At 71.6% G+C, this 230,686-nt stretch carries 152 protein-coding genes, 1 tRNA gene, 2 pseudogenes and 1 CRISPR repeat array (2 of these 156 running past the window's edge); of the genes and pseudogenes, 75 read left to right on the forward strand and 80 right to left on the reverse strand.

The window, feature by feature from the left end:
* From ABD269_RS35410 to ABD269_RS23205, 12 genes and pseudogenes are all read right to left on the reverse strand, one after another.
* On the reverse strand, positions 1 to 394 hold the 5' portion of the coding sequence (locus tag ABD269_RS35410) for a thioesterase domain-containing protein (protein ID WP_425572983.1). It extends 455 nt beyond the left edge of the window; only the first 394 of its 849 coding nucleotides appear in the window; it begins with the start codon at positions 392 to 394; its stop codon lies beyond the left edge, outside the window.
* A 99-nt stretch (positions 395 to 493) separates the two neighbouring features.
* Positions 494 to 6,640: pseudogene (locus ABD269_RS23155) on the reverse strand (SDR family NAD(P)-dependent oxidoreductase); the annotation flags it as partial.
* A complete protein-coding gene (locus ABD269_RS23160; RefSeq protein ID WP_344120614.1) occupies positions 6,637 to 11,997 on the reverse strand; it encodes an SDR family NAD(P)-dependent oxidoreductase in 5,361 nt (1,786 codons plus the stop codon). The pseudogene ABD269_RS23155 and the gene ABD269_RS23160, both read right to left, overlap by 4 nt.
* Before the next feature lie 20 nt (positions 11,998 to 12,017).
* Positions 12,018 to 40,505 (reverse strand): type I polyketide synthase, encoded by a 28,488-nt coding sequence (locus ABD269_RS23165; RefSeq protein WP_344122012.1) that lies wholly within the window; start codon positions 40,503 to 40,505, stop codon positions 12,018 to 12,020.
* A gap of 240 nt (positions 40,506 to 40,745) precedes the next feature.
* Positions 40,746 to 41,783, reverse strand: a complete 1,038-nt coding sequence (locus ABD269_RS23170) for a GDP-mannose 4,6-dehydratase (protein WP_301890893.1) — start codon at positions 41,781 to 41,783, stop codon at positions 40,746 to 40,748.
* 1,317 nt (positions 41,784 to 43,100) lie between these two features.
* Positions 43,101 to 43,556: direct repeats of the CRISPR family, unit length 29 nt; unit sequence GTGCGTCCCGCAAGCGCGGGGGTGACCCG.
* 202 nt (positions 43,557 to 43,758) lie between these two features.
* Positions 43,759 to 44,868: a methyltransferase domain-containing protein gene (locus tag ABD269_RS23175; protein WP_344120617.1), complete on the reverse strand. Its 1,110-nt coding sequence runs from the start codon at positions 44,866 to 44,868 to the stop codon at positions 43,759 to 43,761.
* The gene (locus ABD269_RS23180; protein WP_344120618.1) at positions 44,865 to 45,866 is read right to left on the reverse strand and encodes an MvdC/MvdD family ATP grasp protein; all 1,002 of its coding nucleotides are present in this window, start codon (positions 45,864 to 45,866) and stop codon (positions 44,865 to 44,867) included. The genes ABD269_RS23175 and ABD269_RS23180 overlap by 4 nt, the downstream gene beginning before the upstream one ends.
* A gap of 6 nt (positions 45,867 to 45,872) precedes the next feature.
* Positions 45,873 to 46,157: a hypothetical protein gene (locus tag ABD269_RS23185; protein WP_344120619.1), complete on the reverse strand. Its 285-nt coding sequence runs from the start codon at positions 46,155 to 46,157 to the stop codon at positions 45,873 to 45,875.
* 424 nt (positions 46,158 to 46,581) lie between these two features.
* Positions 46,582 to 46,755 carry a hypothetical protein gene (locus ABD269_RS23190; RefSeq protein ID WP_344120620.1) on the reverse strand — a complete coding sequence of 58 codons (174 nt, stop codon included), beginning with the start codon at positions 46,753 to 46,755 and terminating at the stop codon, positions 46,582 to 46,584.
* Between the two features lie 422 nt (positions 46,756 to 47,177).
* The gene (locus ABD269_RS23195; protein ID WP_344120621.1) at positions 47,178 to 47,645 is read right to left on the reverse strand and encodes a serine integrase family protein; all 468 of its coding nucleotides are present in this window, start codon (positions 47,643 to 47,645) and stop codon (positions 47,178 to 47,180) included.
* A gap of 93 nt (positions 47,646 to 47,738) precedes the next feature.
* Positions 47,739 to 48,950: a helix-turn-helix domain-containing protein gene (locus ABD269_RS23200; RefSeq protein ID WP_344120623.1), complete on the reverse strand. Its 1,212-nt coding sequence runs from the start codon at positions 48,948 to 48,950 to the stop codon at positions 47,739 to 47,741.
* Between the two features lie 435 nt (positions 48,951 to 49,385).
* The gene (locus ABD269_RS23205; protein WP_344120625.1) at positions 49,386 to 50,384 is read right to left on the reverse strand and encodes an ADP-ribosylglycohydrolase family protein; all 999 of its coding nucleotides are present in this window, start codon (positions 50,382 to 50,384) and stop codon (positions 49,386 to 49,388) included.
* A 78-nt stretch (positions 50,385 to 50,462) separates the two neighbouring features.
* Between ABD269_RS23205 and ABD269_RS23210 the strand changes: the two genes are divergently transcribed.
* From ABD269_RS23210 to ABD269_RS23275, 14 genes are all read left to right on the forward strand, one after another.
* Entirely contained in the window at positions 50,463 to 50,864 is a 402-nt protein-coding gene (locus tag ABD269_RS23210; RefSeq protein WP_344120627.1) for a transposase, read from the forward strand.
* Positions 50,865 to 51,551: 687 nt separating this feature from the next.
* Positions 51,552 to 53,093: a type I-E CRISPR-associated protein Cse1/CasA gene (gene casA / locus ABD269_RS23215; RefSeq protein WP_344120629.1), complete on the forward strand. Its 1,542-nt coding sequence runs from the start codon at positions 51,552 to 51,554 to the stop codon at positions 53,091 to 53,093.
* Positions 53,093 to 53,677 carry a type I-E CRISPR-associated protein Cse2/CasB gene (locus tag ABD269_RS23220; protein WP_344120631.1) on the forward strand — a complete coding sequence of 195 codons (585 nt, stop codon included), beginning with the start codon at positions 53,093 to 53,095 and terminating at the stop codon, positions 53,675 to 53,677. The genes casA and ABD269_RS23220 overlap by 1 nt, the downstream gene beginning before the upstream one ends.
* A gap of 2 nt (positions 53,678 to 53,679) precedes the next feature.
* Entirely contained in the window at positions 53,680 to 54,948 is a 1,269-nt protein-coding gene (cas7e, locus tag ABD269_RS23225) for a type I-E CRISPR-associated protein Cas7/Cse4/CasC (protein WP_344120633.1), read from the forward strand.
* A complete protein-coding gene (gene cas5e / locus ABD269_RS23230; RefSeq protein ID WP_344120635.1) occupies positions 54,948 to 55,724 on the forward strand; it encodes a type I-E CRISPR-associated protein Cas5/CasD in 777 nt (258 codons plus the stop codon). The genes cas7e and cas5e overlap by 1 nt, the downstream gene beginning before the upstream one ends.
* Positions 55,721 to 56,377 (forward strand): type I-E CRISPR-associated protein Cas6/Cse3/CasE, encoded by a 657-nt coding sequence (gene cas6e / locus ABD269_RS23235; protein WP_344120637.1) that lies wholly within the window; start codon positions 55,721 to 55,723, stop codon positions 56,375 to 56,377. Before cas5e ends, cas6e begins: the two co-directional genes overlap by 4 nt.
* Before the next feature lie 115 nt (positions 56,378 to 56,492).
* On the forward strand, positions 56,493 to 58,682 hold the full coding sequence (gene cas3 / locus ABD269_RS23240; protein WP_344120639.1) for a CRISPR-associated helicase Cas3': 2,190 nt from the start codon (positions 56,493 to 56,495) through the stop codon (positions 58,680 to 58,682).
* 1,824 nt (positions 58,683 to 60,506) lie between these two features.
* Complete coding sequence (gene gndA / locus ABD269_RS23245; protein WP_344120641.1) at positions 60,507 to 61,967, forward strand: NADP-dependent phosphogluconate dehydrogenase; 1,461 nt, start codon at positions 60,507 to 60,509, stop codon at positions 61,965 to 61,967.
* A gap of 189 nt (positions 61,968 to 62,156) precedes the next feature.
* Positions 62,157 to 62,639 carry a DUF6643 family protein gene (locus ABD269_RS23250; RefSeq protein ID WP_301890902.1) on the forward strand — a complete coding sequence of 161 codons (483 nt, stop codon included), beginning with the start codon at positions 62,157 to 62,159 and terminating at the stop codon, positions 62,637 to 62,639.
* Positions 62,640 to 62,715: 76 nt separating this feature from the next.
* Positions 62,716 to 63,546, forward strand: coding sequence for an MOSC domain-containing protein (locus tag ABD269_RS23255; RefSeq protein WP_344120644.1), 831 nt, complete (start codon positions 62,716 to 62,718; stop codon positions 63,544 to 63,546).
* 161 nt (positions 63,547 to 63,707) lie between these two features.
* On the forward strand, positions 63,708 to 64,313 hold the full coding sequence (locus tag ABD269_RS23260) for an Rv1733c family protein (RefSeq protein ID WP_344120646.1): 606 nt from the start codon (positions 63,708 to 63,710) through the stop codon (positions 64,311 to 64,313).
* Between the two features lie 98 nt (positions 64,314 to 64,411).
* Entirely contained in the window at positions 64,412 to 66,841 is a 2,430-nt protein-coding gene (locus ABD269_RS23265) for a right-handed parallel beta-helix repeat-containing protein (RefSeq protein WP_344120648.1), read from the forward strand.
* 101 nt (positions 66,842 to 66,942) lie between these two features.
* Positions 66,943 to 67,788, forward strand: coding sequence for a DeoR/GlpR family DNA-binding transcription regulator (locus ABD269_RS23270; RefSeq protein WP_116215085.1), 846 nt, complete (start codon positions 66,943 to 66,945; stop codon positions 67,786 to 67,788).
* An 86-nt stretch (positions 67,789 to 67,874) separates the two neighbouring features.
* Positions 67,875 to 68,369, forward strand: a complete 495-nt coding sequence (locus ABD269_RS23275; RefSeq protein WP_344120652.1) for an SRPBCC family protein — start codon at positions 67,875 to 67,877, stop codon at positions 68,367 to 68,369.
* 33 nt (positions 68,370 to 68,402) lie between these two features.
* Here the strand turns inward: ABD269_RS23275 and cds1 are convergent, their stop codons facing one another.
* Complete coding sequence (cds1, locus tag ABD269_RS23280) at positions 68,403 to 69,551, reverse strand: L-cysteine desulfhydrase Cds1 (RefSeq protein WP_344120654.1); 1,149 nt, start codon at positions 69,549 to 69,551, stop codon at positions 68,403 to 68,405.
* A 135-nt stretch (positions 69,552 to 69,686) separates the two neighbouring features.
* On the opposite strand from cds1, the gene ABD269_RS23285 reads away from it, so the two are divergent.
* Together ABD269_RS23285 and ABD269_RS23290 are read left to right on the forward strand one after the other, a co-directional pair.
* A complete protein-coding gene (locus ABD269_RS23285; RefSeq protein ID WP_301890911.1) occupies positions 69,687 to 70,013 on the forward strand; it encodes a hypothetical protein in 327 nt (108 codons plus the stop codon).
* Positions 70,014 to 70,210: 197 nt separating this feature from the next.
* Positions 70,211 to 70,789 (forward strand): ATP-binding protein, encoded by a 579-nt coding sequence (locus ABD269_RS23290; protein ID WP_301890913.1) that lies wholly within the window; start codon positions 70,211 to 70,213, stop codon positions 70,787 to 70,789.
* A 7-nt stretch (positions 70,790 to 70,796) separates the two neighbouring features.
* Here the strand turns inward: ABD269_RS23290 and ABD269_RS23295 are convergent, their stop codons facing one another.
* Both ABD269_RS23295 and ABD269_RS23300 read right to left on the reverse strand, forming a co-directional pair.
* Positions 70,797 to 71,072, reverse strand: coding sequence for an SHOCT domain-containing protein (locus tag ABD269_RS23295; protein ID WP_301890914.1), 276 nt, complete (start codon positions 71,070 to 71,072; stop codon positions 70,797 to 70,799).
* A gap of 190 nt (positions 71,073 to 71,262) precedes the next feature.
* A complete protein-coding gene (locus ABD269_RS23300) occupies positions 71,263 to 72,486 on the reverse strand; it encodes an ROK family protein (protein ID WP_344120658.1) in 1,224 nt (407 codons plus the stop codon).
* A gap of 17 nt (positions 72,487 to 72,503) precedes the next feature.
* Here ABD269_RS23300 and ABD269_RS23305 point away from each other — a divergent pair, with 17 nt between their 5' ends.
* Both ABD269_RS23305 and ABD269_RS23310 read left to right on the forward strand, forming a co-directional pair.
* A complete protein-coding gene (locus ABD269_RS23305) occupies positions 72,504 to 73,724 on the forward strand; it encodes an MFS transporter (RefSeq protein WP_344120660.1) in 1,221 nt (406 codons plus the stop codon).
* Between the two features lie 134 nt (positions 73,725 to 73,858).
* Positions 73,859 to 74,752: a DUF2797 domain-containing protein gene (locus ABD269_RS23310; protein ID WP_344120662.1), complete on the forward strand. Its 894-nt coding sequence runs from the start codon at positions 73,859 to 73,861 to the stop codon at positions 74,750 to 74,752.
* 24 nt (positions 74,753 to 74,776) lie between these two features.
* On the opposite strand, the gene ABD269_RS23315 is transcribed toward ABD269_RS23310, so the two are convergent.
* Genes ABD269_RS23315 through ABD269_RS23325 form a run of 3 tightly spaced genes read right to left on the reverse strand, consistent with a single transcriptional unit; the run spans position 74,777 to position 77,449 of the window.
* Positions 74,777 to 75,463, reverse strand: coding sequence for a response regulator (locus ABD269_RS23315; protein WP_301890920.1), 687 nt, complete (start codon positions 75,461 to 75,463; stop codon positions 74,777 to 74,779).
* Entirely contained in the window at positions 75,460 to 76,683 is a 1,224-nt protein-coding gene (locus ABD269_RS23320; protein ID WP_344120665.1) for a sensor histidine kinase, read from the reverse strand. Before ABD269_RS23320 ends, ABD269_RS23315 begins: the two co-directional genes overlap by 4 nt.
* A gap of 34 nt (positions 76,684 to 76,717) precedes the next feature.
* A complete protein-coding gene (locus ABD269_RS23325; RefSeq protein ID WP_301890923.1) occupies positions 76,718 to 77,449 on the reverse strand; it encodes a TetR/AcrR family transcriptional regulator in 732 nt (243 codons plus the stop codon).
* Positions 77,450 to 77,586: 137 nt separating this feature from the next.
* Here ABD269_RS23325 and ABD269_RS23330 point away from each other — a divergent pair, with 137 nt between their 5' ends.
* Entirely contained in the window at positions 77,587 to 78,051 is a 465-nt protein-coding gene (locus ABD269_RS23330; protein WP_344120667.1) for a nitroreductase family deazaflavin-dependent oxidoreductase, read from the forward strand.
* 112 nt (positions 78,052 to 78,163) lie between these two features.
* Here the strand turns inward: ABD269_RS23330 and ABD269_RS23335 are convergent, their stop codons facing one another.
* The gene (locus tag ABD269_RS23335; RefSeq protein ID WP_344120669.1) at positions 78,164 to 79,411 is read right to left on the reverse strand and encodes a geranylgeranyl reductase family protein; all 1,248 of its coding nucleotides are present in this window, start codon (positions 79,409 to 79,411) and stop codon (positions 78,164 to 78,166) included.
* A gap of 175 nt (positions 79,412 to 79,586) precedes the next feature.
* Between ABD269_RS23335 and ABD269_RS23340 the strand changes: the two genes are divergently transcribed.
* The gene (locus ABD269_RS23340; RefSeq protein WP_344120671.1) at positions 79,587 to 80,978 is read left to right on the forward strand and encodes a dipeptidase; all 1,392 of its coding nucleotides are present in this window, start codon (positions 79,587 to 79,589) and stop codon (positions 80,976 to 80,978) included.
* A 22-nt stretch (positions 80,979 to 81,000) separates the two neighbouring features.
* Here ABD269_RS23340 and ABD269_RS23345 read toward each other — a convergent pair whose 3' ends face one another.
* Positions 81,001 to 82,038, reverse strand: a complete 1,038-nt coding sequence (locus tag ABD269_RS23345; RefSeq protein ID WP_344120674.1) for an NUDIX hydrolase — start codon at positions 82,036 to 82,038, stop codon at positions 81,001 to 81,003.
* A gap of 284 nt (positions 82,039 to 82,322) precedes the next feature.
* Positions 82,323 to 83,288, reverse strand: coding sequence for an ROK family protein (locus ABD269_RS23350; protein WP_344120676.1), 966 nt, complete (start codon positions 83,286 to 83,288; stop codon positions 82,323 to 82,325).
* Between the two features lie 190 nt (positions 83,289 to 83,478).
* Between ABD269_RS23350 and ABD269_RS23355 the strand changes: the two genes are divergently transcribed.
* Complete coding sequence (locus ABD269_RS23355) at positions 83,479 to 84,468, forward strand: LacI family DNA-binding transcriptional regulator (RefSeq protein ID WP_344122013.1); 990 nt, start codon at positions 83,479 to 83,481, stop codon at positions 84,466 to 84,468.
* 3 nt (positions 84,469 to 84,471) lie between these two features.
* Here ABD269_RS23355 and ABD269_RS23360 read toward each other — a convergent pair whose 3' ends face one another.
* From ABD269_RS23360 to ABD269_RS23380, 6 genes are all read right to left on the reverse strand, one after another.
* Entirely contained in the window at positions 84,472 to 85,746 is a 1,275-nt protein-coding gene (locus tag ABD269_RS23360; RefSeq protein ID WP_344120678.1) for a DUF6986 family protein, read from the reverse strand.
* Positions 85,747 to 85,904: 158 nt separating this feature from the next.
* On the reverse strand, positions 85,905 to 86,867 hold the full coding sequence (locus ABD269_RS23365; RefSeq protein WP_344120681.1) for an electron transfer flavoprotein subunit alpha/FixB family protein: 963 nt from the start codon (positions 86,865 to 86,867) through the stop codon (positions 85,905 to 85,907).
* Positions 86,868 to 86,985: 118 nt separating this feature from the next.
* Positions 86,986 to 87,771 (reverse strand): electron transfer flavoprotein subunit beta/FixA family protein, encoded by a 786-nt coding sequence (locus ABD269_RS23370; protein WP_301890937.1) that lies wholly within the window; start codon positions 87,769 to 87,771, stop codon positions 86,986 to 86,988.
* Positions 87,772 to 87,960: 189 nt separating this feature from the next.
* Positions 87,961 to 88,467: a flavin reductase family protein gene (locus tag ABD269_RS23375; protein WP_344120685.1), complete on the reverse strand. Its 507-nt coding sequence runs from the start codon at positions 88,465 to 88,467 to the stop codon at positions 87,961 to 87,963.
* A 52-nt stretch (positions 88,468 to 88,519) separates the two neighbouring features.
* Positions 88,520 to 88,600, reverse strand: a complete 81-nt coding sequence (locus ABD269_RS35415) for a putative leader peptide (RefSeq protein WP_367621026.1) — start codon at positions 88,598 to 88,600, stop codon at positions 88,520 to 88,522.
* 72 nt (positions 88,601 to 88,672) lie between these two features.
* On the reverse strand, positions 88,673 to 88,978 hold the full coding sequence (locus ABD269_RS23380; protein ID WP_344122014.1) for a TlpA family protein disulfide reductase: 306 nt from the start codon (positions 88,976 to 88,978) through the stop codon (positions 88,673 to 88,675).
* Positions 88,979 to 89,351: 373 nt separating this feature from the next.
* Here ABD269_RS23380 and ABD269_RS23385 point away from each other — a divergent pair, with 373 nt between their 5' ends.
* Positions 89,352 to 90,080, forward strand: coding sequence for a lysophospholipid acyltransferase family protein (locus ABD269_RS23385; RefSeq protein WP_301890939.1), 729 nt, complete (start codon positions 89,352 to 89,354; stop codon positions 90,078 to 90,080).
* A 113-nt stretch (positions 90,081 to 90,193) separates the two neighbouring features.
* Here ABD269_RS23385 and ABD269_RS23390 read toward each other — a convergent pair whose 3' ends face one another.
* From ABD269_RS23390 to ABD269_RS23400, 3 genes are read right to left on the reverse strand one after another with little or no spacing between them, the layout of a single operon-like run.
* The gene (locus ABD269_RS23390) at positions 90,194 to 91,285 is read right to left on the reverse strand and encodes a threonine aldolase family protein (protein WP_301890940.1); all 1,092 of its coding nucleotides are present in this window, start codon (positions 91,283 to 91,285) and stop codon (positions 90,194 to 90,196) included.
* Complete coding sequence (locus ABD269_RS23395; RefSeq protein WP_301890941.1) at positions 91,264 to 92,025, reverse strand: SDR family oxidoreductase; 762 nt, start codon at positions 92,023 to 92,025, stop codon at positions 91,264 to 91,266. Before ABD269_RS23395 ends, ABD269_RS23390 begins: the two co-directional genes overlap by 22 nt.
* 26 nt (positions 92,026 to 92,051) lie before the next feature.
* Positions 92,052 to 93,449, reverse strand: coding sequence for a DUF6421 family protein (locus ABD269_RS23400; protein WP_344120689.1), 1,398 nt, complete (start codon positions 93,447 to 93,449; stop codon positions 92,052 to 92,054).
* A gap of 339 nt (positions 93,450 to 93,788) precedes the next feature.
* On the opposite strand from ABD269_RS23400, the gene ABD269_RS23405 reads away from it, so the two are divergent.
* From ABD269_RS23405 to ABD269_RS23415, 3 genes are read left to right on the forward strand one after another with little or no spacing between them, the layout of a single operon-like run.
* Positions 93,789 to 94,760 carry an ABC transporter substrate-binding protein gene (locus ABD269_RS23405; protein ID WP_344120691.1) on the forward strand — a complete coding sequence of 324 codons (972 nt, stop codon included), beginning with the start codon at positions 93,789 to 93,791 and terminating at the stop codon, positions 94,758 to 94,760.
* 38 nt (positions 94,761 to 94,798) lie between these two features.
* On the forward strand, positions 94,799 to 95,686 hold the full coding sequence (locus ABD269_RS23410) for an amino acid ABC transporter permease (protein WP_344122017.1): 888 nt from the start codon (positions 94,799 to 94,801) through the stop codon (positions 95,684 to 95,686).
* Positions 95,683 to 96,447, forward strand: coding sequence for an amino acid ABC transporter ATP-binding protein (locus tag ABD269_RS23415; protein ID WP_344120693.1), 765 nt, complete (start codon positions 95,683 to 95,685; stop codon positions 96,445 to 96,447). The genes ABD269_RS23410 and ABD269_RS23415 overlap by 4 nt, the downstream gene beginning before the upstream one ends.
* A gap of 76 nt (positions 96,448 to 96,523) precedes the next feature.
* Here ABD269_RS23415 and ABD269_RS23420 read toward each other — a convergent pair whose 3' ends face one another.
* A complete protein-coding gene (locus ABD269_RS23420; RefSeq protein WP_301890945.1) occupies positions 96,524 to 97,072 on the reverse strand; it encodes a GNAT family N-acetyltransferase in 549 nt (182 codons plus the stop codon).
* Between the two features lie 78 nt (positions 97,073 to 97,150).
* Here ABD269_RS23420 and ABD269_RS23425 point away from each other — a divergent pair, with 78 nt between their 5' ends.
* On the forward strand, positions 97,151 to 97,543 hold the full coding sequence (locus tag ABD269_RS23425) for a VOC family protein (RefSeq protein WP_344120696.1): 393 nt from the start codon (positions 97,151 to 97,153) through the stop codon (positions 97,541 to 97,543).
* A gap of 94 nt (positions 97,544 to 97,637) precedes the next feature.
* Here ABD269_RS23425 and ABD269_RS23430 read toward each other — a convergent pair whose 3' ends face one another.
* The 4 genes from ABD269_RS23430 to ABD269_RS23445 all read right to left on the reverse strand — a co-directional run bounded on the left by ABD269_RS23430 (position 97,638) and on the right by ABD269_RS23445 (position 99,619).
* Positions 97,638 to 97,793, reverse strand: a complete 156-nt coding sequence (locus tag ABD269_RS23430) for a DUF6131 family protein (protein ID WP_344120699.1) — start codon at positions 97,791 to 97,793, stop codon at positions 97,638 to 97,640.
* Between the two features lie 392 nt (positions 97,794 to 98,185).
* Positions 98,186 to 98,668: a hypothetical protein gene (locus tag ABD269_RS23435; RefSeq protein WP_344120701.1), complete on the reverse strand. Its 483-nt coding sequence runs from the start codon at positions 98,666 to 98,668 to the stop codon at positions 98,186 to 98,188.
* Complete coding sequence (locus ABD269_RS23440; protein ID WP_344120703.1) at positions 98,665 to 99,006, reverse strand: DUF6415 family natural product biosynthesis protein; 342 nt, start codon at positions 99,004 to 99,006, stop codon at positions 98,665 to 98,667. The genes ABD269_RS23435 and ABD269_RS23440 overlap by 4 nt, the downstream gene beginning before the upstream one ends.
* 160 nt (positions 99,007 to 99,166) lie before the next feature.
* A complete protein-coding gene (locus ABD269_RS23445) occupies positions 99,167 to 99,619 on the reverse strand; it encodes a hypothetical protein (RefSeq protein WP_344120706.1) in 453 nt (150 codons plus the stop codon).
* 421 nt (positions 99,620 to 100,040) lie between these two features.
* On the opposite strand from ABD269_RS23445, the gene ABD269_RS23450 reads away from it, so the two are divergent.
* Together ABD269_RS23450 and ABD269_RS23455 are read left to right on the forward strand one after the other, a co-directional pair.
* A complete protein-coding gene (locus ABD269_RS23450) occupies positions 100,041 to 101,276 on the forward strand; it encodes a helix-turn-helix domain-containing protein (RefSeq protein WP_344120708.1) in 1,236 nt (411 codons plus the stop codon).
* A 9-nt stretch (positions 101,277 to 101,285) separates the two neighbouring features.
* Complete coding sequence (locus tag ABD269_RS23455) at positions 101,286 to 101,828, forward strand: GNAT family N-acetyltransferase (RefSeq protein WP_425572963.1); 543 nt, start codon at positions 101,286 to 101,288, stop codon at positions 101,826 to 101,828.
* 629 nt (positions 101,829 to 102,457) lie between these two features.
* Here ABD269_RS23455 and ABD269_RS23460 read toward each other — a convergent pair.
* Both ABD269_RS23460 and ABD269_RS23465 read right to left on the reverse strand, forming a co-directional pair.
* Positions 102,458 to 104,044, reverse strand: a complete 1,587-nt coding sequence (locus ABD269_RS23460) for a S1 family peptidase (protein ID WP_344120710.1) — start codon at positions 104,042 to 104,044, stop codon at positions 102,458 to 102,460.
* Between the two features lie 65 nt (positions 104,045 to 104,109).
* Positions 104,110 to 104,616 carry a hypothetical protein gene (locus ABD269_RS23465; protein WP_344120712.1) on the reverse strand — a complete coding sequence of 169 codons (507 nt, stop codon included), beginning with the start codon at positions 104,614 to 104,616 and terminating at the stop codon, positions 104,110 to 104,112.
* A 427-nt stretch (positions 104,617 to 105,043) separates the two neighbouring features.
* Here ABD269_RS23465 and ABD269_RS23470 point away from each other — a divergent pair, with 427 nt between their 5' ends.
* Entirely contained in the window at positions 105,044 to 108,949 is a 3,906-nt protein-coding gene (locus tag ABD269_RS23470) for a polymorphic toxin-type HINT domain-containing protein (RefSeq protein ID WP_344120714.1), read from the forward strand.
* Positions 108,950 to 109,525: 576 nt separating this feature from the next.
* Here ABD269_RS23470 and ABD269_RS23475 read toward each other — a convergent pair.
* The 6 genes from ABD269_RS23475 to ABD269_RS23500 form a co-directional block, all read right to left on the reverse strand.
* The gene (locus tag ABD269_RS23475; RefSeq protein WP_344120716.1) at positions 109,526 to 109,792 is read right to left on the reverse strand and encodes a hypothetical protein; all 267 of its coding nucleotides are present in this window, start codon (positions 109,790 to 109,792) and stop codon (positions 109,526 to 109,528) included.
* A 34-nt stretch (positions 109,793 to 109,826) separates the two neighbouring features.
* Complete coding sequence (locus ABD269_RS23480; RefSeq protein WP_344120718.1) at positions 109,827 to 110,177, reverse strand: hypothetical protein; 351 nt, start codon at positions 110,175 to 110,177, stop codon at positions 109,827 to 109,829.
* A gap of 352 nt (positions 110,178 to 110,529) precedes the next feature.
* Entirely contained in the window at positions 110,530 to 110,838 is a 309-nt protein-coding gene (locus ABD269_RS23485) for a hypothetical protein (protein ID WP_344120720.1), read from the reverse strand.
* Positions 110,801 to 111,772, reverse strand: coding sequence for a hypothetical protein (locus ABD269_RS23490; protein ID WP_344120722.1), 972 nt, complete (start codon positions 111,770 to 111,772; stop codon positions 110,801 to 110,803). The genes ABD269_RS23485 and ABD269_RS23490 overlap by 38 nt, the downstream gene beginning before the upstream one ends.
* Positions 111,773 to 111,931: 159 nt before the next feature.
* A complete protein-coding gene (locus ABD269_RS23495) occupies positions 111,932 to 112,078 on the reverse strand; it encodes a hypothetical protein (RefSeq protein WP_344120724.1) in 147 nt (48 codons plus the stop codon).
* Complete coding sequence (locus ABD269_RS23500; protein WP_344120726.1) at positions 112,075 to 112,620, reverse strand: hypothetical protein; 546 nt, start codon at positions 112,618 to 112,620, stop codon at positions 112,075 to 112,077. The genes ABD269_RS23495 and ABD269_RS23500 overlap by 4 nt, the downstream gene beginning before the upstream one ends.
* A gap of 411 nt (positions 112,621 to 113,031) precedes the next feature.
* Here ABD269_RS23500 and ABD269_RS23505 point away from each other — a divergent pair, with 411 nt between their 5' ends.
* A complete protein-coding gene (locus tag ABD269_RS23505) occupies positions 113,032 to 113,310 on the forward strand; it encodes a cupredoxin domain-containing protein (protein WP_301890949.1) in 279 nt (92 codons plus the stop codon).
* Here ABD269_RS23505 and ABD269_RS23510 read toward each other — a convergent pair.
* Positions 113,282 to 113,692 (reverse strand): phage tail tape measure protein, encoded by a 411-nt coding sequence (locus ABD269_RS23510; protein ID WP_344120730.1) that lies wholly within the window; start codon positions 113,690 to 113,692, stop codon positions 113,282 to 113,284. The two genes, ABD269_RS23505 and ABD269_RS23510, sit on opposite strands and share 29 nt — an antisense overlap.
* 14 nt (positions 113,693 to 113,706) lie before the next feature.
* Here ABD269_RS23510 and ABD269_RS23515 point away from each other — a divergent pair, with 14 nt between their 5' ends.
* The 7 genes from ABD269_RS23515 to ABD269_RS23545 all read left to right on the forward strand — a co-directional run bounded on the left by ABD269_RS23515 (position 113,707) and on the right by ABD269_RS23545 (position 120,358).
* Positions 113,707 to 114,081 carry a hypothetical protein gene (locus tag ABD269_RS23515; protein WP_344120731.1) on the forward strand — a complete coding sequence of 125 codons (375 nt, stop codon included), beginning with the start codon at positions 113,707 to 113,709 and terminating at the stop codon, positions 114,079 to 114,081.
* 475 nt (positions 114,082 to 114,556) lie between these two features.
* On the forward strand, positions 114,557 to 115,759 hold the full coding sequence (locus ABD269_RS23520; protein WP_344122021.1) for an IS110 family RNA-guided transposase: 1,203 nt from the start codon (positions 114,557 to 114,559) through the stop codon (positions 115,757 to 115,759).
* Between the two features lie 64 nt (positions 115,760 to 115,823).
* Positions 115,824 to 116,150, forward strand: coding sequence for a hypothetical protein (locus ABD269_RS23525; RefSeq protein WP_344120732.1), 327 nt, complete (start codon positions 115,824 to 115,826; stop codon positions 116,148 to 116,150).
* 175 nt (positions 116,151 to 116,325) lie between these two features.
* On the forward strand, positions 116,326 to 117,213 hold the full coding sequence (locus tag ABD269_RS23530) for a PLL family lectin (RefSeq protein WP_344120734.1): 888 nt from the start codon (positions 116,326 to 116,328) through the stop codon (positions 117,211 to 117,213).
* A gap of 103 nt (positions 117,214 to 117,316) precedes the next feature.
* Complete coding sequence (locus ABD269_RS23535) at positions 117,317 to 118,135, forward strand: hypothetical protein (RefSeq protein WP_344120736.1); 819 nt, start codon at positions 117,317 to 117,319, stop codon at positions 118,133 to 118,135.
* A gap of 207 nt (positions 118,136 to 118,342) precedes the next feature.
* The gene (locus ABD269_RS23540) at positions 118,343 to 118,972 is read left to right on the forward strand and encodes a class I SAM-dependent methyltransferase (RefSeq protein WP_344120738.1); all 630 of its coding nucleotides are present in this window, start codon (positions 118,343 to 118,345) and stop codon (positions 118,970 to 118,972) included.
* A gap of 432 nt (positions 118,973 to 119,404) precedes the next feature.
* Complete coding sequence (locus tag ABD269_RS23545) at positions 119,405 to 120,358, forward strand: esterase/lipase family protein (RefSeq protein ID WP_344120740.1); 954 nt, start codon at positions 119,405 to 119,407, stop codon at positions 120,356 to 120,358.
* Between the two features lie 236 nt (positions 120,359 to 120,594).
* Here ABD269_RS23545 and ABD269_RS23550 read toward each other — a convergent pair.
* A tRNA-Trp gene (locus tag ABD269_RS23550) sits at positions 120,595 to 120,668 on the reverse strand.
* Between the two features lie 225 nt (positions 120,669 to 120,893).
* Here ABD269_RS23550 and ABD269_RS23555 point away from each other — a divergent pair.
* The 4 genes from ABD269_RS23555 to ABD269_RS23570 all read left to right on the forward strand — a co-directional run bounded on the left by ABD269_RS23555 (position 120,894) and on the right by ABD269_RS23570 (position 123,719).
* The gene (locus tag ABD269_RS23555; protein ID WP_301890955.1) at positions 120,894 to 121,481 is read left to right on the forward strand and encodes a DUF5134 domain-containing protein; all 588 of its coding nucleotides are present in this window, start codon (positions 120,894 to 120,896) and stop codon (positions 121,479 to 121,481) included.
* Positions 121,482 to 121,574: 93 nt separating this feature from the next.
* Positions 121,575 to 122,513 (forward strand): M56 family metallopeptidase, encoded by a 939-nt coding sequence (locus ABD269_RS23560; RefSeq protein WP_301890956.1) that lies wholly within the window; start codon positions 121,575 to 121,577, stop codon positions 122,511 to 122,513.
* A gap of 69 nt (positions 122,514 to 122,582) precedes the next feature.
* Complete coding sequence (locus ABD269_RS23565) at positions 122,583 to 123,302, forward strand: phosphatase PAP2 family protein (protein WP_344120743.1); 720 nt, start codon at positions 122,583 to 122,585, stop codon at positions 123,300 to 123,302.
* Positions 123,303 to 123,344: 42 nt separating this feature from the next.
* Complete coding sequence (locus ABD269_RS23570; protein ID WP_301890958.1) at positions 123,345 to 123,719, forward strand: tetratricopeptide repeat protein; 375 nt, start codon at positions 123,345 to 123,347, stop codon at positions 123,717 to 123,719.
* Here the strand turns inward: ABD269_RS23570 and ABD269_RS23575 are convergent.
* From ABD269_RS23575 to ABD269_RS23645, 15 genes and pseudogenes are all read right to left on the reverse strand, one after another.
* Positions 123,716 to 124,267, reverse strand: coding sequence for a secondary thiamine-phosphate synthase enzyme YjbQ (locus tag ABD269_RS23575; RefSeq protein ID WP_301890959.1), 552 nt, complete (start codon positions 124,265 to 124,267; stop codon positions 123,716 to 123,718). The genes ABD269_RS23570 and ABD269_RS23575 overlap by 4 nt on opposite strands.
* Before the next feature lie 159 nt (positions 124,268 to 124,426).
* Complete coding sequence (locus ABD269_RS23580; protein ID WP_344120747.1) at positions 124,427 to 125,392, reverse strand: pirin family protein; 966 nt, start codon at positions 125,390 to 125,392, stop codon at positions 124,427 to 124,429.
* Between the two features lie 78 nt (positions 125,393 to 125,470).
* Positions 125,471 to 126,568: a mechanosensitive ion channel family protein gene (locus tag ABD269_RS23585; protein WP_344120749.1), complete on the reverse strand. Its 1,098-nt coding sequence runs from the start codon at positions 126,566 to 126,568 to the stop codon at positions 125,471 to 125,473.
* Positions 126,569 to 126,865: 297 nt separating this feature from the next.
* Positions 126,866 to 127,693, reverse strand: coding sequence for an AfsR/SARP family transcriptional regulator (locus tag ABD269_RS23590; RefSeq protein WP_344122023.1), 828 nt, complete (start codon positions 127,691 to 127,693; stop codon positions 126,866 to 126,868).
* A gap of 302 nt (positions 127,694 to 127,995) precedes the next feature.
* Positions 127,996 to 129,102, reverse strand: coding sequence for a serine hydrolase domain-containing protein (locus ABD269_RS23595; RefSeq protein ID WP_344120751.1), 1,107 nt, complete (start codon positions 129,100 to 129,102; stop codon positions 127,996 to 127,998).
* A 72-nt stretch (positions 129,103 to 129,174) separates the two neighbouring features.
* Complete coding sequence (locus tag ABD269_RS23600; protein ID WP_344120753.1) at positions 129,175 to 130,386, reverse strand: cytochrome P450; 1,212 nt, start codon at positions 130,384 to 130,386, stop codon at positions 129,175 to 129,177.
* Positions 130,387 to 130,403: 17 nt separating this feature from the next.
* Positions 130,404 to 131,630: a cytochrome P450 gene (locus ABD269_RS23605; protein ID WP_344120755.1), complete on the reverse strand. Its 1,227-nt coding sequence runs from the start codon at positions 131,628 to 131,630 to the stop codon at positions 130,404 to 130,406.
* 38 nt (positions 131,631 to 131,668) lie between these two features.
* Positions 131,669 to 132,199: a nuclear transport factor 2 family protein gene (locus ABD269_RS23610; protein WP_344120757.1), complete on the reverse strand. Its 531-nt coding sequence runs from the start codon at positions 132,197 to 132,199 to the stop codon at positions 131,669 to 131,671.
* A gap of 80 nt (positions 132,200 to 132,279) precedes the next feature.
* Positions 132,280 to 133,524 carry a crotonyl-CoA carboxylase/reductase gene (ccrA, locus tag ABD269_RS23615; RefSeq protein ID WP_344120759.1) on the reverse strand — a complete coding sequence of 415 codons (1,245 nt, stop codon included), beginning with the start codon at positions 133,522 to 133,524 and terminating at the stop codon, positions 132,280 to 132,282.
* A gap of 123 nt (positions 133,525 to 133,647) precedes the next feature.
* Complete coding sequence (locus ABD269_RS23620) at positions 133,648 to 134,436, reverse strand: thioesterase II family protein (RefSeq protein ID WP_344120761.1); 789 nt, start codon at positions 134,434 to 134,436, stop codon at positions 133,648 to 133,650.
* A gap of 6 nt (positions 134,437 to 134,442) precedes the next feature.
* Positions 134,443 to 138,372 (reverse strand): annotated as a pseudogene (locus tag ABD269_RS23625) (type I polyketide synthase); the annotation flags it as partial.
* 40 nt (positions 138,373 to 138,412) lie between these two features.
* Positions 138,413 to 141,784 carry a type I polyketide synthase gene (locus tag ABD269_RS23630; RefSeq protein WP_344120765.1) on the reverse strand — a complete coding sequence of 1,124 codons (3,372 nt, stop codon included), beginning with the start codon at positions 141,782 to 141,784 and terminating at the stop codon, positions 138,413 to 138,415.
* 48 nt (positions 141,785 to 141,832) lie between these two features.
* Complete coding sequence (locus ABD269_RS23635; protein ID WP_344120767.1) at positions 141,833 to 145,207, reverse strand: type I polyketide synthase; 3,375 nt, start codon at positions 145,205 to 145,207, stop codon at positions 141,833 to 141,835.
* Positions 145,208 to 145,229: 22 nt separating this feature from the next.
* Positions 145,230 to 155,945, reverse strand: coding sequence for a type I polyketide synthase (locus tag ABD269_RS23640; RefSeq protein WP_344120769.1), 10,716 nt, complete (start codon positions 155,943 to 155,945; stop codon positions 145,230 to 145,232).
* Positions 155,946 to 155,992: 47 nt separating this feature from the next.
* Positions 155,993 to 169,837: a type I polyketide synthase gene (locus ABD269_RS23645; RefSeq protein WP_344120771.1), complete on the reverse strand. Its 13,845-nt coding sequence runs from the start codon at positions 169,835 to 169,837 to the stop codon at positions 155,993 to 155,995.
* A 619-nt stretch (positions 169,838 to 170,456) separates the two neighbouring features.
* Between ABD269_RS23645 and ABD269_RS23650 the strand changes: the two genes are divergently transcribed.
* From ABD269_RS23650 to ABD269_RS23670, 5 genes are all read left to right on the forward strand, one after another.
* A complete protein-coding gene (locus tag ABD269_RS23650) occupies positions 170,457 to 171,764 on the forward strand; it encodes an NtaA/DmoA family FMN-dependent monooxygenase (RefSeq protein WP_301890973.1) in 1,308 nt (435 codons plus the stop codon).
* Positions 171,761 to 172,789, forward strand: a complete 1,029-nt coding sequence (locus ABD269_RS23655) for an LLM class flavin-dependent oxidoreductase (protein ID WP_344120774.1) — start codon at positions 171,761 to 171,763, stop codon at positions 172,787 to 172,789. Before ABD269_RS23650 ends, ABD269_RS23655 begins: the two co-directional genes overlap by 4 nt.
* 377 nt (positions 172,790 to 173,166) lie before the next feature.
* Entirely contained in the window at positions 173,167 to 173,733 is a 567-nt protein-coding gene (locus tag ABD269_RS23660; protein WP_301890975.1) for a papain-like cysteine protease family protein, read from the forward strand.
* A 9-nt stretch (positions 173,734 to 173,742) separates the two neighbouring features.
* Entirely contained in the window at positions 173,743 to 174,600 is an 858-nt protein-coding gene (locus ABD269_RS23665; RefSeq protein ID WP_344120777.1) for a hypothetical protein, read from the forward strand.
* A 176-nt stretch (positions 174,601 to 174,776) separates the two neighbouring features.
* Complete coding sequence (locus ABD269_RS23670; RefSeq protein ID WP_240351639.1) at positions 174,777 to 174,998, forward strand: SGM_3592 family protein; 222 nt, start codon at positions 174,777 to 174,779, stop codon at positions 174,996 to 174,998.
* Positions 174,999 to 175,027: 29 nt separating this feature from the next.
* Here ABD269_RS23670 and ABD269_RS23675 read toward each other — a convergent pair whose 3' ends face one another.
* Positions 175,028 to 175,450 carry a MarR family winged helix-turn-helix transcriptional regulator gene (locus tag ABD269_RS23675; protein WP_301890977.1) on the reverse strand — a complete coding sequence of 141 codons (423 nt, stop codon included), beginning with the start codon at positions 175,448 to 175,450 and terminating at the stop codon, positions 175,028 to 175,030.
* A gap of 78 nt (positions 175,451 to 175,528) precedes the next feature.
* Here ABD269_RS23675 and ABD269_RS23680 point away from each other — a divergent pair, with 78 nt between their 5' ends.
* A complete protein-coding gene (locus ABD269_RS23680; protein WP_344120779.1) occupies positions 175,529 to 176,542 on the forward strand; it encodes an ABC-2 transporter permease in 1,014 nt (337 codons plus the stop codon).
* Between the two features lie 105 nt (positions 176,543 to 176,647).
* Positions 176,648 to 177,967, forward strand: coding sequence for an aldehyde dehydrogenase family protein (locus ABD269_RS23685; protein ID WP_344120781.1), 1,320 nt, complete (start codon positions 176,648 to 176,650; stop codon positions 177,965 to 177,967).
* A gap of 84 nt (positions 177,968 to 178,051) precedes the next feature.
* On the opposite strand, the gene ABD269_RS23690 is transcribed toward ABD269_RS23685, so the two are convergent.
* The 3 genes from ABD269_RS23690 to ABD269_RS23700 all read right to left on the reverse strand — a co-directional run bounded on the left by ABD269_RS23690 (position 178,052) and on the right by ABD269_RS23700 (position 180,369).
* Entirely contained in the window at positions 178,052 to 178,360 is a 309-nt protein-coding gene (locus ABD269_RS23690; RefSeq protein WP_301890979.1) for an SCO5918 family protein, read from the reverse strand.
* A gap of 56 nt (positions 178,361 to 178,416) precedes the next feature.
* Positions 178,417 to 179,922 carry a DEAD/DEAH box helicase gene (locus ABD269_RS23695; RefSeq protein WP_301890980.1) on the reverse strand — a complete coding sequence of 502 codons (1,506 nt, stop codon included), beginning with the start codon at positions 179,920 to 179,922 and terminating at the stop codon, positions 178,417 to 178,419.
* 243 nt (positions 179,923 to 180,165) lie between these two features.
* Positions 180,166 to 180,369: a cold-shock protein gene (locus ABD269_RS23700; protein ID WP_035796868.1), complete on the reverse strand. Its 204-nt coding sequence runs from the start codon at positions 180,367 to 180,369 to the stop codon at positions 180,166 to 180,168.
* Positions 180,370 to 180,768: 399 nt separating this feature from the next.
* Here ABD269_RS23700 and ABD269_RS23705 point away from each other — a divergent pair, with 399 nt between their 5' ends.
* Positions 180,769 to 181,752 (forward strand): GlxA family transcriptional regulator, encoded by a 984-nt coding sequence (locus tag ABD269_RS23705; RefSeq protein WP_344120787.1) that lies wholly within the window; start codon positions 180,769 to 180,771, stop codon positions 181,750 to 181,752.
* Between the two features lie 80 nt (positions 181,753 to 181,832).
* On the forward strand, positions 181,833 to 182,438 hold the full coding sequence (locus tag ABD269_RS23710) for an isochorismatase family protein (protein ID WP_344120789.1): 606 nt from the start codon (positions 181,833 to 181,835) through the stop codon (positions 182,436 to 182,438).
* A gap of 68 nt (positions 182,439 to 182,506) precedes the next feature.
* Here the strand turns inward: ABD269_RS23710 and ABD269_RS23715 are convergent, their stop codons facing one another.
* Both ABD269_RS23715 and ABD269_RS23720 read right to left on the reverse strand, forming a co-directional pair.
* The gene (locus ABD269_RS23715; protein WP_344120791.1) at positions 182,507 to 184,228 is read right to left on the reverse strand and encodes an acyl-CoA dehydrogenase family protein; all 1,722 of its coding nucleotides are present in this window, start codon (positions 184,226 to 184,228) and stop codon (positions 182,507 to 182,509) included.
* Between the two features lie 54 nt (positions 184,229 to 184,282).
* Complete coding sequence (locus ABD269_RS23720; RefSeq protein WP_344120793.1) at positions 184,283 to 184,840, reverse strand: PadR family transcriptional regulator; 558 nt, start codon at positions 184,838 to 184,840, stop codon at positions 184,283 to 184,285.
* A 197-nt stretch (positions 184,841 to 185,037) separates the two neighbouring features.
* Here ABD269_RS23720 and ABD269_RS23725 point away from each other — a divergent pair, with 197 nt between their 5' ends.
* Positions 185,038 to 186,387, forward strand: a complete 1,350-nt coding sequence (locus tag ABD269_RS23725) for an FAD-dependent oxidoreductase (RefSeq protein WP_344120795.1) — start codon at positions 185,038 to 185,040, stop codon at positions 186,385 to 186,387.
* 21 nt (positions 186,388 to 186,408) lie between these two features.
* Here ABD269_RS23725 and ABD269_RS23730 read toward each other — a convergent pair whose 3' ends face one another.
* The gene (locus tag ABD269_RS23730) at positions 186,409 to 186,771 is read right to left on the reverse strand and encodes an ArsR/SmtB family transcription factor (RefSeq protein WP_301890986.1); all 363 of its coding nucleotides are present in this window, start codon (positions 186,769 to 186,771) and stop codon (positions 186,409 to 186,411) included.
* A gap of 375 nt (positions 186,772 to 187,146) precedes the next feature.
* On the opposite strand from ABD269_RS23730, the gene ABD269_RS23735 reads away from it, so the two are divergent.
* On the forward strand, positions 187,147 to 188,280 hold the full coding sequence (locus ABD269_RS23735; RefSeq protein WP_301890987.1) for a L,D-transpeptidase family protein: 1,134 nt from the start codon (positions 187,147 to 187,149) through the stop codon (positions 188,278 to 188,280).
* A gap of 91 nt (positions 188,281 to 188,371) precedes the next feature.
* On the opposite strand, the gene ABD269_RS23740 is transcribed toward ABD269_RS23735, so the two are convergent.
* The gene (locus tag ABD269_RS23740) at positions 188,372 to 189,469 is read right to left on the reverse strand and encodes an NADH:flavin oxidoreductase/NADH oxidase (protein ID WP_344120798.1); all 1,098 of its coding nucleotides are present in this window, start codon (positions 189,467 to 189,469) and stop codon (positions 188,372 to 188,374) included.
* 234 nt (positions 189,470 to 189,703) lie between these two features.
* Here ABD269_RS23740 and ABD269_RS23745 point away from each other — a divergent pair, with 234 nt between their 5' ends.
* From ABD269_RS23745 to ABD269_RS23755, 3 genes are all read left to right on the forward strand, one after another.
* Positions 189,704 to 190,381, forward strand: a complete 678-nt coding sequence (locus tag ABD269_RS23745) for a uracil-DNA glycosylase (RefSeq protein ID WP_301890989.1) — start codon at positions 189,704 to 189,706, stop codon at positions 190,379 to 190,381.
* Between the two features lie 13 nt (positions 190,382 to 190,394).
* Positions 190,395 to 191,420, forward strand: a complete 1,026-nt coding sequence (locus ABD269_RS23750) for an N-acetylglucosamine kinase (RefSeq protein WP_344120801.1) — start codon at positions 190,395 to 190,397, stop codon at positions 191,418 to 191,420.
* Positions 191,421 to 191,526: 106 nt separating this feature from the next.
* Entirely contained in the window at positions 191,527 to 192,468 is a 942-nt protein-coding gene (locus ABD269_RS23755) for a sirohydrochlorin chelatase (RefSeq protein WP_301890991.1), read from the forward strand.
* Between the two features lie 159 nt (positions 192,469 to 192,627).
* Here the strand turns inward: ABD269_RS23755 and ABD269_RS23760 are convergent, their stop codons facing one another.
* Positions 192,628 to 193,707, reverse strand: a complete 1,080-nt coding sequence (locus ABD269_RS23760; protein ID WP_344120804.1) for a lactonase family protein — start codon at positions 193,705 to 193,707, stop codon at positions 192,628 to 192,630.
* 277 nt (positions 193,708 to 193,984) lie between these two features.
* On the opposite strand from ABD269_RS23760, the gene ABD269_RS23765 reads away from it, so the two are divergent.
* From ABD269_RS23765 to ABD269_RS23775, 3 genes are all read left to right on the forward strand, one after another.
* Positions 193,985 to 195,487 (forward strand): FUSC family protein, encoded by a 1,503-nt coding sequence (locus ABD269_RS23765; RefSeq protein WP_344122025.1) that lies wholly within the window; start codon positions 193,985 to 193,987, stop codon positions 195,485 to 195,487.
* Positions 195,488 to 195,606: 119 nt separating this feature from the next.
* Entirely contained in the window at positions 195,607 to 196,095 is a 489-nt protein-coding gene (locus ABD269_RS23770; RefSeq protein ID WP_301890993.1) for an Lrp/AsnC family transcriptional regulator, read from the forward strand.
* A gap of 100 nt (positions 196,096 to 196,195) precedes the next feature.
* Positions 196,196 to 197,122 (forward strand): D-alanyl-D-alanine carboxypeptidase family protein, encoded by a 927-nt coding sequence (locus tag ABD269_RS23775; RefSeq protein ID WP_344120806.1) that lies wholly within the window; start codon positions 196,196 to 196,198, stop codon positions 197,120 to 197,122.
* A gap of 155 nt (positions 197,123 to 197,277) precedes the next feature.
* Here ABD269_RS23775 and ABD269_RS23780 read toward each other — a convergent pair whose 3' ends face one another.
* On the reverse strand, positions 197,278 to 197,703 hold the full coding sequence (locus ABD269_RS23780) for a YjbQ family protein (RefSeq protein ID WP_116215012.1): 426 nt from the start codon (positions 197,701 to 197,703) through the stop codon (positions 197,278 to 197,280).
* A gap of 170 nt (positions 197,704 to 197,873) precedes the next feature.
* Here ABD269_RS23780 and ABD269_RS23785 point away from each other — a divergent pair, with 170 nt between their 5' ends.
* The 5 genes from ABD269_RS23785 (at position 197,874) to ABD269_RS23805 (ending at position 205,281) form a co-directional block, all read left to right on the forward strand.
* A complete protein-coding gene (locus ABD269_RS23785) occupies positions 197,874 to 198,626 on the forward strand; it encodes a (Fe-S)-binding protein (RefSeq protein ID WP_344120838.1) in 753 nt (250 codons plus the stop codon).
* Positions 198,627 to 198,730: 104 nt separating this feature from the next.
* The gene (locus ABD269_RS23790) at positions 198,731 to 200,179 is read left to right on the forward strand and encodes a lactate utilization protein B (protein ID WP_344122027.1); all 1,449 of its coding nucleotides are present in this window, start codon (positions 198,731 to 198,733) and stop codon (positions 200,177 to 200,179) included.
* Complete coding sequence (locus ABD269_RS23795) at positions 200,176 to 200,877, forward strand: LutC/YkgG family protein (RefSeq protein WP_344120839.1); 702 nt, start codon at positions 200,176 to 200,178, stop codon at positions 200,875 to 200,877. Before ABD269_RS23790 ends, ABD269_RS23795 begins: the two co-directional genes overlap by 4 nt.
* A 3-nt stretch (positions 200,878 to 200,880) precedes the next feature.
* Complete coding sequence (lacZ, locus tag ABD269_RS23800; RefSeq protein ID WP_344120840.1) at positions 200,881 to 203,988, forward strand: beta-galactosidase, LacZ type; 3,108 nt, start codon at positions 200,881 to 200,883, stop codon at positions 203,986 to 203,988.
* 141 nt (positions 203,989 to 204,129) lie between these two features.
* Positions 204,130 to 205,281 carry a CaiB/BaiF CoA transferase family protein gene (locus tag ABD269_RS23805; protein ID WP_344120842.1) on the forward strand — a complete coding sequence of 384 codons (1,152 nt, stop codon included), beginning with the start codon at positions 204,130 to 204,132 and terminating at the stop codon, positions 205,279 to 205,281.
* On the opposite strand, the gene ABD269_RS23810 is transcribed toward ABD269_RS23805, so the two are convergent.
* On the reverse strand, positions 205,278 to 206,612 hold the full coding sequence (locus tag ABD269_RS23810; protein WP_344122029.1) for an MFS transporter: 1,335 nt from the start codon (positions 206,610 to 206,612) through the stop codon (positions 205,278 to 205,280). The two genes, ABD269_RS23805 and ABD269_RS23810, sit on opposite strands and share 4 nt — an antisense overlap.
* Before the next feature lie 178 nt (positions 206,613 to 206,790).
* Between ABD269_RS23810 and ABD269_RS23815 the strand changes: the two genes are divergently transcribed.
* Positions 206,791 to 208,014, forward strand: a complete 1,224-nt coding sequence (locus tag ABD269_RS23815) for an SGNH/GDSL hydrolase family protein (RefSeq protein WP_344120844.1) — start codon at positions 206,791 to 206,793, stop codon at positions 208,012 to 208,014.
* An 18-nt stretch (positions 208,015 to 208,032) separates the two neighbouring features.
* On the opposite strand, the gene ABD269_RS23820 is transcribed toward ABD269_RS23815, so the two are convergent.
* Entirely contained in the window at positions 208,033 to 209,847 is a 1,815-nt protein-coding gene (locus ABD269_RS23820) for an ABC transporter ATP-binding protein (RefSeq protein ID WP_344120846.1), read from the reverse strand.
* A gap of 163 nt (positions 209,848 to 210,010) precedes the next feature.
* On the opposite strand from ABD269_RS23820, the gene ABD269_RS23825 reads away from it, so the two are divergent.
* Positions 210,011 to 210,451 carry a MarR family winged helix-turn-helix transcriptional regulator gene (locus tag ABD269_RS23825; RefSeq protein ID WP_344120848.1) on the forward strand — a complete coding sequence of 147 codons (441 nt, stop codon included), beginning with the start codon at positions 210,011 to 210,013 and terminating at the stop codon, positions 210,449 to 210,451.
* Between the two features lie 69 nt (positions 210,452 to 210,520).
* On the opposite strand, the gene ABD269_RS23830 is transcribed toward ABD269_RS23825, so the two are convergent.
* Positions 210,521 to 212,137 (reverse strand): peptide-N4-asparagine amidase, encoded by a 1,617-nt coding sequence (locus tag ABD269_RS23830; protein ID WP_344120850.1) that lies wholly within the window; start codon positions 212,135 to 212,137, stop codon positions 210,521 to 210,523.
* A gap of 146 nt (positions 212,138 to 212,283) precedes the next feature.
* Between ABD269_RS23830 and ABD269_RS23835 the strand changes: the two genes are divergently transcribed.
* On the forward strand, positions 212,284 to 214,119 hold the full coding sequence (locus ABD269_RS23835; protein WP_344120852.1) for an ABC transporter transmembrane domain-containing protein: 1,836 nt from the start codon (positions 212,284 to 212,286) through the stop codon (positions 214,117 to 214,119).
* Positions 214,116 to 215,897 (forward strand): ABC transporter ATP-binding protein, encoded by a 1,782-nt coding sequence (locus tag ABD269_RS23840; RefSeq protein ID WP_344120854.1) that lies wholly within the window; start codon positions 214,116 to 214,118, stop codon positions 215,895 to 215,897. The genes ABD269_RS23835 and ABD269_RS23840 overlap by 4 nt, the downstream gene beginning before the upstream one ends.
* Before the next feature lie 27 nt (positions 215,898 to 215,924).
* Here the strand turns inward: ABD269_RS23840 and ABD269_RS23845 are convergent, their stop codons facing one another.
* Positions 215,925 to 216,716: a metal-dependent hydrolase gene (locus ABD269_RS23845; protein WP_344120857.1), complete on the reverse strand. Its 792-nt coding sequence runs from the start codon at positions 216,714 to 216,716 to the stop codon at positions 215,925 to 215,927.
* A 133-nt stretch (positions 216,717 to 216,849) separates the two neighbouring features.
* Between ABD269_RS23845 and ABD269_RS23850 the strand changes: the two genes are divergently transcribed.
* Positions 216,850 to 219,363: a DEAD/DEAH box helicase gene (locus ABD269_RS23850; RefSeq protein WP_344120859.1), complete on the forward strand. Its 2,514-nt coding sequence runs from the start codon at positions 216,850 to 216,852 to the stop codon at positions 219,361 to 219,363.
* Positions 219,364 to 219,409: 46 nt separating this feature from the next.
* Positions 219,410 to 220,276 (forward strand): acyl-CoA thioesterase, encoded by an 867-nt coding sequence (locus ABD269_RS23855; RefSeq protein ID WP_344120861.1) that lies wholly within the window; start codon positions 219,410 to 219,412, stop codon positions 220,274 to 220,276.
* A gap of 6 nt (positions 220,277 to 220,282) precedes the next feature.
* Here ABD269_RS23855 and ABD269_RS23860 read toward each other — a convergent pair whose 3' ends face one another.
* On the reverse strand, positions 220,283 to 221,251 hold the full coding sequence (locus ABD269_RS23860) for a DUF6397 family protein (protein ID WP_344120863.1): 969 nt from the start codon (positions 221,249 to 221,251) through the stop codon (positions 220,283 to 220,285).
* An 88-nt stretch (positions 221,252 to 221,339) separates the two neighbouring features.
* On the reverse strand, positions 221,340 to 221,762 hold the full coding sequence (locus ABD269_RS23865; protein WP_344120865.1) for a roadblock/LC7 domain-containing protein: 423 nt from the start codon (positions 221,760 to 221,762) through the stop codon (positions 221,340 to 221,342).
* A 124-nt stretch (positions 221,763 to 221,886) separates the two neighbouring features.
* On the opposite strand from ABD269_RS23865, the gene ABD269_RS23870 reads away from it, so the two are divergent.
* Positions 221,887 to 222,315, forward strand: a complete 429-nt coding sequence (locus ABD269_RS23870; RefSeq protein WP_344120867.1) for a PPOX class F420-dependent oxidoreductase — start codon at positions 221,887 to 221,889, stop codon at positions 222,313 to 222,315.
* A 76-nt stretch (positions 222,316 to 222,391) separates the two neighbouring features.
* On the opposite strand, the gene ABD269_RS23875 is transcribed toward ABD269_RS23870, so the two are convergent.
* The gene (locus ABD269_RS23875) at positions 222,392 to 223,162 is read right to left on the reverse strand and encodes an alpha/beta fold hydrolase (protein WP_344120869.1); all 771 of its coding nucleotides are present in this window, start codon (positions 223,160 to 223,162) and stop codon (positions 222,392 to 222,394) included.
* Positions 223,163 to 223,249: 87 nt separating this feature from the next.
* Positions 223,250 to 224,164, reverse strand: coding sequence for an oxygenase MpaB family protein (locus tag ABD269_RS23880; RefSeq protein WP_344120871.1), 915 nt, complete (start codon positions 224,162 to 224,164; stop codon positions 223,250 to 223,252).
* Between the two features lie 124 nt (positions 224,165 to 224,288).
* Between ABD269_RS23880 and ABD269_RS23885 the strand changes: the two genes are divergently transcribed.
* The 4 genes from ABD269_RS23885 (at position 224,289) to ABD269_RS23900 (ending at position 228,149) form a co-directional block, all read left to right on the forward strand.
* Positions 224,289 to 224,561: a hypothetical protein gene (locus tag ABD269_RS23885; protein WP_344122031.1), complete on the forward strand. Its 273-nt coding sequence runs from the start codon at positions 224,289 to 224,291 to the stop codon at positions 224,559 to 224,561.
* 398 nt (positions 224,562 to 224,959) lie between these two features.
* Positions 224,960 to 225,853: an alkaline phosphatase family protein gene (locus tag ABD269_RS23890; RefSeq protein ID WP_425572964.1), complete on the forward strand. Its 894-nt coding sequence runs from the start codon at positions 224,960 to 224,962 to the stop codon at positions 225,851 to 225,853.
* A gap of 2 nt (positions 225,854 to 225,855) precedes the next feature.
* Positions 225,856 to 227,136, forward strand: a complete 1,281-nt coding sequence (locus tag ABD269_RS23895) for an MFS transporter (RefSeq protein ID WP_344120873.1) — start codon at positions 225,856 to 225,858, stop codon at positions 227,134 to 227,136.
* Positions 227,133 to 228,149, forward strand: coding sequence for a TolB-like translocation protein (locus ABD269_RS23900; RefSeq protein ID WP_344120875.1), 1,017 nt, complete (start codon positions 227,133 to 227,135; stop codon positions 228,147 to 228,149). Before ABD269_RS23895 ends, ABD269_RS23900 begins: the two co-directional genes overlap by 4 nt.
* Before the next feature lie 10 nt (positions 228,150 to 228,159).
* Here the strand turns inward: ABD269_RS23900 and ABD269_RS23905 are convergent, their stop codons facing one another.
* Together ABD269_RS23905 and ABD269_RS23910 are read right to left on the reverse strand one after the other, a co-directional pair.
* Positions 228,160 to 228,339 (reverse strand): hypothetical protein, encoded by a 180-nt coding sequence (locus ABD269_RS23905; protein ID WP_301891014.1) that lies wholly within the window; start codon positions 228,337 to 228,339, stop codon positions 228,160 to 228,162.
* Positions 228,340 to 228,405: 66 nt separating this feature from the next.
* Positions 228,406 to 229,437 (reverse strand): fatty acid desaturase family protein, encoded by a 1,032-nt coding sequence (locus ABD269_RS23910; protein WP_344120878.1) that lies wholly within the window; start codon positions 229,435 to 229,437, stop codon positions 228,406 to 228,408.
* Positions 229,438 to 229,672: 235 nt separating this feature from the next.
* Here ABD269_RS23910 and ABD269_RS23915 point away from each other — a divergent pair, with 235 nt between their 5' ends.
* A protein-coding gene (locus tag ABD269_RS23915) for an SNF2-related protein (RefSeq protein ID WP_425572965.1) crosses the window boundary here: on the forward strand, positions 229,673 to 230,686 show its beginning. It continues 1,899 nt past the right edge of the window; the window shows 1,014 of its 2,913 coding nt (coding positions 1-1,014); its start codon is at positions 229,673 to 229,675; its stop codon lies beyond the right edge, outside the window.

Here is a 230,686-nt window from a genome sequence, read left to right on the forward strand (position 1 = left end):
CGTAGGCGAACGCTCCGGCGGAGGAGTGTCCGACCAGGACGAAGGGCTCGCCGTCGCTCGCGCGCAGCGCGCTTTCCGCGATGACCCTGGCCGCGCTCTCGGCCGTGGCGGGCAGCCGCTCCCCCGCGGCGAAGCCGATCAGCGGCAGGGCGCTGACGTGCCGCCTGCCCCGGAACGACGCGGCGAACCTGGCGTACTCGTGGACGCCGCCATTGGCGGTGGGCGTGCTGACGCAGATCAGCCGGGGCCTGCCGGGGCCCTCGGCGAGCGTGGTGGCCAGCGGCAGGTCCTCCAGCTCGGCCGTGCTCTCGAAGGTCGGGCGGATGCCGCCCAGGGCCTTCACCATGAGCCTGGCCTCCAGGATCCTGCCTCTTTCCACCGCGTCGAGGAACATCCGCTCCAGCGAGTCCACTTCCTGCCCGGCGGCCGGGCCCCCGGGCGCCGCGCCGGACGGGGAGCCGTCCGGGCCCGGCCGTGCGGCGAGTTCGCTGCGCAGCCACGTGGCGAGGTTCTCGGGGGTCCGGTTGTCGAAGACCACGGTGGCGGGCAGCTGCAGCCCGGTGGCCGCGGCGATCCTGTTGCGGAGCTCGACCGCGGTCAGGGAGTCGAAGCCCAGCTCGAAGAAGTCCCGGTGGACCTCGATGCCCTGGTCCGACGCGTGCCCCAGCACGGCCGCGGCCTCGCCCCGCACCAAGTCGGTCACGAGGCGGGCGCGCTCGCCCTCGCCCAGTTCCGCCAACTGCCGGGCGAACTGCTGCGCCGTGCCGGCACCGGTGGCCGCGGCGGCGGCGCGGCGGCCGGTTTTGACCAGGCCCCGCAGTACGGGCGGTACGGGTCCTGCGACCCGTACCGGCCCGGAGGCGCGGCCGAGCGCGACGAGGTGAGCCGCGTCGCACGCCCCCGCCGCGTCGAGCAGGGCCAGCCCCTGCTCGACGGAGAGGGGCGACGCCCCGTACGAGGCGATGCGCTGCATGTCCGCCTCGGACAGCGCGGCCGTCATTCCGCTGCCCTGTGCCCACGCGCCCCACGCCAGGGACTGGGCGGGCAGGCCCTGTGCGCGGCGGTGGTGGGCCAGGGCGTCGAGGAAGACGTTGCCCGCCGCGTAGTTGCCCTGGCCCGGAGTGCCCATGACGCCGGAGACGGACGAGAACAGCACGAACGCGGCCAGGTCGAGGTTCTTGGTGGCCTCGTGCAGATGCCATGCGCCGTCCACCTTCGGGCGCAGCACACCCGACACCCGCTCGGCGTTCAGCGAGGTCACCACGCCGTCGTCGAGGACGCCGGCGGTGTGGATCACCGCGGTCAGCGGGTGCTCGGCCGGGACCGAGGCCACGAGCTCTGCCACCGCCTCACGGTCCGCCACATCGCAGGCGACCACACTGACTTCGGCGCCGCAGCCGGTCAACTCGTCGCGCAGCTCGGACACGCCCGGTGCCTCCGGGCCGCTCCGGCTCACCAGCAGCAGGTGCTTCACACCGCGTTCGGTCACGAGGTGACGCGCCAGCTCACGGCCCAGACCACCCGTGCCTCCGGTGATCATGACGGTGCCGTCCGCGGCCCAGGTGCGCGGCATGGTCAGCACGATCTTGCCGATGTGCTGGGCCCGGCTCATGTGGCGGAACGCCTCAGGAGCCCGCCGCACGTCCCACGTCGCGACCGGCAGCAGGCGCAGCGCGCCGGCGGCGAACAGCTCCAGCAGCTCGGACAGCAGCTCCTGGGTCCGATCGGGTCCGGCCTCGCCGAGGTCGAAGGCGCGGTAGCGGACGGCGGCGACCGACTCCGGGTCACGGATGTCGGTCTTGCCCATCTCCAGGAAGCGCCCCCCGGGAGCGGTCAACCGCAGTGAGGCGTCGACGAATTCACCGGCGAGGGCGTTGAGCACCACGTCGACGCCACGGCCGTCCGTGACCTCCATGAACCGCTGCTCGAAATCGGTGGTGCGGGACGACGCGATGTGATCGTCCGGGACGCCGAGTCCGCGCAGGGTGTCCCACTTGCCCTCGCTCGCCGTGGCGAACACCTCGGCACCGAGGTGACGGGCCAGCTGGATCGCCGCCATGCCGACGCCACCCGCACCGGCATGAACGAGGATCCGCTCGCCGGGTTTCAGGGCCGCGAGGTCCTTCAGGGCGTACAGGGAGGTCAGGAAGACCAGCGGCACCGACGCGGCCTGGGCGGACGACCAGCCGTCAGGGATCCTGGCGAGGAGCCGCTCGTCGCACACGGCCACCGGGCCGAAGCCACCGAACATCATGCCCAGCACCCGGTCACCCACGCGCAGTCCACGCACTTCCGGACCGATCTCGGTCACCACACCGGCGCCCTCGGCACCCAGCAGCCCGGCTTCACCCGGATACATGCCCAGGGCGTTGAGCACATCGCGGAAGTTCATACCCGCGGCCTGGACCTCGATCCGCACCTGCCCCGGCCCGAGCGGCTCCAGGACTTCCGGGGACGGTGCGAGCACCAGCTTGTCCAGGCTCCCCTTGGCGCTGGAGTCCAGCCGCCACGGCACCCCGGCAGGCGGCAGAAGCCCCGCACCGCCGCCCAGCGAACCCAGCCGCGCCACCCGCACGGCACCGTCGCGCACCACGAACTCCGCGTCATCGGCGGCCAGCAGGCCCGGCAGGAGCGGGAGCGCGGCCGGGAGGTCACCCTTCTCGGTGTCCAGCAGCACGAACCGGCCCGGATTCTCCGACTGCGCCGACCGCACCAGACCCCACACCGCGCCCGCGGCCAAGTCCCGTACGGTCTCGCCCTCGTCGGCCGCGACGGCACCGCAGGTGACGAACACCAGCCGCGAGTCCGCGAACCGCCCGTCGGCCGACCAGGACTGGACCAGGTCCAGGACCCGGGCCGTCAGCCCGTGGGTGGCGGCGGGCACGTCGTCGCCCGTACCGGACACGGGAACCAGCACCAGGTCCTCGTGGCCCGTGAGGTCCGTCAGGGAGGCGACCGACGCGCCCGCGCCGAGCCCGTCGGCGCCCAGGACCACGCACCGGACCCCGGTGGGCGGCACCTCGGGAGCGGGCACCCAGTCCAGCGACAGCAGCATGTCGTACTCCGCGCTGCGTGGCGCGGACGCCGGGGCCACCGCTCCCGATGTGCCGCGCAGAATCAGGGCCTCCGCCGACAGCACGGGCGCGCCTTCGACGTCGACGGCCGCGAGGGACACGCGGTCGTCGCCGGTCTTCGTGACCCGGGCCCGAACGGTCGAGGCACCGCCCGCGTGCAGCGACACGCCCTGCCACGCGAACGGCATGAGGAGCTGGCCCTCGTCGCCGACACCGGCCATGCGGTGGGACTGGATCACCGCGTCCAGCAGCGCCGGGTGGAGCCCGAACGACGCGGCCTCACCGGCGACGTCGCCCGGCAGCACGGCTTCGAGGAAGACCTCGTCCCCGCGCTGCCAGACCGAGCGCAGGCCCTGGAACGCGGGGCCGTAGCCGGTCCCCTCGTAGAAGCCCTCCAGGTCCACGGCCACCGCGTCCGGCGGCGGCCACGCCTGCGAACCGAAGTCCTCGATCCGCTCCCCGCCGGCCAGCGTGCCGTTGGCGTGCTGGATCCACGGTCCGTCGGGCGTGCCGTCGGCGCACGAGTGCACGGAGATCGTGCGGACGCCCGCCTCGTCGGGGGCACCGACCAGCACCTGGACCAGTGCGGCACCCTCCTCCGGCAGCACGAGGGGGGTGAGGAGGACGAACTCCTCGACCCTGTCGCACCCGACCTGGTCACCGGCGCGCATGGCCAGTTCCAGGAAGCCGGTCGCCGGGAACAGGACGTTCCCGCCGATGGCGTGGTCGGTGAGCCACGGGTGGGTCTGGAGCGACAGCCTGCCCGTGAACACCACTTCGCCGGAGTCCGCAAGAGCGAGCATCGCGCCCAGCAGCGGGTGTTCGGCGGGCAGCAGACCCGCGCCGGTCACGTCCCCGGTGAGCGCGGCGGGCCTGGGCCAGAAGCGCTCGTGCTGGAAGGGGTAGGTGGGCAGGTCGGTGCGGCGGGCGCCGGTGCCAGCGAAGAGCCCGGCCCAGTCCACCTCGACACCCGCGACGTGGAGCCGCGCGAGGGCGGTGAGGAGGGCGGTCTCCTCGGGCCGGTCCTTGCGGAGGGCCGGTACGGCCTCGGAGGTGTCGTCCAGGCTGTGCTGGGCCATCGCCGTCAGGACACCATCCGGACCCAACTCCAGGAATACCGAGGCACCTTCGGACGTCAGAGCGCGTATACCGTCGGCGAAACGGACGGTCTCACGGACGTGGCGGACCCAGTACTCCGCCGAGCACACCAGCTCATCGTCAGCGAGCTCGCCGGTCACATTCGAAACAATCGGAAGCTGCGGAGCCCCGTAGGACAGGCCCTCCGCGACCCGGCGGAATTCATCCAGCATCGGATCCATCAACGGCGAGTGGAAAGCGTGGCTCACCGACAGACGCTGCGTCTTACGACCCTCGGCCGCGAACTCCTCCGCAATACGCAGCACTCCGGCCTCATCACCGGCGATGACAACCGACTCGGGGCCATTGACAGCGGCGATCGACACGCCTTCCACCAGCCGGGCGGCAACCTCCCCTTCCCCAGCCTGAACAGCGACCATCGCACCACCCGCAGGAAGCGCGTTCATCAACCGCGCCCGCGCCCCCACAAGACGGCAGGCATCCTCCAGGGAGAACACCCCCGCCACATGAGCCGCCGCGATCTCACCGATCGAATGCCCCGCCACGAAGTCCGGGCGAACACCCCACGACTCCACCAACCGGAACAACGCCACCTCGACAGCAAACAGAGCAGGCTGAGTGAACCCGGTATCGTTCAACCGCTCCGCATCGGAGAACATCACCTCACGCACATCACCGTCGAAATGCGCCAGCACCGCGTCCAAAGCCTCAGCGAACACCGGGAAACGACCATACAACTCCCGGCCCATCCCCACCCGCTGCGCACCCTGCCCCGAGAACAGCACCGCGAGATTCCCGGACCTGTCCCCGGCCGATCCGCGCGCGACCTCGACGGTCCCGTCGCCCTCGGCCAGCAGGACCACGCGGTGTTCGAGGTGTGCGCGGGAGGTCGCCAGCGAGAAGCCGACGTCGAGCGGGGAAGAGCCCGTCAGCGCGCGGATCCGCTCCAGCTGCGCGGCCAGCGCCTCCTCGGACTTCGCCGAGACGGGCCACGGCACGGCCGACAGCGAGGTCCTCGGCCCGCCCTCGTCCCCGGCGCCGGGCTCCTCGGGGGCCGGGGCCTGCTCGATGATGGCGTGGGCGTTGGTGCCGCTGATCCCGAACGCCGAGACACCCGCGCGCCGCGGCCGGTCGGTCTCCGGCCACTTCTGAGGTTCCGTCAGCAGCTCCACCGCGCCGGCCGACCAGTCGACGTGCGAGGACGGCGCGTCCACGTGCAGCGTCTTCGGCAGGACGCCGTGCCGCATCGCCAGGATCACCTTGATGATGCCCGCGACGCCGGCCGCCGCCTGTGTGTGGCCGATGTTCGACTTGATCGACCCGAGCCACAGCGGCCGCTCGGGGTCCCGGTCCCGGCCGTACGTGGCGAGCAGCGCCTGCGCCTCGATCGGGTCGCCGAGTGTGGTGCCCGTGCCGTGCGCCTCGACCGCGTCCACCTCGGACGCCGACAGCCCGGCGCTCGCCAGCGCCTGCTGGATCACCCGCTGCTGGGAAGGGCCGTTGGGGGCGGTCAGGCCGTTGGAGGCGCCGTCCTGGTTGACCGCGGAGCCGCGGACGACCGCCAGGATCTCGTGCCCGTTGCGGCGGGCGTCGGAGAGCCGCTCCAGGACGAGGACGCCCACGCCCTCGGACCAGCTGGTGCCGTCGGCGGAGTCCGCGAACGCCTTGCAGCGGCCGTCCGCCGCCAGGCCGCCCTGTCGGCTGAATCCGGCGAAGCTCATCGGGGTCGAAAGGACCGTCACGCCGCCGGCCAGCGCGAGCGAGCACTCGCCGTTGCGCAGCGCGTGGGCCGCCAAGTGCAGCGAGACGAGCGAGGACGAGCACGCGGTGTCGACGGTGACCGCCGGGCCCTCCAGGCCGAAGCTGTACGAGAGCCGGCCGGAGAGGACGCTGCCCGCGAGTCCGGTGCTGCCGTGCGCCTCGACGTCCTCGCGGGAGTTCATCACGACGCCGACGTAGTCGACGCCGTTCGTGCCGATGAAGACGCCGGTCTCGCTGCCCCGCAGGGACACGGGGTCGATGCCGGCGCCCTCCAGCGCCTCCCAGGAGCTCTCCAGCAGCAGCCGCTGCTGCGGGTCCGTCGCCACGGCCTCGCGCGGGGAGATGCCGAAGAAGTCGGCGTCGAAGGCGGTGGCGTCGACGAAGCCGCCCTCGGCCGGCGCGCTGCCGCCGCTTCCGTCCCCGTTGAGGAGGCCTAGGTTCCAGCCCCGGTCCGTGGGGAACGCCGAGATGCCGTCCCGTCCGTCGTCCAGCAATTGCCAGAGCTCTTCCGGCGAACGCACCCCGCCCGGCAGCCGGCAGGACATCCCCACGACGGCGATGGGCTCCTGCTTGCCGGACTCGGCCTCCAGCAGCCGTTGGCGGGTCTGGTGCAGATCGGCCGTGACCCACTTCAGGTAGTCAACGAGCTTTTTGTCGTTCGACATGACGAGAGAAACCTTCCCTGTGAATATGGAGGCCGGATTCAGCGATCGCTGTGACGGCCGAGCTCGTTGTCGATGAAGGCGAAGATCTCATCGGTGCTGGCGGTTTCGATCCGCTCGGCGACTTCGGCGCCGGCGTCCTCCGCTTCGGTCCCCCGCCACTTCTCCAGCATCTGGAACAGACGGCCGGCGACGGCGGCCCGGGTGCGGGCATCCGGCTCGCCCGCGGCGAGCACGGAGTCGATCCGTTCGAGTTCCGCGAGGAGTGCGGGGCCCGCGTCGGCCGCGGCCTCGTCCACGAGCTGCGAGACGAGGTGTTCGGCGAGTGCGGTGGGGTTGGGGTAGTCGAAGACGAGGGTCGCGGACAGCCGCAGCCCCGTGACCGCGGTCAGCCGGTTGCGCAGCTCGACGGCGGTCAGCGAGTCGAACCCCAGGTCCCGGAACTCCTTCCGCGCGTCGACGGCCTTCGCCGACGCGTGCCCCAGCACGGCGGCCGCCTCCGTCCGCACCAGATCCACCACAGAGCGCACGCGCTCGTCGGGCCGCGCCTCGCGCAGCCGGCGGCCGAGCGTCGCGGCCGCTTCGGCGCCACCCGCGGAGCTCGCGGCCGTGCGGCGGGCGCCCTTGACGAGGCCCCGCAGCAGCGGCGGTACCTCGCCGCGGACCCGGGTGCCCGGGGCGACGGGGCCGATCGGGACGACGTACGCCTCGTCCGACGCGATGGCGGCGTCGAACAGCGCCAGGCCCTGCTCGACCGACAGCGGCGGCACGCCGGACGCCGCGATGCGCTGCATGTCCGCCTCGGACAGGGTGCCCGTCATGCCGTCGGCCTGCGCCCACGCTCCCCAGGCCAGCGACTGCGCGGGCAGGCCGAGTGCCGCACGGTGCCGGGCGAGCGCGTCGAGGAAGACGTTGCCTGCGGCGTAATTGCCCTGGCCCGCGCCGCCCATGACGCCCGAGGCCGACGAGAAGACGACGAACGCGCCGAGGTCCGTCTCCCGGGTGAGCTCGTGCAGGTGCCAGGCGGCGTCGACCTTCGGCCGCAGCACGCCCGACAGCCGCTCGGCGGACAGCGACGTGACCACGCCGTCGTCCAGCACACCGGCCGTGTGGACGACCGCGGCCAGCGGGCGCTCCAGGGCGGCCAGCAGCCGCGCGGCCGCGGCACGGTCGGCGACGTCGCACGCCTCGACCACCACCTCGGCGCCGAGCGCGGTCAGCTCGTCGCGCAGCTCCGCCGCGCCCGGGGCCGCCGCGCCCCGGCGGCTCACCAGCGTCAGGTGCCGCACGCCGCGCTCGGCCACCAGATGCCGGGCCAGCACACCGCCCAGGCCCCCCGTACCGCCCGTGATCAGCACCGTGCCGTCCGCGTTCCACCCGGGGGCGGCGGCCTGGGCGTCGGCCCGTTCGGGCAGCCGGGCCAGCCGGGCCACGCACACGGCGCCGTCGCGCACGGCGAACTGGGCGTCGCCCGAGGCCAGCAGGCCCGGCAGGGCCGGCAGAAGGGCCGGTACGTCCGCGTCCTCGGCGTCCACCAGGACGAACCGGTCCGGGTGCTCCGACTGCGCCGACCCCACCAGACCCCACACCGCGGCGCCGGCCGGATCGCCGCCGGACACCGCTCCGTTCGTCACGAACACCAGCCGCGAGTCGGCGAACCGCTCCCCCGCGAGCCACTCCTGCACCAACTCCAGGACGCGTGCCGTCAGCCCGTGCACCGCGCCCGGGACGTCGCCGCCCGCACCCGACACCGGGACCACGACCAGATCCGGGACGTCCGTCAGCGACGCAGGACCGTCCGCGCCGAGCGTGACGCTCCGGACCTCGCCGGAAGGAGCCCGTACCTCGGGGGCCGCCACCCACTCCAGGCGCAGCAGCGCGCCCCGCTCCGCTCCGTCGCGGCGCGCGGAGACGGCCGTCCGGGCGCCGAGGACCAGCGAGTCCGCCGACAGGACGGGCGCGCCCGCGAGGTCCGCCACGGCGACGGAGAACGCGTCGTCGCCGGTCTTCGCGACGCGTATCCGCACCGCTGGAGCGCCACTGGCATGCAGCGAGACGCCTGCCCACGACGCCGGTGCGAGGTCCGCGGCGGGCCCGGCCGCCTGGGTGACCGCCTCCAGCAGCGCGGGGTGCAGCCCGAAGGCCCCGGCGTCGTCCGCCTGGCCCGGGAGCGCCGCCTCGGCGAACGTCTCGTCGCCGCGGGTCCAGACCGCGCGCAGGGTCCGGAACACCGGGCCGTGCCCGGTGCCCTCGGCGAGGTCCTCCGGGTCCACGGCCACGGCTCCGCTCGGCGGCCACACGGACGCGTCGAACTCGGCTGTTCTCTCACCGGAGTTCAGGACACCCTTGGCGTGCTCCGTCCACGCCTGGTCCACGGAGTCGGCGATCTGCGAGTGGACGCTCACCTTGCGCGCACCCGCCGCGTCGGGGGCACCGGCCCACACCTGGAGGAGCACGGCGCCTTCCTCGGGCAGCACGAGGGGCTCGCCGAAGGTGAGTTCGTCGACCCGGTCGCAGCCGACCTGGTCGCCCACCCGGATGGCCAGTTCGAGGAATCCGGCGGCGGGGAAGACGGGCACGCCGTCCACCACGTGGTCGAGCAGCCAGGGGTGCGTCCACGCCGACAGCCTGCTCGTGAACAGCATGCCGCCGGAGCCCGCGGGCGACACCGCCGCGCCCAGCAGCGGGTGTTCCGCGGGTATCAGACCGGCGGCGGACACATCGCCCGCCGGGGCCGCCGGCTTCGGCCAGTACCGCTCGTGCTGGAACGCGTACGTGGGGACGTCCACGCGGCGGGCGCCCGTGCCCGCAAACCACGCGGCCCAGTCGACTCCGACACCGACGACGTGGAGCCGCGCGAGGGCGGTGAGGAGGGCGGTTTCCTCGGGGCGGTCCTTGCGGAGGGCCGGTACGGCCACGGAGGTGTCATCCAGGCTGTGCTGAGCCATCGCCGTCAGCACACCATCCGGACCCAACTCCAGGAAGACCGAAGCGCCTTCGAAGGCCAGAGCACGTATACCGTCGGCGAAACGGACGGTCTCCCGCACATGCCGGACCCAGTACTCCGCCGAGCACACCAGCTCTTCGCCAGCGAGCTCGCCCGTCACATTCGAAACCATCGGAAGCTGCGGAGCCTGGAACGAAATGCCTTCGGCGACCCGGCGGAATTCATCCAGCATCGGATCCATCAACGGCGAATGGAAAGCATGGCTCACCGACAGACGCTGCGTCTTACGACCCTCGGCGGCAAACTCCTCCGCAATACGCAGCACTTCGATCTCATCACCGGCGATGACAACCGACTCGGGGCCATTGACGGCGGCGATCGACACACCGTCCACCAGCCGCGCGACAACCTCCCCTTCTCCGGCCTGAACGGCGACCATCGCACCACCTGCAGGAAGCGCGTTCATCAATCGCGCCCGCGCCCCCACCAGACGGCAGGCATCCTCCAACGAGAACACCCCCGCCACATGCGCCGCCGCGATCTCACCGATCGAATGCCCCGCGACAAAGTCCGGGCGAACACCCCACGACTCCACCAACCGGAACAACGCCACCTCGACAGCAAACAGAGCAGGCTGAGTGAACCCCGTCCCGTTCAACCGCTCCACATCAAAGAACATCACCTCACGCACATCACCATCGAAATGCGCCAGCACCGCATCCAAAGCCTCAGCGAACACCGGGAAACGGCCGTACAACTCCCGGCCCATCCCCACCCGCTGCGCACCCTGCCCCGAGAACAGCACCGCGAGCGAACGTCCCGTGCTCGCGCGTCCCCGGGCCGCCTCGACCGGACCTCCGTCGGGCCCGCCGACGAGCAGCACGGCGCGGTGCTCGAACACCGACCGTCCGGTGGCCAGCGAGAAGCCCATGTCGGTCGGCGAAAGCGACCCTGCCGGTGACGGGAGCCTCTCGACCTGGGCCGTCAGGGCCTCCTCGGACTTCGCCGAGACGAGCCACGGCACGACGCCGGGCGGGGCCGCCGGGGCCTCTGCCGGCTCCTCGGCGGGCTCCGCCTGCTCCAGGATCACGTGGGCGTTGGTGCCGCTGATCCCGAAGGACGACACCCCGGCGCGCCACGGCCGGTCGACGTCCGGCCACGCCCGCGGCTCCGTGAGCAGTTCCACCGCGCCTGCCGACCAGTCGACGTGCGAGGACGGCGCGTCCACGTGCAGGGTGCCGGGCAGCACTCCGTGCCGCATCGCCATGACGGTCTTGATGACGCCCGCGACGCCGGCGGCCGCTTGGGCGTGGCCGAGGTTGGACTTCACCGACCCGAGCAGCAGCGGCCGTTCGGGGTCGCGCCCCTGCCCGTAGGTGTCGAGCAGGGCCCGGGCCTCGATCGGGTCGCCGAGCGGGGTGCCGGTGCCGTGGCCCTCGACGGCGTCCACGTCCTGCGCGGAGAGCCCCGCGGCGGCCAGGGCCTGCCGGATCACCCGCTGTTGGGCCCGCCCGTTGGGGGCGGTGAAGCCGTTGGAGGCGCCGTCCTGGTTGACCGCCGAGCCCTTCACCAGGGCGAGGACGGGGTGCCCGTTGCGGCGGGCGTCGGAGAGCCGTTCGACGAGGAGGACGCCCACGCCCTCGGACCAGCCGGTGCCGTCGGCCGCGTCGGAGTAGGCCTTGCAGCGGCCGTCCGACGCGAGCCCGCCCTGCCGGCTGAACTCGATCAGGGACCCGGGGGACGACATGACGTTCACTCCGCCGACCAGCGCCAGCGAGCACTCGCCGGCGCGGAGGGCGTGGGCCGCCGTGTGCAGGGCCACGAGCGAGGAGGAGCACGCCGTGTCGACGGTCACCGCCGGGCCCTCCAGGCCCAGGGTGTAGGAGAGCCGTCCGGAGGTGGCGCTGGCGGCGATGCCGGTGCCGATGTCGCCGGTGGCGTCGGCGAGTGAGCGCACGAGCAGGTAGGCGTAGTCCTGTCCGTTCGTTCCGACGAAGACGCCGGTGCCGCTGCCGCGCAGGGACGCCGGGTCGATGCCGGCGCGCTCGATCGCCTCCCAGGAGGTCTCCAGCAGCAGCCGCTGCTGGGGGTCCATGGTGACGGCCTCGCGCGGCGAGATCCCGAAGAATCCCGCGTCGAAGCCGGCGGCGCTGTCGAGGAAGCCGCCTTCCTGGCTGACGGTGTTGCCGCGCTTGTCGACCCCGGCCTCCCGCAGGGCGGCGAGGTCCCAGCCGCGGTCGGTGGGGAAGCCGGAGATCGCGTCCTTGCCGGCGGCCAGGAGCTCCCACAGGTCCTCGGGCGAGTTCACGCCTCCGGGGTACCGGCAGCCCATCGCCACGATCGCGATCGGCTCCGTGGCCGCGGCGACGAGCTTGTGGTTCTGCCGGCGCAGGTGCTCGGCTTCCTTCAGGGAGGTGCGGAGAGCTTCGACTACTTTTTCGCTGGGCGTGGTCATGTTCCGCTCTTTCCGCTCCGTCAGTCGCGCTCGTGGTGGGAATTGCCGTCCAGTGCCGCCTGCACCAGGTCGTCGACGTCCATGGCGTCGATCGACTCGTCAAAGGCGTCCGCCGCCGTCCGTGCGGTGGCGTCATCGCCCGCCCCGGCGGTCTGCGCGGCGAGCTTCAGCAGGGGTTCGAGCACGCCGATCTCGCGCAGCTGGGCCACGGAGACGGAGGCGAGCAGGGCCCTGATGCCGGACTGGTCGAGGTCGGTCCCGCCGCCCGCTTCGCCGGGCCCGTCGTCGGGGACGAGCAGGCCCAGGATGTGGCCGGCCAGGTCGACGGGGCTCGGGTGGTCGAAGACGAGGGTGGCGGCGAGGCCCAGTCCGGTCGCGGCGCCGAGCTGGTTGCGCAGCTCGACCGCGGCGAGGGAGTCGAAGCCGAGGTCCCGGAAGGCCCGGTCGGCGCCGACGGCGTCGGCGGTGGGGTGGCCCAGGACGGCGGCGGCCCGGTCGCGCACCAGGTCGAGTACGGCTTCGGAGCGCTGTGCGGGCGACAGGCCCGTCAGCTTGTCGCGCAGGGCGGTGCCCGTGGCCTCCTCGCCGGTGTTCCCGGCCGGGCGGTGCTCGGCGGGCGCGGTCAGCTCCGCGAGGAGCGGGCTGGGCCGCACGGCGGTGAAGTTCCGTACGAACCGGTCGCGTTCGACCTCGACGACGACCTCGGTGGGCCGGCCTTCCATGACGGCCCGGCGCAGTGCCGTGACGGCGAGGGCGGGGTCCAGCGGCCGGATCCCGGTGCGCTGGGCCGCTGCGGCCGCCCGGCCGTCGGCGGCCATGCCGCCGCCGCTCCAGGGGCCCCAGGCGATCGAGGTCGCGGCCAGGCCCTGCGCGCTGCGCCGTTCGGCGAGGGCGTCCAGGAAGGCGTTGGCCGCGGCGTAGTTGGCCTGGCCGGGGTTGCCGACCGCGGAGGACGAGGAGGAGAACAGGGCGAACACCTCCAGGTCCAGGTGCCTGGTGAGGTCGTGCAGGGCCAGGGCCGAGGCGGCCTTGGCGTGGAAGACGGCCTCGAAGCGGTCGGGGGTGAGGCTGTCCAGGACGCCGTCGTCGAGGACGCCCGCGGTGTGGACGACGCCCGTGAGGGGCGCGTCCGCCGGGATGTCCGCGAGGACCGCGGCGAGCGCCTCGCGGTCGGCGGCGTCGCAGGCGGCGAGGGTGACGTCCGCGCCGAGTGCGGTGAGTTCGTCCCGCAGTCCGGCCGCGCCGGGTGCGTCGGGGCCGCGGCGGCCGAGCAGCAGCAGGTGTCGCGCGCCGGCCCGGGCGAGTTCGCGTGCCACGTGGGCGCCCAGCGCTCCGGTGCCGCCGGTGATCAGGACGGTGCCGGTGGGGTTCCACTCCCGCGCGGTCCGTCCGGCCGGTACGGGCACCAGCCTGCGGCCGAGGACCGCCGAGGGCCGTACCGCGATCTGGTCCTCGCCGCCGGGGGCCGCGAGGGCTTCGGCGAAGCGGGCCGCGGACCGCTCGTCGAGGGTGTCGGGCAGGTCGATCAGGCCGCCCCAGCGCTGCGGGTACTCCAGGGCGGCGACGCGCCCCAGCCCCCAGACGGCGGCCTGGGCGGGGGCGGGCACCGGCTCGGACGGCGCGGCCGCGACGGCGCCGCGGGTGACGCACCACAGGGGTGCGTCGATGTCCGCGTCGCCGAGCGCCTGGATCAGGGTGGTGGTGAGCCCCAGGCCCTCGGGGGCGTCCGCCGCGGAGGCGGGCGCCGTCGCGAGGGCCAGCAGGGAAATCACGCCGGTGAACCCGGGCCCGCCCGCCGCCTGTTGGCGCAGCAGGCCGGCCAAGGAGGCGCGGTCGGTGCCGGGGGTCTCCAGGCGCACGGTGTCCGGGCCCAGGGCGGCGACGACGTCGGCGGCCCAGGGGTCGTCGGCGTGTCCCGCCGGGACCACGGCGAGCCAGGTGCCCGTCGGGGTGCGGTCGGGAGCGGAGGTGAGCGGCTTCCAGGTGATCCGCTGCCGCCAGCCGTCGACGGTGTTCACCTCGCCGCGCCGGCGGCGCCAGTCCGCGAGCGCGGGGAGCACCTTGGACAGGGCGTCGCCGTCGACGTTCAGCGTCGATTCGAGCGAGGCGAAGTCCTCGTCCCGCACGGCGGACCAGAAGCCGTCGTCCTCGCCGCCGGGCGCGCCGGGGCCGGTGGCCGGCTGCGGTTGCGGCCAGAACCGCTGGTGCTGGAAGGGGTAGGTGGGCAGGTCGGTGCGGCGGGGCCGGTCCTGGCCGAGGAGGGCGGGCCAGTGCGGGTCGAGGCCGTCGACGTGCAGCCGGGCGAGCGCGGTGAGCAGGGACTCCTCCTCGTCGCGGCCCTTGCGCAGGGCCGGTACGGCCACCGCCGTCGAGGCCAGGGCGTCGAGGGTGTCCTGGGCCATGGCGCACAGCGAGCCGTCGGGGCCGAGCTCCAGGAAGACGGAGGCGCCGCGCTCGGCGAGGGTGCGGACGCCGTCGCCGAAGCGGACGGCCTCGCGTACGTGGCGCACCCAGTAGTCCGGGGAGCACACCTGCTCCTCGGTCGCCGCCTCGCCGGTCAGGTTGGACACGAGCGGGATCGCCGGGGCGTCGTAGCTGATGCTCCGGGTGACCCGTCGGAAGTCCTCGAGAATGGCGTCCATGTGCAGGGAGTGAAACGCATGGCTCACCCGCAAACGCCTAGTCTTGCGCCCGTCGGCCGTGAATTTCTCCGCGATGGCGAGCACCGCGTCCTCGTCCCCGGAGAGGACCACCGACTCCGGTCCGTTGATCGCGGCGACCGACACGCCGTCGGTCAGGTGTGCCAGTACCTCGCTCTCGGCGGCTTGGACGGCGACCATGGCGCCGCCCTGGGGCAGGGCGTTCATCAGCCTCGCCCGCGCGGCCACCAGGCGGCAGGCGTCCTCCAGGGAGAACACCCCGGCCACGTGTGCCGCCGCGATCTCGCCGACGGAGTGCCCGGCGACGAAGTCGGGGCGGATGCCCCAGGACTCCACCAGCCGGAACAGCGCCACCTCGATGGCGAACAGCGCGGGCTGGGTGTAGCCGGTGCGGTCCAGCCGCTCGGCGTCGTCGAACATGACGTCCCGCAGGGGCCGTTCGAGCTCGGCGTCCAGGTGCGCGGTCACCTCGTCGAGGGCCTCGGCGAACACCGGGAAGCGGGCGTGGAGCTCGCGGCCCATGCCGACGCGCTGCGAGCCCTGGCCGGAGAAGAGCACCGCGAGCTTGCCGCGGCGGGCCACCTCGCCGCCCAGGACTACATGGGGCGAGGCGAGGCCGTCGGCGAGCGAGGCGAGGCCCTGGAGCAGGTCGTCGCGGCCGCCGGCGAGGACCGCGGCCCGGTGCGCGAAGGCCGACCGGGTCGTGGCCAGGGCCTGTGCGAGGGCGGCGGGGGTGAGTCCGGGCCGCGCGCTCACATAGGCGTGCAGCTGCCTGGCCTGGTCCCGCAGTGCTTCGGGTACGGCGGCCGACACGGGCACGGGCAGCAGGCCGGGCTCCTCCGCGGCCTCGGGCCCGGGTCCGGCGGCCGGTGCGGGCTGCTCGATGATGACGTGGGAGTTGGTGCCGCTGGCGCCGAAGGCGGAGATGCCCGCCCGGCGCGGGCGGCCCGTCTCCGGCCAGTCGGCTGCTTCGGTCAGCAGCTCGACCGCGCCGGCGGTCCAGTCGACGTGTGTCGAGGGCTCGTCGATGTGCAGCGTCCTGGGCAGGACGCCGTGGCGCATCGCCATGACCATCTTGATCACTCCCGCGACGCCGGCGGCGGCCTGGGTGTGCCCGATGTTGGACTTCAGCGACCCCAGCAGCAGCGGCTGTTCGCGGTCCTTGCCGTAGGTGGCGAGCAGGGCCTGCGCCTCGATGGGGTCGCCCAGCGTGGTGCCCGTGCCGTGGGCCTCCACGGCGTCCACGTCGGCCGGTGCCAGCCCGGCGTTGGCCAGGGCCCGGCGGATGACGCGGCGCTGCGAAGGGCCGTTGGGGGCGGTGAGGCCGTTGGAGGCACCGTCCTGGTTGACGGCCGAACCGCGCAGGACCGCGAGGACCTCGTGCCCGTTGCGCCGGGCGTCCGAGAGCCGCTCAAGGACGAGGACGCCGACGCCCTCGGACCAGCCGGTGCCGCCGGCCGAGGAGGAGAAGGCCCGGCAGCGGCCGTCCGCCGAGAGGGCTCCCAGCTCCCCGAACTCGACGAAGTTCACCGGGCTGGACATCACGGTCACACCGCCGGTGAGCGCGATCGAGCACTCGCCGTTGCGCAGGGCCTGAGCGGCGAGGTGGACCGCCACCAGCGACGACGAGCACGCCGTGTCGACGCTGACGGACGGGCCCTCCAGGCCGAAGCTGTAGGACACCCGGCCGGAGAGCAGGCTGGCCGACTGCGCGGTCTGCGCGTGGCCCAGCTGGCCGGCCTCGGGCCGGTAGTCGCCCGAGCCGCCGCCGATGAACACGCCCGTGTCGCCGCCGCGCAGCTCCGCCGGGTCGATGCCGGTGCGCTCCAGCGCCTCCCAGGCGGCTTCCAGCAGGATGCGCTGTTGCGGGTCCATCACCATCGCCTCGCGCGGTGAGATCCCGAAGAAGCCGGGGTCGAAGTCCGCCACGTCGTAGAGGAATCCGCCTTCGCGGGCGACGGTCCGGCCCCGGCCGTCCCGGTCGCCGTGCAGCAGCCGGTCCAGGTCCCAGCCCCGGTCGGCGGGGAAGCCGCCGATGGCGTCCACGTCCCCCATGACCAGGTTCCACAGGTCCTCGGGCGAGCGGACCCCGCCCGGGTAGCGGCAGCTCATGCCGACGATCACGATGGGGTCGTCCGCCGCGGCGGCGCGCACCGCCGGGGCGTCCGTCCCGGGCTGCTCCTCGCCGTCCTCGCCGAGGAGTTCGGCCAGCAAGTGGCCGGCCAGCGCCTCGGCGGTGGGGTAGTCGAAGACGAGGGTGGCGGGCAGGGCCAGACCCGTCGCGGTGGCGAGCTGGTTGCGCAGGTCGACGGCGGTCAGCGAGTCGAAGCCGAGGTCCTTGAAGGCCTGTCCGGAGGGGACGGCATCGGCGTCGGCGAACCCGAGCACCGAGGCCGCCTCGCCGCGGACCACGGCCAGCAGCGCCTCGGTCCGCTCCGCGGCCGGGCGGGCCGCGAGTTCGGCCCGGAGGCCGGACGCGGGTCCCGCCGTGCCGGGCTCGGCGGGGCCCGCCAGTGCCTCGCGGGCCTCGGGCAGGTCCGTGAAGAGGGCGCCGGGCCGGGTGCGGGCGAAGGCCGGCGCGAACCGGTCCCACCGCACGTCGGCGACCGTCACCGAGGAGGCGTCGGTGCCGACGGACCGGGCGAGCGCGGTCAGGGCCCGCCGGGGGTCCATCGCGGGCAGCCCGTTGGCCCGCAGGTGCGCGGCCATGCCATCGGGGGCGGTGTCCGCCCAGGCGCCCCAGGAGACCGACAGGGCGCGCAGTCCGCGGGCGCGGTAGCGCTGGGCCAGGGCGTCGAGGAGGGCCCCGGCGGCCGCGTCCGCTCCCCTGCCGTTCACGCCCCACGTCCCGGCGATCGTGGAGAAGAGGACGAACGCGTCCAGGGGCCGTCCGCCGGTCGCCGCGTCGGCCACGGCCACCAGGTTCTCGGCGCCGGCGTGCAGCGCGGTCAGGGCCGCGCCCGGCTCGTCGGCGGAGGGCGCTCCCTCCTCACCGGCGTACACCACCGCGGTCAGCGGCTGGGTCCCGGGAAGGTCGGCGAGCGCGGTCAGCAGCGCTTCGCCATCGGCCGGGGAGCAGGTGACGAGCGTCAGCTCCGTGCCCAGTCCGGCGAGTTCGGCGCTCAGGTCCGTGACGTCCGGTGCGGTGGCCGTGGCCAGCAGGACGCGCTGGGCGCCCTGCTCCGCGAGCCAGCGGACGAGGTGTCCGCCGGAGCCGGCCACGTCGCCTGCGACCAGGACCGTGCCGGCCGGCTGCCACGGCGCCGACGGGGCGTCGGCCGTGGCGCGCGTCAGCCGGCGCCCGAAGGCGCCCGAGGGCCGCAGGGCCACCTGGTCCTCGCCGTCCGTGCCGGACAGGACGGTGCGGAGGCGGTCCGCCGAGCGGCGGTCGAGCACGTGCGGTACGTCGACGAGCCCGCCCCAGCGGTCCGGGTGCTCCAGGGCCGTCACGCGGCCGAGTCCCCACACCGCCGCCTGGGCGGCGCTCGTCTCCGTGTCCGAGCGGCCGACCGACACCGCGCCGCGGGTGACGTACCACAGCGGGGCGTCGATCCCGGCGTTCGCCAGGGCCTCCACCGCCTCGCCCGGCCGGGCCGGGCCCGCGGGGAGGGTGTCGGCGGCCGGGGCCGCGAGCAGGGAGACGACGCCGGTGAACCGGTGTCCTTCCAGGGCGGGTTCGGTGAGGCGCGCGCTCAGTGCGGCGGGGTCGGCCGGGGCGGCCTCGATCACGACGGCGTCGTCGCCGAGGGCCGCGAGCACGGCGGCGGTCCACTCGTCGGCGGCGGTTCCCGCCGGGACGAGCGCCAGCCACGGTCCGGTGAATGTGCCCGGAGCGGCTCCGGTGAGCGGCTTCCAGGTCACGTGGTAGCGCCAGCCGTCGGCGGCCGATCCCTCGACGCGCTTGCGGCGCCAGGTCGACAGGGCGGGCACGAGGGCGGACAGCGAGGCGTCGTCCAGCTCCAGGTCGGCCGACAGCGCCGCCAGGTCCTCGCGCTCCACCGCGGCCCAGAACTCGGCGTCCGCCGGGTTCTGCGGGCCGTCCTGCGCGGCCCCCGCGGGGGCGCTCTCCGGCCAGAACCACTCGCGTTGGAACGGGTACGTCGGCAGGTCGGTGCGGCGGGCGCCGGTGCCGTCGAAGAGCCCGGCCCAGTCCACGTCCGCACCCGCGACGTGCAGCCGCGCGAGGGCGGTGAGGAGGGCGATCTCCTCGGGGCGGTCCTTGCGGAGGGCCGATACGGCCACGGAGGTGTCGTCCAGGGTGTGCTGGGCCATGGCCGTCAGCACACCGTCGGGGCCCAGCTCCAGGAAGACGGAGGCGCCTTCGGTGGCGAGGGTGCGTACACCGTCGGCGAAGCGGACCATCTCACGGACGTGGCGGACCCAGTACTCGGCCGAGCACACCAGCTCTTCCGTGGCGAGCCCGCCCGTCACGTTGGAGACGACCGGGATCCGCGGCGCCTGGTAGGACAGGCCCTCGGCGACCCGGCGGAAGTCCGCCAGCATCGGCTCCATGAGCGCGGAGTGGAAGGCGTGGCTCACCGACAGCCGCTGCGTCTTGCGGCCCTCGGCGGCGAATTCCTCGGCGATGCCGAGCACTTCGGCCTCCTCGCCCGCGAGGACGACCGACTCCGGACCGTTGACCGCCGCGATCGACACGCCGTCCACCAGCCGCCCGGCGACCTCTTCCTCCGCGGCCTGGACGGCGACCATCGCACCGCCCGCGGGCAGTGCCTGCATCAGGCGTGCCCGCGCCGCGACGAGCCGGCAGGCGTCCTCCAGGGAGAACACCCCGGCCACGTGAGCCGCCGCGATCTCACCGATCGAGTGACCCGCGACGAAGTCCGGGCGGATTCCCCAGGATTCGGCCAGCCGGAACAACGCCACCTCGACGGCGAACAGAGCGGGCTGAGTGAACCCGGTCTCGTCCAGCCCCTCCGCGTCGCCGAACATGACGTCCTGCAGCGAGCGTTCCAGCTCCGTGTCGAAGTGGGCCGCCACCGCGTCGAGGGCCTCGGCGAACACCGGGAAGCGGACGTAGAGCTCCCGCCCCATGCCGACGCGCTGCGCACCCTGCCCCGAGAACAGCACCGCGAGCTTCCCGGTGTCTCCCCGGGTGACGCCGCGCGCGAGTTCCGAGACCCGCCCGCCGTCGGCCAGGAGCACCGCGCGGTGGGCGAACGCGGCCCTGCCGGTGGCGAGGGAGTAGCCCACGTCGACCGGGGACGGGCCGCTCAGCGCGGAGATCCGCTCGATCTGGGCCGCCAGCGCGGCCTCGGACTTGGCCGACACCGGCCAGGGCACCGCGCCCTGCTCCGTGGCGGGCGCTTCCGCCCCGGGCTCGGGCTCCGTCTCCGGGGCCTGCTCGATGATGACGTGGGCGTTGGTGCCGCTGACGCCGAAGGCGGAGACGCCGGCCCGCCGGGCGTGCCCGGTCTCGGGCCAGGCCCGCTCCTCGGTGAGGAGCGAGACCGCACCGGCCGTCCAGTCGACGTGCGAGGTCGGGGCGTCGACGTGCAGGGTCCTGGGCAGGGTGCCGTGGCGCATCGCCATGACCATCTTGATGATGCCCGCGGCGCCGGCCGCGGCCTGGGTGTGGCCCAGGTTCGACTTGACCGCGCCGAGCAGCAGCGGGAGTTCGCGGTCCTGTCCGTAGGCGGCCATGAGGGCGTGTGCCTCGATGGGGTCGCCGAGCGTGGTGCCGGTGCCGTGGGCCTCGACTGCGTCGACGTCGGCGGGGGCGAGGCCTGCGTCGGCCAGTGCCTCGCGGATGACGCGCTGCTGGGCACGCCCGTTGGGGGCGGTCAGGCCGTTGGAGGCGCCGTCCTGGTTGACGGCGGTGCCGCGGACGATGCCCAAGACCTCGTGGCCGTTGCGGCGGGCGTCGGAGAGACGCTCAAGGACGAGGACGCCGACACCCTCGGACCAGCCCGTGCCGTCGGCCGCGTCGGCGAAGGCCTTGATTCGGCCGTCGGGGGCAAGCCCGCCCTGGACGGTGAACTCGGTGAAGGAGTCGGGACCGGACATCACCGAGACGCCGCCGGCCAGGGCGAGCGTGCACTCGCCGCTGCGCAGGGACTGCGCGGCCATGTGCAGGGCGACGAGGGAGGAGGAGCAGGCGGTGTCGACGGTGACGGCCGGGCCCTCCAGGCCGAGGGCGTAGGAGAGCCGGCCGGACATGACGCTGGCGGTGTTGCCGGTGGCGACGTGGCCGCGGACGTCTGCGGTGCCCTTGCGCAGGAGCGTGGCGTAGTCCTGGCCGTTGGTGCCGACGAAGACGCCGGTGCGGCTGCCGCGCAGGGTGGTCGCGTCGATCCCGGCACGCTCGAAGACCTCCCAGGTGGTCTCAAGCAGCAGGCGCTGCTGGGGGTCCATGGCCAGGGCCTCGCGGGGCGAGATGCCGAAGAAGGAGGCGTCGAAGAGGCCGACGCCGTCGAGGAATCCGCCGTCGAGGGTCGCGGAGGCGCCCCGGGCGAGCTCGTCCAGGTCCCAGCCGCGGTCGGCGGGGAATCCGGCGATCGCGTCCTCGCCGCGGCTCAGGAGCCGCCAGAGGTCTTCGGGGGATGCGACGCCGCCGGGGAAGCGGCAGCTCATGCCGACGATGGCGATGGGGTCCTCGGACACCGCACGGCCGGCCTGCGCGGGGGTGCCGGGGGCCTCCTCGGGCAGGGCGCCGAGGAGCTCGGTGAGCAGGAACTCGGCGAGGGCGTGCGGGGTCGGGTAGTCGTAGACGAGGGTCGCGGGCAGCTTCAGCCCGGTCGTGACCGTCAGGGCGTTGCGCAGTTCGACGATGGTCAGCGAGTCGAAGCCGAGGTCGCTGAAGGCCTGGTCGGCGCCGATGGCGCCGGTGCCGGAGTGCCCGAGGACCGCGGCCACCTGTCCGCGCAGGAGGTCGAGGACGAACCGCGGGCGCGCGGCCGGGGAGAGCCCGGCGAGCTGCCGGCGCAGTGCGGGTTCCCGCAGGGCTGTCTCCCGGGCTCCGGCGGGTGCCGTGGTGGCGGCCCGGCGCAGCTCGGGGAGGTCGCCGACGGAGGGGTTGGGGCGGAGCGCGGTGAAGACGTCCGCGTAGCGCTCCCAGTCGACGTCGACGAGGGTCGTGGCCGTGTCGCCGTGTTCGATGGCGTGGCGCAGCGCCGTGAGGGCGAGTTCGGGTGCCATGGGCGTGAAGCCGCCGCGGCGGACGCGGCTGTCGACACCGGGTCCGTCGGCGGCCATGCCTGCCTCGGCCCAGGGGCCCCAGCCGAGGGAGGTCGCGGGCAGGCCCGCCGCGCGGCGGTGCTCGGCGAAGGCGTCGAGGAAGGCGTTGGCGGCGGCGTAGTTGCCCTGGCCGGGGGCGCCGAGGGTGCCGGCGACGGAGGAGAAGAGGACGAAGGCGGTCAGGCCGTGGTCCCGGGTCGCCTCGTGCAGGTTGACGGTGGCGGTGACCTTGGCACGCAGGACGGCGGTGAACTTCTCGGGGGTGAGGGTGTCCACGGTGCCGTCGTCGACGGTGCCTGCGGTGTGGAACACCGCGGTGAGCGGGTGTTCCCCGGGGATCGCGGCGAGTACGGCGGTGAGCGCGTCGCGGTCGGCGGTGTCGCAGGCGGCCAGGGTGACGCGGGCGCCCGAGTCCTCCAGTTCGGCCCGCAGTTCCCCGGCTCCCGGCGCGTCGGCGCCGCGGCGGCTGACGAGCAGCAGGTGCCGGGCGCCCCGTGCGGCGAGCCAGCGGGCGACGTGGCCGCCCAGGGCGCCGGTGCCGCCGGTGACGAGCACGGTGCCGCCGGGCCGGAACTCGCCGGGCGCGGGGGCGTCCCCGACGGGGTGGTGGGCCAGCCGGCGGGCGTACGTCGCGGTGGCGCGCACGGCGAGCTGGTCCTCGCCGTCGCTTCCGGCGAGCACGGTGGCCAGTCGGCGCAGGGTGGTGTCGGCGAGCTCGTCGGGGAGGTCGACGAGGCCGCCCCAGCGCTCGGGGTGCTCCAGGGCGACCACCCGGCCGAGGCCCCAGGCGGCTGCCTGGGCGGGGCGGGCGAGCTGTTCGGAGCGGCCGACCGCCACGGCGGTGCGCGTCACGCACCACAGGGGTGCGTCGATGCCGGCGTCGCCCAGTGCCTGTACGGCGGCCGTCGTCAGCAGCAGGCCGGCGGGTGCGTCGGGGGCGTCCCGCCCGTCCTCGTCGGCCACGGCCAGCAGGGACAGTACGCCTGTGAACCCGTCGCCTTCGGCGGCCAGTTCGCGCAGGCGGTCGGCCAGGGCCTCGCGCTGCGGGGTGGTGACGTCGAGGCGGACGGTGTCGGTGGCGAGGGCGCCGGTGACCGCGTCGAGCCACGCCGGGTCGGCGGCGCCGGCCGGGGCGAGCACCAGCCAGGTGCCGGACGGGGTCGCGGTGCGGGAGGCGCCGGTCAGGGGCTTCCAGGTGACCCGGTAGCGCCAGCCGTCGACGGTGGAGCGCTCGACGCGCTTGCGGCGCCAGGACGCCAGGGCGGGCACGACGGCGGTGAGGGTGTCGTCGTCCAAGTCCAGGGAGGTGCCCAGGGACGCGATGTCCGCGCGCTCGACCGCCGACCAGAACGCGGCGTCCGCCCCGTCGGCGGGGCCCTGTGCGGCGGAGGTCGCGGCGGGCGTCTCGGGCCAGTAGCGCTCGCGCTGGAAGGGGTAGGTCGGCAGGTCGGTCCGCCGGGCGCCGGTACCGGCGAACACCGCGGGCCAGTCGACCCGTACGCCGTGCGTGTGGAGCCGGGCGAGTGCCGTGGTGAGGGCCTGGCCCTCGGGGCGGTCGCGGCGCAGGGCCGGGACGGCGACGGCGCCGCTCTCCTCGTCGGCGGTCGCGCGGACCGCGCCGGAGAGCACTCCGTCCGGGCCGAGTTCGAAGAAGGTGGTCACACCGTGCTCGGTGAGCCGGCGGACGGCGTCGGCGAAGCGGACGGTGCCGCGGACCTGTCCGGTCCAGTACTCCGGCGAGCGGAGCTCGTCGGCGGTGACGAGAGTGCCGGTGACGGTGGACACGAACGGCAGCGAGGGCACGCCGTAGGTGACGCCGGCGGCGACGCGGGCGAAGTCCTCCAGCATCGCGTCCATGTGCGGCGAGTGGAAGGCGTGGCTGACGCGCAGCCGCTTGGTGCGGCGGCCGAGCTCCTCGAAGCGGGCCGCGAGGGCGAGCACCGCGTCCTCGTCGCCCGCGATGACCAGGGACGACGGGGTGTTGACGGCGGCGACGGAGACACGCCCCTCGTACGTGGCGAGCAGGGGCAGCACCTCGTCCTCGGACGTCTCGACGGAGGCCATGGCACCGCCCGTGGGCAGGGCGGCCATCAGCCGGGCGCGGGCCGCGACGAGGGTGCAGGCGTCCGCCAGGGAGAGGACTCCGGCGGCGTGCGCGGCGGCGAACTCGCCGATGGAGTGCCCGGCGACGTAGTCGGGGCGCAGGCCCCAGGACTCGGCGAGCCGGAACAGCGCCACTTCGAGGGCGAAGAGGGCCGGCTGGGTCCAGCCGGTGTCGTCGAGCAGCGCGGCCTCGGGGGTGTCCGGTGCGGCGAACAGGATCTCCCGCAGCGGGCGGTCGAGTTCGAGATCGAGGCGGGCCAGTACGGCGTCCAGTGCCTCGGCGAAGACCGGGTGGCGTTCGTAGAGCTCGCGTCCCATGCCCGGGCGCTGGCTGCCCTGGCCGGTGAAGAGGAAGGCCAGGCGGCCGCGGCTCCGGCCGCCGGTGATCAGGCCGGCGGTGGGGGTGCCGTCGCGCAGGGCGGCCAGGGCGTGGGCGAGCGCGTCGTGGTCGTCGGTGACGACGGCCGCGCGGTGCTCCAGGGCGGCCCGGGTGGTGGCGAGGGAGTAGGCGAGGTCGGTGAGGGGCGCTCCGGGGTGGTCGGTGAGGTGGGACAGGAGGCGGCCGGCCTGGGCGCGCAGGCCCTCTTCGGTGCGTCCGGACAGTGTCAGGGGGACGGCTCCGGCCGTGCGGGCCGTGTCCGTCGCCTCCTCCTCGGGCCGCTCGTCCGGCGCCTGTTCGAGGATGGTGTGGACGTTGGTGCCGCTGAGTCCGAAGGAGGAGACGCCCGCGCGGCGCGGGTGTCCGGTGGCCGGCCAGGCCTCCGGCTCGGTGAGCAGCCGGATGGCGCCGGAGCTCCAGTCGACGTGCGAGGAGGGCCGGTCGATGTGCAGGCTCCGCGGTACGGCCTCCTGGCGCATGGCCATGACCATCTTGATGACGCTGGCGATGCCGGACGCCATCTGGGTGTGGCCGATGTTGGACTTGACGGAGCCGAGCAGCAGCGGCTGCTCCGGGTCGCGGTCCTGTCCGTAGGTGGCCAGGAGCGCCTGGGCCTCGATGGGGTCGCCGAGGGCGGTGCCGGTGCCGTGTCCGTCGACGACGTCGACCTCGGCGGCGGCCACGCCGGCGTTGGCGAGGGCCTGGCGGATGACGCGCTGCTGGGACGGGCCGTTGGGGGCGGTCAGGCCGTTGGAGGCGCCGTCCTGGTTGACGGCGGAGCCGCGGATCACGGCCAGGACCTCGTGCCCGTTGCGGAGGGCGTCGGAGAGCCGCTCGACGAGGACGAGGCCGACGCCTTCGGCCAGGCTCATGCCGTCGGCGGCGTCGGAGTAGGCCTTGCAGCGGCCGTCGGCCGCCATCGCCCGCTGCCGGCTGAAGCCGACGAAGGGGAACGGCGTGGACATGATGCTGACGCCGCCTGCGAGGGCGAGGGAGCTCTCGCCGTTGCGCAGCGACTGGCAGGCCAGGTGCAGGGCGACGAGGGAGGAGGAGCAGGCGGTGTCGAGCGAGACGGCCGGGCCCTCGAAGCCGTAGGTGTAGGCCAGGCGGCCGGACAGGACGCTGGAGATGCTGCCGGTGATCGCGTGTCCCTCGGCGCCCTCCGGGCTCGCGGCGTTGGCGGCGTAGTCCTGGTAGCTGGCGCCGATGAAGGTGCCCGTGCCGCTGCCGCGCAGGGTGGCGGGGTCGATGCCGGCGCGCTCCAGCGCCTCCCAGGAGGTCTCGAGCAGCAGGCGCTGCTGGGGGTCCATGGCCAGCGCCTCGCGGGGCGAGATGCCGAAGAAGGAGGCGTCGAAGTCGGCGGCGTCGTGGAGGAAGCCGCCCCGGGTCGAGTAGGTGCGGCCCGGCCGGTCGGGGTCGGGGTCGTAGAGGCCCTCGGTGTCCCAGCCGCGGTCGGTGGGCCACTCGCCGGTGGCGTCGCCGCCCTCGGCGACGAGCCGCCACAGGTCCTCCGGGGAGGCGATGCCGCCCGGGTAGCGGCAGCTCATGCCGATGATGGCGATCGGCTCGTCGTCGGCGGGGGCCGCGGCGGCGTGCACGGCGGCGGCTGTCCCGGTGCCGGCGCCCGCGATCGCGTCGCGCAGGAAGGCCACGAGCGCGAGCGGGCTGGGGTGGTCGAAGACCACGGTGCTCGGCAGGGTGAGCCCGGTGACGGCGGCGATCCGGTTGCGCAGGTCGACGGCGGTGAGGGAGTCGAAGCCGACGTCGCGGAAGGCCCGCTGCTCGGAGAGTACGTCCGGCGAGGCGTGGCCGAGCGCGGTGGCCGCCTCGGCGCGTACCAGGTCGAGCAGGAGGCGGTCCTGCTCGGGGGTGGTCAGGGCGAGGAGCCTGGCGGTGAACTCGTTGCCGGAGGCCGGGGTTTCGGCGCTCCGCTCCTCCAGCCGCCGGACCTCGGGCAGGTCCGCGAAGAGAGGTGCGGGCCGCGCCGAGGTGAAGACCGGGTGGTAGCGCTCCCAGTCCACGTCGGCAATCGCGAGGACCGTCTCGTCGTCGTCGAGGGCCTGCCGCAGTCCGGTGAGGGCGAGCTGCGGGTCCATGAAGACGAGTCCGCTGCGGCGGATCTGGCCGGGGTCGACGCGGCCGAGCTTCAGGTCGTCGGCCCAGATGCCCCAGGAGACGGCCGTGGCCCGGGCGCCCCGGGCGCGGCGGTGCTCGGCGAGGGCGTTGAGGTAGGCGTTGCCGGCGACGTAGGCGGCGTGCGCCCCGCTGCCCCACATGCCGGCGGAGGAGGAGTACAGGACGAAGGCGTCGAGCTCGTCGTCGTCGAGGAGTTCGTCGAGGTGCCGGGCGCCGGAGACCTTGGCGTCGACGACCTTCGCGAAGGCGTCGAGGGTCGTCTCCGCGAGCGGCGCGAGCTCGATGGTGACGGCGGTGTGGACGACCGTGCGGACGGTGCGGCCCTCGGCCTTGAGCGCCCCGAGCATGTCCGCGACCGCGTCGCGGTCGGTCAGGTCGCAGGCGACGGTGGTGGCTTCGCAGCCCAGCTCGGCGAGTTCCCGTACGAGCTCCGCCGCGCCGGGTGCCGCCGGGCCGCGCCGGCTGGTCAGCACGATGTGCTCGGCGCCCTGCCGGGCGAGCCAGCGGGCCAGGTGCGGGGCGAGCGTGCCCGTGCCGCCGGTGACGAGGGTGGTGCCGCGGGGCGACCAGGGGCGGGCCGGGTCCGGGTCCGCGGAGGCGGCGCGCACGATGCGGCGGGCGAGGACGCCCGAGGCGCGGACGGCGAGTTGGTCCTCGCCTGTGCGGTTGGTGAGGACGGCGGCCAGGCGTTCCGCGGCGCGCCGGTCGAGCTGTTCGGGCAGGTCGACGACGCCGCCCCAGCGCTCCGGGTGTTCGAGGGCAGCCGTCCAGCCGAGGCCGTGTATCTGGGCCTGGGCGGGCCGGGTCAGCCGGTCCGCGCGGCCGGTGGAGACGGCGCCCCGGGTCAGGCACCACAGGGGTGCGCCGGTGCCGGTGTCGCCGAGTGCCTGGACGAGCGAGACGGTCAGGGCGAGGCCGGTGGTGAGCGCCGGGTGGTGCGCGCTCGGTTCCTCGGCCGCGGCCAGCAGGGACACCACACCCGTGAGCTCGGTGAGGTCTGCGAGCTCCGTCAGGCGGGCGGCGAGGACCGTACGGTCCTCGCATGCCTCGTCCAGGACGAGCGTGCGCGGGTCGGCGCCGTGGGCGGCGAGTGCGTCCGTGACGTCGTCGGCGTCGGTTCCCCCGGCGGTGACGACGAGCCAGGTGCCGGTCAGGTCAGCGGCGGGCAGGGCGGTCAGCGGCTGCCATGCGGCGCGGTACCGCCAGGAGTCCACGGTCGACAGGTCGCGGCGGTGCTTGCGCCAGTGCGAGAGCGCCGGGAGCACGGGGGCCAGCGAGGTGCGGTCGAGGTGCAGGCTGGAGGCGAGGGAGTCGACGTCCTCCTCCTCGACCGCCGTCCAGAACTCCGCGTCCGCGGGGTCGGTTTCGTGGCGGTCCCGCGGTGCGGCGGGTACGGCCCACAGGTATTCGCGCTGGAAGGGGTAGGTGGGCAGCGGCACCCGGCGGGCCCCGGTGCCGGCGAAGAAGCGGGACCAGTCGGCGGTCGCGCCGCGGACGAAGGCCTCGGCGAGCGAGGTCAGGAAGCGGTCGGTGCCGTCGGCCCCGCGGCGGAGCGTGCCGAGCACCACGGCCCGGGTGTCCGCCGCCTCGGCCGTCTCCTGGATGCCCATGGAGAGGACGGGGTGGGAGCTGACCTCGATGAAGAAGCGGTGGTCCCGTGCGAGGAGTTCGCGCACGGCGGGCTCGAAGCGGACGGTCTGCCGGAGGTTGGTGTACCAGTAGTCGGCGTCGGGGACGCCAGAGCCGGCCGCAGTGTCCAGCCAGTCGCCGGTGACGGTGGAGAAGAAGGGTACCTGCGGGGCGCGCGGCCGGACCGGCGCGAGGGCGTCGCGCAGTTCGTCGCGCAACAGCTCGACCTGCGCGGAGTGCGAGGCGTAGTCCACGGCGATGCGCTTGGCGCGGATGTCGGCGGCGGCCAGCTCGGCCAGCAGGGCGTCCAGCGGTTCGGGGGCGCCGGAGACGACGACGGAGCGGGGTCCGTTGACGGCGGCGACGGACAGGCCCTCGTATGCGGCGAGACGCTCTTCGACCTCGGCCACGGGCAGCGGGACCGACATCATGCCGCCGGATCCGGCCAGCACCCGGGCGATGGCCTGGCTGCGCAGCGCGACGACCCGGGCGGCGTCCTCCAGTGACAGGGCGCCGGAGACGGCGGCGGCGGCGATCTCGCCCTGCGAGTGACCGACGACGGCGTCGGGGGTGATGCCGTGGGAGCGCCACAGTTCGGCCAGCGAGACCATGACGGCGAACGAGGCGGGCTGGACGACGTCGACGCGGTCGAGGGTGGGCGCGCCCTCGGCCTGGCGCAGCACGTCGATCAGCGACCAGTCGGTGAACGCCGAGAGGGCGGCCGCGCACTCGCGCAGGCGCTCGGCGAAGACCGGCGACTCCTCCAGCAGCCGCGCCCCCATGCCGGCCCACTGGGAGCCCTGGCCGGGGAAGACGAACACGGTCCTGCCGTCGGTGTCGGCGATGCCCTGGACGACGCCCGGGACGGACTGTCCCTCGCCGAGGGCCCGGAGGGCCGCCGCCTGCTCCTCGTCGCCGGTGCCGACGACGACGGCGCGGTGGTCGAGGAGTGTGCGCGAGGCCACCAGGCTGTGGCCGGTGTCGAGGGCGCCGGGCGGCTGCTCGCCGTCGAGGAGGGCGGCGAGGTTCGCGGCCTGGGCGCGCAGGGCGCCCGGGGTCCGCGCGGACAGCACCCAGGGGACGGCACCGCCGGCCGGGGGCAGCGGCTCCGCTTCCTGTGCGGGGTCCGTCTCCTGCGGTCGGGGCGCCTCTTCGAGGACGGTGTGGGCGTTGGTGCCGCTGATGCCGAAGGACGAGACCGCGCAGCGGCGCGGGCGCCCGCCCTCGGGCCAGTCGGTGCGGTCGGTCAGCAGGGAAACCGCGCCGGAGGTCCAGTCGACGTGGCTGGAGGGGGTGTCGGCGTGCAGGGTGCGCGGCAGTTCGCCGTGGCGCAGTGCCATGACCATCTTGATGACGCCGGCCACGCCGGCCGCCGACTGGGTGTGACCGATGTTGGACTTCACGGAGCCCAGGAGCAGGGGGTGTTCGGCGTCGCGGGCCCGGCCGTAGGTGGCGAGCAGGGCCTGGGCCTCGATGGGGTCGCCGAGTGCGGTGCCGGTGCCGTGCGCCTCGACGGCGTCGATGTCCGCCGGGGCGAGACCGGAGTTGGCGAGGGCCTGGCGGATGACGCGCTGCTGGGACGGGCCGTTCGGGGCGGACAGGCCGTTGGAGGCGCCGTCCTGGTTGATGGCGGAGCCGCGGACGACGGCGAGGATCTCGCGGCCGTTGCGCCGCGCGTCGGAGAGCCGTTCCAGGACGAGGATGCCGACGCCCTCGGCGAGCGTCATGCCGTCGGCGCCGTCGGAGAACGCCTTGCACCGGCCGTCACCCGCGAGGGCCCGCTGCCGGCTGAAGGCGACGAAGGGGCTGGGGTTGGTCATCACGGTCGCGCCGCCGGCCAGGGCCAGCGAGCTCTCGCCGTTGCGCAGCGACTGGCAGGCCAGGTGCAGGGCGACCAGGGACGAGGAGCAGGCCGTGTCGACGGTGACCGCCGGCCCTTCGAGGCCGAAGAGGTAGGCCAGCCGCCCGGAGAGGACGCTCGGGCTGGTGCCGGTCACCAGGTGGCCCGCGGAGGGGTCGTCGACGCCGAGGCCGTACTCCTGGTAGGTGGAGCCGATGAAGGTTCCGGTCGCCGTGGAGTGGACCGTCGCGGGGTCGATGCCGGCCTGCTCGAACGCCTCCCAGGTGGTCTCCAGCAGCAGGCGCTGCTGGGGGTCCATCGACAGGGCCTCGCGCGGCGAGATGCCGAAGAAGCCGGCGTCGAACTCGCCCGCGTCGTGCAGGAATCCGCCCTGGGTGGAGTACGTCGTGCCGTTGTTGTCCGGATCCGGGTGGTAGAGGTCGGTGTTCCAGCCGCGGTTGACGGGGAAGTCGGAGATGGCGTCGACGCCGTCGGAGATCAGCTCCCAGAACTGTTCCGGGGAGCGGACGCCGCCGGGGAAGCGGCAGCTCATGCCGACGATGGCGATGGGCTCGTCGAGGCCGCCGGGTGACGGTACGGCCACGGCCGCCGCCTCGCCCGCCGTGCCGAGGAGTTCGGCGCGCAGATGGCGCGCGAGGGCGCCGGGGGTCGGGTAGTCGAAGACCAGGGTGGCGGGCAGGGACAGGCCGGTGAGCGCGGCCAGCCGCTTGCGCAGCTCCACGGCGGTCAGCGAGTCGAAGCCCGCCTCGCGGAAGGCGCGTCGCTCCGCGATGCCTTCGGCGGAGGTGTGGCCGAGGACGACGGCCGCCTCGGCCCGCACCAGGTCGGTCAGGAGCCGCTCCTGCTCGTCCTCGCCGAGGCCCCGCAGGCGGGCGGCGAACTCCGGTACGGCGCTCTCGCCTTCGGTGTGCGCGAGGGCCTGGACGTCGGCGAGCTCGTCGAAGAGGGGGCTGGGGCGGGAGGAGGTGAAGACGGGGTGGTAGCGGTCCCAGTCGACGTCGGCGACCGTGACGGTGACGTCCTGCTGGACGACCGCGCGGCGCAGTTCCGCCATGGCGGTGGCGGGGGCGAGGAAGCGCAGCCCCGTCCGCCGCAGCTGGTCGGCGACGGCCTCGTGGGTGGCCATGCCGAGCTCGCCCCAGGGGCCCCAGGCCACCGAGGTCGCGGGCAGGCCGCGGGCCCGCCGGTGTTCGGCGAGGGCGTCGAGGTAGGCGTTGGCGGCGCCGTAGGCGCTCTGCCCGGCGCTGCCCCAGACCCCGGCGATCGAGGAGACCAGGACGAAGAAGTCGAGGTCGTGTCCTTCGAGGAGGGCGTCGAGATGGGCCGCGCCGAGCATCTTCGCGGCCATCGCCTCCGCGGCGGCGTCCAGGGAGGTCTCCGTGAGGGGGGCCGCCTGGCCGACGCCGGCCGCGTGCACGACGCCGGTCAGCGGGTGCTCGTCCGGTACGGAGGCCAGCAGCGCGGCCAGCGCGTCGCGGTCGGCGGTGTCGCAGGCCGCGACGGTGACCCGGGCACCCAACTCCGAGAGCTCCGCGGCCAGTTCGGCAGCTCCTGGGGCGTCGGGGCCGCGGCGGCTGGTGAGGAGGAGGTGGTCGGCACCGCTGCGGGCGAGCCAGCGGGCGACCTCGGCGCCGAGCGCCCCGGTGCCGCCGGTGACGAGCACGGTGCCCCGCGCGGTGAAGGCGTCGGCCGGGGGCAGTCCGTCGAGCGGGTGGCGCACGAGGCGCCGGCCGAGCGCACCGGTCGCGCGGATCGCGATCTGGTCCTCGCCGCCCTGCGCGGCGAGGACGCTGACGAGGTGCTGGGTGGCGGGGCCGTCGAGGACGGCCGGCAGATCGATCAGGCCGCCCCACAGCTGCGGGTGTTCGAGGGCGGCGGCGCGGCCCAGGCCCCAGACCGCCGCCTGGAAGGGGGCGGTGAGCGGGTCGGCGGCGCCCGTGGTGACCGCGCCGCGGGTCAGGGCCCATACGGGGGCGGCGAGTCCGGTGTCGGCGAGCGCCTGGGTCAGGACGACGGTGAGCGCGAGGCCGGCCGGCGGCTCGGTGCCCGGCCTGTCGGCGAGTGCGAGCAGGGACAGCACTCCGGACAGGGGCCGTCCCGCGTCGCGTACGGCCTCCAGGCGGGCGGCGAGTACGGCACGTTCGCGGCAGTCCGCGTCCAGCACGAGCGTCTCGAACTGGGCGCCGTGGCCTCGCAGCGCCTCCACGATCTCGTCGCTGTCGGCGCCTTCGGCGGCCACGACCAGCCAGGTGCCGTCCAGAACGGGGGCGGCGGCCGGCCGTACCGGGCGCCAGGCGACGCGGTAGCGGGTGGAGTCCAGCAGCGCCTTCTCCTGCCGGAGCTGGCGCCAGGACGACAGGGCGGGCAACAGCGCGTAGAGGGAGGCGTGTTGTTCGTCGCGCAGGCCCAGGAGACCGGCGAGCCCCGCGGCGTCGCCGCGTTCGACGGCGCTCCACAGCTCGGCGTCCGCGGGGTCGGCGGCGGCCTGCGGGCCGCGGGCCGGGGCGGCCTCGGGCCAGTAGCGCTCGTGCTGGAAGGCGTACGTGGGCAGGTCCACGGTGCGCGCGCCCGTGCCGTTGAAGTACGCGGGCCAGTCGACGGCCGTGCCGCGGACGTGCAGGCGGGCGAGCGCGGTGGCCGCGCAGTGCTCCTCGCCGCGCCCGGTGCGCAGCATCGGGACGATGTGTGCGTCCGCGTCGTCGCCGAGGGCGTCCTGGGCGGCGGCCGACAGCACGCTGTCGGGGCCGAGTTCGAGGAAGGTGCCGGCACCGTGGTCGTGCGCGGCGCGCATGGTGTCGGCGAAGCGGACGGCGCCGCGGGCGTGCGCGACCCAGTAGCCGGCGGAGCGCAGCTCGTCGTCGGTGGCGGGGCGTCCGGTCAGGCCGGAGATGACGGTCACGTCGGGCGCGTGGTAGGTGAGCCCGGCGGCGACCTCGCGCAGCCCGTCGAGCGCGGGCTCCATGAGCGGCGAGTGGAAGGCGTGGCTGACCTCCAGGCGCTTGGTCTTGCGGCCCTGGGCGGCGAAGTGGGCGGCGATCTCCTCGACGGCGGCCAGGGTCCCGGCGACCACGACGCTGCGGGGGCCGTTGACAGCGGCGACGGAGACCTCGTGCTCGCGCCCGGCGAGCAGCGGCGCGAGTTCGTCCTCGGTGACCTGAAGGGAGATCATCGCGCCGCCGGCGGGCAGCTCCTGCATCAGCCGTCCCCGCGCGGTCACCAGGCGGGCCGCGTCGGGCAGCGAGAGGACGCCCGCGACGTGCGCGGCGGTGATCTCGCCGATGGAGTGGCCCAGCAGCACGTCGGGGCGGATGCCCCATGTGCGCAGCAGGCGGTGGAGCGCGACGCCGATGGCGAACAGCGCGGGCTGGGTCCACTCGGTGCGGCCCAGCAGCTCCGCCTCGGGGGTGCCCTCCTGAGCGAACAGGACGTCCTTCAGGGGGCGGTCCAGGTACGGGTCGAGGGCGGCGGCCACCTCGTCGAGGGCGGCGGCGAACGCGGGGAAGCGCGCGTGGAGTTCACGGCCCGCTCCCGGGCGCTGGCTGCCCTGCCCGGAGAACACCACGGCCAGCTTGCCGACGCCGCCGACCTCGCCCTCGGTCAGCGCGGGGTCCGGCCGGTCGGCGGCGAGCGCGGCGAGCGCGCGCAGCAGTTCGTCGCGGTCGCCGGTGACGACGGCCCGCTGGTCGAAGGCCGAGCGGGTGGTGGCGAGGGAGAGGCCGATGTCGGCCGGGTCGAGTGCGGGGCGGTCGTCGAGGAAGGCTCGCAGCCGGGCTGCCTGGTCCCGGAGCGCCGCCCGGCTCTTGGCGGACAGCGTCCACGGCACGGCGGCCGGTACGAGCGGCGGCTGTTCGCGCTCCTCGCGCGGGGCGGGGGCGGCCGGGGGCTCTTCGAGGACGACGTGTGCGTTCGTACCGCTGAAGCCGAAGGAGGAGACTCCGGCGCGCCGCGGCCGGCCCGCCTGCGGCCAGGGGGTCTCCTCGGTGAGCAGGCGCACGGCTCCGGCGTCCCACTCCACGTGCGAGGACGGCTCGTCGGCGTGCAGGGTGCGGGGCAGCACGCCCTGGTCCATGGCCATGACCATCTTGATGACGCCGGCCACGCCGGCCGCCGCCTGGGTGTGCCCGATGTTGGACTTCAGGGAGCCGAGCAGCAGCGGCCGCTCGGGGTCGCGGTCCTGCCCGTAGGTGGCGAGCAGGGCCTGGGCCTCGATGGGGTCGCCGAGCGTGGTGCCGGTGCCGTGCGCCTCCACCGCGTCGACGTCCGCGACGGACAGGCCGGCGCCGGCCAGTGCCTGCCGGATCACCCGTTGCTGGGAGGGGCCGTTGGGGGCGGTCAGCCCGTTGGACGCGCCGTCCTGGTTGACGGCGGAGCCCCGTACGACGGCCAGGATCCGGTGCCCGTTGCGCTGGGCGTCGGAAAGCCGTTCGAGGACGAGCATGCCGACGCCCTCGGCCCAGCCGACGCCGTCGGCGCTGTCGGAGAAGGCCTTGCAGCGGCCGTCCGGCGACAGGCCGCGCTGCCGGGAGAACTCGATGAGGGAGCCCGGCGTCGACATCACCGTGACGCCGCCGGCCAGGGCGAGCGAGCACTCCCCCGCGCGCAGGGCCTGCATCGCCCAGTGCATGGCGACGAGCGAGGACGAGCACGCCGTGTCGACGGTGACGGCGGGACCCTCGAGCCCGAGGGCGTAGGACACGCGCCCGGAGGCGATGCTCGGCGAGGTGCCGCTGCCCTGGTGGCCCTCGAACTGCCCGCCGGCGAGGACCATGGCGTAGTCGTTGTACATGACGCCGGCGAACACGCCGGTGCGGCTGCCGCGCAGGGACACCGGGTCGATGCCGGCGCGTTCGAAGGCCTCCCAGGACGCCTCCAGGAGCAGCCGCTGCTGCGAGTCGGTGGCCAGCGCCTCGCGGGGGCTCATGCCGAAGAACGCGGGGTCGAACTCGGGTGCCTCGTGCAGGAATCCGCCGAAGCGGCTGTAGGAGGTGCCGAGGTGGTCCGGGTCCGGGTCGTAGAGCGCCTCCAGGTCCCAGCCGCGGTCCGTGGGCAGGCCCGAGATGGCGTCGGTGCCCTCGCTGACCAGCCGCCACAGGTCCTCGGGCGAGGCGACGCCGCCCGGGTAGCGGCAGCTCATGCCGACGATGACGATGGGGTCCTGCTCGCCGGCGGCCCGGGGGGCGTCCGCCGTGACGGCGGCTTCGGAGCCCATGAGCTCGCCGAGGATGTGCGCGGCGAGCGCGGCGACGGTCGGGTAGTCGAAGACCACCGTCGCGGCGGTGCGCAGGCCGGTGGCGGTACGGAGCCGGTTGCGCAGTTCCACGGCGGTGAGCGAGTCGAAGCCCAGCTCCCGGAACGGGCGCTCCGCGTCGACCTCGGCGGCACCGGAGTGGCCGAGCACGGCGGCCACCTGACCGGCCACGAGGTCGCGCACCACCTCGTCGCGGTCGGCCTCCGGCAGCCGGGACAGCTGCTGGACGAGGCTCACGGCCGTCTCCGAGCCGGAGACCACCGAGCGGCGGACGGGGGTACGGACGAGGCCGCGCATGAGCGCCGGCACCTCGCCGCTGACGCGCAGGACGGACAGGTCGAGCCTGACCGGCAGCAGGACGGCGGCCGTCGCGGCGGTCGCGATGTCGAAGAGCGCGACGCCCTGTTCCTCGGTGAGCGCGGGCGTGCCCGCACGGGCCAGGCGCTGGAGGTCGTTGTCGGTCAGCCCGCCGGTCATGCCGCTTGTGGGCGCCCACGGGCCCCAGACCAGGGAGAGCCCCGGCAGCCCTTCGGTGCGGCGCAGTTGGGCGACGGCGTCGATGAAGGCGTTCGCGGCGGCGTAGTTGCCCTGGCCCGCGGCGCCCACGGTGCCGGAGAGGGAGGAGAAGACAACGAAGGCGGCCAGGTCCAGGCCCCGGGTGGCCTCGTGGAGGTGCCATACGGCATCGGCCTTGGGCCGCAGCACCGCACTGATCCGCTCGGGGGTCAGCGACTCGATCAGGCCGTCGTCGAGCGTGCCGGCGCTGTGCACGACGGCGGTGACGGGGTGCTCGGCGGGCACCGCGGCCAGCAGCCGGTCCACGGCGGCGCGGTCGGCGAGGTCGCAGGCCTCGACGGCCACCTGCGCGCCGTGCCCGGCCAGTTCGGCGACGAGCTCGTCGGCGCCCTCGGCGGCGAGGCCCCGGCGGCTGACGAGCAGCAGGTGCCGTACGCCGCGCTCGGCGACCAGGTGCCGGGCCAGTACGCGGCCCAGGCCGCCGGTGGCACCGGTGAGCACCACGGTGCCCTCGGGGTTCCACGGCGTGCCGCTCTCCGGCGCCTGGGCGCGGGCGAGCCGGGCGCCGAGCAGGGCGCCGCCGCGGATCGCGGTCTGCGGCTCGTCCGTCGCCAGGGCCCGGACGAGCTCCGGCGCGGTGGGCCCGGCGGGGTCGAGGTCCACCAGGCCGAAGCGGTCCGGGTGTTCGGTCTGCGCGGCACGCACCAGGCCCCAGACGGCGGCGGCCGCCGGGTCCGGCGCCTGACGGCCGTCGGTGGTGACCGCGCCGCGGGTGACGAAGACCAGCCGCGAGGCGGCGTACCGCTCGTCCTCCAGCCAGGACCGCAGCTGCTCCAGGACGTGGGCGGTGCGGGCGTGCGCGGAGGCGACCGGTTCGTCACCGGCGGTGCCGGCGACGGGGGCGAGGACGACCTCCGGTATCCCGGCGGTGGCCGGGCCGGGCAGTGCCGTGACCGTGCGGTCCGGCGAGGTCAGTGCTTCGGCGAGGCCGAAGAGGTCCGGGCCGAGGACGGCGACCGCGGAGGGCGCCGTTCCTGCGGGGTCCGGCAGCGGGGCCCAGCGCAGCTCGAACAAGGCGTCGCGTGCGAGGGAGGCGGCGGCGGTCAGCTGCTCGTCCGGCATCGCGCGCAGGACGAGCGAGCCCACGGAGGCCACGAGGGCGCCCGAGGTGTCGGCGACGGATATGGCCACCGCGTCGTCGTCGGCGCGGGTCAGCTTCACCCGGACCGTCGTCGCCCCGCTCGCGTGCAGGGTCACGTCCTGCCATGAGAAGGGAAGGCCGCCGCGGCCCTGCTCGCCGAGACCGGCGAAGGCCGAGGCGTGCAACGCGGCGTCCAGCAGGGCCGGATGGATGCCGAAGGAGCCGGTGTCGGAGGAGCCCGTCTCCGGCAGCGTCACCTCGGCGTAGACGTCGTCACCGGCGCGCCAGGCGGCGCGCAGGCCCTGGAACAGGGGGCCGTACGCGAAACCGCCGTCGGCCATGCGGTCGTAGAAGCCGTCGAGGCCGAGCGGCTCGGCGCCGGCGGGGGGCCAGGCGGTGGCGTCGAAGCCGGCGCGGTACTCACCGGCGATGAGAGTGCCGGCGGCGTGCTGCGTCCAGGGCAGCTCCTCGGGGCCGTCGGGGCGGGAGTGGATGCTCAGGATCCGGCGGCCGGACTCGTCCGGGCTGCCGGCCCACACCTGCACCTGGACGCCGCCCTCCGCGGGCAGGACCAGGGGTGCGGCCAGGGTGAGTTCCTCGACGCGGCCGCAGCCGGTCTCGTCACCCGCCCGGACGGCCAACTCCAGGAAGGCGGTGCCGGGGAGCAGGACCGTGCCGCGTACGGCGTGGTCGGCCAGCCAGGGGTGGGTGCGCAGCGACAGCCGGCCGGTCAGCAGCAGCCCGTCGGAGTTGGCGACCGACACGGCCGCCGCCAGCAGCGGGTGGCGGGCTGCGCCCAGGCCCGCGGCGCGGACGTCGGCGCCCTGTGCGGGCACGCCCTTGGGCCAGTACCGGCGGCGCTGGAAGGCGTACGTGGGAAGGTCCGTGCGCCGGGCGCCGGTGCCGGCGAACCAGGGCTCCCACCGGACGGCCACGCCCCGGACGTGCAGGCCCGTCAGCGCGGTGGTGAGGGTCTCGGCCTCGGGGCGGCCCGGCCGCAGCACGGCGAGCGTGGCGGGCATGGCCTCGGGGGTGCCGCTGTCGTCGTCGGTGCCGTCCAGGCAGGCCCGGGCCATGGCGGACAGGACACCGTCGGGGCCCAGTTCGAGGAAGGTGCCGGTGCCGTGGCCGCTCAGCCAGGCCACGGTGTCGGCGAACCGGACGGCGTGGCGGGCGTGGTCCGCCCAGTAGTCGGGGGAGGTCAGCTGCTCGACCGTGGCGAGGGTGCCGGTCAGGCCGGAGACGACCGGGATGACGGGTGCCTGCGGCGCGAGGCCGGAGACGACGGCGCGGAACTCCTCCAGCATGGGTTCCATGAGCGGGGAGTGGAAGGCGTGCGAGACCCGAAGCCGCTTGGTCTTGCGGCCCAGTGCGGTGAAGTGCCCGGCGACGGCGGTGACTTCGTCCTCCACGCCGGCCACGACGAGGGCGGTGGGCCCGTTGACCGCCGCGATCGAGACGCGGTCCCGCCGGTCCTCGATCAGGGGGAGGACCTCGTCCTCCGTCGCTTCCAGCGAGACCATGGCACCACCGGCGGGCAGCGCCTGCATGAGCCGGCCGCGCGCGAGCACCAGGGCCGCGGCGTCGGCGGCCGAGAAGACCCCGGCGACGTGCGCGGCCGCGATCTCGCCGATGGAGTGACCGGCGAGGAAGTCCGGCTTGATGCCGAGGGATTCGGCCAGCCGGTAGAGCGCGACCTCGATCGCGAACAGGGCGGGCTGCGCGTAGCCGGTCTCGTTCAGCAGACCGGCCTCGGGCGTGCCCTCGGCGGCGAACAGGACGTCCTTCAGAGGCCGTTCGAGCCCCTCGTCGAAGTGGGCGAGGATGTCGTCGAGCGCGGCGGCGAAGACGGGGAAACGGGCGTGGAGTTCACGCCCCATGCCGGGCCGCTGGGAGCCCTGGCCGGCGAAGAGGAAGGCGAGCTTGGCGCGGCCCTGCACCGTACCGTGGGCCAGGCCCGGCGCCGGTTGGCCGTCGGCCAGTGCGGCGAGGGCTTCGAGGGCCCCCTCGCGGTCGGCGGCGGTGAACGCGGCGCGGTGCTCGAAGGCCGAACGGGCCGTGGCCAGCGAGTGGGCCACGTCCACGGGTGCGAGCTCGGGGCTGGAGGTGAGGAAGGCCAGCAGCCGGGCCGCCTGGGCGCGCAGGGCCTCCCGGGTGCGTCCGGAGAGCAGCCACGGGGCGGCACCCGCGGCGATGAGCTCGACGGGCGCGGCGGTTTCGGCGGCCGCGGCGGTCTCCTCCGCCTCCCCCGCGTCCTGCTCCCCGGCCTCGGGGGCCCGTTCGGACGGCGCCTCCTCCAGGATCGTGTGCGCGTTGGTGCCGCTGAGCCCGAACGAGGAGATGCCGGCCCGGCGCGGTTCCTCGCCCCGCGGCCAGGGGGCCTGCTCGGTCAGCAGGCGTACGGTCCCCGCCGTCCAGTCCACGTGCGTGGACGGCGCGTCGACGTGCAGCGTGCGGGGCAGTGTGCCGTGCCGCATGGCCAGCACCATCTTGATGATGCCGGCCATGCCGGCCGCCGCCTGGGTGTGGCCGATGTTCGACTTGACGGAGCCCAGCAGCAGCGGGCGGTCCTCGGCGCGGTTGCGGCCGTAGGTCGCGATCAGCGCCTGGGCCTCGACCGGGTCGCCCAGGGTGGTCCCCGTGCCGTGCGCCTCGACGACGTCGACCGCGTCGGCCGAGAGCCGCGCGTTGGCCAGCGCCTGCTCGATCACCCGCTGCTGGGACGGGCCGTTGGGCGCGGTCAGCCCGTTGGAGGCACCGTCCTGGTTGACGGCGGAGCCCCGGATGACGGCCAGCACCTCGTGCCCGTTGCGCCGGGCCTCCGAGAGCCGTTCCAGGACCAGTACGCCCACGCCCTCGGCCCAGCCGGTGCCGTTGGCCGCGTCGGCGAAGGAGCGGCAGCGCCCGTCGGCGGCCAGCCCGCCCTGGCGGGCGAACTCCACGAACGTGGTGGGTGCGGACATCACCGTGACGCCCGCGGCCAGTGCCAGGGAGCACTCGCCCTGGCGCAGGGAGTGGGCGGCCAGGTGCAGGGCCACCAGGGAGGACGAGCAGGCGGTGTCGACCGTCACCGCCGGGCCGACGGCCCCGAAGAAGTAGGAGAGCCGGCCCGACAGGACGCTGGTGGCCTGGCCCGTCAGGGTGAAGCCCTGGACGTCGTCGTCCGGGCCCACCCGGTAGTCCTCGGGCATGGCTCCGACGAACACGCCCGTCCTGGTGCCGCGGACCGCGGCCGGGTCGATGCCGGCCCGTTCGAAGGCCTCCCAGGAGGACTCCAGCAGCACCCGCTGCTGGGGATCCATCGAGAGCGCCTCGCGCGGGGAGATCCCGAAGAATCCGGCGTCGAACTCGGCCGCGTCGTGCAGGAATCCGCCGGAGAACTTCGCCGCCCCCTCGGCGTTCCCCGTCAGCAGATCCCAGCCGCGGTCGGCGGGGGCCTCCGTGATGCCTTCCTCGCCGGCGACGAGCATGGACCAGAGCTCCTCGGGGGTCGTCACACCCCCGGGGAAGCGGCAGCTCATGCCCACGATCGCGATGGGCTCACGGGCCGCGGCCTCCAGTTCGCCCACCCGCTGCCGGGAACGCCGCAGATCGGCGCTCGCCCGCTTCAGGTAGTCCCGGAGCTTCTGTTCCTTGTCCACCTTCGCCACGTTCAACTCAACCCATCTCAAGACCGACGGACAGCAGAGGATTCGATGTGGGCATCCGGCACTCTGGATGGCTGTTCCACAGCGAACGATTCATCTGGAGGCCCCGCACGGGGCACTGCTCCACGTCCCGCACACCACGTGCCAAGTGTCGGCGGGCGTGGCCACGAAAACCCGTAGAGTCGGCCGACCCCGGGTCCGCGATGGGTGTGAGCAGGTGTTCTCCGGCGAGCCCTACCAGCCCGCCGCGGCCAGCAGCTCGCTGTGGCCACGCTCGAGACCGGCCTGGCGGAGGTCGGACTCGACCATCATCCGCATCAGCTCCACGAAGTCGACCTCGGGCTCCCAGCCCAGCTCGCGACGGGCGTTGCCGTAGTCGGCGCACAGCGTCTCGACCTCGGCGGGCCGCACCAGCGCCGGGTCCACCACGACGTGCTCCTCCCAGTCCAGGTCCGCGGCCTCGAACGCGATGCGGGCGGCATCGCGCACCGAGTGCATCCGGCCGGTGCCCACCACGTAGTCCTTGGCCCTGTCCTGTTGCAGCATCAGGTGCATCGCGCGGACGTAGTCCCCCGCGAAGCCCCAGTCGCGCACCGCGTCGAGGTTGCCGAGCAGCAGCTTGTCCTGCAGGCCCAGCTTGATCTGCGCGACCGCCAGGGAGATCTTCCGGGTCACGAACTCCGCGCCACGGCGCGGGGACTCGTGGTTGAACAGGATCCCCGACACCCCGAACACCCCGTACGACTCCCGGTAGTTCTGGGTGATGTAGTGGCCGTACGCCTTGGCCACCCCGTAGGGGCTGCGCGGATGGAAGGGGGTCCGCTCGCTCTGCGGCGCCTCCACCACCTTCCCGAACATCTCCGAGGAGGATGCCTGGTAGAAGCGGATCTGGCCGTGGCCATCGCCTCCACCTGTGGACTTGCCCAGCCCGCTCACCATGCGGATGGCCTCCAGCACACGCAGCACGCCGGTGCCGTTGACCTCGGTGACGAGCTCCGGCTGCTGCCAGGACATGGGCACGAAGGAGACGGCCCCGAGGTTGTAGACCTCATCCGGCTGCACCAGGTCCACAGCCGAGACCAGGCTGCCCTGGTCCATCAGGTCACCGTCCACGAAGGACAGGTCGGGTATCAGCTTGGCCACCCGGTCCTTGCGCGGGTTGGCCTGACCTCGGGTCAGCCCCCATACTTGGTAGCCCTCGGCGAGCAGATGCTCGGCGAGATACGAGCCGTCCTGCCCGGTGATTCCGGTGATCAGCGCGCGCCTGGACATTCGGTCCCCTTTCACTGCCACGGACAAAGCCGGTCGAGGGCCACAGGTCCTCACCCAACGCTCGGCAGGCTCACGGAATCACGGAGCGGGCTATGGAATTTCCGAGTCTTCGGCGCGGGGGCTTCGCGGACGGTGGGGACGGACCATGAATTCGGCCGGGGCGGACGGGGCACGGTCTCCGCCGGGCGGAACGAACAACGCCCGTACGGGATTACGGCCGACCGGTCCCGCGCAGGTGGAGTTCGTACGCCGGCAGCACCGCCTGCGTGCGGTTCTCGACGCCGAGCCGGGCGAGGGCACGGGAGACGTACGTCTTGATGGTGCACAACTCAGCGCTGCCCAGCGTTTATACAGGTCAGAGGCACCGTGATGGTGGCCTGGTCAGCAATCCGTCAGCATCGCGTTACGCTTTCCGCAGCCGACACCGTCGACATACCCGCACTCGGCTGCTACAGATCCCCGCTGGCGCCGCAGCCACGTCCCCGCGCCTCCCACATCGCTACGGTGCAGGCACTTTGACCGACGCCCGGTGTTGTACCTCCGTCCGGCTCGTACCTGGTGACGGCGACCTGGCGGGACATCATGGATGCCGCCATGATGGTGGGCCGTGACGTAGGGCCGTGGATCGCCGTGCGACCCAAGCTCTCATGGCAGGAAGCCCTGGCCCGCCGGACCCCGCTCGCCGCGTACCTGACCAGACGCAAGGTTCGGGAGCGAAGCCGAACTCGTCCCGAGCCCGATCTACCGTGACGGCGCCAAGGTAACCGCGGCAGGCGGCCTTCGGGTACCGGGTTGACATGGCGATGACCAAATGGGCCTGCCGGGCGCTCATGAGGCTGGGACCGACCACCCACGCGGAGATCGGCAGCCCACCCGGCGCCTCAATGCACTGGCCGGCCGCCCGAAGCCTGTCCGACCTCCACGGGATGCATCCCGCCGCCCCTCCCCCTGGACCGTAGAAGCCAAGGCCAGCCGTCGGCTGGGACTGACCGTGCTGCGCAAGGGTGTATGCGCGCCGTGATCGGTGACTACGACGGCGACGGCCGGGACCACCTCGACCCACCATCCGTCCTCAACCGGGACCAGATGGCGGGCTGTTGAAGCCATTCCCGCCCCGAACAGGCGCTGGGCACTGCCCGCAGCCCTACCCGGGCAGCTTCGGCCGCTCGGCCACCCTCTTGAACCACCCACGCGTTACGAAGCCAGCACCTAAACTGGCCTGCGAGATAAGCACGCATGATCGAATCCACTCAACTCCGTTCAACCAGCCCCTTGATAACGAGATAGCAAAGCCGCTACAACGCCGCAGTTCGCGAAGTGCGTCCCGCAAGCGCGGGGGTGACCCGTGGCGGCCGGCCTTGAGGCGCATCACCGGGGCGTGCGTCCCGCAAGCGCGGGGGTGACCCGTCGACGGAACGCCACGGCTGAGCGCCCGCGGCGTGCGTCCCGCAAGCGCGGGGGTGACCCGGAGATCGGGCACCGGGTGACCGCCGACGTGGTGTGCGTCCCGCAAGCGCGGGGGTGACCCGATCTTCGATCCGATCCTCGTGGACATGGAGGCGTGCGTCCCGCAAGCGCGGGGGTGACCCGCCGCAGATCATCGTCCAGCACGGCGCAGACCAGTGCGTCCCGCAAGCGCGGGGGTGACCCGGCACCAGCGACATCGCGGCCTTGGCATGCTCGGTGCGTCCCGCAAGCGCGGGGGTGACCCGACGACCTGGAGGCCGCCCTCGACGTCTTCGGGGTGCGTCCCGCAAGCGCGGGGGTGACCCGTGATCCATGCGCGCGGTGAGACAAGGGCGTTGTACGCCCGTTTGGCAGGCTGTCAGCGCAGCCAGCTGATCCCTCAGCTTGAGGAATCGGGGCCGTCTGTAGCCGTACTGGGGCCGTCGGCCCAGGCCAGAGCCTCACAGGCCAGGCAGAACGCGGCCCCGGTACTCAGCCGAGTACCGGGGCCGTTGCCGCTTTGACCGGTTCAGGGGGTGAGATCCCAGCCCTGTCCGTCGGGGGCGTCGAGCCAGACGCGCTGTGTCTCCGCGTTGATCGTGACGCCGTAGCGATCAGGGCCGGGCTCGCCTGTGTGGAGGAATGTGTCGTACTCCTCTTCGAGGGCGGCCCAGAGGTGTCGGGGGCCAGCCTCGGTCACGGTGCCGTCGGCCTTGAGGCTGGCGATTGCGCCATCGGGCGTCCAGACGCGGGCGCCTGTGGGTTTCCTGTCGTCGTCGAGGTCGTACTGCCATGTGAGGTCCGGGACAGCGATGCTCAGAAGAAAGCGGAAGTCGTTGTTCGCGATGGCGGCGGCAGGCAGGCGGGTAGGTCGGCCGACAGCGTCGGGCAGGACGGGCCGGCGGGTCGGCTGTCCGTCGCCGACTCCGCGGCGCAGCGGCATGAAGAACGCGCCACCGGGGAGGAAGGTGCCTTCTGCTGTCCGCTCACCGGTGCGGTGGATGCGGGCGAGGGCGTTGCCGAGCGGGGCGAGGATGAAGCCGCCCTCGGCGAGTTGTCGCACAAGCGCGGGGGGAATGCTCCTGAGCTGGCAGGTGGCCATGATGCGGTCGTACGGGGCCTTGTCCGGCCATCCGAAGCTTCCGTCGCCGGTGACGACGAGCGGGTGATGCCCGGTGGCGGCGAGGCGCTCACGAGCGGGGCCGGTGATGTCGGGCGAGACGTCGATGGTCACGACGTTGTCGTCGCCGAGCCTGTGCGTGAGCAGGGCAGCGTTGTAGCCGGTGCCGGCGCCCAGTTCGAGGACGCGCATTCCGTCGTTGATCTGCAACGCTTCGAGCATGGTTGCCATGATCGAGGGCTGCGAGCTGCTCGACGTGGCGGCCCCGTCGGTGCGGTGCGTGACGAGCGGACGATCTTCGTGCACGGCGCTGAGCCACTGTTCGCGCGTCTCGGGATCGTCTCCGGTGATCTTCCGGCCGGTGTGGTCGTAGAAGTAGGGCACGCACTTGTGACGGGCGACTTTCTCGAAGGCGCCTCGCCATGTGGGGTCGGTCAGGTCGCCGGCGTCGACGAGGGTCTGTACGAGCATGGCGCGTCGCTGTGCCGCTTCCTGGTCGAGATCGGTCTCGATGGTCACGTCGTGCTGCCTTTCTCCAAGAGGTTGGCAAGGGCGTGCGTGATGGCGTTGCGGGTCCGGTCGATCCATGCCCATTGGCCGCCAGGATTGACGTCGACGAGGTAGTGCGTGCCGCGGCTGTCGACGATGAAGTCGAGGGCGGCGAATATGAGGTCGAGACGCCACATCATCGCCTCGATTCCCCGTTGGACGTCCAGGGGCAGAAGGGCGGTGCTGTAGTGGAGGCTGTTGGAGTCGCGGCGCCAGTCGAGACGGGTGGGGCCGGCCGGAGCGTGGATGGCGACGGGGAAAGTCTGGCCGTTGACGACGGTCACCCGGACCTCGTACGCCTTGTCAGTGATCTCGCGTTGAAAGAGGTGGGCGGTCAGTCCGATACGGGGGTCGTTCCACCGCTCGGGCGGGACACGGTGGGTGTAGAGCTGCCCACGGGTGTTGTCCTCCGTGTGGACAATGCCGCCGAGAACCTTCGTGATGATCCGACCGCCGCATCGCTGTGCGAAGAGTGGGACATCAGCGGGATTGTTCGTGATCAGGGTCTCGGGAACGCGCAGGCCAGCCTCGGTCGCGGCGGCGAGTTGCCTTGGCTTGGTGCAGTCGGCGTTGCGCTCGGGGCGGTTGACCCACAGGACGCCGGGGAGGGAGCCAAGCACGCCGGAGACGGCGCGTTTGGCCTGCGAGGTGGCGAACACTTGCTCGGGCCCGCTCATGGTCTCGGGAAAGGTGAACGGGGTGGGCTTGCGCCACCAGACGGCGCGGACTTCCGAGAGGTCCACCCCTCGCGCGGTGTCGCGCATGGCGCCCCTCCACTGGCCGTCGGCACCGAGCTCGGCGGACAGTGTCGAACGGGTGGGGAAGTCGGCGAGGTCGGTGCGCCAGAAGGGTACGCGGCGGGTGTTGAGCTCACGCAGTACGTAGTCGGCGGTCGGGTCCAGGGCAAAGGTGACGACGAGCACGCGCGGCGCTTGGCCGCGCGTGCTCTCACCGGATGGTGTGGTCATTGGGCGTCAGTCGTCGTTCTGGTCCTCGTCCACGCCGCCGATGGCGTCCTGGCCGTCGGACTCCGTGTTGCAGATGGTGTTGTTCATGTGCGCCGGAGTGTCGATGCACACCTCGCCGTCGATGACGGAGAGCTGCGAGGCGGGGTCGACAGTGAACGTCTGCGACGGGCTGCCCACGGGGGCCACGTTGGCCAGTGCGTCGAGACCGAACGGCCGGGTCACGAGCGGGCCGGCCGGTTCGGGGTTGATCGCACGGTTCCGAGTCGGGAGTCGGTCAGTGAGTACAGACACAGGTTCTCCTCGAACTGGTTGCTCCGGTGCAGGGGCCTTCCCTGCACCGACGTGCGGTGGTGCACCCGTCCGGCCGAAACTCCCCAGGATCGACCGGACGGGTGTTCTTGCCCTACCTCTCCGCCGGGAAGGGGTGTGGGGAGGTGACACCGACGGAAAGGCAGGAGCCTTTGGGGGCGGCGGCTGCGCCGAACAAGTCCTGTTCGAGTCGGTCAAGGGCGTCAGCGAAAGCCGTTAAGTCTCGATCTCGCGTTCGCACATTCGCACTCGTTCAGCCACTGCGCCGCGCAGCGCGCTGCGGAACTCAGACGTCTCGTAGGCTGACAGGTTCGCCAAGGGCGGCGGCTCGGCGCCTGCGATCTCGCCCGTTCGCCCAACTACGTAGGGGACCCGTGTGGGTGGGTCATTGTCGGCAGGGTGGCACTCAACCTTGGACATGGGCCGACCTCTCGTGACGGCCTAAGACCACGTCGAGCGTGCCTACCCTGTCGATGTCGCCCTGGCGCGCGGCGTTGGCCAGACTGGTCCGGATCTTCGCGCAGTCCTCGCAGCCGACGGTGACTGCCGCCTTGGCGTTCGGGACACGGGGCCTAGGCACGGTGCGCCTCCTCCCAATGTGTGTGGAATTCCCGACGGGCCCGATTCTCAAGAGGCCAGTTCACCGTTGGGGGCGTCGACGCCCGGTGCCGATCGTCGTTCAGGCGCGAGCAGGTGGGGCACTCATCCACCTTCTTGCCGACGATGACGCCACTTGGACCGGACGAGTGGGGCAGCGAGATCACTCCCGTGTCCGCTTCAGTGGTCACGGGGCCCCCTTGGCACCGAGGCGCACGGCCGAATCCGGCTGCCCCTTGCCCGCACGGTGGACCTTGCATCGGCAGGCCGGGTAAGCCATGGAACCTGTGGACAGGTCCGGACCGTCCGCCGACTCCCCTAGATCATGGCGAAGCGCGATGAGGGCCCCGGCCTCGCGGTTGGCCGGGCGGACCGACGTGTCCCGTGCGCTGCTCGGTCTAGAGATCACGGTGCCGCCTCGTCCGTTTCCTCCGGACTGACGAGCCGCTTGGCGTACACGAATCCGCCGGTCTCCTCGATCTCGCGGACGGTTTCTCTGTACTCGTCGACCGACGGCGAGATCATCGAGCGCCAGGCGGTCAAGATCGCTCCGGCCTCCCCGCAACGGAGGCGGCTGAGGGCCGACTCCATTCCTTCGCGTTCGCGCGGCGGAGCGGAGTGCTGGCTGCCCTTCTCCACGACTACCGCCACAACATCCCATCCGAGGATCTCAGCGGTTTCCTGGCATTCCTGGCGGTGTTGATCCGTGTCGGCGCCATGTATGCCAGAGAGGTAGATGACGCACCGAAAGCGCTCGATCTTCTGCACGAGACCGCTCGCAGCGTCTGCCAGCCTGCGCCGTCGTTGGCGGTCGCCTTCCGACCGGCGCGCGGCCGGCGGCTCCTGGGGTGCGGCCCTCTGGTTGCTGACCATGCGGGAATCGTGCTCGCTCCCGGGGCCAAGCTGAAGTGACGGAGCGTACGACCCTGTTAGATCGTTGGTGACGACTCGTACGCTCCGTATGACTCAGGTGATCAAGGGAACGCCGATGATCTCACTGATGTGGCGTACCTTCGCCGTGGAAACCCTCGCGATTCGCTGGCCAATGACGCCGGGCAGGGCCTGATGCCGAACCCACTCAGGGGCGTCGAGCCCCACCTCGATCAGGGTGTTTGCTGCCTGGTCGTGAAGACCGGCGGCGCACTGTGCGAGGGCAACGTCGAGCTTGTATCGGTTCCTCGCCACCTTGGACATCTGCCGGGGGATGTCGGCCATGTCCTTCTGGTTGGCCAACTTGAGCGCGCGGCCGTAGTTCTTGAGGGCTACGTGAATCCCAACGGCTTCTGTCTTCGCAGCGGTCGGCCCGAACGCGGTCCCGTACAGCTTCTCGTCGCGGCCAAGTCGCGCGGCTGCGGCGTGCGCCTGCGAGATGTAGTCGTCGGCTGCTGCCTCGTCCTCCCGACGGGATGCTGCCACGGCTGCCGAGATCATCAGGCGCCCATAGGCGAGCAATTGTGGCCGAGATGCCTTCCTGAATGAAGGCTCGATCGCCAGTGCGGCCCGCTCCGCTACGGCAACCGCCCGTGGTGTCTTGGCCCCGCGCAGGTAGATCCAAGACAGCGTGGATTCAAGGAGCGCCATCATGATGGGGTCGTCGACTTCTCGGGCACGCAGCTTTGCCGATGTGAGAGCGCTCAACGCGAGGTCCCTCTGCCCGAATCCGGTGGCGCACGATGCGGCTACGCGGTACGTGCTGGCCAGGATGAGCCCGACCTGCTCACGTTCTGTTCCCGTGGCGCTGCCGTACCTGACATGTCCCTCCATGAGCACTTTTGAGGCAAGGTTGCTGAGTACTGCTGTGTCGCTCTTCCAGAAAGCAGACCACGCGAGGTCGCGAGCCTTGCTCAGCTCCTCAACTGAGCTCGGGTCGTCGATGCCCTCCCACTCTCCGAGGGCACTGTCGTGCACGGAATCGGACAGCTGACGGAGTGCAGCGCGGTCGTTACGGTTCATACCGCGGCGGGGTGCTTGCTGGCCGAGGATCACGCCAACGTCGGTGTTCAGAGCGCTGGCCAGTTTGAGCAGGGAACCCACGGACAGTTCGCCGCGATCCTGCTCCGCCTTCTGCACAAGAGCGAGGGATACGCCTGCTGCCTCGGCTAGGCCCTGCTGGGTCAGATCAGAGCTCCGAAGGTGCTTGATCCGCTTACCGTTCGTCAGATCGGACCAGTTGCTCACGTTCACCTCGGGGAGTCGGCTAGAACTCTGCGGCATCCGTTCCGATGGTAGGCCCACGCTTGCGAGTTCCACGGTGTGAGCGTCAACGACAAGGCCCCCGGTACCGGCTGGATGCCGGTACCGGGGGGGGTGACGGCGTCGAGCCGGGCTTCGAGGTCGGCGAGGCGCTGGTCGGTCTGATCGGATCGCTGGACCAAGAGGCCGAAGACGCCATCGACGCGGGCGAAACCAACTTGGACATACAGACAAAACAAGTGGGCCGAGGAAGCTTTCAAACCAAGTGAGCCAGCCTATGACGCCCTACTGGCTACAGAGGGCGCTGTACGACCTTTGGCAGCATGGAGCAACGAAGCCCATATGGGCCAGCAGTACGCTTCGGACCAGCGCTGCCCTCCAACCGTTCCAGGGGCTCCGGCTGCTGGCTGCGGTCGACCGTCAGTTGTCCCATGCTGCGCCGAGCGCCAGCAGTTCGTCCCGGTACTCGATCCGTTCCGCCCATTCCACCGGCCAGGCCTCCGTACCGAGGTATGCACCCGATAGGGCGCCGGTCAGGCAGGCGATGGAGTCGGAGTCGCCCGAAGTGCAAGCAGCACGCCGGACGGCGGTGACCGGCTCATTGGGGAAGAACAGAAAACACAGCAGTGCGGTGACCAGTGCTTCCTCTGCGATCCAGCCCGCACCCGTCGCCAGGCACGGATCTCCTTCCGGGTCGGGCGAGCGGAGTGCCGCCTCCAGCCGGTCGAGGGCGCCCAGGCATTCGTCCCACCCGCGGGCGATGAAACTCTCCGGCCCGGCATCGTGAGCGTGCTGCCACAGGTCGCCGAGCCAGTACTCGTGGTAGCGGGTTCGGCTCTCGATTGCGTACGCGCGCAGCAGCCCGGTGAGTTCGCCCGGCTCGGCGCCCTGCGCCAGCAGATACACGGCGTGGGCGGTCAGATCACTTGCGGCGAGCGCGGTCGGGTGCCCGTGGGTGAGGCCCGACTGAAGCTGGGCGGCTCCGGCGCGCTGTTCGGCGGTGACATGAGGGACGAGGCCTACGGGCGCAACGCGCATGTTGGCACCGCATCCCTTTGAACCGGTGATGCTTGCCTGCTGCCAGGGCCGATCATCCCTGCTGAGCAGTTCGCAGGCAGTGAGGCAGGTGTTGCCGGGGGCGCGGTTGTTGTCAGGGGAGCGCCACCAGTCGATGTACTCCTCACGCAGCGGCGGGGCAAGGAGGAACGGGCTCAGTTGGCCGCGCGCCCGCGCGAACTGCAGGGCGCGGCCGACCGCGAGAGTCATCTGGGTGTCGTCGGTGACGAACGCGGGCCGGGGAAGGTCCATCTGCCGCCAGGGCCCACATTTGGCCAGGATCGATGGTACGTCGTTGAATTCGGTAGGGAATCCCAGTGCGTCCCCGATGGCCAGCCCGATCAATGCCCCCGTAGCGTTCATGGCGTGATTTTACGAGTCCACGACATCCGGTCTGCGGCGGGATGCCCCTAGCCGGCGCTCCTCGGAGAACGAGACTTCTTGCAGGACAACAGCCTTGGGATTGACTGGCACGTCTGGCCGTTGTTCGTGCCTCCAGCATGGGACGACCGCGGCGATCCGCGCCGGGCCCACTGCCGGAAGCCCGAAGAGGCCGGGCGCGTGGCCAAGGAGAAGCCGGCGCTGGAGATCCTGCACGAGCTCGGCCAGTGGGGCCCGACCAGGAGACCGGTGGTCGCCGACGACGGCTACGGGCAATCGGTCGCCTTCCATCATGCTCTGCGCGAGCGGGGACTCGACCACGTCGTCATGATCCGCGGTGACGAGATCGCGCAAGAGGCAGACGCAGTGCAGTTCCAGCCCGCCTGTAGCGGTCTGGGCCCCGCCGACGCTGTACCTCTCCGTACCCCCGCTCCTGCCATTAGCGGAACTCGCCGTGCGTGACGGCCGGTCGGGTCTGAGATCTGACCTGGCGGCGGGCTCCCATAGTCCTTCAGCTGGGGCACAGGGCCAGCTTTCTGGGCCTACCCGAGCAGGTTCGGCCCGCTCGGCAACCCGCTTGAACCACCCACTCGATGCGAAGCCAGCACATAGACTGGTCTGCGAGATAAGCACGCATGACCGAATCCCTTCAGCTCCACCCAGCCAGCCTCTTGATAACGAAATAGCAAAGCCGCTACAACGTCGCAGTTCGCGAAGGGTCCGTCCCGCAGGCGCGGGGGTGACCCGGTGGCGTTCGGCGGCTTCGGCGAGGCCTTGAAGTCCGTCCCGCGGACGCGGGGGTGACCCGGCTGTGAAGATCACCGCGCCGTCGGACTCGGCGTCCGTCCCACAGGCGCAGGGTGACCCGGTGCTGAGCGACCTGGAGGCAGCGGGGATTGTGTCCGTCCCGAAGGCGCGGGGGCTGGACCACCAACCCTCCGGCCTAACGAAACATGCTGGTCAGCTCGCTCCCAAATGCGTTGTCAGTGGCCTCCGTTAGCGTACGGGTAAGACCAATGCGCATACGGAAGGATCTTGGTGATTTCCTTGAATGTCGCGGACGGGGCATGGTTACCCGTCCGCCCCGCACGCGGAGCGAGGCATGCCGATGGCGTGTACGGACCTCCGCCTCCCTGGTTACCCGGTGGGTTGGTCGGCGGTTACGCGCAGGCGTTATCGACCGCGCATCTGATCGACCACATCGACGTCCCGTACGAGGCAACGGAGTCGGTGGTCGTGAGGAACCTCGTGGCCATGGCGATGAGAGTTACGGGACTGGATCGGGCTCGGGGGCAGGAGTGGCAGCGGTTACGGGCCCGGGTGCTGGCGGAGGGGCGTTTCGACGCGGCCAGGGTGGAGGCCTATTTCGCCGCCCATCGTCACCGCATGTGGCTGTTCGACGATGCGTGTCCCTACCGGCAGGTCCCCGCTCTGCGTGATGAATGCAAGGACTGGGCGGCGCCGGGGAAGCTGGTGTACGGGCTGCCGTCGGGCAACAACCACGTCTGGTTCGACAAGCGCGACCAGGACACCCCGCTCCCGGCCCATGTGGCAGTGTGGTCGCTGGAAGCACTGCTCGGCGTCGGCGCCGGGGGCGGCTGCGGGACGCGCAAGCCGGCAGGGCACCCGGCACGGTCGAAGACCGCGGCGGGCCCGTACCGGAACACCGTCTCGTACTTCGTCAAGGGCCGGACTCTGTTCGAGACGCTGGTGCTGAACTGTCCTTCCGCCCTGCCCACCGGCCCCGGTGAGGATCTCGCGCCGTGGGAAACCGACGCGATACCTGACCCGCTCGCCCCGGCCTTGGCCGCTCCGTCGGGCCGCGTTTCTTTGCTGACCGGACGCTCCCGCCATGCCGTGCTTCTCGACCCCGCTCCCGACGGGCGTGCCGTACTACGGCTCAAACTGACTTGGGCGTTCAATGCGGCAGGGGACAAGATGCCGCCGGCTCTGGACCCCTTCCTCATGCACGCGCACAGCATGGGCAAGGACGGACGTGAGCAGATCAGGCCGGTGCCGGCCGACCCGGACCGCGCCCTGTGGCGGAACGTCGATTCGCTGATTGCACACGCGCGGCCGTCAGCGCCCAGGACAGCCGACCCCGACAAGCCCGGCAAGAGCAGCAAGAAATCCGCGCCTGTCGTGGCGCCCCAGGTGTTCACGGATCTGTCCGCCGGTCTGGGCTCGGGACCGGCGGCCGCGGTGCTGCGGGCGGCTCGGGTGCGCGCTCTTTCCTGTGCGGCGGACAAGGCGGACGACGTGCTGTGGTGGTCGGCTGACTCGCCCTATCCCCTTTTCCGGCCCGTGGGCGATCGCACGCTCGTGCCCCCAACCGTCAGAGCCGCGCACACCGACGCGGAGAACGCCTTCGTCCTGCTGGACCGGGCCACGAAACAGATGACGACGGCGATGTGCGCGGGGAACCGTGACCGAGCAGTCGGCATGCACTGGCCGGCCGACGCCCGGCGGCTGTTCTGGGACCGTGCGGAGGTGGTGTTCTGGCAGGCCGTGAGCGCCGCACGCGATGGTCAGCCCTATGAACCGGGCCATTTCCTGCCCGTCGCCGTGGCCGCGTACGACGAGTCGACAGCCACAGCCACGCAGTCGCCTCGCGGCATTCAGGCTGTCGCGCGTGCGCGCATCATCCTAACCCGTCGCCCCAAGCCGTCGTCCCGAAAGGCCGCAGCCTGATGAGTGAACTACCGCCCGCGCCTGATCCGTTCGCCGGATACGACGCGTTTCTCGACGTGGTGCGCGGCCACTGTGCCACCCCGTCCGCGTGTGCCCGGCTCCGACGTGCCGTCGCGGCTGCGACTCGGCCCGAGAGCGTGTCCGGGCGCCGGGGCACCGGAGATGCTCTGCACCTGCTGCGCGGGCTCGCCGCCGAGAGCATGCACCCGGAGCGCAAGGCCAACTACCTGCTGACTGCCGGGATTTTCGCCTGTCACCCCACATCCACCGGCAGTGCGGAGCCCGCGCCCGCCCGCTATGTGCAAGGAAACCTGGGGGCTGCCCTGGGCCGTGCGGCCCACGACGGCTGTGTGACCCCAGGACGGGCCGACAAGACCATGCGTCTGCTGACCCGCAAGTCCCTCGCCGGGTTGCGCCTGGCTCTCCCCCGGGTTGTGCGTCAGCTCGACCCGCAGTTGTCGGGCCTCGACCTCGCGGTAGTGCTGTCGGACCTGAACGGCTGGCCGTTCCGCGCCGGTGCCATCTCCCGCCGCTGGTGGGAGTCCTACGCCATCGCCTTTCCCACTGTTGCCCAGGAGAACTGACCGTGTCCTCTCTCAGCCCGCTGCACATCACGATCACGACCCTGCACGAGCTTCCGCCGTCCAATATCAACAGGGATGACACCGGGGCTCCGAAGATGACGGTTTTCGGTGCCACGCCGCGCATCGCCCCGTCCTCGCAGTCGCAGAAGCGTCCTGTCCGGCTCCAGCTCCAGGACCTCTTCGACGACCCGGCCGTCCGCACCCGGCGGTTGCCTGAGCTCATCGGAGAACAGCTCGTCAAGGAACACGGCTGGGACGACGCGTGGACCGCGACACGAGCAGGGCTCCTGGTGATCCTCGCAGCCGGGTTCAAAGGGCTGAAGGCCTCGACCACAGGCCGGGGGAAGACGACCAGGTTCACCGGGGAGACGAACACGGCGCTGTTCCTCGTCGGCAACGCCCCTGCTCTCCTCGCGGCCGTGGCGGAACGGCACCGGGATCTTCTGCAGGCCGCCGATGACAAGGACCTCACCGCCGCGGCGAAGAAGGCCGACGATGGGGGCGATCCCGCCGAGGTGAAGGGGCTGATCGGTACGATCTCGTCCGCCGACCGCGACGAGATCCGGCGGATCGTGAACCGTTCCAACAAAGTCATCTCTCTCTTCGGCCGCATGCTGGCCGATGACCCCGGCTCACGCGTGGACGGCGCCGCACAGGTCGCGTTCGGTCTGGGCACCCATGCGGCGGACGAGCAGGAGGACTACTACACGGCCGTGGACGACATCACTGCCCAGCGCCAGGACCAGCCCGGCGCCGGATTCCTCGATGTCTCCCTCCACACCGCGGGCGTCCTGCGCCGCTGGGCATCCATCGATCTCAACGACCTCGTCAGGAATCTCACCGGCTCCGGCATGGACATCGATGACCCGCACGAGACCGCGCTCGAAGTGACGGCCGCGTTCCTGCGCTCCTTCGCACTGACCCTGCCCCGCGCCAAGCGGCGTACGCACCCGGCCGAGGTGGGACCTGACCTCGTCCACATCTCTGTACGCACCGACCAGCCCATCGATTACGCCGGCGCCTGGTCCCAGCCGGTCACCGACTCCGGACAGGGATGGATGGGTCCCTCCATCGACCGCTACAACAGCTACGTACCGAAGATGAACAAGATCTTCGGTCTCACCGGCCTCGCCGCCCATGGGCACGTCACCACCGCCGACGCGCCGCTCGGGAACCTCGGCGCACGGCACGACGGGGTCGACGACCTCATCGCCCAGATCGTCGAAACTGCCCGGGCAGAGCAGGCCACCCGCCGCCAGGACACCCTGTGATGCCCGGCTTTCTCCTCCATCTCGCCGCCCCCTGGCAGGCATGGCCCGCACCCGCCCTCTTCAACACCCGGCCCACCCTGCGTCACCCCACCCGATCCGCTCTCACCGGCATGATCGGTGCAGCACTGGGCATCCGGCACGACCCCGTCACCGGCTACGCCGACCTCTCCGAGCTCTCCCCACTGCACTACACGGTGCGCATCGACCGGCCCGGCACCCAGCGCCGTGATTTCCATACCGTCGGCGGTGGGGACTCCTCCACCGTCCATATCGGCGACGGCGGCCGCCGGGCCAACGGCAAGGGCACCCTCGTCTCCTACCGCTGGTTCCTCGCCGACGCCGCCTTCACCGTCGCGGTCACCTGTGCCGACACGGATCTCACGGCCCGTTGCGCCCAGGCTCTGCGTGCCCCGGTCTTCTCCCTCTACCTGGGACGCCGGGGCTTCCCTCCGTCCTATCCGCCTCTCCTCAGAGACGGGCTCGACGACCCGGTGGGTGAGCTTGGAAATCTGCCGCTCAACCGCTACCAGGACCACCCCGGCGGCGAAAGCAGCGGTCACGTACTCGTCGACTACGTCCTCGACACCGACCCCCAGGACGACGGCCCACCGCCCGTACGCGTCAACGACGTACCTCTCCCCGGACGCCTTTTCGGCACCCGCGACGTGTGGCACCGCACCCGCCCCCACCCCGCCGGACAATGCCTCACCCCTCGGCAGGACTGGCTGGACCGCCTCGACGCCTACCTCAACCCGGAAGGAACACCCGCACCATGACCGGCGCCCTGGCGAGCACCGTTCCTCTCTACCTCGCCCGACTCCAGCTGAACACCGCCGACCGGCAAGTGCAGCGAGACCTGCGCTACGCCCATGAACTCCACAAAACCGTCATGTCCCTGTTCCCCGAGGCCCTGGGCGAAACCCCCCGCGCCAGCGCCGGAATTCTCTTCCGCCTCGAACCCGGGCGCAGTGGGCCCGTCATGCTCGTACAGTCCGCGATCCCAGCACACCTGGACAACTTGCCCGTCGGCTACACTACCGCCGCCGACCAGCGCTCCCTCTCTCCCGTTCTCGAATGGATCGACACCGGCATCGACGTGCGCTACCGCATAGTCGCGCACCCACTTGTAGCCCGCTGCGTCCCCGGCCGCCGCCGCTCCACCACCGTCAGCCTCGAAGGCGAGGAAGCCGCCGACTGGTGGATCCGCAAAGCGGAATCGGCCGGCCTCGACCTGCACGGCGGAGGCACCGGCCACCCCGTCCCCGTGATCACCGGCCGCAATATCCACCACCGGCCCGTCCACTTCGACGGCACCGCCACCATCACCGACCCGACCGCACTGCGGGCCGCACTCCTCCAAGGCATAGGCAAGGGCCGAGCCTACGGATGCGGCCTGCTCTCCCTGGCCCCTCTGCCCCCGCGCAACTGACAGCCCAAGTCCTGGTGTCCGTACAGGCCTCGACCTCCGGGCCAGTACGGACACCAGGGCACGGCGAACACCACGCGCACCAACCACCACGACCGCGGACGACGAAAGACAGACCATGGACCTTCCCGACCCCCGGATCGCGGGAAAGCAACGAGGACTCCTCCCCCCGGGAACCACCTACCCCCTCGGATGCCATCTTGCCGACACAGCCGCGATAGCCGGATCCTTATGGGACGCCTTCCTCACCCCGGCACAACGCCGGTTGATCGCCGACTCCTGGGCCGTGAACGCAGAACACGCCCGCACGCTGCTCATGCTGGCCGCCGGCCTGCACGACCTTGGAAAGAGCACACCGTGCTGCCAGTACGACCAACTCCAGCTCCCCAGCCTGGGCGAAGGCTTCGCACACGCAGCGGACCGTGAACCCCTCCCACACGCCTACGCCTCCGGAATCACTGTCCCCCAGCTCCTCACCCGGCTCGGCTGGGAACTCGACGACGCAGCCGTCCAGCTCGGCCAGATCGTCGCAGGACATCACGGCAACTTCCCCGCTATGCCTCCCGCCTTCGAACTGGAGCACCCGCACGATCTCGACACCCGGCTCGGCACCGGCCGCTGGGACACCGAACGCACCGCCCTGACCCGCCTGGTCCACAGCCTCATCGGCCGCCCCTCGCCGCCCCGCCGTGCAGCAGAGGTGCTGCCGGCCGCCCTCGTCGCCGCCGTCGTGGTCCTCGCCGACCGGCTCGCCTCCCCGACCCGGGCCAGCCAATGGGTACGGGCCCGTCTCGCCGAGTGGCGACAAGACCCCCACTGGCAACGGCACTACCAGCGCGCCGTCTCCCAGGCACCCAACACCGTCGCGGCCGAAGGCCTCACCCCAGCCCACTGGGCACCCCTGCGCACCTTCACCGACACCTTCCACGTCACACCGCGCCCGCTCCAGCACGACGTCGCCCAACAGCTTTCCGCGCTCGCGCAAGGCCCCGGCCTCCTGCTCATCGCCGACATGACGGGCAACGGCAAGACCGAAACCGCTTTCTACGCAGGCCGCCTCATGGCCGAAGCCGCCGGCTCATCCGGCCTCGCCGTCCTGCTGCCCACCCGCGCAACAGCCGAAGCGATGTATCTGCGCCTCCGCGACTTCGTCCGGGACCAGACAACACCCGCCGCACCGGTCACACTCGTCCACGGCACCGCATGGCTCAACACCGACTACAACCCCGACCACGGCACCGAAGGACACAGCACCTACCCCACCGAATGGATGCGACAACGGCTCCTGGGCCTCCTGGCCACCGGCGGCATGGCCGCCACCTGGGACCAAGCAGCCCTCGCCGCCTTGCCCACCGCCCACAACGCCGTACGGCTACTGGGCCTGTCCAACAAGACCGTCATCATCGACGAGGCCCACTCGTACGACGCGTACGGACAGACCATCACCCGCGCCCTCCTCGCCCTTCTGGGCGCCTTGCGCGTACCCGTCATCCTGATGTCCGCCACCCTCACCACCGCAACGGCCACCACCCTCGCGAACGCCTACCTCACCGGAGCCGGTCGGCCCGAGACGAACCAGCTCGAACTGCCCTACCCTGGCTGGGCCTACGTCGACGCCACCACCGGCAGGTCCCACGTCTCCAAAGCCCTCGTCAACCACGAGCGGGAACGCTCTCTCCTGGTCACTCACCAACGCGTCCGCTACACGCACAACCCCACCGTGCCCACAGGCCGGGCCGCACAACTCCTCGCCCAGCTCCGCCCTCTCACCGAACACGGCGACGGAGCAGTCATGATCGTCTGCAACACCGTGGACGACGCTCAGCGCACCCACCAGCTACTGGCCCCAAGCCTGACCACCGGCATCGGGCTGCTCCACGCCCGCATGCCACGCTGGCAACGCGACCACACCACGCAACGCCTCCAGCAACAACTCGGCCGCCACGGCCACCGACAACCAGGCCCGTTTGCCCTGATAGCCACACAAATCGCCGAGCAATCACTGGACGTCGACTTCGACCTCGTCATCAGCGACCTCGCCCCCATCGACTACCTGATCCAGCGCGCCGGACGCTGCTGGCGACACCACCGCCCCCGCCCCCCGTGGACCCACAGCCCACGCCTGCACATCCTCGTACCCGCCGGCCCTCTCCCACCACCGCACTGGGGTACCAAACCCGGCGTCTACTACGGGCACCTGCTCCAGCAGACCGCAGCCGCCCTCAGCTGCCTCAGCGAAGGACGGCTGCACGAACCCGGCGATGTACAACACCTGATCGAGACCGTCTACGCAAACGACAGCGCCTGAGGCGCGGGGCAGGACCGCATCGCAGATGAACAACTGCGCACCCAACTGGCGGGACTCGCGACCGTCCCGCACCCCGTCGACCTGCAGACCCTCCACGATCTCTCCAACGCCGCCGGGCTCAACACCCGCACCGCGGCAACACGACTCGGGGCCGACGGCAGTCTGGCCCTGCCCGTCTGGCCCGACAGCGACGGCCGCCTACGACTCCACCCGACCCTCGGCGCGAACGTGTGCGGATGCCCGGACAGGGACACCCGGATTCCCGCCACGATAAACCGAGACGACCGCGACATGGTCCGCCGCATTCTCGCCCACACCGTCCCCCTCCCCACCAGAACCCTCGACCCCACCGATCCCACCACCCAACCTCCGGACACCTGGCAGGACATCGGCCCCCTCGCCGACCTCCGCCTCCTCCCACACACCGGGACTCCAGCCTCGTACCGCGGACAGAATGGCATTCTCAGCCTCGATCCGACCCTGGGAATCCAACGCCGACAGGCCGCCTCCTAAGGCTCTAGCTCCGTTCTCACCAGCTCAATGAATCCAGTCCTGATGCCTCTCCCCCTTGATAACAAAACAGCAAAGCCGCTACAACGCCGCAGTTCGCGAAGGGTCCGTCCCGCACACGCGGGGGTGTTCCGGCCGCCGCCGCTCATGCCTCCGGCAGGCTCGGGTCCGTCCCGCACACGCGGGGGTGTTCCGCGTGGTGAGCGCGAGGCGGCACAACGGCGTGGGTCCGTCCCGCACACGCGGGGGTGTTCCGACCGCTCGCAACGGTCCGCCGGGGCTCGCCGAGTCCGTCCCGCACACGCGGGGGTGATCCACCACTTATCGGCTGGCATCAGGCCGGGGTAATCCGTCCGGGACGGTGGCGCCTGTCGGCTCAACCGAAATCGGGAAGAGCAGGTGCACTGCCGGTTCTGTAGTAGTGGTAGCGGGCCGATGCTGATATCTAGTGCGGCTGAGGAATACGCCGATGTCATCGGCGAGGCCGAGGCAGGAGCAACAGAGTTTAGTGGCCGTGGAGGCAAGGGCTCCGAGATTCTTACCGCAGCAGGAACGGAGCAGGCTCGGGAGTTGACAGACAGACGAGCTGCAGAGTGCCCAGTACAGCCCTACGCGCATCCGCGTCACCTGGAACGGGACCGGGAGCGTGGAGGACTCATCCAAGGCCCTCGGGTTCTCGCAAGCGAAGGCCTATGACCTGGTTCGTCGCGGGGAGTTCCCTGAACGGGCCGACCAGACCGATAACCGGCGCACAGCAGCCAGGACAGCCGCTGACAAGCCTTCGACCGCGAGATGCAAGGCAGTCGCCGCCCTGGCATCGTTCCTGAAGTGGATGTGACACTTTGACGGCACGACCAGGAAACCCCGAGGCCCCATTCCCGATGTTCCGGCATGGCGTGCGCGTCGGGCGATGACGACGTCCACCTGGCGACCGTCGTAACGGGAATCCGAATGCGGGACATCGTCGGACGCCTCAGCGTCGACATTTCAGAGTGATGCGATCGGCTCACGGCGTACGTGCCGACCGCGTGTTTCGTCACTCCACGAGGGAGCCCGGAACGTGAGAACGATGGGCACACGCCCCACATCACACTTTGTTCGATTCACACAATCGAGCCACGGGCGCAGCGGCTTCCGTGAGCGAACAGAGTGACAGACCCAAGCCCGTCTCCAGCGCGCACCCAGCCACCCTCAAGCACCCCGTGCGACGATGCCAGGGCGACGCCCGGATGCCCGAGGGGAAGATCTTCGAGCCCTCCGGCGTTGACGCCTCGCACCAGCCTTCGACGCACGCGACAGGAGTGGACCACCGCAATGCCCAGCACTTCCACCCCCACGGCCACCGCACAGATCGGCGTCACCGGACTCGCCGTCATGGGCAGCAATCTCGCCCGCAACTTCGCCCGCCACGGCCACACCGTCGCCGTCCACAACCGCACAACCGCCAGGACCACGGCCCTCATCGACGAGCACGGCCACGAGGGCAACTTCGTCCCCGCCGAGACCGCCGAGGAGTTCGTCGCCGCCCTGGAGAAGCCCCGACGCCTGATCATCATGGTCAAGGCCGGCGACCCCACCGACGCCGTCATCGACGAGTTCGCGCCCCTCCTCGACAAGGGCGACATGATCATCGACGGCGGCAACGCGCACTTCCACGACACCCTCCGCCGCGAGAAGGCGCTCCGCGCCAAGGGCATCCACTTCGTCGGCACCGGGATCAGCGGCGGCGAGGAAGGCGCGCTCAACGGGCCCGCCATCATGCCCGGCGGGTCCACCGGATCCTACAAAGCCCTCGGGCCGCTCCTGGAGTCCATCGCCGCCAAGGCCCCCGACGGCAGCCCCTGTTGCACGCACATCGGCCCCGACGCCGCCGGACACTTCGTCAAGATGGTGCACAACGGCATCGAATACGCCGACATGCAGCTCATCGCGGAGGCGTACGACCTGCTGCGCAACGTCGCCGGGTACGAGCCGGCCCGTATCGCGGAGACATTCCGCACGTGGAACACCGGCCGCCTGGACTCGTACCTCATCGAGATCACCGCCGAGGTGCTAGCCCACACCGACGCCGCCACCGGGCGGCCCTTCGTGGACGTGGTGGCCGACGAGGCCGAGCAGAAGGGCACCGGCCGGTGGACGGTGCAGACGGCGCTGGACCTCGGGATCCCGGTGTCGGGCATCGCGGAGGCCGTCTTCGCCCGTTCCCTGTCGGGCCACGGCGATCTGCGCCGGGCCGCGCGCGGCCTGCCCGGGCCCGGGCGTGAGACCCTCTCCCCCGCCGAGGCCGAGGAGTTCGCGGCGCGGGTCGAGGAGGCGCTGTACGCGTCCAAGGTCGTCTCGTACGCCCAGGGCTGGAACATGATCGGTGCGGCGAGCGCCGAGTACGGCTGGGACATCGACCTCGGCGCAGTGGCCGCCATCTGGCGGGGCGGCTGCATCATCCGGGCGGCGTTCCTCGACCGGATCCGCAGCGCGTTCGCGGCCGACCCGGGACTGCCGACCCTGCTGGCCGACAAGGGCTTCGCCGACGAGGTGGGCCGGGCCCAGGACGCCTGGCGCTCGGTCGTGGCGACCGCGGTCGGCCGCGGGGTGCCCACCCCCGGCTTCTCCGCCGCGCTCGCGTACTACGACGCCCTGCGCGCGGAGCGCCTGCCCGCCGCCCTGACCCAGGGGCAGCGCGACTTCTTCGGCGCCCACACCTACCGGCGCACCGACCGCGAGGGGTCGTTCCACACGGTGTGGTCCGGGGACCGCGACGAGGAGCGCACGGCCTGAGCAGGACCGCACGGACGGCGGACCGCCAACGGCCCGGCGCCACCGCGAGGATGGCGCCGGTGACGTCCGGTCCGATAAGAGTGTCCCGACCTGCCACTTCTGTCCTGACCTGCGTCTTTGCAGGTCAGAAAGGGGTTGCGGGGACCTTGGCATAGACCCGGCCAGGGGCGTGGGCTTAACTTATGGGCTATGACCTCCCCCCGCAGCACCTACGGTGGCGGCTACTACGCCTCGCCGTCGTTCCCGGACACCCCCATCTACGACAGCCTCGTCGCCGAGCGGGGCACCCCGCAGATCGCGCCCATCAGGGTGTCGTCGCCGTACGACGGCGGGAGCCAGCTGCCCGCTCTCCCCGCGCTGCCGTCCGGGCCGTCCGCGGCGCCCGCGCCGCAGCAGCAGAGCGGTTACGCCGGACAGGCCCCGCAGTACGGGTACCAGTCGCCCGCTCCGCAGGCCCCGGCCCTCCAGCAGGCGCCCGCGCCCTACATCCCGCAGCAGGCGGCCGCGCCGCGCGGCTATCCGGGCCCGCAGCAGTACCAGCAGCGGCCCGCGGCCGCCTCGGCGAGCCCCGCGGGGTACGAGGCGATGCGCCCCGTGGCGCCCCGCCCGGCGCCCGCGCCGTACGAGGACCCGTACAACAACCGCCAGTACCCGAATCAGGGCGGTTACTGACGATACTTCCGGTTCGGGCGGGGGGCCGGTCGGGGGGCTTCGGTCAACCGCCCGGCCCGGATGGCAAGATGGCCGCATGTCCACGCCATTGCTGACCGCGGTCCACTTCTATCCCGTGAAGTCGATGACCGGCCGCGCCGTGGGCGAGGCGGCGGTCGAGCCGTGGGGGCTCGCCGGGGACCGCCGGTGGATGCTGGCCGACGAGAGCGGTCACATGATCACCCAACGGCAGCAGCCCAGGCTGGCGTTGGCCGCCGCCGAGCCGCTGCCGGGCGGCGGGGTCCGGCTCACCGCTCCGGGGTGCGCACCGGTGGATGTCGCCGTGCCCGACCCCGTGGAGCGGGGCACGGTCACGGTGCAGCTGTTCCGGGACAAGGTCGAGGGGATTCCGGCCGGTGCCGCGGCCGACGCGTGGCTCAGCGCGTATCTGGGCACCCCGGCCCGGCTGCTGCACATGGACGACCCCGCGACGCGCCGCCTCATCGACCCCGACTACGCGCACGACGGCGAGACCGTGAGCTTCGCCGACGGATATCCGCTGCTGCTCACCACCCTCGCCTCGCTCGACGCCCTCAACACCCTGATCTCCCGGGGCGACCACCCCGACGAGGGCCCGCTGCCCATGAACCGCTTCCGGCCGAACGTGGTCGTGGGCGACACCGCGCCCTGGGCCGAGGACGACTGGCGGCGCGTCCGCATCGGCGAGGTCACCTTCCGCGCCGTCAAGCTGTGCGGCCGCTGTGTCGTGACCACCACCGACCAGCACACGGCGGAGCGCGGCAAGGAGCCGCTGCGGACGCTCGTACGCCACCACCGGATAGGCAAGGATCTGGTGTTCGGCACGAACCTCATCCCCGAGCACACCGGAGTGGTGCGCGTGGGCGACGACGTGGAGATCCTCGACTGAGCGGGTCCCGCCGCCCGTCGGGACCGCCCGCACCGCCCGCCACCCGTCAACGCGCCGCCAGGAAGCGCCTCCGGAGGGGGTGATTTTGCTCTCTCCGCCGTCTTCCTCCGCATGCGATGCCCTGTGTGAGGTATTTACGGACGCGGAAGGGGGTGAGCGCTGTGCGCGCGACGATCTTCGCCCGGCGATGGCGGCGCAATCCGCTGCGCCGCCGTACCGACGTCGTCGAGGCGTGGGTGGGGGCGGTCGCGGTGGTGCTGATGCTGCTGGCCGGATCGGCCGTCGGCTGGGTGGCGGGCTCGCTCGCCCACGAGGCGCTGCGGCAGACCGTCCGTGAACAGCAGCTGCACCGGCACCTGGTGACCGCCACGGCCCTGCGCAATCTGCCGGTCAGGGCCACCGAGACCGACCGGGAGACGGCCGCGGGCCGCGAGGGTCACCACCGGGTGGTCGCCCGCTGGCCGGCCCCGGACGGCCGCCGGCAGTTCTCCGGCGTGGTCGCCGTCCGGCAACCGACCCGTGCGGGGCACCGGTTCACGCTGTGGACCGACGACCGCGGGCGGATCTCGGCCCGCCCCATGGACGACGACACCGCCGCCGTGCACGCGGTCCTCGCCGGAGCGGCCGCGGCCGCCGGAGCGGCGGGAGTGGTGGAGCTCGCCCGCCGGCTGGTCGTATGGCGGCTCGTGCAGCGGCGGTACGCCCGGTGGGACCGCGCGTGGGAACAGGCTGGGCACACCTGGGGCCGTGCGGGTGCGGGCAGCTGACCGGTCAACTTCCGTGGCCCACGCGCGCTACGGTGGTCCGGCCGGTACGCATCCGTCCCGGGTGAACAGAGCACACGAGGTGGGGGCGCAGCAGCACCATGGCAGAGGGCTCGGTCCAGGTGACGCACACCGGTACGGCGCGATGGCGGCGGCGCACCGGCGAATACGACTCCCTCGCATCGGCTCTGGAGGCGGCGGCGGACGGGGATGTGCTGTCCGTCGCGCCGGGCACGTACCGGGAGAATCTGGTCGTCACCCGTGCGATCACCCTGCGCGGCAGCGAGGGTTCGCCGGGGGCGGTGCGGATCGCGCCGGCCGAGGGCGTGGCCCTGACCGTGCGGGCCTCGGCGGCGCTGCTGGATCTGCACATCGAGGGGCAGGACGCGGCGGCGCCCGCGCTGTTGGTCGAGGACGGCGCGCCGGAGCTGGCGGATCTGCGGATCGTGACGCGGTCGGCGGCGGGCATCGAGGTGCGCGGCGGTTCGCGGCCGACGGTGCGCCGCTGCACGGTCGACAATCCGGGCGGGGTCGGCATCAGCGTGCTGGACGGCGCGACGGGTGTCTTCGAGGAGTGCGAGGTCGTGGCGGCGGGCCGGTCGGGCGTGACGGTCGGCGGGGGCGCGCATCCGCGCCTGGATCGCTGCCGGGTGCATCACGCGTCGGGAGCGGGGCTCTCGCTGTCGGGTGAGGGCAGCGCGCTGGAGGCGGTCGGGTGCGAGGTGTACGAGATCCGGGGCGCGGGGGTGCAGGTCGCGTCGCGGGCGGCCGGTTATCTGACCGACTGCCAGGTGCACCGGACGTCAGGCGACGGCGTGACGCTGGACACCGAAGCGGTGCTCACCCTGGTGGACTGCGACATCCACGACGTGCCGGAGAACGGTGTGGACCTGCGGTCCCGTTCGGTGCTGTCGATGACGCGCACCGCGGTGCGCAAGTTCGGGCGCAACGGCCTGTCGGTATGGGATCCGGGTACGCGGGTGGACGCGGACCGGTGCGACATCCACGACAGCACGGGCGACTATCCGGCGGTGTGGGTCAGTGACGGGGCGCAGGCGGTGCTCGGTTCCTGCCGGGTGCGCGATGTGCCGGACGCGCTGTTCGTGCTGGACCGCGGTTCGCGGGTGGACGTGGTCGACAGCGATCTCGCGCAGGTCCGCAACACCGCGGTGTCGGTGAGCGACGGGGCGACCGCGCAGCTGGACGACTGCCGCATCCGGGCGGCGGCGACGGGTGCCTGGTTCCGGGACCACGGGAGCGGGGGTTCGCTGGCCGGATGCACCATCGACGCGACGGCCACTGGGGTCATCGTGACCAAGGGCGCGGATCCGGTCATCGAGCGGTGCACGGTGAGTTCGCCGGTGGAGGCGGGCTTCTATGTGTCGGCGGGCGGCCGGGGTTCCTTCCACGACTGCCGGGTGACGGGGAGCAGCGGCTACGGCTTCCACGTCATCGACGGCTGCCGTACGACGCTGACGCGCTGCCGTACGGAGCGGTGTGCGCGCGGTGGTTACGAGTTCGCCGAGGAGGGCACGGTCAGCGAGGGCTGCACGAGCGACGAGAGCGCGGCGTTCACGCTGGGGGCGTCGTCCGCGGGCTCGCTGCGGACGGCCGGTGTCCCGGTCGTGGAGCGGACGGCTCCGCTGGTGTCGGTGCCGCCGGTCGCGGTGCCGGTGCAGCGGGTGCCCGAGGGCGCGGCGCCCGCCCCCCTGCCGGACGGCCGTCCGCCGGCCACGGTGCTGGGTGAACTGGACGCGCTGGTGGGCCTGGAGAGCGTCAAGCGCGAGGTGCGGGCGCTCACGGACATGATCGAGGTGGGCCGTCGCCGTCAGGAGGCGGGGCTGAAGGCGGCCTCCGTGCGCCGTCATCTGGTGTTCACCGGTTCCCCTGGTACGGGAAAGACCACGGTGGCCCGGCTCTACGGCGAGATCCTCGCGTCGCTCGGGGTGCTGGAGCGCGGTCATCTGGTGGAGGTGTCGCGCGTGGACCTGGTGGGCGAGCACATCGGTTCCACGGCGATCCGGACGCAGGAGGCGTTCGACCGGGCGCGGGGCGGGGTGCTGTTCATCGACGAGGCGTACGCGCTCTGCCCGGAGGACTCGGGGCGGGACTTCGGCCGTGAGGCGATCGACACCCTGGTGAAGCTGATGGAGGATCACCGGGACGCGGTGGTGGTGATCGTCGCGGGGTACACCGCGGAGATGCAGCGGTTCCTGACGGTCAATCCGGGGGTGGCGTCGCGCTTCTCGCGCACCATCACCTTCGGGGACTACGCGCCGGAGGAGCTGTTGCGCATCGTGGAACAGCAGGCGGAGGAGCACGAGTACCGGATCGGGGCGGGGGCGGCGGAGGCGCTGCTGGCGTATTTCACGGCGATCCCTAAGGGTCCGGCGTTCGGCAACGGCCGGACGGCGCGGCAGACGTTCGAGGCGATGGTCGAGCGGCACGCGGGCCGGGTGGCGCAGCTCGCCGCTCCGAGCACCGACGAGCTGACGCTGTTGTATCCGCAGGATCTGCCGGCGCTGCCGTGAGGGCGGCGGTGCCGATGGCCGGAGTACGGCACGGGCGTTGTCACAGGTGCGTGGGAGGATGAGCACGCGGATTCGGCAGTGCTGAGCGGAGGGACCGGCCGGTGAGTGACCATCAGAATCTCCTGGCGGAGCAGCGGCGTGCCCTGATTCTCGACGAGGTGAGGCGGCGCGGCGGTGTGCGGGTCAATGAGCTGACCCGCAAGCTCAATGTCTCGGACATGACGGTCCGCCGCGATCTGGACGCGCTGGCCCGGCAGGGTGCCGTGGAGAAGGTGCACGGTGGTGCGGTGCCGGTCGCCGAGGCGACGGCGCACGAGCCGGGCTTCGAGGCGAAGTCGGCGCTGGAGCTGATCGCCAAGGAGGACATCGCGCGGGCCGCGGCGAGGATGGCCGCGCACGGCAGTGCGATAGCCCTGGCGGGCGGGACGACGGTGTTCGCCCTGGCCCAGCAGTTGGTGGAGGTCCCGGATCTGACGGTGGTGACGAATTCGGTGCGGGCGGCCGATGTGTTCCACAGTGCCCAGCGCACGATGACGGCCGCGGGGCCCTCGCCGCGTCCGGGTGCGGCGACGGTGGTGCTGACGGGCGGGGTCCGTACGCCGTCGGACACACTGGTGGGGCCGGTGGCGGACGCGGCGATCCGCTCGCTGCACTTCGATGTGCTGTTCATCGGGGTGCACGGCATATCCGTGGAGGCGGGGCTGTCGACGCCGAATCTCGCGGAGGCGGAGACGAACCGGCACTTCGTGCGCTCCGCCCGGCGTGTCGTGGTGGTCGCGGACCACACCAAGTGGGGCACGGTGGGCCTGAGTTCCTTCGCCTCCCTGGAGGAGGTGGACGCGTTGGTCACGGACGCGGGGCTGCCCGCGGGGGCGCGTCGGGAGATCGCCGAGCGGCTGCCGGAGCTGGTGGTGGCGGAGAGTTCGCGGGGCAGCGCGGAGGCCTGAGACCGGGCGGGGGCGGCGCAGACAGCCGGGGCCGCGGGGGCTAGGGTGTGCGGCGCGGTGGGCCGGTCGATCCGATGGGGTGCACGATGGCGCGCAGACTCCGCCCGGTGGGGCTCGACTTCGTGGCGGAGGCGCCGCTGCGGCTGGTGTTCGTCGCGCGCATGGCGGCGGCGCCCGAGCGGGTCCATGCCGCGCTGGCCGGGGATGTGCCGGGCTGGGCGCGGTGGTTCCGCGCGGTGACGGTGGCGCGGCGGGTGGAGCGGGCCGGGGGTGACGGCCGGGAGATCCGGCTGCTGGGTGGTGCGCGGTTCCTGGAGACGGTCCTGGCCGACGAGCCGTCCCGGCGTTATGCGTACCGCGTCGACGTCACGAACGCGCCGGGTGTCCGGGCCGTGCTGGAGGACTGGCAGCTGCTCCCCGCCGGTACGGGCACGGTCGTCCGGTGGACGGTGGCGGTGGACGGTCCCGCTCCGGTGCGGCTGGCGGTCGCGCTGGGGAGGCCGGGTCTCGGGCACGCGTTCCGCGACGCGATGCGCAGCCTCGACCGGCGTCTCGCGGCCATGCACGGCGGTGGCGCCTGAGCCCGGTCGCGGCCGCCGGGGCCGGTGCCCGGCTCAGTCCGGCCAGTGGCCCGAGTTCAGAAAGGTGTCGATGGCCCGGGCGTACGGGGTGATGTCCAGGTCCTGTTCGGCGAGCCAGGCGTCGGAGTAGTACTTGTCGAGGTAGCGCTCGCCGGGGTCGCAGATGAGGGTGACGACGCTGCCCCGCCGGCCCTGGTCCGCCATCTCGGCGACGATCTTGAGTGCGCTCCACAGCCCGGTGCCGGTGGAGCCGCCCGCCTTGCGGCCGATGGCCCGGTCGAGGGCGCGTACGGCGGCGACGCTCGCGGCGTCGGGGACCTTCATCATCCGGTCGATGGCGCCGGCCACGAAGCTGGGCTCCATGCGCGGCCGGCCGATGCCCTCGATGCGGGAGCCGCGGTCGCTGGTGGCGTGGGGGTCGCGGTTCTTCCAGCCGTCGAAGAAGCAGGAGTTCTCGGGGTCGGCGACGCAGATGCGGGTGTCGTGCTGCATGTAGCGCACATAGCGGGCGATGGTCGCGGAGGTGCCGCCGGTGCCCGCGGTGGCCACGATCCAGGTGGGCACGGGGTGGCGTTCGAGCCGGAGCTGGCTGTAGACGGACTCTGCGATGTTGTTGTTGCCACGCCAGTCGGTGGCCCGTTCGGCGTAGGTGAACTGGTCCATGTAGTGGCCGCCGGTCTGTTCGGCGAGGGCGGCCGCTTCCTCGTACATCTTCCGCGGGTCGTCGACGAAGTGGCACCGCGCGCCGTGGAACTCGATCAGCCGGCACTTCTCGCGGCTGGTGGTGCGGGGCATGACGGCGATGAACGGGACGCCGATGAGCCCGGCGAAGTACGCCTCGGACACGGCCGTGGAACCACTGGACGCCTCGATGACGGGGGCCTCGGGGCGGATCCAGCCGTTGCACAGCCCGTAGAGGAAGAGGGATCGGGCGAGGCGGTGCTTGAGGCTGCCGGTGGGGTGGGTGGATTCGTCCTTGAGGTAGAGGTCGATCCCCCATTCGGGCGGCAGCGGGAAGCCCAGCAGGTGGGTGTCGGCGGAGCGGTTCGCGTCGGCCTGGACCTTGCGGACGGCCTCGTTGAGCCAGGCGCGGTGGACGGGGTCGCTGCGGTCCACATCCAGGGTGGGGGTGGCGGAACCGGGATCCGCGCCCGTCGCCCCGGGTTGCACGGTGCTGTTCACGGCGCTCCTCACGCAGTTCATCCGGGCCCATGCGGAGCACTCGGACGTTTCGATCATAATTGGGCACTGGTGCGTGAGCCGCCTCACAGGCAGACTGCCCACTGGGCACACGATTCAGCCGGGGAGGCGGTTGCCGTGGCGGAGCCGGAGTTCAACGCGACCGGGGTGCGGATCGAGCGCTCCCTGCGCTCTCTCACCCGGGCCGGCCAGGTGAAGATCAAGGACGGCAGGCTCGAATTGCTGACGAGCCACGGCAGGGAGATCGACAGCGCCCCCGTGGACTCGGTCCAGGCGGGCCGCCCGTGGTTCGCCCGGGACCGGGCGCGGGCGCGGGTGAACGGGACGCGTTACGTCCTGACGCTGGGCGGCCGGGACCAGGCCGCCGAGGAGTCGGGGCCGTCCGCGGTGCGCCGCTTCCTGGAGGCGGTCCGCTCCGCCCGGGGCAGTGACGCGGGGGACTGACGGTCCAGAAGTTGCGCAAGTGACCGCCGGAGTCGACCCTTGACTCGTACCAGCATCACTGAGGGTTCATGGCCCGTTACGCTGTGGATCCTCACTGTCGATCGGTCCGGCAGCCGCCCTCGCCGGTCCGGCACCCAGTGCGTTGGAGAACGCCTATCTGCATCAGGCTAGCCCTACTTCTTCAGGGAGTCGCAGCCGTGATCAGCCGACCGAACAAGCACTGCACCGTAGAGCTACAGGCTCTCCCGCCGCGGATCGGCCAGGTCCGCAGAATCGTATCTGCGCAATTGCGCTACTGGCATCTCGATCCGCTCATCGACCCCGCCGCGCTCGGCGTCACCGAGCTGCTCACCAACGTCCACCAGCACGCGGAGCCGGACAAGCGCTGCACGGTCGAGATCGACCTCGTGCTGGACCAGCTGACGCTCTCGGTGCGCGACCACGACCCCCGGCTGCCCCGCATCGGCAGCGCGGACCCCGCCAGCACCCATGGCCGGGGCCTCGCCCTGATCGCCGCGGTCAGCGCCAGCTGGGGCGTGCAGGAACGTCACGACGGCGGCAAGGTCGTGTGGTTCACGCTCCCCGTGCCCGGCACCCCCGCGACCCGGCCGGTGCAGTCGGACCGGACGACGATCGCCTTCGAACAGCCCGTCCTCGAACTGCCCGCGCTCCAGACCCCGGTGCTCCAGGAACCCGCCTTCGACGAGTCCCTGGTGGCCGTCAGGGCGGTGCCGCTGCGCGACCGCTCCCCCGTCCGCTCCGCCGTTCCCGGCTGACGACGCGTCACTTCCCGCCGCTGCCGAAGTGTTCCTCCAGGACGGACATCCGGCGCCAGTATTCGTCCTCGTCGATGTCTCCGGCGGCGAACCGGCGGCCCAGGACGGCCGTCGGCGAGTTCTCGGCCGCCGCCGGCCGGACGTGCCACGGGGCGCGGCGGGCGCGCCACACGGTGCGGCGCAGGGTGACGACGACGGCCACGACAACGGCCCAGAACAGCGGGAAGAAGAGGATCCAGGGGCCGGGCCCGCCGGCGGCCCAGGGTTGCGCGAGGGTGTTCATGAGGGTTCAGCTCCTCGGTGGTGACGGTTCCTTGTCACCTCCGAGCCTGCTCGCGGCGGGCGCGCGCGTCGTCGTACGGGCGGCGGCCGCCGGCCTGCCCCGGGGGAGTACGGGTGGCGGGCCGCGTACTCCCCCGGTTCGCGTTTTCGGCCCTCCACGCGTGCGCGCGCACGCGTGGCCGTGCGCAGGGTCAGCCGAGCGCCGCCAGGGGGTCGTCCAGTACGGGCTGCCAGGCCGCTTCCGCCGCGCCGATGAGGCTGTTGTGGTCGAGGGTGCAGGGCAGGATGGGCACGCTGCCGCTGCGGCCCCACAGACTGCGGTCGGCGACGACGGCGCGGAGGCGCTCGGGGTCGGCGTCGAGGAGTTCGCGGTGGAGTCCGCCGAGGATGACGCGGTCGGGGTTGAGGATGTTGACCAGCCCGGCGAGCCCGAGGCCGAGCCGGTCGATGAGGAGCTCGGCGGCGGCGCGTACGGACGGGTCGGCGTACTCCGTGCGGAGCAGCTCGCGGGACTGCTGGAGCAGGGAGACCTCAGGGCCGGGCGTGCGGCCGGCCGCGGTGAGGAAGGCGAGCGGGTCGGCCTCGACGTCGAGGCAGCCGCGGCTGCCGCAGTGGCAGGGCAGGCCCGCGGGGTTGACGGTGAGGTGGCCGACCTCCAGGGCGAGGCCCGAACTGCCGGTGTGCAGCCGTCCGTCGAGGACGAGGGCGCCTCCGACACCGCGATGGCCGGTGGCGACGCACAGCAGGTGCTCGGCGCCGCGGCCGGCTCCGTGGCGGTGTTCGGCGAGGGCGGCGAGGTTGACGTCGTTGCCGGTGACACCGGTGGCGGGGGCGGATCCGGCGCCCGGGATGCCCGCCTTGGCGAGGGCCTCGGTGAAGAGGGTGCGGACCGGGGCGCCGGCCGGCCAGGACAGGTGCAGCGGGTTGAGTGCCGTGCCCTCCGGTTCGGCGACGGCCGAGGGGACGGCGAGTCCGGCGCCGAGGCAGCGGCGGCCCGTTTCGCGCAGCAGTCCGGCACCGGCCTCGACGACGGCGTCGATGATGTGCGACGGATCGGCGGGTACGGTCATGCAGCCGGGTGCGGTGGCGATCATCCGGCCGCCGAGCCCGACGAGGGCGGCCCGGAAGCCGTCGGCGTGGATCTGCGCGGCGAGGACGACGGGCCCGCCGGGGGCGACGGCGAGCCGGTGCGAGGGCCGCCCCTGGGAACCGGCGGCCGCGCCGGGCCGCGCGTCGACCTGGATCAGGCCGAGGGCCTCCAGCTCGGCGGCTACGGCTCCGGCGGTCGCACGGGTCACGCCGAGTTCGGCGGTGAGCACGGCGCGCGTGGGGGCGCGGCCGGTGTGCACGAGCTCCAAGGCCGGGCCGAGGGCGCCGCGGCCCCGTTCCAAACGTGTTGTCCGAGTCTGGGTCACACCCCTATTCTGACTTTGTGCCGACGCTGAACAAAATACGGACGGCCATTCGGGGCCGACAGGACCCGATACCCGTCGACCCTGCCCTCCGCAGCCTCCGTACCGCCCTGACCCTTTTCTTCGCCCTCGACGGCCTGCTCTTCGCCGGCTGGGTGGTCCGCATCCCCGCGATCAAGGAGCAGACCGGCGCCTCCGCGGGCGACCTCGGACTGGCCCTGCTCGGGGTGTCCGCCGGTGCGGTCGCCACCATGACCGTGACCGGCCGGCTGTGCCACCGGTTCGGCAGCCATCCGGTGACGGTCGCCGCCGGGGTGCTCATGTCCCTGGGCATCGCCCTGCCGCCGCTCACCCACTCGGCGCTCGCCCTCGGGCTGGTGCTCCTGGTCTTCGGCGCCGCCTACGGCGGCATCAACGTCGCCATGAACAGCGCGGCCGTCGACCTCGTCGCGACGCTCCGCAGGCCCGTGATGCCCAGCTTCCACGCCGCGTTCAGCCTCGGCGGGATGCTGGGCGCGGGCCTGGGCGGGCTGGTCGCGGGGCAGTTGTCCGCCACTCGCCACCTGTTGCTCCTGACCGTGATCGGACTGGCCGTCAGCGCGGCGGCGGGCCGCACGCTCCTCGCCCACCCGGCGCCGCGCGCCGGGCGGCGCGCCCCGGCGTCCGCGTCCGGCTCCGGCGCGGGGCGCGGACGCCGCCTGGTCGCTGTCTTCGGGCTGATCGCGCTGTGCGACGCCTACGGCGAGGGCGCACTCGCCGACTGGGGCGCGCTCCACCTCCAGCAGGACCTCGGCGCCCGGGCGGGCCTCGCGGCCGTCGGCTACTCCGTCTTCGCGCTCACCATGACCCTCGGACGCCTCACGGGCACCGTGCTCCTCGAACGCCTCGGCCAGACCAGGACGTTGGTCGCGGGTGGCGCGGCCGCCGCCGTGGGCATGCTGCTCGGTTCGCTGGCCCCGACGGTCTGGGCCGCCCTCGTGGGATTCGCCGTCACCGGGTTCGGCCTCGCCAACATCTTCCCGGTCGCGATCGGCCGGGCCGGGGAACTGGCCGGTCCGAGCGGGGTCGCCACCGCCTCGACGTTCGGCTACGGCGGCATGCTGCTCGGCCCTCCGGCGATCGGATTCCTCGCGGAGACCTGGTCCCTGCCGCTCGCCCTGACCACGGTGGCGGCCCTCGCGGGCACGGCGGCGGCGATCGCGTACGGGACGCGGAACGTGGTGCGGGCCGCCGCGCGATAGCCGCGCGGGACGTTGTCAGTGGTCGCTGACACAATCCGAAGAAGAGACGTCCGGGCGCGCCGGACGGGTCCGGGAGGGTGCGGCTGCCGTCGGGGAACGGCGTCCGCCCGGGAAACGGAAAGGGCGGGGCGGGCATGGGCGAGGTGCGTGAGGAGTGGCGGTGCGCCGGGCTGCGCTGGGCGCCGTCCGGGCCGTCGCTGGCCTGGCTGCACCCGGTCCACGGGATGCGCTCCTCTCCCCTGCCGCCCGGACGGCCGCTGGCGTTCACGACGGGCGGTGCGCGACGGTGCGTCGGTGTGCGCAGGGGCGGTCGGCACACCCCGTGCCCGACGGACGCGGAGGTGCCCGGCACGGCGGTCTCGGCGCAGTGCGCGGAGTGCGCGCGGCTGGACCGTTCGCACTCCGTGGCCGCCGACACGGCCGTCGACGACCCCCGGCCGTACGACGTCTATCTGGCGTGGTTCGGGCCGCGTCTGATCAAGGTCGGTATCACCGCGGCCGAGCGCGAAGGCGTCCGGCTGCTCGAACAGGCCGCGCTGTCCTACGCGCTGCTCGGGCGTGGCCCGTTGATGGCCGCCCGCCGGGCGGAGGCCGTGCTGGGCGCGGCGCTCGCGGTCCCGGACCGCTTTCCGTACGCGGCCAAGCGCGCCGCCCGCCACCCGGTGCCACCGCGCGAGCAGCGGGCCGCGGAGCTGGCCGCACTGCACGAGCGGGCGTGCGCTCTCGGCACCCTGCCGGAGTCCCTGGCCGTACGGGCCTTCGCGCCGGTGCACCACGACGAGGCGTTCCATCTGGACCGGATCGGCCCGGGTCACTGCCTGGTGGAGCTGTCCGCGGGGCGCACGCTGGCGGGCGCGGTCGCCGCGGTGGCCGGACCGGATGTGTATCTGGAGGCGGCGGACGGACGGCTCCTGCTGGTGGACGCCCGGCAGCTCGCGGGCTGGCCCCTGCTGGCGGCGGCACCGGGGGCGCGGACGACGGTGTCGGTGCGCATACCGGAGCCGGCCAGCCCGGAGTCGCTGTTCTGAGGTCCGCCCGGTGTGCCCCGCGGGTCAGCCCAGCCAGCCGGGGCGGACCAGTCCGGACTCATAGGCGAGGACGACCAGTTGGGCCCGGTCCCGCGCCCCGAGCTTGACCATGGCGCGGCTGACGTGGGTCTTGGCGGTGAGGGGGCTGACGACGAGGCGGCGGGCGATCTCGTCGTTGGACAGGCCGATGCCGACGAGCGTCATCACCTCGCGCTCGCGGTCGGTCAGCTCCGACAGGCCGACGGCGGCCGCGGGTTCCTTGGAGCGGGCGGCGAATTCGGCGATGAGGCGGCGCGTCACGCCCGGGGAGAGCAGCGCGTCGCCGCCGACCACGGCCCGTACGGCGCGCAGCAGTTCGTCCGGTTCGGTGTCCTTGACGAGAAAGCCCGAGGCGCCGGAGCGGATCGCCTCGAAGACGTATTCGTCCAGCTCGAAGGTGGTGAGCATGATGACCTTCACCTCCGCCAGACGCGGGTCCTCGGTGATCCGGCGCGTGGCGGCGAGCCCGTCGAGCACGGGCATCCGGATGTCCATGAGGACGGTGTCGGGGCGCAGTTCACGGACCAGGGTCAGGGCCTGCTGCCCGTCCGATGCCTCGCCGACGACGGTGATGTCGGGCTGTGCGTCCAGCAGGGCGCGGAATCCGGCGCGTACGAGCAGCTGGTCGTCGGCGAGCAGGACGCGGATGGCGGGTGCTCCTCGGTCGCTCACGGGTTCTCCTGGTGCGGGGTGGCGAGGGGCAGTAGGACGCTGACGCGGAAGCCGCCGTCGGGCCGGGGGCCCGCCTCGACCGTACCGCCGAGGGCGGCGGCCCGCTCCCGCATGCCGACGAGCCCCCTGCCGCCGCTGGGGAGCGCGGCCTTGGTGGCGGGACCGTCGTCGTCGACGCGCAGGCCGAGCGCGTCGGGGCGGTAGCTCAGCCGGACCCGGGCCGTGCGGGAGCCGGAGTGACGGACGATGTTGGTGAGGGCTTCCTGGACGATACGGAAGGCGGCAAGGTCGGTCCCGGGCGGCAGGGCGACGCGTCGGCCTTCGGTCGTGATGTCCACGGTGAGCCCGGCGTCGGCGGCCTGTTCGGCCAGCTCGGGCAGGCGGTCGAGGCCAGGGGCGGGTGAGCGGGGCGCGTCGCCGGGGGTGCGCAGGGTGTCGAGGACCTGGCGGACCTCTCCGAGCGCCTCCTTGCTGGCGGCCTTGATGGTGGTGAGCGCCGCGCGGGCCTGTTCGGGGTGCTCGTCGAGCAGGGCGAGGCCGACGCCTGCCTGGACGTTGATGACGGAGATGCTGTGGGCGAGCACGTCGTGCAGTTCACGGGCGATCCGCAGCCGCTCCTCGTCGGCGCGGCGACGCTCGGCCGTGGCCCGCTCGACCCGGTCGCGCACCCACTGCTCGCGCCGCAGCCGGACCAGTTCGGACCCGACGAGGACGGCCACGGCCCAGGCCGTGGGTGCCCACTCCCCGTTCCAGGCGGACGGTCCGTCGCCGCCGGGCGGCAGCCAGCGGTAGAGCCAGTGGGCGATGAGGAGATGACCGGCCCACAGCAGGCCGACCGCGCACCAGGCGGCGCGGCGGTGACCGTCGACGATCGCGGTGAAGCAGGCGATGACGACACTGGCGAAGACGGGGCCGTAGGGGTAGCCGCCGCCGAGATAGAGCAGGGTGACGAGGGAGGTGCCGAAGACGGCGACGCGTGGGTGGCGGTGACGGATCAGCAGGAAGGCGGGCCCGGCGGCGAGCAGGACCCGGGCGAGGGAGTCGAGCGGCACCCTGCCGGACTGGTCCAGCGCGGCGTAGTGCCCGCCGATCTGCTGGAGGGCCGCGACGGCGAGGGTGGAGCGCCAGGGCAGGCGCCGCGTAGAGCGGGCGAACCAGCGCTCCCAGGGCGATCCCGCGCCGCTCTCCCGCGCCCACGGCGCCCGTCCCTCACTGCCCATACGGCCAAGCTAGTCGGCGGCGGGGCGCGAGGCGTCAGCCGCGCGTGGTGACCGCGTCTGCTCCCTGGGGAGTAGTGAGCCCCACCTGGTGGGCCAGGCCGCGGACGGCGTGCGCGAAGAAGGCGTCGCGGGCCTCGACGACCTGGTTGAACTGCCCGAAGAGCTCGAAGCCGATCAGCCCGAAGAGCTGGGCCCAGGCGGCGACGAGCGCGGCCGTCGTCGGCGCGGGGAGCCCCGGGGCGAACTCCGCGGCCAGCCGCTCGACGTCGGTGTGCACGGTGCGGGGCAGGGGGTCGACGGGCGGGACGGCGAGCCTGCCGTCGGCGTGGGCCTCGCGGGCGATGGACAGCAGGGCGAGCGCGACCCGGCCGGCGGGCTCGACGGTGGTCAGGGGGGCGGTGTAGCCGGGGACGGGCGATCCGTAGATCAGCGCGTATTCGTGCGGGTGGGCGAGGGCCCAGGTGCGGACGGCGCGGCAGACGGCCGTCCAGCGGACGGTCGGGTCGTCGCTGCCGGCTGCGGCGAGCGCGGTCTCGGCGGCGGCGCCCACCGCGTTGTACGCGTCGACGATGAGGGCGGTCAGCAGGTCGTCGCGGCTCGGGAAGTAGCGGTAGAGCGCGGAGGAGACCATGCCGAGCTCGCGGGCGACGGCGCGCAGGGACAGCTTGGCCGCGCCGTCCCGTGCGAGCTGGAGGCGCGCCTCGTCCTTGATCGCGGCGGTGATTTCGCTGCGGGCCCGTTCTCTGGCGCCTCTGATCGCACTCATGGGGTCAGTCTGCCATTCGTCGGGAGCAACGGCCAGAAACGAGAGCAGTGCTCTTGCGCCGACGCGAAGAAGCGCGCACACTGATCTCAAGCGAGAGCACCGCTCTCATAATGATCCGAGAGACCCGGGGGTGTCCCATGGCGCACTACATCAAGCCCGGACGGCTGGAAGCACGGCTCGTCCACGGCACCGTCGGCTGGCTGGCGCGGCGGGGCCTGAGCCTGGCGGGGTCGGCCGAGCTGTCGGTGCGAGGCCGCGGCAGCGGCGAGTGGCGGACGGTCCCGGTCAATCCGCTCGACGCGGAGGGAGGGCGCTTCCTCGTGTCCGCCCGTGGCGACGGGCAGTGGGTGCGCAATCTGCGGGCCGCGGGCGACGGGCGGCTCCGCGTCGGGCGCAGCACCCTGCCCTTCACCGCGGTTGAGGTGCCCGACGAGGAGAAAGCCCCGCTGCTGCGGGCCTACTTGAGCCGCTGGGGCTGGCAGGTCGGCCGGTTCTTCGACGGGGTGACCGCGAAGTCCTCCGACGAGGAGCTCCGGCGGGTCGCCCCACGGCACCCCGTCTTCCGCATAACGACGACGCCGGGGGCGGGCACGCGGGGGTGAGCGGGGGCGGGGGGCGTGCCCGGCACCCCGCCGCGCGGAGGCGGACCGGTCCCGGTCCCGGCCCGCCGGGCGGACCGCGTCGGTCTGCCCGGCTCACGCCCCGTGACCGCCGTCAGCGGGCGGTCGGGGCCCCGGCGCGGTCGGCCGAGGACAGGACGCGTCGCGCCATCGGGTGCGTGCGCACGATCTCGGCGAGCGTGGTCGTGCCACGGGTGATCCTCGCGAACGCCTGCCACGCCGGGCGGAAGCCCGTAATGGCGGCGTGGACGAGCCCGGGGCGCCGCTTGTAGAGGGCGAGCATCCGGCGCCCGACACCCATCTCCACGCCCAGGCCCGCCTTGATGGCGAAGGCGTAGTTGAGCGCCTGGCGACGGGCGTCGACCGCGTCCTGCGCCTCACCGATGCGGACGGCCCACTCCCCCGCAAGGCGGCCCGAGCGCAGGGCGAAGGAGATGCCCTCACGGGTCCACGGCTCCAGCAGTCCCGCCGCGTCACCGCACACGATCACCCGGCCGCGGGAGAGCGGCGAGTCGTCCGAGCGGCAGCGGGTCAGGTGCCCGGAGGTGATGCTCGGTTCGAAACCCGCCAGGCCGAGGCGGGCGATGAAGTCCTCCAGATAGCGCTTGGTGCCCGAGCCGTCGCCCCGCTCCGAGATCACACCGACCGTCAGGGTGTCGCCCTTGGGGAAGACCCAGCCGTAACTCCCGGGAATCGGGCCCCAGTCGATGAGCACCCGGCCCGCCCAGTCCTCGGCGACGGTCGGGGGCACCGGGATCTCGGCCTCCAGGCCGAGGTCGACCTGCTCCAGCTCGACCCCGACATGAGCGCCTATCCGCCCGGCGCTTCCGTCGGCGCCGACGACCGCGCGGGCCAGGACGGTCCGCCCGTCACCGAGCACGACGGCGACGGTGCGCCGGTCGGGCACCGCGGGGCCGTGCTGCTCCACCCGGGAGACGGTCACGCCCGTGCGCACCTCGGCGCCCGCGTTCTTCGCGGCCTCGACCAGGCCGGCGTCGAACTCGGGGCGGTTGATGAGCCCGAAGAGCATCCGCTTGGAACGGCGGGTGCGCGAGAGTTTCCCGTTCAGGGAGAAGGTGACGGCGTGCACACGCTCGCGCAGCGGCAGTTCGAAGCCCGGCGGCAGTGCGTCACGCGAAGGGCCGATGATGCCTCCGCCGCAGGTCTTGTAGCGCGGCAGTTCGGCCTTCTCCAGGAGCAGCACGCGGCGGCCCGCGGAAGCTGCCGCGTGGGCCGCCGAGGCCCCCGCGGGCCCCGCGCCCACCACCACGACGTCCCACACCGGCTCCTGGCCCTCGGCTGCGTCCCGCCCCGCGTCCTGGGCTGCGTTGTCGCTGCTCACCTGTGCTGTTACTCCCGCTCGATCACCGGCTACGGCTACCGTCCGCATCCTACGGCCCGCCGCTCGTCCGCCCTGCCGCGGGAAGGCCGCGGGGACGTCCGGCGGCGGCCGTGGGAGGATCAGCAGCACAATCGCCTGTATGTACGGATAACGTCGCGCCCTCAAGGAGCGTTCCATGGAGCAGCCCTCGACCCGCCCGCACCGGCCGGCCCCGGCCGCGCTGGCCGCGACCGTCGCCTCATTGCAGTCCCGCGCCAGGGCCGAGCTGGCCGAGCTGGTGGCCTTCAAGTCGGTCGCGGACGAGGCCCAGTTCCCCCGCAGCGAGTGCGAGGCCGCGGCGAACTGGGTGGCCGACGCCCTGCGCGCCGAGGGCCTGGAGGATGTGGCCCTCCTCGACACCCCGGACGGCACCCAGTCCGTCTACGGCTGCCTGCCGGGGCCGGCGGGTGCCCCCACCGTGCTGCTCTACGCGCACTACGACGTGCAGCCGCCGCTGGACGAGGCCGCCTGGCTCTCGCCGCCGTTCGAGCTGACCGAGCGCGACGGGCGCTGGTACGGGCGCGGTGCCGCCGACTGCAAGGGCGGTGTGCTCATGCACCTCACCGCGCTGCGGGCGCTGAAGGCGCACGGCGGTGTCCCGGTCACCGTGAAGGTGATCGTCGAGGGCTCGGAGGAGCAGGGCACCGGCGGCCTGGAGCGGTACGCGGAGGCGCACCCGGAGCTGCTGGCCGCCGACGCCGTCGTCATCGGCGACGCGGGCAACTTCCGGGTGGGCCTGCCGACCGTCACCGCCACGCTGCGCGGCATGTCGACCCTGGCGGTCCAGGTCGACGCGCTCGAGGGCAATCTGCACTCCGGCCAGTTCGGCGGGGCCGCGCCGGACGCGCTGGCGGCGCTGATCCGCATCCTGGACTCGCTGCGCGCGGAGGACGGCTCGACGGTCATCAACGGCCTGGACGCGGAGGCCCGCTGGGAAGGGCTGCAGTATCCGGAGGAGGACTTCCGCAAGGACGCCAAGGTCCTCGACGGTGTGCGGCTGATCGGGTCCGGCACGGTGGCCGACCGCATCTGGGCGCGCCCGGCCGTCACGGTCCTGGGCATCGACTGCCCGCCTGTGGTCGGCGCCACGTCGTCCGTGCAGGCGAGCGCCAGGGCGCTGGTGAACCTGCGGGTCCCGCCGGGCACGGACGAGACCGCGGCCACGAAGCTGCTGACCGCGCATCTGGTCGCGGCCGCGCCGTGGGGAGTGCGGGTCTCGGTCGAGCAGGTCGGCCAGGGCCAGCCGTTCCGCGCCGACACCGAGAGCCCGGCGTACGCGTCGATGGCTGAGGCGATGCGCGTCGCCTACCCGGGCGAGGAGATGCAGATCTCCGGCATGGGCGGCTCGATCCCGCTGTGCAACACCCTCACCGCCCTCTACCCGGAGGCGGAGATGCTGCTGATCGGGCTGAGCGAGCCGGACGCCCAGATCCACGCGGTGAACGAGAGCGTCTCCCCGGAGGAGCTGGAGCGGCTCTCCCTGGCCGAGGCCCTCTTCCTCGTCAACTACGCGGCCGGCAAGCGCTGACGCCCCGGCGGCCAATGGGCCGTCAGCCGACGGGGACGCCCGCTTCGAGGTTGAGCGGGCGTCCCTGTTCGCGGGCGCGCAGCGCCCACCGGAGTCTGCTCAGCCGCACGGGCGGCAGCAGGGCCGCCGCCTCGCTCTCGGTGACGAAGCGCCAGCCGCGCAGTTCGGAGCCGGGCAGCAGGAGCCGGTGCGCCTCGGCCGCCGCCAGCCGTCCGCCGTCGAAGAGGAACCGCAGGCCGCCGTAGCCGGGCGGCTTCGGCGGCTCCCAGTCGACGACCAACAGCCTTGGTACCTCGGGGAGTTCGATGCCGATCTCCTCTGCCACCTCGCGCATCCCGGCGCGGGCGGGCGCCTCGCCCGGTTCGACCACCCCGCCGGGGAATTCCCAGCCGGGCTTGTAGGTGGGGTCGACGAGGAGCACCCGGTCCTCCTCGTCGAAGAGCAGGACCCCGGCGGCGAGGGTCTCGGCCGTGGGTTCGGGGGTCTGGACGATCTCGCAGGCGGCGGCACTGCCGCTGCGTACGGCCTCCGCGACCTGTTCGGCGACCTGACGTGGTGTCAGCCCGCCGGTGTCCACGGCGAAGGCGTCGGCGCGGAGCCAGGACAGCGCCGCGTGGTAGGGGGCGATGTGGTCCAGCGCCCAGCGCCGGACGCTCTCGCTGCGCTCCGAGTCGTCCCCGTACTCCTCACGGTTCGCGATACGCGCCCGCAGTATCGTTTCGTCAACCGTCAGCAGCACATGCCGAACAGGGATGCGACGAGAGGCGAGGGCCCCGAAGATCTCGTCCCGGTACTCCTGTCGCAGCAGGGTCATGGGGACCACGAGCACCCCGCCGACCTCGGCGAGCAGGGCCGCCGCCGCGTCCACGACCAGCCGCCGCCAGATCGGCAGGTCCTGGTAGTCGCCGACCTCGCCCATCCTCTTCGGCGGCACCAGATGGCGCAGGGCTCCGCCGATCACCTCAGGGTCGTAGAGGGTGCTGCCGGGAATCAGCTCGGTCAGCTCTCTCGCCGTGCTGGTCTTCCCCGTACTGAACGCGCCGTTCAGCCAGACGATCACGGTTCCCCCTTCTCCGTAGACCCCTGTGAAGTGCCCGGAACACCTTGCCACGGAAACGCGTGCGAGCGGCATGGTGCGGCGCCCGGCCCCCGATCGGCCGCTGAGGGCCGGATTCCGCCTGTCACGCGCCCTCGGCCGCGCCGGTCGGTGCGGCCGCCGCCCACCGCCTCCCCTGTGTCACCACCGCGCCGGCCAGGCCGGGTTCACGCTTCGCACGGCCGGCCCGCGTCCCCGGCACCGCTTCCCGCGCATACCCCCGCGCCGGACTTCCACCCCTGCGGGTGTCAGCCTGCCGTGGGCGGCGTCCAGAGCCCCAGTTCCTGTGCCGCGGCGGCCGCCGCGCCCACCAGCCCCGCGTCGGAGCCGAGCCGGGCCGGGAGCACCTCGACCCCCGACGCGAAGGACAGCGTCGCGTAGTCCCGCAGGCGCTCGCGGAGCGGGGCGAAGAGGACGTCCCCGGCCCCCGCGACACCGCCGCCTATGACCGCCACCTCGATCTCGACCAGGGTGGCCGTCGCCGCGATGCCGGCCGCGAGAGCCTGCGCGGCCCGTTCGAAGGAGGCGCGTGCCGCCGCGTCCCCCGCGCGGGCGGCGGCCGCGACGGCGGCCGCGCTCCGGTCGCCGCCCGGGTCCGGGCGCCAGCCCGTGTCGAGCGCGCGGCGGGCGATGTTGGGGCCGCTGGCGATGCGTTCCACACAGCCGCGCGCCCCGCAGGGGCAGGGGTCGCCGTCGAGGTCGACGCTGATGTGCCCGATGTGACCGGCGTTGCCCGTGGGTCCGGTGTGGAGGCGGCCGTTGAGGACCAGGCCGCCGCCGACTCCGGTGGACACGACCATGCACAGGGCGTTGGCGCGGCCACGGGCGGCGCCCTGCCAGTGCTCGGCCGCGGTCATGGCGACACCGTCGCCCACCAGCACCACCGGCAGCCCGCCCGCCCGTTCGCGCACCGCGGCGACCAGCGGGAAGGCGCGCCAGCCCGGCACGTTGACCGGGCTGACCGTGCCGCGGGAGGCGTCGACGGGCCCCGCGCTGCCGATGCCCACCGCCAGCACCCGCGGCCACTCGGCGGCGCGCGCGAGTTCCTCCAGCACCTGCGCCACGGCGCCCATCACCGTCGCGGCGTCCTCCCGCGCGGGCGTCGGCCGCTGGGCGCGGACGACCAGGCGCCCGTGGTCGTCCACCAGCGCTCCCGCGATCTTGGTGCCGCCGATGTCGAGAGCCGCGACGAGGCCGGAGCGGTCGGTGTGCATTTGGTGCGATATCTCCTGATCCACGGGCGGCGAAAGGGTGTGCGGACGCCAGTCTCCCCAGAGTTGACAACGTTGTCCAGGCTCTATGCTCGACGTCACCCCCACGCTTCGACGCCAGCCGTGACACACAAAGGAACGAGCCATCGTGGCCCAGACCAGCCCGCAGTACCGCTACGGCAACCGCCCGACCATGAAGGACGTGGCGGCGCGCGCGGGGGTGGGCCTCAAGACCGTCTCCCGGGTGGTGAACGGCGAGCCGGGCGTCACCCCGGACACCGAGCGGCGCGTGCAGGACGCGATCACCGCGCTCGGCTTCCGCCGCAACGACAGCGCCCGCATCCTCCGCAAGGGCCGCACGGCGTCCATCGGACTGGTTCTCGAAGATCTCGCCGACCCCTTCTACGCACCGCTCAACCGCGCCGTCGAGGAGGTCGCCCGCGCCCACGGCGCCCTCCTCATCAACGGCTCGAGCGCCGAGGATCCCGACCGCGAGCGGGAGTTGGCACTCGCCTTCTGCGCCCGCCGCGTCGACGGCCTGATCGTCATTCCTGCGGGCGACGACCACCGCTATCTGGAACCCGAGATAGCGGCGGGCATCGCCACCGTCTTCGTGGACCGCCCGGCCGGGCGGACGGCCGCGGACGTCGTGCTCTCCGACAGCTTCGGCGGCGCCCGCGACGGCGTCGCCCACCTCGTCGCCCACGGCCACCGCCGCATCGGCTTCATCGGCGACCAGCCGCACATCCACACCGCCACCGAGCGGTTGCGCGGCTACCGCGCCGCCATGCGGGCCGCCGGGCTGCCCGTGGAGGAGAACTGGGTCTCGCTCGGCCCGACCGCCCCCGAGCGCGTCCGGGCGGCGGCGGAGGCCATGTTCTCCGGACCGCGGCCGGTGACCGCCCTGTTCGCGGGCAACAACCGCGTGACGGTCACCGCCGTGCGCGTCATCGCCGCGGCGGCCCGCCCGGTCGCCCTCGTCGGCTTCGACGACTTCGAGCTCGCCGACCTCCTCTCCCCCGGCGTCACCGTCGTCGCCCAGGACGCGGCGCGGCTCGGACGCACCGCGGCGGAGCGGCTGTTCCGCAGGCTGGACGGAGTGGTGGAGGCCCCGCGGCGGGTGGAGCTCCCCACCCGCCTGATCGTGCGCGGCTCCGGCGAACTGCCGCCCGCCGAGAGCTGATCGCTATCCCGCCCGGCCCGCCAGCAGATCGAGGTCCGCACGCGCCAGCCCGGTCGGCCCGGTGACCTCGGCGCTGTCGATCGCTCCGCAGTCCAGCCCCCGCAGCAGATAGCCGCTGAGTGCCCTGGCCGTGGCGGGTTCATCCAGTACGGAGCCACCCACACGTTGCATATATGCCGTCAGTCGCTCGGCGGCCTGCGCAAGTCCCTCACGGTAGAAGGCATACACCGCCGCGTAGCGGGTCGGCAGATGACCCGGATGCATGTCCCAGCCCTGGTAGTACGCACGCTCCAGCGCCCGGCGCACGAGCCCGTGATGGAGCCGCCAGGCGTCGTGCACCTGTCGCGTCGGGCCGACGGGCAGCACGTTCGTCGAGCCGTCGGAGAGCCGGACCCCGGTGCCCGCGGCCGCGACCTGCATGACGGCCTTGGCGTGGTCGGCCACCGGGTGGTCGGGCGACTGCTGCGCCGCGCCCACCCCGCAGGAGGCGCTGTAGTCGAACGTGCCGTAGTGCAGCGAGGTCGCGCGGCCCCCGGCGGCGTCGATCATCCGGGCGACGGTGGCCCGGCCGTCGGCGCCCAGGACCGCCTGTGTGGTCTCGATCTGGATCTCGAAGCGGATCCGCCCGGCCGCGAGGCCCCGCGCCTTCTCGAACTCCTCGGCCAGCCTGACCATCGCCGTGACCTGCTCGGCGTAGGTGACCTTGGGGAGGGTGAGCACCAGCCCCGCGGGCAGCCCGCCCGCCTCCATCAGCCCGGTGAGGAAGATGTCGAGGGTGCGGATGCCGCGGTCGCGCACGGCCGCTTCCATGCACTTCATGCGGATGCCCATGTACGGGGCCGCCGTGCCGTTCTCGTACGCCCGCGCCACCAGCCGCGCCGCCCGCGCGGCGGCCGCGTCCTCCTCGGCGTCCGGGCGCGGCCCGTAGCCGTCCTCGAAGTCGATGCGCAGGTCCTCCACGGGCTCGCGCCCCAGCTTGGCCCGTACGCGCTCGTACACGAGTCCGGCGAGGCCGTCGGGTATCCCGAGGACGGCGGCGAGCGCGGCGGCGTCGGGGGCGTGGGCGTCGAGAGCCGCGAGCGCCTGGTCTCCCCAGGAACGCACGGTGTCGGCGGCGAAGGCGTCGGCGGGGACATAGACCGTGTGGACGGGCTGGCGGGTGCCCGGGTCACCGGGGTAGCGGCGCGCGAGGTCGGCGTCGACGTCGGCCAGGGAGGCCCCGATGCGTTCCTTCAGCGCCTCGTCGAAGGTTGTCGCGACCGTCCGGTGCTGCCCCATGCGTCACCCTCCACGTTTCCGCTGACCGGAATTCCCTGTCCGTGCAGCGAAGTTAGCGATGGCCCGGCGGAAGGTCAACAGCCCCGCCGGCTCCCGGTGCCGCAGACGCCGTGAGGCCCCGTACGCCTACGCGTACGGGGCCTCACGGGTGGACGGGGTCAGCCCTTGCGGGACGTGACCTCCTCGGTGAGCTGCGGGACGACCGCGAAGAGGTCGCCGACCACGCCGTAGTCGACCAGGTCGAAGATCGGGGCCTCGGCGTCCTTGTTGATGGCGACGATCGTCTTCGAGGTCTGCATGCCGGCCCGGTGCTGGATCGCGCCGGAGATGCCCGCCGCGATGTACAGCTGCGGCGAGACCGACTTGCCGGTCTGGCCGACCTGGTTGGTGTGCGGGTACCAGCCGGCGTCGACGGCGGCGCGCGAGGCGCCGACGGCCGCGCCGAGCGAGTCGGCCAGGCCCTCGATCAGCGAGAAGTTCTCGGCTCCGTTGACACCACGGCCGCCGGAGACCACGATCGCGGCCTCGGTCAGCTCGGGGCGGCCGGTCGACTCGCGCGGGGTGCGGGAGACGACCTTGGTGCCGGTCGACTTCTCGCCGAAGGAGACGGCGAGCTGCTCGACCGTACCGGCGGCCGCTGCGGCCTCCGGGGCGGCGGAGTTGGGCTTGACGGTGATGACCGGCGTGCCCTTGGTGACGCGCGACTTGGTGGAGTACGAGGCCGCGAAGACGGACTGCGTGGCCACCGGGCCCTCGGCGCCGGCCTCCAGGTCGACGGCGTCGGTGATGATGCCCGAGCCGATGCGGACCGCGAGGCGGGCCGCGATCTCCTTGCCCTCGGCGGAGGACGGGACGAGCACGGCGACCGGGGAGACGGCCTTGTACGCGGCCTCCAGGGCGTCCACCTTGGGCGCGACGAGGTAGTCGGAGAACTCGGACGCGTCGGCCGCGAGGACCTTCACCGCGCCGTACTCGCCGAGCGTCTGCGCGGCGGCGTCGGCACCGGCGCCCAGGTGCACGGCGACGGGCTCGCCGATGCGGCGGGCGAGGGTGAGCAGTTCGAGGGTGGGCTTGCGGACGGCACCGTCCGCGTGGTCGACGTAGACGAGAACTTCAGCCATGGGATGGGACTCCTGCGCAGAAAAAGGGGCGGATGACGGTTCGTACGGGCTGACGGAAGTTCAGCCGCGGTGGGGACCGGGAGCCTTCGCGGGCGCGCCGCGGGGTCCGGAGCCGCCGCTAGATGAACTTCTGGCCCGCGAGGAACTCGGCGAGCTGCTTGCCGCCCTCGCCCTCGTCCTTGACCACGGTGCCGGCCGTGCGGGCCGGGCGCTCGGTGGCCTCGTCGACCTTGGTCCAGGCGCCTTCGAGACCGACCTCTTCCGCCTCGAGGCCGAGGTCGGACAGGTCCAGGGACTCCACCGGCTTCTTCTTGGCGGCCATGATGCCCTTGAAGGACGGGTAACGGGCCTCGCCGGACTGGTCGGTGACGGACACGACGGCCGGGAGGGAAGCCTCCAGCTGCTCGCTCGCGGCGTCGCCGTCGCGGCGGCCGGTCACCTTGCCGTCGGCCACGGCGACCTCGGACAGCAGCGTCACCTGCGGCACGCCCAGGCGCTCGGCGAGCATGGCCGGGACCACGCCCATGCCACCGTCGGTGGAGGCCATGCCGGAGATGACCAGGTCGTAGCCCACGTGCTCGAGAGCCTTGGCCAGCACCAGCGACGTGCCCAGCGCGTCGGTGCCGTGCAGGTCGTCGTCCTCGACGTGGACGGCCTTGTGGGCGCCCATGGACAGCGCCTTGCGCAGCGCGTCCTTGGCGTCCTCGGGGCCCACGGTCAGCACGGTGATCTCGGCGTCGTCCGCCTCGTCGGCGATCTGCAGCGCCTGCTCGACCGCGTACTCGTCGAGCTCCGAGAGCAGGCCGTCCACGTCGTCACGGTCGACGGTCAGGTCTTCGGCGAAGTGCCGGTCGCCGGTGGCGTCGGGCACGTACTTCACACAGACAACGATCCTCAAGCTCACGCCGGCTCTCCTACTGCATCGTCTCTTCGTAGCTGCCTTGTGCAGGCAGCATAGGCGCCTTGTGGGGCGTATCCCGTTCGGACCGGGCAACGCCCCGAACGGAATGTTACTCGTCAGTACACCCAGCGCGTTCCACGAATGCAAGGCACGTCAACTGTGATCTGGCCAACGCGGTCGACCAGGGACGTCTCAGTCCCGCAGACCGTTGAAGCGCCCCTGGTGATAGACCAGCGGACGACCCGCTCCTTCGGGGTCGCCCGCGACGACTTCCGCGAGCACCAGCCGGTGGTCCCCGGCGGGGACCCGGGCGACCACCCGGCACACCAGCCAGGCCAGGACGCCGTCGAGCAGCGGCACCCCTTCGGGGCCCGTCCGCCAGCTGGTGGGCGACGCGAAGCGGTCGGCGCCGCTGCGCGCGAAAGTAGCGGCCAGTTCCTGCTGGTGCTCGCCGAGTATGTGGACGCCTATGTGCTCGGCCTCGGCGAGGACGGGCCAGCTGGAGGAGCCGGTGCCGACGCCGAAGGAGACGAGCGGGGGTTCGGCTGCGACGGAGGTGAGCGAGGTGGCGGTGAAGCCGACCGGCCGGGTGCCGTGCGCGGTGATCACGGCGACGCCGGAGGCGTGCCGGCGGAAGACGGAGCGGAGCAGTTCGGGAGTGGCGAGTCGGGGCGAGCCGAGTCCGGGCGTGGCCGTCATCGATCTGTCCTTCTGGTGGAGGTCCAACCGGGAGAGGTACGGTCTCGGGTGCTCATCCCCCCGGACAGCGCGCACCGGCCGTCCGCAGCAGATCGACGTGCACGCGTCCGTAGAGAAGCAGTCCAGGCCACATAACGTCACACTGACGATCTGGCGTGTACACCGTCAAGTACGGCCGGGTAGATGGGAGATGGATCACGGTGCGTCATACCGCGGCACCGAGCGCCGCGATGACATCGGCCTTGCGGGGCTGCCCGGCCGCCCGGCGCACGACGCGGCCGGCCGCGTCGAGGACCAGCACGGTCGGGGTGGCGCTGATGCCCAGGGCGCGGACGAGTCCGAGTCTCGCCTCCGCGTCGATCTCGACGTGCGCGACGCCCTCGACCATGGCGGCGACCTCCGCCAGGGTGCGTCTGGTCGCCCGGCACGGCTGGCAGAAGGCACTGGAGAACTGGACGAGAGTGGCTCGCTCCCCCAGTTCCGCACCGAGCCCGGCGGCATCCAGCCGCATCACTTCGTCCCGCACCGGCACGCTCGCCCCTCCGCGGTCGTCCACGTCCACGGGGCCACTGCGGACCCGTGGTGTTCCGCCGATTGCAGCGCCGCCGGGGCCGCAGAAATTTCCCGCCGCGCCCTCGAACGCGCCCCCGGCCGGCTCCCGCGGGGGTCTGCCCGGATCTGTCCGGGGTGCGCGGTGTACCTTCGGCAGTACCGGACAGCGTCCCGCACCGCGGGCCGACGTGACGAGAATCTCCTGGCCCGCGGGGCGTCCTCGCTGGTCCATGGGCCGGGCGATCAGGCACGATCGGCCGGGAGCCGAGAACCTACGGCCGCGTAACTTCAGCCGGGAGAACCCTCCCCAGGCCCAGAAGGATTTCCCCGATATGGCAGAACTCGTCTACCCCCCGGTGATCGGTGCCGCCCGCTCCATGTTCAAGGCACTCGATCTGCGCTTCGACATCCAGGGCACCGAGCACGTGCCGCAGCGCGGCGGGGCGGTCCTGGTGAGCAACCACATCGGCTACCTCGACTTCATCTTCTGCGGGCTGGCCGCCCGGCCCGCCAAGCGGCTGGTGCGCTTCATGGCGAAGGAGTCCGTCTTCCGGCACAAGGTGTCGGGGCCGCTGATGCGCGCGATGAAGCACATCCCCGTGGACCGCGCGGCCGGCATGGACGCCTACAAGCACGCGCTGTCCGCGCTGCGCTCGGGCGAGATCATCGGCGTCTTCCCGGAGGCGACGATCTCCCAGTCGTTCACGCTGAAGAACTTCAAGTCGGGCGCGGCCCGGCTCGCCCAGGAGGCGGGCGTGCCGCTGCTCCCGATGGCGCTGTGGGGCACCCAGCGGCTGTGGACCAAGGGCCACAAGCGGGATCTGGGCCGCCACCACATCCCGATCACCATGCGGGTGGGCGAGCCGATGGCCGCCGATCCGGCCGAGCACGCGGACACCGTCACCGAGCGGGTGCGGGGGCGCGTCCAGGAGCTGCTGGAGGCGGCTCAGCGGGCCTATCCGGTCCGCCCCAAGGGTCCGGACGACACCTGGTGGATCCCCGCCCACCTCGGCGGCACGGCGCCGACCCCGGCAGAGGCCGCGGCCCTCGACCGGCGCTGACCGGCCGGGCCGGGGCTCTCCCCGGTCCACTCCATGATCGCGAACCGTGATGACGCGTCCGGCCGCAATGTCGATGACATTGCGGCCGGACGCACACTCATGCACGGTCGTGCCTACTTCTGCTTGCCCATCTCCGCCGAGAGCGACGCGACGAAGGCGTCCACGTCGGCCTCGGTGGTGTCGAACGAGCACATCCAGCGGACGTCGCCGGCCGCCTCGTCCCAGAAGTAGAAGCGGTAGCTCTTCTGGAGGCGCTCGCTCACATCGTGCGGCAGCCGTGCGAAGACGGCGTTGGACTGCACCGGGTGCAGGACCTCCACGCCGTCGACTCTCCGTACGCCCTCGGCCAGGCGGGCGGCCATGGCGTTGGCGTGCGAGGCGCTGCGCAGCCACAGGTCCCCGGCGAGCAGGGCCTCGAACTGGGCGGAGACGAAGCGCATCTTGGACGCCAGCTGCATGGACAGCTTGCGCAGGTGCTTCATGGCCCGCACCGCGTCCGGGTTGAGCACGACGACGCACTCGCCGAACAGCATCCCGTTCTTGGTGCCGCCGAAGGACAGCAGGTCCACACCGGCATCGGTCGTGAACGCCCGCAGCGGGACGCCGAGCGTCGCCGCGGCGTTGGCGATGCGCGCGCCGTCGAGGTGGACCTTCATGCCCCGCTCATGGGCGTGGTCGCAGATCTCCCGGATCTCCTCCGGCGTGTAGCAGGTGCCGAGTTCGGTGGTCTGGGCGATCGAGACGATCTGCGGCTGCGCCCGGTGCTCGTCGTCCCAGCCCCACGCCTCCCGGTCGATGAGCTCGGGGGTCAGCTTGCCGTGCTCGGTCGGCACGGTCAGCAGCTTGAGCCCGCCGACCCGCTCGGGCGCCCCGCCCTCGTCGACGTGGATGTGCGCCGTGGCGGCGCAGATCACCGCGCCCCACCGCTCCGTGGCCGCCTGGAGGGCGACCACGTTGGCGCCAGTGCCGTTGAAGACCGGGAACGCCTCGGCGGTCGGGCCGAAGTGACCGCGCATCACCTCCTGCAGATGCGCGGTGTAGTCGTCCTCCCCATAGGCGACCTGGTGGCCGCCGTTGGCGAGGGCGAGGGCCGCCAGGATCTCGGGGTGCGCCCCGGCGTAGTTGTCGCTGGCGAAACCGCGCGACTCGGGGTCGTGCCGCCGTACGGCGTCGGTCGTCGCGGTCACGGTTGCGGAGTCAGCCACTGACGGGTTCCGTTCACTTCTTGGGCGGGCATCTCCCAGACGCCGACGATGGCCTCGGCCAGGTCCTTGACGTCCGTGAATCCCGCGAACTTCGCGTTCGGGCGCTCGGCGCGCATGGCGTCGTGCACCAGGGCCTTGACCACCAGGATGGCGGCGGCGGCCTGGGGGCCGCTCTCGCCCCCCGCCTTGCGGAAGGCGTCGGCGAGCGCGAGCGTCCATGCCTCGGCGGCGGCCTTGGAGGCGGCGTACGCGGCGTTGCCCGCGGTCGGCTTGGAGGCACCGGCGGCGCTGACGAGCAGATAGCGGCCGTTGCCGCTGCGCTGGAGCGGGGCCTCGAAGGCGAGCGAGGTGTGCTGGACGGTACGGATGAGCAGCTTCTCCAGCAGCTCCCAGTCCGCCAGGTCGGTCTCGGCGAACGACGCCGAGCCACGCCAGCCGCCCACCAGGTGCACCAGGCCGTCGACCCTGCCGAATTCCTTCTCGGTGCGGTCCACCCAGTTGCGGGTCGCCTCCAGGTCGAGCAGGTCCACGATGTCGCCGGTGACCGTGGCGCCCCCGTGGGCGTAGCGGGCGGCGTCGACGGCCTCGGCGAGGCGGGCCGCGTCGGCGTCTGAGGCGACGACCGTCGCCCCGGCCTCGGCCAGTCGCAGCAGGGTCGCGCGCCCGGCCGGTCCGGCCGCACCCGCCACCGCCACGACTGCGCCGTCCAGCCGGCCGTCGCCGTTCGTCGCTGTGCTCATGATCGTCGCCTCCTTCTCACGCTTGTTCACGCGGCCACCTGCCCCTCGCTCGCCGCGGTGATCCCCTTGGTCGAGGCGATCACGCTGCGCAGCTTCTTGGCAAGGGCCTCGTAGAACATGCTGAGCGGGAACTCGTCCGGAAGCACGTCGTCCACGAGCTTGCGCGGGGGCTGGGTCAGGTCGAGGGCGTCGGGGCCCTTGGCCCATACGGAGCCGGGGTGCGGTGCGAGGTAGGTCGAGACCAGCTCGTAGGCGGCGAACCAGTGCACGAGCTTGGGGCGGTCGATCCCGTCGCGGTAGAGCTTCTCGATCTCGCCGCACAGCTGGTTGGTGACCTGCGGGGCGCGGTCCCAGTCGATGTGCAGGGTGTTGTCCGTCCAGCGTACGACGTCGTGCTGGTGGAGGTAGGCGAAGAGCAGCTGCCCGCCGAGGCCGTCGTAGTTGCGCACGCGCTCGCCGGTGACCGGGAAGCGGAACATCCGGTCGAAGAGGACGGCGTACTGCACGTCGCGGCCCTGGGAGTAGCCGTCGGCCTCCAGTTTCACGGCCTCCTTGAAGGCCGTGAGGTCGCAGCGCAGCTCCTCCAGGCCGTACATCCAGAACGGCTGCCGCTGCTTGATCATGAAGGGGTCGAACGGCAGGTCGCCGTGGCTGTGGGTGCGGTCGTGGACCATGTCCCACAGGACGAAAGCCTGCTGGCAGCGGTGCTGGTCGCCGACCATCTCCTGGATGTCGGCGGGCAGCTCCAGGCCGAGCGTGGCGACGGCCGCCTCGGTGACCCGGCGGAAGCGGGCCGCCTCGCGGTCGCAGAAGATGCCGCCCCAGGTGAAGCGCTCGGGGGCCTCGCGGACGGCGATGGTCTCCGGGAAGAGGACCGCGGAGTTGGTGTCGTAGCCGGCGGTGAAGTCCTCGAAGGTGATGCCGACGAAGAGGGGGTTGTCGTAGCGGGTGCGCTCCAGCTCGGCGAGCCACTCCGGCCATACGACGCGCAGCACGACCGCTTCGAGATTGCGGTCGGGGTTGCCGTTCTGCGTGTACATCGGGAAGACGACGAGGTGCTGGAGGCCGTCGGCGCGCTGCGCGGCGGGCTGGAAGGCCAGCAGCGAGTCGAGGAAGTCGGGCACGGCGAACCCGCCGTCCGCCCAGCGGCGCAGGTCCGTGACGAGCGCCCGGTGGTACGCGGCGTCGTGCGGCAGGAGCGCCGAGAGACGCTCGACGGCCGCGGTGACCCGGCCGATCTCCGCGCGTACGGCCTCGCCCGGGGGTGCGCCCTCCGCTTCGAGGTCGATGGATCCGTCCGGGGACTGCCACGGCCGGATCGTTTCCACGGCGTCCTTGAGCGTGGCCCAAGCCGGGTGATCGATCACGCGGCCCACCGCTGTTTCGTCGGTCGCTATCGCCGTCGACGCAAGGATTTCCGTCATGGCTGCCCCTCCTCGGGAGAACTTGGCGTTAAGACACCGTATCTGTGTGCGGTTCTTCAGCTCAAGGGGAACAGCCATAAATTATCCTGCCGACCCCCTGGTCGCGCCGCCGTTTTTCCTGTCGGCGTTCGCTCGGGCGGTCTCAGGCGCCTCAAGTCCTCGCGCCCGGCGCATGCGGCCCGCTGCTGCCCTAGACCGGTTCCAGCCATTGGCGGGCGCTTCTCCATGGCTACCCGCCGGGGGCGCCGAGAATTCATGAATCGGCAACAGTCTTCCGCTATTCGGACGGTCCGTGGCCTGACCTGGACAGATCCCGTCGGGCACTGCCACGCTCCCGCCATGCCCGTCGCCAACCAGCGCACACGCCGCACGACTTCCCGTCCCGCCGCCCTCGCCGCCGCCCTCCGCGACCGGCCCTCGGGCCCCTCCGCTCCCTGCCGCGCCGACCGCCTGCCGCGCCTCGGTGCCGCCCTCGCCGTGCTGCTGACCGCGGCCGTCGCCTGTGCCCCGCAGGACGACGCCGACTCCGCGAAGCCCTCCGCAACGCCGCAGGCGGCCGCCTGCGCCAAGGGGCGGCTGGCGACCGAGGCCGCGGGCAAGCTGACCGTGGGCACCGACAAGCCCGCCTACGCCCCGTGGTTCCAGAACGACGATCCGGCCGACGGCAAGGGCTTCGAGTCGGCCGTCGCCTACGCCGTCGCCGACCGGCTCGGCTACGCCGGATCCGACGTGGTCTGGCAGACCGTGCCCTTCAACTCGGCCGTCGCACCGGGGAAGAAGAGGTTCGATTTCGACCTGAACCAGGTCTCCATCAGCGACGAGCGCCGCAAGGCGGTCGACTTCTCCTCGGGCTACTACGACGTGCGTCAGGCCGTCATCGCGCTCAAAAGCTCGCCCGCCGCCAAGGCCACCACGGCCGACGGCCTCAAGCACGTGAAACTGGGCGCGCAGGTGGGCACGACGAGTCTGGACGTCGTCAACAGCGTCATCCGGCCCGACCGGCAGCCCGCCGTCTTCCAGAAGAACGACTACGCCAAGACCGCGCTGAAGAACGGCCAGGTGGACGCGATCGTCGTCGACCTGCCCACGGCCTTCTACATCACCTCCGCCGAGGTCCAGGACGCGAAGATCGTCGGTCAGTTCGAGGCCACCGGCAGCCGGGCCGAGCAGTTCGGGATGGTCCTCGACAAGGGGAGCAAGCTCACCGGCTGCGTCAGTGCCGCCGTCGACTCACTGCGCAAGGACGGCACGCTCGCCCGCCTGGAGAAGACCTGGCTCTCCGAGGCCGTCGACGCGCCGGTGTTCAAGTGACGGCCGAGGGCGCGGCGACCGGCGCACCCCGGGACGCCCTGCGCAAGACGCCCGCGGGCCAGGACGGCACCACTCAGGACGCATATATTCCTTCCGCACGACGCCTGGAGCGCGAACGGATCAAACGTGCGCGAGCGCGTCGGGCCACCGCACTGGCCGCCGTCAGCACACTGGTCACCGGCACCGTGCTGTTTCTCGCAGTCGTCAACTCCCCGGGCTGGTCACGCACCCGGGAGACCTTCTTCAACGCGCACTACGCCCGCGAGGCGCTGCCCAAGGTGCTCGACGGGCTGCTGCTCAACCTCCGGCTGCTGGCCGTCTGCGGGGCAGCGGTCCTCGTGCTCGGCCTGCTGATAGCGATCGCCCGTACGCTGCGCGGCCCGGTCTTCTTCCCGCTGCGGGCCCTCGCCACCGCCTACACCGACTTCTTCCGCGGCCTGCCGCTCGTCATCTGCCTCCTGATGGTCGTCTTCGGCGTGCCGGCGCTGCGGCTGCAGGGCGTGACGACGGACCCGGTGCTGCTGGGCGGTACGGCGCTGGTGCTCACGTACTCGGCCTACGTCGCCGAGGTGTTCCGCGCGGGCATCGAGTCCGTGCACCCAAGCCAGCGGGCCGCCGCCCGCTCACTGGGGCTCTCCGGACCGCAGACCCTGCGCCATGTCGTCCTGCCGCAGGCCGTGCGCCGTGTCGTCCCGCCGCTCCTGAACGACCTGGTCTCGCTCCAGAAGGACACCGGGCTCGTCTCGATCGCGGGCGCCGTCGACGCGGTCTACGCGGCGCAGATCGTCGCCGCCAAGAGCTTCAACTACACGCCCTACGTGGTCGCCGGGCTCGTCTTCGTGGCCCTCACCATCCCGATGACACGGTTCACGGACTGGATCACCGCGCGGATGGACCGCCGACGGGCCCAGGGAGGGATCGTATGAGCACCGCGGAACCGTCGGCGGCCGTGCTGCGGCTGGAGGCCGTACGCAAGACCTTCGGCCGCTCGGTCGTGCTGCGCGACGTCGACCTGGAGGTCGCCCCGCACACCGTGACCGCGCTAATCGGGGCGTCCGGATCGGGCAAGTCGTCCCTGCTGCGCTGCGCGAACCTCCTGGAGGAGATCGACGACGGCGCGATCTTCCTCGACGGCGAGGAGATCACCGACCCGCGCGTCGACCCGGACACGGTGCGCCGCCGGATCGGCGTGGTCTTCCAGGCCTACAACCTCTTCCCCCACATGACCGTGCTCGACAACATCACGCTCGCCCCGCGCAGGGTGCACGGCGTGCCGCGCGCCGAGGCCGAGGAGCGGGCGCGGGAGCTCCTGGAGCGGCTCGGCCTGGGCGGCAGGGCGGGTGAGTACCCGGACCGGCTCAGCGGCGGCCAGCAGCAGCGTGTGGCGATCGTACGGGCCCTTGCAGGGCGGCCCCGGCTGCTGCTGCTCGACGAGATCACCGCCGCCCTCGACCCGGAACTGGTCGGTGAGGTGCTCGGCGTCGTGCGCGATCTCAAGGAGGAGGGCATGACCATGGTCCTCGCCACGCACGAGATGGGATTCGCACGGGACGTCGCCGACCAGGTGTGTTTCCTGGACGGCGGTGTGGTGCTGGAGCGCGGCACGCCCGCCGAGGTCTTCGGCGATCCGCGGGAGGAGCGCACGCGGCGCTTCCTGCGGCGGCTGGTCGAGGCGGGCCGGCTGTAGCCGCACGAGGAGCCGATGGGTAAGGGGCGTCGACCCTGGTCGACGCCCCTTACATCGCGACATCGCGCCTGCCGCGTTACGGCAGTTCCTTGACGAGCAGCTCGAATTCGAGGTCGTCGCGCTGCGGGATGCCGAAGCGCTCGTCGCCGTACGGGAAGGGGGTCATCCGGCCGGTGCGGCGGTAGCCGCGGCGCTCGTACCAGGCGATCAGGTCGTCACGCTGCCGTATGACGGTCATGTGCATCTCGCGGGCGCCCCATTCGGCACGTACGACCCGCTCGGCCTCGGCGATGACCACCTTGCCGAGCCCGGCACCCTGCATCGTCGGACGGACCGCGAACATCCCGAAGTAGGCGTGCGTGCCCCGGTGTTCGAGCTGGCAGCAGGCGACGGTCTCGCCCTCGCACTCCACCACCAGGAGCCGGCTGTTCTCGTCCGTCACCACGGCCTTGACGCCCTCGGGGTCGGTCCGCTGGCCGTCCAGCAGATCCGCCTCGGTCGTCCATCCGGCACGGCTGTCATCACCGCGGTAGGCCGACTCGACGAGCGCCACGAGGTCGGGCACGTCGGCGATGGTCGCTGCCCGGAAAACCGGCTCTGCGGTGCGGCTGCTGGCTGTCTCCATGGTCTCCGTGTGATCCTCTCCGTACGTCTTGGCTGCATACGAACACTAACCCGATCAGCTCTGCGTACAGTCGCGGTCATGGTGCATGTACTGAGCAGCAGGGTGCTACTGCGGCCCACCGATCCGGAGCGGTCCCGGGATTTCTACGGCCGGGCGCTGGGGCTCGCGGTCTACCGGGAGTTCGGAACCGGACCGGAGCGCGGCACGGTCTATTTCCTGGGCGGCGGGTTCCTGGAGATCTCGGGCCGCGCCGACGCGCCGCCGGGCCCCGGCCTGGAGCTGTGGTTCCAGGTCGCGGACGCGGCGGCGGCCCACGAGGAGTTCCTCCGCCAGGGCGTCGTGGTGCTGGAGCCGCCGGAGACCAAGCCCTGGGGGCTGGTCGAGATGTGGATCGCGGACCCGGACGGGGTGCGGATCGCGGTGGTGGAGGTGCCGGAGGGACACCCGATCCGCTATCGCCCGGGCCTCTGACGCCATGCCCGCGCAGGCCGGCCGCGTCGGCGGCCGCACCAGCCCCCGACTACGTCATCTTCAGGCGCAGGCCACCTTGCGCCCGGCGGCTCGGCTACCAGTAGTGGCGACGTCCACCGACCTCGTGGCCGACAGCGCCCAGGACCCACAGGACGGCTCCGATGACGAGGATGACGATTCCAATGGTCCACAGGATGGAGATGCCGGTCAGAAACCCGATGACGAGGAGGATGATCCCGAGGACAAGCATGGGGTGCTCCCAATTTTCGGGAATGTTCTCTTTTCACTATCCGCCTCGGCCATGCTCCGTGCCAGCGGTTCTTCTGTGGGGCGGCCGCAGATCGTTTCAATGACCACGTTGATGGTGTCGCTTACGGCAACGGGGCTGTCGCGTCGCTGTTGGCCCATGACGCCCAGATCCACACCGTGTTCCCGTGGGAACACGCCCCGACCGGCGATGTTCGAGCTGACCCGCGGGATGAGCAGAAAAACCCCCGACCGCAACGCAGACAGAACCGAGCCCCCGGCCAGGAAAGGCCGAGGGCTCGGATGGCCCGCATCGCGCCGCCTGGGGGGCTGGACGCTGCGCGAGCCGTTCACTGGTTCTCCGCAGTTATGAATATTCCTTTCGAATGGGGTGATTCAACAGCCCCGTCCGACACGGACGGTCGTCGTCAACCTGTGCACGCGCTCCGGATCGCAGAGCGATGCGGCACCGTCCGGTGGAGTCAGAAGCCAGTGGACGCCGGGCGGGTCCGCACGGTGAGGTGCGGGTACGGCGATGCTGTGCGAGGACCCGAAGCATTCACAAGGCGCGTTCCACCAGCGCGCGGTTCCCGGGGGCACCAGGGCGTAGTACCAGCCGTACGGAGGTTGGGCGATGACGGCGCTGTCGATCCCAGCTGCCCGGAAGACTGCCTCGACGGCGCCACGGTTACCGGAACCAGCTTGGGAGCGCAGCACCTCCACCGGGATCTGCACCGCGTCGAAGAGAATCCCGGTGAGAACCTGCACTGGATCGCCCCGAAGCCATTCGCCCCGACTGGGAACGAGCAGCGCCTGGGAGAGCCATTCGGTGGCCGCGGCGCCGGCGTCGACGGCGGGCCAGTTCGATTGGGGCTTCATCGGAGGCCCGCGTACAGCAGGAGCGACTTGGCCACGTGGGCAAGGGCGGATACGACCCGCTCCGGCGTCGGGTCGGGGTCCGTGTCGATCATGCTGCCGCTCAGAAGCCGACGACCGCGCTTCGCCGCGCTCTCGCGTACGGCGTCCCCGAACCTCCCGGTCTTTCGCAGGTGTTCGGCCTCGGCCTCCACGAGAGGGATCAGGGCCTCGATGTAAGCGCGGAGTTGCTTCTCCAAACCCTGCAAGGCGGCGTGCTCGCCCTGCGATTCGAGGCCTCGATCGATGTCCTTGGCGATCGCTCCGACGTTCAGCGTGTCGCACGGAGGAGTGGTGGTCATTCTGTCCCCGTCTTCCGGTGGCATGTGCACGTGCAGGTGAGGGATTCGGTCCGGGCGGTGTGAGGCAGCGCTCCGACCCGGCGGATGGGCGTAACGCCGGGGCATTTCCTGTGCTGGCCGACCCGGCAGTGATGCTCGATGTGGGGGCGAGCGGGGCGCATCACAGACACCGCGGCGCCTCTGCCGCTTGCGTGGCTTCGAGGGCTTCACGCAGGTGTCCCGTGTCCGTGAGCGCGGCCCAGGGCGCCCTGAGGAGGACGGTGGGCGGCAGGACCCAGGTGCGGTCGGCTCTGTAGCGGCCGGGCGGTGGGGCGGTGAGCTTCCAGCCGGGCGACGGAACGGTGACGCCGGGAATGCCGATGAGCCTGTACGCGGTGCCGAGCGGTACAAGGACCCAGATCGCGCGTCGGGATCCGCTGGCGATGTACAGGCCGAGGCCGAGATAGCGCTCGGCCATGTAGGCCCTCGCCCTGCGCCCGAGTTCGTAGTCGATCTCGACGATGTCCCATGTCTCACCGGATGTCAGCTCGGTGGGGCACCCGTCGTCCCATGCGGCGCGGACGTTCTGTCGTACTGCAAGGGCGCTGGGAAGCTGGTTTGAGGCCACGGTCACAAATCCGATCCCGCCTCTACAAGGGCGGCGTGGAGTGCGGTGAGGTCGACGAGCTGGCCCGGGCCGGCGGGGAGCGTGCCCCAACACGGTCCGGCGGCGACGCGACAAGTCCTGGTCGGATTCCTGCTCTTAGCTCTGGCCGCAGAGGTGCCAGTCGCGGCAGGTTGAGTGGTCGTGATCATTGAGTCGCCTCAGCATCGTCCATTGCCGCCACCCGCCGGGCGCACGGAGAAGGCACCGGCAGGTGGCGGCGGATCAAGGGTCCGGACACCCGTCAGGGGGCTGCGGTGTGTCGATGCCAGTACAACCGGGTCCCGCCTGCCCCTGAGAGGAAAATTCCGCCGGGTGTTGAGTGCGAGGGGCCGGAAATTTCGGGGGCGCACGGTCCCGTGACCGTGCGCCAGGTGGCTACATTGGGCCCATGGAGGGCAACGCGTGCCTGAGACGCCGCATGGCCGAATCGGGGTACAAACAGGTTGAGCTGGCGGAGAAGGTCAACGCCCTCTTGCCCGTCGGCTGCCACGGGTCGGTCAGCGACCGCACCGTGCGTAACTGGCTCAAGGGAGCGACGCGTTGGCCTCACCCCCGTCACCGGGAAGCATTAGAGAAGCTTTTCGGATGCACGGCCGAGGAACTTGGCTTCATCCCACCACCGGCAGAAGGTGAGGAAGATCCCGTGCGCCGCCGAGACTTCGTGGCTGCCGCCACTGGAACCGCCGTGGCTGCCGCCGTTCCTGCCCACGCCGCTCCTAAACGCGTCGGCTTGTCCGATGTCGAGCGCCTTCAGGGGAAGTTCGCCGCGATCATCGCCACCGATCACCGTGTCGGCGGGCGTGTCAGCATCGAGACCCAAGCTCAGGGGCTGGCAGGGGAAGCCCTGGCCCTCCAGTCGCGCGGCACCGCGAGCCAGCGAACACGCGGAGCGCTCTACGCCACCGCCGCATCATTCATCTCCTCGGCCATGTGGGCCGCCATCGACGGCAGGCGGTTCGAAGCCGCTCAACGCCACCACGACCGCGCGTCCAGCCTCGCCACCATGTCGGGGGACGCCGCCATCCAGTTCCGCATCTGGTCCCATGCCGGAAGCCTGTACCGCCACCTCGGACGCCCGACCGACGCTTTGGCCGCCAACGACGTCGCCCGCGAGTTGCCCATCATCCGCCGCGACCCGCTCTTCGCCTCCCTCGGACACGCCCGGCAGGCGGCCATCCACGGCCTGACCGGCGACGCCACCGCCGTCCGCCGCTCCCTGGGCTACGCGCAAGAAGCCCTTGACCGCGCCGACAACAACGAACCCCGCCCCGTGTGGATGGCCGCCTTCTACGACCAGGCTGAACTCGACGGCCTGGCCGTCGCTGCCCACCTCGCCCTCTGCCAATACGAGGATGCCGAAGCCCGAGCCCACCGCAGTCTCGCCGGCCTCCGCCCGTACATGCACCGGTCCCGTGCCATCACCACAGCCCGCCTGGCCCGCGCGCAGCTCGGCCAGGGCTCCCTCGAAGCAGGCGTCGCAACCGCTATGACCGTGCCAGCGGACGTGACCGCGCATCCCCGGGTCGTCGGAATGCTCACGGATTTCGGCCGTAGGCTCCACGCCACCGCACCTGGCAGCGCGTCCGCCCGCACCTGGGACGAGCACACCCACCATGACGCCTGAAGGAGCCGCGTGACAATCGCCCGCCACCGCATCATCCTGCGCCACGCCACCGACATCGATCACGTGTGGGAGACCCTGATCGAGGTGTATGCCGAGGTGCGTGCCGACCAGCTCCACCGCCCGCACTACTCGGTCGAGCGATACGGCGAGCGCCTGGCCCGGCACGCCCACGACCCCGGGTGGGAGGCCGTCGTGGCCTACGACGGGGACGAGCCCGTCGGCTACGCCTACGTCAACACCCTGACCCCGGATGATCGCTGGTGGCAGCGCATGACAACCCCGCTCCCCGAGGACTGCACCACCACGCCCACGATTGCATTGAAAGAGATCATGGTGCGTGAGACCTGGAGGAAGACGGGGACCGCCCGCCGTATCCACGACGAGTTGCTAGCCGGACGCCCCGAGCAGCGCGTATCCCTGCTGGTGAACCCAGAGGCCGGTGAAGGCAAGGTCTTGGCCTTGTACGAGTCCTGGGGCTACGAAAAGCTCAGCAAGCAGCAGCCGTCACCAGATGGCCCAGTCTTGACGGCAATGCTGCGCGAAATCCATTGAACGGACGTCGATAGAGTTGGTCTGCACCGCCGCGCTTACGCCAGCCATGCCCTGTGTGGGGATCGACACAATCGGGAAGCACGGAGCACCCCCCACGGATTGCTGCCTCATGTCAACGCCACCCCGTAGCCCAATTTCGCATGCCCTCTTCGTCTGAATAGTGCGTCAGCCCGGATCCGGCCGACGGCGACATCCGCGTCAGGGCGATCACACAGGCACGAGCCTGCAGCGGTACCTGCATCAGCCCGCTGCGGCGAGGCCTGTCCTCCAGCCCGGCCAAGGCCTCGCTCGACAAAACGGGCCTTGCAGCGGTCCACAGCACAATCCGTGCACGCAATGCCAGATCAACCGAACCGCAGGAGCTCGCCAACTGCCGCAGATCGGAGAGCTGTTGAGAGGGAGTCGAAGGTCCATACCAGCATCAACGATGCCGACCAACCTCAAGTGACACTACAAGGATCACGAGGTACCAGACGTTAACGAAGCCGCGCCGGAGCCGTCGAATTCGAGACTGGGTGCAAGCCGAGAATACCGCGCCCCGGACACACTCCAATGAACTGCTGTTCCGCTTGGGGGGAGGACGCCGCCTTTCGGCCACATGCATTAGGCAGCGTCCTCCTTCCAGCAGGTCAGCCGACGAGCTGAACCTCGCCGTGGGTGCCGGCGGCGTCGACGCCGGGGTAGTAGCTGAGAGGCCCGTCGTTCCAGCGGACGAGGATGTCGTTGGGGCGGTTGGCGGCGGCGGTGAAGGACCCGGTGGTGAGGATCTGGGCGTTCTTCCAGGCGGATTGCTGGGAGCGGATGCTGGTGCGCCCGTGGTATCCGGTGGAGTCGACGTTCCCGAGGAGGCTTGCGCTGCCGTCGCTCCAGCGGATCACGAGGTCGGCGGTGCTGCCGCCGGTGAATTCGCCAGAGGTGATCTGCTCGGCTGCGGCCCAGGAGTCTCCCTTGTTGATCTGGTATTCCTTGGAGACCTGGTTGGTGTCGGTGTCGGCGTAGAGCGCCGTCTTGCCGTCGTCCCAGACGACGACGAGGTCGTCGCGGAGGGCGTTGGCGGTGTAACGGCCCGCGGTGATCAGACGGGCGCGCTTCCAGGTGTCGCTGTAGGCGAGAGTCTTCTCGTCGTGGAAGCCGTTCTGGTCGACGTGGGTGTACGTCGAGAGCTTGCCGCTGGCCCAGCGCACGGTGATGCCGTCCGAGCCGCTGCCGGTGAAGTTGCCGGCGGTGACGGCGCGGGCGTCCTTCCAGTAGCTGCCCGCGGGTGCGACCTTGTGCTCCATGGAGAAGGCGGGCTTGGGGTTGTTGTGGTCGGCACCCTGGAAGATGCTGGCCGAGCCGTCCTTCCACGCGACGAACAGGTCCATGCGGCGCTTGGCACCGGCGGAGTTGCCCGTGAAGTAACCGGACGCCATGTAGGCGGCGTTCTTCCAGTCGACCCGGGACAGGAGGTTCCGCGAGGAGACGGTCTGAATCCACCCGGCGATGTCGTCGACGCGGGTGTCGACGGCGCCCTTACGGGTCTCGGACTCGTCACTGCCGAAGCAGCCGCCCTGCCCGGAGGTGCCGTTCACGCCGACCAGCTCGTACCGGCCACCGATGTCACGGAACGCCGGGCCACCGGTGTCGCCCTGGCACACGACCGCGTCACCGGACTTGCCGGTGAGGCCGAGGGACGTGTCGTTGACCGTGCCCACAGAGAACTTCGCGTAGTGCAGGCGATCGGGCACCCACTCGTCCTTGGTGCGGCCGTAGCCGGAGACCCACAGATCCTCACCCGGCAGCACAGCGTTGAAACCGACACCGACAGGGGTGACCCCGGTGACCCGCTGATCCAGCCGGGCCATCACCAAGTCACGGCCCTCGCTCGGCACGAGCTCCACAACATTCGCCACAACGCCGCCGTCACGGGTGAGGTCAGTACGCCCGATGGTGGCCGTCGTCTTCAGCTTCGGCGCACCGGCGGCAACCTTGAACCCCTGGGCCGGGTTGTCGGCGAAGCAGCTCGCGGCGGTGACCAGCCACTCCTGCTCGACCAGGGCTGCGGAGCAGCTGCGCTGCCCGCCACCGATGTCGAGCTTGGCTGTGAACGCGAAGGTGCCGTCCTTGGCCGCTTCGCCGACAACCGCGTGGGCGGGCACGCCGGTCAGCAGGCTCGTCGTGACAGCGGATGCGAGAAGCCCGGTCACCCACGCTGCGCGGGGACGTATGGCAGGCATGTTCTCTTCCTTACGAGGGTGAGGAGTTCGGGATGCGTGCACCCCTTGAGGAGCGTGACTGAGCGTCAGCCAGTGATGCGGAGCTCGACCAGAACGGCCGGGCTGCCGGGCGGGTTGGTGGCCTGCCCCACGGATTCCCCGTCGTTCTTCGCCACGTTGATGTCCTGGGTCCGGCCATCGGCGGTGAGGCTGGCGCGGACGGCATAGTCACCGGTCGCGATGCGATAGACCTTGGGGATCTCCAGGGAGAGGTAGCCAGCCTTGCCCGAACCGGTGACCTTGAAGCAGTACTGGCCCCGGTCCGGATTGGGCTCCTCGATCCGGGACGACCACACGACGATGTCCGTCGTGGCAGCACAGTCGGAGAGAAGTATGTGCCCGTCACCCTTGCGCAGCGCGATGCCACGCTCCTTGAGGATCTTCGCCGCATTCGGGTACTCGAAGGTCTCGACGGCGGACGGGAGGGATGTGTCATCGCCGGGGTTGGGTGCGGCTACGGCGACACAGAGCGTGGAGCTTCCGAAAATGACGGAGGCCGCCCCGACGACGCCGGCAATAGCGAATCTGCGCATGCGAGATAGCACCGAGGATCCCTTCCAGGATTTCCGCAGCGGAAATATTGCGTGGGTAATGGTCAAATAAAGGCGACCGAACCAGAAGCTATCACCTCCTGTGGCGTAACGGTCACTTGACGATGTGTGATGCTCATCTCTGGCGCATTGACCTGCAGTTACCTGCGGTTCGATAGCGCCATGCCCATGCCGGTCGACGCCGCCCACCTGCTCTGACCAGGAGTCAACCCCTCCTTTGCCAAGCGGCATTTCAGTCAAGGTGGCCACTGGTCGTTCTCAGATCCATGGCTATGCTGCCGCACAGCCAAATGATGGCAACCGACTACCTGCAAAGGGAATCCGATCAGTGAGAGACAGCATTTACTTCACAAGAGCCGGGGGAGGGTGGGCATTTGTCATACGCGCGCTGTGCCTGGCCCTGCTCCCCTTGGCCCTCCTCGCGGGGCTGCTGACCGCGAACAGCCCCGCATCCGCCGCGGAAAAACCGGACGGCCCCGCTCCGGTTGATGGCCTATCGATGTCCGACCGGGCTCGCGTCGTGGACCTTTGGGTGCGCGGTGGGCCCCAGGTCAAGGCCGCCGCGGAGGCAGCGCTCGTAGGCACCGACGCGGACATACGCAAGTTCCTCGACCATGACGAGGAACTTGCGGGGCTCAATGACGACCGCATCAACGCGTCCCAGATCTACTCCATCGGCGGGCCGGGCATCCGCGAGGCCGCAAGCAAGGCCCTTCTGGGTTCCGACGATGACCTGCGCAACTTCCTGAGGGACGGCTGGAAGGCCCCCCTGAAGCAGGACCAGCGGATCCAGGTCGCGCAGATCATCGACGACGCCGGGCCGACCATCAAGGAAGCCGGGCAGAAAGCCCTCAACGGCTCGATCGACGACGTACGCAAGTTCCTGGACGGCACGCAGTACGTCGCCCAGGAGGCCGACGACCGGCTCCGGCTCGCCCAGATCATCAGCGCAGGCGGGCCGGCCACCAGGGAGGCGGGCAACGTCGCGTTCAAGGGCTCCATCCAGGACGTACGCGAGTTCCTGAACGTAGGCCAGTACATCGCCCGCAACCGCGACCAGGAGCGCCTGACCGTCGCCCAGTTGGCCAAACTGGCGGAAGATGCGGGCAAGGTGGCCAAGCGCGAGACCGACGCCGCGAAGAAGGCATCGGACCGCGCTGTGAAGGCCGCCGAGCTGGCGAAGAAGGCCGCCGAGAAGGCCCGCGACGAGACCAAGGCAGCCGCGAAGGATGTCAGCCGCGCGGCCGAGGCCGCAGGGCGCGCCGCGAGGGCGGCGAAGGGTGCCGCGGAAGCCGCACAGGAAGCCATCGGCGCTGCACAGGCGGCCAATTACGCGGCCCGCATGGCAGCGAACGCCGCAGCGAACGCCGCGGCGGCGGCGGCAGGCGCAGCCGAAGCGGCATCACGTGCTCGCAACGCCGCGGCGGATGCGGCGTCGGACGCCGGGCGCGCGTCGGACGCACGCCAGGCCGCCGAGGACGCCCGCGACGCTGCCGATGCAGCCACGGAAGCGAAGCAGATCGCCGGTCAGGTGAAGATCGCTGCGAAGGCTGCGGGTGATGCGGCGGAGGCTGCTGCCAACGCGGTCGGCAACGCCAATGCGGCAGCTGACGCGGCCGACGAATCCGGAGCCTTCGCCGACGCGGCAGGGGCGGACGCGTCGGAGGCCAGGGAGTGGGCGGCAACGGCCCGCAGCCAGGCCCGCGAGGCCGGACGTGCCGCCGGCAGGTCCCGGGCACTGGCCTACGAGGCCGCGGACGCGGCGGGCGACGCAGCACAGGCGGCCGGTTCCGCTGCCGTGCACGCCGAGAACGCTGCCAAGGCGGCGGAGGAAGCCGCCAAGCATGCCGGGGAAGCAGCTACTGCTGCCGCTGAGTCGAAGAAGCACGCCACGGCCGCCAAGGAAGCGGCCGACACGGCGAAGGGCGCGGTCGACACGGCCATCAAGGTCCACAAGATCGCGGCCAAGATCGAGGAGGAGGAGCTCAAGTCCAGGACGGCCGCCAGACTGGAACAGGCCAAGGTCCTGAAGAAGGCGGACGACCGGCGTAAGGCCGATGCCGCACGCCAGGACAAGGCTCGCAAGGACCTCGACACTCAGGCCGCAAGCCTGGCGGACGAGGCAGCCAAGCCGGGTACCGACACCAAGGCCCTGGCCGTCAAGGGACGCACGTTCGCGGTCCAGGTCATGAAGACCGGCGCCCCCTGGAGCCAGGCCGCCGCGAAGACCGCGCTCGCCGGTACTGACGACGACATCCGCACCTATCTGCGGACAGGTCGGCAGGAGGCCATCCGGGAGGACGAACGCGCCAGCGTCCAGCGCCTCGCGGTCGAAAGCCGCATAGATACCGTCCGCGGCGCGGCGAACAAGGCGCTCAAGGGCGACGCCAAGCAGATCTCCGAGTTCCTGCGCACTGGCCAGCATGACGTCGCGCTCAACGACTACCGCATCCGCGTCTCTCAGATCGCCGACGGCGCCGGCACCGAGGTGCGGAGCGCGGCGAACAAGGCGCTGCTCGACAAGGACCCGGCCAAACTCCGCGACTTCCTCACCACGGTGCAGTACACCGCCCGGGAAGCCGACGAGCGTGTCCGCGCCGCCCAGCTCATCGACAGCGGCGGCCCTGAAACCAAGGCAGCCGCCCAGGTTGCTCTGGAAAGCCCTCCGCAGCTCCTGCACAACTTCATCCGGGTCGGCCAGTACAGCACCGCCCGTCTCGATCACCTGACCGCAACCCACGTCGCAGGGATCAAACAGCTCATCGCCAACGCGTCCGCTGTGGCCGCGACCGCACAGCAGAACGCGGCCCAGGCAGCCGCAGCTTCCGCTGTAGCCGACAAGGCCGCGGCCCAGGCAGCCGACTACGCAAAACAGGCCAAGGAACAGGCGGGCCAAGCCAAACAATTCGCCGCCCAGGCAGCCGACTACGCCAAGCAGGCCCAGGCATCGGCAGCGGACGCGGCCAAATCGGCACAGGCTGCGGACAAGGCGGCGAAATCCGCCGCAGCGGATGCCGACGCTGCCGAGGCCTACGCGGCTCAAGCCGGGGAATCGGCCGCTTCAGCACGCGCATCCGCTGACGATGCCTATCTCGCAGCGGCAGAAGCGCGAACCAATGCCGAGAAAGCAGGCAAGGACGCCGAGGCGGCCTCGATCGCGTATGCGCAGGTCAAAGCGGACTCCATGGCGCTCTGGATGAAGGAGCGCCAAAATGAACTCAACGCGCAAGAGGAGAAAGAGGAGAAAGAAGAACGCGAAGCAGCCGCCAAACGTCGTGACGCCGAGATCGAAGAACAGGCTTCCAGTGACGGCCGCGAGAGCGCTCTCGAGCGCAGCATCCGAGAGTGCATGGACGCCCCTTTGTACAACCTCAAATGCGATGATGCTGTCCTCCTCGAGAGGGAAATTTCCGGCTTCAATGATGCAATTGACTGCAAAAACGACCCGGGGTGGAATGCGCAGTGCGGCTGGACTGCCCTCACGCTGATCCCCATCGCGGGGTGGTTCGGGAAGCTCGCCAAGGGCAGTGGCAAGTTCGCGAGGATAGCGGAGATCGCGGAGCGCGTACGGATCCTGAAGCGGTGCAAGTGCTTCATCGCCGGCACCCAGGTTCTGATGGCCGACCACTCCACGCGGAATATCGAAAACATCAACGAGGGTGACCGGGTTCTCGCGACCGACCCAGTCACAGGCCGAACAGAAGCCCGCGCGGTGACTCGCCTGATCGTCACCGACGACGACAAGCGCTTCAACGACCTGATGATCACTACCCCCGACGGCCCCAAGAAGATCACGGCCACCCATGAGCACCCCTTCTGGAGCCCCTCCAAGCATCGCTGGGTCGAAGCAGGCGACCTCAGGGCAGGCTCTGATCTTCTGAGCACCGATGGCGCCATCATCCGAGTCGAGGGAAATCAGGCCTACGAGCAGCAAGTACGCACCTATAACCTCACGGTCGAAGGGCTTCACACGTACTATGTGCTCGCGGGCGAGACGCCGGTCCTCGTTCACAATTCAGGGCCCAACTGTGGGGCTCCGCTCGGGGGGAAGAATGGTGACCACCTTGGCGGAGAGGATTTCCATGGAAGCGAATATTCCCTGGATGAGATCACTGAATTCGTGAATGGGCATACAGGGGACGGCAATCCGGCGATGGGTAGGCCCTCGGCGGCTGAAGTGGAAACCACGTTGAGGCAAGCTGCACCGCGTCAGCTTGAAGGACAGAATTCATCCCGATTTGACTACGATGGGGTCCGCGTCATCGTGAACTGGGATATGCCGTGGAAATCGACAACCTATTACCCGGGGAGATGATGTCATGACGGAAGTTAAGGCGCGTGAGTGGCTTAGCCGTCATCTGGGAGCCGCTGAGGCAGACCAACTAGAGAGAACTGCGGTAAGCGTATCCCCTGCTCGATCGTTGGGCCTGGTCACACTGCTGCTCGGCTGGTATGAACATGTGGCGCGAATGGAAAGGGAACTTAACCTGCCTGACTCCGATAGGTCTGCCTGGGGTGCACATGATCTGATTGCGGCTGACTCTCTGCGGGATTTCATTGCCAGAGGATTGGAGATGATTCCCGAGAGGGGGTCGAGGCAGTTCAGTGCCGCCCTTGACGAGGTGGATTCGAGATTTCTCTCATATACGGAAGTCGATAAACTGAACATCCTTCCTCGACTTGATGGCGATGAGGTTAGAGTGCGTGGATGGTGGTGGACACGCATTCCGTGCTCTGGGCCGATTCGTAGAGATCTAGACCGGTTTTCAGCGTCGTTCTAGAAAGCGCGTGTGGCCGCCTATGGGAGGCCAGAAAATGCCAGTGTGCCCCACCAGCGACTGTTCCTGGTGGGGCACACTCATGGGCTTGACGGCAGTAGCTGACGGCAACGTCAGCGGACGGCGACTCCGGTGAGAGGTGGTTCGTCACCGTCGTCGGGCTCGCCGGTGATCTCGGCGGGGTTGCGGAGGGCGTGGCCGAGGAGGTCGATGGCGTCGCGCTGGAGGCGGGGCCGGACGTGGGCGTAGACGGTGGCGGTGACGCCGATGTGGGCGAGAGCCGGTACAAGCTGGAGGTGACGGTGAAGCGGACGGCGCGCGGCACTGGAGCCTGAGCAAGGCGAAAATGCCCTGCCCTTGCCGAAGCAAGAGCAGGGCATCGTAGTTGTCTCGCGGGCAGTGTGGGGAGCTACGCTACTTCGCCAACACTCCCCACAAGGCGGTCGCAGCGGCGACAAGGCCGACGGTGAGGGGAACGATTGCGTGGTAAAGCCGCGCCTGCCGGTCCCGTTCGCGCCGTTCGGCTTCCCCGAGCTGGTAGCGCTCGACCTGGGACTCCAGGGCCTCCCGGGCTTCCACCTCGCGCTGGAGCCTCTGGGCGAGTGCGGAGATCCGCTCGCCGGTGTGAGCGGACTGGAGTGTGTATACGTTGGCTGACACCAAGCGGTCGAGGCGGGCGTTGATGCCCGCCATGCCGTCCTGGAATTCGCGGCGCAGCGCGTCGACGGTGCGCCCAAGCTCGCCGACGGACAGGTCATCGGCCATCGAGTGCCTCCGGTGTTCAGGAGGCGGCCGGGTCGGCCGGTTTGGCGGCCGTGGCCTTGGGTGCGGGCAGCGCGCTGGCGGTGCCGGATTTGCTGAGGAGCCCCGAAAGGGCGCCCTTGGCGATGGCGAAGGCGGCGGGGATCGCCGAGACGGCGGCTGCCTTCGCAGTGGACAGGCCGTGACGGTGCCAGCGAGGAGGAGGCCGACGAAGGATTCGAGGTAGGTGGCGACGGTTCGCTCGGCGAGGTCGAGGAGGAATCGGGGCATGACGGGGCTCCGTTATGTGAGACGGGGAATCACCGGCCTGTTCAAGAGGGTTACCGGGGCACCAGACCTGGCCGCGGCGTGGGAGTCACCAGGTCTCCACCGCGTAGGTGATGCCGGACGTCGTCGTCTGAAGGCTGATCTTGACATCGCCCGACGTGAGCGGGACGTCGACGGTGCCTCTGGCGGCGGCGAGTTCCACGGACTGGATGCTGCGCCAGCTCGTCCCGTTGTGGATGGCGACGCGGACGCTGCCGGCCGACGAGGTCGGGGCGATCTGGTCCATGCCGAGGTGGAGGCGCCGGTTCGGGTACGCGCTCCAGGCCGTTCCGTTCGGCACCAGGACCACGGTGGGCTGCTCACCGGGTATGACCTGGCCGCTGAGCCATTGGGCCATGTCGTCCTCCGGGGAGGGTGGGGCAGGCTGGAAGGAGAGCGCCCAGGCGCGGAGTTCGCCGACGCTGGCGAGACGGCAGTAGTCGCGGTGCCGGCGTATCCGGCGTAGCGCAGGATTCTCTGGTAGCGGGCGTCCGTGGATTCTCCCGCACACGCCGATCTCCAGGCCGCGTGCAATTGATGCAGTCGGTACCGGTCAAGGCTGTGGGGAATTCGGCGACGAAGGACAGGTCGCCTTTGTATTGCCAGGCGCTGCCGTTGCCGGTGGCGGAGCCGATCCAGCCGCCTACGGAGTCGGAGACCAGGCCGGCGGGTTCGCTGGTGGGGTCGATGCCGGTCCAGTAGGCGGTGGCGCCGTCGAGGCTGATGAGGAGCTGCGCGGCGGCGTGGCTGTAGCTGGCGATGGCGAGATGCCAGTTGGAGTCGGTGACCGAGGTGGTGGAGGGCTGGTAGGCGGAGGTGTTGTTGGTGGGGCCGCCCATGACCATTTGCAGGAGTCCGCTGGTGTCGATCTTCCAGTACAAGGTCGACCCGCCTCCGGCGTGCAGGTCGAAGCAGGACCAGAGTACGGACATGGCGGTGCCGCTGGGGGTAGGGCCGGTGTAGCGGAAGGCGAACATCCGCGTCCAGGAGCCGCCGGGCGCGGCCGGTCCTTTGATACCCGCAGACGTCAAGCTGATGAACGAGGCGGCGGACACCAAGTTCGTGCCGGGGTTGGGGTTGCTGACGGTGACGACGGTCCCGCTGCTGCCGGTGTTCGATGCCACGGTGATCTGGTTGCCGGACGTCAGGGAACCGGCCCCGGCTTTGGAGACGCCGACCTGTGCGGGCGGGTACGTGCCAGTGGTGTCCGCGAACGCTGTGACGCTCTGCGGATCATCGAGCTTGTACAGGAACCGGGGATTGTGGCTGGTGATCTCTTCGGTGAGCTTCACCTGGGGGAGCAGGGACACGGTGTCGATGCAGACGGGTTCGACGGTGCCGTAGGTGCCGTGCTGATTCCAGCGGGAGGGCCACCGCTCGACGAACGCCGCGTAGATCGGGTACCAGATCCCGGGCGCGGTCCAAGTGCTGGCAGTGGTGCCTTTCTCCAGCTACCGGCCGTCGGCCTGCACCGTGCAGGTGGCGGAGGCGGTCGCGGCCAGGGCGACGCCGACGTCCGTACCCGCCGCGGTGGCCAGGGCGGTCGCGGTGATGGTGAGCAGCGTCCAGGCGGCCGTGGGCGATCCGGTCAGCGTCACCACGAAGCCCTGTAGTTGAAGCTGGCAGGGCCGGTGAGGAATCCGGCCTGGTACCAGGCGAGGAACGGTTCGGCCTGCACGGAGGTCGACGTGGTGGTGGTCCGGACGCGGATCTGCATGGTGTAGGTCTGGCCGGGCAGGGCCCCGTACTGCGGGATGTGGCGGATCCTCGTCGGGACCGTGGATCCGCTGGGGACCTGGAAGGCGAGGACGCGGCTGCCCTGCCAGGCGGTCGCGTCCGCAACGATCTGCCCGCCGCCGGACGGGTCGGTCAGGGAGAAGATGTCCTGCCCTGAACCGCTGGTGTCGAGGGGGCCGGTGCTGTAGCCGCCGAGGTCGCCGCCGGTGGCCTGCACCTGCGTCAGCAGATTCGCCGTCGGCGGCCACTGGGCGCGCTTGCGGTAGGGCTGGTAGGCCATGATGTGCCCGGCCCACGGCCCGCTGGAGTTCAAGGGGTCGAGGGCGCCGTCTGTGTTGGCCAGCGTGACCTGGTACTCGCCGGAGCGGATCTGGCCGAGCTCGTACTGACGGCCCCGCTGCACCGAGGTTCGGCCGCGGGTGCGGGGGTGACCTCGACGTACCGGTCAAGGGGACTGTCGCCCCAGCACAGTTCCAGTACGGGGCCCGGTCCTCGGCGACTACCGGCCAGGACGGGTTGATCGGCACTCTCGCCTCCCCAGGAAAGCAGCCAAAGCGAACTGGGAAGAGGCATGATTGTTGCCCCCGAGCTGCTGTAGCGGTGGGCTCAGGCAAGTGTCAGGGACAGCAACCGGCTGATATTCCCCTCACGTTGACAGAGGGCTGTCGAGGTAACTCACCGGCACATCAGGAGAACACTGGGACCTCTAGGTGTAGCTCATATAGGTGAGTTCATGGATGGAACACCTATCGAAGGGAATTCTCATCACACTTCAGCGGACTCGATCTCCGCACCTTCAGAAAAGGGCTCTCTCATGGCCAACCTGGCGATCTCGATCACGCTCGGCGGGTTCAGTCCCGCAGAGGCCATCACCTCGGCCGGCAGCGTTGTCACCTGGACCAACAAAGACGACCCCGCTGCGCAATCCACCCACACCACGACATCTGACGACGGCATCTGGGATTCGGGACCGCTCAACGCCGGGAACGCCTTCACTCACCCGTTCCCTGACCCCGGGGACTTCCCGTACCACTGCGCGATCCACCCGATCGAAACCGGAATCGTCAAGGTCTTCTTCCCTTCCAAAGACTGACCGCCACATTAGCTGCGCCTGCAACACAGCCTGCCCGCTCAACGCCTGCTGGGCCTATGTGCTGGAGCACGGCCTGCTCCAGCAGCTGAATCGTGCCCGTCAGCCCCCGCTGCCCGAGGTGAGTGGAGACATCGACGCTCGACAACCCGAGGCGCTGCATCTCCAGCACGGCCACGTTGTTCGGGGCCTGCAACGCGCGGATGGAGAAGGCAAGTTCCTGGGTTGCTTCCCGCACGCTCGTTCCGTGATTGGCGAGGATCGCGATGGTCCCGCCGACCTGGTCGAACCCGAGGTGGGCGGAGGCGGCGATCGGCAGGACCGTGGAGAGGCTGCCCGCGAACTCGCCGAACGTCACCTTGCCGTGCCCGACTGCGAAGACCATCTGGTTGGTGATCGGTGATCGCGGCCGTCGAGGCGAGGCTCTTCCAGATGCCGTTGGCGTCCAGCTGCTGGAGGCTCACCACCACGTTGGTGCCGCCCGCGAAGCCGGTGACGTTCACCCCGACGAACGCGGCCGAGACGTTGTTGGTCCAGGTCTGCGCCGCGGTCGCCCCGTTGACCGTGCGGGACTGCGCGGCCTCCGCGTACAGGGCGACCGGCGGCTGGACAACGATGAAGACGGTCGGGCTGTTGGACACCGTGACCGCGCCCGAGGTACCCGCCGCCCCGATCACATTGCCCTGGGCGTCCACGGGCGTGAACACCGGATTCGTCGGCATAGCGCCTCCATATCAGGCAGGAGCAAGAACACAGCGGCAACGGGGATGCTGAGGCAGCCGGGGCGCGGCCAGCAGGCTGTACGGGCCGCCGGCCTCAGCGCCGGAGCAGCGCTCGCAGACCCTGCCGTCGCCCGCCGACAGCCAGATCACCGACCGGGTGTCCCCTTTCACGTAGGCGGCGAGAGCCCGGCACCGTAGGCGGCGGAGACTTCGACATCGGAGGCCAGGGCCACGTCGAGCACTTCCTGCGCATCGCGCTGCGGATCCCCCGTTATGTTCTTCGCGGTCCTGCAAGAGGGCCGCTGGCCTCCGGGCCCGGCATGACTGTTCCCCCCTGTCGAACGGATGACCTGGGGGGTGGTGTCACCGGGCCCGAGGGGTGCCGTCGGAGACGCTGATGAGAGGTCCGGCCACCGTCCGGTCCGGTGCAACGCCGGGCAGTTCGCGGGCGGCAGGTCTGCATAACGTGGATGCGCGAGTACGACACCGACGCCAGGGCCAGCCGCACCGGAGGAGCTGAGAGCACGATGTTCGACACCGGCGACGTGGGCGTGTTCCTCGGCCTGGACGTCGGCAAGACCGCCCACCACGGCCACGGGCTGACCCCGGCCGGCAAGAAGGTCTTCGACAAACCCCTGCCCAACAGCGAACCGAAACTGCGGGCCGTCTTCGACAAGCTGGCCACGAAGTTCGGCACCGTCCTGGTGATCGTGGACCAGCCCGCCTCGATCGGCGCCCTGCCGCTGACGGTCGCGAGGAACGCGGGCTGCAAGGTCGCCTACCTGCCAGGACTCGCCATGCGGAGGATCGCCGACCTCTACCCCGGCGAGGCCAAGACCGACGCGAAAGACGCCGCGGTGATCGCGAACGCCGCCCGCACCATGCCGCAGACCCTGCGCTCGCTGGAACTCACCGACGAGATCACCGCCGAACTGACCGTCCTGACCGGCTTCGACCAGGACCTCGCGGCCGAGGCCACCCGCACCAGCAACCGCATCCGCGGCCTGCTCACCCAGTTCCACCCCAGCCTCGAACGTGTCCTCGGACCCCGGCTCGACCACCAGGCCGTCACCTGGCTCCTCGAACGCTACGGCTCCCCGGCCGCCCTGCGGAAAGCCGGACGCCGCAGGCTCGTTGAAGTCATCCGGCCCAGGGCACCCAGGATGGCCACCCGCCTGATCGACGAGGTCTTCGACGCGCTCGACGAGCAGACCGTCGTGGTCCCGGGGACCGGCACTCTCGACGTCGTGATCCCGTCGCTGGCCCGCTCGCTCGCCGCCGTCCATGAGCAACGACGAGCCCTGGAAACCCAGATCGGCCAGCTGCTGGAGGCTCACCCTCTTTCCCCGGTCCTGACCTCGATGCCGGGGATCGCGGTCAGGACCGCCGCCACCCTGCTGGTCACCGTCGGCGACGGCACCAGCTTCCCCACCGCCGCCCACCTCGCCTCCTACGCCGGCCTCGCCCCGGCCACGAAATCGTCGGGCACCTCGATCCACGGCGAACACGCCCCACGGGGCGGCAACAGACAGCTCAAACGCGCGATGTTCCTCTCCGCGTTCGCCGCCCTGCACGATCCCGCCTCCCGCACCTACTACGACAAATGCCGGACCCGCGGAAAAACCCACACACAGGCCCTCCTCCGCCTCGCCCGGCACCGCATCAGCGTGCTGTTCGCCATGCTCCGCGACGGCACCCTCTACGAACCCCGAACCCCACACCTCGCTTGACGAAAGACATAGAGGCACCCCCCCCGGTCAGGCGGTGGCCCGCTGCCCATCCGGCACGGTGAGCATGCCGGGCGGCCCGAGCGAGCGCGCCGCGTGTTCGGGGCCACGGCCGGGCGCTGAGGACGGCCAGGACCACGTCGGCCGCGCTCTGCCGCCGGTGCAGGCCCTGCGCATCGGCAGCTTCTCCCGCCGCCGTTCGCCACGCGGCCACCGCCGACGCGAGATCGAGACCGCGGAGATCGGACTGCCAGGCAGCCAGCGCGACGGCCTCGGCGGTGGCGTGCAGGGCCAGGCGACGGGCGTACACCGGACGCCAGACGCCTCGCAGGTCCCCGAGCTGGAGGGTGGCATCGGACATGGCCACCTCCAGCCCGGGACAGGGCACCAATGAAAGTGCCGCGCAGCCCTCGGAGCCGGGCGTCCGGGCGGTTGTCAGCCGCCTGGCGGCCCACGGCGGACATCTTCTGCCCGGCGTTCTGCGGGGAGGGGCCTGTTCCCTCCTGTCCGGCAACCGTCCGCTCCTCTACTGTCTGACCGCCCGCACTCCCCCTGGAAAGGAATCCAGCATGCGAAGACGCTCGTTACCCGTCCTCCTCGCTTCGTTCTTCCTGTTCCTCGGTTCCTTCCTCGCCCCCGCCGCAGCGACAGCCGCGCCGACCGTGAAGGCGTGGTCCGGCTGGGAGTCCCTCGGCGGCGGCCTGACCTCCGCCCCGGCCGTGTCCTCCTGGAGCAACGGCCGCCTGGACACCTTCGTCCGCGGCTCCGACAACGCGCTCTGGCACAAGTGGTACGACAACGGCTGGTCCGGGTGGGAGTCACTCGGCGGCAACCTGGCCTCCGCGCCCGCCGCGGTGTCCTGGAGCCCCGGCCGCATCGACGTGTTCGCCCGAGGCGCCGACAACACCCTCGTGCACAAGTGGTACGACAACGGCTGGTCCGGGTGGGAATCCCTCGGCGGCTATGTGACCGACACGCCGGCCGTGTCGTCGTGGGCCAGTGGCCGACTGGATGTCTTCACGCGCAGCGGCGACAATGCGCTCTGGCACAAGTGGTACGACAACGGCTGGTCGGGCTGGGAATCACTCGGTGGCAACCTGGCCTCCGCGCCCGCCGCCGTGTCCTGGGCGTCGGGCCGTATCGACACATTTGCCCGCGGCACGGACAACACGATGTGGCACAAGTGGTATGAAAACGGCTGGTCGGGCTGGGAGTCGCTCGGCGGCTACTTCACCTCCGACCCGGCCGTTTCGTCCTGGGCGCGTGGCCGCCTGGACACGTTCGTCGTCAGCGGCGACACGCTGGGGCACAAATGGTTTGAGAACGGCTGGTTCGGGTGGGAAACGTTGGGGAACGGCCTGATCTCGTCCCCGGCGGCGACATCGTGGGGCCCCGGACGCATCGACGTCTTCGCCCGGGGGAATGACGGGACGATGTGGCACAAGTGGTGGAGCTGAGCCCCCTGTTCACCCAGTGGGGACAGGACCGGGCCCTGGCCCCACTGCCTCAACGCGCTTCCCGCAGGCCGGAGAGTCCCGTCGGCGCGCCAGGACTCAGCCGATGCGCTTCGCGACCAACGGCAGCACATCCTGCGCCCGCGTCGGAGGCCCGGACCCCATAGAGCTCCCTCCCCTTCTACCTGTCGGCCGGGACGAGGAGTTCGTCGGGACCCGGCAGATTGTGATCGGTCATGTAGCGGGTGACGTCGTCAAAGGACTCGAACGGCCCGACGGCGCGGCCCTCGTGATGGCAGTACCAGCGGGCATGGAAGCCGGTCAGCCGGTTCGGCTCCAGTTCCGCACGGCAGCCTCGGGGCGACTCCAGAGCCGGGTCAAGACCGGGGCGACCGGCACCAATGCACTGATGATCACGCCTAACATGACGGTCCCCAAGAAGTGGCCGGCGACGGCAAAGTCCAGCCAGGCCGGCAACGTCCCTGGGGCTCAGAGCTTCGACGCGCTGGCCCGGCAGAGCACCTCCTCTTTCACACATTCCATGACCGTCGCCTCCGGGCAGGGGGACCGGTCCAAACCGGACGACCTGGTGTCTGCGGTTTACGAACCCCAGATACGGATCGCCCCGCCGCCCGGATGGGGCATGACGGGCGACATGGGTGCACCGGTCGGCCGTGACGATCTGGGACTTCGCGGAGAACGGCCGGATACCGATGAGCTGTTGGATCGGTCTGCCGTCGTCCCGTCGGGAGCTTGGGGCCCGACTACGCCGGAGCCCCGGTCGGCGATGCCGGAGTTCCTGCCGGAGGGGACTCGTAAGCCCCCGTCCGCCGGCGCGGGGCACGCGCCTGGATCGTCGCCGGCCCGGATCACTAATCGGGGAGGGCGCTGTGAAACCGGGCTTGGTACTGCTGTGCTCGCCTGATCAACTGTCGCGGGTTCCCCGAGGAACCCAGCCGGCTGGTGACCGGCTGTGGTCGCCGGCGGCGTATCGGCTCCAGGTCCCACCGGCCTCGTTGCGGAGCCGGGTGGTGGTCTTGTCGTGGTACCCGAGAGCGTCCGCGGCGACGGGCGCGGGATTCGGCACGGGGCGGGAGAACGGCTGCGAACGGCGGGTGTTAGCTTCCCTCCCGTGACGGAGCACCAGGACGAGACCAGGGCGGCCTACGACGGGGTCGTCGAGCTGTATGCGTCGATGTTCGCTGACCGGCTGGAGACGCAGCCGTTCTCGCGGAACATGATCGGCATCTTTGCCGAGCTCGTGCGCGGGACGGGGAACCTGCGGGCAGCCGATGTCGGCTGCGGGCCCGGTCACCTGACGGCCATGCTGCACGACCTGGGACTGGACGCCTTCGGGCTCGACCTCTCCCCAGCCATGGTCGACCACGCCCGGCAGGCCCATCCGGCACTGCAGTTCGACGAGGCGCGGATGGAGGCCCTGCCGGTCGAGGACAGCGCGCTCGGCGGCGTGCTGGCCCACTACTCGATGATCCACACCCCGCCCGGGGAACTACCCGCGCTGCTCGCCGAGCAGGCGCGTGTCCTGGCACCAGGGGGCCTGCTCCTGGCCTCGTTCTTCGCGACCGACGGGCCCGAGCCGGTCAGGTTCGACCACAAGGTGACGCCCGCCTACAGCTGGCCGGCGGACCGGTTCACCGAGCTGCTGACCCGGGCCGGGCTCGTCACGTTCGCCCGACTGCTCCACGACCCGGCCTCCGAGCGGGGCTTCCTCGACGCCCACTTGCTGGCCCGCCTCCGCTAGAGCATGGCCTCTTGATTGGGAGAGCCCGCCAGTAGAGGTCGAAGGACGCCGCCGACGAGGTATGACAGGAGCGGGGCCACGGCCAAGGCGTTCTCCGCGGAACTCAACTCCGGGGCGCGCCGGGGGCGTCGAGGTCACTCGCGGCCGCACGACCCCGGAGAGGGCTTTGCCGACAGCCCCACCTGCCCCCTTCGAGGTTTGTGTTTCCTCCCTTCAGAACCTCCCGCCTCGCGTGCATACTGGAGGCCCGGAAAGTTACCCGGGGTACGCGGCCGACGGTCCGGGATGTTCCTCGGGCGTTACCAGGGCCGGAGTCTGACGGTGCGTCATCCGGTGGGGACGTCGGAGGAGGTCACCCGAGGTTCCCTCCTCGGTCGGCACCCATGGGAAACATCGCGCGTGGCCCGGGTTCCACACTTCTCAGGAGCCGTCTTGCACATACCGAGATATGTCACCGCCGTCTGTGCCGCCGCCGCGGCGACGGTCTTGGCCACCTCCGCGTCCGCGGCCGCGGAGACCGGCCCTGAGCAGGGCAATTTCCTTCCCGCCTTGGTCCATTCCATCCTCCACCTCGACATCGATCCGCCGGGCGCCAATGACTGGAACTGCCGTCCCAGCGCCGCCCACCCGCGTCCGGTCGTCCTGGTGCACGGGACCTACGAGAACCGCTACAACAACTGGGCCCGGATGTCCCCCGAGTTGAAGGCCCAGGGCTACTGCGTCTACGCCCTCGACTACGGCGACACCGACGACGCCGGAGTGGCTCTCGCTCCCAACGTCAAGGGTTACGGAGACATCAGGAAGTCCTCCAAGGAGCTGGCCGCCTTCGTGGACAAGGTGCTCGCTGCCAGCGGCTCCGGCCAGGTGGACCTTGTCGGCCACTCCCAGGGCGGGACCCTGTCCCGCTGGTATCTCAAGGCCGACGGAGGCGCGAACCCGACCGACCCCTCGAAGAACAAGGTCAAGAAGGTCGTCCAGCTCGGCGCGACCAACCACGGCACCACCATTAGCGGCATCGAGACTCTCGCCGACAAGCTCCACATACTGGGCCCCGGGGAGAAGCTCTTGGGGAAGGCGGGCATCCAGCAGTACGAGAAATCCGACTTCATCAAGGAGCTCAACGCCGACGGGGACACCGTTCCCGGGATCGACTACACCGTGATCGGCACGAAGTACGACGAGATCACCACCCCCTGGCGGAGCACGTTCATGACGGCGGGCCCCGGAGCAACGGTGCAGAACATCACCTTGCAGGAGGGCTGCTTCGTCGACCTCTCCGCCCATCTGAGCATGACGTACAGCCCGCGTGCGATCGGACTGGTCAAGCGGGCCCTGGACCCCTCAGCCCCGGCGGCTCCCTGTGTGCCGAGGGCGCCCGCCTTCTGAGCCCTGGTCCACCCCAGGAACCTCAACCGCACCTGGCGGTCCGGGTTGTCCTCGTTCGGCCATGATGCTGGAGATGCCTGCCCCTGTTGTCGCCGATGCCCGCGGTTACCACCAGGTCACCACAACTTCCCAACCGCTGAACCCAAAAACGGCGGCGGGGCTGTCGCATCCATCGCGACAGCCCCGCCTCACACGTCCGCACAGGTCACCGGCAGTACACCTGAGTGACCGTCAAGCAGGGGCGACAGGATTCGAACCTGCGACTAGCGGGTTTGGAGTCCGCTGCTCTGGCCAGCTGAGCTACGCCCCTTCGGTGCCCTTACTCTCTCCCGAACAGGGCGTCCGAGGCAAGATCTTTTTTTCGCGCTCCTCCCGCGCGCCGGTCCGCGGCTCTGGTGCGCCCCCGTGCCACCGCGCGTGCGCGGGCGTGCCGTGCGCCCCGAAGTGCTCCCCTTCTGCGCCCGTGCGCTCCCATGTGATGCAACTGGAGCGGGAATCCTCCGGGGGTAGGTCTGCCCGTCCGGGGAGGTGCGCAGTGCACGGACCGCCGCTCGTCGGCTGGCTGTTGGTGGTGCTGTGCGCCGCGACCGGCGCGTATTGCCTCGCGAGGACGGGAGCGGGAATCGCGACGGAGGCCCGGGCCACGGGTGGTGATGCCCTGATGGGGCTGGGCATGGCGGTGATGGCCATACCGACCGCCGTCCTGAACACCCGCCCGTGGGGGGCTCCCGTGTTTGCGATCGTCTTCGGCGCGGCGGGGCTGCGCTCGCTCCTGGTGGCGCGCGGCCGCATGGAAGGGCCGCATCTGCACCATCTCCACCACGCGGTCGGCGCGTTCGCGATGGTCTATATGGCGCTGGCGATGGCGGGTGCTCCGGCGGGCGGTCACTCGGGGCACACCGGGACCGGACACCTCGAAGGGCACGTGCCCGCGGGAACACCGCTGTTGACGGGCCTGCTGCTGGTGTACTTCGCGGTGTACGTCGTACGGACGGTGGCGGCGCTCGTTCCGGTGGTCGCCGTCACCTCCGGGGAGGCGGCCTGGCCTGGCCGTCCCAATCTCACCAACGCGTGCCGGCTGTCCATGGGCATCGGCATGCTGGCGATGCTGCTCACCCTCTGAGCCCGCCCGCGGGGCTTCTCCGGGGCCGTGGCATGCGTCACTTCACGCCCGGGACCGTACCCGCGCGCGGCGCCGCGCTCATAGGCTGCCGCCATGATGGTCCCGCTCGTGCTGCTGGTCCTCGGCGGACTGGTCGCGGCGATGGCGCCGCGCTTGCTGACCCGTTCCGACTGGCCCGACCGTGAGCCCGTCGTGGCCCTGTGGGTGTGGCAGTGCGCGGTGGCGGCCGTGCTGCTGTGCTGTGCCCTCGCCATGGCCCTGAGCGCGGCGGCGGCCTGGGAGGCGGTGCGCGGCCATGTGTTCGCGCCCGCGCCGCGCGGGGTCGTGGAGGCGTACGGCCTCGCCTCGTACCGCCCGTGGGCGGCCCCGCTGGCCGTGGTGCTGGGCTTCGGCGCGGTGTGGACCGCCGCGATGCTGACCCGTGAGGTCCGCCTGGCGCGGGCCCGCCGTCGGCGGCGCCGCACCGATCTGCTCGTCCGCGCGCCGCAGTTGCCCGGCGAGGTGCCGGGCGCGGACCGGCTGGTGGTGCTGGAGGGCGAGCGGCCGGACGCGTGGTGGCTGCGCGGCGGTACGGTTCCGCAGCTGGTCGTCACCACCGGCGCGCTGCGTCGGCTCTCGGACTCCCAGCTGGACGCGGTGCTGGCCCACGAGCAGGGGCACGCGCGGGCGCGGCACGACTGGCTGCTGCACTGCTCGTCGGCGCTGGCGACCGGATTCCCGCAGGTACCGGTGTTCGCGGCCTTCCGCGATCAGGTGCACCATCTGGTGGAGCTGGCGGCCGATGACGCCGCCTCGCGGCGGTTCGGCCGGATGACGACGGCGCTGGCCCTGGTCGAACTGAACGAGGACCGTGGCGTTTTCGGCCCTTGCCCGGCCCAGCTGTCCCAGGTGCCGGGCCGGGTGGACCGGTTGCTGGCGGCGGCGCCGCGCCTGACCGCGGCGCGGCGGCTCCGGCTGACGGCGGTCGCGGCGCTGGTGCCGGCGGTGCCGTTGCTGGTGACCTTCGTCCCCGGGCTGAGCGCGCTGGGGTAGGCCCCGGAACGGGATCCCGCCGGACGGAAAGGGTGGCGCCGCGGCCGGGGCTTCGGCGAGGATCCGGCCATGCACGTTCCGACGCGTCCCGCCGCGCCCGCCGTTCCGCCCCGCCTCGCCCGTACCACGGGGAAGCGGGCCGGTGCCGTCCTCTGCGTCCTGTTCCTCGCGCTGCTGGCGCTGGTCGCCTGCGAGTGGGGTCCGCTCGTCTCCCTGGACCGGTGGGGCGCCGACGGGCTCCACCCGGTGGCCGTCGGGCACCACGGCTGGACGCGGTTCGTCCACTGGCTGTCCGACCGGCTGTGGGACCCGTGGACCATGCGTGCCGTCCTCGCGGTGGCGGCCCTGTGGCTGCTGCGGCGACGCGAGTGGCTGCTCGTGGCCTGGGTCGCGGGAACGTCCGCCCTCGGGACGGTCCTGCAGCAGCTCCTCAAGGCCGCCGTCGACCGGGACCGCCCGCGCTGGCCGGACCCGGTGGCCGTCGCGAGCTACCAGGCGTTCCCGTCGGGCCACGCGCTGACCGCCACCGTGACGTGCGGGCTGGTGGTGTGGCTGCTGTGGCTGCGCCGCGTGCGCCCCGCGGGCATCCGCACCGCACTGGTGGTGGGGGCGGTGTCGGTGGTCGGGGTGGGCTTCACCCGGCTGTATCTCGGGGTGCACTGGCTGTCCGACGTGGTGGGCGGCTGGCTGCTCGGCGCGGCGCTCGTAGCGGGCTCGGCGTGGGCGTACGACGCGGTGACGGCGAGGCGCGCCACAGCGAGGGGCGAGCTGGAGGACACCCGGAAATAGTTCAAGCTTCATTCATGTTGGTGGGGGTGAAAGGAGCGATTCATGACCGCTTTCACGCCGTTCTCCCCCACCGCCGCCGTACCGGCGTCCCCGCACCCGCTGGCCGACGAGTACGAGCGCGCGCATCTCTTCTTCGAGGCGAGGGACTACGCCGAGGCCGCCCGCATCCTGGTGCCCGTCGTCGAGGCGGAACCGGCCCACCTGGCGGCCCGCCTGCTGCTGGCCCGGTCGTACTACCACTCCGCCCAGCTGAACCGGGCCGAGGCCGAGGCGCGGCGCGTCCTGGACCGCGCCCCCGCGGAGGCGTACGCGCATCTGCTGCTGGGGCGCACGCTGCAACGGCAGAACCGGGACGACGAGGCGGCACCCCATCTCCGGCTGGCCGCCGCGATGAACGGTGAGTACGCCGGGAGCTAGGCGGAGGCCGTGGAGCCCGTCGTGGTCGGTGGCAGAGCGGTGTGGACGCGGGCGAGGAGCTCACGGGTGCGGGGCCCGTCGAACTCCGCCAGCATGACCGCCTGCCACCGGCCCAGGTAGAGCGCGCCCGAGGTGATCGGGATGCTCAGTTCCGGGTGAGTGGCGACCATGGCGCGGGCGTGGGAGTGCCCGTTGTCGCGTTCGCCGTGGACCAGCCGTTCGGCGGGGGTGCGCAGCTTGTCGTGGGCGTAGTGGTGCTTGCTGCTGTGCGGCGCGATGCGCTCCAGCACTTCGCCCATGTCCAGGTCCAGGCCGCCGTCGCGCTCGTTGACGACCAGGCCGCACGTGGTGTGGCCGCAGTAGATGTGCAGGGAACCCTCGGCGGTGCCCGAGTCGGCGACGATCCGGCGCAGTTCACCGGTCAGGTCCACGACGCCTTCGGCACCCTCCACGGTCACGGCGAGGCGGGCGGACACCACGATCGAACTGTGCGGTGGCAGGACATCGCGCGATATCACGTCGACTCGGGTACCCGATACGGTCGTCATGACGCCTCCAGAGGGGCGAGTGCTTCGGGGAACGTCCGTGTCCCTGCCAAGCTAGGAAACCCGGCCGGGCCGGGTAAGGGCCGTTCCGGCCAGCGGCCGGGGCGGCATACGGGCAGGGGCCGGTCCCGCGGGGTCACCCTGCCCGACGCCGGCCGAGGTTCAGCGCACCCGCCCTCGCGGCTTCATGGGCACCGGCGGGAGCGTGGGTGCGGGCAGTCGGGCGCCGTCGTAGCCCTTGACCTCGCCGAAGCGGGAGCCCTCCGTCCAGTCCCTCCGGGCCTGCTCGATCTCCTCCTGCGAACGGCCCATGAAGTTCCACCACATGAGAACCTCCTCCTCGAAGGGCTCGCCGCCCAGGAGCATCAGGCCCGCGTCCGACTCGCCGCGCAGCGGCAGCTCGGTGCGTCCGCAGCCGAGGTAGAGCATCGTTCCCGGGGTGACCGGAACGCCGTCGACGTGGGCCTCGCCCGACATGGAGAGCACGGCGTACTCGAAGTCGGGGTCGAGCGGCAGGCTCGCCCCGGTGCCGTGGGCGAGTGCCAGGTCGGCGCCGACGATCGGGCTGTAGGTGGTGCCGGGCGAGCGGGCGCCGTCGAGCTCGCCCAGGATCACGGTCGCGGTGAAGCCCGGTGCGGTGACCGTCGGCAGGTTCGCGTGGTGCTCGAAGTGCGGCTCCACGTTCCGGTGCGCGTCGGGCAGGGCGACCCACAGTTGCGCGCCGTGCAGATAGCGCGCGTGAGGTTTCGGGCTCTCCTCCGAGTGGGAGATCGCCCGGCCCGACGTCATCAGGCCCAGCTCGCGGGGGCGGATCGTCCGGAGGCTGCCGAGGCTGTCGCGGTGCAGCACCTCGCCGTCGTGCAGCCAGCTGACGGTCTGCAGTCCCATGTGCGGATGCGGCGGCACCTGCATGCCGGGCTCGTCGGCGATGTCGTCGGGGCCGTAGTGGTCGACGAAGGCCCACGCTCCGATCATGCGGCGGCCGAGGTTGGGAAGCAGTCTGCGCACCTCGGTCGACTCGCCGAGCCGGACGTGACGCGGGGTGAGGAGTTCGCGCACCGGCTCCGCGGCGACGAAGCCGCGGCCGCCGCACGCGGAGAGCGTGGCCTGACGATCGAGATTGCTCATGGTCACAACGTAGCCCGGCCGCGCCCGCCGGGCAGCAACAGGCGCACGATCGGCCCCGCGGCCGCCCGGGATCGGGACTCAGCCCGGGACGCCGGGGCGGTCCGGTACGGCGTCGGGGGACGTGCGGGGGTGCGGGATCACCGCTTCCGCGCCCTGCTGCAGCGAGACGGTCCGCGCCGGAGCGGGGATCCGGACGCCTTCGGCGCGGTAGCGCTGGTGCAGCCGCTTGATGAACTCGTGCTTGATGCGGTATTTGTCGCTGAACTCGCCCACTCCGAGGATCACCGTGAAGCCGATCCGGGAGTCCCCGAACGTGTGGAACCGGACGACCGGCTCGTGGTCGGGAACGGCTCCGCTGACGTCCCTCATCACCGTCTCGGCGACCTCGATGGTGATCCGTTCGACGTGTTCCAGGTCACTGTCGTAGCCGACGCCCACCTGCACGGTGACGGACAGCTTCTGCTCGGGCCGGCTGAAGTTGGTCATGTTCGTGCCGGCGAGCTTGGCGTTCGGGATGATGACCAGGTTGTTCGAGAGCTGCTCCACCACCGTGTTGCGCCAGTTGACGTCGACGACATAGCCCTCCTCGCCGCCGCTGAGCCGGATGTAGTCACCGGGCTGGACCGTCTTCGAGACCAGGATGTGCACACCCGCGAAGAGGTTGGCCAGGGTGTCCTTCAGGGCCAGGGCGATCGCCAGACCGCCCACGCCGAGGGCGGTGAGCAGGGGCGCGATGGATATGCCGAGGGTCTGCAGGATGACGAGGAAGCCCATCGCCAGGACCGCGATGCGCGTGATGTTGACGAATATCGTGGCCGACGCGGCCACTCCGGACCTGGCCTGCGCCACCGACTGCACCAGGCCGCTGACGACACGGGCGGCGGTGAACGTCGCGGTCAGAATGACGAACGCCGTCAGAACCTCGTTGACGACGTGCCCGGCCGACCGGGTCAGCGGGAGGGTCGCGGCCGCCGCTGCCACACCGGCCGCCACTGCGCCCCAGGGGGCGAGGGTGCGCAGCACGTCGACGATGATGTCGTCCCCGATCCACCGGGTCCTGAGGGCCCGTTCGCCGAGCCAGCGCAGGATCACCCGCAGCACGAGGGCCGCCGCCAGGCCGGCGGCCACCGCGATGCCGGCGACGATGACGTCGTGCAGCGTCAGAGCCCGGGTCACCGGCGTCCTCCCTCTCCTCCGGAGAGCGGGGCGACGGCGTCCCACGCCGCCGGAAGCCCGGAGTATCGCTTCATCACCTTGTACCTGCCTGTCCCGACGGATCGCGATCGCGCCGGGACCCGGAAGTGGGCCGGCGCGAACGTATCTTGCACCACGTCAGTTCCGCTCTCGCACACCTGGGTGCCTCCCGTGGCGAACGCCTGACGGCCCCGGAGAGCCCTGAGGTTACTGATCCGTAGCCCTACGGGTCGCCGGTGCAATCCGTGCGAATCGCGGGGCGCATGGGGCAGGCCGGGATCAGACCGCGGGGAGGGGGGCGCCGAACCGGGCGGTGGACCGGGTCAGCAGCCCGGCGTCGGCGCGCAGGATGCGCAGGTGCAGCTCCTGGAGTTGCCGGCCCGGGTCGACTCCCAGGTTCTCGGCCAGGCCCTGCCTCAGCTGCATATAGGCGGCCAGTGCCTCGGCCTGCTTGCCCGACCGGTAGAGGGCGAGCATCAACTGCAGCCAGTGCGGCTCGTGCAGAGGGTTCGCGGCGGTCAGTGAGCGCAGTTCCCCGATCAGCTCCTGGTGGTAGCCCAGTTCGAGTTTGGCGTCGATGCGGGCCTGGACGGCCTCGGACTTGAGGCTTTCCAGTTCGGTGATGCGCTGGGCCACGCTCGAGGTGGCGTTGGCGTCCGCGTAGGGCTCTCCCCGCCACTGGGCGAGCGCGCGCGTGAGGTACCGGGAGGCGGTGCGCGGGTTGCCCGCGGCCAGGGCCGCCTTCCCCTCCCGCACCAGGCGTTCCGCCCGTACGGCGTCGAGGTGGTCCGGCGGAATGTCCAGGACGTACCCGGAGGGACGGGTGAGCAGCCACCGCCCTTCGTGGTCGCCGAGGACCCGGCGCAGCCGAAGGACGGCCACGGCCACCGCCTTGCGGTCGGTGGCGGGCGGGTTGTCGGCCCAGACTTCCTTGAGGATGCGCTCGGTCGGCATTGCCTGCCCGATCCGCGCGGTCAATGCGGCCAACAATGCGCGAACGCGAATACCGCTTACCGATACGCCCGTTCCGGCATCCCCGGCGGAACGGACTTCCAAGGGGCCGAGTATTCCCACCTGGGGCGGAGAATGCGGAATTACGCGTTCCATCCCTTTGGGCGACTTCAGCACTGGCCCTCCTCCGGGGTCACCTGCATCCGACAGTACGAAAAGCCTTGACGGATAACCCACTTGTATTGGCACCCGTCAAGATCAAGATACTGCCGAAAACGTGCCCCCGCGCTGTGCGGTAGATCACCCGCCGCCGAGCGCCGGCTGTTAAGAACGTTTCACACCATTCGCCGATAACCGGCCGCGCCGGGCGATCGGCCGCGGTTCGGCCCGGTTTCGCGCGAGGGCCGTGCGGGGGCGCCGGAGGGGTCCGTCCCCGCACGGTCCGGCGGCGGCGCGGCTCAGCCCGCCCCGCAGGCACCGAGCGCGAGGTCGCTGACCTCGCGGAGCCGCCCGATGCCTGCCCCGAACTCGGGCTGGATGTTGGACAGATACGAGAACACCAGCTCACGCGTGGGGTCGGCCCACACGACGCTGGACGTGGTGCCCGCGTGACCGAAGGCGCTCGCGTCGCTGGTGCCGCCCAGCACATTGGACAGATCCCGCGGCTCCGAGCTCGGCCCGCCCAGCATGAATCCATGGGACCAACGGACAGGACGCTTGAGGGAAGCGTCGATTCCGCCGTCATTGGACGGTTTTCTGGCCTCCGCGACAGTTTCGGACCGCAGCACGCGGACGCCGTCGAGCGACCCGCCTTCCATAAGCATCTGATAAAAACGGGCCATTTGCGCGGCAGTTCCGGAAAGCCCCGCGGAGGGAATGACGGCCTGGCGGTACCCGCGGCGGTTGCTCATCCATTGGTTGGGCCATTCGGACGGATGCGCGGCCCGCGCGGGCACATGTCGGTCCCAGGCGTTGTCGGGCAATCCCATGTGCAAATCATTCAGCCCAAGTGGGGCGAAGAGCTCGGAAGTCACGAAATCTCGGAACGACCGCCCGGTGACGCGCTGCACGAGTTCGCCGAGAATGAACCCGAAACTCATGAAGTGGTAGGCGGCGACCTTGCCGCCCGGCCACTTGGGCCGGGACTGCTCGAGGTCGCGCACCGAGCGCTCCCAGTCACCGGCGGTGCGCATCGTGCGCACGATGCCCCGGCCGACCGGCACCCCGGCCCGGTGCTGGAGGACATGACGGACGGTCACCCCGCCCTTGCCGTACTGGGCGAACCGCGGCCAGTACGCGGCCACCGGCTCGTCCAGGCCGATCAGGCCCCGCTCGGCGAGCGCGTGCACGGCCAGGGCGGCGACGGGCTTGGTGGCCGCGTAGACGAGGAAGAGGGAGTCGGGGGAACAGCCGAACGAGCGGTCCAGGACCACGGTGCCCCGCCGCATGACGCACAGCTGCGCCGCTCCGCCCCTGGCCCGCACCACATCGGTCAGCCGTTTCAGGGCCGCGGGGTCCATGCCCGCTTCCTTCGTGCTGTGTTCCCATTCGTCGATGGCGTTCATTGCGGTCGCTTCACCCTCTGTGCGCTGGTGGATCGGAAGGCTGCCGGGGACTTCACGAGGACGTCGGTGTCCTCACCACGTGACCGGCATGGTGTGCATGCCGCGGACCATCAGTCCCTCCTTCCACGACAGGCTCTCCTCCGGCACGGCCAGCCGCAGGCCGGGGTACCTGCGGAACAGCGTCGTCAGTGTGATCTGGAGTTCCACCCGGGCCAGTTGGGCGCCCAGGCAGTGGTGCGGGCCGGCGCCGAAGCCCAGGTGCTGGTTGGGCCGCCGCGCGAGGTCCAGCTCGTCCGGGTCGGTGAACAGGGCCGGGTCGCGGTTGGCCGCGCCCATCGACGGCACGACCGTCTCCCCCGCCCTGACCAGGACTCCCCCGAGCTCGACGTCCTCGGTGGCCGTCCGGGGAAATCCGTCGACGGTGCCGATGGGCACGAAGCGCAGCAGTTCCTCGACGGCGTCGGGGATCAGGTCGTGGTCGTTCCTGAGCCGCTCCAGCAGGTGCGGATGGCGGAAGAGGATGTAGAGGAAGTTGGGGATCTGGCTGGCGGAGGTCTCGTATCCGGCGATGAGGATGGCCTCGGCCAGCCGGACCAGCTCGCCCTCGGTCAGCTTGTCCTCCTCGTCGCGCGCGGTCACCAGGGAGCCGATCAGGTCCTCGGTGGGCCGCACCCGCCGCTGCGCGACGAGCCCGCCGAGGTAGTCGTGCATCTGCATCATGTAGTCGCGCACCTGCGCGGGGGTGTGCGCGGTGGTCGTCAGCAGCGCGTCCGACCAGGCGCAGAACCGCTTGCGGTCCTCGGGCGGCACGCCGAGCAGCTCGCAGATCATGGACACGGCGAAGGGCAGGGAGAAGTCCTCGACCAGGTCCGCGGGCGGCCCGATCTCCTCCATGGCGTCGAGCAGCCCGTCGGCGGTGCGCTGGATGAGGGGCCGCATGTCCTCCACGCGGCGGGGCGTGAAGACCTTCCCCACCAGGCGGCGCAGCCGCGCGTGGTCGGGGCCCTCGACGCTCAGGACGGCGTCGGGCGGCGGCTGGTGCGGGAGGAACCGGGGGGCGCCGGGCGCGACGGCGAGCTGCCGGGAGAACCTGCGGTCCGCGAAGACCGTGCGCACGTCCTGGTAGCGGGTGGCCAGCCAGGCCTCGCCGCCGTACGGCAGCGTGACGCGTTGCAGCGGCTGCTCGCGGCGCAGCGGCTCCCAGTACGGGTCAGGCTCCAGCCGGTCGGGGGCGTGGAAGGGGTACGCGGGGGCCTCGCCCGCGCCGAAGGGGCACGCGCGCACGCCGGCCTCCGGGCCGGTCACTGGGCGCCGTCCCACGTCACGGGGAGGTTGTACACCCCGTACACGATCTGGTCGTCGCGCCAGCGGATCTCCTCGGGCTCCGCCGCCATGCGCAGGGTGGGGAAGCGCGTGACGAGGCCGCGCCAGGCCTGGCGCATCTCCACCCGGGCCAGTTCCATGCCCAGGCACAGGTGGATGCCGTGCCCGAAGGCGACGTGCGGGTTGTGCTCGCGCGTGATGTCGAGGCGGTCGGGGTCGGGGAAGACCTCGGGGTCGCGGTTGGCCGCCGGCAGCGAGGCCAGCAGAGCCTCCCCGGCCTTCACCTGGTGGCCGGCGATCTCCATGTCCTGGGTGACGCCGCGGGGCAGGCCCTGCTGGACGATGGTCTGGTGCCGCAGCAGTTCCTCCACGGCCCGGTCGATCAGGCCGATGTCCTCGCGGAGCAGGGCCCACTGGTCGAGGTTCTGGAGCAGGGTGTAGGTGCCGATGCCCAGCATGTTGGCGGAGGTCTCGTGCCCCGCGATCAGCATGAGCACGCCGATGCCGGCGATCTCCAGGTCCGTCAGCGCCGGGTCGGCGTCGGGGTCGTGGGCGAGGTGGCTGAGCAGGTCGTCGCCGGGGTTCTTCCGCTTGGCGGCGGCCAGGCTCATCATGAACTCGTTCATCCTGGCGCCGAGGGCCCCGAGCTCCTCGGGGGTGGCGTCGAGGGCCTGGAGTCGCAGGACCATGTCCATGAACTCCTCCCGCTCCTCGTAGCGGATGCCCATCAGCTCGCAGATGACCAGCAGCGGGATCGGCAGCGCGAAGGACTGGACGAGGTCGGTGGGGCCGCCGGCGGCCTCCATGGCGTCGAGCGCTTCGGTGACGATCTGCTCGATCCTGGGCTCCAGTTTGCGGATGGCCCGCATGGTGAACCACTTGGTGAGCGAGCGGCGGTAGCGGGTGTGGTCCGGCGGGTCCATGAAGATCAGGAAGCCCGGCAGGTAGTGCTCGGCGCGCATCTCCGGTGCCAGGTTCCGCCACGGCTGGGGCGCCTTGCCGGGGTGCGAGCTGACGCGCGGGTCGGCGAGGGCGGCGCGGACGTCGGCGTGGCGGGTCAGCAGCCATCCGCCGGAGTCGTCGGCGAACCGCATCCGGCTGATGGGGTCGGTGCCGCGCAGCTGCTCGAGCTCGGGGGGCGGCGAGAAGGGGCAGGTGCGCTGCCGCGGCAGCGTGGGCGCGGGCTGCTGCTCGGTGTCGGACACGGTGGAACTCCTTGCGGTGCGGGGCGGGTTGGTGCGGCTCAGAGCGTGGGGGCGTCCGGGCCGCGCAGCGGCAGCACCTGATAACTGGCGTCACCGGTTTCGCGGAGGGAGGGGTTGAAGCCGGCCTGGGCCTCGGCGGGGTCGAGCGGCACCTCCTGGACCAGGCTCGGCTCGTTCAGCACGATCCGGCGGGCGATCTTCCAGGCGCCGTCGCGGCGCTCGAACCGGTCGACGTAGCGCCCGGGGTACTGCTCCACCCGCCGGACGCCGTCGCCGTCGCGGTAGTGGTACGCGGTGCAGTACGTCTCCACGCCCGCGGTGTCGCCGTCGATCTCGATCGTGCTGCCGTGCAGGGTGTGGAAGGTGCCGGTGTACGCCTCGCGGAGGAGCGGGATGATCTGCTTGGCGAAGTCGTGGGCGTTGCCGCGGATGACGCCGCGGTCGTCGTACGCGTCCTCGTGGTAGGCGGACTTGAGCAGTTCCTCGTCGAGGCGGTCGAGCCCGCGGCAGTAGCGCTGCAGCGCGGCACGGATCTCGCGCTCGCTCCACAGGATGTCGAGCTGGCCCATGGTGGTCTCCTTGATTCGCTGTTTCTCGGGGTTTTCCGGGAATGCCCGGGCCGGTGAACGACCTGGATTCACAAGGGTTTTCAGGACAGCGTGGTCAGGCCCGTGCGCGGCGCGTTGACCAGGACGGCCTGGTTGCCCTGGGGGTGCTGGTTGTCGTGCATCAGCTGGTGCGCCTTGCCGATGTCGTCGAAGCCGCCGGTCCAGGAAAGGCACGGGTCGAGCTGTCCGGTGGCGACCATGTGGATGACGTCGCGGCACTGGCGGAGGTTGGCGAAGTGCGAGCCCTGCAGGCGCTTTTGGCGCATCCACAAGAAGCGCAGGTCGATGTCGGCGTTGTAGCCGGTGGTGCCGCCGCAGATGACGACCATGCCCGCGTTGTCGCACAGGTACATGGAGGTCGGGATGGTGTCCTGGCCGCTGTGCTCCAGGACGACGCGTGGGGCCCTGCGCTCGCCCAGCACCTCCCAGAAGCGTCGGCCGAAGGCCCGTACGCCCTCGGTCCAGCGGCCCATCGCCTCATGGTCGCCGATGTCGGGCAGCCGACCCCAGTGGTCGAAGTCGAGGCGGTTGATGGTGCCTTGGGCGCCGAGCTCGCGGCAGTAGCGGGCCCGCTCCTCGTCGGAGACCACGGCGACGGGGATGCCACCCCGCGCCCGGGTGATCTGGATGGCCATGGAGCCGAGCCCGCCGGCCCCGCCCCAGATGAGGACCGGGTCGCCCGGCCGCACGTCGTGGGGCTGCCAGCCGCACAGCTGGCGGTAGGCGGTGGCCCCGGTGAGCAGGAAGCAGGCGGCCTCCTCCCACGTCATGCCGGGTGGCTTGGGGTGGCACTGGTAGTCGTCGACGAGGGCGAACTGCGCGAAGGAGCCGTAATTGCTCTCGTATCCCCACACCGACTGCGAGGCGGAGGTCATGGGGTCGGCGCCGAGCCGGATGTCGGCGGCCGTCTCCGTCCACTGGCAGCCGGAGAGGATCACCTCGTCGCCCACCGCGACCTGGCTGACGCCCTCGCCGACCGCCCACACCACACCGGATCCCTCGGACCCGCCGATGTGGAAGTCCTCGCGCCGGCCCTGCCGTTGCCGCGCGGAGATCACGTCGACCGGCTGTCCGAGGGAGGCCCAGACGTTGTTGTAGTTGATGCCCGCGGCCATGACGAGGACCAGCGCCTGGCCGGGCCCCACCTCGGGCACGTCCACGATCTCGCTCCGGAACGCCTGGTGGGGCGGTCCGTAGCGCTCCCGTCGGATCACCGACGCGTGCATCTGCTCGGGTACGGTGCCGATCGGGGGTATGTCACCCAGTTCGAAAAGAGAATTTCGCACGCAGAACCCCGTTCGGATACAAACTCGTGCCGGATCTGGAGAACTTCGGAAGAAAAGCCGCGCGGCCGTTTCACTGTGAATCGAGGAACACGGCGGGCAGGACGGAGAGAACAGTCGGATCCGTCAGCCGAGCGCTTGCGCGGAGAGCGAGCAACTGAGCCTATCGTACGCGAGTTCGGCCACTTTTCGGAACTGCTCGGCCAAATAGAAGTGCCCTCCGTGGAATACGTTCAGGCGGAAATCCGCCGACGTGTACGCACGCCACTTGTCGACCTCCTCGACCGGGGCCATGGCATCGGTGTCGCCCACCAGTGCGGTCACGGGGCACGTCAGGCGCGGGCCCGGCGTGTGGCGGTAGGTGCGGACCGCGCGGTAGTCGCTGCGGATGGCCGGCGCGACCAGCCGCAACACGTCCTCGTCGCCCAGGAATCGGGTGTCCGTGCCGCCGAGGTCGTCCAGGGCCGTGAGCATCGCCCGGTCGTCCAGTTCGTCCAGCGGCATGTCCACCTTCCGCGCCGGATCCCCGCGCCCGGAGACGAAGAGATGGGTGAGCGGCACGCTCGCGTCCCGGCTGAGCAGCCGCGCGAGCTCGTAGCCGAGCAACGCCCCCATGCTGTGGCCGAATACGGCGACCGGCCGGTCCAGCCACGGCGTCAGCGCCTCCGCGACCCCGTCGCGCAGCGCCTCGACGGTATCCAGCAGCGGCTCCTCGCGCCGGTCCTGCCGGCCGGGGTACTGGACGGCCAGCACCTCGACCTGCGGCGCCAGTTCCTTGGACAGTGCGAAGTAGGCGCTGGCGGAGCCCCCGGCGTGCGGCAGGCACAGCAACCGCACCGGTGCCCCGGGAGCCGGGTGGAACCGGCGTATCCATGAACGGCCGGGCAGTGGGGCTTTCGCGGTGTGTGTGCTCATCGCCGGTCAGCCCCTGCCGCCGGCGAGGCCCGACAGCCAGGTGTTCACGGCCTGGGCGGTCCGCGGCGCGTAGTCGTGCACCATGGCGAAGTGGTCGCCTTCCGTGTCGAGGACAGTGCTGTCGAACTTCCAGTCGGCGCGCCACTCCTGACCCTCGACGAGCTGTCCCAGCGGCTCGGACGCCCGCAGCAGCAGGGTCGGCACGCCCGCCTCCTCGGGCACCCAGTCGGTGAAGAACCCGAAGTACTTGCCCATGGCGGTCAGCCGTACGTCCGTCATCGCCCCGAAGTCCTCCTCGCGGTCCAGGACGCCCTGGGCGAGCTCGCGTTGCATGCGGTGCAGGGCCGGGTCGTCCAGCAGGTAGGTGTCCAGCAGCACCACGGCGTCCGGGCGCGGCCCGGTGCGTGCCAGGCGGGCCGCCAGGCTGTACGCGAACCAGCCCCCGGAGGAGTGGCCGAGGAGGGCGTACGGCGCGCCGTCGGTCTGCTCGCGGATCCCCTCGGCGAGGAAGTCCAGCATCACCTCGAAGTCGGCCGGCAGCAGTTCGCCCGGGGAGAAGCCGGGGGCGAGCAGGGCCGAGACACCCCGCGTGCCGCGGAAGGCCGCGGCGAGCCGGGAGTACTGCTGCGCCCCGTACAGCGGCACGGGCGCCGGGCAGCAGATGAGCCCCGCCCGGCCGGTGGCCGGTGCCAGCTCCACCGTGACGGGGCGCTGTCCCGCCTCGGCGGCACTGTGGAAGACCGGGCGCAGCCGGGAGGCGACCTTGGTGAGCTCCAGCGCGTCCTCGGGCCGGTCGAGGGTGTTGGCGTTGCGGTAGAGCGCTTCCAGGGAGTACGGCGAGGGTGCCGCGGCCGAGGGGGTGCCGGAGCCCGCCGCGGCGAGCTGTTCGCCGAGGAACGCGGCGAGCGCGGCGGGCGTCGGGTGGTCGAAGATCAGGCCGGGCGGCAGGGTCAGCGCGCAGTCGGCGGCGAGCGCGGTGCGCAGTTCGACCCCCATGAGGGAGTCGAAGCCGAGCTCCAGGAACGGGCGGTCGGGCTCGACCTGCGCCGGGTCGACGCCGCCCATCACGGTGGCCGACTGCTCGCGCACCACCGTCAGCAGCAGGCTGCCGCGCTCCTCCTCGGTCGCCTCGGCCAGCCGCCGCGCCAGCGGCGGCGTCCCGGGGGCGCTCTCGGAGGGGACAGCCCCGGGGGCGGGCGACAGCGCCGTCCGTGCGGTCCCCGCCCCTGCCATGCCCGCGAGCCAGTAGTGCCGGCGCTGGAAGGCGTACGTGGGCAGCTCGACGCGCGTGCGGGCCTTGGGCAGCAGGCGGTCCCACTCCGGTGACACGCCGACGGTGTGGGCCTGGGCGACGGCCGTCAGCACGGCTTCCGGCTCGGGCATGCGCCGCCGCAGTACGGGCACGAACGTCTCGGGGGCGGCGTCGGGCAGGCACCCCCGGCCCGCGGCTGTGAGCACTCCTCCGGGTCCCACCTCGAGGAACGCGGTGGCCCCGCGGTCGCGCAGCGCGCGGACGGCGTCGTGGAAGCGCACCGTCCCCCGGACGTGGCGCACCCAGTACTCCGGGCGACAGAGCTCGTCGGCGACGGGCGCCCCGGTGAGCGTGGAGACCACGGGGACGGAGGGCGCCCGGTAGGACACCCCGCGCGCGACCTCCGCGAACGCGGCGGTCATCCCGTCCATGTGGGCGGAGTGGAAGGCGTGGCTGACCTTCAGCCGCTTGGTCTCGCGGCCGCGCGCGGCCCAGCCGCGCGCCAGCTCCGAGGCGGCCGCCTCGTCCCCGGACACCACCACGGCGTCGGGCTCGTTGACGGCCGCGATGTCCAGCCCGGCCGGGCCGTCGGCGAGCTGGGCGCGCACCTCGTCCTCGGTCGCCTGGAGGGCGAACATGGCGCCGCCCGCGGGGAGTTCCTGGATCAGCCGGCCGCGGGCCGCCACCAGGGCGCAGGCGTCGGCGAGCGACCAGACCCCGGCCGCGTACGCGGCGGTGAGCTCGCCGACGGAGTGGCCGGCCATCAGGTCGGGCCGCAGCCCCCAGTCCTCCAGCAGCCGCAGCAGCGCGACCTCGACGGCGAACAGCGCGGGCTGGGTGTAGGCCGTCGTGTCGAGCAGGGCGGCCTCGGGGGTGCCGTCCGCGGCGAACAGCACCTCGCGCAGCGGGCGGTCGAGGTGCCGGTCGAGGTGGGTGCACACCTCCTCCAGCGCGTCGGCGAACACGGGGCTGTACGCGGCCAGTTCGCGGCCCATCCCGGGCCGCTGGCTGCCCTGGCCGGTGAACAGGAACGCCGTCCTGCCGCCAGACGGCGAGGTGCGGCCGGTGACCACGCCCGGCGCGCGGGCGCCGGACGCCAGGGCCGACAGACCGGCCAGCAGCTCCTCGCGCCCCCGGCCGACGACGGCGGCCCGGTGCTCGAAGGCCGCCCGCGTGGTGGCCAGGGAGGCGGCCACCTCGGCCGGTGCCAGGTGCGGACGCGCCGTCAGGTGGGTCACCAGGCGCGCGGCCTGCGCGCGCACGGCCTCCTCGCTGCGGCCGGAGACGACCCACGGCAGGGGGCCCGACGGCGGCGGCGAGCCGGCGTCCGGCGCCTCCTGGGCGGGCGGGCCTTCCAGGATCACGTGGGCGTTGGTGCCGCTGACGCCGAAGGACGAGACGGCCGCGCGGCGCGGCTCGCCGGTGTCCGGCCACGCCTGGGCCTCGGTCAGCAGCCGCACGTCGGCGGCGGACCAGTCGACGCGGGGGGTGGGCTCCGTCAGGTGCAGCGTGCGGGGCAGGACCCCGTGCCGCATGGCCATCACCATCTTGATGACACCGCCCGCCCCGGCGGCGGACTGGGTGTGGCCCAGGTTCGACTTCAGCGACCCCAGCCACAGCGGCCGGTCCGCCCCGCGGGCCCGCCCGTAGGTGGCCAGCAGAGCCTGGGCCTCGATCGGGTCGCCCAGCGGGGTGCCGGTGCCGTGCGCCTCCACCGCGTCGACGCTGTCCGCCGTCAGCCGCGCGTTGGCCAGCGCCTGCCGGATCACGCGTTGCTGCGCCGGGCCGTTGGGCGCGGTCAGCCCCGCGCTCGCGCCGTCCTGGTTGACGGCGCTGCCGCGGATGACCGCGTGCACCGGGTACCCCAGGCGCCGGGCGTCCGAGAGCCGGGCCAGCAGCAGCACGGCCGCGCCCTCGGACCAGGTGGTGCCGTCGGCGGTCGCCGAGAAGGACTTGCAGCGGCCGTCGGGTGCCAGGCCCCGCTGGCGGCTGAACTCGATGAAGCCGGTCGGCGTGGCCATCACCGTCGCGCCGCCGGCCAGTGCCAGGGAGCACTCGCCCTGGCGCAGGGACTGCGCGGCCAAGTGCAGCGCGACCAGCGAGGAGGAGCACGCGGTGTCGACCGACACGGCAGGCCCCTCGAAGCCGAAGGTGTAGGCGACCCGGCCGGAGAGGATGCTGGCGGAGTTGCCGGTCCCGATGAAGCCCTCGGCGACGTCCCGCGCGTCGAGCACGTTGATCAGGTAGTCGTTGCTGTTGGAGCCGACGAAGACCCCGACTTCCTCGCCCCGCAGGGTGGTCGCGTCGAGGCCCGCGTGCTCGAACGCCTCCCAGGACACCTCCATGATCATGCGCTGCTGCGGGTCCATGGCCAGCGCCTCGCGCGGCGTGATACCGAAGAAGGCCGCGTCGAATCCGGCGGCGTCCTTCAGGAATCCGCCGTGGCGCGAGTACGTCTTCCCCGGGGTGCCCGGCTCGGGGTCGTAGACGGCTTCCACGTCCCAGCCCCGGTCCGCGGGGAACTCGGTGATGGCGTCCCGGCCCTCGGCCACCAGGTCCCACAGGTCGTCCGGCGAGGTGACGTCCCCGGGGAAGCGGCAGGCCATGCCCACGATCGCCACCGGCTCGCGGGCGGCGTCCTCGACCTCCTCCAGCTGCCGGCGGGTGCGCCGGAGGTCGGCCGTGACCAGCCGCAGATACTCGCGGAGTTTGGCCTCGTTGTTCTCATCCACGGCGGAGTTCCTTCTCGATCAGCTCGAACATCTCGTCGTCGGTCGCCGTGTCCAGCCCGTCGTGGTCCTCGGCGCGGTCGCTCCCGGTGCTCCGGTCCGGCGCGTGGACCGCGAGCAGGCCCTTGAGCCGCTCGGTGATCCGGGCGCGCTGCCGGTCGTCGGCGGGCAGCAGCGCGAGGTCGGCCTCGAGCCGGTCGAGCTGGTCCGACAGGGACAGCGGCGGCGGTGCGTCGGCCCCGGCCGACGCGGTCAGCAGGTGGTCGGCGACAGCGGCGGGCGTGGGGTGGTCGAACAGCAGGGTCGTCGGCAGCTCCCGCCCCGTCTCCGCCACCAGGCGGTCGCGCAGCTTCACGGCCATCACCGAGTCGAAGCCGTGGTCGAGGAAGCCCCGTTCCGGCTCCACCGCCTCCGGCGTGTCGTGCCCCATGACGGCGGCCGCAGCGCCGCGCACCATCCGCAGCAGCGCGTCGTACCGCTCGCCGGGGGGCAGCGCCCGCAGCGCAGCGGCGTACTCGGTCCGGCTGTCCTCGTCCGCGTCCGCCCGGGGCGGTACGGGAGCGGAGCGGGCCGGAGCGGTCTGCCATCCCGTGGGGCCCGACGGCCAGTAGTGCTGCTTCTGGAACGCGTAGGTGGGCAGGTCGCCCGGGCGCGGCCCGTCGCCGAACCACGCCCTCCAGTCGACGCCCACGCCGCGGGTGTGCAGCGTGGCCAGCGCGGTGAGCAGCGCGGGCACCTCGGCACGGTCGGCGTGCGCGACGGACACCAGCACGGGCGCGGCCCTGCCGGGTCCGGTCGTCAGGCAGCCCTGGGCCGCCGGGCCGAGCACGGTGTCGGGGCCGACCTCGACGAAGGCGCCGGCCCCGTATCGCTGCAGCCGGGCCGTCTGGTCGTGGAAGCGCACCGCGCGGCGGATGTGGTCCACCCAGTACGCGGGGTCCTGGGCCTGGCGCGCGTCGAGGAGTTCGCCGGTGACGTCCGAGACGACCGGGATCCGCGGGGGCCCGTACGACAGGGCCGCGGCGACGCGGCCGAACTCCTCGGTCATGGCGTCCATGTGCGGGGAGTGGAAGGCGTGGCTCACCTTCAACCGGTTGGTCTTGCGGCCCCGCACTGCCCAGTGGGCGGCGAGTTCGGTGACCGCGTCCTCGTCGCCCGAGAGGACGACCGATGTGGGGCCGTTCAGCGCGGCGATGTCCACCGCGCCCTCCCGGCCCGCTTCCCGGTCCGTGAGGCTCGCGCGGATCTCCTCCTCGGTCGCCTGCACGGCGACCATCGCGCCGCGGGCGGGCAGGGCGTGCATGAGCCGTCCGCGCGCGGCGACGAGGGCGGCCGCCTGCGGCAGTTCCAGCACGCCGGCCACGCAGGCCGCGGACAGTTCGCCGAGCGAGTGGCCGGCCAGGATGTCGGGGCGCACGCCCCAGCTCGCCAGCAGGCGGCACATCGCCACCTCGTAGGCGAAGATGGCCGGCTGGGCGTAGTCCGTGCGGTCCAGCAGCCCGGCGAGTGGGTCGCCGCCGGGCGCGAACATCACCCGCAGCAGCGGCTCGTCGAGGTGCGCGTCCAGGTGTGCCGCGGCCTCCTCCAGGGCCTCGGCGAAGACCGGGAACGCGGCGTGCAGGTCGCGTCCCATGCCCGCCCGCTGGCTGCCCTGCCCGGTGAACAGGAACGCCGTCTTCCCCTTGGCCGGCCTCCCCGGCGCGACGCCGGTGACCACGTGGTCCGGCCGCTGCCCGTCGGCCAGCGCGTCGAGGCCGGCGAGGAAGGCGTCGGGGTGGTCGGCGAGGACCACGGCCCGGTGCTCGAAGGCCGACCGGGTCGTCGTAAGGGCGCGGCCGATCGCGCGCGCGTCCAACGGGTCCTGCCCGGCGGCGTGTTCGCGCAGCCGCCGCGCCTGAGCGCGCAGGGCCGCCTCCGTGCGACCCGACACCAGCCACGGCACCAGACCACCGGCAACCGTCTCCTGGTGCGGATCCGGCTCCTGGGGGGCCTGTTCGAGGATGATGTGTGCGTTGGTGCCGCTGATGCCGAACGACGACACCCCCGCGCGGCGCGGTCGGTCGGTCTCCGGCCAGGGCCGTGCCTCGTTCAGCAGCTCGACGGCGCCGGCCGACCAGTCCACCAGCGGCGTCGGCTCGTCCGCGTGCAGGGTGCGCGGCAGTACGCCGTGGCGCATGGCCATCACCATCTTGATCACACCGCCGACGCCCGCGGCCGTCTGGGTGTGCCCGAGATTCGACTTCAGCGAGCCCAGCCACAACGGCCGGTCGGCGGGCCGGTCCTGGCCGTACGTGGCCAGGAGGGCATGCGCCTCGATGGGGTCGCCCAGCCGGGTGCCCGTACCGTGCGCCTCGACCGCGTCCACGTCGGGCGCCGAGATGCCCGCGTCGGCCAGCGCCCGGCGAATGACGCGCTCCTGCGCGGGGCCGCTCGGCGCCGTCAGCCCGTTGCTCGCGCCGTCCTGGTTGACCGCGCTGCCGCGGATGACGGCGAGCACCTGGTGGCCGTTCCGGCGGGCGTCCGACAGCCGCTCCAGGACGAGCACACCGGCTCCCTCGGACCAGCCCGTGCCGTCCGCCCCGGCGCCGAACGCCTTGCACCGGCCGTCGGACGAGAGCCCGCCCTGGCGGCTGAACTCCTCGAACATGACCTCGGTGGCCATGACCGTCGCGGCGCCGGCCAGGGCGAGGGAGCTCTCGCCGCGCCGCAGCGAGTCCGCCGCCAGGTGCATCGCCACCAGCGAGGACGAGCACGCCGTGTCCAGTGTCAGCGCGGGGCCCGACAGGCCCAGCACGTAGGCGACCCGGCCGGAGGCCACGCTCACGCTGCTCCCGGACAGCAGGAATCCCTCGACGACCGCGCCGGTCTGCTGCAGCCGGGCCAGGTACTCCTGGTAGCTGGTGCTCAGGAAGGCCCCGGTGTCGGTGCCCTTGAGAGCGGCCGGATCGATGCCCGCCCGTTCGATCGCCTCCCACGAGGTCTCCAGCAGCAGCCGCTGCTGCGGGTCCATCGCCAGCGCCTCGAGCGGCGAGATCCCGAAGAAGCCCGGGTCGAACTCGGCGGCGCCGTGCAGGAATCCGCCCGTCCGGGCGTACGGGCCGTCCGCCGGTTCCTGATCCGCGCCGTCCGTGGGCCCGGTGCCCCATCCGCGGTCCTCCGGGAACTCCCCGATCGCGTCCTCGCCGGCCGCCAGCAGTTCCCACAGCCGCTCCGGGGTGTCGGCGCCGCCCGGGAACCGGCACGCCATCCCGACGATGGCGATGGGTTCCGTGCGCCGCTCCTCCGTCTCGCGCAGCCGCTCCTGGGTCGCTTCGAGTTCGGCGGACACCCGCTTCAAGTAATAGCGGAGCTTTTCTTCGTCAGCCATTTCGGCCCCCTCACACCTGACTCTTCTGACTGTGTTCCGGTGACCGGTCTACGAAATTCCGAATTTCTTGCCGATGATGTCGAACATCTCCTCGTCCGTGGCCACTTGGAATTCGTCGCTCGCGGCGTCTTCGGCGCTTTCCGCGGCGGACCGGGATTCCGTCCAGTCGGTGAGGACGCGCTGCAGTCGCCTGCTGATCTCCTCGTTCTCCTCGGGGCCCGCGCTCAGCCCGGCCAGCGCGGCCTCCAGCTTGTCGAGGTGGGTCAGCGCCTCGGAACGCTCGGCGGCGGCGACATCGGACAGGGTGTCCGCCACGGCCGATGCCAGGTGGTCGACCAGTTCCTGGGGTGTGGGGTGGTCGAAGACGAGGCTGACGGGGAGGGCGAGGTCGAGCGCGGCGCCGAGCCGGTTGCGCAGTTCGACGGCCGTGAGCGAGTCGAAGCCGAGATCCTGGAACGGCCGCGCCATCTCCATCTCCTCGGCCGAGTCGTGGCCGAGCACGGCGGCGGCCTGCTCGCACACCAGGTCCACCAGGACGGCGTCGTGCTCCTCCCGGGGCAGCCCGGCCAGGCGCCTCAGCATGTGTCCGGTGGCACCGGTGGCCTCCTCGTCCGGACCGTTGCCGACGGCGTCCGGGGCAGTGGCCGTCATCGGTGACGGCGCCGGGACGAGCCGCACGTCCGGCCAGAACCGCCTGCGCTGGAAGGCGTACGTCGGCAGGTCCGCGCGGCGGGCGCCGGACAGGTGCGGCATGCGGGCCAGGTCGAGCGGGAGCCCCCGCACGTACGCCTCTGCGACCGAGGTGAGGAACCGCTCCTCCCCGCCCTCGTCCCGGCGCAGTGTGCCCACCGCCGTGGCCGGCGCGCCCGCCTGCGCGAAGGTCTCCTGGAGCGGCACGGTCAGCACGGGGTGCGGGCTGATCTCGACGAAGAAGCGGTGCTCGTCCTCCAGCAGCCTGCGCACGGCCCCTTCGAGGAGGACCGGCTCGCGCAGGTTCCGGTACCAGTACCCGGCGTCCAGCGCGGTGGTGTCGACCACTTCACCGGCGACCGTCGAGTAGAAGGGCACGTCGCCCTGGCGCGGCGCGACCGACGACAGCTCACCGATGAACTCCTCGCGCGCCGGCTCGACCTGGACCGAGTGCCCGGCCGCGGTCGCGGCGGGCACCTTCCGCGCCCGGATCCGCTCCGCCATGGCCAGCGCCACCAGTTCGTCGACGGCCTCCGGCTCCCCGGACACCACGACCGACGTGGGGCCGTTCACCGCGGCGATCGACAGCCGGTCGCCGTACGGCTCGATGCGCCGCGCCACCTCCTCGGCGGACAGCAGGAACGACGCCATGGCGCCCTTCCCCGTCAGCCGGTGCAGCAGGTCGCTGCGCAGGGTGACGATCCGCGCCGCGTCCTTCAGCGTCAGGGCGCCCGCGACGTACGCGGCGGCGATCTCGCCCTGCGAGTGGCCGATGACGGCGTCGGGCTCGACGCCGTGCGCCCGCCACACCTCGGCGAGCGCCACCATCACGGCGAACAGCACGGGCTGCACCACGTCCAGGCGGTCCAGGGACGGCGCCCCCGGCACCTGACGGAGGACGTCCGTCAACGACCAGTCCACGTACGGGGCGAGCGCCTCGTCGCACTCCTCGATCTGCTCGCGGAACTCCGCCGACGTCTCCAGCAGCCGCCCGGCCATGTCCGGCCAGTGCGAGCCCTGCCCGGGGAAGACGAACACGGTCTTGCCCGACACGGTGCCCGCCGCCCGTACCAGGCGGGTGTCCTCGCCGCCGGCCACCAGAGCGTCGAGCCCTGCTTCGAGGTCGGCGCGGTCCGTGCCCACCACGACGGCGCGGTGCTCGAACGCGGTACGGCCCGCGAGGGACACGGCCAGGTCGGCGGCCGGCAGCTCCGGGTTGTCGCGCACATGGGCGGCGAGCCGGGCCGCCTGGTCGCGCAGTGCCTGGTCGCTGCGCCCGGAGACGGTCCACAGGAGGGGGCCGGTCGGCTCCGTCGTCTGCGCCGTCGGCCTCGGTTCGGGTTCCTGGGGGGCCTGTTCGAGGATGACGTGGGCGTTGGTGCCACTGATCCCGAACGACGAGACCCCGGCGCGGCGCGGCCGGCCGTGCTCGGGCCACGCGACGGGCTCGGCGGCCAGCCGCACCGTGCCGGCCTCCCAGTCCACGTGCGGCGTGGGGCTGTCGACGTGCAGCGTCCTGGGTACGAGGCCGTGCCGCATCGCCAGGACCATCTTGATGACTCCGGCGAGGCCGGCCGCCGCCTGGGTGTGGCCGATGTTGGACTTCACCGATCCCAGCCACAGCGGCTGTTCGGGCGTACGGTCCCTGCCGTAGGTGGCGAGCAGCGCCTCCGCCTCGATCGGGTCCCCGAGTTCGGTGCCGGTGCCGTGCGCCTCCAGCACGTCGACCTGGTCCGACGGGACCCGGGCGTTGGCCAGCGCCTGCAGGATCACCCGCTGCTGGGCCCGGCCGTTGGGCGCGGTCAGGCTGCTGCTGGCACCGTCCTGGTTGACGGCGGACCCGCGGACCAGGCCCAGGACGGGGTGGCCGTGGCGGCGGGCGTCCGACAGCCGCTCCAGCAGGAGCATGCCGGCGCCCTCCGAGAAACCGGTGCCGTCGGCGGAGGCCGCGAACGACTTGCAGCGCCCGTCCTTGGCCAGCACCCGCTGGCTGGTGTACTCGACGAACCCCATCGGCGTGGACATCACCGTCACCCCGCCCGCCAGCGCCAGCGAGCACTCCCGCTGCCGCAGGGACTGCGCGGCCAGGTGCAGCGTGACCAGCGAGGACGAGCACGCCGTGTCGACGGTCACGGCCGGGCCCTCGAAGCCGAAGGTGTAGGCGAGGCGGCCGGACAGCACGGCGGCCGCGTTGCCCGTCCCGACGTGCCCCTCGTGGGCGCCGGAGGAGTTGAGAAGCAGCGAGGAGTAGTCCTGGATGTTGGTACCGGAGAAGACACCGACATCAGTGCCCCGCAGCACGGCCGGGTCGATACCGGCCCGCTCGAAGGTCTCCCAGCCGGTCTCCAGCAGCAGCCGCTGCTGCGGGTCCATCGCCAGCGCCTCACGCGGCGAGATCCCGAAGAAGGCGGGGTCGAACTCGGCCGCGCCCTCGACGAAACCCCCCTCGTTCACGTACAGGGTGCCCTGGCGCAGCTGCTCGGGGTCGTAGAGCGCCTCCAAATCCCAGCCGCGGTCGTCGGGGAACCCGCCGATCGCGTCGCCTTCGGCGAGGAGGAACCGCCACAGGTCCTCCGGGGAGAGGATCCCGCCGGGGAGGCGGCAGGCCATGCCGACGATGGCGATCGGTTCGTTCAGCGACTCCACGAGCTGCTGGTGCTGCTGCTTCAGCCGCTCGGTTTCCTTGATCGACGCGCGCAGCGCCTCTACGACTCGCTTGTCGGTGGTGTCCATCAGCAAACTCCCGAGGGGTTGTTCAGGCGTCGGTGTTGGTGGCCATGTGCAGGAGACTTTCCAGATCCATGGCGTCGATGGACTCTGGCGTCACGGCGGGCGGTTCGGCGCCGTCGAGGGCGGCCTGTCCGTCCTCGACGGCATCGGAGCCGGAGCCGCCGAGTGCGCTGTCGAATCCGGTGAGCCTCAACAGGGCGTCCAGGACGCCGACTTCCTTGAGGCGGTGGAGCGGAAGGGCGGAGAGGGCGGCGCGGAACTCCACGGCGGCGTCGGAGTCGGCATCGGCGGGAGCCGTGACGGCGAGCCTTTCCTGGACGTATCGCGCCACGGCCCGGGGGGTGGGGTGGTCGAACAGCGTCGCCGCCGAGAACCGCAGGCCGGTGGCCTGGCTGAGGCGGTTGCGCAGTTCGACCACGGCCACCGAGCTGAAACCGGACTCCAGGAAGCCACGGTCCGGGGAGACCGCCTCCGGGTCGGAGTGGCCGAGCATGGTGGCCACATGACCGCGTATCAGGCCGAGCAGGCTACGCACCTGCTCGGCGTCCGACAGCCCGGCCAGGCGCCGCGTGAGCTTCTCGGCCGCGTTCTCCGGCGAGTGCTCCTGCCGGACGGCCGCGTCCGACCGCCTGCGCGCGGGCCGTACGAGCCGGCGCAGCACGGGCGGCGGCGGAGCGTCGGCGCCGCCCAGGGCCGCCAGGTCCAGGCGAGCCGGTACGCACAGGGCCCGGTCGTGGGCCAGGACCGCGTCGAACAGGGCGAGGCCCTCCTCGGCCGACATCGCGACGGCGCCCTCGCGCCTGATCCGGGCCAGGTCGGCCTCGGTCACCTGGCCGCCCATGCCGCGGTCCTCCTCCCACAGGCCCCAGGCCGCGGAGACCGCGGGCAGGCCCTGGGCACGGCGTTCGTGCGCGAGGGCGTCCAGGAAGGCGTTGGCGGCGGAGTAGTTCGCCCGGCCGGCCGCCCCGAACACCCCGGCCACCGAGGAGAACAGGACGAACGCCGAGAGGTCGAGTCCGGCCGTCAGCTCGTGCAGATGGAGCGCGGCGTCCGCCTTGGGGCGGAACACACCGGCCAGCCGCTCCGCGTCCAGCGACTCGATCACACCGTCCGCGACGACACCCGCGCAGTGGACCACACCGGCGAGCGGACGGTCCTCCGGGATCGAGGAGAGCAGGGACGCGAGAGCATCACGATCACCCACATCACATGCTTCCACCCGCACCCGGGCACCCGACTCCTGTAGCTCGGCCACCAGTTGATCCACGCCCTCGGCCGCACCACCACGGCGCGACACCAGCAGCAGATCCCGCACCCCGTACGCCGACACCAGATGCCGGGCCACCAACGCACCCAGACCACCCGTGCCACCGGTCACGAGGACCGTCCCCCGGTCGCCGAAGGACGCCTCGGCCTTGTGCTCCGGGAACGCTGCCACTCGCTTCAGACGCGGCACCAGCGCACGGCCACCTCTGACCGCCACCTGCGGCTCCCCTGAGCCCAACGCGGTCCGCAGCGCAGCCTCCTCCACCTCCGCAGAAAGCCCCGGCTCCACATCGACCAGCAGCAACCGCCCCGGATGCTCCACCTGCGCCGACCGCACCAAACCCCACACCGGAGCCGCCGAAAGATCCGCGACACCCCCGTCAGGGCCCACACCCACGGCACCCCGCGTCAGCACCACCAACCGCGAGTCCACGAACCGCTCGTCCGACAGGAACTCCTGCACGGTCCGCAGTGCCCGGGCCGTCACCGTTGCCATGTCCTCGGCCGCGTCGCCGCTGTGGGCCCACACCATCAGACCGGAGTCGTCCGCCGCACCCCATACGCTCCACCGGGACGGAGGCTCCGCGGAGACCGGGACAGCGGTCCAGTCGACGTCGAAGAGCGCGTCGCGCATCGCGTCGCCGGAGGACCGCAGTTCCTCCTGTGTCACCGGACGGGCCGTCAGCCGGTCGATCGACAGCACCAGCGCGCCCGAGGCGTCCACGGCCCGTACGGACACCTCGCCGTCGGCCGACGGGGCCACACGGACCCGCACGACCGACGCGCCCGCGCCCGCGCCGGAGAGTCCGACCCCCGACCAGTCCGACGGCAACCGCGCCCCGTCGGCGTCCTCGGTGCCGCCCTGAAGAGCCACGCGCGAGACCGCGTCCAACAGGGCCGGGTGGATGCCGTACGCGGCCGCCTCGTCGCTCGCCGGCTCCGGCAGCGCCACCTCGGCGAACGTCTCCTCACCGCGCCGCCAGGCGGCCTGTATCCCCTGGAACGCCGGGCCGAGACCGATGTCGGACCGTGCCGTCCGCTCGTACAGCTCCTCGACCGGCAGCGCGGACGCGCCCGCGGGCGGCCACGCGTCCTGCCGTACGCCCGCGAAGGGGTCCTCGGCGTTCGCCGCGCTCCCGTTGCGCATCAGCGCACCGGACGCGTGCAGCGTCCAGTCCGCGTCGTCCGCCGCGTCGCCGGGCCGCGCGAACACCTCCACCACGCTGCGGCCGTCCTCGTCCGCTGCCGCCACCAGCACCTGGATCGACACGGCGGCGCCGACCTCGACGGGCAGCACCAGCGGTCGGTGATAGGTCAGCCCCTCGAGGTAGGGGCACCGCGCATGATCGCCCGCCTGGAGGGCGAGTTCGACGAGTGCGGAGCCGGGCAGGACGACCCGGCCGAACATCGTGTGGTCGGCCAGCCAAGGCTGCTCGGCCAGGGACAGCCGACCGGTCCACAGCGTGCCGCGGCCGTCGGGCAGGGACACCGTCGCGCCAAGCAGCGGGTGACCGGCGGCCACCAGGCCCAGACCCGCGGCATCGCCGGGACTCGTCGGGACGTCCAGCCAGAAGCGCTCGCGCTGGAACGCGTAAGTGGGAAGGTCGCGGGCGACAGGCCCGGCGCCCAGCACCGCCGGCCAGTCGACCTCGACCCCACGGGTGTGCACCTGGGCAACGGCCTCCAACAGCGCACGCGGCTCCGGCACGTCAGCGCCTCGCAGACCGGTGGCGAACAGGGGCGTGATGTCGTCGTCCGCTGTCAGGCAGTCCGGGCCGAGTGCCGAGAGCACACCGTCGGGGCCCAGCTCCAGGAACACTGACACACCCTCGGCCTCCAACGACCGCATCCCGTCCATGAAGCGGACCGACTGCCGGACGTGCCGCACCCAGTACTCCGCCGAGCAGACCTCATCCACGCCCGCCAGAGCACCGGTCACATTGGAGACCAGCGCGACACCCGGAGCGTGATACTCAAGCCCCTCCGCCACGGAACGGAACTCCTCCAACATGGCGTCCATGTGGGGCGAGTGGAAGGCATGACTGACCGTCAGACGCTTGGACTTACGACCCTCGAAGCGCGCCACGATCTCAAGCGCGGCATCCTCGTCACCCGCGATCACCACCGACTGAGGACCATTGACCGCAGCAACGCTCACCCGCTCGGTCAAGTGCGGAAGAACCTCGCCCTCCGACGCCTGCACCGCGATCATCACACCACCGGTCGGCAACGCCTGCATCAGACGACCACGCGCAGCAACCAGCCGGCACGCATCCTCCAGCGAGAACACCCCGGCCACATGCGCCGCCACGATCTCACCGATCGAATGCCCCACCACAAAATCAGGCCGCACACCCCAGCTCTCCACAAGCCGGAACAACGCCACCTCAACCGCAAACAACGCGGGCTGAGCAAACTCCGTCCGGTCCAACACCTCCCCATCCACACCGAACAACACGCCCTTCAAAGGACGTTCGAGATGCCGATCCAGCTCGACACAGACCTCATCCAACGCCCCGGCAAACACCGGGAAGGCCTCGTACAACTCACGGCCCATACCGACCCGCTGACTGCCCTGCCCCGTAAACATCACGGCACTACGCACCGGACCGTCAGCCACCCCACGCACCAGCCCCGCAACGCTCTCACCAGCGGCAAGGGCCTCCAGACCGGCGAGCAGAGCCTCCTCGCCCTCACCCACCACAACCGCCCGGTGCTCGAAGACCGACCGAGTCGCCGCCAAGGCACGGCCCACCGCCCGCATGTCCAGCGACTCCTGCCCGGCGGAGTGTTCACGCAGCCGCCGCGCCTGAGCGCGCAGGGCCGCCTCCGTACGGCCAGAGAGGAGCCACGGCACCAGACCACCAGCCGTCTCCTGGAGCGCGTCCTGCTCCTGAGGGGCCTGTTCGAGGATGATGTGTGCGTTGGTGCCGCTGATGCCGAACGACGACACACCCGCCCGACGGGGACGGTCCGCCTCCGGCCACGGCCGCGCCTCGCTCAGCAACTCGACCGCACCGGCCGACCAGTCCACCAACGGCGTCGGCTCCTCCGCATGCAACGTACGCGGCAGCGTCCCATGCCGCATCGCCATCACCATCTTGATCACACCACCCACACCCGCCGCCGCCTGCGCGTGCCCAAGGTTGGACTTCAACGACCCCAACCACAACGGCCGTTCACCGGACCGGTCCTGGCCGTAGGTGGCGAGCAGCGCCTGCGCCTCGATCGGATCACCCAGTTGCGTACCGGTGCCGTGGGCCTCCACCGCATCGATGTCCCGCGCTGCCACCCCGGCGTTGGCCAACGCCTGGCGAATGACCCGCTCCTGCGCGGGACCGCTCGGCGCCGTCAACCCGTTGCTCGCGCCGTCCTGGTTCACCGCGCTGCCACGGACCACCGCGAGCACCTGATGGCCGTTCCGGCGGGCGTCCGACAGCCGCTCCAGAACGAGAATGCCGGCGCCCTCGGACCAGCCCGTGCCGTCCGCCCCGGCGCCGAACGCCTTGCACCGGCCGTCGGACGACAGACCACCCTGGCGGCTGAACTCCACGAACGCCCCGGGCGACGCCATCACGGTCACACCCCCGGCCAAGGCGAGCGAGCTCTCGCCGCGCCGCAGCGAGTCCGCCGCCAGGTGCATGGCCACCAGCGACGACGAACACGCCGTGTCCAGTGTCAGCGCGGGGCCCGACAGGCCGAGGGAGTACGACAGCCGACCCGAGGCCACGCTTCCGGCGGAGCCGTATCCGAGGAAGCCCTCCAGCCCCTCGGGGATGTCCGGCAACCGAGACGCGTAGTCGTGGTACATGACGCCGGTGAACACGCCGGTGTCGGTGCCCTGGAGCGACTTCGGGTCGATCCCCGCGTGTTCGATCGCCTCCCAGGAGGCTTCTAGCAGCAGGCGCTGCTGCGGGTCCATGGCCAGCGCCTCACGCGGCGAGATCCCGAAGAAGCCCGGGTCGAAATCCGCGGCGTCGTAGAGGAAACCGCCTTCGGCCACGTACGACTTCCCCGCGGCCGCCTTGTCCGGGTCGAAGAGATCCCGCACGTTCCAGCCGCGGTCGTCGGGGAACGGGCCTATGGAGTCCCTGCCGTCGAGGACCAGCCGCCACAGGTCGTCCGGTGTGCGTACGCCTCCCGGATAGCGGCAGGCCATACCCACGATCGCGATCGGGTCGTCCGACGCGACCGACGTGGCCGCCACGACGACGGGACGTTCCTCCACCTGGTCCGCGAGCTCCCGCGTCAGGTACTCGGCGATGCGCTTGGGCGTGGGGTGGTCGAAGACGAGGGAGGCCGGGAGCCGCAGGCCGGTCGCCGCGTTGAGACGGTTGCGCAGTTCGACCGCCGTCAGCGAGTCGAAGCCCAGCCCCTTGAACGGCGTGTCCACGCCCACCGACCGGCCCGGCCCGTAGCCCAGGACCTCGCCCGCGTGGCCCCGCACGACGTCCAGCACGACCCGTCGGCGCTCGCTCTCGGCCAGACCCGCGATCCGGGCGGCGAGCCCCGCACCGCGGCCCGAGCTCTCGGCCGGGGCGCGGCGTGCCCCGCCTCGCGCCAGCGACCGCAGCACGGGTGACACGTCCTCCGCGCCGCGCCGCCGCAGCCCCGCCACGTCGAGCGACGCCGGTACGCACAGGGCCCGGTCCTGAGCCACGACGGCGTCGAACAGGGCGAGGCCCTCCTCGGCCGACATCGCGACGGCGCCCAGGCGCTTGATCCGGGCCAGGTCGCCCTCGGCCACCTGGCCGCCCATGCCGCGGTCCTCCCCCCACAGGCCCCAGGCCGCGGAGACCGCCGACAGACCTCGCGCACGGCGCTCGTACGCCAGGGCATCCAGGAAGGCGTTCGCGGCGGCGTAACTCGCCTGCCCCGCGCTCCCGGCCACTCCGGCGAAGGACGAGAACAGGACGAACGCCGACAGGTCGAGCCCCGCCGTCAGTTCATGGAGATGCAGGGCGGCTTCGGCCTTGGGCCGCAGGACGCCGGCCAGCCGGTCGGGGGTCAGCGACTCGATCACACCGTCGTCGACGACACCCGCACAGTGGACCACACCGGTAAGCGGACGGTCGTCCGGGATCGAGGCCAACAGTGCTGCGAGGGCATCACGGTCGCCCACGTCACATGCCGCCACCCGCACCCGTGCGCCCGACTCCTCCAATGCGGCTACCAGTTGGCGCACGCCCTCGGCCGCACCACCACGGCGCGACACCAGCAGCAGATCCCGCACCCCGTACGCCGACACCAGATGCCGGGCCACCAACGCGCCCAGACCGCCCGTGCCACCAGTCACCAACACCGTTCCACCCGGCCCGAAGGACGTCCGCCCCTCCTCGCCGCGCGGCACCGTGAGCCGCGCCAGACGAGGCACGAACGCACGGCCACCTCTGACCGCCACCTGCGGCTCCCCGGAACCCAGCGCGGTCCGCAGCGCAGCCTCCTCCGCCTCCGCGGACAACCCCGGCTCCACATCGACCAGCAGCAACCGCCCCGGATGCTCCACCTGCGCCGACCGCACCAAACCCCACACCGGAGCCGCCGAAAGATCCGCGACACCCCCGTCAGGGCCCACACCCACGGCACCCCGCGTCAGCACCACCAACCGCGAGTCCACGAACCGCTCGTCCGACAGGAACTCCTGCACGACGGCCAACGCACGTGCCGTGACCGCCGGAACGACCTCCCCCACGACACCGCCATGAGCCCAGACCACCAGCTCCGAGGCATCCTGCGAACCCCACGTGCCCCACTCGGACGACACCTCCGCCGAGACCGGGACCGCGGTCCACTCCACCTCGAACAGCGCGTCCCGCAGCCCGTCGCCCGCGGCGCGCAACTGCTCCCGTGCCACCGGACGCGTCACCAGCCGGTCCACCGAAAGCACCGGCGCACCCGACTCGTCCACCGCCCGCACCGACACCTCGCCGTCGGCCGAGGTCATCACGCGCACCCGCACGACCGACCCGCCCGCGCCGGGCAGCTCGACGCCCGACCAGACGAACGGCAGCCGCACCTCGTCGGCGGACGGATCGATCGACATGTGGAGTACGGCATCCAGGAGCGCCGGGTGAATCCCGAATCCCGTCGAGTCGCCGCTCGCCGGCTCCGGCAGCGCGACCTCGGCGAAGACCTCGCCCCCGCGCCGCCACGCGGCCCGCACCCCCCGGAACACCGGGCCGTACCCGTACCCCTGCTCGGCGAGCCGGTCGTAGAGATCGCTCACCCCGATCGACGCCGCGCCATGCGGCGGCCACACTCCGAGGCCGGTGCCCATGCCCCTGTCGGCAGGCGCGTCGACGCCCGCCAGGGTCCCGATGGCGTGCAGCGTCCAGACCTCACCGCCCAGCGCACCCGTGTCGGCGTCGGCGTCGGCGTCCGGGCAGGAATGCACGGTCACCGCGCACCGGCCGGTCTCGTCCATCGCCGCCAGAGCGACCTGCAACCGCACCCCGCCGGACGCATCCAACACCAAGGGCTGCTGAAGCGTCAGCTCCTCCAGGCGTCCGCACCCCACCCGCTCACCGGCCTGGAGCGCCAGCTCCACGAACACCGCACCGGGCAGCACTGCCGAACCGAACACCGTGTGGTCGGCCAGCCACGGCTGCTCGGCCAGGGACAGCCGGCCGGTCCACACCGCACCCCGGTCGTCCGGCAGGGACACCACCGCGCCCAACAGCGGGTGCCCGGCGGCCACCAGGCCCAGACCCGCCACATCGCCACGCCATGCCGGGACGTCCAGCCAGAAACGCTCCCGCTGGAAGGCGTACGTCGGCAAGTCATGGGCGACCGGCCCGGTGCCCAGCACCGCCGACCAATCGACTTCGGCCCCACGGGTGTGCACCTGGGCGACGGCCTCCAGCAGCGCACGCGGCTCCGGCACGTCAGCGCCTCGCAGACCGGTGGCGAACAGGGGCGTGATGTCGTCGTCCGCTGTCAGGCAGTCCGGGCCGAGCGCGGAGAGCACACCGTCCGGGCCCAGCTCCAGGAACACCGACACACCCTCGGCCTCCAACGACCGAATGCCATCCATGAAACGGACCGGCTGCCGGACGTGCCGCACCCAGTACTCTGCCGAGCAGACCTCATCCACGCCCGCCAGAGCACCGGTCACATTGGAGACCAGCGCCATACTCGGAGCGTGATACTCAAGCCCCTCCGCCACCGCACGGAACTCCTCCAACATGGCGTCCATGTGCGGCGAATGGAAGGCATGACTGACCGTCAGACGCTTGGACTTACGGCCCTCGAAGCGCGCCACGACCTCAAGCGCGGCATCCTCATCACCCGCGATCACCACCGACTGCGGACCATTGACCGCAGCAATACTCACCCGCTCGGTCAAGTACGGAAGAACCTCGCCCTCCGAAGCCTGCACCGCGATCATCACACCACCGGTCGGCAACGCCTGCATCAGACGACCACGCGCAGCAACCAGCTCGCACGCATCCTCCAGCGAGAACACCCCGGCCACATGCGCCGCCACGATCTCACCGATCGAATGCCCCACCAGGAAATCAGGCCGCACACCCCAGCTCTCCACAAGCCGGAACAACGCCACCTCAACCGCAAACAACGCAGGTTGAGCAAACTCCGTCCGGTCCAACACCTCCCCATCCACACCGAACAACACGCCCTTCAAAGGACGTTCGAGATGCCGGTCCAGCTCCCCGCAGACCTCGTCCAACGCCCCGGCAAACACCGGGTACGTGTCATACAGCTCACGCCCCATACCAACCCGCTGACTGCCCTGCCCGGTCAACATCACGGCGCTACGCACCGGACCGTCTGCCACCCCGCGAACCAGCCCCGCAACGCTCTCACCAGCGGCAATGGCGTCCAGACCGGCGAGCAGAGCCTTCTCGCCCTCACCCACCACAACCGCCCGGTGCTCGAAGACCGACCGGGTCGTCACCAGGGCACGGCCCACCGCCCGTACGTCCAGCGGCTCTTGACGGGCCACGTGGTCCCGCAGCCGCCGGGCCTGCGCGGCCAGTGCCTCTTCCGTACGACCCGACACCACCCACGGCACCGGCCCACCGACCGCCGCGGGGGCGTCCGGTGAGGCGTCCTCGGCCGGGCCCTGCTCGTCGGGGGCGTTCTCGAGGATGACGTGCGCGTTGGTGCCGCTGATGCCGAAGGACGACACACCCGCCCGACGGGGACGGTCCGCCTCCGGCCACGGCCGCGCCTCACTCAGCAACTCGACCGCACCGGCCGACCAGTCCACCAACGGCGTCGGCTCCTCCGCATGCAACGTGCGCGGCATTACACCGTGCCGCATCGCCATCACCATCTTGATCACACCACCCACACCCGCCGCCGCCTGAGCGTGCCCGAGGTTCGACTTCAACGACCCCAACCACAACGGCCGTTCACCGGACCTGTCCTGGCCATAGGTGGCCAGCAGCGCCTGTGCCTCGATCGGATCACCCAGCCGTGTGCCCGTACCGTGGGCCTCCACCGCGTCGACCCCGTCGGCCGGTACGCCCGCGTCGGCGAGTGCCTGGCGGATGACGCGTTCCTGCGCGGGGCCGCTCGGCGCCGTCAGCCCGTTGCTCGCACCGTCCTGGTTGACCGCACTGCCCCGGACCACCGCCAGCACCCGGTGCCCGTTGCGCCGGGCGTCCGACAGCCGCTCCAGCACCAGCACACCGACGCCCTCGGACCAGCCCGTCCCGTCCGCCCCGGTGCCGAACGCCTTGCACCTGCCGTCGACCGACAGCCCGCCCTGACGGCTGAACTCCGCGAACATGACCGGGCTGGACATCACCGTCACGCCGCCGGCCAGGGCGAGGGAGCATTCGTCCCTGCGCAGCGCCTGTACGGCCAGGTGGAGCGCGACGAGCGACGAGGAGCACGCGGTGTCGACGGTGATGGCCGGGCCGGTGAAGCCGAAGGTGTACGGCACCCGGCCGGAGACGACGCTGGCCGCCGTGCCGGTGCCGTAGTACCCCTCGATCTCGTCCGGTACGGACGGCAGGCCCGCGGCGTAGTCGTGGTACATCACCCCCGCGTAGACGCCCGTACGGCTGCCCTTCAGCGTGGTGACGTCGATGCCCGCGCGCTCGACCGCTTCCCATGAGGTCTCCAGCAACAGCCGCTGCTGCGGGTCCATGGCCAGCGCCTCACGCGGCGAGATCCCGAAGAAGCCCGGGTCGAAGTCCGCGGCGTCGTGGAGGAAGCCGCCCTTGCGGGTCGCGCTCCTGCCGGGCCGGTCGGGGTCCGGGTCGAAGAGGGAGTCGGTGTCCCAGCCCCGGTCCTCGGGGAAGTCCGAGACGGCGTCGCCGCTCCCGGCCACCAGCCGCCACAGGTCCTCCGGCGAGCTCACGCCGCCCGGATACCGGCAGGCCATGCCGACGATCGCGATCGGCACGCGGTGGCGCTGCTCCGCGCTCTGGAGCTGCTGACGGGTCTGGTGCAGCTCCCGCGCGACCCACTTCAGCTTGCTCAGCAGGTTCTGGTCATCGGTCATGTGAGGTCACTCCGCAAAAGTGTGTTCAGGACGGGCCGGGAGCCGATTCAGGAATTCCCGAACTCTTTTTCGATGACGGCGAGGATCTCGTCCGGTGTCGCGGCTTCCAGTTGATCGACGAAGGCTGTGCCGTCCGCCGGGTCCGGCTGTGCGAGGGCTTCGGCGGTGCCCTCGCGGGGTGCCGAGAGGGCCAGCAGGCTCGTCAGGCGGTCCATGAGGCGCCGGCGCGAATCGCCGCCGAGCTCCGGCCCGGTGAGCGCCTGCTCGATCTTCCCGAGGTCCGCGAGCAGCGGCTCGATGCCGGGGCCCTCTCCCGAGTCCAGCCGGGTGTCCAGGTACAGGGCCAGTTCCTGGACCGTGGGGTGGTCGAAGACCAGGGAGGCCGGGAGGCGGAGTCCGGTGGCCTTGTTCAGGCGGTTGCGCAGTTCGACCGCCATCAGCGAGTCGAAGCCCAGCCCCTTGAACGGCGTGTCCACGCCCACCAGTCGGCCGGGTCCGTAGCCCAGCACCTCGCCCACGTAGCCCCGCACCGCGTCGAGCAGCACCCGCTGCCGCTCGGCCTCGCCCAGGCCCGCGAGCCGGGCGGCGAGCCCCGCCGCGTCGCGCGACTCCTCGGCGCGGGCCCGCGCCGCTCCACCGCGTACGAGCGACCGCATCACGGACGGCACGCCGTCCGCACCGCGCCGCCGCAGTCCCGCCACGTCGACCAGCGCCGGGACCACCAGCGCGCTCTCGGCCGCGACGCCCGCGTCGAACAGCGCCAGGCCTTCCTCCGCGCTCATCTCCGCCAGCCCCAGGCCCGAAAGCCGGTCCCGGTCCACGTCCGACAGGCCGCCGGTCAGCGCGCCGCCGGTTCCCCACCATCCCCATGCCAGGGACACGCCGGGCAGGCCGTGCGCACGGCGGTGGGACGCGAGGCCGTCCAGGAACACATTGCTCGCCGCGTACCCCGCCTGCCCCGCGCTCCCCGCCACTCCGGCGAAGGACGAGAACAGGACGAACGCCGACAGATCGAGCCCGGCCGTCAACTCGTGCAGGTGCAGGGCCGCTTCGGCCTTGGGGCGGAACACCCCGGCCAGCCGCTCCGCGTCCAGCGACTCGACCACACCGTCGTCGAGCACGGCCGCCGAGTGGACCACTCCGGTGAGCGGACGGTCGCCCGGGATCGAGGCCAACAGTGCCGCGAGGGAGTCGCGTTCACTCACGTCGCACGCCTCCACCCGCACCCGGGCGCCCGTTTCCTCCAGTTCCGCTACCAGCTTGTCGACCCCGTCGGCCGCACCACCGCGCCGCGACACCAGCAGCAGGTCCCGCACTCCGTACGCCGATGCCAGGTGCCGGGCCACCAACGCGCCCAGACCACCCGTGCCACCGGTCACCAACACCGTTCCGTCCGGGCCGAAGGACGACTGCCGCCCCTCGCCCCGCGGGACGGTGAGCCGTGCCAGGCGCGGTACGAACGCCCGGCCGCCGCGCACAGCCACTTGCGGCTCCCCGGAGCCCAGCGCGGCCCGCAGCGCGGCTTCCTCCGCCTCCGCGGCCAGCCCCGGCTCGACATCGACCAGCAGCAACCGGTCCGGGTGCTCGCGCTGTGCCGAGCGCACCAGGCCCCAGACCGGCGCGGCCATCAGGTCCACGACGCCTCCGTCCTGGCCCGTGTCCACGGCCCCGCGCGTCAGCACCACCAACCTGGAGTCAGTGAACCGCTCGTCCGGCAGGAACTCCTGCACGACGGCCAACGCACGCGCCGTGACCGCCGGAACGGCCTCCCCCACGGCGCCGCCATGAGCCCAGACCACCAGCTCCGAGGCGTCCGGTGCACCCCACACGCCCCACTCGGCCAGCGCTTCCGCCGAGACCGGGGCCGGAGTCCACTCCACACCGAACAGCGCGTCCCGCAACCCATGGCCCGCGGAGCGCAGTTGCTCCCGCGCCACAGGACGCGTCACCAGCCGGTCCACCGAGAGCACCGGCGCGCCCGAGCCGTCCACGACGCGCACCGAGACCCCGCCCTCGCCCGAGGGCACCACGCCGACCCGCACCACCGGCCCGGGCGCACCGGACAGCTCGATGCCCGACCACACGAACGGCAGCCGCACCTCGTCGGCGGACAGGTCGATCGACATGTGGAACACGGCGTCCAGGAGGGCCGGGTGAATGCCGAATCCGGCGGTGTCCCCGCTCACCGCGTCCGGCAGCGCGACCTCGGCGAAGACCTCCCCGCCGCGCCGCCACGCGGCACGCACCCCCTGGAACACCGGGCCGTATCCGTATCCCTGTTCGGCCAGGCGGTCGTACAGGTCGCCGACGCCCACCGGCGCCGCGCCTCGCGGCGGCCACACGTCGAGAGCGATGTCCGTGCCCCCATCGGCCGGCCTGTCGGCGCGCGTCAGCGACCCCATGGCGTGCAGTGTCCACGTCTCGTCGCCCGCCGCGTCCGCGCCGCCGTCACCGTCCGGGCAGGAGTGCACCGTCACCGCGCACCGGCCGGACTCGTCCGCTCCCGCCACGGCCAGTTGCAGGCGGACGCCACCGGTGCCGCTCAGCACCAGCGGCTCCTGGAGGGTCAGTTCCTCCAGGCGGCCGTGTCCCGACCGCTCTCCCGCCCGAACCGCCAGCTCCACGAACACCGCACCGGGCAGCACCGCGGAACCGAACACCGTGTGGTCGGCCAGCCAGGGCTGCTCGGCCAGGGACAGCCGCCCGGTCCACAGCGCGCCGCCGCCGGGCAGGGACACCGTCGCGCCCAGCAGCGGATGGCCGGCGGCCACCAGGCCCAGGCCCGCCGCGTCACCGCGCCGCGCCGGGGCGTCCAGCCAGAAGCGCTCCCGCTGGAAGGCGTACGTCGGCAGGTCGACGCGCTCGGCGCCCGTACCGGCGAAGACGGCGTCCCAGTCGACGGCCAGGCCGTTCACGTACCCCTCGGCGAGGGAGGTCAGGAGCCGTTCCCTGCCGCCCTCCTCGCGGCGCAGGGTGCCCAGGGCCACCGCCCGGGTGCCGGTGTCCTCGAAGATCTCCTGGAGTCCGACGGTCAGCACCGGGTGGGCGCTGGACTCGACGAAGAAGCCGAACCCGTCGGCCAGCAGGGCCCGTACGGTCTCGTCGAAGCGCACCTCCTGGCGCAGGTTGGTGTACCAGTACTCGGCGTCCGCGCCCGAGGTGTCGAACACGCCGCCGGTCACGGTCGAGTAGAACGGGATCTCGCCACGGCGCGGCCGGATGCCCTCCAGCGCGCCGATGACCTCCTCGCGGATGCTCTCCACCTGGGCGGAGTGCGAGGCGTAGTCCACCGGGATCCGCTTGGCGCGCACCCCGTCGGCCTCGCAGGCGGCCAGCAGTTCCTCCAGCGCGTCCGCCTCGCCGGAGACGACCGTGGAGGAGGGGCCGTTGACGGAGGCGACGGCGATCCGCGTCCCCCATGGGGCCAGGAGCTCGCGGACCCTGGCCGCGGGCCGGGGTACGGAGACCATGCCGCCACGGCCGGAGAGCCGTTCGGCGATCGCCTTCGCCCGCAGCGACACGACCTTCGCCGCGTCCTCCAGGGACAGCGCGCCGGACACCGCGGCCGCGGCGATCTCGCCCTGGCTGTGGCCGATGACGGCGGCGGGCCGCACGCCCATCGACTGCCAGAGCGCCGCCAGCGAGACCATGACGGCCCAGAGGGCGCACTGCACGACCACCACGTCGTCCAGCGACGGGGCGTCGTCCCCGCCCCGGACCACGTCCGTCACGGACCAGCCCACGTGCGGCCGCAGGGCCGCGTCGCACTCCGCCAGGCGCGCGGCGAACGCCGGTGTGGATTCCAGCAGTTCCGCCGCCATTCCCTGCCACTGCGATCCCTGGCCGGGGAAGACGAGCGCGACCTGGCCCGGGTCCTCGGGCGCCGTGCCGGTGACCGTGCCGGCGGAGGGCAGTCCCCCGGCCAGGGCGGTCAGGCCCGTCAGGGCGGTCGCGCGGTCCGGTGCCAGTACGACGCCGCGGTGTTCGAGGGCGGCTCGTGTCGAGGCCAGGGAGTGGCCCACGTCGGCCACGGCCAGGTCGGTGCCGGCTGTCACGAAGGCGGACAGCCGCTCGGCCTGGGCCCGCAGGGCGGCCTCGGACCGCCCGGACACGGGCCAGGGCACCAGCGTCGCGGACGGCGGGGTGTCGCCGCTCCCGGCGGGGGCGGCGGGCTCGGGCTGTGCCTCTTCGATGATGACGTGGGCGTTGGTGCCGCTGATGCCGAAGGAGGAGATGCCCGCGCGGCGGGGGTGGCCGTCGGCCGTCCACTCCACCGGCTCAGTCAGCAACTCCACCGCGCCCGCGGACCAGTCCACGTGCGGGGAGGGCTGATCCACGTGCAGGGTCTTCGGCAGCATGCCGTGCCGCATGGCCTGCACCATCTTGATCACACCGGCCACGCCGGCGGCGGCCTGTGCGTGCCCGATGTTGGACTTGACGGATCCCAGCCGCAGCGGCCGGTCGGCGGGGCGGTCCTGGCCGTAGGTGGCCAGCAGTGCCTGCGCCTCGATCGGGTCGCCGAGGGTGGTGCCCGTGCCGTGTGCCTCCACCGCGTCCACGTCGGCCGCCGACAGCCCGGCACCGGCCAGGGCCGCGCGGATCACCCGCTGCTGCGACGGGCCGTTGGGGGCGGTGAGGCCGTTGCTGGCGCCGTCCTGGTTGACCGCGCTGCCGCGGACGACCGCGAGCACCCGGTGTCCGTTGCGGCGGGCGTCCGAGAGGCGCTCGACCAGCAGGACGCCCGCACCCTCGGACCAGCCTGCACCATCCGCCGAGGCGGAGAACGCCTTGCACCGGCCGTCGGGCGCCATGCCCCGCTGCCGGCTGAACTCCACGAACACCCACGGAGTGGCCATCACCGTCACGCCGCCCGCCAGCGCCAGCGAGCACTCGCCCGAGCGCAGCGCCTGCACCGCGAGATGCAGGGCGACCAGGGAGGAGGAGCAGGCGGTGTCGACGGTGACCGCGGGCCCTTCCAGGCCGAAGGTGTAGGAGATGCGGCCGGAGGCGACGCTGCCCTGGGTGCTGGTGACCGCGTAGCCCTCCAGCCCTTCCGGGGTGTCGGAGGTCGTGCCGTAGTCGTGGTGCATCACGCCGGTGAACACGCCCGTCGGGCTGCCCTTCAGCGTCCTCGGGTCGATCCCCGCCCGCTCGAACACCTCCCACGACGTCTCCAGCAACAGCCGCTGCTGCGGGTCCATCGCCAGTGCCTCGCGCGGCGAGATCCCGAAGAACTCCGGGTCGAACTCCCCCGCGTCGTGCAGGAAGCCGCCCTCGCGCGCATAACTCTTGCCGGTCGCGTCCGGGTCGGGGTCGTAGAGCCCCTCGTCCCAGCCGCGGTCGGCCGGGAAGTGCGACACCGCGTCCCCGCCCGACGCGACCAGCTTCCACAGGTCCTCCGGCGAGCCCACCCCGCCGGGGTAGCGGCAGGCCATGCCGACGATCGCGATCGGCTCGTCCGCCGCGCCGCCCGGCACCACGGGGGCCGACGGCGCGACGGCGGGGGCCGACACGGCGCCCAGGACCTCCGCACGCAGGTAGTCGGTGAGCAGGCCGGGGGTGGGGTAGTCGAAGACGAGCGTGGCCGGGAGGCGCTGCCCGGTGGCGGCGTTGAGGCGGTTGCGCAGCTCGACCGCGGTGAGCGAGTCGAAGCCGAGCTCCTTGAACGGGCGGCCGGCGGCGATCGTCTCCGGGGTGGCATGCCCCAGGACGGTCGCCACCTGGGCGCGCACGAGGTCCAGCAGCGCCCGGTTCTGCTCGTCCTGGCCGAGGCCGGAGAGGCGCTGGGCCAGGGCGGTGCCACTGGAGGCGCCGGCGGTGGCGGCGGTCCTGCGGGCCACCGTCCGCACCAGGCCACGGAAGAGGGGCCGCAGCATGCCGGAGGCCGCCTCGCGCCGGAGGGTGGCCGTCTCCAGGCGTACGGGCACCAGGTGCGCGTCGTCCAGCGTGACCGCCGCGTCCAGCAGGGCCAGGCCCAGGGTGGACGGCAGGGGCTGGATGCCCGCGCGCTCCATCCAGGCCAGGTCGTGCTGTCCGAGGTGGCCGAGCATGTCGCTCGACCGGGCCCACAGGCCCCAGGCGAGGGAGTGGGCGGGCAGGCCCTGGGCGCGGCGGTGCTGGGCCAGGGCGTCCAGGAAGGCGTTGGCCGCCGCGTAGTTGCCCTGTCCGGGGTTGCCGAAGGTGCCCGCGACGGAGGAGAACAGGACGAACGCCGACAGGTCCAGATCGCGGGTCAGTTCGTGCAGGTTGACCGCCGCGTCGACCTTCGGGCGCAGCACGCGTTCCGTCTGCTGGGGGGTCAGGGAGGCGATCAGGCCGTCGTCGAGCACTCCGGCCGCGTGCACCACGCCGGTCAGCGGCCGGTCGGCCGGGATGCCGGCCAGGACGGCGGCCAGCGCGTCGCGGTCGGCCGCGTCGCACGCGGCGATCGTCACGTCGGCCGCGCCCAGCGCGGTCAGTTCGGCCCGGAGCTCCGCGGCGCCGGCGGCGTCCCGGCCGCGGCGGCTGGTGAGCAGCAGGTGCCGTACGCCGTGCTCGGTGACCAGGTGCCGGGCCAGCAGTCCGCCGAGCGCCCCGGTGCCGCCGGTGATGAGCACCGTGCCCGCCGTGCCCAGCGGCCCGGTGCCGTCGGCGGGCGCCGAGGCGGTGGCGCGGGCCAGCCGGGGCACGAGGGCCGCGCCCTCGCGCACCGCGATCTGCGGCTCCTCCGCCGCGACGGCCGCCGCCACCGCCCGGGTCAGGGCGGCGCGGGAGGCGTCCAGTTCGTCGATGTCGACCAGCACGAGGCGGCCGGGGTTCTCCGACTGCGCGGACCGCAGCAGGCCCCATACCGGCGCGTGTGCCAGGTCCGTGACGTCCTCGTCGGCCCGGGTGGCCACGGCCCGCCGGGTGACGACCACGAGCCGGGACTCCGCGGCGCGCTCCTCGGCCAGCCACGCGCGGGCCAGGGCCAGTGCCCCGGTCGTCGCCTCGTGGGCCGCCGCCGTGAGGCGGCCGTCCTCCGGTGTCCCGGCGCACGTGGCGACCACGACCTCCGGTGCGGCGTCGGCAGCGAACAGCGCCTCCAGGTCGGGGGCGTGCAGGGCCGCGTCGATCGGGCCGGTGCCCGGCGCGCCGAGCACGGCCCAGCCGCTGGTGTCCACGGCGCCGTCGGCCAGGGGCAGCGCGGTCCACTCGGTGCGGAACAGCGCGTTGCGGGTGGTGTCCTCGGCGGCGCCGAGCTGCCGCCCGGAGACCGGGCGCAGGGTCAGTGACTCCACCGAGGCGACCGGTGCGCCCGCAGTGTCGGCGATCGTCACGGACACCGCGTCCGTGCCGGCGGGGGCGACCCGTACCCGTACGGTCGTGGCGCCCACGGCGTGCAGGGTGATGCCGCTCCAGGCGAACGGCAGCCGCACGGGAAGCGTTTCCTGGCCGTCCTGTGCGTCGAGCGCGCTCAGCAGGGCGGGGTGGAGTGCGGCGTCGAGCAGAGCCGGGTGGATGCCGAACCGGCCTGCCTCCGTGCCCTGTTCCTCGGACAGGGCGACCTCGGCGTGGATCTCCTGGCCGACGCGCCAGGCGGCGCGCAGCCCTTGGAAGGCCGGTCCGTAGCCGTAGCCGATGTCCGCGGCCTTCTCGTAGAAGGACGCGAGATCGATGCGCTCCGCGCCCTGGGGCGGCCAGGCCGTGAGGTCCGCGGCCGGTGCCGCGGCCGCCCCGCCCAACAGGCCGGTGGCGTGCCGGGTCCACGGCTCGTCGGTGTCGTCGGCGTCGGTGGCCTCGGGCCGCGAGTACACCGCGACCTGGCTCCGCCCGTCGGCGTCCGGCGACTCCACGGCCACCTGCAGCTGGACGCCGCCGCGCTCGGGCAAGGTCAGCGGGGCTTCGAGGGTGAGCTCTTCCAGCCGGTCGAGGCCCACCGCGTCGCCCGCGCGCAGGGCCAGCTCCACGAAGGCGGCGCCGGGCAGCAGCACGCTGCCGAGGGCCGCGTGGTCGGCTAGCCAGGGGTGCGTCTGCACGGACAGACGGCCCGTCAGCAGCACGTTGCCGTCGGCGGCGGCCTGTACGGCGGCGCCCAGCAGCGGGTGGTGTGCGGCGCCGAGGCCGAGGCCGCCCGGGTCGCCGGTGCGGGCGGGCGTGGGCTCCAGCCAGTAGCGCCGGCGCTGGAAGGCATACGTCGGCAGCCCGGTCGGCCCGGCGTCCGTCCCCGCGTACAGGGCCTTCCAGTCCACTCCGGGCAGGCCGCGTACGTATCCCTCGGCCAGCGAGGTCAGGAAGCGGGCCGGGCCGCCCTCGTCGCGGCGCAGCGAACCGATCGCGACCGCCTCGGTCTCCGCGTCCTCGAACGTCGCCTGCATGCCGGTGGTCAGCACCGGGTGCGCGCTGGACTCGATGAAGAAGCGGAAGCCGTCCGCCAGCAGTGCCCGCACGGTGGCCTCGAAGTTCACCGGCTGCCGGGCGTTGTCGAACCAGCACTCCGCCGTAAGTTCGCGGGTGTCGCGGGCGGTTCCGGTGACCGTGGAGTAGAAGGGCACGCCGCCCTCGGCCGGGGTGATGCCGGCGAACAGCTCCAGGATCTCCTCGCGCAGCGGGTCGACCTGGGCGCAGTGCGAGGCCACCGTCGACCCCACCACCCGTGCCCGGACGTTCTCCGCCTGGCAGGCGGCCACGAACTCCTCCAGCGCCGGGATGTCGCCGGCGACCGTCACCGCGCGGGGACCGTTGCGCCCGGCGATCACCAACCGGCCGTCCCAGCGGGCCAGTCGCTCCTCGACCGCGTCCGCCGGCAGGGCCACCGAGGCGACCGCGCCGTTGCCGACCAGTTCGCGGGCGAACAGGGCGCTGCGCAGCACGATGAGCTTCGCCGCGTCGTCCAGGGACAGCGCCCCGGCCACGTGCGCGGCGGCGACCTCGCCCTGGCTGTGGCCCACCACCGCGGCGGGCCGCACGCCTGCCGCCTGCCAGACCGCGGCCAGCGCGACGTTCACGGCGAACAGCACCGGCTGGAGGATCTCGATCCGCTCGGGTGAGGGGGCCTGCGGCGCCTGCCGCAGGACGTCGGTCACCGACCAGTCCACGAACCGTCCGATCGCCGCGTCGGCCTCCGCGAGCCGGGCGGCGAACACGGGCGAGGAGTCGAGCAGTTCGGCCGCCATGCCCCGCCACTGCGAACCCTGGCCGGGGAAGACGAACACCACGCGGCCGCGGACGTCCGCCGCGCCGGAGACCACGCCCGCGGCGGGCAGGCCGTCGGCGAGCGCCGACAGGCCCGCGAGACCGGTCTCCCGGTCGGGCGCCGGTACCACGGCCCGGTGCTCCAGCACCGCACGCGACGCGACCAGCGACCAGCCCACGTCCACCGGAGACAGCTCCGTACGGGCGCCGGTGAAGGCCGCGAGGCGTCCGGCCTGCGCGCGCAGCCCTTCCTCCGACGCGCCCGACACGACCCATGGCACCGAGGCGTCGGCGACCGCGAGGCGCGTGCCATCGTCGGCCGCGGCCGGGCCGGAGGTGGTCGACTGCGCGTCGGCGGGCGCCTCTTCGAGGATCACGTGCGCGTTGGTGCCGCTGATGCCGAACGAGGACACGCCCGCCCGGCGCGGGCGCCCGTCCGCCGTCCACTCCACCGGCTCGGTCAGCAACTCGACCGCGCCCGCGGACCAGTCGATGTGCGGCGACGGCTCGTCCGCGTGCAGGGTGCGCGGCAGCGTCCCGTGCCGCATGGCCATCACCATCTTGATCACACCCGCCGCACCCGCGGCGGCCTGGGTGTGCCCGATGTTCGACTTCACCGACCCCAGCCGCAGCGACCGGCCCTCCGGCCGGCCCTGCCCGTACGTGGCCAGCAGGGCCTGCGCCTCGATCGGGTCGCCCAGGGTGGTGCCGGTGCCGTGCGCCTCGACCGCGTCGACCTCGTCGGGCGCGAGGCGCGCGTCGGCCAGTGCGGCGCGGATGACGCGCTGCTGCGACGGGCCGTGCGGTGCCGTCAGGCCGTTGCTCGCGCCGTCCTGGTTGGTCGCGCTGCCGCGGATCACCGCCAGCACCTGGTGCCCGTTGCGCCGCGCGTCCGACAGCTTCTCCACCAGGAGCACGCCCACGCCCTCGGCCCACCCGGTGCCGTCGGCCGCCGCCGAGAACGCCTTGCACCGCCCGTCCGGCGACAGCGCGCCCTGGCGGCTGAGTTCCACGAACATCCCGGGCGTCGGCATGATCGTCACGCCGCCCGCCAGGGCCATCGAGCACTCGCCCGACCGCAGCGACCGCACCGCCCAGTGCAGTGCCACCAGCGACGACGAGCACGCCGTGTCCACCGTCACCGCGGGCCCTTCCAGACCGAGGGTGTACGCCACGCGGCCCGAGGCCACGCTGATCGTCCCGCCGGTCAGCCGGTGCCCGTCGACGCCCTCCGCGCCTTCCTGCAGCTGGGGCCCGTACTCCTGGAACATCGCGCCGAAGAACACGCCCGTCCGGCTGCCGCGCACCGACGTCGGGTCCAGCCCGGCCCGCTCCAGCGCCTCCCAGGACGTCTCCAGCAGCAGCCGCTGCTGCGGCTCCATCGCCAGTGCCTCGCGCGGGGAGATGCCGAAGAAGGCGGGGTCGAAGTCGACGGCGTCGTGCAGGAATCCGCCATGCCGCACATAGCTCGTGCCGGGCCGCTCCAGCTTCGGGTCGTAGAGGTTCTCCAGGTCCCAGCCGCGGTTGACGGGGAAGTCCCCGATCGCGTCCCGCTCGGCCATCACCAGGTCCCACAGGTCCTCGGGCGACTCCACGCCGCCGGGGAACCGGCACGCCATCGCCACGATCGCGATCGGCTCGTCATCGGCGCCGGCGGTCAGCGCGGCGGGCTGCCGGTCCGCCGTCTCGTCGACGCCGAGCAGGCGGCGCTCCAGGTGGGCCGCTATCGCGGACGGCGCCGGGTGGTCGAAGAGTGCGGTCGTGGTCAGGTTGACGCCGGTCGCCGCCTTCAGCCGGTTGCGCAGGTCGACCATCGCCAGGGAGTCGAAACCGAGCGACTTGAACGTACGGTCCAGGTCGATGTCGTGGGGCGAGGGGTGCCCGAGGACGACGGCGACCTCGTCCCGTACGAGATCCGCCACTCGCTCGGGCAGCACGCCGTCGGTGCCGGTCCGTATCGCCGGCCCGGGCTGCGCGATCGGCTCCTGGGTGTGTGTAGCGGCGCCTTCGGGGGCCGCCATGTCGAGCCAGTGGCTGCGGCGTTGGAAGGCGTACGTCGGCAGGCCGCCCGCCCGCGGGCCCGGGCCCAGCAGCGCGGGCCAGTCCACGTCGGCGCCGCGCGTCCAGGCCTCGGCGGCCGACAGCAGGAACCGGTCCCAGCCGCCCTCGCCGCGGCGGAGCGTGCCGACCACCAGGCCGCGCTCGTCCGCACCGGCCGCTTCGAGGGTCTCCTCCACGCCCGCGACCAGGACCGGGTGGGCGCTCACCTCGACGAAGCGGGTGAACCCGTCCGCCAGCGCGGCCCGTACGCCCGCCTCGAACCGCACCGTCTCGCGCAGGTTCCGGTACCAGTACTCCGCGTCCAGCTCCCGGCCCGTGACCGTCCCGCCGGTCACCGACGAGTAGACCGGCACTCCCGCCCGGGCGGGAACGATCCCGGTCAGGCCGCGCAGCACCTCGTCGCGGACGACCTCGACCTCGGCGCAGTGCGACGCGTAGTCCACCGGCACCCTGCGGGCCCTGATCTCCGCGGACTCGCAGCGGGCCAACAGCTCGTCCAGCGCCCGTGATTCGCCTGAAACCACCGTCGACGAGGGGCTGTTGACCGCTCCCACCGACAGCCGCCCGTCGAATTCGGCGATCAGCTCGCCGACGGCCGCCTCGCCCAGCGAGACGGCGACCATGCCGCCCCGCTGCGAGAGGCCCTGTCCGATCGCCTGGCTGCGCAGCGCCACGACCCGCGCGCCGTCCGACAGCGACAGGGCTCCCGCCACCACCGCCGCCGCGATCTCGCCCTGGGAGTGCCCCAGGACCGCGGCGGGCCGGACGCCCGCCGACCGCCACACCTCCGCCAGGGACACCATCACCGCCCACAGCGCCGGCTGCACGACGTCGACGCGGTCGAGCCGGCTCGCGTCGGCGAGGTCCCGTACCACCTCTGTCAGCGACCACTCGACGTACGGCGACAGTGCCGCCTCGCACTCCGCCATCCGCTTGGCGAAGACCGGTGACGAATCGAGCAGTGCGGCCGCCATTCCCGCCCACTGCGACCCCTGGCCGGGGAAGACGAACACCACGCCGGGGTCCGCGTCGCCGGAGTCCGCCAGGGTGCGCGCGTCGGCTGCCGTACCGCGGACCACGTTCGCGGCACCGGCGCCCGTCGCCACCGCCTGGAGCCCGGCCCGCAGGCCCGGCCCGTCCTCGCCGACCACGACGGCCCGGTGCTCGAACTGCGCGCGCCCCGTCGCCAGCGTGCGGGCGACCGCGCGGACGTCGGCTTCCGGGCGCTGCCCGGCATAGGCGTCCAGCCGCTCCGCCTGGGCGCGCAGCGCGGCCTCGCCGCGGGCCGACACGGGCCACGGGACCGCGCCGCCCGTTCCCGACGGCGCCGTTACGGTCTCCGGTGGGGTGCCCGCGGCATGGCCGTCGCGCAGCTCCGGCGGCGGGTCGGTGACGACCACGTGGCAGTTCGTGCCGCCCAGGCCGAAGGAGGAGACTCCGGCGACGAGCCGGCCGTTCTCGCCCCGCCATGCCTCGTGCTCTTTTTGCACCTTGAGGTTCCACTCGGCGAGCGGGATGCGCGGGTTGGGCGTCTCGTGGTTGAGGGTCGGGACGAACTCGCGGTGGCTGACGCAGGAGACGATCTTCAGCAGTCCGGCGATCCCGGCAGCCGCCTCCAGGTGCCCGATGTTGGTCTTGACGGAGCCGACCAGTACGGGCTCGCCGTCGGGGCGTACGGTCCCGAATGCCTGGCCGACGGCGGACGCCTCCAGCGGGTCACCGACCTTGGTGCCGGTCCCGTGCAGCTCGACGCACTGGATGTCCGCGGGTGCGATGCCGGCCGCGGCGCACGCGTCGAGCAGCACCTCCCGCTGGGCTGCGGCGCTGGGTACCGTCAGGCCGTCACCGCCGCCGTCGTTGTTGATGGCGGTGCCTTCGATGACGGCCAGGACCCGGTCGCCGTCGGCGACAGCCGTCGACAGGGGCTTGAGCAGGACGAATCCGCCGCCTTCGCCCCGCGCGTATCCGTTGGCCCGCGCGTCGAAGGTGTAGCAGCGGCCGTCGGGCGAGAGGGCCTCGAAGCGCTTGAGGCGGCTCGTGCTGTGCTCGGAGAGGATGAGGTTCACGCCGCCCGCCAGCACCGCGTCGGACTCGCCGCGCAGCAGGCTCTGCACCCCCAGGTGCACGGCGACGAGCGAGGAGGACTGGCCGGTGTCCACCACGGCGCTGGGGCCGCGCAGGCCGAGGCGGTAGGAGATCCGGTTGGCGATGAAGCTGCGCTGGGTGCCCGTCAGGCTGTGCCGTGTCACCGCGTCCGCGCCCAGGCGGTTCTGCAGTGCGGCGTAGTCGTCGTTGATGGCCCCGACGAAGACGCCGACGCGGGTGCCCCGCAGGGCCTCGGGAGAGACTCCGCTGTTCTCCACCGCCTCCCAGCCGAGCTCCAGGGCCAGGCGCTGCTGGGGGTCCATCGCGGCCGCTTCGGCCGGTGACACCTCGAAGAAGTCCGCGTCGAACCCGTCCACGCCGTCCAGATATCCGCCCGGCAGGTCCGAAGAGCCCGGTTCCCGGCCGGTCCGGCGGGCGGCCGGGAATTCCCCGACCGCGGATCGGCCGTCTTTGAGGAGCTGCCAGAACTCTTCGGGAGTCGCCGCTCCGGCGACTCGGCACGAGAATCCGACGACCGCGATTTTTGCACTGGAGTTCTGGTCGCCATGCCCGGACATAACTTCATCACTCATCGGAGATATCCCTCCAGGAATACCAGAACAGCGTGCACGCGTGCAGCCCGGTTCAGCAGTGAACCCGAAATGGGCGGAATTCCGCGTGATCAGGATGACTTCGGTTCGCCGGAAGTCGCGGATCCGCGACCGTCGGAAAGACCGCCCGCGCCGGTACGGCGGGGCGTTGCGTAAAAAATTCTCAGGCGTTCCCGCAGGGGGCGAGGGCCGTGCCCCGCCGCCGATGGCGCCCGGCGCGCACAGGGACCGGGCATCCGGGCCCACCGGCCCGTTCCGGGTGCGGCAAGCACCCGTGCGACATCAGTCTCCGCATCGAAAAAGTCACCCAGTCCCCCGACTAAGAACTACTCGAAATCCACCGCGCGGGACTGCTTCACAGGCCACTCGACAACGTGGCACTTCCAGCGGCCCCGGGGCGGTTACCAGTCAGTATGGCGGCATGGGGTTTCAGCGCGGTTTCAGCACACACGCACACCGGTCCACGGGGGTTTTATGAACAGACAGCAGACACGGTCACCTAGTACCGTCGCCCGCAGTGACCTATCGGAACAGCAACGCGGCGCGCGTTCCCGGTGAGGGTCTCTTCGTCCCAGAAAATTCAGCCGAGGGAAGATCGCACATGGTTCATCGGAAACGCACGATGAAACTCGGGGCCATAATCGACGGCCCCGGCTCGCACATCGCCGCCTGGCGGCACCCGTCCACTCCGACGGCCGCCCAGCTCGACTTCGCCTTCCACCTGGAGTGTGTCCGCACGCTCGAACGGGGCAGGTTCGACTGTCTCTTCGTGCCGGACGTGGTGGCCGTCTGGGGCACCGACGTCCAGCACATCAGCCAGACCGCGCGCAACGAGCACTTCGAGCCGCTGAGCCTGCTGGCCGCCTACGCCGCCGGGACCGAGCACATCGGGCTCGCCTCGACTGCCACCACCACCTACAACGAGCCGTACGACATCGCCCGCAGGTTCACCTCCCTCGACCGCATCAGCGGTGGCCGGGCCGGGTGGAACGTCGTCACCTCCGCCGCACCCTGGGAGTCGCGCAACTTCGGCTTCCCCGAGCACATGGAGCACGACCGGCGCTACGTGCGCGCCGAGGAGTTCATCGGCGTGACCAAGCGGCTGTGGGCGGGCGGCGAGGCGGGGCGGCGGCCGGCGGACCGCGGCGAGTTCTTCGACGTCCAGGGCCCGCTGAACCTGCCGGCCTCCCCTCAGGGAAGTCCCGTGATCTTCCAGGCGGGAGCCTCGCCCGTGGGCCGGGAGTTCGCCGCGCGGCACGCCGAGGTGATCTTCACCCGGCACACGCGGCTGGCCGACGGCCAGGAGACGTACGCCGACCTGAAGCGACGCGTCGCCGCGCACGGCAGGGACCCGGAGATGGTCCAGATCTGGCCCGGCGTCCAGCCCCTCGTGGCCAGTACCGAGCGGGAGGCGCGCCGGCTCATCGACGAGCTGCACGAGCTCGTACCCGACATCGTCGCCGTCCGGGCGCTCCAGGAGCAGCTGGGCGACCTGGACCTGACGCGGTATCCGCTCGACGGCCCGGTCCCCGACATCCCGGCGTCGAACCGCTCGTCCAGCACGGCGAAGATGTGGATGTCGCTGGCACACCGCGAGAATCTGACACTTCGTCAACTCGCGCTGCGGCAGGTCGCCGACTTCTTCGCCGGTACGCCGGAACAGGTGGCGGACCACATGGAGCGCGGGTTCACCGAGCGCGCGGCCGACGGCTACATCGTGGACTTCCCCCACCTCCCCGCGTCCCTCGACGCCTTCGTCGACCACGTCGTGCCGGAGCTGCGCCGACGCGGGCTGGTGCACGACGAGTACGCCGACGGCACCCTGCGCGAGAAGTTGGGGCTGGCCGCTCCTTCCTCGGACGGTGCGACGACGACCGACACGATGACGCTCAAGGCAGGTGCCGCATGACTCAACGCGATGGCCGTATCACCCTGTTCACCCGGCTGATCACCGCCCCCGACGGCGGTTCGCGGGATCTCGGCACCGGCTCGTTCGCGCGGGTCCGCGACCGGGCCCGGGAGGCGGAGGCCGCCGGGATCGACGCGCTGCTGCTCCACGACCGTCAGTCGGCCGCGCCCGACCCGGCCGACGACCCGTACTTCGAGGCCGGCACCCTCGCCGGTGCCCTCGCGGTCTGCACGCGCTCCGTGGGGCTCGTGGCCTCCGTATCCACGGAACACGCGCTCCCCTACCACCTGGCCCGGCTCCTGGCCACGGTCGACCACCTCGGCTCCGGGCGCGCGGGCTGGCAGCCGCTCACCGCCGCCGACCCGGACGCGGCGGCCAACTACAGCCGCGCGGGCGGCCCGTCGGCGGCGGCGCGGCGCTCGCGTGCCGCGGAGTTCGTCACCGTGCTGACCGGTCTGTGGGACAGCTTCGACGACGACGCCTTCCGCAGGGACCGGGAATCGGGTGTGTACTTCACCCCCGAGAAACTGCACACGCTCGACCACAAGGGCGAGCACTTCGAGGTGGCCGGACCGCTGAACATCGCCCGCCCGCCACAGGGTCACCCCCTGCTGGTCCACCACGCGGCGGACGCCGACGACATCGCGCTCGCCGCCCGCGTCGCCGATGTCGTCCTCGTCCCGGCGCAGGGCAGCCAGGACCCCGCCCGGGTCCGGGAAGCGGTGCGCGAGCAGGCCCGGGCGGCCGGGCGCGACGCCGACGGCATCGCCGTCCTGCTCGACTGGCCGGTCGACGGCGACCCGGGCGCGGCCGCCCGGCTGCGGGCACTGTTCGACGCGGGCGCCGCGGACGGCTTCACCCTGCTCGCCCCCACCGGCTCCGCGGAAGCGGCACACGACGCCGTCCTGGCCCTCGCGACCGAGGTGCGCGAACACGGCCACGACCTGCCGACCGCCCCCGACGGAGCCACCCTGCGCGACCGACTGGGCCTGCCGCGGCCCGCGGGGCGCTACCAGGCGGCCTGAGCACGTCACGGGCCGCCGCCGTTCGCCCTGTCCGCCCGTCCGGCTTCCGGTCGGGGCGGACGGCGGCGTGCGCGGAACACACGGTGGGTCGCTTATATGACGTCAACCCACTCGTCCGAGTGAAGTGCCCGCGCGACCCCTGGTGAACGTTGACACGTTGCGCTGTCCTGGAATCGACCTTCTCCGGACTCGGTTCCCCGTCGGAGAGAAGCCACCCACAGGCGGCACGAGTTGCCCGGTTCTCGCACCCGATCGGCTGCCCGGGCGATCGCTGGAAGCCTCCGCCATTTTTGTCGACTTTCTTTTCCATGCGTCCTGTCACGCCCCCATAAAAGTTGGATGCGTCCGGCAACCAACCCATCGGGAAGGAAAGAAAGATGAGCAGAAGCAGGCTCACCACGACCGCGTCGGCCCTGGCGCTGACCGTGTCGGGGTTCCTGGCCGCCGCTGCCGGCACGGCTCACGCAGGGGCCTACGACGACATCAACATGCAGAAGCAGGAGAAGACCCAGTGGTGCTGGGACGCCTCCGGCAACACGATCGCGAGTTGGTGGGGCTACAACTACAGCCAGACCGACTTCTGCAACCTCGCCCACAACGCGACCGGAGTCAGCTGCGACAACCAGCCGGCCACGCTCGGGGACATGGCAGGCGCCTGGCAGGGCATGGGATTCGGCAACACCGGGGTGGGAGTGAACGGCCCGCTGTCGTTCAACGAGACCTCCAACGAGGTCAACGCCGGCCGGCCCATGGCCGTGCGCATCGGGTGGACGTCCGGTGGTGGCCACATGAATGTCGTCTACGGCTACGACGAGTCGAACAACACCATCGCCGTCGGTGACCCGTGGCCGGACACCCAGACCTACACCTGGTGGAACTACAACGACTACGTCAGCAACAGCTCGTTCAAGTGGACCCACAGTCGCGAGCGGATCCAGGGCTGAGGAGGCATCATGCGTGACAACTTCAGCACGCGGGGAACCACCGTCCTCTCCCGCCTTTCCCTCGGCCTGGCGGTGAGCGCGTCGGCGCTGCTGACCGCGCTCACCGGACCGGCCCACGCCGCCGACGGCCCCCTCGACATCCCCGACTACCAGGCCGCCCTGGACACGGTGAAGTCGACGGCCGTCCACGACTCGATCTGCCGGTTCCTCAGCGTTCCGGTGCCGCACGGCGGCGCCCACGGGGCCCAGACGATCCCCGCCAAGGCCGACCCGTGCCAGGGCCTGCCGTCCTTCACCGTCAAGGACCCGGTCGCACTGTTCGAGGTCGCCCCGGACTTCGTCGCGGGCAAGGCCAAACCGGTACTCACCGAAGCCCTCCGGCTCACCTACGCGGTGTCTTCGGTCAGCGCCGACAACGGTCGCAGCGCCACCGTCATGCTGGGCGCCACCCAGGGCGGCGGATGGCACCTGGCCGCCGTGCGCGAAGGCGACAGTGACGCCACCTACCCGGCCAAGGCGGCCCTGGGCACCACCGTGTTCTCGGAACCGCAGATCCACGCCTGGTACCAGCTGAAGCTCGACACCGTCGAACCCCTCAACGACGCCGCCAAGACCGGTCTCGGCGGCAAGTCGTCGGCCTCCCTGGCCGACTACCAGACCCTGGTGAAGGGCCGCTACGCCGACAAGCAGCCGGGCTCGGACTACGACACGAAGGGCCTCTCCAGCGGCTTCCACGCCGCCCCGGCCCCTCGCTCCCCGGCCCCGGCCAGGGCCCCGCTGATCATCGGCGGCTCGGGCGCGGCGCTCGCGCTCGTCGGCGGCGCCGTCGCCTTCCGCCGCCGCAGGCGCGCCGCCGGGACCGGCTGACGCCCGCCGCTCCTTCGCCCCGGGCCCGGAGCGCACAGCCAGGTCCGGGGCGAAGCCCGTCGTATGCGAGCACAGCCCGCCGCTCGGCCGCGCCGGGAACTCTCCACCCCCTTTCGAACGTCCGCTGAGAGAGACGTGTCCGTGCCGAAAGGCGCCGGCGAAGGGCGGGTATCCCTGTGAGTACCGAATCCGGGAATCAGCGTGAGCCGTGGGACGACGTGGTCCTCGACGAGTCCTTCGTGCGCGACGCCGAGGTCTCCGAGCCCTCCGCGCGGGCCCGGATCCTGGCCGCGCGGTGGCGGCGCGAGGCGCCCGAGCCCCAGCCGTGGCGCGCCGACGAGCCTCCGGCGGGCTGGTTCTGGAGCAAGGCCCGCAGGCGGCGCCGGCGCCGTTCCTGACCGGGTCCGGCGTATGACCGCGCCGCTCGTCAGCTCACGGCGTTGTACCGCTGCAGGTATCCGGAGAAGCGCTCGAGGTCCTCGTCGCCCCACTCCGTGAAGCGCTCCTCGAACGTCGCCCGGCGCTGCTGGTGCGCCTCGTCCAGGAGCCGCAGGCCGTCCTCGGACGGCCGCAGGATCTGGCCCCGGCGGTCGTCGGGGTCCGGCTCGCGGACGATCAGGCCGAGCCGTTCCAGCACGGCGGTCTGCCTGCTGACGGTGGACTTGTCGAGCAGGAAGTGCTCGGCCAGATCCGTGCCGCGGCAGCCGCCGGTCTCCCTCATGTGGTCGAGCATCGTGTAGGTCACCAGGGAGAGCCCGGGGTGGATCCGGGCGGCCTTCTGGCGGGCCCGGCGGGCGAACGCGGTGAGCTCCCGCTGGATGGTGCTGATGGTCACATCGCGGTCGGGCATACATCCTCCTCGGCATTTGGTTGCATAATACATCTGACATTGGTTGTATTTGCCAACCGAACACAGAGGAGTCCGCCCATGACCGCAGCCACACCCGGGACGCGCCACCACATCAAGCACGTCACCCTCCACCTCCTGACCCCGCTGCTGATGTGCCTCGGCATGGGCCTCGCCTACCTCGGCGCGTTCCACGCACCCGAGCCGCACGGCATGAAGGTCGCCGTCGTCGGCAGCTCGGCGAAGGCGGACACGCTCGCCCGGACCCTCAAGGCCACGGCCGGCGACGCCCTGGACGTCACCACCGTCGCGGACCGCAAGGCCGCCGTCGCGCGCCTGGAGGACCGCGACCTGGCCGGTGCCTACGTCCCGGACGCCGCGCACCCCGAGGCGCTGGTGGCCAAGGCCAACTCCGAGACCACGGCGGTGGCGGCCACGACCGTCTTCCGCACCGTCGCGGACCGGCAGGGCGTACCGCTGACGGTCACCGACCTCACCCCGCCCGCCAAGGGCGACCCGACCGGGCAGGGGCTCTTCTTCCTGCTGGTCGCGCTGAGCATCGGCTCGTACGGCAGCGTGGCCGCGATCGGGGCGACCGGCGCGGCCCTCAAGCTGTGGACCCGGGCGGCGATCGGCCTCGCGACCTCGGTCGTGGTGAGCGTCATCGGCATCGCGCTCGCCGGACCGGTCTTCCACATCGTCGACCACGACTACGCGACGGTCTGGGGCATGGCCTGGCTCTACTCCGCGGGCGTGATCACCATCGGCATCGGCCTGCACACGTTCCTCAAGCGCTGGACGACGCTGGCGCTGATGGTGCTGTTCGTGATGCTCAACTTCACCTCGTCGGGCGGCGTCTTCCGGCCCGAGCTCCAGAACGGGTTCTTCGGCTCGCTGCACGCCTTCTGGAACGGCGCGGGCTTCGTCGAGGGCGCCCGCAGCCTGCTCTACTTCGACGGTGGCGCCGGGTTCGACGGCCGCATCCTGTCCCTGGCGCTCTGGCTGGCCGGCGGCGCGGCGCTGCTCGCGGCGGCGGGCGCGGCCGAGAGGCGACGCGCACGGCGGATCTCCTCGGCCTCCCCGGCCATTGCTTGACATCCTGAAACATTGGTATTTACATCGAAGCATGTGCTTGAGGTCATCAAGCACATGCTGCCGAGCCCATCCGGCGAGGCACCCCGCACCCACGATCGAGGCACCATGCGCCACCCCGCTCCCGAGCAGCCCGCCGACGTCGTCGCACGGCTGCGCGCCACCTTCCGCACCGGCCGCACCAAGCCCGTCGACTGGCGCACCACTCAGCTGCGCCGCCTGCGCACGATGCTCACCGAGCACGGCGCGACCCTCGCCACCGCCCTCCACGAGGACCTGGGCAAGAGCGCGTACGAGGCCTACCGCACCGAGATCGACTTCACGATCCGCGAGATCGACCACACCCTCGACCACCTCGACGCGTGGCTGCGGCCCGAACCGGCCCCGGTTCCGCCGCACCTCGGCGAGGCGACGGCCTGGACGCAGTACGACCCGCTGGGCGTCGTCCTGGTCATCGCCCCCTGGAACTACCCGGCGCAGCTGCTGCTCGCCCCCGTGGTGGGCGCGCTGGCCGCGGGCAACGCCGTCGTGGCCAAGCCCAGCGAGCTGGCCCCGGCCACCTCCGCCGCCCTCGCGCGCCTCCTGCCCGAGTATCTCGACCCCGAGGCGGTCGCCGTCGTGGTCGGCGGCATCCCGGAGACCACGGCGCTGCTGGACGAGCGGTTCGACCACATCTTCTACACCGGCAACGGCGCCGTCGGCCGCATCGTCATGACGGCGGCGGCCAGGCACCTCACCCCGGTCACCCTCGAACTGGGCGGCAAATCCCCGGTGTTCGTCGACAGGGACACCGACCTGGAGACCGTCGCGGCGCGGCTCGCGGCCGGCAAGTTCCTCAACGCCGGGCAGACGTGCGTCGCGCCCGACTACGTCCTCACCGACCCGGAGACGGCCCGCGCGCTGGAGCCCGCCCTGGTGCGGGCCGTCGAGGCGCTGTACGGCTCCGACCCGGCGACGTCCGACACGTACGGGCGGATCATCAACGAGCGCCACTTCGACCGGCTGACGGCCCTGCTCGGCTCCGGCCGCGTGGTGACCGGCGGCGACACCGACCGTGCCACGAAGTACATCGCCCCGACCGTCCTCGCCTCGGTCGAGCCGGACGCGCCGGTCATGCGGGAGGAGATCTTCGGGCCCATCCTCCCCGTCGTCACGGTCGCCGGGCTGGACGAGGCCATCGACTTCATCAACGACCGCGACAAGCCGCTGGCGCTCTACGCCTTCACGGAGTCCGGCACGACCCGGCGGCGGCTGGCGGCCGAGACCTCCTCCGGAGGGCTCGGATTCGGCCTGCCGCTGGCCCATCTCACGGTCTCCGACCTGCCGTTCGGCGGTGTCGGCGAGAGCGGCATGGGCAACTACCACGGCCGCTACTCCATCGAGACGTTCAGCCACCGCAAGGCGGTGCTCGAGAAGCCGCTGGCCTGAGCCGCGGAATCACCGGCCGACATGGCAGTGGCCGCACCCGGGATGTCGGGTGCGGCCACTGCCACGTTCACCGGCCGGCGCCGGTCACACGCGCGGCGATGTGCCGAGCAGTGCCTGTGCCGCCTCGAGCGGGGTGGCTGCGACGGCGGGGGCGGGCGGCGTGAGGGAACGGCAGGTGAAACCCAGGCGGGTGAGCGCCCTGGTCACCTCGGCGGCGGTGAAGTCGCGCCGGTCCTGCCTGGTGATCACTTCCCCCACCTGCTTGACGGGGTAGGTGCGGCGGCCGATGATCACGGACGCGTCCGTGACGGGTTCGGGCTTGATGCCCTTCATCGAGAGCTCGACCTCACTCTTGACCAGGTCGAAGGGGAAGCGGGCGATGACGCAACGCATGGTGCCTCAACAGGGGTTGTGGGGAAGCCGGAGACGGAGATGGCCGATCGGGGGGCTCAGGCGGCACTGCGGGGCGAGGACCGGCGCTGCGCGCCGCCGCCCCGCTCCTGGGAGGACGAGCGGCGGGCCTGGGCGGGGCGGCTGCGCTTGCCCCGGGCCGAGGACGCGCCGCGCTTCGCGCGCTCCACCACCGGCGCGGTGACGGTGACGGGAACGCCCGAGGGCGCCTGGGCGCCCGTGATACGGCTCAGTTCGGCCTCACCGGAACGCACCTGGGTGGTCTGCGGGGTGATGCCTGCGTCTGCCATCAGACGGACCATGTCGCGGCGCTGGTTGGGCAGGACCAGGGTGACGACGACCCCGGACTCGCCCGCGCGGGCCGTGCGGCCGCCGCGGTGCAGGTAGTCCTTGTGGTCGGTGGGCGGATCGACGTTCACGACGAGGTCGAGGTTGTCCACGTGGATGCCGCGGGCCGCGACGTTGGTGGCCACCAGCGTCGTGACGTGCCCGGTCTTGAACTGGGCGAGCGTACGGGTGCGCTGGGGCTGCGACTTGCCGCCGTGCAGCGCCGCGGCGCGCACGCCGCTGTGCAGCAGGTGCTTGGTGAGCTGGTCCACGGCGTGCTTGGTGTCCAGGAACATGATCACCCGGCCGTCGCGGGCGGCGATCTCGGTGGTGGTCGCGTACTTGTCGGCACCGTGGACGTGCAGCACGTGGTGCTCCATCGTGGTGACCGCGCCCGCCGAGGGGTCGACCGAGTGGACCACCGGGTCGTGCAGGTAGCGACGGACCAGGAGGTCGACGTTGCGGTCCAGGGTGGCGGAGAAGAGCATCCGCTGGCCCTCGGGGCGCACCTGGTCGAGCAGTTCCGTCACCTGGGGCATGAAGCCCATGTCGGCCATCTGGTCGGCCTCGTCCAGGACGGTGATGCCGACGCGGTCCAGACGGCAGTCACCGCGCTCGATGAGGTCCTTGAGCCGGCCCGGGGTCGCGACGACCACCTCGGCGCCGCCGCGCAGCGCACCGGCCTGGCGGCCGATCGACATGCCGCCGACCACGGTCGCCAGCCGCAGCTTCAGCGACCGGGCGTAGGGGGTGAGCGCGTCGGTGACCTGCTGGGCCAGCTCCCGGGTGGGGACGAGGACCAGGACGAGCGGCTGCCGCGGCTCGGCACGCTGCCCGGCGGTACGGGCGAGCAGCGCCAGGCCGAACGCGAGGGTCTTGCCGGAGCCGGTGCGGCCGCGGCCCAGGACGTCCCGCCCGGCCAGCGAGTTCGGCAGGGTCGCGGCCTGGATCGGGAACGGCTCGACCACGTCGAGACCGGCGAGCGTCGACAGCAGCGCGGACGGCATGTCCAATTCGTCGAACGCCGAGACGGCGGGCAGGGCCGGGGTGATGGTCACCGGCGGCGCGAACTCCCCTTGCAGCGCGGCGGGGCGGCGCTTGGCGGCACCGCCTCCGGACCGGCCCTGGGCCTGCGCGCGGAAGCCACGGCCGGAACCGGCGGATCCGCCCTTACGGGCGCGGGGGGAGCGGTCGTTCGTGCGAGCTGTGCGGTTCATTCAGAACCTTCCTCGATGCGGCACGTATCGAGGAATTTCCGGCGGCGGTGCGCCGCGCAGAGGATCTCAAGAACGAGCCGGGAAAAACGAAGCGAATCCCGGCCACGGAAAATCGGTCACGGCCGGAACAGCGAAATGATGCCGCGGCTGAAATCCTTTGCGGCACCGGGACGGACCCGGAAAAGCAACGAGCTGGGGCCCGCACCCAAGGTGCGGGCCCCAGCTGTGTCAAACGCCTCGGCGTCAGGCGGGGGTGATGTTCTCCGCCTGCGGGCCCTTCTGGCCCTGCGTGACGTCGAAGTTCACCTTCTGGCCCTCCTGGAGCTCGCGGAAGCCCTGGGTGGCGATGTTCGAGTAGTGGGCGAAGACGTCGGGACCGCCGCCCTCCTGCTCGATGAAGCCGAAGCCCTTTTCAGCGTTGAACCACTTCACGGTGCCAGTAGCCATGTAACTCTCCTTCGGGGCAGTGCCCGAGGGGTGCACGGTGCGCCCCTCTCGTCGCGGTGATGATCGCCCCGGCCGGAAAGCAACCGGAAACACGAAAGTGCACTTTTCGGCACAGCAAGGCCGAAAAGAGCACTTGAAGTTCTTAGGAAACCACAACTGCAACCGGAATCAACAGTAGCACGGTACGTACAGATGGGCACGGAAAAAATATCTCCCGGCCCGCCGCCCCATAAATCCTTGGCCTGCGTTGCCGATTTTCCGCACCGCGACAAGCCACCCGAAAGTGGACCGTCGAACAGGCGTGAGACCGCCCCTTGCCCGGAGCGCAAGGCAACCCATGGCCGGATGTGACAGAGACCCGTCATTGCGGTCATGCCACCGCGCGGCAACGATGGAGACATGCCCCTCACCCACCGTGTCGTCATCGCGGTCTTCCCCGATGTCGATCTCCTCGACGTCACCGGCCCGGCCGAGGTCTTCGCGCTGGCCAACCGGGAGACCGGTGGCGCGGCGGGCTACCGGGTCCGCCTGGCGGGCCCGGCGCGGGGCGAGGTGGTCACGTCGGCCGGTGTCCGGCTGATCGCCGACCTGTCCTTCGGCGAGGTCGGCGCGGCGGTGGACACCTTGCTGGTCCCCGGCGCGGTGGACCTCGGCCCGGACGGCCCGGTGGCCCGGATCGACCACGACGTCGTGGACTGGGTGCGGGCCACCGCCCCGTACGCACGGCGGGTGGCGTCGGTGTGCGTGGGCGCGCACCTGCTGGCCGCGGCCGGGCTGCTCGACGGGCGGACGGCGACCACCCACTGGTCGACGGCGGCCCAGCTCGCGGCCGAGCACCCGCGGGTCACGGTGGACCCGGATCCGATCTTCGTCCGCTCGGGGCGGGTGTGGACCGGGGCCGGGATCAGCGCCTGCATGGACCTCGCGCTGGCCCTGGTGGCCGAGGACCACGGCGAGGACCTCGCGCTGACGGTGGCCCGGCAGCTGGTGATGTACCTCAAACGCCAGGGCGGCCAGAGCCAGTTCAGCGTCCCGCTCAGCCGCCCCGCCGCCTCGCGGCGGGACATCGACGACCTGCGGCTGTACATCGCCGAGCACCCGGACGCCGACCTGTCCGCGGCCGCGCTGGCCGCGCGGGTGAGCCTGAGCGAGCGGCATTTCGCGCGGGTCTTCCGCAAGGAGACCGGCACCACTGCGGCCGACTACGTCGAGGCGGTCCGGGTGGAGGCCGCCCGCCGCCTGCTGGAGGGCACCGACCAACCGCTGGAGCGGGTCGCGAAGGCCAGCGGCCTGCGCTCCGTGGAGACGCTGCACCGGGCCTTCCGCAAACAGATCGGCACAACCCCGGCGGCCTACCGCCGCGGTTTCCGCACCACCGCCTGAACCAATCTCTCTCCCCGGCAGGCGAGCGCCGCCGCGCGGCTTCGCCATGCCCGCATCCCTCTCGGAAAGGAAATTCTCTGATGACCGCTTCCACGACCCTGCGCGACGTGATCGGCCTCGACGGCCGGCTGCCCCGCCTGGCCGATGCGACCCTGATCATGATCGACTTCCAGAACACCTACCGCACCGGCGTGATGGAGCTGGACGGCGCCGAGGCGGCTCTCACCGCCGCCGCCCGTCTGCTCGCCGCGGCCCGCGCCGCGGGCACTCCCGTGGTCCACATCGTCAACGACGGCGGCGAGGGCACCCCTTACGACATCCGCGCCCGGATCGGGGCCGTCTGCGACGAGGTCGCCCCCGCCGAGGGCGAGCGCGTCGTGGTCAAGCGCTTCCCCGACTCCTTCCACGACACCGTGCTGGAGGAGACCCTGCGGGAACTCGGCGCCGGGCCGGACCTGGTCCTGGCCGGCTTCATGACCCACATGTGCGTCACCTTCACCGCCCAGGGCGCCTTCAACCTCGGCTACCGCCCCACCGTCGTCGCCGAGGCCACCGCCACCCGCTCGCTCGTCGCCCCCGACGGCACCCTCCTGCCCGCCGCCGCGCTCCAGGCGGCGAGCCTGACGACCGTCACGGACCTGTTCGGCACCGTGGCCCCCACGGTGAACGACCTGGTCCGCGGCTGACGATCCGTGTCGTCAGGCCGCCGGGGCCGCTGCCGCCGGGTGAACACCGGCGGCAGCAGCCCTGTTTGTCACTGCGCCATCTCGTACGCGCCGGCCAGCGCCTCGACGCGCTCCCAGACGCGCGCCGAGCGGGCGTCGTCGACGACCGGGCGGCGGACCGCGCCCAGCGCCCAACCCTGCTGCTCCGCGGTGGCGGAGTCCTTGCCGTACAGCTCCACGGCGTGCGCGGAGAAGTCACGGACGAGGACGGCGAACAGCTCGTCGAGCACGTCCTCCTCGAGTCCCGTCAGGCGCGCCTGCTCCAGGATCAGCTGGCCGTGCACGACGAGCGCGAACAGCTGGCCGACGGCGAGCAGGAGGTCGAGGTCGCGGCTCTGCCTCTCGTCGGGGGCAGCGGTGGTGACGAACTCGCACAGCGCGTCCGCCTGCTCGCGGAACCGGCCGACGTTGGGCACGGCGGCGTACGCGTCGTAGGCGGTGCGCCAGTCGTGGAAGCGTACGGACCCCAGGCCGCGGGCCGGTCCCTGCCGGAAGAGGAACGCGTCGTCGGCCGCGTCGAGGCGGGTCGGCACCGGCGCGTACTCGGCGGGGTCCAGCAGGTGGTTGCGCATGAACTTGAGGATCAGCGCGAGGTTGACGTGGACCGTGCCCTCCAGCTTCGGCAGGCCGCGGATCTCGGTGGCGGCCTGGGCGAAGTAGGTGTCCTTCTCGAAGCCCTTGGCCGCGATGACGTCCCACATCAGGTCGATGACCTTCTCGCCCTCCGTGGTCACCTTCATCTTCGTCATGGGGTTGAAGAGGAGGTAGCGGCGGTCGTCGGGACCGGCGGAGCGGAAGTAGTCGACGGCGCGGTCGCTGAACAGCTTCATCCCGACGAGGCGGACGTACGCGTCGGTCAGCTCGCGGCGCACGTGCGGGAAGGCGGTGACGGGGCGGCCGTAGAGGATGCGGTTGTGCGCGTGGGTGACGGCTTCGTACATCGCGTGCTCGCAGATGCCGATCGAGGCCGTGCAGAGGTTGAACTTGCCGACGTTGACGGTGTTGAGGGCGGCGTCGAAGGCGGCGCGGCCGGTGTGCAGGACGTCGTCCGGACCGACCGGGTAGTTCTCCAGGCGGAACTCACTGACGTACTTCGAGGAGTCCACGACGTTCTTCACCAGGTGGTACGCCGGGTGGCGGCTGTCGGCGGCGAAGAAGACATAGCCCTCGGGGCCCTCGACGTCGGTGCGGCGGCCGAAGACCGAGACGAGCCCGGCGGCGTTGCCGTTGCCTATGTAGTACTTGGAACCGCTGGCCCGGAAGCCGCCGTTGCCGTCGGGCTCCAGCAGCATGTCGGTGGAGTAGATGTCGGCGCCGTGGCTCTTCTCGGACAGGCCGAAGGCGAACACCTCGCCCTGGGCGAGGAGTTCCGCCGCGCGGGCGCGGGCGGCGGCGTTGTCGCTCTGCCAGACCGGGCCGAGGCCGAGGATGGTGACCTGCCACGCGTACCAGTAGTCGAGCCCGTAGAAGCCGAAGATCTCGTTGAGCGCGGCGATCCGGGCGGTGTCCCAGCGCTTGTCCTGCTGCCCGTCGGCTGCGGCGGCCGGGGTGAGGAAGGTCGCGAAGAGCCCCTCCTTCTGCGAGAACGCGAGGAAGTCCGCCAGCCAGGTGCGGGAGCGGTAGTCCTCGATCAGCTTGCGCTTGCCGCGCTCCTCGAACCAGTCGACGGTGGCGCGCAGCAGCCTGCGCGTCTCGGGGTCGAAGTGCGCCGGGTCGTAGGTGCGCGGGTTGAACAGAAGCTGGTCGGCCATGGATGTTCGCCTTTCCGGCTTGACGGTCGAAGGTGGCGGTGGACGTTGTGGGGATCAGCGCTCGGAACGGATCCGGTGCAGGGTGGCGAGCACGTCGTCGAGCCAGGCGAGCGTCATCCGTTCGTACGCGATGCCGCCGCGCAGCACGACGTGCTGCAGCTCCCGCCCGGCGTCGGGCGTCCGGTGGGCCTCGGCCCCGGTGAAGTCGCGCAGCTCGCCCGCGAGGTAGTGCGCGAGCCGGTCGGTGTGCGCGCGGTGGTGTCGTTCGACCTCGCGGATCAGCGCGGCCGGGTCGTCGAAGGCCGCGCCGCGGATCTTCACGGCGAGGTCGTGGCGGACGCTCTCGGGTTCGATCGGCTCGTGCAGCCACTGGGACAGTGCTTCCCGGCCGGGGGAGGCGACGGAGTACTCCTTCTTGTCCGGCCGGCCCTGCTGCGGCACCTCGCGGACGTCGAGCCGGCCGTCGGCCTCCATCCGCTTGAGGACGCGGTAGATCTGCTGATGGGTGGCGGTCCAGAAATAGCCGATGGACCGTTCGAACCGCCGGGCCAGCTCATAGCCGGAGCCCGGCTTCTCCAGCAGGGAGACGAGGATCGCGTGCTCGAGCGCCATACCCCGAATCCTGCTATGCAACTCGTTTCATATACAAGTGGCACCACCCGGGTGAGACACGGCTCACCCGGGCCGGGGCCGCGCCGCCCGCCGACTCGCCGCGGCCTCCGGTGCCTCTGCCGCATCCCCTCTCCCGGTGTCATCCTTGACGCATCTGCGGGACGTCTGCGGGGACAGCCCGCGGGAAGGGGCCCACCGTGCTTCGCGTCGCAGTCGTCGGGTCGGGACCGAGCGGGGTCTACACCGCCCAGGCGCTGGTGCAGCAACAGGACGTCCCCGGAGTGACGGTGGACGTCCTGGACCGGCTGCCCTGTCCGTACGGGCTGGTGCGCTACGGGGTGGCGCCCGACCACGAGAAGATCAAGTCGCTCCAGAGCACGCTGCGCACGGCCCTGGAGCACCCGGCCATCGCCTTCCTGGGCAACGTCCCGGTCGGTGACGGGCCGGGCGGCCTGACGCCGCGTCGGCTTCTGGAGCTCTATCACGCGGTGGTCTACTGCGTCGGTGCCGCGACCGACCGCAGGCTCGGCATTCCGGGCGAGGATCTGCCCGGCAGCTTCTCGGCCACGGAGTTCGTCTCCTGGTACAGCGCCCACCCGGATGCCGCGCCCGGCGGCTTCGGCCTCGGCGCGCGCTCCGCGGTCGTCATCGGGGTCGGCAATGTGGCGGTCGACGTGGCCCGGGTGCTGGCGCGCGGCGCCGACGAGCTTCGGCCCACCGACGTACCGGACACCGCCCTGGCCGCGCTCGCCGACAGCCGCGTGCGGGACGTCCACATGGTGGGCCGGCGCGGGCCCTCCCAGGCGAAGTTCACCACCAAGGAGCTGCGCGAGCTGGGGGCGCTGCCGGGCGCCGAGGCTCTCGTGCGGTCCGACGAGGCGGCGCTGGATCCCGCGTGGGCGGACCCGTCCGGCCTGCCGTCGGCCGTCCGGCGCAACGTCGACGTCCTGCGGGGCTGGGGAGAGGCGCCGCTGCTGGGGCGTGCGCGCCGGATCCACCTGCGGTTCTTCCTGCGCCCGGTCGCGCTGCTCGGGGACGGCGCGGTGCGCGCGGTGCGCTTCGAGAGGACCGCGCCGGACGGGCGTGGCGGCGTGGCGGGCACGGGCCGGTTCGAGGAGATCGAGGCGCAGTTGGTGCTGCGGTCGGTGGGTTACCGAGGGGTGCCGATCGCGGGGCTGCCCTTCGACGGCGAGCGCGGGACCGTGCCGCACGCGCAGGGCAGGGTGCTGCGCGACGGGGCCCCGTCGCCCGGTGAGTACGTCGCGGGGTGGATCAAGCGCGGGCCGACCGGGGTGATCGGCACCAATCGTTCGTGCGCCAAGGAGACGGTCGGCTCGCTGCTGGCCGACGCCGAGGCGCTGAGGGCGCGCCGTCCCGTCGAGGACGCGCGTTCCGCTCTGCGCGCGACGGTCCGGGAGTTGGTGGAGTGGCCGGGCTGGCTCGGGATCGAGGCGGCCGAGTCCGCGCTCGGCCGCCGGCTCGGCCGCGGTCCGGTGAAGATCCCGGACTGGGACGGGCTGCTGGCCGCGGCCCGCGCCCGCGGCTGAGCGTCCCGGCGTCCGCGCGGCTCAGCCGTTCGCGAGCCGGTCCGCCTGGTGGGCGGCCGACGCGAGGAGGGCGTCGAGCAGCCCGGGGAAGAGGGCTTCGAGGTCGTCGCGGCGCAGGGCGCTCATCTTCGCGGTGCCGCGGTAGATCTGGCGGATCACGCCGCTCTCCCGCAGCACGCGGAAGTGGTGCGTGGTGGTGGACTTGCTGACCGGCAGCTCGAACACCGAACAGGACAGCTCGTCCTCGGCGTCGGCGAGGCTGCGGAAGATCCTCAGCCGTACGGGGTCGGAGAGTGCGTGCAGCACGCTTTCCAGACGGATCTCGTCCCGTTCGGGGTGCTCGAGCGAACGGCCTGTGGACGGGGGCCGGGTCTGCGTCTGCACGGCTGCTCCTTCAGGTCGGCAAAGGCTTCGGAGGGCCCGCGAAGGCGCCACCGTGAGCCGGTGTACGAGATCCATCGTACTTCGACACCGCCCCTAGTACGAGAGGCATCGTACGAGCTTCGGCTCGCGACAGAGCCCGCCCGGGTGCGGTGACCACCCAAACCGGCCCACCCGATCGATGAGCCGTACAAATGTTTCCTTTTTTCGCGCAACCGTACATGCGTGCCGATCATCTCTAGAAGTGTGGCGGGGGGTGCTGTCGACCGGTTCGGACGACGCGGCCGTGGCCCGCCGCTCGCTCTGCTGATAAGAGAAAGGTCGACTCACGTGCACGTCGGATCGGGCCGTCGCTCCGTCCTGTTGGCATCCGCCCTCATGGGTTCCCTGGTGCTCAGCGCCTGCTCCGGGGGGTCCGGCGGCTCCGGCGCCGATGCCGGGTCCGAGGCCCGGATCACCGTCACCCCGGCCGAGGGCAAGGAGGTGCAGCTCGGCTCTCCCATATCGGTGAAGGCCGACGGCGGACGGCTGACCGGTGTGGAGGTCAAGGACGACAAGGGGCACAAGGTCGCGGGGCAGCTGACCGCCGACGGCTCCTCCTGGACCTCGGAGGGCAAGGTCGGCCCGCAGACCACCTACACCGTGAACTCCACGGCGAAGGGCGGCAAGGACGGCAAGGGCAAGGAGTCCTCCTCGACCTCCACCTTCACCACGCAGCAGGCGCCGAAGGTCAACAAGCTCACCAACACGCCGGGCAACGGGCAGACCGTCGGCACGGGTATGCCGGTCTCGATCCTCTTCGACAATCCGGTGGACAAGAGCAAGCGCGCCGAGATCGAGAAGTCCCTGAAGGTCACCACGCAGCCGAAGGTGGAGGGCGCCTGGGGCTGGGTGAAGGACTGGTCGGGCCAGGACCGGATCGACTGGCGCCCCAAGGACTACTGGCCCTCCGGGACCAAGGTCTCCGTCAACGGCAACCTCTCCGGCATCGACTCCGGCGAGGGCGGCTGGTTCGCGAAGAACTACGAGTTCGGCTTCTCCATAGGCGCCGACCACAAGGCCGTCATCGACGTCCCCAGCCACACCCTCACGATGTACGAGAATGGCAAGCCCGTCGGGGACATCAAGGGCTCCGCGGGCTCCCCCGTGGACCCCACGCGCGGCGGTGTCCACACCGTACGCAGCAAGAACGCGGACGAGACCATGGACTCGTCCACCATCGGCCACGGCAACGAGTGGATGCTGGACTCGAAGTGGGTCACCCACCTGACCGCGTCCGGCACCTTCCTGCACTCGGCGCCCTGGAACCAGTCGGTCGGCGTGGAGAACAACAGCCACGGCTGCTTCGGCATGACCACCAGCGACGCCAAGCGGGTCTACGACTTCCTGCCCATAGGCTCGACCGTCGAGGTCAAGAACACCACCAGCACCAAGGTGACCGACGTCGGCAACGGCCTGGAGGTCTGGCAGGAGACGTGGGACCAGTGGCAGAAGCGCAGCGCGCTGAAGTAGCCGTCGCCCCGGGCCGTCCGTAGCCACACGGGAAGGGCCGGGGGCCGCGGGAGGAATGTCTCCCACGGCCCCGGCCCTTTCTTTATGGCCGTCAGGCCGCCCTGCCGTACTGGGCGGGCCGGCGCGGCGGGAGCCCCAGAGCGGCGGCGGCCTGCAGCGGCCAGTAGGGGTTGCGGAGCAGCTCGCGGCCGAGGAGCACCGCGTCCGCACGGCCCGAGGAGACGACCTCCTCCGCCTGGTGGGCGTCGGTGATCAGACCGACCGCGGCCACGGGCAGACCGGTCTCGTCATGCACCCTGGCGGCGAAGGGGACCTGGTAGCCGGGCGCGGTGGGAATGGTGGCGTCCGGCGCGTTGCCGCCGGTGGAGGTGTCGAGGAGGTCCACGCCGTGCGCGGCGAGCTCCTTCGCGAAGCGCACGGTGTCGTCGGCGGTCCAGCCCTCGCGCGCGTCCTGCGGGTTCTCCGTCAGCCAGTCCGTGGCGGAGATCCGGAAGAACAACGGCAGTTCCTCGGGCCACACGGCGCGCACCGCGTCCACGATCTCCAGCGCGAGACGGGTGCGGTTCTCGAAGGAGCCGCCGTACTCGTCGGTGCGGTGGTTGCTGTGCGGGGACAGGAACTCGTTGATGAGATAGCCGTGGGCGCCGTGGATCTCGACGACCTTGAATCCGGCCGCGAGCGCCCGCTGCGCGGCGGCGGCGAAGTCGCGGACCACGCGCCCGATGTCGTCGGTGGTCACCTCGTGCGGCGTGGGGTAGCCCTCCGCGAACGGCAGCGGGGAGGGGGCGACGGTCGTCCAGCCGTGCGCCTCCGGGCCGACGGGGCCGCCGCCGCGCCACGGGCGGTCGGTCGACGCCTTCCGCCCCGCGTGGGCGAGTTGGACACCCGGAACGGCACCGTTCGCCTCCAGGAAGGAGGTGATGCGCCGGAACGCCTCCACCTGCCGGTCGTTCCACAGCCCCAGGTCGACGGGCGAGATACGCCCCTCGGGGGAGACGGCCGTGGCCTCGGTGAGGATCAGCCCCACGCCGCCGACGGCACGGGCCGCCAGGTGGGCGAAGTGCCAGTCGGTCGGCACGCCCATGTCGGGGCCGTGGTCGGCCGCGCTGTACTGGCACATGGGCGCCATCCAGATCCGGTTGGGGATGGTCAGCGAGCGCAGGGTGAGGGGCTCGAAGAGGGCACTCATCAAAGACTCCGTTTCCGCCGGTGCAGCCGACGCGCTGCGACTGGTACGAGAAACACCGTACTACGAGAATCATCGAATTACGACACCCTTCGTACAAGGCTCCGCGATCGGCACCCGGCGGCGGGTCGCGCGTACGACGCCCACCCGTTCGGGGGACACCGGGCGCGGCCGGAACCCGTCCATGAGCCGGACGCGTTCGTACGGGCACACACTGAGCCAGTAGAGTGACGCCCCGTGGCTGCACGACCTTTGAATGAGATCGTCGAACCTGGCTGGGCCAAGGCACTGGAACCGGTGGCCGGGCGCATCGCCTCGATGGGCGACTTCCTGCGCGCCGAGATCGCCGCGGGCCGTACGTATCTGCCCTCCGGGGCGAATGTGCTGCGCGCTTTCCAGCAACCCTTCGACGACGTAAGGGTGCTGATCGTCGGTCAGGATCCCTATCCGACACCCGGCCATGCCGTGGGCCTGAGCTTCTCGGTCGCGCCCGAAGTGCGCCCGCTGCCCGGCAGCCTGGAGAACATATACCGCGAGATGCACACCGACCTGGGCCTGCCCCGCCCGTCCAACGGCGACCTCACGCCGTGGACCCGGCAGGGCGTCCTGCTGCTCAACAGGGCCCTGACCACCGCCCCGCGCAAGCCCGCCGCGCACCGGGGCAAGGGCTGGGAGGAGGTCACCGAGCAGGCGATCCGCGCGCTCGTCGCCCGTGGCGGCCCGCTGGTGGCGATCCTGTGGGGCCGTGACGCGCGCAATCTGCGGCCGCTGCTGGGCAGTGTGCCGTCCGTCGAGTCCGCGCACCCCTCCCCCATGTCGGCCGATCGCGGCTTCTTCGGTTCCCGGCCGTTCAGCCGGGCGAACGAGCTGCTGGCCCGCCAGGGGGCGGCCCCGGTGGACTGGCAGATTCCGTGACCCGGCCGGGCCGGTGACGGCGGCGGGCCACGTCCTGGGGGTCGACTCGGGCGGTTCGGGGATCCGGGTCGCCCTGGCTCCCGCGGACGGCACGGGCTCGCCGCTGACCTGGACCTCCCCGGCCCCGGCGGGGGTCGACGCCCGACGCCTCCTCGACCTCGTCCTGCCCGCCGCCGGGGACCTGCTCGCCCGCGCCGGTGCGCAGCGCTGCGAGGCCGTCTGCGTGGGCGCCGCCGGAATGGCCGCCCTGGGGGCCGGCCTCCGTGCCGCACTGCCCGACGCCCTGCGCGAGGCCCTCGGCGTGCGCCGCCTGGCGCTCGCCTCGGACGCGGTCACCGCGTACGCGGGCGCCCTCGGGCAGCGTCCGGGGGCCGTGGTGGCCGCGGGCACCGGATTGATCGCGCTCGGCACCGACCTGACCCCGCAGGGCGGTTGGCGCCGCGCGGACGGCTGGGGCCATCTGCTCGGCGACAGCGGCAGCGGCGCGTGGATCGGCCGCGCCGGACTCGAAGCGGCGCTGCGCGCGCACGACGGGCGGGCCGGTGGGTCGGGCGCCTTGCTGGCCCGGGCGACCGCGGTCTTCGGCCCGGCAGCGGATCTGCCCGCCGCGCTGTACCCCCGGCCGGACCGGCCCGCCGTCCTCGCCTCGTTCGCACCCGAGGTCGCGCGGTGCGCTCCAGCCGATCCCGTCGCCGCCCGGATCCTTCGCGAGGCGGCCCGGCACATCGCCGAGGCCGCCGCCGCGGTCTGCCCGCGCGACCGGCCGGATTCCGGCCGAATGGCCTGCCCACCGGCAGGAACAGCGGGGCCGCAGGCGACGGATGTGATGTATGAGGTCGCACTCACGGGCGGACTGTTTCGCATGGGTGACCCGCTGCTCGCACCACTGCACGAAGAATTGCAATCGCAACTGCCTCATGCGCAACTCGTCGACGCCGCGGGCACGCCGCTCGACGGCGCATTGCGCGTGGCAGGAGCCTTGGTGACGGACAGTCTGCGATTGCCGACGGACCCCGCGATGTTGCGTATCATTTGCTGAACGACTCTGCGTGGACCGTATGTCTGGACGAATAAATCCGGACAGACGGCGCTGAAACGCCCCCGCCCGAACGGTCCGGTGCGATGAACGGCTAACATGCGGCGCCATGAGCTCCCCCACAGGGCCCGCGCCTGGCCTGCCTGTACGAATGCCGCGTCCCCGCCAGCCCGGACGGCACCGGCGGCCGGAACCGGCGGCCGCGCCGACGGGCGCGCCGCCGCTCGTCCTCGCCGTACCGGGGACGCCCGACCTCGCCACCCGCCGGCTCGCCGAGGAGACCCTCAGCATCGCCCGCTCCGAGCTCCCCGGGCTCGACGCGCGCGTCGGCTATGTGGACGCCGACGGCAGCGACGTCGGTTACCCGTCGCTGGAGTCGGTCCTGGCCCACGCGTCCGCCCAGCGGGCCGCTCGCGCCGGCGAAGCCCAGGGCGGCCCCGAGGCGGACGGAGCCGATTCCTGGGACCGCTATCCCACGGCCGTGGCCGTGCCGCTGCTGGCGGGCCCGGACAGCGCGCTCCTGCGCCGCATACGCCAAGCGGTGATGAACAGCGGTTCCGTCACCGAGCTCACCGACACGCTGGGCCCCCACCCGCTGCTCGCCGAGGCCCTGCACGTGCGTCTCTCGGAGGCCGGGCTGGCCCGCGCCGACCGCGCACGCCTGTTCACAGTTGCAACTGCGGCGGACGGCATCATCCTGGCGACCGTCGGCGGCGAGGAGGCCGTACAGGCGGCTGGCATCACCGGCATGCTGCTGTCGGCACGCCTCGCCGTGCCCGTGCTGGCGGCGGCGCTGGACGAAGAGGGCGCCATCGCCCGGGCCGCGGAGCAGCTGCGCTCGTCCGGCTCCCGGAACCTGGCGCTCGCCCCGTGCATCGTCGGCCCCGAGGTGGCCGAGGGACTCGCGGCCGAGGCCGCGCGCGAGGTGTCCTGTGCCGCGGCCGAGCCGCTGGGCGCCTACCCGGCGATCGGCAAGCTGGCCCTGGCCAAGTACGCGGCCGTGCTGGGTCTGTCGACGCAGCCGTCGCTCCAGGGCGCACCGGTCCGCTGACGGCTCATCCCGTACGGATCCTCGAACGCATGTGCCCGGCAGGGCGAACGCTGCCGTCATGTGCCGCACACCCGGCGATACAGCCGTAGGAGATCGCAGCCGGAGCCGACCGGCGCCCGGAGAGGGGCTTCCCGCACCGCGGGAGCCCCTCCGGCCGTTTCAGGAGAAGATCACGCAGGACGCGGCGGGCACGGCGAGTGAGCCCGCGGGGCTCGGTATGCCCGTGTCGGGGTCGATCGTGAACCAGGTGACGTCGCCCGACCGCTCATTGGCGGCGTAGAGGTGGCGGCCCCCGGGGTGCAGGGTCAGGTCGCGCGGCCAGTGGCCGCCGCAGGGGGTGGAGGCGCGGATCCCGAGGATGTCGCCGGACGCGTCGAGGGCGAGGGTGGTGATGCTGTCGTGGCCACGGTTGGCAACCCACAGGAACCGCCCGTCGGCGGAGACGACGGCCTCCGACGGGTAGGTGGCGGCACCCGCGCCCGCACCCGTGCCCGTGCCCGGCAGGAGGACACGCGTCTCGCCGGTCGGCTCCAGGGAGCCTTCCGTCGCGTCCCAGCGGCATACGGTGACGGTCGGCTCCAGCTCGTTGACGACGTACGCCCGGTCGCCCCGCGGGTGGAAGACCAGGTGCCGGGGGCCGGTCCCGGGCCGGAGGCGCACCTCGCGGTGCGGGCGCGGCAGACCGGTCGCCGGGTCGAGTGCGTAGACCCACACGGAATCCGTGCCGAGGTCCACGGCGAGCAGCAGCCGCCCGGAGGGGTCGGGCACGACGGCGTGCGCGTGCGGACCCTGCTGCCGGTCGGCCAGCGGACCCGAGCCCCGGTGCGGCAGGACGGCGGACGGCATGCCGAGCGCTCCGCCCCTGCGGACCGGAAGGGCGCTGACGCTGCCCGAACCGTAGTTGGCGGTGAACAGGTGCGTGCCGGCGAAGACGAGGTGCGTGGGCGCCTCACCGCGCACGGGGACGGGCGCACCGAGCGGCTCGGGCCGGGCGGGGTCGGCCAGGGAGAAGGCGACGGCGGCGCCCTCGTCGGTCTCGCTCACCGCGTAGAGCACATCCGCCCCGGGCGAGAGTGCGAGGAAGGACGGGTTGGCGACGGCGTCGGCCGCGTGCACCGGTGTGAGCGCGCCCGTGCGGGCGTCGACCTCGGCGACCGTCAGGCCCGGCCCGCCCGCCTCCGTGAACGAGCCGACGTATGCGAACCGTCCCCGTCGGCTGTGCTGCTCGCTGCTGGTCACCGTGCCGCCCCTCCCCCACCGAACCACTCTGTGTGCCCGACGCTACACGGAGGCACCGACAAGCCCGAGGTCAGGCCTCTGCGGGCACCGGGTCTGGTCCGTTGGTCCTCCATGGCGCACTCCACACTCACAGCGCTATACCAATGGCACAGTTTTCACGCCTTCTCTTGAGCCATCAGGCCCCTGGATGCTTTGATGATCCTGTCGATGGCGCTGCGGATCTCGCGGCGCCTTTTTGTTTTGTGCGCAGAGGGAGCCGGAAGAGTTGCTGAAGAGGATGTTCGTCGCTCCGGACCCGGGTCGGCTGCGGCTGCGCATCTCGGCCCGCGCCGTCCTGGGCATCGGGTCGGCCGTGGCCGTCTCCGAGCTGGCCACGCACTCGCTCACCGCGGCCGTCGCCGGCGGCCTCGCCGCGCTGCTCGCACTCTTCACGGTCGCCGACACCGAGGTCCGCGGCCAGGCCGTCACCACCGCGCTGCTGCCCGTCGTGGGCTTCCCCGTGCTCGCCCTGGCGACGGTGCTGCACGGACACCCCCTGATGCGCGACGCCGCGTTCCTCGCCGTGGTGTGCGCCGGGGTGTACGCCCGCCGCTGGGGCCCGCGCGGTCACGCCCTGGGGACCTTCGGGTTCATGACCTTCTTCATGGCCCAGTTCCTGCACGCCGTTCCCGCGCAGCTCCCTCGGCTCTACGCGGCCGTGGCCCTGTCCGTGGCCGTCGCCGCTCTCGTCCGCTTCGGCTTGTGGTGCATCGAGCGTCGCACTCCCCCGCCCGCGGGGCCGGCTCCCCTGACGGCCCGCGGGCTCGCCCGCCCCACCACCCGTCAGGCGTTGCAGAACACTTTCGCCTGCGCGCTCGCCCTGGGCGTCGGACAGCTCGTCTCGGACGAGCGCTGGTACTGGGCGGTCGGCACCGCCTGGTGGATCTTCGTCAACACCGCCTCGCGGGGCGAGACCCTGGTCCGCGGCTTCCGACGCGTCGTCGGCACCCTGGCGGGCATCAGCATGGGACTGCTCGTCGCCGTGCCCCTGGGCGGCGCGCCCGCGCCCACCGCCGTGCTCGTCGCCGTCTGCGTCTTCGGAATCTTCTACACCGCCCCGCTGTCGTACAGCTGGATGATGTTCTTCGTCACCGTCATGGCCAGCCTGCTGTACGGGCTGCTGGGCGTGCTCCACCCCGGTCTGCTGGCGCTGCGCTTCGAGCAGACCCTCGTGGGCGCCTTCGGGGCCGCGATCGCCGTCGTCGTGATCCTGCCCATCACCACGCACGCTTCCACCGACGCCTGGATCCGGCGCGCTGTGCTGGCCGTACGCCACTGCACGGCGGAATCGGCGCGCCGGCTGGCCGGCGACGCCTCGGCCGACCCCACACCGCACGTCGCCGAGCTCGAACTCCTCCTCGCCAAGGTGCGCGCTTCCCTCGCGCCGCTGCTGCACCCGCTCAGCCCGCTCCGGGCCCGTAAGCAGCGCGCCCGGCAGGTCATGCTGTCCCTCGACGACTGCGTCCACCAGGCACGTGGCCTCGCGGCGGTGGCCGCCGATCCGGACGCGTCGCACGACGCCCGGCTGACCGCCGCCTGCCAGCGGGTCGAGACCGCGCTGCACGCTCTTCTGCCGGCGCCGGAGGCACCTGCCACCGCGGTCGAGTTCGGCGCCCCCGCGCCGCAGCACCACCCGGGCGCCGAGCGCGCCCTGGCGCATCTGCACGACCTGGAGAAGGCTCTCTCCGAATTGGCCGCGCCGGTGCTGAGCAGCCCGCGTTCACCGCTGGCCGGGGCGTGATCATCCGGCCCGGAATGTCCTGACCTCGATTGCACGGCCCGGCACTTGACGTCATGTGAGGCTGGGCCATTGGTACTGTTACCGGCCAGGAACTACGACCACAGGGAGGTCGTCGGCCGATGGCCGTGGACACGCTGGACGCGAAGATCCTGCGGCTGCTGCTGGAGCAGCCGCGTACGAGCGTGCGGGAGTACGCGCGCGTGCTGGGCATCGCGCGCGGCACGCTCCAGGCGCGGCTCGACCGGCTGGAGCGCGACGGCGTGATCACCGCCACCGGCCCGCGCCTGTCCCCCGCCGCGCTCGGCCACCCCATGCTGGCCTTCGTCCATATCGAGGTCACCCAGGGGCATCTGGACACGGTCGCCACCGCGCTCGTGGACGTACCGGAGATCGTCGAGGCGTTCTCGATAACCGGTGGGGGTGACCTGATGGCACGGGTCGTCGCACGGGACGCCGGGCATCTGGAGGACGTCATCCAGCGGCTGGTCCAGTTCCCGGGTGTCGTGCGCACACGCACGGAGGTCGTGCTGCGCGAGCGGGTGCCGTATCGCGTGGTGCCGCTGGTGGACGCGGTGGGGCGCGCGGCGGCGGATCGGCGAGGGTCGTAAACGGGCCGTCCCGGCGAAAGTCCGGCCCCGTTTCTCACCGTGAAGAAGTAGGTGCGATTATCTGCTCGCTCTACTCAACACGCGAGAAACAGAGGCATGTATGGAGCGATGTGGGGAAAGACCGGCACGCCGGTGGGGCGCGGCGCTGATCGCGTCGGCCGCGGCGGTCGCCGTCGCGCTCCCGGCGACGACCGCTGAGGCCTCGAGCGGCCCGTCGGTGACCGGCGCCAAGGGTGCGTTCCTGCTCGACAGCGGCAGCAACCGCCAGCTGTGGAGCAAGGATGCCGACACCAAACGGCAGATGGCCAGCACCACCAAGGTGATGACCGCGACGGTCGTGCTGGACACGCGCGGGGTCGACCTCGACAAGAAGGTCACCATCAAGCAGTCCTACCGCGACTACGTGGCGCGGAACGGCGCGAGCACCGCCGATCTGCGCACGGGCGACAAGATGACCGTGCGGCAGTTGCTGTACGGCCTGTTGCTGCCCTCGGGGTGCGACGCGGCGTACGCCCTTGCCGACACCTTCGGCAGCGGCAGCACCGAGGCGGAGCGCACGCACTCGTTCATCGCGAAGATGAACAAGAAGGCGTCCGACCTTGGCATGAAGAACACCAAGTACGACTCCTTCGACGGCATATCGCAGGCCGGGGCCAACTACACGACGCCCCGCGACTCGGCGCAGCTCGCCCGGCACGCGATCGGCAACAGCACGTTCAGCACGGTCGTGAAGACGACCAGCACCCAGCAGACGGCCGCGAACGTCAAGCGGACCTACTACTGGGACAACACGAACAAGCTGCTCGGCTCGTACAAGGGCGCGATCGGCATCAAGACCGGCACCGGCACCGCGGCCGGTCCGTGCCTGGTGTTCGCCGCCAAGCGCGACGGACGGACCGTGGTGGGCGTCATCCTCAACGACGCCGCCGACCGCTACCCGGACGCGGTGAAGATGCTGGACTGGGCCTACCGGACCAAGACCAGCGTCAAGCTGCGCCAGCTCCCGGAGTCGGCCCAGCAGGACTGAGTGCCCCGCTGAGCGACTGCGGATGAGCCTTCCGGCCATGCGCCAAGGCCCTACCAGGATCGCCTGGTAGGGCCATCGTTGTGAGGACACGGGGGCTGCGGGGCGCCGGCTCCGGCGAGAGCGGCGCGAACCCCGCCGAGCGCGATCAGCCGCTGTCAGCCGAGGAACGACAGGCGGACCTTCCGGTCCGGGTTGTCCACGTTCGTGTCCACCAGGACGACCGACTGCCAGGTCCCCAGCTCCAGTTCGCCGTCGACCACGGGCAGCGTGGCGTGCGGCGGGACCAGCGCGGGCAGGACGTGGTCCCGGCCGTGCCCGGGGGTGCCGTGACGGTGCCGCCAGCGGTCGTCGGCGGGGAGAAGGTCACCGAGAGCCGCCAGCAGGTCGTGGTCGCTGCCCGAGCCGGTCTCGATGACGGCCAGACCGGCGGTCGCGTGCGGTGTAAAGACATTCAGCAGTCCGTCACGCCCGGGAGCGACCTCGCGCAAGAAGGCGGCGCACTCCTCCGTGAGGTCGTACACGGTCTGTGTGGAACCGGTCGTGATGCCGATTGTGCGGGAAGTGAAGGTGGTATCAGCCATGCCCCACATTCAAGCGGAATGTCGGCAAACCCCGCTGCCGCCCCATCCACGGGCGCCCGCGGCAACCACGGATCCGGGCGGTCGCCCGGTGCATGCCGGTCCTTCACAGCGGTCGCCCGCTGCGGCAGTATGAGGCGCCGGATGATCAGGCCGACAGCCGGGAGGAGAACATGCGCGTAGGGCTGTTCGTCACCTGCGTCAACGACACGCTCTACCCGCGCACGGGCCAGGCGGTCGTCACCCTGCTGGAACGGCTCGGAGTGCGGGTCGACTTCCCCATGGAGCAGAGCTGCTGCGGCCAGCCGCTCTTCAACACGGGCTACCGCCACGAGACCGAGCCGCTGATGCGCCGCTACGGCGCCGCCTTCCGCGACCATGACTATGTGGTCACCCCGTCGGGCTCCTGCGCCGCCATGGTCCGTGACAACTACCCCCGGCTCGCGGCGAAGGCCGCCGCCGAGGGGCGGGGCGACGAGCTGTCCGAAGTAGCGGCCGACGCGGTGGCCAAAACCTATGAGCTGACAGAATTCCTCGTGGATGTCCTCGGCGTGACGGACGTCGGCGCCTGCTTCCCGCATACCGTCACCTACCACCCCACCTGCCATGGGCTTCGGGTGCTGGGCCTCGGCGACCGCCCCCGACGCCTCCTGGAGCAGGTGAAGGGGCTCGAACTGCGGGAGTTGGCAGGAGCGGAGGAATGCTGTGGTTTCGGCGGCACCTTCGCGGTGAAGAACCCCGCCGTGTCCACTGCGATGGGCAGCGACAAGGCACGCGCCGCCACCGCGACCGGCGCGCAGGCCGTGTGCGCGGTCGACAACTCCTGTCTGATGCACATCGGCGGCATCCTCTCCCGTGAGGGTTCGGCCGTGCGTCCCATCCACATCGCGGAGATACTCGCCGGCGAGGAGGGCGACCTCCAGTGAGCAGCAGTCGCAGGAGTGGTCACGTGGGCAGTGCGACGGACAAGGCGTCGGACCGGGCCGACGATAGCCCCCTGAACCTGCCTCACCGCGCCGCCTACCTGGGCATGCCGGCCTTCCCCGAGGCCGCGGCCGTCTCGACCCGTGACAGCCGGCTGCGCTCCAATCTCCGCCACGCGACACACACCATCCGTGCCAAACGCGCCCAGGCGGTCGCGGAACTGGCCGACTGGGACCGGCTGCGCGGCGCCGGAGCCGCGATCAAGGACCGGACCTTGCGCCATCTCGACCACTACCTCGTGCAGTTGGAGGAGTCCGTGACCCGCGCGGGCGGCACGGTGCACTGGGCGGCCGACGCCGCGGAGGCGAACCGCATCGTCACGGAGCTGGTGCGGGCCACCGGTGAGACCGAAGTCGTGAAGGTCAAGTCGATGACCACCCAGGAGATCGGTCTCAACGAGGCTCTGGAACAGGCCGGGATCCACGCCTACGAGACCGACCTCGCCGAACTGATCGTCCAGCTCGGCGACGACCTCCCCTCGCATATTCTGGTCCCCGCGATCCACCGCAACCGCGGCGAGATCCGCGATATCTTCCGCGACCGCATGGCGGGCTGGGGACGCCCGGCCCCCGAGGGGCTGAGCGACCGGCCCGCCGATCTCGCCGAGGCGGCACGGGTGCATCTGCGGGAGAAGTTCCTGCGCGCCAAGGTCGGTGTCTCCGGGGCGAACTTCATGGTCGCCGAGACCGGCACCCTGGTGGTCGTCGAGTCCGAGGGCAACGGCCGGATGTGCCTGACCCTCCCGGAAACGCTGATCTCGGTCGTCGGTATCGAGAAGATCGTGCCGACGTGGCGGGATCTGGAGGTCTTCCTCCAGACTCTGCCCCGCTCCTCGACGGCAGAGCGGATGAACCCGTACACGTCGATGTGGACAGGCACCACCGACGGTGACGGTCCGCGCTCCTTCCACCTCGTGCTGCTCGACAACGGCCGCACGGACACCCTCGCGGACCAGGTCGGCCGCCAGGCGCTGCGCTGCATCCGCTGCTCGGCCTGCCTGAATGTCTGCCCCGTGTACGAGCGGGCCGGAGGCCATGCGTACGGCTCGCCGTACCCCGGCCCGATCGGTGCGATCCTCACTCCCCAGCTGCGCGGTCTCGCCTCCCCGCTGGAGGAGTCCCTTCCGTATGCCTCGTCGCTGTGCGGCGCCTGTTTCGAGGTGTGCCCGGTGGCCATCGACATTCCGGAGGTCCTGGTCCACCTTCGTGAACGGGTCGTGGAAGGAGGCACGGTGACCCTGCGCGGAACACGGACCGTCATCAAGCCGGCCAGGAAGCACCGGGCCGAGCGCGCCATGATGCGGGCCGCCCGCTGGACGTTCGACCACCCGGGTGCGCTGCGCCACGGCCAACGGCTCCTGTCCCGCACCCGTGGACTCCACCCCGGTCGGCTGCCGGGCCCGGGCCGGGCCTGGACGGACACCCGGGAGCTGCCCGACGTACCGGCTGAATCCTTCCGGGACTGGTGGGCCCGTACGCGAGGGGACACGACATGAGCACCGCCGCGAGCAGGGAACGGATCCTCGGACGTGTGCGGCGCGCGCTGGCGGACGTGCCGCGCGACGAGCTCCCGGAAGGTCATCCCGTGGCGCGCGACTATCTGTCCACGCACGGGCAGCGCACACCCACCGAGTCCGTCGATCTGCTCGCCCGGAACCTGACGGACTATCGCGCCCTCGTGCACCGCTCGGACGCGGCCGGTCTGCCCGCGCTCCTTTCGCGTCTGCTGGCCGCCCGGGGCGCACGGCGTGTGGTCGTGCCGACCGGGCTGCCGGACGGCTGGCTCGCCGAGGCACCGGTGGACTTCGTGACCGACTCCGCATCCGCCACGCTGTCGCCGGGCGAACTGGACGCGATCGACAGCGTCGTCACCGGTTGTGCGCTGGCCATCGCCGAGACCGGCACGGTCGTCCTCGACGCGGGCCCTGACCAGGGGCGCCGCAGCATCTCGCTCGTACCCGACCACCACCTGTGCGTGGTGCGGATCGCGGACCAGGTCGTGGACTCCGTGCCCCAGGCCCTGCTCCGCCTGGCGCCGGACCGTCCGCTGACCTGGATCTCGGGCCCTTCCGCGACCAGTGACATCGAGCTGGACCGGGTCGAGGGAGTCCACGGTCCGCGTACGTTGGAAGTGATCCTCGTGGCGGGAAATGCTCGGCCCGCCTCCGCGTACCCCTTCGACGTTCGGAGTTGACGCATGCGCGCACCACGCCCGGACCCCCGCGCCGCCGTCGTCACCGGTGCTTCCCCTGAGGTCTTCCAGATGAACAGGGAACCCGCCCGTAGCCCGCTCGTCCCCTTCACCGATGTGCGGTCCGCTCTCTCCTCCTCCGGGCCCGCCGAGTCGCCGTACTACCGCTCGCTCAACGGCGAGTGGCGCTTCGCCTGGTCCAGGAACCCGGCGGAACGTCCTGTGGACTTCTGGGACCCTGATTTCGACGACACCGGCTGGGACCGCATCGCGGTACCCGGCAACTGGGAGATGCAGGGCTACCCCGAGCCGACCTACTTCAACGTCCGCTACCCCTGGACGGGATACGAGCAGCCCACTCCCCCGCACGCGCCGACCGGCTTCAACCCGGTGGGTTCCTACCGGCGCACCTTCACCGTCCCCGACGAGTGGCACGGGCGCCGGATCCTGATCTCCTTCCAGGGCGTCAAGTCCGCGTTCTTCGTCTGGGTGAACGGCGAGCTCGTCGGCTACAGCGAGGACAGCTATTCCCCTGCCGAGTTCGACCTCAGCCCCTATCTGCGAACGGGCCGGGGCGAGGAGGAGAACACCCTGGCGGTCGAGGTCTACCGCTGGTCCAACGGCAGTTGGCTGGAGGACCAGGACATGATCGACCTGTCCGGGATCTTCCGCGATGTCCACCTCCTCTCCGTGCCCCAGGTCCATGTGCACGACCTCTTCGTCCGCACCGAACTCGACGGTGGCTTCCGCGACGCCGACCTGGTGGCACAGGTGACCCTGCGGGCCGGGTCGGCAGCCGCCCCGGCCTACCACCTCGTCCATGTCGGCCTGCACGACGCGGAGGGCGCCCTTGTCCTCTCCCGTACCGGCACCGCTCGGTTCGACGCCGCCACCGGGGAAGCGGTGGTCGAGGTCGGTGCCCACGTTCCACGGCCGTCGCTGTGGTCCGCCGAGGCGCCGAACCTCTATGACGTCACGGTCGAGCTGGCCGATACGGAGGGCCGCATTCTCGAAGTCCACCGCGCTCGCGTCGGTTTCCGTACCGTCTCCTGCGCGCGGGGCGAACTCACGATCAACGGCAAACCGCTCGTCTTCCGCGGGGTGAACCGGCACGAATCCGATCCGGATCACGGGCAGGCGGTCCCCCCGCACCGCATGGTGCAGGACATCCTCATCATGAAACAGCACAACATCAACGCCGTCCGTACCTCCCACTACCCCAATGATCCACGCTGGCTCGAGCTGTGCGACGCATACGGCCTCTATGTGATCGACGAGGCCAACCTGGAGACGCACGACGTACGGGAGACGGTGCCGACGAGCCGTCCCGAGTGGGCGGCCGCCTGCCTCGACCGGGTCCGCAGTCTCGTCGAGCGGGACAAGAACCACCCCTGCGTCGTGGTCTGGTCGCTGGGCAACGAAGCCGGCCGGGGCGACACCTTCCGGGCCATGGCCGACTGGGTGCACGACCGTGATCCGTCCCGTCCCGTGCACTACGAGGGCATGAACGAGGTCGCGGACATCGAGTCCCGGATGTATGCCACACCCGACGCCGTCGAGGCCTACGGGCGGTCCGGCGGAGCCAAGCCGTATATCTTGTGCGAGTACGCCCACTCGATGGGCAACAGCACGGGGAATCTCAAGGAGTACTGGGACGTCATCGACGCCCATCCCCTGCTGCACGGCGGGTTCATCTGGGACTTCGCCGATCAGGCCGTCCGACTCCCGCTCCCCGGGGATCTCGGGGGCAACTACCTTTCCTACGGCGGTGACTGGAAACCGGGGTACCCGTCGGACGGCAACTTCTGCTGCAACGGCCTCGTCGACGCCGACCGCGCCCCACGGCCCGCTCTTCAAGAGGTCAAGAAGGTCTATCAGCCGGTACGCATGTCCGCCGGGGATCTCGGCAACGGAGTCGTGCGGGTCGACAACCGTCAACTCTTCACCGACCTCCGGGGATACGAGCTGGTGTGGGAGGTCACCTGTGACGGGGTCCGGGTCCAGCACGGAACCCTTGCCCCGCCACAAGCGGGACCAGGTGAAACCGCCGCCGTGCAGCTTCCGTTGAAGCCACCGCAGCACTCGGCGCCCGGCGCCGAGTACTGGTTGAACGTCTCCTTCGCCCTCCACACCGCAACATCCTGGGCCGCGGCGGGCCATGTCGTCGCCGCCGAGCAATTCGCCCTGCCCTGGGGCACCCCGGCATCCTCCCCCGTCAGCCCGGTTCCCGTTCAGGGCCTCTCCGTCGCACGGACCGCGCAGACCATCACGGTCACGGGCCCGCAATTCGACCTGGTCCTGGACAGGTCCACCGGAACGCTCACCACCTACTGCCACGGCGGCCGACCACTCCTGTCCGGCGGACCCGTGCCCAACTTCTGGCGCGCGCCGACCGACAACGACATCGGGCGGGGCTTCCAGGTCATGTCGCGCACCTGGCGCGACGCGGGTGTCAATCGCACCGTCACCGGTGTCGAGGTCGCCCGGACCGCATCCGGAGAGGTTGTCCTCACCGTCACGGCGACCCTTCCGACGGCTCCCGCCGTGTCCCATTGGACGACCGTCTTCACCGTGCGCGGGGACGGCGAGGTCCACGTACGCCACACCCTGCTTCCCGGCCAGGACCTTCCGGACCTGCCGCTGGTGGGCGCCCTGTTGACCGTGCCGGCCGCCTATCGGGCGCTCAGCTGGTACGGGCGGGGGCCGCAGGAGAACTATCAGGACCGGTCCACCGGATCCTTCGTCGGTCGCTACGACCGCTTCTTGGACGCGCCCACCATGCCGTACGCCCGTCCGCAGGAGAGCGGCAATGTGACGGACGTCCGCAGTGTCTCGCTCACAGGGCCGGACGGAAGCGGGCTGACCGTGCTGGCCGAACCAGGGGGCGCAGCGGGGTGGTTGGAGATCAGCGCCCTGCCTTGGACACCCTTCGATGCGGACGGGCCCGGCCACCCGCACGAGCTCGAGCCACGCGGCGAGACATTCCTGGGTGTCAATCACCGGCAGATGGGAGTGGGCGGCAACGACTCCTGGGGGGCGGCGCCGCTGGAGCGCCATCTGCTGCATGCCGACCGCCAGTACAGCTACGCCTACCGGCTGCGGCCTGCCCCCTGAACGACTGTGGAACTCCCCGACGTGGAACTCCCCGACACTGTGCTGCTCTTCGAAGTCCATGAAGCGAGGCTATGCGCGGAGGGATCGGAGCATGACGGGCTGTCCACAGGGCCGGTCATATAATCCAAGCAAGGAGTCGAGTTGACGCTTCCCCTGCACGGCATCACCGTCGTCGCCCTCGAACAGGCCGTGGCCGCGCCCTTCGCCACCCGTCAGCTCGCGGATCTCGGCGCGCGCGTGATCAAGGTCGAGCGACCGGGCCGTGGAGATTTCGCCCGCGACTACGATCGCAGCGTCAAGGGACTCTCCGCCTATTTCGTCTGGGTCAATCGAGGCAAGGAGAGTCTTGTCCTCGATCTCAAGGCGGCCTCGGACCGCTCCTTGCTGGACCGCGTGCTCGCCGGCGCCGATGTCTTCATACAGAACCTCGGGCCCGGCGCCGCCGAGCGGCTCGGCTTCGGCAGCGGGGAGTTGCGCGCCCGGCACCCGCGCCTGATCACCTGCGATGTCTCCGGTTATGGCACCTCGGGGCCGTACCGGGACAAGAAAGCCTACGACCTGCTCGTGCAGTGCGAGACCGGACTGGTCTCGATCACCGGCGATCCCGACTCACCGGCCCGGCCCGGTATTTCCGTCGCTGACATCGCCGGTGGCATGTACGCCTATACGGGAATACTGAGCGCACTGTACGAACGCGAGCGCACCGGAGAGGGGTCGCAGCTGTCGGTCTCGCTCTTCGACGCGCTCGCGGAGTGGATGGGGCATCCGTATTTCACAGAGGCATACGACGGCCCGCCCGTCCCTCGGAGCGGCGCCCGGCACCCGACCATCTCCCCTTACGGTCACTACCGTTGCGGGGACGGTGCCCGGGTGTTTCTCAGTGTGCAGAACGACCGCGAGTGGGTGGCCTTATGCGAAGAGGTGCTCGGGCAGGCCGCATTGACCCGTGACCCCCGTTTCGCGGACAACCCCTTGCGGCAGGCGCACGACGACGAACTGACAGCCTTGATCGAGAAGCGGTTCCGCCCGCATACGGCGGATGAGATTCTTGCCCTCCTCGAAGTAGCGGGAATCGCCCATGCGCGGCTGCGGACAGTCGCCGAATTCACCGTTCACCCTCAGTTGACGGCGCGCGACAGGTGGCGCGGATTCGACTCGCCCGCAGGCCCGTTGCGCGGCCTGCTTCCGCCGGTCGAGGTGAGCGGCCGCGAGGCGGCGATGGGCGCGGTGCCGGTGCTCGGCGCCCATACGGCCGCGATCCGCGCGGAATTTCCGGAGCCCGGTACGCCTTAGCGATCGAGCGGGCGTTTCGCGGTCTCCGGAAGCACCAGATAGACGCAGGCGGAGATCAGGCACAGCCCAGCGACGTACCAAGGGAAGGCATCCGGATGACCCGACTGTTTGAACCAGGTGCCGACATAGGGTGCCGTGCCGCCGAAGAGCGCGACGGTCAGGGAATAGGGGAAGCCGATTCCGGCGGCCCGTACGCGTGCGGGGAACACCTCGGCGTTCACCGCCGCGGCCACGGAGGTGTATCCCGTGAGCAGCACCATCCCGGCGCACTGCACCAACAGCAGCGAGACGAAGGACCCGTCGATCGCGTGCAGCAGAGGAACCGCGAGAGCGGCGAATCCCAGCGCGAAGCCGATCAGCAAGGGTTTACGCCCCACGCGGTCCGACAGCAGGCCCCCGAGCGGCTGGAGTACGGCGAAGAAGGCAAGGGGGATTGTCCCTGCTAGCAGTGCGTCGCCTTTGCCGAAGTTGGCATTCACCTGGGCGTACGTCGGCAGGTAGGTGGTCCAGGTGTAGTAGGCAAGAGTGCCGCCCGCGGTGATTCCGCAGATCAGCAGGGACTGGCGAGGATAGCGGCGCACCCCTTCGAAGAGCGTGGGCCGCGCACCTGTCTGTCGTGCCGCCTCGCGCGTCTCGCGTGCTCCTTGACGGATCCAGAAACCGACGAGGCTGATGAGGGCCCCGAGGAGAAAAGGAACTCGCCAGCCCCAGTCTCCCATTTGCTTGTCCGTGAGAAGGTGGGCCAGGAGGGCTGCGCTTCCGGAGGCGAGGAGTTGCCCGATGGTCGTGGACACATATTGGAAGCTGGAGAACAGCCCTCTGCGACCCGGACCCGCCGATTCGATGAGGAAAGTCGTCGAGGCCGCGAATTCCCCGCCGACGGACAGTCCTTGGACCAGTCGGGCAATGACGAGTACCACAGGTGCGAGGACGCCCACGGAGGCGTAGGTAGGCGTGAGCGCTACCAACAGGCTGCCGCCTCCCATCAGCAGGATGGTGACGGTGAGCGCGGCCCGCCGACCGCGGCGGTCGGCGACGGCCCCCATCAGGAGCCCTCCGACCGGGCGCATGAAGAAGCCGACGGCGAAGACGGCGAAACTGGACAGCAGCGGCACCAGGGAGTTCCCGGAGCCCTTGGGGAAGACCTGGTCGGCGAAGTAGATCGCGAGGAATGAGTAGGCGTACCAGTCGTACCACTCGGCGGCATTGCCGACCGAGGCGGCGGCGAGTTGGCGGACGGAGGACGGGGAACGGGCACCCTTTGCCGTCGCCGGGTTCGGGGCATCGGCGGCTCCGCCACCGTCGACAGGAAGGGACTCGGATTGCGTCATGATCCATTGAATCCCCTCGGCACCAACCCCGCACACCCGTCCGAAGAGCCTTCTCTCAGGGTGACCCCGCCAGTGGTACGCATGGGCGTCGTACGCGGCGCAAGGGGCTGGGTGCCAAAGTCTTGGGACGGCAAGCTCTTCATCGGCAGCACACATCGAAGAGACAAGGGCCTTGACCATGGCAGTTCAGGAACAGCTTTCGGCGACGGCACCGGTCGCCGAGACTACGGCGCGACGCGACGCGGCACTGTCATGGTCCGCCGGATGGTCGGCTCCGGTGCAGCGGCCGAGTTCCGGATTCGAGGAGAACTGGGCGGAGTCGGGCTTCGCCCGGCAGTCGATACGCCAGACGGTGCGGGTAACCGGAAGCGGCACCGCTGTCCGGATCAGACTGTCGAACCGTTTCGGCAACCGGCCGTTGGTGGTGTCCGCGGTGAGCCTCGCACTGGCCGGCGAAGGTGCCGCAGTCCGCCCCGGGACAGTGCGGGAAGTGACCTTCGACGGCCTGACGGCAGTGACCGTCCCCGTGGGCGGGGAGGTAGTCACCGATGCGGTGGAGCTGACGGTGCAGCGATTCGATTCGCTGACCGTGACGCTGTACTTCGACTCTCCCACCGGTCCCGCGACCTTCCACGCACAGGCCTATGCGCACAGCTTCCGTGCCGCTGGAGACCGCACGACCGACGTCGAAGGCGATGGTTTCACGGAGCAGACCCATTCCTGGTACTACCTCTCCGACGTCGAGCTGTCGGGAGGCGAGGCGCAGCACGGCACGGTGGTCGCCTTCGGGGATTCCATCACCGATGGGTTCGGTTCCACTGTGGGGGCCAACTTCCGCTATCCCGACCGACTCGCCGAGCGGCTGTCCGCCGCCGGCAAGCCCTGGGCCGTCATCAACGCGGGCATCGGCGGCAATCTCGTCCTCCATGACTCGTCCTGGTACGGCGACCGGGCGGTGAGCCGCTTCGAGCGGGATGTGCTCGACAAGCCCGGCGTCCGATCGGTGATCATTTTCGCCGGCCTGAATGACATCGGCTTCAGCGAGGCCGACCTGGAGACGTACAAGCCCAACCCCGATGTGACGGTTTCGGAATTGATCGCCGCCTACCGCGGGTTGATAGCACAGGCTCATGGCCGTGGCATCAAGGTCATCGGAGCGACCATCCTCCCGTTCAAGGGCTCCGAGTACCACACCCCGCGAGCCGAGGCCAAGCGCATCGCGCTCAACGAGTGGATCCGTGTATCCGGTGAATACGATGCGGTGGCCGATTTCGACAAGGCGCTCGCTTCGCACGATGACCCTGAGGTGCTCCTTCCCGCCTACGACTGCGGCGACTTCAAGCACCCCAACGACGCGGGCTACCGGGCCATGGCGGCGGCCGTGGATCTCGACTCTCTGTGATCGGCCTGCTCGGCGCCGTCAGACGCTCGCCGTGAGGCGGGCGTCGCGGCGGACGAGTGCGGCGTAATGCCCGTCATCTGCGAGGAGTTCCTGATGGGTGCCGCGCTCGGCGATTCGGCCCCGGTCGAGGACGACGATCTGATCGGCGTCGCGGACAGTGGAGAGGCGGTGCGCGATGGTGATCGTCGTACGGCCCGCGGAGAGGGCGTCGATGGCTTGCTGCACCGCGTGCTCCGTGCGGGTGTCCAGGGCACTGGTGGCTTCGTCCAGGATAAGGACGGGCGGATCGCGCAGGATCGTGCGGGCGATGGCCAGACGCTGCTTCTCGCCTCCGGAGAAGCGGTAACCACGCTCCCCTACGAGGGTGTCGTAGCCGTCGGGCAGGGAAGCGATGTGCTCGTGGATCTGCGCGGTTCTGGCCGCCGCCTCGATCTCCTCGTCCGTGGCGTCCGGCTTGGCGAACCGCAGATTGTCGGCGACGGAGGCATGGAAGAGATACGTCTCTTGCGAGACCACGCCGACCGCGCGGGCGAGGGTGTCGAAATCGAGGTCACGGACGTCGACTCCGTCCAGAAGGACCCGGCCACCGACCACGTCGTACAGCCGGGGCACCAGATAGCTGAGGGTGCTCTTGCCCGACCCGGTCGGGCCGACGACGGCGAGGCTGCCACCGGCCGGAACGGCCAGCTCGATGCCGCTGAGCGCCTCTCTCGGTGGCTCGCCGGAGCCCTGCGCCTCGTAGGAGAACGTGACGTCCTCGAAGCGGACTTCACCACGCACCTTCTCCAGCCGCACGGGCTTCTCGGGCTCGACGATGTCCACCGGGAGGTCGAGGTATTCGAAGATCCGCTGGAAGAGAGCGAGGGAGGTCTGCATCTGCACACCGGTGGTGAGCAGGCTGACCGCGGGCCGGAACAGGGCCTGTTGGAGAGAGACGAAGGCGACCAGCGTGCCGAGGGAGATGGCCGGGCCGCCCGCTTGCAGCGCGATGCCGGCCGCCCAGTAGACGACGGCGGGCATGGCCGCCATGACGACGCCGATGGTGGACATCCTCCAGCGCCCGGCCATGTTCGCGCGGACCTCGAGCCCGACGAGCCGTTCGGACTCCTGGGAGAACGCCCGCGTGAGGGAGTCGGAGCGGCCCATCGTGCGGCCGAGGAGGATGCCGCTCACCGACAGCGACTCGGTGACCATGGCCGCCATGGCGGCCATCTGCTTCTGCCGCTGAGAGGTGATCTTCTTGCGCTCGCGGCCGACACGGCGGCTGATCCACACGAAGACCGGCAGCAGGAGCAGCGAGACCACGGTGAGGCGCCAGTCCAGGGCCAGCATCGCCACCACCGTGGCGACGACGCTGGTGAGATTGGAGACCAGCGAGGTGGCGGTCGAGGTCACGGTGGCCTGCATGCCGCCGATGTCGTTCGCGATACGGGACTGCACCTCACCGGTGCGGGTCCGGGTGAAGAAGGCGAGTGGCATGCGCTGGAGCCGGTCGTAGACCGAGGTGCGCAGGTCGTGCATCACCCGCTGGCCAACCGTGGTGGAGATCAGCGTCTGCGACACGCCGAGGACGCTGTTCACGACCGCGGCCGCGATCATGCCGAGCGCCAGCAGGCTGAGAAGGCCCGTGCGGCCTTGCGGAATGGCTACGTCGAGGACCTCGCGCAAGAGGAACGGCGAGGCGACCGAGACCAGCGAGGAGGCGGCGACGAGCAGCCCGACGAGGGCGAGTCTGCCGCGATAGGGGTGGAAGAGCCGGAGGATCCTGCGCACCTGCGCGGGTTGTTCCGGATCTGCGGGCGGGGGTGTCCAGTCGGATTCGTCGTGACGCATGGGCTCCTAGTTCTCTGATCGCGAAGAGTGTGCGGAAGAGAGGCATGGGCGGGACCGGCGGTGCGTCGGCCCGCGGGGTCGGCGATGGAGATCCGACCGCGTAGCGAGCATAGCTCACTGTTACCTATACTCACAATGCACTGGGTCCTGTAATCTGGGGATCATGACCGCCCCCGATTCGTCCGGCCAGCTCGCCGAACAGCTGCTGCGCCTCACCCGCAGGCTCCACCGGGCGCAGAAGCTCTATCTGGACCCGGTCGGCATCACACCCGCCCAGGCCCGGCTGCTCCGCACCGTCGCGCACTACGAGGAGCCGCCCCGCATGGCGGACCTCGCCCAGCGGCTCGAGGTCGTCCCACGCGCCGTGACCACGCTGGTCGACGCCCTGGAGGAGAACGACTCGGTGCGCCGGGTCCCGGACCCCACCAACCGGCGCGTCATCCGGATCGAGCTCACCGATCACGGCCGCTCCACCCTGCGCGCACTGCGGGCCGCGCGGCGGGCCGCCGTCGAGGACATCCTCGCCCCGCTCTCCACCGACCAGCGCGAGCTGCTCGGCAGTCTGCTGACCGAGCTGTTGAACAGCCCGGACCAGCGCTGCTGACGAAGGAGCGGGCCGCCGGGCGGAGAGCTCCGGGGGCGGCGATCCCCGGAGCCCGTCCGACCGCGCCGTTCAGCAGCGCCGCCGGTCCTCCGTCAGCTCGCCCTGGGCCGTCGCCAGCATCCGGTCGTAGCAACTGCCGGGGCCGTCGAGGCGGTACCGCTCACGCGAGACACCGGTCGCGTGCCGCTGCTCCCGTGGCACGTTCTGGTTGTACGCGGCATCGCCCTTGTAGGTGTCGTCGAAGCTCGACCAGTCGAGGCGCCGGCCCGCACGCAGAGTGACGCTGTCCGACCGGTCCCCCATCGTCATCACGGTCCGCAGACGGTCTGCCGTAGAAACCGTCGTCTCCCCGTCCATGGTGTACGTCCGGTGAGTGCGGGTGACAGCGGCGGGGCCACGGCCTGTGACAGTGACCGTCTCGTCGTCGTTCCAGCGCGCCTGGAGTGCGTCCGTCGTCTCGTTCTCGTTCCAGCGGTGGTCGGAGTTGCCCGTAATGTTCCGTGTGACGGTCGTCGTCACACGGCCGTGCGAGGTGTCGAGATAGCCCGCGACGGTCAGGGAATGTCCGCCGTCGGCTCGCAAGTGACGCTCGGTGCCGGGTTCGTAGGCGGTGGTGTTGCGGGGGGCACCCGCATCATGAGTGGTCAACGCGCCGGTGAGGTCGGACGACTTGGCGTCCTGCCAGACCAGGATGTTGGTGGGCGTGCTCCAGCCGCTCTGTCCCTCGGGCAGTCCCGCGACGGAGACCGTGATGCGGTGCGGCTTGCCGTCGTTCAGCTGCCCGGCGAAGGGCGTGAGGTCGTATTCGATCGGCCGCACATCGAAGGCGCGCGGACCTGGTACGACATACCACAAGAAGGGGTTCGACCAGCCTCCGGTCCATACGGTCGGGAACGGCGCGGCGATTCCCGCCAGGCGGCCGTCCACCGCGACCTGGACCTCGCGATAGGGGCCGTCCTTGGCCTTGCACGAGTACGGCGCCGAGTCGGGCACGGTGAGATACCAGAACTCCTCACAGCCGCCACCCGAGCCCGTCGCATAGACCTCGGCCACGATCTTCTCGCTGTTGCGCGGCGTGGTCAGTTGGCCTTCGTAGGCCGCGCCCACGCTGTGGGCCCCGTCCAGGGTGAGGACCTTGTCCGGGGTGGACGCCGCTTTCACCGGTCCTTCGGCAGCGTAGAACGTCAGCGTCACCTTGACCTTGATGACGCCGGTGTACGTACCGTCCACGGTGTTGCCGATGAGCATCTCGACAGGCTGCTCGCCACGCAGCGTGGCGGCGTAGCGGGTGACGTCCTTTTCCACGTTCCAGGTGATGCCCTTCGGGGACGGCTCGGGAGTGGACGTGCGCAGCACTTCGACGCCACCGATGTGCAGGTAGCCCAGGCGGTCGAATTGCCGCCCGGCGACGGCCCCTTCGAGCCGCAGGACCACCTTGTTCCAATGGTCGCCGCAGCGCTTGGGCGGTATGTACGTGCTCCGGTAGGGCGTGTAGTCGCGGAACTCCGTGTCGGCGACGGTCACCCTGCAGGACCTGGTGTCCGGGGTGGGTATCGGCGGGGCGGCTGTGACCGGGTCGTGCCAGGTGGTGCCGAACTCGGCCGGCGGCGCCGCGGCCGTCGCCGGGCTCACGCCCAGCAACAGTCCGGTGACCGCGGCACACAGCGAGAGAAGCAGTCGTCTCATGGGGCAGGAGTGAAGCGCGTCATGGAGCGGCGCGCCAGAGCCCCTTTGGCCTGATGCGTCGCTCCTGCGGGAAAACCAGTTGAATGTGGCACTCCGGTGGCGCGAACCTTTCAGCGCTCCCACCCTCCACTCGAACTCGGGATGTCATGCAGATTCGCGATCTCCCCTATCCCGATCCCGGTCGGCCCGATGTGCGTTCCGGTCCGCGCCTGCTGCTCTGGCTGGGGCGGAACCAACTGGCGGGCCAGATCAAGGCCATGCTGTGGGGCACCCTGCACATGGCGTCCGTGGCCGTGCTGCCGGTGACCTTGGGCGTCGCCGTGCAGGCGGTCGTCGACCGGTCGGGCATACGGCTGGCTCTGGCGGGTGGCCTGATGGTGCTGCTCGGCACTCTCATCGCTGTGGGCGACACGATGCTGCACCGTACGGCCATCACCAACTGGATCACGGCAGCGGCCCGGGTGCAGCAGCTCCTGGCCCGGAAGACGGCCGAGTTGGGAGCCACTCTGACCCGGCGGGTCGCAGCGGGTGAGGTGGTCGCCGTCTCGACCGGTGACGTCGAGAAGATCGGCTGGTTCGTGGAGGCGCTGTCGCGCTTCGCCTCGGCCGCGCTCACCACTGTGGCGGTGTGCGTGGCCCTGGTGATCTACCAGCCCGCGCTGGGCGTCGTGGTCGCGGTCGGCGTGCCCGTCCTGGTGCTGGCCGTGCTGCCGCTGCTGCCTCGTGCGACGAAGCGGGCGGACGAGCAGCGCGAGAAGGCGGGCCGGGCGACGGAGTTGGCCTCGGACACGGTGGCCGGGCTGCGGGTACTGCGGGGCATCGGCGGCGAGGAGCTCTTCCTGGCCCGCTATCGGCGCGCGTCGCAGGAGGTCCGCAAGGCAGCCGTGCACAGCGCCCGGATGTGGGCGCTGATCGCCGCTGTCCAGGTGGCGCTGCCGGGGCTGCTGCTGATCGCGGTGGTCTGGTACGGCGTCGGGCTGGTCCAGGACGGCCGCATCGGCGTCGGCGAGCTGGTCACCGTCTACGGCACGGTCACCTTCCTGCTCTTCCCGCTGCGTCAGTTCGAGGAGATCGCCATGGCGTACTCCTTCTCCCGTCCGTCCGCGGCGCGCGCGGCGAAGGTACTCGCGCTGCGGCGCACCGTACCGACATCGGACGACGGGTACCACGGCCCGGCGCCGGCGGGCGACCTCCACGACCCGGCGAGCGGCGTGCTCGCACCGGCCGGCCTGCTGACCGCGGTGGTCTGCGGGGACCCGGATGCCGCCGGAAGGCTGGCCGACCGGCTGGGCGGGCACGCGGCGGGCGACAGCACCGGTGTGGCTTCGGCCCGGCTCGGTGACGTGGCGCTGGACGAGCTCCCGCTGGACGCGGCCCGTGCCGCCGTCCTCGTCCAGGACAAGGACCCGGTGCTGCTGTCGGGCACGCTCGCGGAGCTGCTGGACGTGCCTGCCTCGGGGGCCGTCGGCACCGACGCGGCACTGGCCGCGGCGCAGTGCGGTGATGTGCTGACCGCGCTGGCGCAGGCATCGGCGGACGATTCCGGTGATCCGATGCGGACGCGGATCACCGAGCGCGGCCGTTCGCTCTCGGGCGGGCAGCGCCAGCGGCTGGCCCTGGCACGGTCGCTGGTGACCGATCCGCAGGTGCTGGTGCTCGACGAGCCGACCTCGGCTGTGGATTCGCACACGGAGGCGCGGATCGCGGACGGGCTGAAGGCCCTGCGGACGGGCCGTACCACCGTGGTGTTCTCCTCCAGTCCGCTGCTGCTCGACCGGGCGGACCGCGTGGTGTTCGTGCAACAGGGCTCCGTCGCGGCCGAGGGCACGCACCGTGAGCTGCTGCGCGAGGCCGGCTATCGCGCTGTCGTCACACGGGAGACAGACGCGGAGAGCCACACGGAGAAGGCCGCGGTGACCGCGGCACTGGAGTCGGAGCTCACCGAGCTCAAGAAGATCGAACACATCGAGGAGTCGGCATGATCGGCGTGGCGCTACCGGCGCACGACCCGGCGGCACCGGAGTCGGCGACCACCTTGCCCGTGGCCTCACCGTCGACCGTGCGGGCCTACGTGCGCGGGCTGTTCCGCCGGCACCGGAAGGCCTTCGTCCTGTTGGTGACGGTGAACGCGCTGGCCGTGACCGCGTCCATGGTCGGCCCGTATCTGCTCGGCGGTCTGGTCGAGGAGCTGTCCTCGGGCGCGCGTGACCTTCATCTGGGGCGCACGATCTCGCTGTTCGCCGTCGCTCTGGCCGCGCAGACCCTGTTCGTACGGTTGGTGCGGCTGCGCGGGTCGGTGCTCGGCGAGGAGATGCTGGCGGATCTGCGCGAGGACTTCCTCGTCCGGTCGGTGGCGCTGCCTCCCGGCGTTCTGGAGCGCGCGGGTACGGGCGATCTGCTGTCCCGCATCACCACGGACATCGACCGGCTGGCGAACGCCATGCGGGAGGCCGTGCCGCAGCTGGCGATCGGCTTCGTATGGGTGGGACTGCTGCTGGGCGCGCTGACGTTGACGGCGCCGCCGCTGGCCCTGTGCGTGCTGGTCGCGCTGCCGGTGCTGGTGGCGGGCTGCCGTTGGTACTTCCGGCGGGCGCCGAGCGCCTACCGGTCCGAGGCCGCGGGGTACGCGGCGGTCGCCGCGTCGCTGACGGAGACCGTGGACGCGGGTCGGACCGTCGAGGCGCACCGGCTGGGCGCGCGCCGGGTCGCGCTGTCCGACCGGCGGATCTCGGAGTGGACGCAGTGGGAGCGCTACACACTGTGGCTGCGCTCGGTGCTGTTTCCAGTGATCAATGTGACGCACACGCTGGTGTTCGGCTCGGTGCTGATCATCGGTGGTGTCTTCGTCCTCCAGGGGTGGGTCTCGGTCGGTCAGCTGACAACCGGCGCGCTCTTCGCGCAGATGCTCATCGATCCGATCGGGCTGATCCTGCGCTGGTACGACGAGCTCCAGGTCGCTCAGGTATCGCTGGCCCGGCTGGTGGGGGTCCGTGAGATCGAACCCGACGACGGGGGCGGGAGCACGGAGCCGAAGGGCCGGCACGTACGAGCGGACGAGGTCAGGTTCGGGTACCGGGCGGGCAGCGATGTGCTGCACGGGGTGTCCCTGGAGGTCAGGCCGGGCAGCCGGGTGGCGCTCGTCGGGCCGTCCGGGGCGGGCAAGTCGACGCTGGGGCGGCTGCTGGCGGGGATCTACGCCCCGCGCTCCGGTGCGGTGACGCTCGGTGGCGCCGAGCTGTCGCGGATGCCCGTGGAGCGCGTGCGGCGGCATGTGGCCCTGGTCAATCAGGAGCATCACGTCTTCGTCGGCTCGCTGCGCGACAATCTGCTGCTCGCCCGTACGACCGCCGAGGACGACGAGCTCTGGGCCGCGCTCGGCGCCGTGGACGCGGACGCCTGGGTGCGTGCGCTGGATCAGGGACTCGACACGGAGGTCGGGTCTGGCGCGCTCTCGCTCACCCCCGCCCAGGCCCAGCAGATCGCGCTGGCCAGGCTCGTCCTCGCCGACCCGCACACCCTGGTGCTGGACGAGGCGACGTCGCTGCTGGACCCGCGAGCGGCACGGCACCTGGAGCGCTCGCTGGCGAGGGTGCTGGAGGGGCGTACGGTCGTGGCGATCGCCCACCGGCTGCACACCGCCCATGACGCGGATGTGATCGCGGTCGCGGAGGAGGGCCGCATCACCGAGCTGGGCAGCCACGACGAGCTGGTCGCGGCGGACGGCGCGTACGCGGCGCTGTGGCGTTCCTGGCACCGGTAGTCCGGTGGCGGGCCGGGCCCCGGAAGATCAGATCAGCTCCAGGGCGCCGAGCCCGCTCGCTCCTCCGAGCAGGACGAACACCGGCATCAAGACCTTCAGCTCCACCCAGCTGCCCGCCCGGAAGCGCAGGGACTTCGGCGGACCCACCGGATACCAGCGCTTGCGGCCGATCGGTATGGGCCACAGGATCGGGCAGCCGGAGACGGTCAGCGCGTCGCCGATGTCGTGCACGAGCGCGCCGAGGACGATGGGCAGACCCAGCCAGATGTACTCCTGGCCCGGGTCGCCGAACAGCCAGTCGGAGCCGTTGCCCGGCTGGTTCAGGACCCCGGCCAGTATCCAGGCGCTGGTGGCCCCGAGCAGCCACACCAGGACGTCGCTGGACGTCCGGGCCATTCGCCACAGAAGCCCCTCGACGGCGAGCACGAGGTGGACGAAGAGGATGCCCAGCACCGCCCAGCGGCCGCCGGTCACCGCGAGCAGAGAGGCCCCGGCCCCTATCAGGACCGCCCACAGCCAGGTGTGGGTGAGGGTGCGGTGGCCGCCGTTGCGGCGCGGGTCGCCATGGCTCCGGGTGGCCTTGTAGACGGAGTGCGACAGCTTGTCGATGATCTCGCACAGGGAACGGGAGATCGGGCCGAAGGCCCGCGATATGGTCGCCGACTTGTGGTCGAGGTCCGGGGCGAGTGCCGCACCGGCGCAGATCAGGGCGCCGACGACCAGCACCGGCCACGGCATCGGGTGACCGGCGGCGGCGACCGCGGCCCCCACACCCAGCCAGGCAGCGGCGCCCGAGAGCGAGTGCGCCGGTCCCATCATGGTCGTTTCACCCCTTTTGTTGGCCGACGTCTCGCGTTTCTGACGCCAGGTCGGCGACTCAGCGTAGCGTCCGATGATCATCGTCCGACCGCCTGGTTCTCTGATACGCCCCTGGGCCAGGCAGTATGGAGGCGTGACCCTTATCGATCAGATGCCGAGCCATGCCGACCCCGATGCCCTCTTCGAAGCTTTTTCGACCTGGGCCGAGGAGCGGGGTATCACGCTGTACCCCGCCCAGGAGGAGGCACTGATCGAGGTGGTCTCCGGCGCGAACGTGATCCTCTCGACGCCGACCGGCTCGGGGAAGAGCCTCGTCGCCGCCGGAGCGCACTTCGCCGCGCTCGCCAACGACCAGGTGACCTTCTACACCGCGCCCATCAAGGCGCTGGTCTCGGAGAAGTTCTTCGATCTGTGCAAGATCTTCGGCACGGAGAACGTCGGCATGCTCACGGGTGACGCGTCGGTCAACGCGGACGCGCCCATCATCTGCTGCACGGCCGAGGTCCTCGCCTCCATCGCACTGCGGGACGGCAAGCACGCAGACATCGGCCAGGTCGTCATGGACGAGTTCCACTTCTACGCCGAACCGGACCGGGGCTGGGCCTGGCAGATCCCCCTGCTCGAACTGCCGCAGGCCCAGTTCATCCTGATGTCCGCGACGCTGGGTGACGTCTCCCGGTTCGAGGAGGACCTGACCCGGCGCACGGGGCGGCCCACCACCGTGGTCCGGTCGGCGACCCGTCCCGTTCCGCTGTCCTACGAATACCGCGCGACGCCGCTGACCGAGACCCTGACCGAGCTGCTGCAGACACATCAGGCGCCGGTGTACATCGTCCACTTCACCCAGGCGGCCGCCGTCGAGAGGGCGCAGGCGCTGATGAGCATCAACATGTGCTCGCGCGAGGAGAAGGACGAGATCGCCAAGCTGATCGGCAACTTCCGCTTCACCACCAAGTTCGGCCGGAACCTCTCGCGCTACGTCCGCCACGGCATCGGCGTCCACCACGCCGGCATGCTGCCCAAGTACCGCAGGCTCGTGGAGCGGCTGGCACAGGCGGGTCTGCTGAAGGTCATCTGCGGTACGGACACGCTGGGCGTCGGGGTCAACGTGCCCATCCGCACCGTGCTGTTCACCGCGCTCACGAAGTACGACGGCCAGCGGGTGCGGACGCTGCGCGCCCGGGAGTTCCACCAGATCGCCGGGCGGGCCGGCCGGGCCGGGTTCGACACGGCGGGCTTCGTCGTCGCCCAGGCGCCCGAGCACGTCGTGGAGAACGAGAAGGCTCTGGCGAAGGCGGGCGACGACCCCAAGAAGCGCCGCAAGGTGGTCCGCAAGAAGGCTCCCGAGGGCTTCGTCAACTGGGGCGAGAACACCTTCGAGAAGCTCATCGCCTCCGAGCCGGAACAGCTCACCTCCCGCTTCCGGGTCACCCACGCGATGCTGCTGGCGGTCATCGCACGACCGGGCAATGCCTTCGAGGCGATGCGCAGCCTGCTGGAGGACAACCACGAGCCGCGCAGGAACCAGCTCCGGCACATCCGCCGCGCCATCGCCATCTACCGCTCGCTGCTGGACGGCGGCGTGGTGGAGCAGCTCGACAAGCCCGACGCCGAGGGCAGGATCGTGCGACTGACGGTCGACCTCCAGTCCGACTTCGCGCTCAACCAGCCGCTGTCGACCTTCGCGCTCGCCTCCTTCGAGCTCCTCGACCCGGAGTCCCCGTCCTACGCCCTGGACATGGTCTCGGTGGTCGAGTCGACGCTGGACGACCCGCGACAGATCCTGGCCGCCCAGCAGAACAAGGCACGGGGCGAGGCCGTGGCGGCGATGAAGGCGGACGGCGTCGAGTACGAGGACCGCATGGAGCGCCTCATGGACGTCACCTACCCCAAGCCCCTGGAGGAGGTGCTCTCCCACGCCTACGACGTCTACCGCAAGAGCCACCCCTGGGTCGGCGACCACCCGCTGTCCCCGAAGTCGGTCATCCGCGACATGTACGAGCGGGCCATGACCTTCACGGAGTTCACCTCCCACTACGACCTCGCGCGGACCGAGGGCATCGTGCTGCGCTACCTCGCGGGGGCGTACAAGGCGCTGGACCACACCGTTCCCGACGACCTGAAGTCCGACGACTTCGAGGACCTGATCGCCTGGCTCGGTGAGATGGTCCGGCAGGTCGACTCCAGCCTGCTGGACGAGTGGGAGCAGCTGGCCAACCCCGAGAACGAGACGGCGGAGGAGGCACAGGAGCGCGCCGACCAGGTCAAGCCCGTCACCTCCAATGCCCGCGCCTTCCGGGTGCTGGTGCGCAACGCGCTGTTCCGCCGGGTCGAGCTCGCCGCGCTCGACAAGGTCGGCGAGCTCGGCGAGATGGACGCCGAAGCCGGGTGGGACGAGGACCGCTGGGCCGATGCCATGGACGCGTACTGGGACGAGTACGAGGAGCTGGGCACCGGCCCCGACGCCCGGGGGCCGAAGCTGCTGCGCATCGAGGAGAAGCCCGAGGACGGTCTGTGGCGGGTCCGGCAGACCTTCGCCGACCCGAACGGCGACCACGACTGGGGCATCTCCGCCGAGGTGGATCTCGCGGCTTCCGACGAGGAAGGCCGCGCGGTGGTGCGCGTCATGGACGTGGGTCAGCTGTAGCCTCCGAGGCGCCGCCCGCGAGCGCCGCGCCAGCAGAGGAGTAGCGATGACCAGTCCCACCGACCGTCTGGTGGGTCTGCTCGACCTGGAGCAGATCGACCTGAACATCTTCCGGGGCCGCAGCCCGGACGAATCCCTCCAGCGGGTGTTCGGCGGACAGGTCGCCGGGCAGGCGCTGGTCGCGGCCGGGCGGACCACCGACGGTGGCCGCCCGGTCCACTCGCTGCACGCGTACTTCCTGCGCCCGGGTCGGCCGGGCGTGCCGATCGTGTACCAGGTGGAGCGGGTCCGCGACGGGCGGTCCTTCACCACACGCCGCGTGGTGGCCGTCCAGCAGGGCCGTACGATCTTCAATCTCACCGCTTCCTTCCATCAGCCCGAGCCGGGTTTCGAACATCAGGTGACGATGCCCGAGGTGCCGGATCCGGAGGCTCTGCCACGGCTCGCCGACGAGATCCGTGAACACCTCGGCGGCGAGCTGCCGAACGCCCTGCGGCACATGGAGCGCCGACTCGCCTTCGACATCCGCTATGTGGACCGACTGCGCTGGACGGCGCGGGATCTGGCCGACGCGGAACCGCGCAGCGCGGTGTGGATGCGCGCCCTGGGGCCGCTCGGCGACGATCCGCTCGTGCACACCTGCGCCCTCACCTATGCCAGCGACATGACGCTCCTCGACGCGGTGCGCATCCCGGTGGAGCCGCTGTGGGGACCGCGCGGTTTCGACCTGGCGTCGTTGGATCACGCCATGTGGTTCCACCGGCCCATCCGCGCCGACGAGTGGTTTCTCTATCAGCAGGAATCGCCCATCGCCACCGGGGCCAGGGGTCTGGCACGCGGCCAGATCTTCGACCGCGAGGGCAGACTTCTGGTGTCCGTGATGCAGGAAGGTCTGTTCCGCAAGGTGCCTTGAGCGGTGTCAGTCGCGGGCGGGCTCCATGCTTCCCCGTCGCAGCCTTCTCCACAGCGCGCGGAGCCCCGACGGTTTCGCCTGTCGCCCCGCCGGTGTTACGTCGGCCCCGTTCGCGAGTGGCCCTGCGGTGGTGACCGTGGGCTCCGTTGTCGCCCGGGTGGGGGCAGTCGGTGTCTCGTCGATCCGCGGCCCCTCCGGTCTCGGCGCTTCCCGGATCGCGCGGGCTTCGGCGAGCGCGATGGTGAGCCTGCGCCGGTGCCGCTCGATCTCGTCCGGTTCCTCGGCCAGGGTCACTCTGTCGATGACCTCGCGACCGGCCGCGGCGTTCGGGCGCCCGTGGGCGAGCTCCGGGCGCATCGTGCTCACGTAGGCGCGTTCATAGGGGTCGGGGACAGCATCGGCCAACTGCTCGGGGCCGAGCACCGATGCCATGACCGCGGCCCGTTCCCATGGGCCCTCGGCCAGGGCCAGCAGTTGGTCGATCCGTCGGGCGCGCCAGGTTCGGGCCCGCCTGTCCTGCCGCTCCGCCAGGGCCGTGCGCAATGCCGGAGGGGTGCGGCCGGTGAGCAGCTCAGGGTTCGCGTCGGCGAACTCCACGAGATCGGCCGCGAGATAGTGCCAGACCACCGCGCGATATCTGTTGACGTAGAACCTCACGGGCGCGAAGCAGCCTGCTCTCGCGAGGCGCCCGAACCGGGCCGGGCTGATGCCCATCAGCTCGGCGCCCTCGGCGGTGCCGACCACCCACACCCGGGTGCGGAGCGTGTCGGGGAACCCGGACCCGGCCGTATGCCTCTCGATCTCGTCACGTGGGACCCGTCGTCGCCCGCCGGGCCCGGACGCGACGGTCCGTACGTGGCCCAGCTGCACGGCCAGTTCGAACTCACGCGGCTTGAGCTCCAGCTCCCTGGCCGCCCGCCCGAACGGGACCCCGGCCGTCGCCGTGCCCGGCTCCTGGCATTGCTGCACCGTCATGACACCCTCCCCGCCACGGATCAATCACTGACAGTGACGACTGTAGCGGCGGAGTGCGACACCGCGTTCACCCTGTGGATAACTTCGGTCAGGGCTTGCGGTCGGCCTCTCCGCGAGGAGCGTCCTGCTGCCGCGTCTCCACGCTCAGGTGCTCGCCGACGCGGTTGACCAAGAGGGTCATCTCATAGGCGACATGGCCGATATCGGCCTCGGGTCCGCCGAGGACACAGAGGCAACTCCCGTCGCCCGCGGCCGTCACGAAGAGGACGCCTTCGTCGAATTCGACCATCGTCTGTCGCACCCGGCCCGCCCGGAATTGCCGGGCCGTCCCCTTGGCCAGGCTGTGCAGTCCGGAGGCGACCGCGGCCAAGTGCTCGGCTTCCTCCCTTTCGAGAGTCGCGCTCGCGCCCGTCACCAGCCCGTCGTTGGACAGCACCAATGCGTGGCGTATGTGTTCGACGCGCTCGGTCAGGTCGTCCAGCATCCAGTCGAGCCCCTTGCTGAGTGCCATGCCCCGCCTCCCCGTTCCGCCGTTCCCCGTAACTGCCGTGCCAGCCTCGCTCACCTGCGGGCTGTCAGCAACCCGCCCGGCCTGTCGGCACACGTCTGTGCGCCAGTTGGCACAAGATGGGGACATGGCACAGAAAATGAACAAGGACGAGTGGCACGCCTTTCTTTCCATGGGTACCCGCACCGGAAAACTTTCGACGGTTCGCGCTGACGGAAGCCCGCACATCGCGCCCATCTGGTTTGTGCTCGATGGGGACGACCTGGTCTTCAACACCGGCGAAAACACGGTCAAGGGCCGCAACCTCGCTCGCGACGGCCGGATCGCGCTCTGCGTGGACGACGACCGGCCCCCGTTCTCGTTCGTCACCGTGCAAGGGCGCGCCGAGTTGAGCGATGACCTCGATGAGGTACGCACCTGGGCGACCAGAATCGCCGCGCGCTATATGGGCGACGAACGCGCGGAGGAGTACGGGGCGCGCAATGGCGTGCCTGGTGAGTTGGTGGTCCGCGTCCGGATCGACAAGGTCGTGGCCCTGGCCTCGGTGGCCGACTAGAGATCGCCCGACGGTCTCGGCCCGACCGGTCCGCAACGGCGCCCCCACCCCGAAGGGGCGCCGGACCGGGGCGGAGTTACGACGTCGGGGCGGGCTGCCCCGCGATCGCCGCGACGAAGGCCGCGGGGTTGTCGAACATGATGTTGTGCCCGGCGCCGGCCACGGTCACCACGTCCACTCCGGAGGCGGCCAGTTCGGCACACCCCTGCAGGGCACCGCTCAACTCCCCCATCAGATAGGTGCGCGGAATGGTCAGGTCCATCAGCTGGCGGCGCATTGTGGGGTCGGTGCCGCGGATCAGCCCGGCCGCGGAACGGTGCAGGGCCGTCGGGTCCGCCAACCGCATCGTCGCCCGCCAGATGTGGCCGACCCGTTCCAGCGTCTCCGTGAAGCCCCCGCCCCGCACGAAGTCCCTCTCCGTATAGGACGCGATGCCACTGCTCCCGGCCGTCCGGGGCGGGTTCGGGTCGAGGTTCGCCTCGGCCAGGACGAGGCGCGAGGCCAGGTCCGGGCGCCGGGTCGCAAGCACGATGGCGACCGCCCCGCCCATGCTGTGGCCGATAACCTCGGCGCCCGCGGCGCCGGCCGCATCCAGGACCGCGGCGAGCGCATCGGCGTGCTCTTCAAGGCCATAGCCGAACGCGGCGGGACGGTCGCTGATGCCGTGCCCCGGCAGGTCGACGAAGAGGGAACGGCGGCCCGCGAGCGTCGCGTCTGCGGCGATGTGAGCGTGGTACACGGACGAAGCCGACCCCAGGCCGTGGACATAGACGCGTGCGGGCCCACGCCCTTCCGCCTCCGTCCAGCGTATCTGGGCACCTTCTGTTCCGAATTCTGCCTGCCGCATGCCTTCTCCCCCGCTGAACCCACCAGTAACTCCGAGGAGTCTAGTGAGTCCCGCGCCGGAAGTCGGCGGCTGTGGGAGGCAGGTGGCTCACTCCGTGGTGTCCGGGGTGGGGCGGCCGTGAGGGACTGGGCATGTGGGGGTCTTCGCACCGGCCCGGGATTGGGGGAATGTGCCGAGCGCGGCGATGTCGTAGCCGTTCGGGTAGCCCTTGATCTCGGGGTTCTGACGGACGTAGTGGGGAGTCCGGCGGGGAGGGAGCAGGCGTACGGCCTTCGCCCGGGCGCGCAGGGCGCCGTGTGCCAGCGCGCGGGCGGCGGGGTGCGGCCGCTCGTAGCGGAACGCGCGCAGGAGGGGGTCGTCCAGCAGGGCCAGGCTCGCGCCACGCACCAGCGGGGCGAGGCTGCGCGGATACCAGGACGCCATCAGATCGAGGGTGGCGTCCGCGACTCTCCGCCCGCCTTCGTCCCAGCCGAAATGGGCGTCCTCGTAGTCGTCGAGGTAGTGCTGGAAGTCGGCGTACGACCGGGGGATGTCCTGGATGCCCATGTGCCGGCCGAGGGTGCGGTAGTACGCGGCCAGCGCATGCCGCTCGTGCTCGGAGAGGCGACGCCAGCCGTATGTGTCGATCCACCTTCCGGGGATGACGACGAAGGTGCTCAGGACGTAGCGCATGTCGTCATTGCTGATGTCGTAGCCGCGGTGCATCTGATTGATACGGCGGATTGCCGACCGGCCGCTCTCGTGGTCGAAGCCGTGCTCGACGACCGCGTCCAGCAGCAGCGCCGTGTCGTCATAGCGCTTCTGCGTGCGGTCGGGGAACTCTCCGGTCGCGCCGAGGAGGCGGCCGATGCTGGGCACTGCGTAGGTCCTGTAGAGCGCGAGCTCGAGTGCGCGTGTCATGTCCCAGGGGAACTCCATGGTCGCGGTGATCCGGTAGATCCGCAGGAAGTCCTTCTCCGGATCGAGCCGCCGGATCTCCTTGAGCCAGTCAAAACGCTTCACTCGGCAGTCGCCCCTTCGTTCGTCGGAGGTTCAACTCTACGGGCGCCGGGCACACTTGAACGACCACAGGGCAATCGGCTCACGGGGGCAGGTGACCGACGTGTTCGACAGGCTCCGCAAGCGTATCGAAGAGGCCTGGCAGCCGCCGGCGCCACAGCCGTCGCCCCCGACCACCGGACGCCGGAGCAATCTCTTCGAAGCGGCGGCCACCTATGTGGCGGCCTGCGCCGAGGACGACTACGAGAGCAGCGCGGAGGCCGCACGCTGGGTCTCGCCGGAGGCGCTCTGCTTCGGTGTGAACGAGCTCGCCTGCCGCGCGGTCATCGCGCTGGCCCGCGAGCACGACCAGACACCGCGGGACGTCGCCCGCACGCTGCTGGGCCTTCCTGTCGCCTGACCCGTCGCAGCACGCCGTCCCGCACTCCGTACACGTCCCGGCGGAAGCGTCCACCCGGCAAGGCAGTTCGGCGCATAGACAGTCTCCGGCGCCGGCCTCACCGTCCGTCGGCCTCCGCGCCCGTCGCGGCAACCGTTCCCGACACGGATCGTTCCCCCTTGCGGCCACTCGCGTGCCGCACGCCGTTCACGGGCGGCATCGATGATCCGACCCTGAGCGGCAGCACTGACAATCACCGGTCGCGCTCCGCTCGGCCACTGTTCCCGTTCCCGTCACCAGGAAGGCGTGTACATGTCATTCAACTCGCCTTACGCTGCCACCGAACCCGCAGGCAGCACCCCCTGATCCCGCAACTTCCCTTCGCCTGCGCGCTGTCACCCACCCCGTACGGAGGACCCGTGCCCGCCGCAGCCAGCCCATCCCTCGCACCCCGCCTCCCCCGTCGCCGTCTCGCCGCCCTCACCACGGCCTGCGGGCTCGCCGCCGCGTCCCTCGGGCTGTGGGCCTCGGACTCCTCCGCCGCGGCGGCCGTGCCCACGCCGGACCACGTCGTGGTCGTCGTCTTCGAGAACCACGCCTACGACCAGGTCATCGGCAGTTCGAGTGCTCCGTACATCAACTCCCTGGCCTCCGGCGGCGCCAACCTGACCGCGTCGTACGCCGAGACCCACCCCAGCCAGCCGAACTACTACGCGCTGTTCTCGGGGGACACCCAGGGCATCACCGACGACAGCTGTGTCACTCCGGGCTTCAGCGACCAGCCGAACCTCGCCTCCGAGCTCCTGTCCACCGGCAAGACCTGGGCCAGCTACAACGAGTCCCTGCCGGCGGAGGGTTCGACGACGTGCAAGAGCGGCAAGTACGCCCAGAAGCACAACCCCTGGTTCGGCTTCGACAACGTGCCCACGAGCACGGCGCACACCATGTCGGCCTTCCCCGGCGACTTCGGGAAGCTGCCGACGGTCTCCTTCGTCGTCCCGAATCTGTGCAGTGACATGCACGACTGTTCCGTCGGCACGGGTGACACCTGGCTGAAGAACAACCTCAAGAGCTATGCCGACTGGGCCAAGACCCACAACAGCCTGCTGCTGATCACCTTCGACGAGGACAACCGGCTGAGCGGCAACCGCATCCCGACGGTCCTCTACGGGCAGTCCGTCCAGGCCGGTTCGAGCTCCGACGCCACCTACAACCACTACGACGTCCTGCGCACGTTGGAGGACATGTACGGCACCTCGCACGCCGGGAACGCAGCGGACGCCAAGGACATCACCGGCATCTGGAACAGCTGACCGTGTATCTCGCGGACAGCCGCACCACCCCGGACCCCTCCGACACCGCCGGCCGGCACCCCCTCCCCGGCCGGCGGGCCGCGCTCGTCCCCGGAGCCGTGCTCGCCCTGGGCTCCGTCAGTCTGATCACCGACGTCTCCTCGGAGATGGTCACCGCCGTCCTGCCGCTCTACCTCGTCGCCGGACTCGGCCTGTCCCCGCTCGGCTTCGGCCTCCTGGACGGCGTCTACAACGGCGTCAGCGCGCTCGTACGGCTCGTCGGCGGCAGGGTCTCCGACCGCGGCGGCGGGAGCCACAAGACCGTCGCCGCGGTCGGCTACGGGCTGTCCGCGCTCTGCAAGCCCCTCCTGCTGATGGCGCACAGCGTGCCGCTGATCGGCGCGGTGCTCGCGGCCGACCGTACGGGCAAGGGGCTGCGCACCGCGCCGCGCGACGCCATGATCTCGCTGGCCTGTGAACCCGGCGCCCGAGGACGGGCGTTCGGCGTGCACCGTGCGATGGACACGGCCGGTGCCCTGCTCGGCCCGCTCGTCGCCTTCGTCATCCTGCGGGCCGCGTCCGACGGCTACGACGCCGTCTTCACCGTCAGCGGCTGCATCGCGGTGCTGGGCGTCCTCGTGCTCCTGCTGTTCGTCCCGGGGCGCGAGGGCGCTCGCCCGGTCACGGAGCCGGCCGCCGGCCGCGCACCCCTGCGGGCCGTTCTGCGCCGTCCGGCGGTGCGCCGCCTCACCGGCTGCGCGGCTCTGCTGGGCCTGACGACGGTCAGCGACTCGTTCCTCTATCTCACCTTGCAACGGCGCCTGGATCTCTCCGAGACCTGGTTCCCTCTGCTGCCGCTGGGGACGGCGGCGGCGTTCCTCCTGTTGGCCGTGCCTTTCGGGACGCTCGCCGACCGGATGGGCCGCCGCCGGCTGTTCCTCTGCGGCCATCTGGCACTGCTCGCGGCGTACAGCCTGCTCGTCTCCCCGCTCGGCGACTCCCCGACGCTCGCCCTCATCGTGCTCGCGCTGCACGGCAGTTTCTACGCGGCGACCGACGGAGTGCTGGCCGCCGTGACCTCCGATGCCGTGCCCGAGTCGATCCGCGGCACCGGGCTGGCGGTGGTCCAGACAGGTCAGGCAGCCGCCCGCTTCGTGTGCTCGATCGCCTTCGGGGTGGCCTGGACCGCCTGGGGCGACCGCGTGGCGCTGGGTTCGGCGGCGACCGGCCTCACCGTCTCCGTCGCCGTCAGCGCCCTGTTGCTGCGCCCTTCACCCGACGCCCCACCGGAGCCTGTCCGTTGAACCGCAAGAACCGCATCCTGGCCCTGCTCGCCGCCGTCCTGATCCTGGGCGGCGTCGCCGTCGGCGCGACCTTGCACGCCGCGGGGCGCTCGGCCGAGAAGGACCGCGCGCAACCGGGCGGCCCCCGCGTACACCCCGGCGAGGTCGTTCTGGACGCCCCGGGGCTCAGCGTCTTCCGCAACATGGCCTGGGGCCCTCACCGCGATGAGATCGCCACGGTTCCCGCCGACGACCCGGCCGGCCCGCGCACCTCCTCCGGAGTCCGCTGCCTGCGCTTCCACGCAGCCGCGGACACCGGCATCTGCCTCCAGGCGGTGCACGGCAGGCTCCGCGACAGCTACCGTGCCGTGGTGCTCGACGCGCACCTGCGCGAGCTGCGCCGTTACGACCTGGCGGGCATACCCACCCGGGCCCGGGTCTCGCCCAGCGGCCGGAGCGTCGCCTGGACGGTCTTCGTCAGCGGCGACTCCTACGCGGGCACGTCCTTCTCGACCCGCACCTCGGTGCTCGACACCCGCACCTGGAGTCTGGACCGCGACCTCGAGGAGTACCGGTTCTTCCTGGACGGCCACCTCCACCAGGCGTCGGATCTCAATGTCTGGGGGGTCACCTTCGCCGACGACTCCCGGTTCTACGCGACCGTCGCCACCGGCGGGCGGACCTATCTCGTACGCGGCGACCGCACCGACCGGACGCTGCGTACCCTGCACACCAACGTCGAGTGCCCGTCCCTCTCGCCCGACGGGACGCGTATCGCCTATAAGAAGCGCGTCGAGGGCGCGTCCTCCGACGCGCCCTGGCGGTTGTACGTACTGGATCTGCGCACCCTGCGCGAGAGCGCCACGGCCGAGCACCGGAACATCGACGACCAGGCGATCTGGCGGGACGACCACACCCTTGTCTACTCGCTGCCCGGCGACTACGGCTCCGATCTGTGGACCGTCCCGGCGGACGGCTCCGGGAGCCCAAGGCTCTCCATGACGGCCGCTCTCGCCCCGGCCTTCACCGGCTAGCGGCAGCGCTCTAGCGTCCCAGTTGCTTGCGGGACGCCCGGCGCAGCCGCTTGCGCTGTGCGGGATCCAGCAGCAGATAGGCGACGGCCGGCACGCCTACCAGCACCAGCAGCCCCACCCAGGGCTGCAGCCACAGCAGGATCACCCCTGCCACCACACCTGCGACGGCGATCTTGGCCCTGTTGCTCATGTCCGTGCCTCCTTCGCGACAGCTGCCGCTTGTCCTGCAGAACGCCCGGCGGTTCCGTACGGTTCCTCACTCGGCCCGGAGCGGGGCGCCGACCTCGTGCATGTGGCCCAGCGCCTGCCGATAGGAGTCGATGAGTCCAGTCTCGGTGTACGGGAGCCCGGTCGCACGGCAGTGGGCGCGCACCAGGGGCCGGGCGAGGCGGAGGCGGGCGCGGGGCATGTTCGGGAAGAGGTGGTGCTCGATCTGATAGTTCAGTCCGCCCATGAACCAGTCGGTCAGCACCCCGCCCCGCACGTTCCGCGAGGTGACGACCTGGCGGCGCAGATGGCCCCAGCGTTCGCCGTCCGGGTCCGGCATGTCCATCCCCTTGTGGTTCGGTGCGAAGACCATGCCGAGATGGAGCCCGAACAGCGCGTGGTGGACCAGCGCGAAGGCGAGCGCCTTGCCGGGGGACAGCACGGACAGCAGGAGCGTCACATAGCCCACCACGTGGAGGGCGAGGAGGGCCGCTTCGACCCACCGCTCGCGTGCTTCCTGCCTTTTGAGGTCGCGCACGCTCGAAACCTTCAGGGCGATGCCTTCGAGCAGCAGCATGGGGAAGAAGAGCCGGGCCTGGTGGCGGGTGATCCAGCGGGCGAATCCCTGCCGCTTCGCCGCTTGCCGCTGGGTCCACACGAGCGCGCCGACGCCGACGTCGGGATCCTTGTCGATGTGGTTGGGGTTGGCGTGGTGCCGGTTGTGCTTGTCGTTCCACCAGGCGTAGCTCATGCCCAGCAGCAGGTTCGCGTGGAGGAGACCGAGCACGCGGTTGGCGCGCCGGGTGGCGGCTATCTGCGCGTGCCCGCTGTCGTGGCCGACGAAGGCGATTCGGGCGGAGAACACGGCGGCGGGCACGGCCAGCAGCACGGCCCACCAGGAGTTCCCGGCGAGCACGGTCCCGGAGGCCGTGGCGGCGAGCGCGAGCAGGTCGACGGCGATGGTGAACGCGTACCTGCCCCGGCGCCGGTCGAGGAGCCCCTCTTCCCGGATCAAGCGCAGAAGCGGCGCGAAGTCGCTGCCCGCGGTGCGTTCCGCGAGCGGGGTGGTGGCCTGGCGCATGAGGTCTCCGGAGAGTTCGGACCGGCGGGCTGACCCCACAGAACGTACGGATCCGGGGGGTTCGGCGACCATGACGGCACCACCCGGATCCACAGGGGGCAATCCCCCTGCGGCCATGGGGGGCTGGGCACACCCCGGACCTGAATATGTCGCGCGTCACATCAGGAATTAGCGCTTCCGATGTCGATTCCCTGTACCCTCGGCCGCCCGGAGCTCAGCTAGTCAAATTTGAGGAATGCCCAGCGTCGTGACACCACCCCCTGCCGCAACACCCTCCGAGATCTCCTTGCTCGCGCAGTGCTCGGCGGTCTTCCTCCCCGGCGACCCGGCGCGCACCGGCCGCGTGGCGTTCTGGCGGGCGGACGAGGACCTGCCCGCAGGGCCGGGCGGCATCGAGGACCTGACCATCGTCGTCGCCGACGGCACCGATATCACCACCACGACGGTGCGGGCCGTGGTGATGCCCGTACGTGAAGCCCTGCCCGTTCTCACCCGCGCCCGCGCTGCACGCGCCGACGAAGCGGCCACTTTCTGGGGCAGCGCCGCGGTGCTCGCCCTGCAATTGGCCGCTCGCGGCCGCCTGCTGCCCGGACTGACCGCGACCGATCACGACGCCTGGCGCGTCGGACCGCTGGCCCCCGAGGACATGGGCCGGATCCGGGAGCTGGCGGCCGCCATGCCGCCCGCCGCGCACGCCGTACCGCTCCCCGACGACGGCAGTGGCCCTCTGCTGCTGCCCGACCCGGAACGGCTCGTACGCGCCTTCCTGGACGCTGTCGCCGACGGCCTGCCGCGCACCCCTGCCGCGTCGCTCGCCGCGGGTGGCCCGGCCTTCGCGGCCGGCGGACCCCGGCGGCTGCCCGAGCAGCGCGTGTGGGCCGACAGCGTGGCCGCCGGGCACGACGCCGGCGTCCGGCTGTCCCTCCGCGTCGAGGTGCTGGGGCTCTCCGACGCGGCGGACGACGGTGCCACCGCTCCGCGCTTCCGTGCCGTGCTCCAGTTGCACAGCCTCGCCGACCCCGCGCTCGTCGCGGACGCCGCCGATGTCTGGTCCGGCGCCTCTCCCCTCATGGCCGCGCTCGGCCGGGGAGCGCGCATGAACGCACTGCTCGCCCTGCGCCGCGCCGCCCACGCGTGGCCCGCTCTCGCTCCACTGCTCGCGGCTCAGGTGCCCGATGCCATCGACCTCGCCGACGAGGAGGTCGGCGAACTGCTCGGCGCCGCCTCCGAAGCACTGGACGCCACCGGT

The organism is Streptomyces blastmyceticus (assembly GCF_039521185.1).
GTDB classification, from domain to species: Bacteria; Actinomycetota; Actinomycetes; order Streptomycetales; family Streptomycetaceae; genus Streptomyces; species Streptomyces blastmyceticus.

Coding starts and splice junctions, on each gene's coding strand:
- ABD269_RS23160 (WP_344120614.1), bottom strand. CDS start 11,997: ATGACCACGCCCAGCGAAAAAGTAGTCGAAGCTCTCCGCACCTCCCTG.
- ABD269_RS23170 (WP_301890893.1), bottom strand. CDS start 41,783: ATGTCCAGGCGCGCGCTGATCACCGGAATCACCGGGCAGGACGGCTCG.
- ABD269_RS23180 (WP_344120618.1), bottom strand. CDS start 45,866: ATGACCACACCATCCGGTGAGAGCACGCGCGGCCAAGCGCCGCGCGTG.
- ABD269_RS23195 (WP_344120621.1), bottom strand. CDS start 47,645: ATGGTCAGCAACCAGAGGGCCGCACCCCAGGAGCCGCCGGCCGCGCGC.
- ABD269_RS23205 (WP_344120625.1), bottom strand. CDS start 50,384: ATGAACGCTACGGGGGCATTGATCGGGCTGGCCATCGGGGACGCACTG.
- ABD269_RS23220 (WP_344120631.1), top strand. CDS start 53,093: ATGAGTGAACTACCGCCCGCGCCTGATCCGTTCGCCGGATACGACGCG.
- cas5e (WP_344120635.1), top strand. CDS start 54,948: ATGCCCGGCTTTCTCCTCCATCTCGCCGCCCCCTGGCAGGCATGGCCC.
- cas6e (WP_344120637.1), top strand. CDS start 55,721: ATGACCGGCGCCCTGGCGAGCACCGTTCCTCTCTACCTCGCCCGACTC.
- cas3 (WP_344120639.1), top strand. CDS start 56,493: ATGGACCTTCCCGACCCCCGGATCGCGGGAAAGCAACGAGGACTCCTC.
- gndA (WP_344120641.1), top strand. CDS start 60,507: ATGCCCAGCACTTCCACCCCCACGGCCACCGCACAGATCGGCGTCACC.
- ABD269_RS23250 (WP_301890902.1), top strand. CDS start 62,157: ATGACCTCCCCCCGCAGCACCTACGGTGGCGGCTACTACGCCTCGCCG.
- ABD269_RS23255 (WP_344120644.1), top strand. CDS start 62,716: ATGTCCACGCCATTGCTGACCGCGGTCCACTTCTATCCCGTGAAGTCG.
- ABD269_RS23265 (WP_344120648.1), top strand. CDS start 64,412: ATGGCAGAGGGCTCGGTCCAGGTGACGCACACCGGTACGGCGCGATGG.
- ABD269_RS23275 (WP_344120652.1), top strand. CDS start 67,875: ATGGCGCGCAGACTCCGCCCGGTGGGGCTCGACTTCGTGGCGGAGGCG.
- ABD269_RS23295 (WP_301890914.1), bottom strand. CDS start 71,072: ATGAACACCCTCGCGCAACCCTGGGCCGCCGGCGGGCCCGGCCCCTGG.
- ABD269_RS23310 (WP_344120662.1), top strand. CDS start 73,859: ATGGGCGAGGTGCGTGAGGAGTGGCGGTGCGCCGGGCTGCGCTGGGCG.
- ABD269_RS23320 (WP_344120665.1), bottom strand. CDS start 76,683: ATGGGCAGTGAGGGACGGGCGCCGTGGGCGCGGGAGAGCGGCGCGGGA.
- ABD269_RS23325 (WP_301890923.1), bottom strand. CDS start 77,449: ATGAGTGCGATCAGAGGCGCCAGAGAACGGGCCCGCAGCGAAATCACC.
- ABD269_RS23330 (WP_344120667.1), top strand. CDS start 77,587: ATGGCGCACTACATCAAGCCCGGACGGCTGGAAGCACGGCTCGTCCAC.
- ABD269_RS23340 (WP_344120671.1), top strand. CDS start 79,587: ATGGAGCAGCCCTCGACCCGCCCGCACCGGCCGGCCCCGGCCGCGCTG.
- ABD269_RS23350 (WP_344120676.1), bottom strand. CDS start 83,288: ATGCACACCGACCGCTCCGGCCTCGTCGCGGCTCTCGACATCGGCGGC.
- ABD269_RS23355 (WP_344122013.1), top strand. CDS start 83,479: ATGAAGGACGTGGCGGCGCGCGCGGGGGTGGGCCTCAAGACCGTCTCC.
- ABD269_RS23360 (WP_344120678.1), bottom strand. CDS start 85,746: ATGGGGCAGCACCGGACGGTCGCGACAACCTTCGACGAGGCGCTGAAG.
- ABD269_RS23365 (WP_344120681.1), bottom strand. CDS start 86,867: ATGGCTGAAGTTCTCGTCTACGTCGACCACGCGGACGGTGCCGTCCGC.
- ABD269_RS23375 (WP_344120685.1), bottom strand. CDS start 88,467: ATGACGGCCACGCCCGGACTCGGCTCGCCCCGACTCGCCACTCCCGAA.
- ABD269_RS35415 (WP_367621026.1), bottom strand. CDS start 88,600: ATGTGGCCTGGACTGCTTCTCTACGGACGCGTGCACGTCGATCTGCTG.
- ABD269_RS23380 (WP_344122014.1), bottom strand. CDS start 88,978: ATGCGGCTGGATGCCGCCGGGCTCGGTGCGGAACTGGGGGAGCGAGCC.
- ABD269_RS23385 (WP_301890939.1), top strand. CDS start 89,352: ATGGCAGAACTCGTCTACCCCCCGGTGATCGGTGCCGCCCGCTCCATG.
- ABD269_RS23395 (WP_301890941.1), bottom strand. CDS start 92,025: ATGAGCACAGCGACGAACGGCGACGGCCGGCTGGACGGCGCAGTCGTG.
- ABD269_RS23400 (WP_344120689.1), bottom strand. CDS start 93,449: ATGACGGAAATCCTTGCGTCGACGGCGATAGCGACCGACGAAACAGCG.
- ABD269_RS23405 (WP_344120691.1), top strand. CDS start 93,789: ATGCCCGTCGCCAACCAGCGCACACGCCGCACGACTTCCCGTCCCGCC.
- ABD269_RS23415 (WP_344120693.1), top strand. CDS start 95,683: ATGAGCACCGCGGAACCGTCGGCGGCCGTGCTGCGGCTGGAGGCCGTA.
- ABD269_RS23420 (WP_301890945.1), bottom strand. CDS start 97,072: ATGGAGACAGCCAGCAGCCGCACCGCAGAGCCGGTTTTCCGGGCAGCG.
- ABD269_RS23425 (WP_344120696.1), top strand. CDS start 97,151: ATGGTGCATGTACTGAGCAGCAGGGTGCTACTGCGGCCCACCGATCCG.
- ABD269_RS23430 (WP_344120699.1), bottom strand. CDS start 97,793: ATGCTTGTCCTCGGGATCATCCTCCTCGTCATCGGGTTTCTGACCGGC.
- ABD269_RS23435 (WP_344120701.1), bottom strand. CDS start 98,668: ATGAAGCCCCAATCGAACTGGCCCGCCGTCGACGCCGGCGCCGCGGCC.
- ABD269_RS23440 (WP_344120703.1), bottom strand. CDS start 99,006: ATGACCACCACTCCTCCGTGCGACACGCTGAACGTCGGAGCGATCGCC.
- ABD269_RS23450 (WP_344120708.1), top strand. CDS start 100,041: ATGGAGGGCAACGCGTGCCTGAGACGCCGCATGGCCGAATCGGGGTAC.
- ABD269_RS23460 (WP_344120710.1), bottom strand. CDS start 104,044: ATGCCTGCCATACGTCCCCGCGCAGCGTGGGTGACCGGGCTTCTCGCA.
- ABD269_RS23465 (WP_344120712.1), bottom strand. CDS start 104,616: ATGCGCAGATTCGCTATTGCCGGCGTCGTCGGGGCGGCCTCCGTCATT.
- ABD269_RS23475 (WP_344120716.1), bottom strand. CDS start 109,792: ATGCCCTGCTCTTGCTTCGGCAAGGGCAGGGCATTTTCGCCTTGCTCA.
- ABD269_RS23480 (WP_344120718.1), bottom strand. CDS start 110,177: ATGGCCGATGACCTGTCCGTCGGCGAGCTTGGGCGCACCGTCGACGCG.
- ABD269_RS23485 (WP_344120720.1), bottom strand. CDS start 110,838: ATGGCCCAATGGCTCAGCGGCCAGGTCATACCCGGTGAGCAGCCCACC.
- ABD269_RS23505 (WP_301890949.1), top strand. CDS start 113,032: ATGGCCAACCTGGCGATCTCGATCACGCTCGGCGGGTTCAGTCCCGCA.
- ABD269_RS23510 (WP_344120730.1), bottom strand. CDS start 113,692: ATGGTCTTCGCAGTCGGGCACGGCAAGGTGACGTTCGGCGAGTTCGCG.
- ABD269_RS23520 (WP_344122021.1), top strand. CDS start 114,557: ATGTTCGACACCGGCGACGTGGGCGTGTTCCTCGGCCTGGACGTCGGC.
- ABD269_RS23525 (WP_344120732.1), top strand. CDS start 115,824: ATGCCGGGCGGCCCGAGCGAGCGCGCCGCGTGTTCGGGGCCACGGCCG.
- ABD269_RS23530 (WP_344120734.1), top strand. CDS start 116,326: ATGCGAAGACGCTCGTTACCCGTCCTCCTCGCTTCGTTCTTCCTGTTC.
- ABD269_RS23535 (WP_344120736.1), top strand. CDS start 117,317: ATGCGCTTCGCGACCAACGGCAGCACATCCTGCGCCCGCGTCGGAGGC.
- ABD269_RS23560 (WP_301890956.1), top strand. CDS start 121,575: ATGATGGTCCCGCTCGTGCTGCTGGTCCTCGGCGGACTGGTCGCGGCG.
- ABD269_RS23565 (WP_344120743.1), top strand. CDS start 122,583: ATGCACGTTCCGACGCGTCCCGCCGCGCCCGCCGTTCCGCCCCGCCTC.
- ABD269_RS23570 (WP_301890958.1), top strand. CDS start 123,345: ATGACCGCTTTCACGCCGTTCTCCCCCACCGCCGCCGTACCGGCGTCC.
- ABD269_RS23575 (WP_301890959.1), bottom strand. CDS start 124,267: ATGACGACCGTATCGGGTACCCGAGTCGACGTGATATCGCGCGATGTC.
- ABD269_RS23580 (WP_344120747.1), bottom strand. CDS start 125,392: ATGAGCAATCTCGATCGTCAGGCCACGCTCTCCGCGTGCGGCGGCCGC.
- ABD269_RS23590 (WP_344122023.1), bottom strand. CDS start 127,693: ATGGAACGCGTAATTCCGCATTCTCCGCCCCAGGTGGGAATACTCGGC.
- ABD269_RS23595 (WP_344120751.1), bottom strand. CDS start 129,102: ATGAACGCCATCGACGAATGGGAACACAGCACGAAGGAAGCGGGCATG.
- ABD269_RS23610 (WP_344120757.1), bottom strand. CDS start 132,199: ATGGGCCAGCTCGACATCCTGTGGAGCGAGCGCGAGATCCGTGCCGCG.
- ABD269_RS23620 (WP_344120761.1), bottom strand. CDS start 134,436: ATGAGCACACACACCGCGAAAGCCCCACTGCCCGGCCGTTCATGGATA.
- ABD269_RS23630 (WP_344120765.1), bottom strand. CDS start 141,784: ATGGCTGACGAAGAAAAGCTCCGCTATTACTTGAAGCGGGTGTCCGCC.
- ABD269_RS23635 (WP_344120767.1), bottom strand. CDS start 145,207: ATGGACACCACCGACAAGCGAGTCGTAGAGGCGCTGCGCGCGTCGATC.
- ABD269_RS23640 (WP_344120769.1), bottom strand. CDS start 155,945: ATGACCGATGACCAGAACCTGCTGAGCAAGCTGAAGTGGGTCGCGCGG.
- ABD269_RS23645 (WP_344120771.1), bottom strand. CDS start 169,837: ATGAGTGATGAAGTTATGTCCGGGCATGGCGACCAGAACTCCAGTGCA.
- ABD269_RS23650 (WP_301890973.1), top strand. CDS start 170,457: ATGGTTCATCGGAAACGCACGATGAAACTCGGGGCCATAATCGACGGC.
- ABD269_RS23655 (WP_344120774.1), top strand. CDS start 171,761: ATGACTCAACGCGATGGCCGTATCACCCTGTTCACCCGGCTGATCACC.
- ABD269_RS23660 (WP_301890975.1), top strand. CDS start 173,167: ATGAGCAGAAGCAGGCTCACCACGACCGCGTCGGCCCTGGCGCTGACC.
- ABD269_RS23665 (WP_344120777.1), top strand. CDS start 173,743: ATGCGTGACAACTTCAGCACGCGGGGAACCACCGTCCTCTCCCGCCTT.
- ABD269_RS23675 (WP_301890977.1), bottom strand. CDS start 175,450: ATGCCCGACCGCGATGTGACCATCAGCACCATCCAGCGGGAGCTCACC.
- ABD269_RS23680 (WP_344120779.1), top strand. CDS start 175,529: ATGACCGCAGCCACACCCGGGACGCGCCACCACATCAAGCACGTCACC.
- ABD269_RS23685 (WP_344120781.1), top strand. CDS start 176,648: ATGCGCCACCCCGCTCCCGAGCAGCCCGCCGACGTCGTCGCACGGCTG.
- ABD269_RS23690 (WP_301890979.1), bottom strand. CDS start 178,360: ATGCGTTGCGTCATCGCCCGCTTCCCCTTCGACCTGGTCAAGAGTGAG.
- ABD269_RS23695 (WP_301890980.1), bottom strand. CDS start 179,922: ATGAACCGCACAGCTCGCACGAACGACCGCTCCCCCCGCGCCCGTAAG.
- ABD269_RS23700 (WP_035796868.1), bottom strand. CDS start 180,369: ATGGCTACTGGCACCGTGAAGTGGTTCAACGCTGAAAAGGGCTTCGGC.
- ABD269_RS23705 (WP_344120787.1), top strand. CDS start 180,769: ATGCCCCTCACCCACCGTGTCGTCATCGCGGTCTTCCCCGATGTCGAT.
- ABD269_RS23710 (WP_344120789.1), top strand. CDS start 181,833: ATGACCGCTTCCACGACCCTGCGCGACGTGATCGGCCTCGACGGCCGG.
- ABD269_RS23715 (WP_344120791.1), bottom strand. CDS start 184,228: ATGGCCGACCAGCTTCTGTTCAACCCGCGCACCTACGACCCGGCGCAC.
- ABD269_RS23720 (WP_344120793.1), bottom strand. CDS start 184,840: ATGGCGCTCGAGCACGCGATCCTCGTCTCCCTGCTGGAGAAGCCGGGC.
- ABD269_RS23735 (WP_301890987.1), top strand. CDS start 187,147: ATGGGTTCCCTGGTGCTCAGCGCCTGCTCCGGGGGGTCCGGCGGCTCC.
- ABD269_RS23740 (WP_344120798.1), bottom strand. CDS start 189,469: ATGAGTGCCCTCTTCGAGCCCCTCACCCTGCGCTCGCTGACCATCCCC.
- ABD269_RS23755 (WP_301890991.1), top strand. CDS start 191,527: ATGAGCTCCCCCACAGGGCCCGCGCCTGGCCTGCCTGTACGAATGCCG.
- ABD269_RS23765 (WP_344122025.1), top strand. CDS start 193,985: ATGTTCGTCGCTCCGGACCCGGGTCGGCTGCGGCTGCGCATCTCGGCC.
- ABD269_RS23770 (WP_301890993.1), top strand. CDS start 195,607: ATGGCCGTGGACACGCTGGACGCGAAGATCCTGCGGCTGCTGCTGGAG.
- ABD269_RS23775 (WP_344120806.1), top strand. CDS start 196,196: ATGGAGCGATGTGGGGAAAGACCGGCACGCCGGTGGGGCGCGGCGCTG.
- ABD269_RS23780 (WP_116215012.1), bottom strand. CDS start 197,703: ATGGCTGATACCACCTTCACTTCCCGCACAATCGGCATCACGACCGGT.
- ABD269_RS23785 (WP_344120838.1), top strand. CDS start 197,874: ATGCGCGTAGGGCTGTTCGTCACCTGCGTCAACGACACGCTCTACCCG.
- ABD269_RS23790 (WP_344122027.1), top strand. CDS start 198,731: ATGCCGGCCTTCCCCGAGGCCGCGGCCGTCTCGACCCGTGACAGCCGG.
- ABD269_RS23795 (WP_344120839.1), top strand. CDS start 200,176: ATGAGCACCGCCGCGAGCAGGGAACGGATCCTCGGACGTGTGCGGCGC.
- lacZ (WP_344120840.1), top strand. CDS start 200,881: ATGCGCGCACCACGCCCGGACCCCCGCGCCGCCGTCGTCACCGGTGCT.
- ABD269_RS23810 (WP_344122029.1), bottom strand. CDS start 206,612: ATGACGCAATCCGAGTCCCTTCCTGTCGACGGTGGCGGAGCCGCCGAT.
- ABD269_RS23815 (WP_344120844.1), top strand. CDS start 206,791: ATGGCAGTTCAGGAACAGCTTTCGGCGACGGCACCGGTCGCCGAGACT.
- ABD269_RS23820 (WP_344120846.1), bottom strand. CDS start 209,847: ATGCGTCACGACGAATCCGACTGGACACCCCCGCCCGCAGATCCGGAA.
- ABD269_RS23825 (WP_344120848.1), top strand. CDS start 210,011: ATGACCGCCCCCGATTCGTCCGGCCAGCTCGCCGAACAGCTGCTGCGC.
- ABD269_RS23830 (WP_344120850.1), bottom strand. CDS start 212,137: ATGAGACGACTGCTTCTCTCGCTGTGTGCCGCGGTCACCGGACTGTTG.
- ABD269_RS23835 (WP_344120852.1), top strand. CDS start 212,284: ATGCAGATTCGCGATCTCCCCTATCCCGATCCCGGTCGGCCCGATGTG.
- ABD269_RS23840 (WP_344120854.1), top strand. CDS start 214,116: ATGATCGGCGTGGCGCTACCGGCGCACGACCCGGCGGCACCGGAGTCG.
- ABD269_RS23845 (WP_344120857.1), bottom strand. CDS start 216,716: ATGATGGGACCGGCGCACTCGCTCTCGGGCGCCGCTGCCTGGCTGGGT.
- ABD269_RS23855 (WP_344120861.1), top strand. CDS start 219,410: ATGACCAGTCCCACCGACCGTCTGGTGGGTCTGCTCGACCTGGAGCAG.
- ABD269_RS23860 (WP_344120863.1), bottom strand. CDS start 221,251: ATGACGGTGCAGCAATGCCAGGAGCCGGGCACGGCGACGGCCGGGGTC.
- ABD269_RS23865 (WP_344120865.1), bottom strand. CDS start 221,762: ATGGCACTCAGCAAGGGGCTCGACTGGATGCTGGACGACCTGACCGAG.
- ABD269_RS23870 (WP_344120867.1), top strand. CDS start 221,887: ATGGCACAGAAAATGAACAAGGACGAGTGGCACGCCTTTCTTTCCATG.
- ABD269_RS23875 (WP_344120869.1), bottom strand. CDS start 223,162: ATGCGGCAGGCAGAATTCGGAACAGAAGGTGCCCAGATACGCTGGACG.
- ABD269_RS23905 (WP_301891014.1), bottom strand. CDS start 228,339: ATGAGCAACAGGGCCAAGATCGCCGTCGCAGGTGTGGTGGCAGGGGTG.
- ABD269_RS23910 (WP_344120878.1), bottom strand. CDS start 229,437: ATGCGCCAGGCCACCACCCCGCTCGCGGAACGCACCGCGGGCAGCGAC.